The following is a 228,686-nucleotide window of genomic DNA, read 5'->3' on the forward strand; positions in this document are numbered from 1 at the left end:
CACGTTGTTGCCGTTGGCGGTGCCGAAGCGGCCGGTGAAGACCGGGATGTCCTCGATGCAGATCGGCACCTCCTCGGGGAGGTCGATCGGGATGATGTCGCCCACCTTCAGCCGGGTGAGCTGGCGCAGGTCGATGCGGCGGCGCGCCAGCACGCTCGACACGTTGACCTCGGCCGACATCAGCTGCTCGCGCATCGACACGTTCCAGCTCTCGTCGCGGTCGACGCGGTCGGACTGGATGCCGGCATCGAGCAGCTCGCGGATCGGCTCGAGCATCGAGTAGGGCAGGGTGACGTGGATCTCGCCGCCGCCGCCTTCGAGGTCCACGTGGAAGCGGCTGACCACCACGTACTCGCGCGGGGTGACGATATTGGCGAAGTGCGGGTTGATCTCGGAGTTGAGGTATTCGCACTCCACGTCCAGCACCGGTGCCCAGGCCTCGGCGAGGTCGGCGAAGGTCTGCTTGAGCATCAGCTGGATCACCCGCATCTCGGTCGCGGTGAACTCGCGGCCCTCGATGCGGGTGGGGTAGCGGCCATCGCCGCCGAAGAAGTTGTCGACCACCGAGAACACCAGCTTCGGCTCGAACACGATCAGCCCGGTGCCGCGCAGCGGCTTGAACTTGATCAGGTTGAGGTTGGTCGGCACGTAGAGCTGGTGCAGGTAGTCGCCGAACTTGATCAGGTCGATTCCGCGCACGGAGATGTCGGCGGAGCGGCGGATCAGGTTGAACAGGCCGATCCGCCACAGCCGCACGAAGCGCTCGTTGACCATCTCCATGGTCGGCATGCGGCCGCGGATGATGCGGTCCTGGCTGGCGAAGTCGTAGGTGCGCGCGACGCCCGGGTCGGGCGCCGGCTCGGTGTCGACCACGCCCGAGTCGACGCCGTGCAGCAGCGCGTCGATCTCGTCCTGGGACAGCAGGTCGTGGGTGCTCATGGCCGGTGGCCCCTTACTGGGTGACGAAGCTGGTGAACAGCAGCGATTCGGCCTGTGGCGCGCCGGTTTCCTCGGTCATCAGCGCCTGCACTTCCTCCAGCGCCTGCGCGCGCAGCGCTTCCTTGCCCTCGCGGGTGGCGACGCCGTCGTAGGTCTGCTGGGCGAACAGCATCAGCAGCCGCGCCCGCAGTGCCGGCTCGTGGCGGGTGAGTTCCTGGGTGGCCAGCGGGTCGCGCGTGACCAGTTGCACCTCGACCTGCAGGTAGCGCGGGCCCATCGGGGTCTCGTCGAGGTTCACCACGAACGGCGGTGACATCGGCAGGTACTGCGCGGGCGCCGGCGGCTTCGGCGCATCGCTGTCGCCGCCACGGGTGTTGAAGTACCAGAAGCCGGCGCCGGCCAGGCCGAGCAGGGCGACCACGGCCACGATGGCCAGGGTGATGCGGTGCGAAGAGGACGAGGGCTTCTTGCGGGATGGGTCTGCAGCGACGGCCACGTGGCGTTACCGGTGTGGATTCGAGCGGTCCCATGCAATCGCCGTGCCGTTGCACCGCCGGAAAGCCGTCGCCGGGCGCGTGTCGGACAGTGGCCGCGCGGCTCGCTGGCCGAAATGCCGGGTTGGGCGCGCGGAAACTGAATGGACCCCGTGCAGGTGCTCGTCGGCGCTTTGACGGATTGAGAATGATCGTTCATTCTTCCCGCCTGCCGCCGGCCCCCCCCGGCGGTTTTCCTTTTTCCGTGCAGGCCTTTCCCCATGTCCACATCGTCGCGTCGGTTCGCCGGCCTCCTGATCCTGAGTCTCTTGCTGGCGGCCTGTGGCGCCGGCGGCGCACCGGAGGCACCGCCGCCGCCGGAAGTGAATGTGGTCACCCTGCAACCGGAAACCGTCACCCTGACCCGCGAACTGCCGGGGCGCACCAGTGCCTTCCTGGTCGCCGAAGTGCGGCCGCAGGTCAACGGGATCGTGCGCCGCCAGCTGTTCACCGAGGGCAGCCTGGTCAAGGCCGGCGAGCCGCTGTACCAGATCGACGACGCCAGCTACCGCGCCGCCGCCAACAGCGCGCGCGCGCAGCTGTCGCGTGCCCAGGCCACGCTGACCGCCGCGCGGCTGAGCGCCAACCGCATCGGCGAGCTGGCCGCCGTGCAGGTCGTGAGCCGGCAGGACGACGAGAACGCGACCGCGGCGCTACGCCAGGCCGAGGCCGATGTCGGTGCCGCGCGCGCGGTGCTGGACGCCGCCAACGTCACCCTCGGCCATGCCCGCATCACCGCGCCGATCGACGGTCGCATCGGCAGGTCGTCGGTGACCGTGGGTGCGCTGGTCACCGCCAACCAGCCGGCGGCGCTGGCCACCGTGCAGCAGCTCGACCCGATCCATGTGGATCTCACCCAGTCGTCCAGCGAACTGCTGCAGCTGCGGCGCGAATTCGCCGCCGGCACGCTGGAGAGCGGGCAGGGCCTGCCGGTGACGATCCTGCTGGAAGACGGCACGCCCTTCCCGCATCCGGGCACGCTGGCGTTCTCCGAGGTCGGCGTGGACCCGGCGACCGGCAGCTACGGCCTGCGGGTGACCGTGGACAACCCCGACCACGTGCTGATGCCCGGCATGTACGTGCGTGCGGTCCTCGGCAGCGGCGTGCGGCAGAACGCGATCCTGGTGCCGCAACAGGGCGTGACCCGCGACCCGCGCGGCAATGCCAGCGCGATGGTGGTCAATGCCGAAGGCATCGTGGAACAGCGCCCGGTGCAGGTCAGCCGCACCGTCGGCGACCGCTGGCTGGTCGAGGATGGCCTCGTCGCCGGTGACCGGGTGATCGTCGAGGGCCTGCAGAAGATCCAGCCCGGCGTGCCGGTGCAGGTCGCCGAAGCGCCGCCGGCCGGCGATTCCGCCCCGGGCACGTCGCCCGCCGCGACCCCGGCCACCGATGCGGCCACGCAGGCCGATGCCGCCGTGCAGCCCGCCGACCCCGACGCGGCCGCACCGGCGGCCGACGCTGCTGCCCAGCAGCCGTAAGCGGAGACTTCCATGGCACGTTTCTTCATCGATCGCCCGATCTTCGCCTGGGTCATCGCGATCATCATCATGCTGGCCGGCATCCTGTCGATCACCAGCCTGCCGGTGTCGATGTATCCCACGGTGGCTCCGCCCGCGATCGAGATCAGCGCCACCTACCCCGGCGCCTCGGCGCAGGTGCTCGAGGACTCGGTGACCCAGGTCATCGAGCAGAACATGAAGGGCCTCGACGGGCTGATGTACTTCTCGTCGCAGTCGTCGTCCAACGGCATGGCGACGATCACCCTGACCTTCGAGAGCGGCACCGACCCGGACATCGCCCAGGTGCAGGTGCAGAACAAGCTGCAGCTGGCGATGCCACTGTTGCCGCAGGACGTGCAGCGCCAGGGCGTGAACGTCGCCAAGTCGATGTCGGGCTTCCTGCAGGTGATCGGCTTCGTCTCCGACGACGGCTCGATGGACGAGGTCGACATCGCCGACTACGTGGCCGCCAACGTCGTCGACCCGCTCAGCCGCGTGCCCGGCGTGGGCAACATCCAGGTGTTCGGCGGCAAGTACGCCATGCGCATCTGGCTCGACCCCAACAAGCTGCACACCTACCGGCTGTCGATCCCGGAAGTCACCACCGCGATCCGCGCGCAGAACGCGCAGGTGGCGATCGGTTCGCTGGGCGGCGCGCCGGCCATCGATGGCCAGCAGATCAACGCCACCATCAACGCCCAGGACCGCCTGCAGACGCCGGAGCAGTTCCGCGACATCGTCGTGCGCAGCGATGCCGACGGCTCGGTGCTGCGGCTGGGCGACATCGCCCGTGTGGAAATGGGCACCGAACTCTACGAGTTCACCTCGCGCTACAACGGCGAGCCGGCCACCGGCGTGGCGATCTCGATGTCGACCGGCGCCAACGCGCTCGACACCGCGGCCGGGGTCCGTAGCGCGCTCGACGAGCTGGAACCGTATTTCCCGGCGGGCATGAAGGTGGTGGTGCCGTTCGACACCACGCCGTTCGTGCGGGTGTCGATCAAGAGCGTGGTGACCACGCTGATCGAAGCCATCGTGCTGGTGTTCCTGGTGATGTACCTGTTCCTGCAGAACTTCCGCGCCACCCTGATCCCGACGATCGCGGTGCCGGTGGTGCTGCTGGGCACCTTCGGCGTGCTCGCGGCGCTGGGCTTCTCGGTCAACATGCTGACGATGTTCGCGATGGTGCTGGCGATCGGGCTGCTGGTCGACGACGCCATCGTGGTCGTGGAGAACGTCGAACGCATCATGACCGAGGAGGGCCTGTCGCCACTGGAGGCCACCCGCAAGTCGATGGACCAGATCACCGGCGCGCTGGTCGGTATCGGCGTGGTGCTGTCGGCGGTGTTCGTGCCGATGGCCTTCATGTCGGGCTCGACCGGTGTCATCTACCGGCAGTTCTCGGTGACGATCGTGTCGGCGATGGCGCTGTCGGTGCTGGTGGCGATCGTGCTGACCCCGGCGCTGTGCGCGACCATGCTCAAGCCGCTGAAGAAGGGCGAGCACCACGACAGCGGCGGCGGGCGCATGGCGCGCTTCTTCGCCTGGTTCAACCGCGGCTTCGACGCCACCAGCGGCAGATACCGCCGTGGCGTGCGCGCGATCGTCTCGCGCCCCAGGCGCTGGATGATGGTGTTCGCCGCGATGGTGGTGGTGATGGGCGTGCTGTTCATGCGCCTGCCGACCTCGTTCCTGCCCGACGAGGACCAGGGCGTGCTGATGGCGATGGTGCAGACCCCGGTCGGCGCCACCCAGGAACGCACGATGCGCTCGATCGAGGCGCTGGAGCAGCACTTCCTGCACAACGAGACGGACGCGGTGGAATCGGTGTTCGCGGTGCAGGGCTTCAGCTTCGCGGGCATGGGCCAGAACACCGGCATGGCCTTCGTCAAGCTCAAGGACTGGGACCAGCGCAGCGACGCGTCGCTCAGCGCGTCGGCCGTGGCCGGCCGCGGCATGGGCGCGCTGAGCCGGATCAAGGACGCCTTCATCTTCGTGTTCGCGCCGCCGGCGATGCCGGAACTGGGCGTCGCCGCCGGCTACTCGTTCTTCCTGCAGGACAACGGCGCGCAGGGCCACGAGGCGCTGCTGGATGCACGCAACCAGCTGCTGGGCATGGCGGGGCAGAGCGGGCTGCTGGCCAACGTGCGCCCCAACGGCCAGGAGGACACGCCGCAGCTGCGCATCGATGTCGACGTCGCCCGCGCCGGCGCGCTGGGCCTGACCCAGGACGCCATCAACGCAACGCTCGCCACCGCGTGGGGCGGCCAGTACATCGACGACTTCATCGACCGTGGCCGGGTCAAGCGGGTCTATGTGCAGTCCGATGCGCAGTTCCGCATGACCCCGGAGGACTTCAACCAGTGGTCGGTGAAGAACAGTGCCGGCGAGATGGTGCCGTTCTCCGCGTTCGGCAGCTGGGACTGGGACTACGGTTCGCCGCGCCTGGAGCGCTACAACGGCGTGCCGGCGATGGAGATCCAGGGCGAGGCCGCGCCCGGCGTGTCCTCGGGTGACGCGATGGCCGAGATCGAACGCCTCGCCGCGCAGCTGCCGCCGGGCTTCGCGATCGAGTGGACCGCGCTGTCCTACCAGGAACGCGAGGCCGGTTCGCAGACGCCGCTGCTCTACACCATGTCGCTGCTGATCGTGTTCCTGTGCCTGGCCGCGCTGTACGAGAGCTGGAAGGTGCCGACCTCGGTGCTGCTGGCGGCGCCGATCGGCATCCTCGGTGCGGCGCTGGCGGCGACGGTGTTCGGCCTGGACCGCGACGTCTACTTCCAGGTGGCGATGCTCACCACGGTAGGGCTGGTCAGCAAGAACGCGATCCTGATCGTTGAGTTCGCCAAGCAGAACCTGGAAGCCGGCATGGAGGTGATCGAGGCGACCATGCAGGCGGTGCGCGACCGCCTGCGGCCGATCGTCATGACCTCGCTGGCGTTCGGTCTCGGCGTTACCCCGCTGGCGCTGTCGTCGGGTGCCGGTTCCGGCGCGCAGAACGCGATCGGCACCAGCGTGCTCGGCGGCATGATCGTCGGCACCCTGTTCGGGCTGTTCCTGATCCCGCTGTTCTTCGTGGTGGTGCAGAAGGTGTTCGGCGGCCGGCGCAGGCCGGCGGTGACGGCACCGGCCGTGGCAGGATCGCCGGAGCCGGGCGCCACCGCGCCCTGATGGTTGACGGCTGGCGTGTCCGCGCCAGCCGTCATGGCCCGGGGATGATGTTGTCCACCGCATGCCGTATCACGGAGCACCTGGATGAGCGCAAGACCCAGATCGGAAAAGGCCGAGGCGCGTGCCGAGGCGCAGCGCACGCGCATCCTCGATGCCGCGCAGCACTGCTTCATCGAGCACGGGTTCCACGGCGCGGGCATGGCGCTCATCGCCGAGACCGCGCAGATGAGCGCGGGGCTGATCTACCGCTATTTCGAGAGCAAGAGCGCGATCATCCGCGCGATCGTGGAGGAACAGCTGGAATTGCTGCGCGAGGACATCGCACGCAACACGCATCCGGACTTCCCGACGGTGCTCGCGGAGGAATACGGACGCCCGCACCAGTGCGAAGGCCGCCGCATGAGTGCCTCGCTGCTGCTGGAGATCTCGGCCGAAGCCACCCGCGACCCGCAGATCGCGGCCGCCCTCGACGACTACGACACCACGGTGCGCAATGCGCTGCAGGACTGGCTGACCCGCGCCCGCGAGGCCGGCGGAATGGCGCTTGACGGTGAAGACGCGCGCAGGCGCGCACTGATGCTGCAGTGCCTGATCGAGGGACTGAAGCTGCGCGAGACCCGCGAACCGGGGCTCGACCGCGACCTGCTGATGGCCGCGCTGCAGGACGTGGTGCCGCGGATGCTCGACCGCTGAGCGGCGTGCGGCTGAGCGCGGCGCGACCCGTCATGCCGGCGCACGGCAGGCGCCATGGCTCAGGCGTAGGCGTCGAGCAGCCCCGATCCGCCGTAGCTGATCGCCGATGTCACGGCCGCGCCGGTGGCGGGCTCGTTGCCCGCGCCGTCGGCGGGCGCCGCTGGACGCGTGTCACCGCCGCGATCGTCGCCACCGGACTGCGCGCCGACATCGGCATGTGCGAGGTGGAAGCCGTGCTCGCCGAGCAGGTCACGCAGCCGTGGCAGGCCCTGTTCGAGCGCCTGGCGGGTATCGACATGGGCGCTGAAGAATTCGGCGCTGATGCGGTCGCCATCCAGTTGCAGGCGCACTTCCACCGGCCCGAGGCCGTGCGGCGTGACCTGGATGCGGGCGTGGCCGATCTTCTGTCCGGCCATCCACTGCAGCTGCGCACCGAAGCGGTCGCCGAAGTCCTCGGCATGGACGTCCGCGGGCGGCAGGGGCGTGGCCAGCACGGGCGGCGGCTCGCGCAGTGCGAGCGGCGCGCCGCCGGCCACCGCTGGAAGCGCGAACGCAGGCGGAGCCGGTGCGGCATCGCCTGCGGTCTCGAGTTCGACCGGCAGCGGCATCGCGGCCGCGCCATCGTCGAGGCTGGCGGCAAGCCCCGGTTCCTGCGCAGCGGCCACCGCCAGCGGCTGCGCCGCGGGCGATAGCGCGGTGCTGCTGGCCGCGGGCGCGGCCATCGCGCCGGCGAGGGTCTGAAGTCCGCCGCGCAGAGTGGTGGAAGCCGCCGACTGCGGTTCCGCATCCGCATCGGCAGGCATGACGATGCCGGGCAGGCCGGCGAGGCCTTCCGGCGGCCAGGGCAGGGTGGTCAGGGGCTCCGGCGTGAGCACCAGCGACGGATCCGCGGGAATACCCGGCTGCTCGTCGGCGCCCGGCTCCCGCTCCGCCGGCACCTTCGCTGCGGCGGCCTCCGGCGCTTCACCGTCGGCCGGTGCCGAAGCGGCGTGCAGCGTGCGCGCGAATTCCCCGCCTCCCTTCGCTGGCGACGACCCGGATGCCGATGCCGGCGCCTTTGCCGCGGGCGGCAGCGGCGCCGACAGACCCAGCGGAGTCACGGGCCGGCGCCTTCCGCGGCCAGTGCAGCCAGGCGAACCCGGCGTGCGCCAAGGTCATCGAGTTCGCGCTGCGAGCGGCGCTCGTCGACCACGCGCTCCTGCGCGCGGTAACTCGCCGCAAGCTGTTCGAGCACCTGCTTGTCGCGGCTGGCCAGCAGCAGGCGGCTGCGCTCGACCTCCACGGTCTGGCGGTGGTTGTCGACCGCGCGGCTCTGCTGTTCGACCGCGCTTTCCAGCCGCTCCAGGAACGCGCGGCGGTTGGCCAGCTGCGCGGGGCTGGTGGCGGCGAGCTGGCTCTGGCCGTACTCGGCGGCATAGCGGCGCAGCTCGTCGAGCCGCGACTCGTTCTGTTGCAGCGCCCGCTGGCGATCGGCCAGCACACGGGCGACGGCGTCCTCGTTGTCCTGTGCGCGGTTGAGCAGTGGATCGATGCGTGTGGACGACTTCATGCAGGGGACTCCTCGGTGTGCAGCAGGCTCGCGAGCGCGTCGCGGCTGTGGTTCAGGTCGGCGGCGCGGGCCACGTCCTGGCCCAGGAAGGCCATGATCTCGGGCCAGCGCGCCAGCGCTTCGTCAACCGCCGGATCGCCACCGCGCTGGTAGGCGCCGATGGCGATGAGGTCGCGGTTGGCGTTGTAGGCGGAAACCAGCCGCTTGAGCGCGCGGATGCGCTCGCGCCAGGTCTCGTCGGCGATCTCGGTGACGACGCGGCTGACCGACGACTCCACGTCGATCGCCGGGTACAGGCCGGCGTCGGCAATCCGTCGCGACAGCAGGATGTGGCCGTCGAGGATCGCGCGCGCGGCATCGGCGATCGGATCCTGTGGATCGTCGCCTTCGGTGAGCACGGTGTAGAACGCGGTGATGGAGCCGCGGCCCTTGGCGCCGTTGCCGGCCCGTTCGACCAGCGCCGGCAACTTGGCGAACACCGACGGCGGGTAGCCGCGGGTGGTCGGCGGCTCGCCGACCGACAGGCCGATCTCGCGCTGCGCCTGCGCGAAGCGGGTCAGCGAATCCATCAGCAGCAGCACGTTGAGGCCCTGGTCGCGGAACCACTCGGCGATCGCGGTGGCGCGGTAGGCACCATGCAGGCGCGCCAGCGGCGGCCGGTCGGCGGGTGCCGCAACGACCACCGCGCGACGCAGGCCTTCCTCGCCCAGGGTGCTCTCGACGAAGTCGCGCACTTCGCGGCCGCGCTCACCGATCAGCCCGACCACGATGACGTCGGCGGCGGTGTAGCGGGTCATCATCCCGAGCAGGGTGGACTTGCCGACGCCGGAGCCCGCGAACAGACCCACGCGCTGGCCGCGGCCGATCGGCAGCAGCGCATTGATCGCGCGCACGCCGACATCCAGCGGCTGGGTGATCGGCTCGCGCGCGAGCGGATTGATGGCGACGCCGGCCATGCCGACGCTGCCCTCGGCGCGGATGGGGCCCTTGCCGTCGAGCGGAATGCCGTCGCTGTCGATGACGCGCCCCAACAGGCCTTCGCCGACCTCGACGCCGCCGCGGCGATGCAGCGGCACCACGCGGGCGTTGGGCAGCAGGCCATGCAGTTCGGCGCTGGGCATCAGCGAGGTGCGGTCGCCGGCAAAGCCGACCACTTCGGCCTCCACCCAGCCGCCGTCGACTTCGACCCGGCAGGTGGCGCCCATCGGCGCCGCGCAGCCGACCGCCTCCACGGTCAGGCCGATCGCCCGGCGCAGGATGCCCTCGCGGATCAGGCCACGGCCCGCGGCGGGGTCGGGGCCGGTGGCGGCCAGCCGTGCCGCCAGGCGCAGGTTGCGCGCGCCCAGCCAGCCGGCAGGATCGGCCGGCAGCGCGGCATCGCGCAGGCGGGCGTCGTCCAGGGCAGAGCCCGCGCCGCTCATGCGCGCGCCCCGGCACGACGCAGCACCGTATCGAGCGCGCCGCGCAGGCGTGCGTCGAGGCTGCCGTCGATGCGCACGCTTTCGGCGTGCACGCGCAGGTCGCCCCGCGCCAGCGCATGGTCGGCCACCAGCCGCGTGGCCGGTGCCAGTGACAGCAGCGGGGTCAGCGCGGCGATGTCGTCGGGATGCAGGCGCACCTCCACCTCGCGCGCCGCGCCGCCCACCGCATCCACGGCCTCGGCGACGAGGTCGGCGAGCAGCCCCGGGTCGGCCTCGTACACGCGCCCGACCAGTCCGCCGGCCACGCGCACGGCGAGGTCGCCAAGCGCCGCCACCACCTCGTTCTCGAGGCGGGCGAGGGGACGCGAGAAGTTGTCGAGGATGCCCTCGATCTGCGCGGTCAGCCGGCGAATCTCCGCCTGGCCCTGGGCGAACCCTTCGGCGTGGCCGGCCGCATAGCCTTCGTCGTGGCCTTCGCGATGGGCGTCGTCGCGGATGCGCTGGATCTCCTCCAGCGACGGCGGGCGCGGTAGCTCGACCGGCTCCTCGACCTGTAGGGCCGCGGTCGTGGTTTCCGCATCCATCGACGGCGCCAGCCAGCGCACCACCGCGTTCATACCATCTCCTCGGTGGCACCACCGCCAAGGGTGACCGCGCCCTCATCGGCAAGCCTGCGCACCACCGCGAGGATCTCCTTCTGCGCGGTCTCGACATCCGACAGCCGCACGGGCCCGCGCGCTTCCATGTCCTCGAGCAGGATCTCGGCGGCACGCTGCGACATGTTGCGGGTGATCTTCTCGCGCACCTTGGGGTCGGCGCCGCGCAGGGCGACGCCCAGGCGCTCGCCGGACACCTCGCGCAGCACGGTCTGCAGCTCGCGGTCCTCGAGGTCGATGAGGTCGTCGAACACGAACATGAGGTCCTGGATGCGCTGGCCCAGCTGGGCGTCGACCTTGCGGATCGCCACCAGCAGATTCTGGTCCTGGCCGGTGTCCATGTAGTTGAGGATGTTGGCGGCCACCTTCACCCCGCCCACCGCCGAGGACTTGAGGTTCTGGTTGCCGGCGAACTGCCGCTCCATGATCTCGTTGAGCTCGTTGAGCGCATTCGGCGGGATGCCGTCGAGGGTGGCGATGCGCAGCAGCACGTCGGCGCGGGTGCGCTCGGGCATCAGCTTCAGGGTGTCGGCGGCCTGGTCGGGATCGAGGTGCGACAGCACGATGGCGATGATCTGCGGGTGCTCGTTGCGCACCAGGTCGGCGATCGCGCGCGGGTCCATCCACTTCAGGGTGTCGAGACCGGTGGTGTTGCGGCCGAGCAGGATGCGGTCGATCAGGCTGCCGGCCTTGTCGGCACCCAGCGCCTGCACCAGCACCGCGCGGATGTAGTCGTCGGCGCCCACGCCCAGCGAGGTCTGGCGGTCGAGTGCGCCCTGGAAGTCGTCCATCACCTTGCCGACCTGTTCGCGGCTGACCGCGCCCACCGTCGCCATTGCCAGGCCGAGCTTCTGCACTTCCTTGGCGTCCATGTGCTTGAGCACCTCGGCCGCGTCCTCCTCGCCCAGCGACAGCAGCAGCACCGCTGCGCGCTGCACGCCGGTGAGGGACTCGCTGTTAAACGGCTGTTTCATCGCCCAACCACCCCTTCACGACCTGTGCCACGCGCTTGGAATCGGTACGGACGGCCTCGCGCGCATGGCGCAGGCGGTCCTCATAGGCATTGGACGGCAGCGCGATCGGTGCGCGCTCGCCGGCGCTGCCGATCTGTGCGGTGTCGTCGGCCAGCGGCAGCAGTTCGTCCTCCACCAGCCGCACTTCGGCGGTCTGCGGCTCCGGCTTGCGGCGCGGCGCCGGATCGTTGATCTGGCGGATCGCCGGGCGCACCACGCCGAACAGCAGCGCCAGCACCACGATCGCGCCGAGCAGCAGCCGCAGGCCATCGCGCAGCTGCGGCATCTGCCACCACGGCGTGCCGCCACCGGCATCCCCGGCCTGTTCGCGCACGAACGGGGCATTCATCACCGAGACCACGTCACCGCGCGCTTCGTCGAAGCCCACCGCCTGGCGCACCAGCGCTTCCACGCGCTGCAGTTCGGCCGCGGTCAGCGGCTGCAGGGTGGTCGTGCCTTCCGCACCCGGGCGGGGCACGTGGTCGACCAGCACCGCGGTGGTGACGCGGCGGATCCGGCCGGGCGGCTGGCGGGTATGGCTCAGCGTGCGGTCGAGCTCGTAGTTGCGGGTGGCGCTGCGCGAGGACTCGGTGGGGTTGCCGCCGGTCGCGGCCGCCACCGCGGCGTCCACCGCGTCCGGGTCCTCGACGGTCTCGGGCAGGTTGCTGGTGGCGCCGGGGATGCCCTGCGCGCCGGCGGTGGCCGCGCTGTTCTCGCTGACCTGTTCGCTGCGCAGCTTCGGCGGCTCGGCGTTGAACTGCTCGCGGGCTTCCTCGATCGCGGAGAAGTCCATGTCCACGGTGACCTCGGCATTGACGCGGCCGGCGCCGGTCATCGGCTCGAGCAGCTCGCGGATGCGCTGGTTGAACGAGGTTTCCTGGCGGCGCACCTGCTCGAACTGCAGCGTGCTCAGTGCCGCGGCGGCGTCCTGGCGGTCGTTGCTGAGCATGCGGCCGTTCTGGTCGACCACGGTCACGCGCTCGGGCGCGAGGTCGGGAATGCTGGACGCGACCAGATGCACGATCGCATCCACCTGGCCGCGCTCGAGCTCGGCGCCACCGCGCAGTTCCAGCACCACCGAGGCACTCGCGGCCTCGCGCTGGCGGGTGAACGCGCTGGGCTTGGGAATGGCCAGGTGCACGCGGGCGTCGCGCACCGGGCGCAGCGCGCTGATGGTGCGCACCAGTTCGGTTTCCAGCGCGTGCTGGTAGCGCGCGGTCTCGACGAACTGGCTGACGCCGAAGCCTGGGTCGCGCTCCATCATCTCGAAGCCCAGGCGCCCGGATTCGGTGAGCCCGGAACCGGCAAGCTTCAGCCGCGCGTCGTGTACGTTCTGCTCGGGCACCGAGATCGCGCCGGTGGACTGGTCGATGCGGAACGGGATCTGCGCGGTACGCAGCAGGTCGGTGGCCTCGGCGGTGGCCTTGGCGTCGAGCCCGGCATACAGCGGCACGTAGCCCGGCTTCTGCGACCAGAAGAACACGATCAGCCCCAGCGCCACGGCGCCGGCCAGCAGCAGCATCTTCCCCAGCCGCCGCGCCAGCTGCATTTTCTCGAGCCGATCGAACACCTCGACCGCCTTTTCGCCGGCCTTGTCCGCGCGGAGCGCTTCTCTCGACAACGTGATCGCCATGGTGTCCGGTGGTCCCCTGGAGCTGTTCGGGCCGCGTTACAGCGGCATGTTCATGACGTCCTGGTACGCCTGCACCAGCCGGTTGCGCACTTCCACGGTGGCGCGGAAGGCGACCTGCGACTGCTGCGCGGCGACCATCACCTTGGCGAGGTCCGCGCCGGGCTCACCCAGTTCGAACGCCCGCACCAGTTCACCGCTGCGCTGCTGCGCGCCGTTCACGCCTTCCAGCGCGCTGCGCAGGGTGGCGCCGAAGCTCGGCGTGGTCGCGGTGGCACCGCCGACGCCGCCGATCCCGCCCTGCAGCCCGCCGGGTGCGGGGATCGCATCCGACCGCGGCACATCGGCGCCCACGGTCTGGCGCACCTGGCCCTGGTAGCTGCGGATCTGCGAGAGGACGGAATCGATCGAATGGCTCATCGACATGCGGCTGGCGGGAGTCCCCGTTCACCATGCAAGCCGCGTGCCGCAATGGGTGCCGCTCACTGGATCGTGGCTGATGACAGGTCGCCGCCGCGCGCCATCGAATGGATATGCGCCCGCCGCGACCCTTCTCCCGCCTGCGGGAGAAGGTGCCCCGAAGGGGCGGATGAGGGACTCAGGCCGCCAGGTCGCGCTCGATGCCGTACTTGCGCAGCTTCTCGGCCAGCGTGGTGCGGCGCAGGCCCAGCAGCTGCGCGGCATGCGCCACCACGCCCTCGCTGCGCTCCAGCGCCTCGCGGATCAGCCGCAGTTCGATCTGCGCCATGTGGTCGCGCAGGTCCAGGCCGTCCTCGGGCAGATGGGTTTCGTTGGCAGTTTCCAGGACCACGGCCGTGGCCGTGGTGCGGGGCGATACGTCGCCCGCCGGCGCGCGCATCGGCGCGACGGGCGAGGGCGCGGCCGCGGGCTGGGCCAGGTGTTCGCGGTAGCGCTGCGGCAGGTCCTGCACACGCACCAACCCACCCGGGTTGAGCACCGCCAGGCGTTCGACCAGGTTGCTCAGTTCGCGCACGTTGCCCGGCCAGGCGTAGCCGGCCAGCGCATCCAGGGTCTCGGCGGCGAAGCGGATCTCGCCACGGCCGTTGCGGGCAAGCTGGTCAGCAATGGTGCGCACCAGTTCCTGCAGGTCGTCGCGGCGTTCGCGCAGCGCCGGCATCTCGATCGGGAACACGTTGAGGCGGTAGAACAGGTCCTCACGGAAGTGCCCTTCGCCGATGCGGTCCTCGAGGTTGCGATGGGTGGCCGCGATGACGCGCACGTCGCACTTGATGGTCTGGTTGCCGCCGACGCGCTCGAAGCAGCGTTCCTGCAGCACGCGCAGCAGCTTGACCTGCATCGGCAGGCTCATGTCGCCGATCTCGTCGAGCAGCAGGGTGCCGCCCTCGGCCATCTCGAAGCGGCCCTTGCGCGCCGACAGCGCACCGGTGAACGCCCCCTTCTCGTGGCCGAACAGTTCGCTTTCCAGCAGTTCCGGCGGGATCGCGCCGCAGTTGATGGCCACGAACGGCCCGTCTCGACGGGTCGAGCGGTGATGGATGGCGCGCGCCGCCACCTCCTTGCCGGTGCCGGACTCGCCGAGGATCAGCACCGTGGTATCGAACGGCGCCACCTGGTCGATCAGCCGGCGCAGCCGCTGCACGGACTCGCTGGTACCGGTCGGGCCACCGCCCTGGTCGGCCGCGGCCTGGGCATCGGCATCGATGCGCTTGAGGCTGGCCATGCGCAGCAGGTTCTCGAGCTGGGCGTGGCGCAGCGGTGCCTCCAGCGCCCACACGCCGGCCTCGTGCAGCCCGTGCGCCGCCGCGAAGGCGGCCGGCTCGGCATCCAGCAGCAGCACCGGCGGCGGCACGCTGGCCTGCGCCAGCCAGGCGAAAAAGGCGCGCGCGGCGTCGGCGTCATCCAGGTCGCCGACCAGCACCGCCATCCAGTCGTTTTGACGGTGGCGTGCGGGCGCGATCTCGCCGGGCTCCGACACCCAGCGCGGGCGCAGGTCCATGAACTCCAGCAGCGTGCACAGGCGCTCGGCGCGGTCGCCGTTGGCGTCGATCACCAGGATGCGGGGCTCACTCATGACACGTCTCCGGCACCGGATTCCGGTGCGTGCAGCGATTCCAGGATCTGCATGACTTCCTGGATGTAGGACAGCTTGCTGACGAAGTTGTCGGCGCCGGCACGGGTGGCGTGCTCGCGGTGCTCGGCATCGTCGAAATGGCTGGCGATGACGATGTAGGGCGGATCGTCCTGGGCCTTGATCAGGCGCGCGGCCTGCAGGCCACCCATCTCCGGCATCGCCAGATCCATCAGCACCACGTCGGGGCGAAGTGCCTCGGAACGCTCGATCGCCTCCAGGCCATTGGCCGCGGTGCCGATCACCTGCAGCCAGTCGACCTTGCGGAAGTGGCGCAGCGCCGCGTTGATGAAACCCTCGTGGTCGTCGACCAGCAGGACCTTGATCGTGTCCATGATGTGGATCCTCAGCCCGTCCGGGCCAGCAGGGAACGTGGGCGCGCGTTGCGGCGCGCGCGGGCCGGTGCAATGTCGAGCTGCTCGCGGTACTTGGCCACGGTGCGGCGTGCGATGTGTACGCCCTGGCGGGCGAGCAGGGCGGCGATCGCTTCGTCTGCCAGCGGGCGCTGCGGCGGCTCGGCATCGATCAGGCGCTTGACCATGGCCCGGACCGCGGCCCCGGACACATTGGCGCCATCCAGCCGCACCGCGAAGAAGCGCTTCATCTCGATGGTGCCGCGCGGCGTCTGCAGGTACTTGCCGGTGGTGATGCGCGAGACCGTGGATTCGTGCATGCCGATGGCATCGGCCACTTCCTTCAGCGTCAACGGCGCCATCGCTTCCTCGCCCTGCTCGAGGAACGCGGCCTGGCGCTCGACGATCACCCGCGCGGTGCGCAACAGAGTGTCGTAGCGCATCGACAGGCCGCGGGTGAACCAGCGCGCTTCCTGCAGCAGCTCGCGCATCGGCGCGGTGGCGGCACCACCTTCGCCTTCGGCCACGGCGCGTTCGTAGCCGGCATTGATCGACACCCGCGGGGTGGAGCGCGGGTTCAGCGCCACCCGCCAGCCGGCATCGGCCTTCCACACCACCACGTCGGGCACCACGGCCTGGTCGACCTCCGGCGCTCCGGCCTCACCCGGCTTCGGATCGAGCGACAGCACCAGGCGCACCGCCTCGTGGGCATCGGCTTGCTCGCAGCCGAGTCGGCGCGCGACAGCACCAATGTCGTGCGCGGCCAGCGCATCGAGCGCATCACGGATCAGGCGTGCGGCCAGCGGGCGGGCAGCGACGCGACCGGGCAGGGCGTCCAGCTGCGCCAGCAGGCATTCGCGCAGGTCGCAGGCGGCGACGCCGGCGGGGTCACCGGCGAGCAGGCGCTGGCGTACGGCCTCGATCTCGCCGGCGCGGCGGTCGAACAGCGCGCAGGCGCGCCGGATCAGGGCATCGAGCGGGGCGGTCAGGTAGCCGGCGTCGTCGCAGTTCTCCAGCCAGTACGCGGCCACCGCGAGATCGTGGGCGTCGAGCTCATGCGCCAGCCGCTGCAGGATGCGCAGCTGCGGATCGCTGGACTCACCCGCGGCGATGCGCTGCATGCCGTCGTCGTCGGCATCGTTCCAGCTGGCGCCGCGCACGTCCCACAGCGAGGCTTCCGGCAGTTCGTCGAACGAGGCGACCTCGGCCTGCGCGTCGGCGGGTTCTGGCATCGCGCTTGCAACGGGTTCCTCGTCGAGCTCCAGCAGCGGGTTGTGCTCGAGCGTCCGGCGGATCTCCAGCTCCAGCTGCAGGCCGTCGAGCTGCAGCAGGCGGATCGACTGCAGCAGCTGCGGGGTCATGTGCAGCTGCTGGCCGAGCTGCATCGAGGTGGTGGCACTGGCCTTCATGGCGACTCCGGAAACCCGCTTCATCGTGGGCGTGGAGACATCGTGAAGGCGCCGCGACGGGATCTGTATCAGGAAGAACCCGGGCCTGCCCGGTGATCGACCGACACCCGTGGGGGATTCCCTTACGACCTTTCCGCCGGGGCCGGCGGAATTCCGACGGCAGTCACATCTTTACGTGCGGGTCGGGCTTGCCGTCATCCCCGCGCAGGCCGGGATCCAAGGACGGGGCACTCGTCATGCCAACCCGGGCCACCCGGATGACGGGCCCGAACCGGCCGCAGGTCCCCGTTACACCACTTCCTGCAGGTGCCGCGCCGCCAGCACCACCAGCTCGTTGGCGCGCCGGCATCCCAGCGCTTCCATCATCCGCGCGCGGTGGGTTTCCACCGTCTTCACGCTGATGCCGAGCTCGGCGCCGATCTCCTTGTTGCCCAGGCCGCGGCCGATCATGCCGAGGATCTGCCGCTGGCGCGGGGACAGCGCATCCACGCCCACCGCCTTCTCGCGACCGAACATCGGCGCCATCATCCGCGACGACAGCCGCGGGCTCAGGAACACCTGGCCCGACATCGCCGTACGCAGCGCGAGTTCCAGTTCCAGCGGCGCGGCATCCTTGACGATGAAACCGCAGGCGCCGCGCTCGATCGCCGTGCGCACATGCTGCGAATCGTCGTGCATCGACATGATCAGCACCCGCGTGGCGGGCAGCTCGTTGCGGATGGCCACCATCGCCTCGATGCCGCTGCGGCCGGGCAGCGACAGGTCCATCAGCACCACGTCGGGGCGATGGATCAGGCTGAGGTCGAAGGCCTCGTCGGCGCGGCTGGCCTCGCCGCAGACATCGACATCGCCGAAGCCCTGCAGCAGGCGGGCAAGCCCGGCGCGGACGAGGGTGTGGTCATCGACGATCAGTACGCGCACCGGCCGGTGTCTCCCGCGGCCCCCTGGCCGTGTTGCCGGCCAAGGATACGCGACCGTGCGGTTCAGCGCCGGCGCTGCTCGGCGATCTGGCGGCGGTGCAGGCGGAACAGGTGGCGGTCGAGTGCTTCCACGAGGTCGGGGCGCAGCTCGCCGAAGGCCAGCCACACCCGGCTGCCCGAAACCTCCAGCACCGTGGCCGGCAATTCCAGATGGTCGGGCAGCCAGTCGGCCGGCTGCAGCCGCACCAGCACCGACGCGCGGGTCTGCAGCGCCGGGGCTTCGGCGAAATCGATGCGCAGGCCGCGCCGCGACCAGCGCAGGTCGTGTTCCGGCATGCCGTCGACCTGGCGCGCCAGGCGGCCGAGCAGGGCGAGGATGAGGTCGAGCTTGGCGTCCATGCGCTGGGCCAGCAGCGGCAGGTCGCCGTGCTCCTCGCCGCCATCGTCCTTGCGCAGGTCTTCCACCTGGGCCAGGCCGGACAGCAGCGTCACCGCCTGCGCCTGGCGGCCGGCACTGTCGGAGGCGGCGATGGACACGGGCAGGGCGAGTTCGCAGCTCAACGCTTCGGCGAACAGCATGTGTTCGGCGCTGGTGCCGCCGGGCGCGCCGGTGGATGTCACAGCGCGACCCCGACCGAGGCGTAGGCACGCGAGGCATGGCCGGCACGCTGGGCGTCACGGGCTTCGCGGCCCAGCGACTCGCGCAGTTCGTGCATCGTCGTCAAAAGTTCGTTCTGCATCCGCAGCAGGGTACGCAGCCCGTCCATCGGAACCGTGTTGCCGGCGCGCTCGATGTAGTCGCGCAGTTCGCGGTCATAGCTGGACATGATGGTCTGTGCGCGATCGAGATCGCGGCAGTCCAGCGCCGCCTCGAGGGAAGCCAGTTCCGACGCCAGCTGTTGCAGGGGTGGCAGGCTCATGCGGTGGCACTCGCAGGTACGCCGCCGACCACCGCCGGACGGATGGCGTTCCACGCGGTCTCGATCTCGCCGAGCAGGGACAGGCACTCCCGAAGCGCTTCGGCATCGTTGTTGAGGTTCGCTTCGGTCAGCCGACGCACGACATAGTCGTACAGCGACGAGAGATTGCCTGCGACCTCGCCGCCAGCCTCATGGTCGAGCGAACCGTTGAGGTGCCCGACGATGGCGCAGGCTTCGCCGATCGCCTTGCCCTTGCGCGCGGGGTCGCCACGCTCCAGGCAGGCTTCGGCGAGACGGACGCGCTCGCAGGCGCCACTCAACAGCAGTGACACGAGCTTGTGCGGATCGGCGTCCATCACCGCGCCCTCGAGCTGGCTCTGGCGGTACTGCTGGGCATAGTGGCGATGCATCATCGGGAGTGCTCCTAGCGATTGCTGGTCTGCGCCGACAGCGCTGAAAGCTGCTGCGCCAGCGCGCTGCTGGTCGAGGTCATCTGCGCCATCAGCGAATCGAGCGCGACGAACTGGGTGCGGTAACGCTTGGCGGCGGCGTCCATGCGGACGTCGAGCGCTTCGCGCTGTTTGGCGACGTCCTTGAGCTGGTCGTTGAGCCCCTTGGTGCGCAGGGTGAGTGCGCCGTCGGTGCCGACGTAACGCTTGACCACGTCGTTGAGCTTCGCGGCGAGGCCGGTTTCGCCGGTAAACGCGGCGATGACCTTGGCGGAGTTGTTGGCCATCGCCTCGTTGAACTTCGTCGAGTCCAGCACCAGGCTGCCGTCCGGGGTGGGGTAGCCCTGCGTCTGCAGGCCCAGGGTCTTTGCGTCGAGACCCTGCGCGGCAAGGCCGCCCAGCAGGTCGTTCATCACGTTGCGCAACTGCGACGCGGCACCGCGCATCTGTGCATCACCGGTCAGCGACGACGGCGTTTTGGTCTCGGCGTTGTAGGTGGTCGCGGTGGTGATGGCCTTCAGCGCAGCGTTGTAGGCCTTGACGAACCCATCGACCGCGGCACGGCTGCCGGCCGGGTCGGCGCTGACGTCGACGCGGCTGGTCCCGGCCTGCTTGAGTACCAGGGTCATCCCGGGTACGGCGTCCTTGATGGTGTTGCTGGCCGCGGTGGTCAGCAGGCCATCGATCATGACCTTCGCATCGGCTGCGGGAGACTGTTGCGCCAGGCCCTGGACCAGCGACTGCAGATCGCTGTCGCCTTCGAGCATCTCGATGGTGATCGCATTGGCCGCGCCGGTCTTGGCACTGCCGAGTGACAGGTGGTGTCCATCGTCGGACGTCAGCAGCGCGGCCTGCACGCCATGCTTGCCGGCGGCATCGTTGATCGCACTGCGGATGTCGGCCAGGGTGGCATCGGCCTTGACCGCGACATCCACCGCGTCCTCCCCGATGGTGACGCGCAGCGTGCCAGCGGCGAACTTGCTGTCGACATCGATGCCGGCGCCAAGCAGCTTGTGGGCGGTGGCCAGCGACAGCACTTCGACCTGATAGCTGCCCACCGGCGTATTGCGGCCCGCCGTGGGCGTGAGCACCGCATCGGTGGTTGTACCGGCAGTACTGCCGGACGCGAGCGACAGCGCGGTGGAGGTGACCGTGCGCGCGCCGAGCGCATCGACCTTCTGCAGCGCGTCGAGCGCGGTCTTCAGTGAGTCGAAGGCCGAAGTCACGCTGCCCAGGCCCGAGAGCTTGAACTTGGTCGTGGACTCCAAGGTATTCAGGCGGGCGTTCTGCGGCGCACGGTCGGCCGCGACCAGCTGGCTGACGATGCCGCTGATGTCCAGCCCCGAGCCGATGCCGCCGTAACCGAAGGAATAGTCCGCCATGTCAGATCTCCGTCGCCCGGCAGGCCGGGCAGGCCGCCCCGGCGCGCCGGGACATCAGGGATAGCGGCCAACGGCCGCGATCCTTGAGGCGTGCAAGTTGCGTGCCTTGTTCCGCGCACAGGCCCACAAAACAGAAAGGCCTCCGGACGGATCCGGAGGCCTCTCGACCGGGCCTGCGAAAGCCGGCCCGATGATCCGCAGGACTCAGCGCAGCAGGCTGAGCACGTTGTTCGGCAGCTGGTTGGCCTGGGCCAGCATCGCCGTACCGGCCTGCTGCAGCACCTGGGTGCGCGACAGTTCGGCGGTTTCCTTGGCAAAGTCGGTGTCCATGATGCGGCTGCGCGAGGCCGACAGGTTCTCCGAGGAGGTCTGCAGGTTCGCGACGACCGAGCTGAAGCGGTTCTGCACGGCACCCAATTCGGCGCGCGACGAGTTCACCGCTTTCAGGGCCGCGTCCATCGCCAGAATCATGCGATCCGCGCCTTCTGCGGTCTTGATGTTCTCGTTCGCAAAGCCGTTTTCCGCCCCGCCGACAACCTCATTTGCGGTTACGGTGCCGTTGGCAATGCCGCTCGAAGCGGTACCGGCTGCGGTCGCCACGATCTCGATGTCCGACGCCGAATTCAGGATCACGCCATCGCCATCCTCGTTCAGTTCGGCCGTTACGCCACTGATATTGGCATTGTTGATGGCAGAGACCATACGGGCAGCCTGACTTTCGCCTGTCGCGTCAGGGGCCGATGCGCTGAGCAGCACGTTCGTACCGTTGATGACCAGGTCGCCGGTGCCGATCTGGGCAAACGTGGCACCACCCGTCTGGGTGGCGAGGGCGCCGCCCGTTGCGGTAGCGACGTTCGCGGTCGGCGCGGTCCAATCACCGAGCACGGCCGTATTCGCATTGGCGATGGAAGCGATAGTGATGGTCTGGCCCTGGTTCGCACCGACCTGGAAGGCCTGGGCAGTGAACGAGCCGTCAAGCAACTTCTTGTCGTTGAACGAGGTCTGCTCGGAGACGCGCTGGATCTCGGCCTTGAGCTGGGTGACCTCGGCGTCCAGCGCTTCACGATCGGACGAAGAGTTGGTGGCGTTGCGCGACTGCACCGCCAGCTCACGGATGCGCTGCAGGTTGTTGCCGATCTCGCCCAGGGCGCCTTCAGCGGTCTGTGCCAGCGAGATGCCGTCATTCGCGTTACGGGCCGCCTGGTTCATGCCGCGAACCTGGGTGGTGAAGCGCTCGGAGATGGCGAGGCCGGCGGCGTCGTCCTTGGCGCTGTTGATGCGCAGGCCCGAGGACAGGCGCTGGATCGAGGTCGACAGGCTGGCCGAGTTCGTCGCCAGGTTGCGCTGGGCGTTGAGCGAGATGGTGTTGGTGTTGATGACGGACATGATGCGGGTCTCCTGGTTTGGGAATCCGGCACGGGAACAGGGCCTGGCCGGTGGCTCCGCAGGGTGGTTGCCGTTGTGCGGCCCTGTCCTCTGCTGTGAGCATTAACGGCGTGTCGTCGTCAAGCTTTAATGCTGCGTTGCCGGCGATCCGCGTGCCCTTTCGGTCACGGGAGCATTAACGGCAGGGTGGGGCGGGGGTTTAGGGGTGCGCGACACACGGGAGGAGCGCGTAGCGTCCCCGTTGCATGTCAGTTATCGGGCTAACCGCGTTGCCCCTCGGCTGCCCCGTGCGGGGCGCCCTCGTCCGCAGCGGGAGAAGAATCTTCACGCCTATCAACGTCCCCGCAGATCGCGGTCGATGACGGTCCGAATACGCTTCGCTTATGCAGCTACGGTGAGCCCTCATCCGCCCCTTCGGGGCACGTTCTCCCGCACGCGGGAGAAGGGTCGAGCGGATGCGGCGTGCGCTTCTCGCCTGCCCACGCGACCAGACGGAGCACGAGCGTCAGCGGATCAGGTTGAACAGCGACAGGCGCTGCATCTGCACGAAGCTCAGCTGTGCGGCTTCGAGTGCGACCTTCTCGAGGTCGAAGCGGGCGATGGCGTCCGCGTAGTCGAGATCGCGAAGCCCGGAGAGCGTGGTCTCCAGGGTGAGGCCCTGCGTGTCACGCAGGCTGTCGGCGTTGTCCAGCGCGGAGAGCTGGGCACCGCCACTCGCACGCGCGTCGATCACATGTTCCTGCGCGGTGGAGATGTCGCGCATCACCGATTGCAGTGCGTTCTGCTGGGCCGCCTTCTGCGCATCGGTGGTGGGATCCATCTTCAACGCACCGAGCAGGCGATCGATCGTGGCGAAGACGTCGCGCGTCGCAGCAGCGGACAGCTCGAAGCTGTCGCCATCGGCCGGCGCGCCGCGCAGCACGATCTGGGCACCCGCGAAGTTGATCGCTTCACCCGCCACATGGGTACCCGTCGCGACCTCGTTGCCATCCGCGTCCGTCACCGTGTACGACGCATCGGCTCCGAAGCCGATGCTGTAGGGGCCACCGTCCCATTGCGCGGAATCGGTCAGGCCGAAGCTGCCGATCTGGCCGGTCCCGGTATTGCCGACAGCCGCTGCCGCATCGACGCGGCCGTCGCCGGTGCGCACGCGCAGGAAGACCTCGCTTCCGGGCAGGGCGTCGGCGACAAACATCTGCGGTGCGATCTCGACCTGCCGCTGGGTCTGGTCGCCGGCGTAGACGATGCCGGTTCCGGTACGGGCGAACGGGGCGCTGCCATCCTGCGTGCCGCCGAACAGGTAGCGGCCGGTGCCATCGGTGCTGTTGGCGAGGTCCAGAAGGCCGTCGCGCACGCTGGTGACCTCGATCGCGATCGCATTGCGGTCGGCGTCGGACAGTGCGCCGCCATTGGCCTGCACGGTCAGCTCGGTGATCCGCCCCATCATGCCGCCGGCCTGGGTGAGTACGCTCTCCTGCATGCCAAGGCGATGGCGCACGGTGTTGCCGTTGGCCTCGAAACGCTCCAGTGCGGCAAGCGCGCGGTCCATGCCGACGGCGGCGCCTGCGCCCACCGGATCGTCCTTGGCGGTGAGCAGCTTCTGCCCGGTCGCCAGCTGCTGCTGCAGTTTCGCCAGCGATGCCTGCTTGGATTGCAGGGTGGAGATCGACTGCTGGTACAGCATCCCCGTCGAAATGCGATGGCTCATCGGCGCACGGCTCCCAGCAGGGTCTGGAACATGGAATCGGCGGTGGAGATGATCTGCGCGGCGGCCTGGTAGGCCTGCTGCAGGCGGAGCATGTTGGCCGCCTCCTCGTCGAGGTTGACGCCGGAGACGCTGTCGCGCGCGGCCTGCGCCTGTTCGTGCAGCACGCCCTGCGCGTCGGCGGCGTACTCGGCCTGGCGCGCGGCGGAACCCACCGCGGTGGTCAGGCCGGCGATTGCGCCGTTGAGGCTGAGGTTGCCGCCATCCAGGCTGCGGCGGTCGTCGAAGCCGGCGAGCAGGGCGGCATTGCCGTTGTCGCTGGAACCGGCGCCATTGCGGCGCACCGTGAAGCTGTCACCGGCGGCGGGCACGCCATCGAGCGTGAACGACCAGCCGTTGGCGGTGATTGCGCTGCCGGGCGTATAGGGGAACGGGCCGTCGCCGTTGATCTCGTACTGGTCGCCGTCGAGGAAGGCAATCTGCACGTCGGTCGTCAGCGCAGTGTGGCCAGCATCGGCGACCCGCAGGGCCGTGGGCTTGCCAGTGCCGAGGTTGTCGAGCGCGGCCTCGACGCGCACCGGCGATGCGGCGGCGATCCGTGCCGGATCAGTGATGGCGACGCCGATGCCGCCGGCGGCCTGCGCGGTCGGCTGCAGCAGGAAGCGGTCGTCGGCCTGCGGCGTGCCGCTCATGACCAGCGCGAGGCCGCCGACCCGCAGCGGATCGGTATCGGTGCCGGCGCCGGTCATCGGCACCGCCACGCCGGTTGCGGCATCGGTTGCCGACCAGTCGCCGTCGCGCCACTGCAGCACCAGGTTGCGGCCATCGACCGCACCGAGGTCCGCAATGCTGGCGGCCAGGCGCGCGTCACCTGCGTTGCCGGCATGGGCATTGACCGCAGGCGGTGGCAGGCGGAAGAAGTCGCCGCCCATCGCGCCGTGCTGGTCCATGCCCGCGGCATGGCCGGCATTGAATTCGGCGGCAAGCCCGAGCGCAATGCGTCCGAGTTCGGATTGCGCCGGGTCCAGCACCTGGTTGCGGAATTCCAGCAGGCCGCCGATGCGCCCGCCCATCGAGCGCTCGTCGATGCGGATGGTCTGCCCCTGCGACTGCAGTGCGAGCTGCAGGCGCTCCGGCCGGTAGGGGTCGGGCACGGTGGTGAGCTGCGACGGCTGCGTGCCGACCACCAACGCCTGGCCACCGGCGGTGAAGACGTTGAGCGCGCCGCCGTCCTGCTGCACGGCGGTGCCACCGGTGTAGGCCACGAGCTGGGTGACCAGCTGTTCGCGGCGGTCGAGCATGTCCGGCGCGGCGCTGGTGGCGGTGCCGATCTGGCCGTTCATCCGGGCGATCTCGCTGGCCAGGCGGTTGATCTCGTCGGCACCGGCCAGCAGCCCGCCGTCGACCTCGCGGCCCAGCATGTCGAACTGCCCCTGCAACTGGCCGAAGCGTGTCGTCAGCGCATTGGCCTGGCCAAGCATGTTCTGCCGCTCGGCCGGGGCGGCCGCACTCGACGACAGTGCGCTGACCGAGTCGAAGAACCCCGACCACAGCCCCGCGATGCCGGTTGCCTTGTCGGACATCAGCGCATCGACGCGGTTGGCCATCGACGACAGCTGCTGCAGGCGCGCGAGTTCGCCACCGCTGTCGATCAGGCGCGCGTTGGCGAGCTCGTCGGCCACGCGACGGATGTCGCTGATCTGGGTGCCGCGACCGACATAGCCGACCCCGATGTTGGCGGGGCTGCGCGCCTCGAAGTCGACCCGCTGGCGGCTGTAGCCGGGCGTGTTGATGTTGGCGACGTTGTGGCTGACCGTCGACAGCGCCCGCTGGAAGGCGATCAGTGCGCTGGTGCCGGTGGAGAGGACGTTGGGCATGGCGTTCCTGCGTCAGCGAAGGACGGCCTGGCGCGCCGCATCGGCTGCGCTGGCGAGGACATTGGCGGGCTGCACGGTCGTGCCGGCGAGGTTGCGTGCCTGCGTGCCGATCGCCGACAGCGCACGCTGGAGCGTCGGCCCGTTGGCGATCGAGCTGATCTTGTCGGCGTAGCGCGGGTCGGTGGCGTAGCCGGCCTGCTGCAGCGCGGAGGCGAAGCGGCGCACGTCGCCGCCGGATTCCAACGCCTGCCGGTAGCGCGGGTTCTGTTTGATCATGCGCACATAGTCGGCAAAGCTCTCGGCCGGCGAGCCATAGGCGCGGAAGTCGGCGCGCTCGGTGTGGCGCACCCCGTTGCTGTATTCGTGGGTGGTGGCGGCAGCGCGCTCGCCCTTCCACCCGGTGGCCTTGATGCCGAACAGGTTGTTGGCGGTGTTGCCGTCGCCGCGCTGGATCATCCGCCGGCCCCAGCCGGTCTCCAGCGCCGCCTGCGCGACCAGCGCCCGCGCATCCACGCCAAGCTCGCGCGCGGCTTTCTGTGCGTCGCTCCAGATCGAGGCGACGAAACCTTCGGGGCTGCGCGCACCGAAGCTGGCAGCCACCGCACGTGCGGCCGGTTCGATCACCGCATCGGCCACGGCCGCGGGTGCGCGGCCGACCGCGGCACCGACTGCCTGCGCGGCGTCGCCGATGGCATCCATCGCCGGCTGCGCACGGCGCATCAGGGTGTCGATGAAGCCGTCCATCGGCGAGCGATCGGTTGACGGGTCGGTCGCGGGCTCACGTCCTGCAATGAGGTCCAGCGCCTGCGCGTTGAGCGCGTCCGGCACCGCATCGAAGCGGTGCATTGCCTGCTGCAGGGGCAGGGCGGCTGCGTCACCGGGTGCGGGCTGCAGGCGTGTGTCGAGAGCGGGCGCCGCGTCACCGCCACCGCCAAGCTGGCGGGCGATGACCTTCGCAAGCCCGAGGCCCTCGCCGTCGGTGAGGGATTTGGCCAGGCGCTGGTCGTAGAGGTCGCGGTAGAGCTGATTCTCGCCGGGGAACAGCGCATCGCCGAAGCTGGCGTCGCGCATGCTCTTGATCATCATCTGGGCGAATACGCCCTCGAACTCGCGCGCGACCTGGTCGATGCGCGCGGCATCGTGGCGCTGGGCGGGGTTGAGCTCGATGGGGGCGCCGGAGATGCGCATGTCAGATGACCTCGAGCTCCGCGCGCAGGGCACCGGCCTGCTTGAGCGCTTCGAGGATGGCGATCAGGTCGCCGGGCGCGGCGCCCACCGCGTTCACCGCGCGCACGATCTCGTCGAGCGAGGTGCCGCCATCGAACTTGAACATCCGGCTGCCGTCCTGGTCCACGGAGACGTCGGAGCGCGGGGTGACCACGGTCGCGCCGCGGCCGAACGCCTCCGGCTGGCTCACGCCGATGCTCTCGGTGATGGTCACCGACAGCGAACCATGTGCGATCGCGGCCGGCATCACCTTCACCTGGGCGCCCATCACCACGGTGCCGGTGCGCGAATTGACGATCACCTTGGCCGGCGCGGTGCCCGGCGACAGCTGCACGTTCTCGACTTCGGCCAGGAAGCCGATGCGCGCGGCGGGGTCGTAGGGCGCGCGCACGGCCACGGTCACGCCGTCGACGGCGCGTGCGGTGCCCTGGCCGAAGCGGGCATCGAGCGCGGCCACCATGTTGGAGATGGTGCTGAAGTCGGCGCGGTTGAGGTTGAGGGTGAGCTCGCCGCCCTGGCTGAAACCACCGGCAACCTCACGTTCGACCATCGCACCATTCGGAATGCGGCCCACGCTCGGCACGTTCACCGACACCCGCGAGCCATCACGGCCCTGCGCGCCGAAGCCGCCGACCACCAGGCTGCCCTGGGCGATCGCGTAGACCTGCCCGTCGGCGCCCTTGAGCGGGGCCATCAGCAGGGTACCGCCGCGCAGCGACACCGCGTTGGCGATCGACGACACGGTGACATCGATGGTCTGGCCCGGCTTGGCGAATGGCGGCAGTTCGGCGTGGATGGCCACTGCCGCCACGTTCTTGAGCTGCGGGTTGACGTTCGCCGGCACGGTCACGCCGAGCTCGTTCAACATGTTGCGAAGGCTCTGCACGGTGAAGGGCGACTGGCTGGTGCGGTCGCCGCTGCCATCCAGGCCGACCACGAGGCCATACCCGACCAGCGCGTTGCCGCGCACGCCGCCGACCGACGCGAGGTCCTTGATGCGCTCCTGTGCGTGGGCGGGCAGCGCCAGCGTGGCGAAGGCCAGCAGGACCAGGGAGAGCAGGGCGAATGGGTGGCGACGGGGCATGGCGCAGGCCTGGTTGGGACACGGGTGACGCTGGATCGGTGGTCCCGCCGTGGCGGGCACGACCGGGATCAGTACGGATACAGCCGCGAGTGGAAGAACCGCCCCAGCCAGCCCATCGCATTCGACTGCGCGATGGCGCCGCGGCCGCCGTAGACGATGCGCGCATCGGCCACACGGCTCGACGGCACGCTGTTGTCGGGCCCGATGTCGGAAGGGCGCACCACGCCCTGCACCTGCACCAGCTCGTCGCCCTGGTTCAGCCGCAGGTTCTTGCTGCCCTCGACCACCAGGTTGCCGTTGGGCAGGCGCTGCACCACGGTCACGGTCACGCTGCCCTGCAGGCGATTGCTCTGCGTGCTGCGGCCGCTGGCATCGAAGTCGCGCGAGCCACTGGCCGACGCGCTCAGCACGTCGCGGCCGTTGACGGTCACCGGCCCGCCGAAGAGCTCCGGCACGCCGATGCCGATGCTGCTCTCCTTGCCGACCTGGGTGGCCGCGTTGGTCTGCGCCACGGTGCTTTCGACCAGCTGGATGGTGAGCAGGTCACCGACCTCGCGCGCACGCTTGTCGGCAAACAGCGACAGCCCGGTGTTGCCACCGCTGGCCTGGTAGATCGCACCCTGGCTGGCGTAGGCGGGAGCCACCGGCGCAGACGTCACCTGCTGTGCGATCGGCGGGTAGGGGCGCACGTCGCCGGCGGCAACACAGCCGGCCAGCAGCATCGGTGCCAGCAAGGCGATCACGACGGAACGGCGGAGAAGAGTGTTCATCGCGGTGCTCAGACGTTGTTGTTGAGGTAGCCCAGCATCGAGTCGGTGGTCGAGATCGCCTTGGCGTTCATCTCGTAGGCGCGCTGGGTCTCGATCATGCTGACCAGCTCCTCGACCACGTTGACGTTGCTGCCTTCAAGCGACCCCTGCTCGAGCTGGCCAAGGCCATTGAGGCCCGGGGTGCCGTTCTGCGCAGGGCCGGATGCCGTGGTCTCGAGATAGAGGTTCTCGCCACGTGCCTGCAGGCCGGCGGGATTGATGAAATCGGTGATGGTGAGTGCGCCGATCTCCAGCGCCTGCGCCTCGCCGGCGACCTGCACGCTGATCGTGCCGTCCTTGCCGATGGTCATCGACTGCGCGCCTTCCGGCACCTGGATGCCGGGCTGCACCGGATAGCCGCTGCTGGTGACCAGCTCGCCCTGCGCGTTGACCTGGAAGCCGCCGTCGCGGGTGTAGGCGGGGGTGCCGTCGGGCATCAGTACCTCGAAGAACCCGCGGCCGTTGATCATCACGTCGAGGGCGCGGCCGGTCTGCTGCGGGTTGCCCTGCTGGAAATCCTTGGCGGTGGAGACCACCCGCACGCCGGTGCCCAGCTGCAGGCCGGACGGCAGCTGCGTCTGCGCCGACGTGGCGCCGCCCGGCTGGCGCACCTGCTGGTACAGCAGGTCCTCGAAGTTGGCGCGATCGCGCTTGAAACCGGTGGTGTTGGTGTTGGCGAGGTTGTTGGCCACCACCGACATCCGCGTCTGCTGCGCGTCCAGTCCGGTCTTGGCGACCCAGAGAGCCTGGTTCATCGGAATTCCTCAGGGCTGGCGCGCGATGGCGCCGTCGCGAGGACTGATGCAATCGGTGTGCCAGAACCCCGCTGGAGCCCGGTCAGCCGCCCAGGCGCAGCAGGCTGTTGGCGGCCTGGGCGTTGTCGTCGCCGCGCTGGATCAGCTTCACCTGCATCTCGAACTGGCGCTGCAGCTGGATCATCTGCACCAGCGCGCCGGCGGCATCGACATTGCTGCCTTCCAGCGTGCCGGTGGTCATCACGTCGCCGGCGGCCTGGGCCAGCGGCTGTTCGGGCTGCGCGTTGCGCATCAGCCCGTCGAGGCCACGCGTCAGCCGCTCCGGCGTGGCATCGACCACGCGGATGCGGCCGACCACGGCCATGGTCTGCGGGCCTTCGCCCAGCGGGATGATCGACACCGTGCCGTCATGGCCGATGTCGAGCGCCTGGTGCGGCGGCAGTGCGATCGGCTGCCCCTGCTCGTCGAGCAGTGGATGCCCGCCGGCGGTGACCAGCTGGCCGTTCGGCGTCAGCGACAGGTTTCCGGCGCGGGTATAGGCCTCGCCGCCATCGGGCGACTGCACCGACAGCCAGCGGTCGGGTCGCAGCGACACATCCAGCGGGTTGCCGGTGACGCGCTGGGCACCGACCCGGCTGTCGAAGCCCTGGTCGACATGCAGTGCATCGATGCGCGATGCATGTCCCGGCCCCTCGACACGGTAGGCGCGGGTGTTGGCCAGCGCCGCCTTGAAGCCCGCGGTGTCGGCGTTGGCGAGGTTGTGCGACACCGTGCCCTGCGCCTGCAGGGTGGAGCGCGCGCCGGTCATCGCGACGTAGAGGGCCTTGTCCATCGGGTGACTCCGGAAATGCGGGAACGATCAGCAGGCAGACGGCGTCGGGACGGCGCTGTGTGGCGCCGCCCCGGGCGCGCTTACCTGATGTTGATCACCGTCTGGGTGATCTGGTCCTGGGTGGAGATCATCTGCGCGTTGGCCTGGAAGTTGCGCTGCGCGGTGATCATGTTCACCAGCTGCGCGGTCAGGTCGACGGTCGACGACTCCAGTGCACCGGCCTGGATCTGGCCGAAGTCCGAGCTGTCCGGAGCACCGGTCCGCGGCGCACCGGAGGCGTAGCTTTCCGCCCAGGTGTTCTCGCCCTGCGCCTGCAACCCCTGCGGATTGACGAAGGTCGACAGCGCGATCTGCCCCAGCGGCCGGTCGGCACCGTTGGAATAGCGTGCGAACACCACGCCGTCGCCGGAGATGCTGATCTCGTTGAGCTTGCCGGCGGCATAGCCGTCCTGGCGGGTATCGCGCAGCTGGAAGCGCTCGCCGTACTGGGTGGACCCGGCCAGGTCGAGGTTGAGCTCGAGCACGCCGGCCCCGGTGGACGGGGTGAACGGATCCAGCGCGATGCGCCCATCGGCCGGGGCGACCAGCGCGCCGGAATCGGAGAACTCCAGCGTCACCGGGGTGCCGGCCGGCTGCCCGTCGACATAGTTGTGCACCTGCCACTCGTTCGGATTCGCGGTCTTGACGAAGTACGAGGTCTGCACGTGGCTCACGCCCAGCGAATCGAACACGGTGATGCCGCCGGTCGATGCGTTGTAGCTGTTGGGCTCGCTGGGGTCGAAGGCGGTGATGGCCGGCTGCGCGGCGTTGCCGGGCAGGGTGAACATCAGGTTGACCCGGCTGGTCTGCTGGGGCGGGCTGTCGGTGGTGAGCAGCTGCAGGTCGCCGACGCGGCCGATGTCGAAACCGTCGGCGCCTTCGCGCGGCGGGTAGACCTGCAGGCGTGCGCCATCCGGCGTGCCGACGAAGCCCTGTGCATCGGTCTGGAAATTGCCGGCACGCGAATAGACGCGTGCGCCGTTCTTGTTCAGGGTGAAGAAGCCTTCGCCGTCGACCGCCATGTCCAGGCTGCGCCCGGTGGGGTCGATGTTGCCCTGCGAGAACTGCTGCGCCACGTTGCTGAGCTTCACGCCGGAACCGATGGCGTTGCGCGCCAGGCCGTAGGTGCTGTTGGAGAACAGGTCGGCGAACTCCGCACGCGACTCCTTGAAGCCGGTGGTGTTGACGTTGGCGATGTTGTTCGCGGTGACGTTGAGGTTGGCGTTGGCCGCGTTGATGCCGGACAGCGAGGTGTTGAAGCTCATGGCGGACTCCGTGAGAGGGTCGTGCGCGGGAAGGGCGTGGAAGGGTGGGCGTCGTCAGCCGACGCGCAGGACGTGGCCGACCGGCGCGGTGCCGAGGCCCTGGATGTCGAGATAGAGGCCATCGGCACCCACCGATACGCTGTCGACGCGACCGCGCACATAGGTGCTCAGGGTGGTGCTGTTGCCATTGCCGGCGACATGTTTCGCGGTGATGGCATACGCCCCCGGCGGCATGCGCTCGCCGGCGGCATTGGTGCCGTCCCAGGCGAACGGCACTTCACCGGCGGCGTCGGCCGGCACCACGATCTGCCGCACCGGCTGGCCGCTGGCATCGGTGATGTCGAAGGTCACCAGGCCGGGCGCGGGCGCCGCGACCAGCCCGCTGGCATCGCCATCGGTGCCGAGGGCCACCTTGGCCGACGGCAGCACCACCTCGCGCCCGACCAGCGCCGCACCGCGCATCAGCTGGTCGCCGGCCATCGCATTGGCGAAGCCGCTGACGGTGCCGTTGAGCGCCTGGATGCCCTGCACGGTGGAGAACTGCGCCATCTGCCCGAGGAACGCGCTGTTCTCCATCGGATTGAGCGGGTCCTGGTGCTTGAGCTGTTCGGTCATCAGGCGCAGGAAGTCGGCCTGGCCGAGCGATTCGCTGCGCTTGTCGGCACCGGCCTTGCCGGCACCACCACCGATACCGAGGTTGTTGAGCACATCGCTGGAAATGCTGGTCATCGTCCGGGCTCCGGGGCTCAGCGGCCCATGCTCAGGGTCGCCACGGCGAGCTCCTTGGCGGTATTGAGCATCTCCACGCCGGCCTGGTAGCTGCGCGAGGCGGAAATCATGTTGACCATCTGCGCAACCGGGTCGATATCGGGCGCGTACACGTAGCCCTGTTCGTCGGCCAGCGGGTGGCCGGGTTCGTAGCGCTGGATGGGCGGTGTGTCGCGCTCGACGACACCGGCCACCTGCACGCCGGTCAGCGCGGGGTCGCTGCCGTGCGCGGTGGCGCGGAATACCGGCTCCAGCGGCTTGTAGACCTGGTCGGGCGAGCCGGCAACGGAGCCGGCATTGGCCATGTTGCTGGCGAGGGTGCTCAGGCGCACCGACTGCGCCTGCAGGGCGGAGCCGGCGACGTCGAAGATCGGCAGGTTGCTCATGGCTTACTGTCCGGTGATGGCGGTCAGGAGGGTGCGCACCTTCGATTCCATGAAGCTCAGCGAGGCGCGGTATTCGAGTGCCGCGCGGCCATAGGCGGCGCGCTCGGCATCGGGATCGACGGTGTTGCCATCCAGGCTGGGCTGCGCGGCGACACGGGCCGTGGTGAACGGCTGCAGGGCGTCGTCGAGGCCTGGAACGGGAATGTGACCGGGGCGGGGCTCGCGCGACGCCGCCGCGACGCTGCCGGCGTCGCGGGTACGCGCAGCGGCGGCCAGCGCGGCGTTGAAGTCGAGGTCGCGGGCCTGGTAGCCGGGGGTGTCGGCATTGGCCAGGTTGCTGGCGATCAGCTTCAGCCGCTGCTCGCGCAACGGCAGTGCATCGGCCTGCAGGCCCATGTACGACGAGATCAGATTGGACATCGCAGCCCTCCGGCAAACGCTCGCCGGGGACTGTGCAAGTGATGTGCCAGACCCTTCTTCAGCGTGCGGGAGACAGGTCGGCAGGAGTGCGGATATGGACGGCGAGGCCGCCCGAAGAGGGAGCGCCATGGATGGCGTGAATGCAGGTGGTGCAAAGCGCCGGATGAGGCATCGGGCGCGGGACACCCGTCAGGGACAACGTCCCTGGACTCCCGCCTTCGCGGGAGTGACGACCGGGTGCGCTTGAAGCGGGGATCTGGTGGCGTCGCTCAGGCGACCCGGCGGCCGCCCGCGCTGGCGGCGACCTCGTTCAGCCGCTTGAGCACGTACTCGGCAAGCTCGTGCGGGCTGTACTTGGCGACGAAGGCGTTGGCGCCCACGCTCTGCACCATCGAGGTGTTGAACACGCCCGACAGCGAGGTGTGCAGCAGCACGAACAGATCCGCCAGGCCCGGGTGGCGACGGATCTCCGTCGTCAGCGTATAGCCGTCCATCGCCGGCATCTCGATGTCGGACACGATCATCGCGTAGCGCTGCGAGGGTGGCTCCCCGCTGGCGTGCAGCTGCAATAGATGGTCCAGCGCCTGGCGGCCATCGGACAGCAGGGTCACCCCGACGCCCAGCTGGTCGAGCACGCTGCGGATCTGCTGGCGGGCCACGCGCGAGTCGTCGACCACCAGCACCTGCATCGGCGGGGCGTCGGCGGGCAGCGCGTATTCCGGCGGCAGCTCCGCGTCCATCCGTGCCTGCGAGATGTCGGCCAGCACGCTTTCCACGTCGATGACCTGGATCAGCTCGCCCTGGTAGCGGGTGACCGCGGTGAGGTAGCTGCCCTCGGCACCGAGGTCCGGCGGCGGATGGATGTCCTCCACCGCGATGTTGACGATGCGCTCGACCTCGCTGACCAGGAAGCCCTGCACCGAACGGTTGAACTCGGTAACCACCATATAGGCCGGTGTGTCGTTGGCGCGCTCGGGGTGGGCGATGGCGAGGCCGAGGTCGAGCACCGGCACGCTGCGGCCGCGCACGTCGGCCACGCCGGCGAACTGCTCGGGCAGCCCCGGCACCCGGAACAGCCCGGGCCGGCGCAGCACCTCCTGCACCTTGAAGACGTTGACGCCAAAAAGCTGGCGTCCGCCCAGGCGGAAGAGCAGCAACGCCAGCCGGTTGTGGCCGGCGAGGCGGGTGCGCTGGTCGATGCGGTCGAGCAGGTCCTGGGACATGCCGGCGGTAACGGCGCCACCGGCGTGAACTTGAGCGCGCGTCGCGGCACGCGGCTTGCAACATCGCTGCCATCGTCATGCCGCAAGGACCCCCATGGGCCAGAAGCCACCGCTCCGCACCGGCCGTCGCACGCCGAAATGGCGTCGCCTTGTGGCGCTGCCCATGCTGTGCCTGCTCGGCCTCCTGCCTGCGTCCGCGGCCTGGGGCTCGGCCGGCTTCCAGCCCGTGGAGTCGATCCGCGCCGCTGCGCTCACGGCGGCCGGCGGCGGCGAGGGGACCGATGCCACGCTCGATCCCGCACTGCGCATGCCGCGGTGTGCGCAGCCGCTGGAGGCACGCATGACCGGTGCCGGCACCGCCGAGGTCGCGTGCCCCTCGGGCTGGCGGCTGTTCGTGCCGGTCCGCGTGCATCGCAGCCAGACCGTGCTGGTGCTGTCGCGCAGCGTGGCTTCAGGCCAGCCGATCACGGCCGATGTCTTCAGCGCCGAGCAGCGCGATGCCACCCGCATCGCCGGTGCCGCGATTGCCGATCCGGTGGACGCGGTGGGCCGGGTGGCACGACGTACGCTGTCCGCGGGCAGCGTGCTCACCGCGAACGACCTGGTCGCCCCACGGCTGGTCCGTCGCGGCGACACCATCGCCCTGGTCTCGCGCCGGGGCGGGGTGGAGGTGCGGATGGTTGGTCGTGCACTCGGTGATGCCGGCGAGCACGAGCGCGTCAGCGTCGAGAACCTGTCGTCGCGCCGCATCGTGCAGGGCACCGTGGACCCGGACGGCGACGTGCTGGTGAGCCGGTGACGGGCCGGCGGATGCCTCGCGATCAACCCGGCTGCGGCTCGCATGAATACGATGAACGGGTGTGGGGAATTCCCCTAAAGCTTTTCCGGCACCGGTCGATAACGGCCATGAACCCCCTTACCAACCCGGCGTCAGGACACCTGCCATGACCCAGAAGATTGATGGATTGCCCGCCGCAGCGGTGCGCGGCACCGCCCCGGCCCTCGGCCAGGTCGCCCGTGCCGGCGATGCCCGCAAGGCCGTCGAGGCGCCCGCCGCCGTCGACAGCCTGCGCCTGACCGGCGAGGCCACCGGCCTGCAGGCCCTGCAGCGCGACCTCTCCACCCGCCCCGCGGTCGACGAGACGCGCGTGCAGGCCGTACGCGAGGCGCTGGCCTCGGGCAGCTACCGGATCGACCCGGAAGCGATCGCCTCGCGCATGCTCGAGCTGGACTCGCAGCTCGCCGGCTGATGTCCGCCGCACAGGCCAGCCTCGAGCGCCTTGCCACCGCGCTCGCCGACGAACGCGAGGCGCTGATCGGCCACGACGTCGAGGCGCTGATGCGCTCCACGCGCGAGAAGCTCACCGCGCTGCGCGAGCTCGAGGCCACGACCGACAGCGAGGTCGCCGGCCCGCTGGCGGAACTGGCGGAGCTCAACCGCGCCAACGGTGCGCTGCTCGCGCGCCGCCGCCGCGAGGTGAACTGGGCGCTGCGTCATCTCGGGCGCGTCGAAAGTACACCGGCCTACGATGCCCACGGCCGTGCCGAGCAGGCCCGGCATTCGCGCGAACTGGCGGTCGCCTGATCGCGCCACGGCGGAGCAGCGGGCAATTGCAGTTCCCCCGGGGGCGAAGCCGGCGACGCCGGACTGCGCAGCGGTATGATGCGGCGCAATGCCGTAACGCCCGTGCGCCGTGATCCCAGTTCCGAATCCCACACCTCTTCCCCCGGCCATCCTCGACGAGGCGCTGGCACGCGTGCAGGAAGGGGTGCTCGTCTACGGTCGCGACGGCACGCTGGTGCACGCCAACCCGGCAGCGCAGGTGCTCTACCGCTCGCATCCGCTGTATTCGGGTGCCGCGCCACGCATCGAGGATCTCCTGCCGCCGCACGCCGTGCCGCACGCACGCGAGCACGGGCGCTGGAACGACTACCTGCCGTTCGGCGAGGGCCGTGTGCTGGCCGCGTGGCTGGACGTGCTGCCCGACGGCGAGCACACCCTGCTGCTGCTGCAGGACCCGGGCCTGGTACGCGACAGCGACCAGGAGCTGCTGCGCCGGCATGCCGAGCTCAACGTGCGCCTGACCGCCGCCCAGGAACAGCTGCTGCAGGCCGAAAAGATGGCGTCGATCGGCCAGCTCGCCGCGGGCGTGGCGCACGAGATCAACAACCCGATCGGTTACGTGCACTCCAACCTGGGCAGCCTGCAGGAATACCTCAGCAACCTGTTCGCGCTGGTGGATGCCTACGACCGGGCGCTGGCCTCGCCGGACCCGGCCACCCAGCGGCAGGAGATCGACGCCACCCGCGAGCAGCTCGACATCGACTTCATCAGCCGTGACCTGCCGCAGCTGCTGACCGAATGTCGGCAGGGCATCGAGCGCGTCACCCGCATCGTCAAGGACCTCAAGGACTTCTCGCGCTCCGACCGCGACCATTCCTGGAAGCTCGCCGACCTGCATGCCGGGCTCGACTCCACCCTCAACATCGTCTGGAACGAGCTGCGCTACAAGGCGACGCTGGACAAGCAGTACGGCACGCTGCCGATGATCGAGTGCCTGCAGTCCGAGTTGAACCAGGTCTTCATGAACCTGCTGCTCAATGCCGGCCAGGCGATCGAGGAGCGCGGTGTGATCACCCTGCGCACCGGCGCCGCCGACGGCATGGTGTGGGTGGAGGTCGGCGACGACGGCAGCGGCATTCCGCCCGACGTCCAGCAGCGCATCTTCGATCCGTTCTTCACCACCAAGCCGGTCGGCAAGGGCACCGGCCTGGGGCTGTCGATCTCCTACGGCATCGTGGCCAAGCACCACGGCCGCATCGAGGTCGACAGCAGGCCGGGCGAGGGCAGTCGCTTCCGCGTGGTGCTGCCGACCCGCCAGCCCAAACCCAAGCTCTGAGGCTCAGGCCTGCGGCGACGCCTCGCGGTTGCGCTGGGTGTCGTGGGTGCGGAAGGCCTGGCGGATGTGCTCGCGCAGCTCGGCGTCGTCCCAGGGCTTGGTCAGGAAGCGGTAGATCGCGCCGCGGTTGATCGCATCGGTCACCGTGGCCAGGTCGGTATAGCCCGAGAGCACCAGGCGGATGGTGTCGGGGTAGAGCATCTTCACCCGTCCCAGGAACTCGGTGCCGTCCATCTCCGACATGCGCTGGTCGGACAGGATCACCTGCACCTCGTTGGTGGCCAGCAGCCCGAACGCGTCGCGCACGTTGCCCGCGGCGAGGATGCGGTAGCCATCGCGGCGGAACAGCCGCACCAGCGCACGCAGCACGTTCTCCTCGTCGTCGACCAGCAGCAGGGTGCGGTCGGTGGTGGTGGCCGCGAACAGTTCCGCGCGCAGGTAGCGCCGGCGCAGCGCCTGGCCCGCGGCTTCTGCGCTCATCGCCTCGCCGAACAGATAGCCCTGGAAGATGTCGCAGTCGGCACGTCGCAGGAACCCCAGCTGCGCCTCGGTTTCCACGCCGTTGGCGATCACCTTCATGCCGAGCTGGTGGCCCATCGCGATCATCGCGCGCACGATCGCCGTCTCGCGGCTGCCTGCCGGCGCGGCATTGATGAAGCTGCGGTCGATCTTGAGGATGTCGGCCGGGTAACGCACCAGCGCGCCGAGGCTCGCATTGCCGGTGCCGAAGTTGTCCAGGGTCAGGCCCACGCCCTCGTGGCGCAGCGCGGCGATGGCCTGGTAGACCGCCTGGGTGTTGGTGCTGAGCGCGCTTTCGTTGATCTCCAGCAGGATTGCCGAATTCGGCAGCGTGGCGTGCTGCATGCGCGCCAGCAGGCGGTCGACGAAATCTGGCTCGAGCAGCTGCAGTGTCGAGACGTTGACGCCGACGAAGAAGTCGTCGAAGCCCTGCTCGCGCCACAGCTTGCACTGCTCGATCACCCGCTCGAGCATCCAGTCGCCGATCTGCACGATCACGCCGAGTCGCTCGGCGATCGGCAGGAACCGCTCCGGCAACAGCAGGCCGAGCACCGGCGACTGCCAGCGGATCAGCGCCTCCATGCCGACGATGCGCCCGTCGCGCGCACTGATCATCGGCTGGAAGCGCAGGCGCAGCTCGCGGTTGGGCAGGGCGTCGACGATCTGCCGCGCGATCGTGCTCTCGCTCTGCGCGCGGTCGAGCGCCGGTGCCGCGTGCACCTGCACCGGGTCGTGCACCACGTGCGAGGCGCGGCGGACCGCGGTCTCGGCCAGCTGCAGCAGCTGCGAGGCATCGCTGCCGTGCTGCGGGCACAGGCTGATGCCGACCTTGGCGCCGAGGAACAGCGTGTAGGGCAGCACCGTCAGCGGCTGCTCGATCGTGGCGATCAGCTGCTGGGCGAGCGCCTGCGCAGTCACCACCGACGCCTGCGCATCGGGCAGCGCCACCACGAACTCGTCGCTGCCGTGGCGCCAGACATGGCCACGGCCGTCGATCAGCGTCCTCAGCCGTTCGCCAACGGTCTCCAGCGCGATATCGCCGACCTCGACGCCCATGTTCTGGTTGATCGAGGCGAAGTGGTCGATATCGACGTGCAGCAGCACCAGCGGCGTGCCGCCCTGGCGTGCGGCATCGACCAGTGCCGCCAGTTCGGGATGGCCGGCACCCAGACGAGGCAGGGGAGGTGGCGCATCCGGATCGGTATTTCGCATGCCGGCATTCTAGCCAGCTGGCTGGCTGGCGTGCTTTGCGCTTGCCGCCGGCTCGTACGGCAGCACGGCCTCCACGGTGGTGCCCGCACCGTGCGCGGAGCGGATGTCGAATGCGCCGCCGACACCGTGCGCACGTTCGCGCATGATCGCCAGGCCCAGCCCGCCTTCCGCGGGCGTGTCGAACCCGCGGCCGTCGTCGACGACCTGCAGGTGCAGGCGGTCACCTTGGTCCTGCAGCCACAGTGACACGCGCGCGGGCGCCGCATGCCGCAGCGCGTTGGTCATCGCTTCCTGCGCGATGCGGAAGCAGGCCTGCTCCACCTCGCGCTCCGGCCGCTGTGGCAGCACGCCGATGGCGAGGTCCAGTTCCACGCCCGCATGCGCGAACAGCCGCTCGGCATGCCAGCGCAGCGCCGCCTCCAGGCCCAGCGCGTCGAGTTGCGGTGGACGCAGCAGGATCGAGATGTCGCGCAGCCGTGACAGCGTGGCATCGGCCAGCGCGAGCACGTCGTCGAGATCGTCACGCCGCCGCGCAGGGTCGTCCTCGTCCATTGCCGCACTCGCCGACATCTTGATCGCGGTGATCGACTGGCCGATGTCGTCGTGCAGGTCACGCGAGATCCGGCGCCGTTCGTCCTCCTGCACCGAGAAGATGCGTGCCGCCATCGCCTGCAGCTGCTGGTTGCCGGCGGTCAGCTCGTCGCGCATGCGCTCGGCATCCGATAGGTCGCGCATCACCACCACGGTGCAGATGGCGTCCTCGTAGCGGGTCTCGGCGGCGGTCAGCGCGGCATTGAACAGGCTGCCGTCGCTGCGGCGCATGCGCGGCGTGCGCACGGCGGCATCCGGCGACTGTCCCGGCATGAGTGCGGCGCGCAGCCACTCGCGCAGCAGCGGCACATCGTCCTCGGCCACCAATGCCTGCACCGGCAACCCGGGCATCGATTCCACCGGCCGCCCGAACGCCTCGGCGCACGCGGGGTTGGCGTAGCGCACGCGGTCGCCGGCCAGCAGGATCACGCCGTCGGGCAGGGCGCGGATCAGGTCATGGAACTGGCGCTCGCGTTCGCGCAGCTGGCGGCGCGCGGCTTCGGCCTCGGTGATGTCCTGCAGGGTGCCGCGCAGCAGATGGGGCGCGCCGTCGTCGGTGGCGCGCGCGCCGCGCAGCTGCAGCCGGCGCGTGCCATCCGGGGTTTCCAGCGGGATCACCACGTCCAGGGTCGTCCCGTGGCCGGAAGCCAGCGCGTCCAGCAGGCTGGACAGCTCGCCGCCCCAGCCGGGCAATGAATCGAGCAGCAGGCCCCGGACGTCGGCGCCGTCACCGGCAGGCGCACGGATGCCGAGCATGCGGCAGGTTTCCTCGGACAGATGGCCGTGGCCCGATGCCGGATCGAATTCCCACGACCCCAGGCAGGCCAGCTGCTGGGCTTCGCGCATGCGCCGCGCACTCTGCGCACGCTCGCGCTCGGCGCCGATCTCGGCCGTGCGATCGCGCATGCTGACCAGTCGCGCCTCGCGGCCGTCGTGGTCGAGCCGCGCGACATGCAGCTCGACATCGTGCCGGCGCCCCCCGGGCAGGTGGATGCGCCGGATCGTCGCCGGTCGGCCTTCCTCGCCGGGGTGCGGCAGCACGCCCTGCAGCGCCGCGGCGTCGGCAGGCAGCGCATCATCCGCCCCCAGCCCGAAGAACCTGCGTGCCGCCGGATTGACGTACAGCAGCCGGCCGCTGCCGGCCTCGTGCAGCCACAGCGGATCGGGATGGCGCTCCAGCAGCTCGCGATAACGCTGCGCGTAATCAAGGGTGGCGCGGTGGGCACGTTCGATGCCGCGCGCCTGGTTGCGCAGCAGCAGCCACAGCGCCGCCGCACTGGCCAGCACGAACAGCAGACCCTTGACCGACTGCGCCACCCGCACCGCGGCCGCGGGCAACAGTCCTTCCACCAGGTGATCGCTGAACAGGATCCACGCGCCGGCCAGCACCAGGTAAAGCAACGGGATCCACCAGCGGATTCCCGCCAGGCTCTGGCGCAGGCCGGAACGATATGCACGCGCCGTGTCGCTGCCTTCCTCTCGCGCTGCTGCCATGTGGTCCTTCCGAGGGTGCTGCACCCGAGTCTAGCCGCCCCCGCAGGCGCGCCTCAATTTCCGGCCGGTGCCGCCGTTACCGATGGACAAGCCATGCCGACCACGGCCGGGCGGCACGCAACCGGAGCGATTCGCGCAGATGGATCCTGGCGTCATCTCGAGCCTGCTCAGCCATCCGTTGCCGGATGGCCTGCTGCTGCTTGACCGCGACGGCCGCTGCCTGCTGGCCAATGCCGCGGCGCAGGGGCGCGGGCTGGATGCGCTGGTCGAACGCCATGCGCCCTCGCTGGCCGGCCTGCGCGCGCGGCTGTCGCAGGGTGAGGATGCCGTGGACTGCGAACTGCCGGGCGCCGATGGCGCGCTGCAGGCCTGCATGCGCGTGGTCAGCCGCGACCAGCAGGGCGTGGTGGCCTATTCGCTGAGCGTGCAGCTGTCGTCGGTGGCGGGTGCATGGCTGGAAGCGGCGGAGTCGGGTGGCCATGGCCTGTGGGTCTGGGACATCCGCCAGGACCGTCTGCAGCGTTCCGTCTCCTGGCTGAGACTGATGGGCCACGAGGGTGCGTCGGCGGCTGTCGGCAGCTTCGCCGATGCCCAGCGCCGCGCCCATCCCGATGACCGCGGCCGCCTGCGCGCCGCGCTCGAAGCGCACCTGGCCGGGCGCAGCCCCGCTTATTTGTGCGAGTACCGCTGCCTGCATCGCGACGGCAGCTGGCGCTGGGTGCGCGACGCCGGCCGCGTGACCGCCTGGGATGCCAGTGGCACGCCATTGCGCATGGCCGGCACCGTCACGGGCATCGGCAGCCAGAAGCAGCTTGAACAGCGCCTGCGCGAGCAGCGCGGGCTGGTCGAGGAAACACAGCGACTGGCCGGCATGGCCAGCTGGACCTGGGATGCATCCACCGACGTGGTCTGGTGCACGCGCGAGCTGCGTACCGCACTGGGCCTCGACGACGGGCTGCGCGTGCGCGCGTGGCTGCGGCGCTGCCGTGGCGATCGCCAGGCATTGCGGCAGGGCTGGAACCGGCTCCGCCAGGGCGACGGCACCACCAGCTTCGAGCTCACCGTGGAAGCTGCGGCCGGGCGCCTGCACCTGCAGGTCTGGGCCTCGCCGCGCTGTGATGGCGAACGGCTGTTGCGGGTGATCGCACAGATCCAGGACCTCACGGCACAGCGTCGCGCCGATGCGGCCAACCGCCGCCGCGGCGAACTGCTGCGCCGGGTGGCCGAGCTGGGCCGCATCGGCGGCTGCGAGATCGACGCCGGCACCCGCACCCTGCACTGGACCGAGGAGTGCGCGCGCCTGCACGGGCGCGAAGGCAGCACGATGGCGCTCGACGAGCTGCTGCGCCACTACACGATCGAATCGCGCGACGCCCTGCACGAGGCGATGGCGCGGGTGGCCGATGGCGCCGATGCGATCTCGCTGGACCTGTGCTTCTACCGTCCCGACGGCGTGCAGGTGTGGGTGCAGGCGGTGGTCGAGTTCGACCGCGACGGCGCGACCCGCGGGCGGCACCTGGTGTTGTTCCGCGACATCTCGCGCGAGCGCGAGGCCAGCGCACGCATCGAACTGCTGTCCCACTACGACACCCTGACCCGGCTGCCCAACCGCACCCGGCTGCGCGAGGAGATCGAGGCGGTGCTGGCCGCGGCCGATTGCGCGACCGGCCATGCACTGCTGCTGCTCGACCTCGACGGATTCGGCGGCATCAATGAGGCCCATGGCCACGCCGCCGGAGATACCGTGCTCAAGACCGTCGCCGCGCGCCTGCACATGCTGGTGGATGCCGGCGATCTCTTCGGGCGCCTGGGGGGCGACGAGTTCGTGGTGCTGCTGCGCCAGGGCGAGGGCCGCGAGGCGATCGCCGCCACCGCCCAGCGCATCGTCACCGGCCTGTCGGACCCGGTGCCGGTGGATGGCGAGATCCTGCGGTTCGGCGTCAGCGCCGGCATCGCGATCCGCCCCGCGGACGTCGGCTTCGACGAGCTGCTGCGCGCCGCGGCCGCGGCCCTGCACAACGCCAAGCAGGACGATGGCCGCAACCGCATCCAGTTCCACAGCCCGGAAGCGTGGCGTCGTTCGCGCCGGCGCCTGGACCTCGAGCAGGCCATGCGCGGTGCGCTCGAGCGTGATGAATTCTCGCTGGTCTACCAGCCGCTGTACGAACTGCGCAGCGGCACCGTCGTCGGCGTGGAAGCGCTGCTGCGCTGGCATCACCGCGAGCTCGGCCATTGCCCGCCGGACGAGTTCATCCCGATCGCCGAGGCCACCGGCGACATCGCCGCCATCGGCGACTGGGTCCTGCGCGAGGCCTGCAGCCAGGCGGCGGCATGGGCGCGCGCCGGCATCGCCCTGGGGCGGATGTCGGTCAACGTATCGGCGGTCCAGCTGCGCGATCCGGGCTTCGCCGCGCGCGTGCTGGGAGCCTGCGCGGAGAGCGGCTGGCCGCCCACGCAGCTCGAACTCGAACTCACGGAGTCGGCGCTGCTGCGCGACACGCCGGCGTTGTGGCACTGCTTCGAGGTGTTCGCTCGCGAAGGCGTGGCGCTGGCCATCGACGACTTCGGCATCGGCTTCTCCAGCCTCAGCTACCTCAGCCGGTTCCCGGTGGGGCGGCTGAAGATCGACCGCAGCTTCATTGCCGGCCTGGGCGAGGGCCGCCGCTCGGCCGAGGTGACCCGCGCGATCATCCAGCTCGGCAAGGCCTTGCGGATGCAGGTGCTCGCCGAAGGCGTGGAGACCGCGGACGACGAACGCCTGCTGCGCGAGTTCGGCTGCGACGAGGTGCAGGGTTTCCTGTACGCGCGGCCGTTGCCGGCGCACGAAGTGGCCCGCTGGTTGCAGCCGCGGCCCGGAGACGCCATGGCCGAGTCCGCCCGGGTGACCGTCCTGCGGCGCTGATCGATCCTGCGCCTGCACCATAGGCGGGCCGCCCACGACCCGGCCTCACGGCCGTGCGCCAGCGCTCGGTGGCAGGCAACTGGTCGTGACCCGATCGTGGACCTCCGGACGCTGCGCCCTGCAGCCGGCCACGCGCACGCAGGAGGCTCCGACCGGTCCTGCGCCCGCGATCACCGCGTCCACGCGAACTGCGTCCTGGGTCGCAAATGCCACCGAAGATGCGTGGAATCGCGCGGCAACCGGCGCAAACGCTAAAGGCCGGTCGACGGGGGCCGATACCGGGTCCGTAGAGCCCGCCCCTGAGAGCGCCCCATGTACGCACGCCTGCTGATCCGCCTCGCCCCACCGCTGTTCCTCACCCTGCTGCTGCCACTGGCGTTCGCGCTCGAATGGCCGGGCCCAGTGCGTTGGGCGATCCTGCTGACCGTCACCGCCAGCTGGATCGGCGTCGGCGTCTGGCTTGTGATGCGCGAGACCCGCCGCCCGCCGGAGCACACCCGCATCCTGCAGGAGCAGGAGCAGCTGCTGAGCGAGCTGCGCCAGTTCGTCGGCGCCGAGATCGAAGGCTCGCGGGTGGAAGTGGAGCGCGCGCGCGACCTGATCCGCCAGGCGGTCAGCGGGCTGGGCAGCAGTTTCGACGCGATGAACCGCAAGTCGCGCCAGCAGGCGCAGGCGATGGCGCGCATCCTCGACCGCACCGGCGACCAGGACGGCGGTGCCGACGTCGCCCGCTTCGCCCAGCACGCCAGCCAGCGCATGGAGCAGCTGGTGGAGGCACTGGAACAGGTCAGCGGCCAGAGCGGCGCCACCGTGACCCATATCGACGAAATGGCCGGGCACCTGGACGGCATCTTCGCGCTGCTCGAGGACGTGAAGTCGATCGCCGACCAGACCAACCTGCTGGCGCTCAATGCAGCCATCGAGGCCGCGCGTGCCGGCGAGGCCGGGCGTGGCTTCGCGGTGGTCGCCGACGAGGTGCGCAACCTGTCCGAGCGTTCGACCGCGTTCAACGAGCAGATCCGCAAGCTCGCGCATTCGTCCAAGGAATCCATCGCCAAGGTGCGCGACACCGTGTCGGGGATGGCCTCGCGCGACCTCAACCGCTCCCGCGAGGCGCGCGCCGAAGCCGCCGGCATGCTCGACCAGGTGGCCGCGATCAACCGTTCGCTGGGCGACGGCATGCGCGAGATCTCCGATTGCGGTCGTGCGATCGACGGCAGCGTGGCGGAAGCCGTACGCGCGCTGCAGTTCGAGGACATCGCCACCCAGGCGCTCGGCGGCGTGCATGCGCACCTCGAGCGGCTCAACGCGATCAACCGCGAAGCCATCGACCTGCAGGACCTGCTGCGCCGCAACGGCGGCGTGTTCGACGAGGAACTGATCCGTGCGCTGCAGCGCATCGGCCAGCGCGTGCGCGAACTGCGCAGCACCTGGGAGAAGCCGCCGCACAAGCCGGTGACCCAGGAATCCATGGGCGCGGGCACCGTCGAGCTGTTCTGAGTTGGACCGCACGAGCGCCCACGACGACAGCGACGCCCCGGCCACCGCCGGGGCGTTGTCGTGCGTAGCGCCACTGCCGGCCGCGCAGGCCCCGGACTGCGGCATCGCGGGGCAACCACCGCGGCGTCGCCGCGAGGATGTGCTGCGCCAGCTCGAGCTGCTGGCGCTGGCCGAACTGGAACGGTTGGCCGCGGACCGTCAGCAGCCCGGCGACAGCCCGGACCTGCTGGCCAGCTTCATCGAGTGGGATCTGGCCGTCGGCGGGTGAAGCAGCACCGGAGGCGGCACATCGCCGGCTCCCCGATGGCGTGTCGCGCCTGGCAGCGCGTGCGCTGCGAGGCATCGACGCAGCGGGTGCACGCCAATGCTGCAGCGCGGGTCCGGTGCGCCTACCAGTGCAGCTGGACGCGCGCCTCGAGGATCGATGGATCGTCGTTGAGCACCAGGCCGCTGGCGGCGTCGCGGGCACGGCTGGTGACATTGACGTAGTTGAGCATCAGCTTGGCGTTCTGCCGCCAGTACCAGTTCACGCCCGCCGTCCAGGCCTCCATGCGGCCACCGCGCACGGTGCCGTCGTCGAGGTCCAGGTAGTCGTAGCGCAGGCCGAGCTGCCACAACCCGGGGTTCTCGACGCGGGTGCGGGGCAGGCCACCGCCGTAGTTCCAGCCGCTGCCGCCCGGCGTCCACAGTGCACTGACGTAGCCGCCTTCGGTGTCGTAGCCGCTGGTGCCGATGCGGTCGGCGCGAGACAGGAAGTATTCGCCCTGCAGCTTGACCGGGCCGTCGATCCACATCGCTTCCAGGCCGGTGGTGGCCAGCCGATCGACATCGACCAGGCCGCCACTGTCGATGATGCGCTCGGCGAAGTCGGCATTCGGGCGCGCGCGCAGGCGCAGCGCGTCGCCATCGGTATCGCGGTCGACATGGCTCAGGCCCAGGTGCAGCACGCGGCCGTCGTCGCGCACCGGCGCCCACCAGCCACGGGCGGCGTAACCGGCGCCGCCGGCGTCGTCGTCCAGGTTGCGGCCGAACCAGCCGACGGTGGCGCCCAGGTCGCCGGCGTCGTACGTCCACGATGCGCCCAGCCTGCGGCCTGTGGCGAAGGTGCCGGTCGCCGCGGCCTTGGCGATGAAGTCGTTATGGCGCGCGGAAGACAGCTCTTCGAGACTGTTGGGCTGCTTGGCCTGGCCCAGCAGCAGGGTCTGCTTCGGCGAACCGTCGCCGCCAAAGGACCAGGTGACGTTGTTGTCGAGGAAGGCGTCGGCCTCGACGTCGTAGCCGAGCACCCAGCCGAAGCCGCCGGGCCCCTGGCCCTTGAGCACCAGTTCGAAGCGGCGGATGCCAGTGGCACGGTCGCGGCCGTCGTCGCGGCCGTCGAGGTCGCGCAGGTCGTTGTCGAACCAGTAGCCGTCGACCTGGAACATGCCCTCGAACGCCACATCGGAACCGGCGACCGTCCCGAGGGGGATTTCAGCATGCGCGGGCATCCAGCAGGCCGCGCCCAGTGCGATCGGCAGCAACAGGCGTTTCATGGGAGGGGTCGTCCAGCACGGGGCGGGCCAGTCTAGCGCCCCGGGTGTGGAGCGCCGGGAACGGCGTGTTCCGTTTCGGGCCCTGCACGGCCGATGTCCGCGGTGGCGCCTCGCACCCGCCCCGCCGCGGCATGCTCCCGCCGCGACCCGCTTCCGCTACGGCATGCTCTCTACAGCATGCTCCCGCTACGGCACCAGCCGTGCCAGCGATTCCATCATCCGCCCGCGCGAGAACAGCAGGTCCCACTGGCTGCCGCCGACCTGCCGCCACAGCACCGCCGAACGCACCGCGGCAAGCAGCAGCGCACGGATCTCGGCGACCACCGCGGCCTGCCCGAGGTAATGCGGCGACCCCTGCACCATCACCCGGGGTCGCAGGTGGCTGATGGTGTCGGCATACAGGCTGCCCAGCGCGTTGAGCACGTCGGGATGGGTGGCGCCATGCGCCTCGGCCTGCGGGGCCAGCCTGCGCAGGCTGCTGCCCACCGCCTCCTGGACCGCGGGTTCGGAGGAGAAGCGGCGTTCCAGGCGCATCACCGCAAGTGCCAGCTTGGGCACCGCGTCGTCATGGGCCTGGCGGCCGAGGTAATCGCGCAGCAGGCGCAGGCCCGGGTGCAGCGGTGGCACGCCGCCGTAGATATCGACCACGGAATCGGCATCGATGCGGAACACGCTGTCGATCACCGCACTGGCGGCATCGCTGCGTGACTGGCCGGTCTCGGCGGTGGTGCGGACCTGCTGCAGAGCCTGCGCCAGCGCCGCAAGGGCCAGCACGCGATCGTCGAAGGAATCAGTCATCGGGCAAGTTTAACCGCTGCCCGCGGGTGCTCGCGGTCCTGCACGTGCGTGGCAGGCGCATCGGTGGCGGCAATCACCGCGCCCCCCAGGCATTCGTCGCCGTCATAGAGCACCAGCGACTGGCCCGGGGTCACCGCGCGCTGCGCCCGCGCGAAGCGCACCTCGAGGGTGCCGTCGTCGCGCACCAGCACATCGCAGGCCTCGGGCGGTTGCCGGTAGCGGGTCTGTGCAAGCGCCGCGAAGCGCCGGGCCGGCGGGGCGCCGGATATCCAGTGCGCGTCCTCGGTCCAGGTGACGTGCGACATCAGCCAGCGGCTGTCGCGGTCCTGGTCCACCACCAGCACGTTGTCGGCCACGCGTTTGTCGACCACGTACCACGGCGCCGCCGCGAAGCCACGCACGCCGCCCAGCTGCAGGCCCTCGCGCTGGCCGAGGGTGAAATAGAACACGCCCGGATGGGTCCCCAGCACGCGCCCGTCCGGCGTGCGGATCTCGCCTTCGCGCGCCGGCAGGTAGCGGGCGAGGAACGTGCGGAAATCACGCTCGCCGATGAAGCAGATCCCGGTGGAATCCTTTTTCGCCGCCGTCGGCAGGCCCGCCGCGGCCGCGAGCTCGCGCACCCGGTGCTTGGGCAGTTCGCCCAGCGGAAACAGCGTCGCGGCCAACTGCTCCTGGCCGAGCTGGTGCAGGAAATAGCTCTGGTCCTTGCCGGCGTCGTGGGCGCGCAGCAGCCGCCAGCGGCCGTGGGCATGGTCCACGCGGGCGTAATGGCCGGTGGCGATGCGCTCCGCGCCGAGCGCGTGGGCTGCATCCAAGAAGTGCCGGAACTTGATCTCGCGGTTGCACAGCACGTCCGGGTTCGGCGTGCGACCGGCGGCGTACTCGGCAAGGAAATGCTCGAACACGCCCTGCCAGTACTCGCCGGAGAAGTCACGGAAATGGATCGGAATGCCGAACCGCCCGCAGACGGCGACGGCGTCGCGGCGGTCGTCCTCGGCACGGCAGTCACCGCTGCCGTCATCGGCCCAGTTCTGCATGAACAGCCCGGCGATCGGCTCGCCCCGGCCCTCACGGGCGCGGTCGCGCAGCAACAGCGCGGTGACCGACGAGTCCACGCCGCCGGACATGCCGACGATGATGCGCGCAGCGCTCATGGCAGCCAGGCGACTAGGTCGAGCGGATAGCGCCGGCCGGCAAGGAAATCCTCGACCGTGCGCGCCACCAGCGGGCTGCGATGCCGCGCCTGCGCCTGCCGCAGCTCGGCGGGCGTGAGCCACAGCGCGCGTTCGATGCCGCGGTCCAGCGGCTGCTCCGGGTCATGCGACACCGGGGTTGCCGCGAATGCGAAGCGCAGGAACGGCAGGCCGTCCTCCGCCACCCACTGGTACACGCCGACCAGGTGGGTCGGGCACACGGTCCAGGCGGTTTCCTCGAGGGTTTCGCGCACGGCGGCGTCGACCAGCGACTCACCGGGGTCGAGGTGCCCGGCCGGCTGGTTGATCACCAGCGTGCCCGCGGCCATTTCCTCCACGCACAGCAGCCGGCCGCGATCGGCCACCAGCGTGGCCACGGTGATCGCGGGCTGCCCGCTGAGATCGCGTCGCGAACTCACAGTGCGTCCAGCTCGCCGGTGAACATGATCTCGCGGTCGTCGGCGGATTCCGCGGCGATCGTCAGCGCGAGTTCCAGCAGCTCTGCGTCGAGCGGTTCCGGCAGCTTGACCACGTAATACAGCACGTCGCCCGCCAGTTCCCATGCGCCGAGCTTGCGGGTCTGGCTGTCGCGCAACAGCCCGGTGGCTGTCTCGGCATCGAGCGCCTGCCCGAGCTGTGCGGCCGGCGAGAACACCTCGCGGATGCGCCGGCCGGCGATGTCCTCGGTGCGCCCGGACACGAACACCATCTGCGAGCGCGACTCCTGCGTCCACGAGAACACCACCCGGTAATCGCCGTCGCCGTCGACCTCGTAGCCGATGCCGGCCTCGTCGAGCAGCGCGGGCACCGGGTCGACGACCGCCGTTGGCGCGGGCGGTGGCACGGGCGGGGAGAGGAGCAGGGCGGACAGCAGCAGGGCGGCGGGCATGGGGCGGAATCCGGAAAGGCGCGTTCCAGCAACGCGCAACGCATTCTCGCCCCGCACCTTCGTGGCGTCCACGGAACGCCGTTGCGCGGAACGTATAATTCCGCCATGCCACGCAATCCCGAACACGAGCACGATCACGGCGTTGCCGTTGAAACCGGCCGCCCCGAACTCGCCCGGCCACCGATGTATTCGGTGCTGCTGCTCAATGACGACTACACGCCGATGGACTTCGTCATCGACGTGCTGGTGCGCTTTTTCTCGATGAACCTGGAGAAAGCCACCCAGGTGATGCTGCACGTCCATACACGCGGTCGTGGCGTGTGCGGGGTCTACAGTCGCGAGGTGGCCGAATCCAAGGTGGCACAGGTGAACGAATACGCCCGCCTGAACCAGCATCCCTTGCTCTGCACCATGGAGAAGGCCTAAAAGCAGGCAGGACCGGCGGACATGGAAAACCGGCGGACCGGCCCCACCTAGGCCGTAGACTTTCCGGAGGCATCCGCCCCATGTTCAGCAAGGATCTCGAGTACTCCATCGGCCAGTGCTACAAGCGGGCACGCGAAGCCCGCGACGAGTACATGACGGTCGAACACCTGCTGCTGGCCCTGATGGACAACCCGTCCGCCGAGGCGGTGCTCAAGGCCACCAGCGTCGATTTCCAGCGCCTGCGCGGCGATCTGGAACAGGCCATCGCCACCAGCGTGTCGAAGCTCGACGAGGGCGACGGCCGCGACACCCAGCCGACCCTGGGTTTCCAGCGCGTGCTCCAGCGCGCGGTCTACCACGTGCAGTCCTCCGGCAAGAAGGAGGTCACCGGCGCCAACGTGCTGGTGGCGATCTTCGGCGAGAAGGATTCCCACGCCGTCTATTACCTGAACCAGCAGGACGTCACCCGTCTCGACGTCGTCAACTACCTGTCGCACGGCATCGCCAAGACCGGCGATGGCGAGCCCGCGCCCGGCGGCGAGGACGGCGAGGGCACGGTCGGCGAGGCCGGTGACGGCAAGGCGGACGCGCTGGCCGAGTACGCCACCGATCTCAATGCCGCCGCGCGCGACGGGCGCATCGACCCGCTGGTGGGCCGCAGCGAGGAGATCGAGCGCACCATCCAGATCCTCTGCCGGCGCCGCAAGAACAACCCGCTGTACGTGGGCGAGGCCGGCGTCGGCAAGACCGCGATCGCCGAGGGCCTGGCCAAGCGCATCGTCGACGGCGAGGTGCCGGAGGTGCTGGCGCACGCCACGATCTATTCGCTCGACCTCGGTGCGCTGGTCGCCGGCACCAAGTACCGCGGCGACTTCGAGAAGCGCCTGAAGGCGGTGCTTGCCGCCATCCAGAAGCATCCCGGCGCGGTGCTCTTCATCGACGAGATCCACACCATCATCGGCGCCGGCTCCGCATCGGGCGGCACCATGGATGCGTCGAACCTGCTCAAGCCGGCGCTGGCCAAGGGCGAGCTGCGCTGCATCGGCTCGACCACGTTCCAGGAATACCGCGGCATCTTCGAAAAGGACCGCGCGCTGGCACGCCGCTTCCAGAAGATCGACATCGTCGAGCCGACGACCGGCGAGGCGATCGAGATCCTGCGCGGGCTGAAGCCGAAGTACGAATCGCACCACGACGTCACCTACGCCGACGAGGCGCTGCGCGCGGCGGTGGAGCTGTCGGTCAAGCACATCGCCGACCGCCTGCTGCCGGACAAGGCCATCGACGTCATCGACGAGGCCGGCGCGCGCCAGCGCCTGCTGCCCGAGGAGGTGCGCAAGGCCCTGATCGACGTCGAGGAGGTGGAAACGATCGTGGCGCGGATGGCGCGGATTCCGGCCAAGCAGGTCAGCGCATCCGACAAGGACGTGCTGCAGCACCTCGAGCGCAACCTCAAGATGGTGATCTTCGGCCAGGATCCGGCGATCGAATCGTTGGCCTCGGCGATCAAGCTGGCGCGCTCGGGCCTGGCCAACCCGGACAAGCCGATCGGCAACTTCCTGTTCGCGGGCCCCACCGGCGTGGGCAAGACCGAGGTCACCCGCCAGCTGGCCCACCAGCTGGGCATCGAACTGGTGCGCTTCGACATGTCGGAGTACATGGAGCCGCATTCGGTCAGCCGCCTGATCGGCGCGCCCCCGGGCTATGTGGGCTTCGACCAGGGCGGCCTGCTGACCGAGAAGATCGTCAAGACGCCGCACTGCGTGCTGCTGCTCGACGAGGTGGAGAAGGCGCACCCGGACATCTTCAACATCCTGCTGCAGGTGATGGACCGCGGCACGCTCACCGACACCAATGGCCGGGAGGCGAACTTCCGCAACGTGATCGTGGTGATGACCACCAATGCCGGCGCCCAGCAGGCGTCGCGGCGGTCGATCGGCTTCACCCGTCAGGACCACAGCACCGATGCGATGGAAGTGATCCGCAAGTCCTTCAGCCCGGAATTCCGCAACCGCCTGGATGCGATCGTGCAGTTCCAGCCGCTGGGCTTCGAGCACATCCTGCGCGTGGTGGACAAGTTCGTCATCGAACTGGAAAGCCAGCTGCACGAGAAGAACGTGGCGATCAATGCCACCCCGGAAGCACGCGACTGGCTGGCCCAGCATGGCTTCGACCCGCAGATGGGCGCACGCCCGATGGCGCGGGTGATCCAGGACAAGGTCAAGCGCCCGCTGGCCGACGAGCTGCTGTTCGGCAAGCTGGTCAACGGCGGCCGGGTCAGCATCGACGTGCGCGACGGCGAACTGGTTGTGGAGGCGTCCCCGGAGCCGGAGAAGCTGCTGCCGGCCACCGTCGACTGACCGCACCGGCAGGGCTGCACACTGGCGGGACAAACAAAAAAAGGCGGCCGCAAGGCCGCCTTCTTCCGTACGGGTCGAACCTACTTCATGCGGTAGGTGATCCGGCCCTTGGTGAGGTCGTAGGGAGTCATCTCCACCTTGACCCGGTCACCGGTGAGGATGCGGATGTAGTTCTTGCGCATCCGGCCCGAAATGTGGGCGATGATCTCGTGTCCATTCTCGAGCTTCACCCGGAACATCGTGTTCGGGAGGGTCTCGGAAACGGTGCCTTCAAATTCAATGACGTCGTCTTTCGCCATGCGTCCTGTCTGCGTTGGTCGCGGGCGCGGAATCGCAGACCCGGAAAACGCGCCATTCTGTCACGGATGGCGCCGCGGCGCAAAATTCTCGGGTGCGGCAAGGCCTGCGAGATCGTGTGCGGGCTGTTCGCCGAAGCGGTCCCGCCAGTCGCCCGGCGGCTCGGGGTCATCGACCAGCGCCGCGATGGCCTCGAGGAAACGCGCGCGCGGCCATGCCCGCGCGCCCAGCCGCTCGAGGTGCGGGGTCGGCATCTGCGCATCGATCAGCGGCCAGCCACGCCCTGCAAGATGCCGGGCCAGCGCGGCCAGTGCCACCTTGGAACCGCCGGCCTCGCCACTGAACATGCTCTCGCCGTAGAACATCCGCCCCACGGCGACACCATAGATGCCGCCGACCAGATGCTCGCCATCCAGCACCTCGACGCTGTGGGCATGCCCGAGCGCGTGCAGTCGCAGGTAGGCATCCTGCATCGCCGCGGTGATCCAGGTGCCGTCCTGGCCCGGGCGTGGTGCCGCGGCACAGGCGGCCACCACCCCGGCGAAGCGGGTGTCGGCACGGACCGTCCACGACGAACGCCGCAGGCTGCGGCGGAAGCGCGACGACAGCCGCACCTCGGCGGTCACGAATACGCCTCGCGGATCCGGTGACCACCACAGGATCGGCTGGCCGTCGGAGTACCACGGGAAGATTCCGCCGTGGTAGGCCGCCAGCAACCGCGCTGGCGACAGGTCGCCGCCGATGGCGAGCAATCCGTCCGGCTCGCGCAACGCGTGCGATGCCGGCGGGAACGGCGCATGGGGGTCGGCCCCCAGGATGGTCGGTCGCAGCTCCGGCATCACCGGTCGGCACCCTCCGGCCTGTACGGTGAGTGGCGGGCGAGCGTGGCCGCGTACGCACGCACGCCGGCGGTCTCCTGCGCGCACCAGTCGCGCAGGGCGTCGGCGAATGCCGGCTCGGCGATCCAGTGCCGGCTGCGCACGAACTGCGGCAGGAAGCCGCGGGCGATCTTGTGCTCGCCCTGTGCGCCGGGCTCGAAGTGCGCGAGACCGTGCTGCAGGCAGTATTCGATGCCCCGGTAGTAGCAGGTCTCGAAGTGCAGGCCGGGCAGGGTGCGGGTGGCGCCCCAGTAGCGCCCGTACAGCGTGTCGCGCCCGCGCAGGCACAGTGCGCCGGCAATCGTGTCGCCCTCGTGCTCGGCCAGGATCAGCACCAGCGAACGCGGCATGGTCGTGGCCAGATGCCGCAGGAACGCGGGGGTCAACGCCGGCGAGTTGCCGTATTCGGCAAAGGTCTGCAGGTAGAAGCCGTAGATCGCGTCGAGGTCCGCCTTGTCCGCCTCGTCGCCATGGCGCACGCGGAAGGTGACGCCGGCCTGCGCCACGCGCCGGCGTTCCTGGCGGATGTTCTTGCGGTGCTTGTGGTCCATCGCCGCCAGATGGTCGTCGAAGGTCCGCCACGAGCCCTGGTTGCGCCAGTGGTACTGCACGTCCAGCCGCGACAGCCAATCGTCGCCGAAGGCGGCGTCCTCGGCGGCGGTGTGGAAATTGATATGTGCCGACGACATCCCGTCGGCAGCGGCATGTTCGCGGATCGCCTCCACGAGCGCGCGCCGGGCGGCATCGTCCACCGCCAGCAGGCGCGGCCCGGTGACCGGCGAGTAGGGCACCGCGCCCAGCCACTTCGGGAAGTACTCGAGCCCATGCCGCGCATAGGCGTGCGCCCAGGCATGGTCGAACACGAACTCGCCGTGCGAGTTGGTCTTCCGGTAACCCGGCGCGGCAGCGACGAGCTGGCCGCCGCGCCACAGGGTCAGGTGACGCGGCGTCCAACCCCACTCGGGCCGCAGGCAGCCGGTGGCCTCCAGCCCTGCGAGGAAGGCATGTGCGACAAACGGGTTGCCGCCGTCGTGCAGCGCATCCCAGGCTTCGGCCGGGACCGATGCCAGCGACTCGACGATGCGCGCGGTGGCGTGGCTGGCGGTCACGGGACCGGCCGGCGCAGGGCGCCGCCCGCGTGGCCGGCCGCGGATACAGGCCGATCCACGCGGCTCAGGCGCAGAGCCGCCGGACGCACGGTTGCTTCACCCCGGGTCGCGGCCATCGGCACCTTGCCACGCTTACCGTCCACGGCCATCGGCGTGACTCCGTGGCAGTAACCTTCAGCCCTGCTGGTCGAGGAAGCGCTCGGCATCCAGCGCGGCCATGCAGCCGAAGCCGGCCGAGGTGATCGCCTGCCGGTAGTGCTGATCGGCCACGTCGCCGGCAGCGAACACGCCGGGCACCGAGGTCTCGGTGGCGGCACCGCCGAGACCGGAGCGGATCTCGAGGTAGCCGTTGTTCATCGCCAGCTGGCCCTCGAACAGCGAGGTGTTCGGGGTGTGGCCGATGGCGACGAAGAAACCGTGCACCGCGAGTTCGCGGGTGCTGCCGTCGAGCACCGACTTCACCCGCAGGCCGGTCACGCCGGCATCGTCGCCCAGCACCTCGTCGACCACGTGATGCCAGACCGGCTCGATCTTCCCGGCGGCGATCTTGGCGTGCAGCTTGTCCTGCATGATCTTCTCCGCACGCAGGGTGTCGCGGCGGTGCACCAGGTAGACCTTGCTGGCGAGGTTGGAGAGGTACAGCGCTTCTTCCACCGCGGTGTTGCCGCCACCGACCACCGCGACCTCGCGGTCCTTGTAGAAGAAGCCGTCGCAGGTGGCACAGGCGGAGACGCCGCGGCCCTTGTAGAGCTCCTCGGACGGCAGGCCCAGGTACTTGGCGGTGGCGCCGGTGGCGATCACTAGGGCATCGGCCGTGTACTCGCCGTTGTCGCCCTTCAGGCGGAACGGGCGCTGCGACAGGTCGGCGGTGTGGATGTGGTCGAACACGGTCTCGGTTTCGAAGCGCTCGGCATGTGCCTGCATGCGCGCCATCAGGTCCGGGCCCATCAACCCGTGTGCATCGCCCGGCCAGTTGTCGACCTCCGTGGTCGTCATCAGCTGGCCACCCATCTGCATCCCGGTCACCACCACCGGCTTGAGGTTGGCGCGCGCGGCGTAGACGGCGGCGGTCCAGCCGGCGGGGCCGGAACCGAGGATCAACAGACGGCAGTGCTTCGGGGTGCTCATGTATACTCGCGGCGTTGGAAAACAGGGTATTCCGGGCCGCATAGCTTGGCGGCGCACCCTCGCCAGCACAAGGCGCACACGTGCCGGCAGCCCGGAACGCTCCATCCCGATACGCGGCCCGCGCACACCCGTGCGAGCCCGCAGCAACCGCCCGCACTCCACACGGTGCGGGTTTTTCGTAATAGCCGACCGGCAGGGCCGGTCAACACGTGGAGAAGTTGCAATGCGCATTGGCGTGCCGAAGGAAACCAAGACCCTCGAAGGCCGCGTGGCGCTGGTGCCGGCCGCCGCCGGCGACCTGGTCAGCCGCGGACATGAGGTCTGGATCGAAGCCGGAGCCGGCGAGAAATCGCGCTTCAGCGACGACGACTACGCCCGCCTGGGCGTGAAGATCGCACCGGATGCAGCAGCGCTGTACGAGAAGGGCGAAATGATCGTCAAGGTCAAGGAGCCGATCGAAGGCGACCTCGCGCACCTGCGTCGTGACCATCTGCTGTTCTGCTACCTGCACCTGGCCGCCGAGCCGGTGCTGACGCGCCGGCTGCTCGACATCGGCCTGACCGGCGTGGCGTTCGAAACGGTCGAGATGCCCAACGGCGACCTGCCGCTGCTGGCTCCAATGTCGGTGGTCGCGGGCAAGATCGGCGTGCAGGTCGGCACCCACCTGCTGCACCAGCCGGAAGGTGGCAAGGGCAAGCTGCTGGGCGGCATGCCGTCGACCGAGCGCGGCAAGGTGATCGTGTTCGGCGCCGGCAAGGCCGGCGGCGCATCCGCCGCACTGGCGGCCGCGGCCGGTGCCAACGTCGTGGTGTTCGAGATGCGCCAGGACCGCATGGACGAGATGATGCGCCTGGGCAACAACGTCACCGCGCTGTACCCGTACCGCGACGTCGTCGCCCGCGAGCTGTCCAATGCGGACCTCGTCATCGGCGCGGTGCTGGTCACCGGCGCCAAGGCGCCGCACGTGGCCACCCGCGAGATGATCGCCGGCATGGAACCGGGCAGCGTGCTGGTCGACATCGCCATCGACCAGGGCGGCTGCTTCGAGACCTCGCGCCCGACCACCTGGAAGGAGCCGACCTACGTGGAGGAGGGCGTGACCCACTTCTGCGTGACCAACATGCCGGGCGCGGTGCCGCAGACCAGCTCGCAGGCGATCTGCGCGACGATCCTGCCATGGGTCAACAAGCTCGCCTCCTCGCCAAACTGGCGCGACGACGCCGCGCTGGTGCGCGGCATCAATGTCGAGGGCGGCCAGCTGGTGCACCCGGCGCTCAAGGGCATGTCGCTCTGAGCCACGCGGCCCCCGGCGCGACCGGGGGCCTTGCGGACACGCGTGCGTGGCAGGAATTTCCGGCGTAAGATCAATGCCCTGCACGCCATACCTCAGGTAACTACGCACGGTGGCACTCCCGCTCCAGGAACGCAGCAGCAAGAAGCGCACGCGCGGGTCGACCGCGGCGGCAGAACCGTCGAATCCGCGTCGCCAGCGGCTGTGGCGCGACATCGCCTTGATCCTGATCGCGCCGCTGCTGCTCTATCTGTTCGCCAGCCTGTTGACGTTCTCGCCCGATGACCCGGGCTGGTCGCGCTCGGGCAGCGTCACCGAGCCGCTGCACAACGTCGGCGGTCCCGTCGGCGCATGGCTCGCCGACGTGCTGCTGCACCTGTTCGGCTATATCGCCTACCTGCTGCCGCTGATGCTGGGCGCGATCGCATGGATCGCGATGTTCGGCATGGACGGCAGCAGCCAGGACGCGACCGGCGAAGGGCGCGCCGAACTCGGTCCGGCGCTGCGCCTGGCCGGCATCGTCGGCTTCCTGGTCTCGGCCACGGGCCTGCTGGCGCTGCGGATGCCGAACGTCGCCGACCTCTCGGCCGGTGGTGGCGGCATCCTCGGCCGGCTGGTCGGCAACTCGCTGTATGCCGGCTTCGGGCCGGTCGGCGGCAACCTGTTCCTGCTGGCGCTGGTGCTGGTCTCGGTGACCCTGGCCACCGGGCTGTCGTGGTTCCGGCTGATGGACCGGATCGGCGCCGCGGTGCTGAAGCTGCCGGCGCTGCTGCGCCGTGGCAGCCACCAGGCCAGCGAATGGAAGAAGACCCGCGAACTGCGCGAAGAGCGGGAGGAAGTGCGCAAGGCCGACACCGAGAAGCGTGCCAAGCGGGTGCCGGTGCGCATCGAGCCGCCGGCGCCGGAAGTTGCCGTGGTCGAGCGCAGCGAACGCGCCAAGCGCGAGCAGCAGATTCCGCTGTTCAAGGGTGCCGGGGGTGACCCCAGCGGGCTGCCGCCGCTGTCGCTGCTCGACGATCCCAAGCCGCAACCGCGCGGCTACGACGAGGACACGCTGGAGACCCTCTCGCGGCAGATCGAGTTCAAGCTCAAGGACTTCCGCATCGATGTCGAGGTGAAGGAGGCCCAGCCCGGGCCGGTCATCACCCGCTTCGAGATGGAGCCGGCACCCGGCATCAAGGTCAGCCAGATCAGCTCGCTCGACAAGGACATCGCCCGCGGGCTGTCGGTGAAATCGGTGCGCGTGGTCGACGTGATCCCCGGCAAGTCGGTGATCGGCCTGGAGATCCCCAACACCCGCCGCGAGATGATCTATCTCTCCGAGCTGCTGCGCTCGAAGGAATACGACAAGTCCGCCAGCCCGCTGACGCTGGCGCTGGGCAAGGACATCAGCGGCCGTTCGACGGTGGCCGACCTTGCCCGCATGCCGCACCTGCTGGTGGCCGGCACCACCGGTTCCGGCAAGTCGGTGGCGGTCAACGCGATGGTGCTGAGCCTGCTGTTCAAGGCCACGCCAAAAGACCTGCGGATGCTGATGATCGACCCGAAGATGCTGGAGCTCAGTGTCTACGAGGGCATTCCGCATCTGCTGGCGCCGGTGGTCACCGACATGAAGGAGGCCGCGAATGGCCTGCGCTGGTGCGTGGCGGAGATGGAGCGGCGCTACAAGCTGATGAGCGCGGTCGGCGTGCGCAACCTGGCCGGCTTCAACAAGAAGGTGAAGGACGCGCAGGACGCCGGACAGCCGCTGCTGGACCCGCTGTTCAAGCCGAACCCGGAGATCGACGAGGTTGCCCAGCCGCTGGAGCCGCTGCCGTACATCGTGATCTTCATCGACGAATTCGCCGACATGATGATGATCGTCGGCAAGAAGGTCGAAGAACTGATCGCGCGTCTCGCGCAGAAGGCACGCGCGGCCGGCATCCATCTGATCCTCGCCACCCAGCGGCCATCGGTGGACGTGATCACCGGCCTGATCAAGGCCAATATCCCGACCCGCATCGCGTTCCAGGTCAGCTCCAAGATCGATTCCCGCACCATCCTCGACCAGTCCGGCGCGGAAGCGCTGCTGGGCAACGGCGACATGCTCTACCTGCCGCCGGGCACCGCGCTGCCCGAGCGCGTCCACGGCGCATTCGTCAGCGACGAGGAAGTGCATCGCGTGGTCGAACACCTCAAGCAGTCCGGCAGGGCCGAGTACATCGAGGGCGTGCTCGACGAGGTGCAGACGATGGGCGACGGTGTGGTGGTCGGCGCCACCGGTCTGCCCGAGAGCGGCGGCGGGGCAGGGGACGAGGGTGATCCGCTGTACGACGAAGCGGTCAAGATCGTCACCGAGACGCGGCGTGCGTCGATCTCCGGCGTGCAGCGCCGGCTCAAGATCGGCTACAACCGCGCCGCGCGGCTGGTGGAGGCGATGGAAGCCGCGGGCGTGGTCAGCCCACCGGAGCACAACGGCGACCGCTCGGTACTGGCGCCGCCGCCGCCCAGGTAGCACGCCCGCGGCAGACGCTTGGGCCACCGCCCGCACGTTCAGCAACTCGCATTCAAACTTCACCGCAACCAACGAATCGGGGATCCGACCATGCGCCGCCTCCTGCTTGCCGCCGCCCTTGCCACCTCGCTGCTGCCGCTCGGCGCGTTCGCCGGTGCCCGTGATGCGCTGCAGACCTTCACCCGCGACCTCAAGGGCCTGGACGGTCAGTTCAACCAGCGCGTGTTCGATGGCAACGGCCGGGTGAAGGAGAGTTCCAGCGGCCGTGTCGCGCTGTCGGCGCCGCGCCTGTTCCGCTGGGAGTACGTGAAGCCGTATCCGCAGTTGATCGTGGCCGATGGCCGCCGCGTCTGGGTGTTCGACCCGGATCTGGAACAGGTGACCGTGCGCCCGCAGGGCCCGGAGGAACAGAACAGCCCCTTGGCCGCGCTGGTGGAACCGGGACGTCTGGACCGCGACTTCGACGTCAGCGAGGAGGCCGCGCCGGCAGACGGCCTGCACTGGATGACGCTGACGCCCAAGCGCGACCAGGACGCCAGCTTCCAGTCCGCCCGCCTCGGTTTCGATGCCGGTGCGCTGGTACGGATGGAAGTGGTCGACGCGCTCGGCCAGCGCACCGAGATCGCCTTCAGCGGCTGGCGCAAGAACCCGCGTTTCGCCGCGGATACGTTCCGCTATACGCCGCCAGCGGGCGTCGACGTCATCGGCGAGTAGGCCATGCGCGCGCCTCCGGCCACCCGGCCTGACGCACGCACCGCAGCCCACACGCGTTGCGCCGAGCAGCTCGCCGGTAGAATGGCCGCGTGTCCAGGAAACCCTCCGCTCCACGTGGTCCCGACCTGCTGAGCGCCGACAACGAGGCGCTGCGCCCGCTGGCCGAACGCATGCGGCCAGGCACGCTAGATGAAATGGTCGGCCAGCGGCGGCTGCTCGCGCCGGGGTCGGCGTTGCGTCGTGCCGTCGAGTCGGGGCGCGTGCATTCGATGATCCTGTGGGGGCCGCCCGGGTGCGGCAAGACCACGCTCGCACTGCTGCTGGCGCGCTATGCGGATGCGGAGTTCCGCGCGGTGTCGGCGGTGCTGTCCGGCCTGCCCGAGGTGCGCCAGGTACTGGCCGAGGCCACCCAGCGCTTCAACGATGGCCGCCGCACGGTGCTGTTCGTCGACGAGGTGCACCGCTTCAACAAGGCGCAGCAGGATGCATTCCTGCCGCATATCGAGCGCGGCAGCATCGTGTTCGTCGGTGCCACCACCGAGAACCCGTCCTTCGAACTGAACTCGGCGTTGCTGTCGCGCTGCCGCGTGCATGTGCTGGAGGCGGTGTCGGCGGCCGACATCGAGGATGCGCTGCGACGTGCGCTCGAGGACGGCGTCCGCGGGCTCGGCGGGCAGGACATCCGCATCGAGGACGCAGCGCTCCACGAGATCGCCGTGGCCGCCGACGGCGACGTGCGTCGTGCACTCACGCTGCTCGAAATCGCCGCCGAGCTCGCCCAGGACGAGGGCGGCCACATCACCGCGCAGACCCTGCTGCAGGTGCTGGCCGACCGCACCCGCCGCTTCGACAAGGGCGGCGAGCAGTTCTACGACCAGATCTCGGCGCTGCACAAATGCGTGCGAAGCAGCAATCCCGATGCCGCGCTCTACTGGCTGGCGCGGATGCTCGACGGCGGCTGCGACCCGGCCTATCTGGCGCGCCGGCTGACGCGGATGGCGGTGGAGGACATCGGGCTGGCGGACCCGCGCGCGCTGCAGATGGCGATCGATGCCTGGGACACCTACGACCGGCTCGGCAGCCCCGAAGGCGAGCTCGCCTTCGCGCAGTTGACCCTGTACCTGGCGAGCACCGCGAAATCGAATGCCGCCTACATGGCCTGGAACCAGGCGCGCGCCGACGTGCGCGAGCATGGCACCCAGGACGTGCCCATCCATATCCGCAATGCGCCGACGCGGCTGATGAAGCAGCTCGGTTACGGCCGCGGCTACCAGTACGACCACGACGCCGAAGGCGGCATCGCGCTCGACCAGACCGGCTTTCCCGACGCGATGGGCGAGCGCATCTATTACCGGCCGGTCCCACGCGGGCTGGAGATGAAGCTCGGCGAGAAGCTCGACCGCCTGCGGGCCGCTCGCGCACAGGCGCGCGGCGATTCGCTGGACGAAGGGCCTCCTGGCGAGGGCGACGGCAGCCGGACCGGCTGACGGATTGCGTCCGGACTGAACCGTTCGGCATCGCCGGCGCGATTCGACGAGCGGTCGCCCCTTGCCCGGTACGCGGGCCATACTCGGGTTGCGGGAAAAAATCGCTTACATGGAGGTGTCCCATGGTCACCCGAAGCCGGCGGCTGTATCCCATCCCCCGCGCGCAGCTCGGTGCGCTGTACGCCCGGGAAGCACGCGACCTGCACCCCGACCGTACCTGGCACGAGGTCGAACCACTGATCCGCCGCCTGTGGGAACGCGATCGTCCCGGGGACTGGCCGCGATCGAGCCCGATGGTGCGGGAGTTCTGGCGCCAGGCGCGCTGAGCCGGCACGTCCTGTTCACAAAAGCGCTGCCACCCTCGCGTCCTGGCCGTCTGGCCACAGACGGGTAGAGCAGGGGAGGCACCATGGCGGCAACCGAAAAGCCCGGCGCATTCGACCGGTCCTCGCGGATCATGCGCTTCGCGCTGAAGTATTACCGCGCGGGCGTGTTCGGCAACGTCGGCATGACGCGTGTGCGCCCGGAGGACGTGCGCAAGGCGGAGGAGTTCGTCGACGACCTCGAAGCGCTCGGGCCGACCTTCGTCAAGATCGGGCAGGCGCTGTCCACCCGCACCGACCTGCTGGCACCGGTGTACCTGGATGCGCTCAAGCGCATGCAGGACGACGTGCACCCGGTCGCGTTCGCCGAGCTGCAGCCGATCCTCGAGGACGCGCTGGGCGTGCGCCTGTCGAAGGCGTTCGCGTATTTCGACGAGGAGCCGCTCGGCGCGGCATCGCTGGCACAGGTCCACCGCGCCACCCTGCACGACGGGCGCGAGGTCGCGGTCAAGATCCAGCGCCCGGGCGTCGAGGACCTGATCCACGCCGACCTCGCCGTGCTCGACCGTTTCGCCCGCGGCGCGGACCGCTTCACCTCGATCGGCCAGCGCATGCGCTTCGTCGACATCGTCGGCGAGATGCAGCGGGCCCTGCTGGCGGAACTGGACTACCTCGACGAGGCCGAGAGTCTCGACCGCTTCCGCGAACGGCTGTCGGTCTATCCGGAGCTGTTCGTGCCGGCGCCGGTGTGGGACTACACCTCGCTGCGCGTGCTGACCATGGAATACGCGCCCGGCACCAGGGTCACCGACATCAGCGGCCTGCTGCGCACCGAGAACGACTACGGAAGCCTCGCCCGCGCGCTGCTCAAGGGCTATCTCGACCAGGTGTTCGTGCATGGCGAGATCCACGCCGACCCGCATCCCGGCAACGTGCTGGTGCTGCACGACCAGCGCCTGGCGCTGCTGGACTTCGGCATGGTCGCCCACGTGCCCCCGCGCCAGCGCGAGCGCCTGCTGAAGCTGGTGCTGGCGGCGGTCGACGGCCGTGGCGAGGACGTCGCCGCGGAATCGATCGCGATCAGCTCCAGGCTCGAGAACTTCGACGAGGCACGCTACGTGCACGAGGTGTCGCAGCTGGTGGCCCGCTACGCGGTGCGTTCGGAGCGGCTGGGGCTGTCGGAGGGCCGGCTGCTGCTCGAACTGGCGCGGATCGGCAGCGACTGCCGGCTGCGGATGCCGCCGGCGACCACGCTGCTCGGCAAGACCATGCTGAATCTTGAGTCGGTCTGCAACGCGCTCGAGCCCGAGCTCGACGTCAAGCAGGCGGTGGAGAAGCACGCCTACCAGATCCTGCGCAAGCGCCTGCAGTCGTCGCTGTCGCCGCGGCGGCTGGGCATGGAGGCCCTGGAGACGCAGCAGCTGCTGCGCGGCGCACCGCGCAAGGTCGCCGACATCCTGTCGCTGGTGGCCGACAACAAGCTGCGCGTGCAGCTGGGCGGGCTCGAAGAATCGCACCTGATGGAGAGCCTGCAGAAGATCGCCAACCGCATCTCGACGGGCATCATCACCGCGGCGCTGATCGTGGGCGCGGCGATGCTTGCGCAGATCCGCACGACGTTCACGCTGTTCGGCTATCCGGCATTCGCGCTGGTGATGTTCGTGGTGGCGGGCGCGCTGGGGGTGACACTGGTGGTGTCGGCCCTGCTGTCCGACCGCAAGGTGCGCCCGCGCGAGGAGCGTGGTCCGTCCGATTGACCGGGGCAGGGCGCGGTCGTCCGTCGACCTCAAGCCTGCCCGTGCACGGCCGTTAACGATGCAGTCCCCGCGACATCGCGGGACTGGCATCCACGAACGGAGATCGGCAGGTTGCACCGGATCCGGGTCACGCCCGCGCACTCGCTCACCCGTTCCGGACTGCTGGCGGCCGCCATCGTGGCCGGTTCGATCCTGCTGACGATGCTGCTCGCGCATGCCGCATGGGTGCAGGGCGACCGCCACCGGCTCGAACGCCACGTCGAGCGGTTGCTCGATGCCACGCGCGTGCTGGCCACGCAGTCGAACCATGCCCTCAACGGCAGCCTGCGCCTGCGCACCGAACGCTGCAGCGCCCATGACCTGACCGAGCTGCGGGTGCTCGCGTTCCAGTCCGACCATATCCGCGACATCGGCAGGGTGGCGGAGGACAGGGTGCTGTGCACCGCCGCGTGGGGCGTGCTGCCACACCGGCCGCTGCTGCCGGAGCCGACACGCCGGAGCCGCAGGTACCGCTTCTGGAGCATCGGCGCGACCCCGGTCGACCATCGCATCTCCACCGACATGATGAGGGTCGGCAGGGATTCGTGTAAAAAACGGCCGAAAGTGACCTAACAGGCTGAACTTACTGTGGAATGAAGAAGACGTTGACTGACCTCACGACCAGGTTCAACCTCATCACGGCCATTCGGCTGTCCAAATTGGAGGACGTTCGATGAAGACGAAAGTCTGGGTGGGTATTGCACTGTTCGCCACCACGTTCGCGGCTTGAGCCGCGGCAGGATGCCCGCTAGGCTGCCGGCAAGCCGGATGCCGGCTGGATCTACGTCAGCCCCATCGAGCAGTCGATTCCCATCAACGACGCCAGTTGATATCGGGGACGACTGCACAGGACGCAGCGGGCTCTGGCTGGCTGCGTCCTGCCGCTCGTGCACATCGGGAGTGCAAGCCATGAAGATGATTGTCGCCTTCGTCCGTCCATCGCTGGCGGAGCGTGTCGTGCGGGTGATCGAACGTGCCGGTCTCTACCACCTGTCGGTTCTTCTACCAAGCCACACCGACACGAGAGATCGCCGTGCTCACCACGATGGCGTGGATCTACCTCGGGCTCGCGGTGCTTCTGCTGGCGCGCGACTATTCCGACAGGTGCCGGTGCTGTTGGGCGCCACATGGAACAAGCAACCTGCCGTCGACGAGGGCCCGGATGAACACTAAAGGCAAGTACACCACTCAAATCCCCAACGGCCTCATCTGGTTGACGGTCTCCGCGCTGGTGATTGCGCTGGATCAGGCCAGCAAGTACTGGGTGCTGGCGACGCTGCCCGAGTACACCGCGGTACCGGTAATCGAGGGTGTGTGGAACTGGTACCGCAGCTACAACACCGGCGCGGCTTTCAGCTTCCTCAGCGATGCTGGCGGCTGGCAGCAGGTTGCGTTTGGCATTCTGGCGTTGGGTATCAGCGGGCTCCTGGCCTACTGGCTGTACCAGACGCCGCGCTCCGCCTACAAGGTTGCGTTGCCCTACGCGCTCGTGATCGGGGGGGCGCTGAGCAATGTTATCGACCGAGCGCTGCGCGGCCACGTGGTCGACTTCATCCAATGGCACTGGCGCGATTACTACTGGCCGGCGTTCAACCTCAGCGATTCGGCCATCGTGGTCGGCGCGATCGCGATGGCGTTGCACGGCGTATTCGGACCAACGCGCGCGTCACGCAACACCCACACATAGACCCAGGGAGCGAGCATGAGCGATCACTACGATGTCATCATCATCGGCGGGGGGCCAGGCGGCTATCCAGCCGCCATACGCGCCGCCCAGCTTGGGTTGCGCGTTGCATGCATCGAGAGCCGCAAGCGCCTGGGTGGCACCTGCCTCAACATCGGTTGTATTCCCTCCAAGGCCTTGCTCGAATCCTCCGAGCGCTTTATCGCCGCCCGCACCGAGTTCGCCGAGCATGGTGTCGAGTTCGAGGGCCTGCGGCTGAACCTACCGCAGCTAATGGCGCATAAGGACAACGTAGTGTCAGGGCTGGGTAACGGAATTGACTTTCTCATGCGCAAGCACAAGATCATGCGCCTGGTCGGGACCGGATCGGTCACCGCACCTGGCCAAGTGACTGTGCTCGACGAGGCAGGTCAGCAGCGGACGCTGACTGCTTCCTCCATTGTCATCGCTACCGGCTCCGACAGTGCGATCTTGCCGGACGTGCCGATCGATGAAACGCGCATCGTCTCTTCCACAGGCGCATTGGCCTTGCCGGAGGTGCCCAAGCACCTCGTGGTGATCGGCGCGGGTTATGTCGGTCTGGAGCTGGGATCAGTCTGGAGACGCTTGGGGGCAAACGTCACCGTGATCGAGTATCTCGACCGCATCACTTCGGGAATGGACACTGAGCTTTCTCAAGCCCTGCACAAGGTGCTGGAGGAGCAGGGCTTCGTATTCCGGCTTTCGCAGAAGGTAACAGCCGCGCGAAGCGTAGACGATGAAGTCGTCTTGACAGTCGAACCGGCCCAAGGCGGCCCGAGTGAGGAGATTCGGGCCGACTACGTGCTGGTCTCGATCGGACGGCGGCCGTATACCGAGGGCCTTGGACTGGACGCCATCGGCGTCACCCGGGATCGAAAGGGCTATATCCAGGTGGACGAACACTGGCGCACGAACGTGGACGGCATTTACGCCATTGGTGACGTGATCGGCGGCCCCATGCTGGCGCACAAAGCCACCGAAGAAGGCGTCGCCTTGGCCGAACAACTGGCCGGATTGCCGGGGCACGTCAACTACGACGCCATTCCGGCAGTCGTCTACACGGCACCTGAAGTCGCCTCCGTGGGTCAGACCGAAGACGGGCTCAAGGCGATCGGCATGAGTTACAAGGTCGGCCGCTTTCCGTTCAGCGCCAACAGCCGTGCCCGCGCCAAGGCCCAGACCGACGGCTTCGTGAAGGTACTCGCCGATGCCACGACTGATCGGGTCTTGGGCGTGCACATCATCGGCCCCGAGGCCGGCTCGCTAATCCATGAAGCGGTGGTGGCCATGGAGTTCCGCGGCTCGGCGGAGGACATCGCTCGCAGTTGCCATGCCCATCCCACCTTGCCCGAAGCGCTCAAGGAGGCGGCAATGGCCGTCGACAATTGGGCGCTACACAGCTAGCCATTCACTTCAGCCACGCCATCTCGGTTTGCTGACAGATAGGCGCGCTTCCAGGCATGGATCAACGATTGGAAGGCACAACAGCAACCTGCCGCAGATCCACCCGTCGATCCGGCCGTGAGCGCCAAGCGCCGGGTTGGGCGTGTTCGTCTGTTTCGTAGGACTGCTGAGAGCTATTGGTGCTACGGCGTTACCTTCGACTTTCCCGAAGCGCTGACCGACCGGTTCGTGTTCTGGGCCCGCCTGCAGGATTTCTACTGATTCTGGTCACTTGTCCCACGAACAGCTCCAGCAGTCTGAGCTGCTGCTTTTTACCGATACGACAACGACTTAGCGCTATTTGCCATCCTAGATCGATCTCTTATCTAGGACAGCCCCAAAAATAAATTGGATTCTATGGGCCATTTTTACTCGTATCTCGGCTGAACCCCGATGCGGGGCTGAAGCGCTCCAGCAGCTCTTGGGTCGCTTCCAAGCGGGCGCTGATCCGTGCGGCCTCGGACTCGGCTTGCTGTCGTTGGGTGCGCTCCCGGTCCAGCGCGTCGCGCGCATCGGCCAGTCCGCTTTGCAGCGCGTCCAGCCGACGGGTGTCGTCTGCCCAGCGTGCCTGCAGGGCAGTGTGTTCGGCGGCCACCAGTCGCAATCCGTCCAGCTCCTGCTGCTGCCCTGCAGCGGCTTCGCGGGACTGGCGCAGGTCCTGCTCCAGCCGTCCGTTGAGTTCGAGCAGCCGCCCGGCGTCGCGGTTGAGCTGCAGCAGCTCGTGATTCTTGGCGGTCAGCGTCTCGTTGGCCTGGCGCAGTGCGACCTGCAGCTCCTGCAGCTGCTGGTCGTGCCGACGTTGCTCCTGCTCGCGCTGCTCCCGCACCGACGTCCGGTAATGCTCCAGCGCCTCGCGCGCGTGTTGGTGCTTCTCCTCCAGCGAGCGGGCGTGGGCTTCGTGCTCGGCCACACGCGTGGTCAGCCCGGCGACCCGTTCCTCCAACTGCCCGATCGTGACCGTAGCTTCGGCCAACGCCTGCCGGGTCGAGGCGTGCGCCGCCGTCTCGGTCTTCAAAGCCATTTCGGTGCGTTGCAGCTGCGCACTTAGTGCAGAGGCTTCCTGCCGCTGCTGCTCCAGCGCCGCGCTGCGCTCCTGCAGTTGGCCCTCGAACCGCTGCCGCGCCTCGGCGATCGCAGCCTCTGCTTCCTCGTGCAGGCGGGCGGCGAGCCGGCCGACCAGATCCTGCAGCGCCTCGCTGACCGCGACCGTGGCGCCCACGCTTTGGCCGTCCTCTTCCTCCAGCTCCTTGAGGTAACGGTGGATCGTGGTCTTCGAGCCGGTGTTGCCCAGCGCCACCCGCACCGCATCGACCGAGGGGTGCTTGCCCTGCGTCAGCAAGGCATCGCGGGCCCGCTGCACATCGGATTTGTAGAGCCCGCTTCGCGCCATGACTGTCTCCCAGCTATTTCGTAATGTATTACATACCACGTAATTACATACTACTTGGAGCATCGAGGCAAGATCCAGCAGATCCATTTTAAGGCGGGATAATGTGGAATTATCCCGCCTTAACCCCAAAATTGGGGTAGAGTCGGCCCGAAGCGGTACGAAACCGCCATCGCAGGCGATTCGTCGGTCCGCAGCGCTGGCAAGCGGGAGCACCACCGTGAACACGGTCGAGCAGTACCTGGATGCGGCCACCCGCGCCAACACCGAGCGCGCGTACGCCGGCGCGACCCGTCACTTCGAGGTCGACTGGGGCGGTCATCTGCCGGCGACCGCCGATCAGGTGGCCCGCTACCTGGCCGCCTACGCGGGGCAACTCGCACTCAACACGCTCAAGCACCGGCTCGCAGCCTTGGCGCAGTGGCACCACGCACACGGTTTTGCCGACCCCACGCGGGCTCCGGTCGTGCGCAAGGTGCTCAAGGGCATCCAGACCTTGCACCCGAGCCAGGAGAAGCGGGCCACACCGCTGCAGCTCACGCAGCTGGGCCAGGTGGTGGATTGGCTCGATGACGCCGCGGCCACGGCCGGCACGCGCGGCGATCCGGCCGGCCGGCTCCGGCACCTGCGCGATCGAGCCCTGGTGCTGCTGGGCTTCTGGCGCGGCTTCCGCGGCGACGAACTGGTCCGTCTGCAGGTGCAGGACCTGCGCCTGGTACCCGGCGAAGGCATGACCTGCTTCCTGCCGCACAGCAAGGGCGACCGCCAGCACGTCGGCCGGACCTACAAGGTGCCGGCGCTGTCGCGCTGGTGCCCGGTCGCTGCGACTTCGGCCTGGATCGCGGCGGCCGACCTCCACGAGGGTTCGCTGTTCCGCGCGGTCGACCAGTGGGCCGGAATCGCCGCCACGCCGCTGCACCCCAACAGCCTGGTGCGCCTGCTGCGGCGGATCTTCCGCGAGGCCGGGCTGGCCTCGCCGGATGACTACAGCAGCCACTCGCTGCGCCGGGGTTTCGCCGGCTGGGCCAACGCCAACGGCTGGGACGTGAAGGCGCTGATGGAGTACGTCGGCTGGCGCGACGTGAATTCGGCGATGCGCTACCTCGACGGCACCGATCCGTTTGCCCGTCAGCGCATCGAAGCCAGTCTGCCGCCGATCGCGCCCCCGCGCCTGGCGCTGCCGGCGCCGACGGTCGCACCGGTGCCGAGCACGACAGTAGAAGCGACCATCACACTGACGCGGTTCACCCCGCGCGTGCGCGGCCTGACCAAGGCCCATCGGTTGATCGAGCAGATTTGCCTGCACCCCCACCAAGCGCAGCGGCTCGACGCCGATGGCACCCGCTACCGCCTGGCGATCGCCGCACCCGACGAAGCGGCGCTGGAAGAAACCATCGCGATGCTGCTCGACGAGATGCACCGGATCGCCGACAACCACCAGTGCTTCCTCGTCGTCGCCTTGCGCGACGAAGCGGGCGGCCGCCATTGGGACTGAGTTGCGCATGACGACGTTGCACGAAACCGCCTACCCGCGCCTCAAACCCGATCCCACCGCCAAAGAACTGCAGGAGATCTACACGCCCACTGAGGCGGAGCGGCTGTGCGTGGCCGCCATTGCCACCGGCTCGGCCACGCGGTTGGCGCTGCTGCTGCACCTGAAGCTGTTCCAGCGCCTGGGTTACTTCGCAACGTTGGCCGAGGTGCCCGAACGCATCGTGCAGCACGTCGCTCAGGCGGTGGGAATACGTCGCGTGCCGGCCGATCGATTGGCGAGCTACGACGCCTCGGGTAGTCAGCGCAAGCACCTGGCCCAGCTGCGCACGTTTCTCAACGTCCGTCCGCTCGATGCCGGCGGTCGCGAGTGGCTCAGCACCGTGGCCGAAACGGCGGCGCAGACCAAACACATCGTGCCCGACATCGTGAACGTGATGCTCGAAGAGCTGGTGCATCACCGCTTTGAGCTGCCGGCGTTCAGCACGCTCGAACGCCTCGCAATCGCCGCCCGCGAACAGGTTCACGACATGCACTACCGCCAGATCGCCGACGCGCTGACGCCGGCGATGCGGGCACTGATCGACGAGTTGCTGCTGACCCCGCCGGGCAGCCACCATAGCGGCTGGCACGCGCTCAAGCGCGAACCCAAGCGGCCGACCAACAAGGAAGTGCGCCATTACCTGCAGCACATCCAGCGGCTACGCACCTTGGCCGAGCAACTGCCGCCGATCAATGTCTCGGTGCCCAAGCTCAAGCAGTTCCGCGCGATGGCCCGCGCGCTCGATGCCAGCGAGCTGGCCGAACTGGTCCCGGTCAAACGCTACGCACTGGCCGCGATCTTTATCCGTTCGCAATACCGCAAGACGCTCGACGATGCCGCTGACCTGTTCATCCGGCTGATCCAGAACCTGGAGAACACCGCGCAGCAGAAGCTGATCGCCTATCAGCTCGAACACAGCAAACGCGCCGATGCGTTGATTGGCCAGCTCCGGGAGATCCTGCAGGCCTACCAGGTCGAGGGCACCGACACCCAACGCGTCGACGCGATCGAGGGCGTGCTGGTCGCCGACATCGGCCTGCTGATGTCCGAGTGCGATGAACACATGGCCTACGCCGGCCGCAACTACCTGCCGTTCCTGCTGGCGCCGTACGGGACATTGCGCCCGCTGCTGTTCAACTGCCTGGAGATCATGGGCCTGCGGGCCGCCAGCCAGGACCCGGGCATGGAGCGCATGATCGGCGCCGTACTCGCGCTGCGCAGCCAGCGTCGCGAGGCGATCGACGCGGCCGGGCTGGGGCTGGACCTGACCACCGACCTGACCTGGCTGTCGGCCGCCTGGCGCAAGCACGTGCTGCCCAAGGCCTTGGCTGCGGCCAGCCCCGGCTGGATCCACCGCAAGTACTTTGAGCTGGCGGTGCTGGCGCAGGTCAAGGACGAACTCAAATCCGGCGACCTGTACATTCCGCACGGCGAGCGCTACGACGACTATCGCGAGCAGCTGGTCGACGAGGCGACGTTCCGGCAGGAACTGGGCGCCTACGGCGAGGTGTCGGGGATCGCCACCGACGCGACGGACTTTGTGCAGGGCCTGCGCACGGAGCTGACGACGTTGGCCGATGCCGTCGATGCCCGGTTCCCGGACAACTTGCACGCCAGCGTGGTCGACGGGCGGCTGGTGCTCAGGCGCCTGCAGGGTGCCCAGGTGACGCAGGCGATTGCCGCGGTGGACAGCGCGATCACCGAACGCCTGCCGCCGACCAGCATCGTCGATGTGCTGGTTGACACCACCCGCTGGCTGGACCTGCACGTGCACTTCCGCCCGATCGCGGGCACTGACGCGCGGGTCGACGATCTGATGCGGCGAGTGATCACCACGCTGTTCTGCTACGGCTGCAATCTGGGGCCGACCCAGACCGCACGCTCGGTCAAAGGCTTCAGCCGGCGCCAGATTTCCTGGTTGAACCTGAAGTACGTCACCGATGAAACGCTCGACAAGGCGATCGTCGAGGTGATCAACCTGTACAACAAGTTCGAGCTGCCCGGCTATTGGGGCAGCGGCAAGAGCGCCTCGGCCGACGGCACCAAGTGGAGCGTGTACGAGCAGAACCTGTTGTCGGAGTACCACATCCGCTACGGCGGCTATGGCGGCATCGGTTATTACCACGTGTCGGACAAGTACATCGCGTTGTTCAGCCACTTCATCCCGTGCGGCGTGCACGAGGCGGTCTACATCCTCGACGGGCTGCTGGCCAACCGGTCCGACATCCAGCCCGACACCGTGCACGGCGACACCCAGGCGCAGAGCTTCCCGGTGTTCGGCTTGGCGCACCTGCTGGGCATCAATCTCATGCCGCGGATCCGCAACATCAAGGACCTGGTGTTCTCCCGGCCGGAGCCGGGAAGAACCTACCAGAACATCCAGGCGCTATTCGGCGACAGCATCGACTGGAAGCTGATCGAGACCCACCTGCACGACATGCTGCGGGTCGCGATCTCGATCAAAGTGGGCAAGATCACCGCCTCGACGATCCTGCGCCGGCTCGGCACCTACAGCCGCAAGAACAAGCTGTATTGGGCCTTCCGCGAACTGGGGAAGGCGGTGCGCACGTTGTTCCTGCTGCGCTATATCGACGATGTCGAAGTGCGCAAAACCATCCACGCCGCCACCAACAAGAGCGAGGAGTTCAACGGCTTCGTCAAGTGGGCGTTCTTCGGCGGCGAGGGCATCATCGCCGAGAACGTCCAGCACGAGCAGCGCAAGATCGTGCGTTACAACCAACTGGTGGCCAACCTGGTCATCCTGCACAACGTGGAGCAGATGACCCGCGTGCTGGCGGAGCTGCGGCAGGGCGGCTCTAACATCAGCCCGGAAGTGCTGGCTGGACTGTCACCGTACCGGACCAGCCATATCAACCGGTTCGGCGACTACACACTGGACCTCAAGCGCGAAGTCGCGCCGATCGATTTCTCTAGGCGGATTCTGGAGAGCATGGACAGCTAGGGGAAACAGTCGTTTGAAAACATCAGCTTAGGTAGGATTCGGCCCGTTTTTACACGAATCCCTGCCGACCCTCATGATCGCCGCCGGCGACGCCATCCTGTTCGTGGCACCCGACTGGTTCCGCAACATCGCCGAGGCGGACCGGCGGATGGCGTCCATGGTCACCACGCGCGACGGTCAGCACGTCATGCGCGCATGGGGCGACACGACGACCCTCATGCCGGGTGCGACGGAAGAACCGTGGCACGACTTCGGACCGACGCGCGTGCAGCGCGCCTGCGACGACGACTACGACCTGTGCGCGATGGCAAGCCTGCGCGCGTCGGGGCTGTGGGGTGGATCGCTGCAGGCGGTGCTCGGCCTGTGCCTGCTCGGCGGCCTGGCAGGCGTCGGCGTCAATTCGCTGCTCGGCGCGTCACGCCGCAGGCGCGCATCGCTCGAGGCTCGCCTCACCAGGGTGATCCGCAACGACCGCCTGCGCGTCGTGTACCAGCCGTTGCGCCGCCTGTCAGACCGCGGACTGGTCGGCTTCGAGGCACTCGTGCGCTGGACCACGGCAAGTGGCGACGACGTGCCACCGGACGTGTTCGTGCGACTGGCCGAGGCGAGCGGGCTGGGCCGTTCCCTGGCGCGCCAGGTGGTCCGCAAGGCCTTCACCGAAATGGCGCCGGTGTTGCGGGCCGACGCCGGGCTCTATCTCGGCATCAACCTCACCGCCGAGGACCTGCTGGACGCGCAGTTCCACGAGTACCTGGACGAGCAGGCGGCGCACCACGGGATTGCCGCCACGAGCGTGGTACTGGAGATCACCGAGCGCTCCACCGCCATGCGCGACGACCTGGTACGCAACATCCGCCATCTGCGCGCGAAGGGGTACCGGTTCTATATCGACGACTTCGGCACCGGGTATTCCAGCCTGGACTACCTCGCGACGCTGCCGCTGGATGCGGTCAAGATCGACAAGCTATTCACCCAGGCCGCAGGTTCGGACTCGGTGGTCGGGCAGATCTTCGAACCGATGTGCACGATGGCGATGGCGTTGCGCGTGGGCATCGTCGTCGAGGGGATCGAGACCGAGCAGCAGGCCAGGCACGTTTGCCGGGTGGCGCCGCAGGCGATCGGGCAGGGCTGGTTGCTGGGGCGCCCGGTGGCCATCGACGACCTGCCGAAGACCTGAGCTACCGGCGGACCGGCTCCGGATTACACTCGCCGCACGCATGGATTGCGGCAGACAGGAGACAGGGATGAGGGCAGGGATGATCGTGGCCACATGGCTGGCGTTGTGCGCGCCGGTGTCGGCGCAGACCGTCTACAAGTGCGTCGGTGCGGATGGAGCGGTCTTCCAGTCCACACCGTGCGCGGCAGGGCACCAGCAGCAGCGAACGTATGGGGGCGAGTATGCGACTACGCCACAACGGCAGGCGCAGATCGACCACGACCACGCGCGTGCGCAGGCGATGACACGTCGCGGTGTGCGCGCGTCATCGCGTGCAACCTCACGCACCGGCGCGCGGTCCGCGCAATCGCATTGCGACCGGGTCAAGGCACAGCGCGATCGCGCCATGCAGGCGCTCGGCAACCGCCGCACGTACGCGCAGATCTCGTCCTGGGCCACCGAGGTCAGCCGCGCATGCAACCATCGCCGCTGAGTGTCATTGCACAGGATCGCGGCGGGTGAGCATGGGACAAGCCATGCGGTGATCGCGGCGGTGCTGCTCGCGCTGTGCGTCTTCGGCTCCCTCAGGGGGCTGATTGTCTGGTACGTGGTGTCGAAGGAACTGGCCCCCATGCAGCGCGATTCGCACGGGCTTACGCCTTGGGTTCTTCGGTGAAACCGGGGCGGGGCGGCAGTGGGATAACCGCGGCCGATGCATTGATTTCGTAGCGGGTGCTGCGGCCACCCCCGGGCAGGCGGCGGATGCAGCCCTTGTCCAGCAGATCGGCGAGGTGGCGCGTGGCGGTGGCCTTGGAGACCTTGGCGACGGTCTGGTAATGACGGGCGGTCAGGCCCTGTTCGAAGCCGCGTTCGCCGCCGTCCAGCAGCCGGTTGAGGACCTTGGTTTGCTCGGCCGACAGGGCCTGTTCGCGATGGGCCTGCCAGAAGCGCGCCTTCGCCAGTACACGGTCGATGCGGTACAGGGCACGGGTCAGGCTGTCGTGCAGGGTGCGCAGGAACCACTGCAGCCACGTGGTGATGTCGAGGCCGTCCTTCTGGCTGGCCTCGAGCACGCGGTAATAGCCCGCGCGGTCGGCGAGGATGCTGGCGGACATGGCGTGGAAGCGGATCGCCTGCGGCTGGGCCTGGGCGAGGGCGAGGTCGGTCAGGGCGCGGGTCACGCGGCCATTGCCGTCGTCGAACGGATGCAGGGTGACGAACCAGAAGTGCGCGATGCCGGCCCGCAGCAACGGATCGAGCGCGCTGTCCCCGCGTGAGGCGTTGAACCAGGCGATGAAGTCGCGCAGCTGAGCTTCGAGCCCTTCGCGCGGTGGAGCCTCGAAATGCACGATCGGGCGGTCGATGCGGCCCGATACCACCTGCATTGGCTCGCTGCCGCGCAGCTCGCCGATGCGGATGCGCACGGGCAGCAGGTCGCCGCTGGCGGCGAACAGCCAGCGATGCCACTGCATCAGCCTTGCCAGGTCGAGCGGAGCGTCGGCACGGCGGGTGGCGTCCAGCATCAGCTCGGCCAAGCCTTCGGCGTAGCCGGTGGCGCGGCGAGTCGCCTGATCGACGAGACCCAGTCGGCGGGCGAGGGACGAGCGCACCGACCCCACGTCCAGCTGCTCGCCCTCGATCGCCGAGGAATCAACTATGTTGGAGAGCAGGGTGTCGAGCGCGTCCTTGGCCTGCAGGTCGCCGGCGGTGGCGCCGGCCATGCCAAGCAGTTGGCCCTGCGCTTGCTGGCAGTCGCGCAACAGAGCGGCCAGCGATGTGGCATCCCATGTGAAACGGGGCCAAGCGGAGTCCTGCCAGATCCAGCGGGGCGGCGTCATCAGGTGGCTCGCATGAGCTGATTGAGTGCTCTATTTGGATCGTGTAGTGAGCCGAATTTACCGGTTATTCGGGCCATCTGCATCTTGGCGGTCGGGTTTCACAGAACTCCCAGATGTCACCCGGCATCCGGCAGAGCTGGCGTCGACGCACTGGGGTGCTCATCTCGCCAGGGCCAGATGGGCGACGACGCCAAGTCCGACACGGGCGACTGTGCCGCCGCCGTCGGTGTCGAAGCGCAAGGCGATGTCGTGGCGTTCGCTCAGTCGCCGCACGATCGCGAGGCCCAGACCGAAGCCGGCGCTGGGGTCGCCTTTGACGAATGGGCGGAAAGCGTCCTCCTTGATGCCACCGCAGGGATTGGCAATGCGCAGCCAAGGCCCATCCACATCGATCACCACGATGCCCGTGGGAGTGTGGGCGAAAGCGTTTCCTACCAGGTTCGATAGCACGACATGCAGCACGGTTTCGGGCTGGTATGCCCTCGTACTGGCAGCTACGTTGAGCTGGACTTCCACCGCGCGCCCGTCCAGCACAGGAGCCTGCTCGACGATCACGCGCTCCAGCAGTGGGAGCAGTGCGAGTTCACCGGGTGCCTCGGCGGCGTGCCGCTCGCGCGCCAGGACCAGCAGCGTGGCGACCGTCTGCTCGAGCTGACAGGCGGATTGGCGGACGTGGTCGAGCTGCCGACGCGACTCGATATCCAGGCCGTCGCGGGCGGCCAGACGTTCGCATGCGCTTCGGATGACTGCTAGGGGCGTGCGGAGCTCGTGGCTGGCATCGCGGGTGAACTCGCGCTCGCGTGTGACGAAGTCATCCACTCGCAGGATCAGGCGCTCCAGACCGCGTGCGAGCATCCCAACCTCGTGGTCGGGGAAATCATCTGAGAACCCGGCAGGCAGATGTAAGGGGGTGGCCTCATCGACCAGCACCGCCAGTCGCGATAGCGGTGCGGTGGTCCGCCTTGCCAGCCATGCACCGAGCAGGAGCGACAGCGACAGAACCACAAGGCTTGACCAGCCAAGCCACCGCAGGATGTCGCCGCGCATCGGTCGCACCGCGAGTTGCTGGCTGACCTCGGCCACCACCCACGCCGATTCGGCCTTGGTAGGCAGCTCAAGCTTTACCAAGTGGTAGTGCCGGCCGTCGTTACCGGAGAATTCGCGACGCAAAGGCTCAGCGGCCAGCCGCGCGTCAAGCCCGTCGGGGAGGGTGGTCGGATCGACATGCACGGCGACGAAGTGCAACTGTGGGCGCGTCCAGTCGCCGGTGGCGGCGTGATGCGCCAGCTGCACCTGCGCTTCCTGTTGCAGAAGGCCGTCAAGGAAACGGTCCTCTACAAGGTAGACGAACAGCACAACGTAGAAACCGTACAGCGCAGCAACGAACAGGGCGAAGCCAGCGAATGCCAGCATCAGCCGGTGACGAAGCTTGCGGCGGGGTGGCGTGGTGCGGGTCACGAGTCGGCTTCCAGGCGGAAGCCGACCCCGTGTACGGTCTTCAGCATCGGGACCGGAAACGGGCGATCCAATGCTTGCCGCAGTGTGTACAGATGCGTGCGCAACGGATCCGTGTCGGGCGGGGCGCCGCCCCAGATGCGCTCAACCAGCTCGCTACGGGTGAGCGTTCGCGGCCAAGCTTCGGCCAAGGCGAGCAGCAACTGCCGTGCAGTGCGCTGTATCTGCAGCGTGCGGCCCTCCCGCTGGACAAGTCCGCTGCGCCGATCGATGCTCAAACTGCCGATACGCAGCACATGCGAGGTGCCGGCACGGTGGCGCTGCGAGAGGGCCAGGCAACGCGCGAGCAGCTCGGCACTGGCAAACGGTTTGACCAGGTAGTCGTCGGCACCGCTCCGGAAGCCCAGTAGCCTGTCGTCCAGAGCGTCACGGGCAGTGAGCATCAGCACTGGGACGTGGCGATCCGCCTGTGCGCGCAGGCGCTCGCAGACGCGCAGGCCGTCGAGCCCCGGGAGACCCAGATCCAGCACCAGCACGTCTGGTGGATCGGCCAACGCCGCCTGCAGCCCGCTGAGACCGTCGGCGACGAAGGTCGTTGCGATTCCGTGGCTGGCGAACATCACCTCCAGGTTGTCGCGCAGCACGGGGTTGTCCTCGATCACCAGGATGTGCAGCGCGGGGAGGTCCATGGCTCAGCCGTCGATCCGCTTCAGAAGAGCATCAGCCTCCCCCATCTCCGGAGCCGCCTCCAGTACCTGAAGTACCAGTCCGCGCGCCTCCGCACGCTGGCCCAGGCGGAGGTGCGCTTCGGCAGCACCGAGCTTAAGCTGCGGCTCGTCCATGTGTGGCATGGCCAGCTCCATCGTCTGCAGGGCCCGTCGCAGCAGGGCGGCATCCTCGCCGGCGACCTGCGCCTGGTAGTAGCCGAGCAGGCCGATGAGTTCAACGTGGTAGCGGGCAGGGTCCTCATGGAGGGCCGCCGTCGCGCCTGCGATGTCGCCGCTCCGCAGGCGTTCCACAAGGGCCATGCTCAGCTCGTCGCGCCAGGGGGCGCGTGCTACGGGCGTCCGGCCCAGGCCGCGCACAACCGCCTCCGCAACCGCAGTGGTCGAGTAAGGGTTCTGGCCGGTGATCAGGCGCCCATCGATGGCCAACTTCGGCATCATCAGCGGTGCCTCGTCCCACGCAGCCCCGCGTTCCCGCAGGGCGTCCTCGAGCAGCCAGGGAAATTCCGCCGCCCATTTTTTTCCGAACACAGCCTCCTCCTTGTTGCTGAAACCGGTCATGCGCCTGCCGGCCACCAGGAGGCTGCCGTCGGCGAGGCGAACATCAACGAGTGCGGCCGGACCATGGCAGACCGCCGCGATCAACGCTCCGTTGTCCCACGCGTGGGCGAGCAGCCGTTGGAGCCCCGCATTCCCAGGCAGGTCGAACATTGCACCCTTACCGCCGACCACGAACACCGCGGCATACTCCTCGCCACGCAGCTCGTCTATGCGGCGCGTATCTTCCAACTGCTGCATTGCTTCGGCATCCGCCAATAACTCTGCGTTGAAAGGCTCATCAGGGTTGTATTTGTCGGCCTCGATCGCGCCGCCTTGCGGGCTGGCGACCTCAACGGTCAGACCATTGGCCTTGAAGATCAGCCACGCTTGCGAGAGTTCGTCGAATTCATATCCGGGGCGCGTCTTGCCGGCATCGCGGCCCTCGCCGCTGAGCACGACCAAGACACGGTCCCCGGCGGATACGGAAGGAAGGTTCAGCAATAGGACGGCTGCGAGCAGGCAGGAGAGTGTCAATCGGATCATGGCGGTTCCCAGTTCGCATCAGGAAGAGACAGGATCGCGCCGCCGTATCAAGCGGATTTCAATCGCACCGTGCGTTTTGGCCCCGATGCACGAGGAAGTGCTGAGGCTGGAGGGCCGCTTACCGATGCCCCGTCTATGCCGGCACAGCGGTCGCCGGCGACCACGGGAGAAGCGGTTGACTCAGACCATGCGACGAGCTAAGACGAAATCGCCGCGCGCATGGCGAGAGCGGCAGACCCAGCAGTCGATCATCGTTGGAGATGAAAGCAGCTACGGAACTAGCAGCGAGGGAGCGCAAATGGATGTCACTGGAATCAATCCCGCCGCAATCGGAATTACCAGTTCTGGAGACCTGTTTATTCAACAGCTGGCGCAAGACGGTTCGCCGGTCATGCCGATGCGGCCATCGACCCTAAAGCGGGCGCGGATGACGCGGCCTTCCTGGTCTGGTCACGAGACGCAAAGCCTCAAGAGACAAGCTCTCAAAAGACGTGGACGCGGTGCACCCACTTCAGACCACATCTGGTGCCCCAACGGTTGAGTCCCAAGACAAGGGGCTAACGTGGCCTCGAGGAACCAAGCCGTCGACGACCGTGGCGTTTCGCCGAAGGTAGGAGTCGTCTGCCAGACGGGCGATACCCTCATCAGACGGTACCGACTAGAGTGCGTTGCACAGTCATCGGACTTGGCGGCAGGTTGGACCCTCGACCTGCAACTTGGGGGCGTTTTATGGTCGGACCAGCAACTCTGCGGCATCTGTCGTTCAGAAATATTTGGGCAGTTCGCAGACACGGGGACAGTTCCTGTGCGGCAGACAGTCGGGCGACGCCGCAGTGAAGGCGCCGCAGCCGCCCGGTCGGACGTGGGGACCCAAAGAACTTCGCATAATGTAGATTATGTAATCTCTACACACACATGCGTAAGCTTCCCCGATGTTCGCGATTTTTGTTTTTGTCACTTTGCTTGTTAATTGCGCTGCCGACTGATTTCTAAGGATTTTTCCTTAGGGAAGACACAGTCGGTTGACGTCAGCCGTCGACGGATGTCTCTCTGGGCCACCAGCCATAGGGACAGCTAACGGCCCATGTCTGCCGCACAGGAGCTGCGCGTGTCTGCGGATGGATACGCAGGGTGTAGCAAACCTGAGCACTTATAGCGGCTTTACGCTATAACCGCCTATAGGTTGCTATTGCTTTGGGTTCACTGATAGGCGCCGCTCCACATCGCGCCGAAGACGCGACGTACGGATCTAAATCCGTCCTCATCTTCCAGTAGTTCTGCGGGAGTGCGTCCATCGAGTGCAGGTTGAGGGCGCCTGATCCATTCTGCCAGCCACGTTTCGGGATCGAAGTCCTGCGGCCACCTGTCGGGTCCTTCCCGCGCACGCAACTCCTCCAACAGTTGTGCGAGGCGCTTGGTTCGACTCTCTGTGTCCACGCGAGGCCCTCCTCGGTGCAATTCTTCAGCCATTTGCCCCACCAGAGATCGTCTGTAGGTAGCGTAAGACATGATCCACGTCCCCGTCGCGGATCGCAGCGGCCATGGTACGGCCTGCGAGAACTCGGATCGGCGTGTGTGCCAAGTGAAAAGCGGCGCTACTGGCGCTCGGGCTAAGTTCCAGAAGGCTCTGGAAGACCACTTCATGGTCTCGCCACATCCTTTGTTCTTCAGTCGTGGTCTCACGCTCTTTATGTGACATGCGGGAGTCTCTCTTGGGGTGCCCGGGTGGTCCCTGTCTAGCCGGCATCTGGACCATGTGCTTTCGCCGGTCTCCGGCGTTTGGGCTTGGGTTTAGGCTTCGCGCGCTCTAAGGCAGATGTTAGCGCTGCAGGTAGGTCGCGCAAATGAAGCAGTTGTCTCTCCAACGCCTCTGCTTTGCTTCGTTCGACGGCGGCCTCCTGCCGGGCGAGCGCAAGTTCGCTGCGCACCTCCTCCAGCCTCCTGAGATTTGTCGCGTCCGATGCTGCACGGTCCCGGCCAAGTGCGGCCAGCTCCCGCTTGAGCTCCTGGGTTTCTCGTCTTGCCCGATCAACCTCGCCGTGAGCGCGATCTTCCACGGCTTGGACATGTCGCGTCAGACTCTTCCTGTCCAAGACACTCTGCTCTTGGAGTAGCAGTAGGCGATTTTCAGCCTCCTGACGTGCCAGATCCGCGTCCTTAGCCCTCGCTTCCGCATCGGCGCGCTGATGCCCCAGCCCCTCGAGTTGCGTCTCGAGCTGTCGCACGAGACGAGCCAGCTCTTCGGCCCGGGCGATGGAGACGTCCCGCGCGTGGCAAGCATCAGCCGCGTCCCGCCGAAGGGCCGAAACTTCGTCTTGTACAAGCTGTCGCTCGCGGTCGAGTTGGACACGCGCTTGATCAAGCGCCTCTCGATCGGCCGCAAGCGCGGCCTTGGCCGCAAAATCCGCGTGAGCGAGGGCAACTGACCAAAGCTGGCTGGCCAGCTCTGAGACCTCTTCCGGCGCATCTGGAAGGTTGACGCCGGCTCGCCGTGCCTCCAAGCGTTCACCTAGGCCCTTCCACCAGGTGTCGAGCCAGCGCACAACCGTGTTTGGGGAGCCGGTACCCAGGTGCGCGCGGATGCGTTCCACCGTGGGCCTCTCGCCACCGACTACAAGGGCGTCGGCTGCGCTGTGGACCTCGGTTTCGGTGATGCCACGTGCCATTTTCAGTCTCCTGCTTTGGCGCCCCACCCCGCGCTTGACTATCTGTACGAATCCATGCCGGATTTCAAATGGCATGGCCAACAGTCGCTTGGATTCAACTTTCAGCTGAAGAAGGATTTCAAAGGCCCAGCTGCGAATTTCAAACATTGGTCTTTCCTGTGCTTCCGGAAAAATACTCAGTCGCCTCCAAACAACAAATTTATCGATGTGCGTTGGCCGGGCTCTCCCTCGAACGGACTTGCTGTAGCGTCTTTTTGCGATGAACTACTGGAACTGGTTACCCATTTCGCCGTGCATCCTGTGCCCGCTAATGTCTATGGCGCGCTCCTCGCGCCGCATCCCGAGTGGAATAAGCTTGCGCAGCAGATCCTGCACAAAGCTCAGCTGAAGCCGCAGTCCGGACATGCTTCCAAGGTCAAGGGACAGAAGGCTGACGTCCTGATGTGCGCCATGCTGGCGGAGAGGAGTATAGGCATGCCTATATGGATTGATTCCAAAGGCCAAATGTGCAGGGAAGGCTGTACCATCTGTTTCTCGGGGTATGGCCCAGAGGACGTTCCTTACTCTGCCATTTCGACCGGATTCAAGAGCTACCATCCCAGGTTTAATCTGTCGCAGAACATGCGGAAGAACTGGGGAGTTGAATTCGAACCGCGAACAGTAAATGACCGTGAGAGCCGAGGTGATGGCGGGAGTAAGCCACCTAGTGGCGACGGTCAAGGTGGGGGGGAGGACGGAGGAGCGGGCGCAAAGATGACGCTCTTCGTGGATGTGGCTGCTGTGGAAGGAAGAGAATTGACAGCTCCGTAGAGGCATTTATCGGCTTGAAGCTGGCACAGCCTCAGCTTTGCCGCGTCGACTGATTAACGGAACCGGATGACATCTGCTCTACCCCCGATAAATCCCTCTAATCCCTCCGCTATCTTTCGATGCTGATTTACTGCGGCAGCGTCAATTCGACTCTTTCTTGCTCCAATGCCTTGTTTGGCAACTCCTGTAGATTCAACCACCCCGCTTGAATTGCCGACGACCTCATCGCATTTCCCACTGTTTCCGATACATGTTTGCCTTGCCCGTGTATCGTTAGATCCATCAGCCATGGTTGAAGGAAACTATCAGCCGGCAGCGCAACTTCTTTCAGTCGCGCTGCGATCCGGAATCCTCCAAGGTCGATATCTCCCCAGTGATAGAAAACTGTCGACGCAGGAAGATCTCGGGTCAAACGACGAAACCCTGCCACCCATGCGGGCGATGGCATACCACCGGTGAATACCACGACTCCATCATCCCGCCCCTTCAGCGCCTCTGCAGCCAAGTGGAACGTCGTCAGGTTTTCGATCGTCAGCACCCATGCTGGCTTCGCTATCAACCCTCGCACGCTCTGTGGTGCCACGCCCACATATGGCCGCACGATCGTGCAGTCAGGACCTTCCTGCATCGTTATGGCACCAACGCCGGCGACCATCAGCGGGAGTGGCTGCTTGACCAGACCGAGCGTCCTGAGCACTTCCCACTTGCCGCGCGAGCGGCTCGATAGCCCCTCACCGGACAAGACATCAAGCTGTGGAAGGAGTTGCTCGATCCGCTTGGTATCCGAGAACAGATGTCCGCTGAGGACACGAAGGACCTGATCCTCCCCGGGCCTGGCCGCCAGTGCATCGAGCACTTTCAAGGCATCCTGCCAGGAGTGCCAAGAGTCCGGCCCCAAAGAGCGAACGCGCCGAAGCGCCGCCCAAGCTTCCAGGACCTCACCCAGTCGTGGGTACCTATCCAGCCACGGCGCCAACTCAACGCTGGCAACTTGCAGTTGATCCAGATTGGTGGCCACCCCGAGGAGACTTGCCAGCGCATCCACGTCACGCACGCGCACCCATTCCAAGGGGCGATCATCACCACCTTGGTCACCCCACCCAGCATCAACCGCGCCACGCTTGACGGCGTCCTGAATCTGACCGTGACCCCGCATGCGCTCTTCGAAGTCTTCCCTCCAGTAGACGGAGTTCGTCGGCTTCACGTTCGTCTTCTGTGCGGCTGTGGTGGATCTGGTCACCCGCTTGCGCTCACCGCGTTGCAACTGCTCCCGCAGGACCGTCTCGACCCAAAGGCACAGAGGCGCCGCGCCGGTACAGGTCAATCCGCCCAGCGCTGGTGCTGCCGTCACCGTGGAGAAAGGTGATCGGCCGCTCGAACATGTAGTCCTGCTCCGCCGTGGGATGCGGGACGTCGACCTCGAGCAGGCGGCAGAGGTCAATCAGGAAGCTCTGGGAGGTGGAGAGCTCCGAGGCCGCGACACCTTGCCAGCGGGCGATGAAGGCTTCAGCCGCAGCCTGGGCTTGGGATCCTGCTTCCGTACTTGCGGCGTCTGGCACGTGGGCCCCCTGCCCTGCGCATCCTGGCGGTCAATACAGGATACGACACCATGCCTGTTGCGGGTCTCTCGCCCTTGGGCGGCACTCTTCCGCCCTCCAGATCGGCCCAGGTGCCCTAGCCCACCGACCGCTTCCGGCCAGAAGCGGACGTTCTGGCTGACCCGAACTGCCGCTTCGAATCCACTCTTTCAGAGGGTCGGCAGGGATTCGTGTAAAAAACGGCCAAAGGTGAGCTAACTGCCTGTCATAGCTGACTTTCTTGGCCGCTCCAGCCACGCGTCAGAACGGAGCATTTCTTCTTCGAGGACCGGACAACGGGCCGTAACTCGTTATTTCACCTCGTCCCGGTAACTCCGCCAAGCCATGCGGAGTACCCGAGCGGAGGACCGCAGAAACATCAGCAACAGTCCACCGGCGATGACCAGATCGGGCCAGCCGGCATCGAACAGCCACACGCCGGCGGCTGCCAGCAGCACCGCAACACCCTCGTACAGGTCATTGCGCGAGCACTCCCAGGCCGATGACATGTTCACGTCGCCAAAGCGGTACGGGGTAAGCAGCCACAGGCACAAGGCGTTGAACGCAAGATTGATCACGGCGGCGATGCCGATGGCCTCGAAGATCGGCACCTCCGGGTGGGCCAGGCGCCAGCCGATCTGGATGGCGACCGCAACCGCGGCACCGAGGATCAGCAATCCCTTGAACAACGCCACCCTGGCCTTGGCGCGCAGGCTCGCGCCGATCACTGCCAGGCTCAGCAGATAGGTCAACGCATCACCGAGGTTGTCGAGGCTGCCCGACAGCAACGAGGACGAGCCGCTGTAGATCGCTGCGGTGATCATCATCACGAAGCTGGCGATGTTGATTGCCAGCACGATCATCAACACGCGCCGCTGCCCCGCCTCCAGGGCGCGGATATCCACCGTGCTTCCGCAGCCGCACGAATCACTCATGATCATGTCTCCGAGTCGAGCGGGCGTCCGAGGATTTGCGGCCCGCTTCCAGGTCGGCGATCCTAAACCCCGGAGTCGCTACAGAGTCAAGCCCATGAAGATCGGAGAGGTCGCGGAGCGCAGCGGGTGCCATCCCGAAACCGTGCGCTACTACGAGCGCATCGGGTTGTTGCCTGCCCCGCCGCGCACGGCGGGCGGGTATCGCGACTACCGTCCCGCCGACGCGGATCGGCTGCGCTTCATCAGCCGCGGACGCGAACTGGGCTTCTCGCTGGAGGAGATCCGCAGCCTGCTGGGCCTGGCCGAAGACGACGGGTTGTCCTGCCAGGATGTCGACCGTCTTGCCCGCGGGCACCTGCTGGACATCCGGAACCGGCTAAACGACCTTCAGCGGATGGCCTCGGAGCTCGAACGGGTGATTGGCAGTTGCAGCGGCGGCGAGCGCGGCCAGTGCGCCATCCTCGACACGCTGCGCCACCCGCCATCCTAGGTCGGCACTCAAGCGTCCTCTTCGCCACGGGCATCCTGCAGGATCTCGATGCCCCCTTTCAGGGCGATCGCCGCCACTGCGAGCCCCACGACGAGGTCGGGCCAGGCCCGCCCGGTCCACAGCACCAGTCCGCCACCCACGAGCACGCCTGCGTTGGCGATGAAATCGTTGGTGCTGAAGGTCGTCGCGGCACGCACGTTCACATTGGCCTGCCGGATTTTCTTGAGCAGCCACACGCATGTCGCGTTTACCAGGCCGGCCCCCAGCGCCATCACCATCATCGTCGTACCAATGGGCTCGGCGTCACCCAGGAACCGACGGCCCACGTCGACCAGGATCCCAGCGGCGAACAGGATCAGCAGCCAGCCGGACACTTTGGCCGCCGACCGTTTCCAGGCTTGTGAGCGACTGAGTGCGAGCAGGGTGATGATGTAGACGGCGCTGTCGGACGTATTGTCCAGTCCATTTGCGATCAGAGCGCTTGAGCCGGCGGCGACGCCCGTGACCCCGAACCCCGCGGCAAGCGCGAGGTTCAGGGCGAGGACGATCAACAGGATCCGGCGCTGGTGCGCGTCGTGTATCTCGATCTTCTCTTCACTCAACTCAGTGGGCCTCCAGTTGCGGCTTCGCTGCGTCGCCGCGATGCAGAAGACGGTAAAGGGTGGGCAGGACAAGCAGGGTGAGCAGCGTTGAAGACACGATCCCGCCGATCACGACGGTGGCGAGCGGACGCTGCACCTCCGCGCCCGCGCCGACATTGAGCGCCATCGGGACGAAGCCGAGCGACGCCACGAGGGCAGTCATCAAGACCGGCCGCAGCCGCCCGAGCGCGCCGTTGAAGACCGCGTCGTCCAGCGACTGGCCTTGTTCGCGCAGGTTGCGAATGAAGGCGATCATGACCAGGCCGTTGAGCACGGCCACGCCGGACAGCGCGATGAAGCCGACACCTGCGGTGATCGACAACGGGATACCGCGCAGAGCCAGTGCGGCCACGCCGCCCGACAGCGCCAGCGGCACGCCGCTGAACACGATCACCGCGTCCCTGGCCGAGCCAAAGGCCATGAACAACAGGCCGAAGATGAGGACCAAGGTCACTGGTACCACTACTGCGAGCCGTTGGCTGGCCGAGATCAACTGCTCGAACGTGCCGCCGTAGTCGATCCAGTAGCCCTCGGGTACGTTCACCTGCTGCCCGACGCGCTGCTGCAGCTCTTCGACGAAGCTACCCAAGTCGCGATCACGCACGTTGGCGGTGACCACCACCCGGCGCTTTCCATTCTCGCGGTTGATCTGGTTGGGCCCCAGCAGGCTCTCGATCTTCGCGAGCTCCCGCAGCGGTACGGTCCGCGCGGTCGCCCAGCGTGGCTCCAAGCTCGACCGGTCCGCGTTCGCAACGTCGGGCAAGGGGATCGGCAGGTCCTGCAGGGCGATCGGATCGACACGCATCTGTTCCGGCAGTCGAACCACGATGTCGAAGCGGCGGTCGCCCTCGAACAGCTGGCTGGCCACCTGGCCACCCACCGCAGTGGCAACGGTCTGCTGCACGATCCCCGGATTCAGTCCGAAGCGCGCAAGCGCTGCGCGGTCCGGGACGATCGTCAGCAGTGGCAAGCCGGTTGCCTGTTCGGTGTTGACGTCGACCGCGCCCTCGACCTGCCTGGCAGCCGCCTCGACCTGTTCGGCCACCTCGACCAGCGTGTCCAGGTCGTCACCGAACACCTTGACCGCCACATCCGCACGCACGCCGGAGATCAGCTCGTTGGTCCGCATCTCGATCGGTTGCGAGTACTCGTAGTTGTTGCCGGGAAGCGTCGCCACTGCCGCTTCGATTTCGTCGATCAGCACATCCCTGCGCTTGCGTGGATCGGGCCATTGCCCGCGTGGTTTCACCATCAGGTAGGTGTCCGCCACGTTGGGTGGCATCGGGTCGGTGGCCACCTCCGCCGTGCCAATCCTGCTGAAGACACGCTCGACTTCCGGAACCTGCATCAGGCGTTCTTCCACGGCCAGTTGCATCTTCACCGACTGCTCCAGGCCCGTTCCGGGAATGCGGATCGCCTGCATGGCGAGGTCGCCCTCGTCCAAGCTGGGAATGAACTCGCTGCCCAGGCGTGTGGCGAGTAGCAGGGACACGACGACCAGCATCAGTGCCCCGCCAAGGACCCAGTTTTGCCGGCGAAGCGACCACGCAAGCAACGGCTCATAGCGCCGCCGCGTCCATTGGACCAGTCTGTTCTCCTTCTCCTCGACGCGGTTACCCATGAAGATCGCGATGGACGCGGGAACGAAGGTCAGCGACAGGACCATTGCACCGGTGAGGGCCAGCACCACGGTGATCGCCATCGGGTGGAACATCTTTCCCTCGATCCCGGTCAGCGCGAAAATCGGCAGGTACACCGCGGCGATGATGAACATGCCGAACAGGCTGGGCCGGATGACTTCGACCGTGGCAGTGGCCGTCAGGTCGTTGCGTTCCTCGCGTGTCAACGTCCGCCCAAGTCGGTGCTGCATCTCGCCAAACCGCCGCAGAACATTCTCGATGATGATGACCGCGCCATCGACGATCAGCCCGAAGTCGAGCGCACCGAGACTCATCAGGTTCCCCGACACGCCGCCACGCACCATCCCGGTGATGGTGAACAGCATGGCCAGCGGGATGACGGCTGCGGTGATGAGCGCGGCGCGGAAGTTCCCCAACAGCAGGAACAGGACCACGATCACCAGCAAGGCACCCTCGATCAGGTTCTTCGAGATGGTCTGCATCGTGCGTTCGACCAGCCCGGTGCGGTCGTAGACCGCCGTCGCGGTGACGCCTTCCGGCAAACTTGCGTTCGCATCCTGCAGCTTCGCCGCCGCGGCCTGCGCGACGGTGCGGCTGTTGGAGCCCACCAGCATCGACACTGTGCCCAGCACGACCTCTTCCCCGTTCTGGGTCGCCGCGCCCGTACGAAGCTCCGGACCCTCACCCACCTGTGCCACGTCAGCGACCCGGATCGGCAGGCCGTCGCGTCGGTCCAGCACGATGTTCCGGATCTCGTCGATCCCGCCGACCTGGCCGGGCACGCGCACCAGGTACTGCTGGCCGTTGCGCTCAATGTAACCGGCGCCCATGTTCTGGTTGTTGGCCGCCACCGCGTCGACGATGTCCTGCAGCGTGAAGCCGAGTGCAACCAGCTTGGACGGGTCCGGCGTGATGTGGATCTGCCGCTCGAAGCCGCCGATCGTGTTGACCTCGGTCACCCCCGGTGTGTTGCGCATCTGCGGCCGGATGACCCAGTCCTGCAGGGTGCGGAGGTCGGTGGCGGTCCACGGCGTGCCGTCCGGCTTGGCCGCCCCGGGCGCCGCGTCGACGGTGTACAGGAAGATCTCGCCCAACCCGGTCGAGATCGGCCCCATTTCGGGCTCCAGTCCTTCTGGGATCTGCGAGCGGATCTGCTGCAGGCGTTCGGCCACCTGCTGCCGGGCGAAGTACAGGTCGGTGCCGTCCTCGAACACCACTGTGACCTGCGACAAACCGTATCGGGACAGAGATCGCGTGTAGTCAAGGCGCGGCAGGCCGGCGAGTGCCGTCTCGATCGGGTAGGTAACCCGCTGCTCGGACTCCAGTGGCGAGTAGCCGGACGCCTCGGTGTTGATCTGTACCTGGACGTTCGTGATGTCGGGCGTTGCATCGATCGGGAGCCGGGTGAAGCTCCAGATGCCCACGCCGATCAGCCCGAGGGTCAGCACCAGCATCATCCAGCGATGTCGGATCGAGAACCGGACGATTCGCTCCAGCAGGCCCGGCTGGAGGGCTACGGCGTCAGTGGTCATGCGCCGCGCCCTCCTTGCCGATGTCCGCCTTGATCAAGTAGCTCTCCGCGACGACCACCTCCTCGCCTTCGCTCAGGCCCGAGAGGATCTGCACCTGCGTGGCATCGCGGGCACCGAGTTCGACGTGTCGGGTCAGGTACGTCTCGCCCTCACGTACGAACACGGCCTCCTGGCCATCCATCGACTGCAGCGCGGTCAGCGGCACCATCAGGTCCACCGGCTCCTGCGCGACCGTGATCCGCGCCTTGACCGCCGTTCCCGGCCGCCATTGGTTGTCGGCGTTGTCGATCGTTGCGCGGGCCACCGTGCTCTGGCTGGCGGTGGCCATGCCCGGCAGCACGCGTTCGAGCGTGGTTCGGACCGTCTCGCCATCGCTCATGCGGGTGACCGCCACCGGCACGCCGGGCTGGATGTGCTGGGCGTCGGCGCCAAAGATGTGGAGGTCGACCCAGAGCTGCGAGAGATCGGCGATCTCGAACAGCGGCGCGCCCTCGCCGGCCAAGCCGCCGACCGAGGCACTGCGCTCGACGACCACGCCAGAGATCGGCGCGGCGACGCTGTAGGTGCTCAGACTCAGGTTGCTCTCGATCGTCGCCAGCATCTGGCCGGCGCGAACCTGGTCTCCGACATTGGCGCGCAGTGAGCGGATCGGGCCTGGGAAGCGGGCGGTGACCTGCGCAACACGCCCCTCGACCGGGGTCAACAGGCCTTGCACCTCATGCTCGTCGGCGATCACGCCGGGGCCGACGGGCCGCGTCTGGATACCGGACTTTTCGGCAATTTCGGCGGGGATGACCGTGCTGGCGATTTCACCCGCTTCATGACCGTGTTCGTCGGCCTCGGTGCCGTGGTCGGCGGCCTCGTCAGCATGGGCGTCGTTTGCCGGCTGGCTAGGCTGGTCCGGCTCACCACTGCAAGCCGCCAGGCTCAAGGCCAGCGCCAATGCCGGGATCAGGTGGACAGGCTTCATGGGGTTGCTCCTTGGTTGTCTTGCGGGCCCGGGCCGGCGACGAATGCCTGGCCGGTCAGCCGCTGGATCTCGATCAGGGCGCGCTGGGCTTCCAGCGCAGCTGCCAGCTGTTGCTGCCGTGCGGCGGCGCGCTCCGCCTGCAGGCTCGACCACTCCAGATAACTGGCGGCGCCTGCGCGGTACGCGGTGGCGGCCGCTGCTTCGGCCTTGGCCAGACGTGGAAGCACGTCCTCACCCAGCCGCTGTGCTTCCAGGCGGGCCACCCCGAAGCGGCCATGCGCCTCAGCGAGGGTGGAGTAGAGCGACAGCCCCACGGCCTCCCGTTCGATTTCCAGCGCTGTCAACTCGGCGCGTGCGGCACGGATGCCCGGTTGTGCCCGGCGGGTGGTGCCCAGCGGGATCGAGACACTGCCGACCAAGCCGAAGTCATCGCCGTCCGCCATCCGTCGCACGCCCACCTGCCAGTCGAAGTCCGGGGTCGCTTCGCTGCGTGCCAGCTGCAGGCGTGCCTCGCCAATGCGCTGCTGATCGACGAACTGCGCGAGCTCGGGAGTGCGTTGCAACCAGTCGGCGAGTACCGCGAAGTCCGCGATCTGGGGCACGGCGAGCAGATCGCCCCCGAGGATCTCGAATGCGGGATTTCGCTCGCCCCACAGGGCCGCGAGATGCTGGCGGGCGGCCGCCTGACGTTGCCGGGCGCGAGCGCGATCCAGTTCCGACCGCGCGAGGGCGGCCTGGGCGGTGAGTACGACCGATTCCGGCGAAGCGCCGGCCTCGTGACGCCGGCGCGCCGCAGCAACGGTGCGTTCGCGCTGGTCGACGTCCAACTGCGCAAGCTCGCCTTCGCGTTGCGCACCGACGACCGCCAGGTAGCGGCGGGCCACTTCGGCCAGGAGATCCAACCGCTGCGCCTCGCGCTCGATGGCCAGCGCGTCGATCCGGCTTTGCGCGAGCGTGCGGCGGGCATCGAGCTTGCCGCCGCGCTCCAGCACGGAGGCGAGGCTCAGCGTGATCTCGGCGCCATCCAGGCCGCTGGCCGGGCCGGTACCGAGCACGTTCTCGACCTCGGCTCCAGCGACCAGCGCCGGGCGCAACGAGGAGCGATCCAGTTCGGCTTTCAGGGCCTCATGGCGGGCACCAAACAAGCGTAGATCGGGATGGGCGTCGGCAACGCGAAGGAAAGCGTCGTCCAGGGTGAGGGGGTCGGCGGCGTGCGTGGGGAATGCCACGGCACACACGGCGACGAACGCGGCCAGGGCCGCTGATCGCAAACGCATGGGGGTTGCTCCGATGAATCGAATTGACGGGAGTCGGCATCAGGCCGACGGCGCGGTCATCCGAAGATCGGAGGCTTGAATGGGCTCGGCAGACGCAAGGCGGCCGGGGGCGATGCTTTTTCGACCCCCATTCGACCGGCGACCGGTCGAGTAGAAAATGAATCCAGGACCGGCAACACGGCCGCGGCTGAACCACAGCAATGGGCGAAATCCAGTAACAGGTGCAACGTCTCCGATCCGTCTTGATCGTGCGCGTCCGCCGCGGCGAACTCCGCGCCCGGATCGTTGGCATGCGGGCCGTGGCTGTGCGCGCCCGACGGATCGTGCGCGAGCTCATGCATTTCGCCAGCGGCTGTCATCACCGGTTGGAACGCCAACCCCAACGCAAGCACACCCAGCACGACGACGCGCAGGAGCGGCAACAAGAAGCGGGGATGCAGGCGGGTCATGGCCGCGCAGGGTACCTGCGGATGATGGGGTTATACAATTCCGCTGAATGCGTCGAGAGGGCTACAGGGAAAAGGCGCGTTCCAGTTGTCGGCCATGGCACCGCTTGTACTTGTTTCCGCTGCCGCACTGGCACGGCTGGTGATCGCGCAGCCCCGACGACAGTGCGTGTCCAGGAACTGGTGCGCCTGCTGCAGCGGTTCGATTTCATGCGCGGGGACACTGACCTCGCCGGGAGCCGCCGGGATGCCCCGGCTCAGTCTCTTCCTGGGGGCTCTTGCCGTTGCATGGGCTGCTAGCCCTTCGATGGCAGACAGCAATACCCGGACTGCGCTCTACGAGGTCATGCGGTCGGGCTTGGCTGCCTGAGTGATCCGTGGGACGAAGTGGTGCGCGATGTTCCAACGAGACGTCCGCTTTGGGTCGAAAGGAGCCATCCGCCCTACCCCCGATAACCAGCCCTAATCCGCGCGCTCAGGCGAACACCCGCTTCGGGCAAGCAAACAGCCAACCTCGCTCAACGCAGGACGGCTGGCTAGGTGTGTAAACCCAGGACGTTGTTCAGTGGAAGCTGGATGCGGCTGATTGGGGGTTGGTAGCCAAGGCTGGCGTGCGGCCGGTGCCAGTTGTACTGGTGCAGCCAGCGAGGAAGAGCGTGCCGGCGCTGCTCCGAGCTGTCGTAGGAACAGGCATAGGCCCATTCGCGCAAAGCGGTCTGGACCAGGCGTTCGGCCTTGCCGTTGGTCCGCGGGGTGTAGGGTCGCGTGCGCAGATGGCGCAGGCCCAGGCGGCGCAGGAGCCGGCAGAAGCGCCGGGACTTGTAGCAGGCACCGTTGTCGGTCATCACCCGGGTGAAAGTGACTCCCAGACCGCGGTAGTAGCGCAAGGCTTGAAGCAGTGCGCGGCAAGCGCTGGATCCGCGCTCATCGCCTTCGATGGTGCCGAAGGCGACCCGTGAGTGATCGTCGATGGCAAGGTGGACGAACTCCCAGCCTGCGCCCTCGGACGCGCCTTGGCGATCGCCCGTGATCCGATGGCCAGGGCGCCAGAAGCGGCCCAGCTTCTTGATGTCCAGATGCAACAGGTCCCCGGCCTGGTGATACTCGTAGCGGTTATCCGGGCGCGCCGGCTCAAGCTCGGCCAGCCGGTGCAGCCCGGCGCGGCGCATCAGCCGGGCAATGGTGCTGAGGCCGACAGGCAAAGCCAATGAGATCTGGCGGTAGGTCTGACGCTGACGACGCAGAGCGGTCACCTCTGCGGCCACCGATGGCGGTGTGGCATGCGGGCACCGATGCGGTCGCGATGACCGATCATCCAAGCCGGCCCAGCCTTCCTCGCGAAAGCGGCGTAGCCACTTGTATGCGGTCCTGACGCTCACGCCCGCCGCGTGCGCAGCTTCCTCGACCCGCAGGCCTTGGTCGATCACCCGCTCCACCAGAAGGGCTCGACCGCGAGGCGTAAGACGGGCATGTTTATGCAGGTTCATCCGGGGCTCCTGGAGGGGTGGCTGATTCGCACCTCCAGTCTTCCGGGATCACCCCGGATGAACAACCTACTGAGAGATCACAGCTAGGGGCTTGCTGTGCCCTTCTCATCGTGTGAACCTGATGCCTGCCAGCCTATGCGCGCTCCGCTTAGGATCGACCGGCGCGCAAGCGGTGCCGACCCGCGCCGGAACGACGACGCCTGCTGCGGGCGGTCGAGGTTCTGAGTGGACCTGCCGACTGCGCGACATGCGCCGGCTGGCCCGGCCCGCGGTCGCAGCGGACAATAGTCCCCATGAAACCCCATGACAGACCGGCCGAAGCCACGCCGGACCTGAGGAAGTACGCGTGGCTGGCGATCGTGACGGCGGTGCTGACGGTGCTGCTCAAGGGCAGTGCCTGGGCGATCACCGGCTCGGTGGGCCTGCTGTCGGACGCCGCCGAATCGATGGTCAACCTCGTGGCCGCCATCGTGGCCCTGGTCTCGCTGACCATCGCCGCCCAGCCGGCCGACGACGACCACCACTTCGGCCACAGCAAGGCGGAGTATTTCTCCGCCGCGCTGGAAGGGATCATGATCTTCGTCGCCGCGGCCTCGATCATCTACTTGGGCATCGATCGCCTGCTCAATCCGCGGCCACTGGGAGCCCTCGGCATCGGCCTCGCCATTTCGATCGTGGCCGCCGTCCTCAACGGTGTCGTCGGGCGGATCCTGATCCAGGTCGGCACCGAGCACCGCTCCATCACCCTGCGCGCCGACGGCAAGCATCTGATGGCCGACGTGTACACCTCGGTCGGGGTCGTGGTGGGCCTGGGGCTGGCGTGGCTGACGGGCTGGGACTGGCTGGATCCGGTGATCGCGATCCTGGTGGGCGTCAACATCCTGGTTGTCGGCTACCGGCTGATGTCCGAATCCGCCTCCGGCCTGATGGACGCGACCCTGTCCCCCGAGGACAACGCCCGGATCCAGGCCATCCTGGACGCGCACGCCGAACCGGGCCGGATCGAGTTCCACGCCGTGCGGACCCGCGAATCGGGGGCCCGCCAGTTCATGGAGATGCACATGCTGGTGCCCGGCGACTGGACCGTCTTGCGCGGGCATGACGCCATGGAAGACCTGGTGGAGAAGATCGTGGCGGAGTTCCCGGCCATGCGCGTGACCGGGCACCTGGAGCCGGTCTCTGATCCCCGCAGCTACGAAGACATGGCCCTGTAGCCGAAAAACTGCTGCGGCGCGTTGGGCTAGGCAGGCGACGAAGGGCTGGGGGCTCGATATTCGAGCTGCGTCCCGTGCGGTTGTCGCTGCGTTCATCCGGCGTTTATATCCGCACGTATACTAGGGCGCATGCCTTTCCGCGCGCTCATGATGCGGTTGTTCCTGATCGTTGCCTTGCTGGCGAACGGTCCGGGCATCGCTGGCGCGTCCATGCACATGGAGCACGTGCGCGACTCCCTGGGCGACGCGACCTACGCGACCACGGCGTCGACAGCAGCCGAGGCCATGGCTGCCTGCCACGGGGCCTCAGCGGCTGCTCCGGGGGCCGATGATCACCATTACCCCAAGGCCGCTGACCATGCCGGTGCAGCATCGCCGTTGGACGACTGCTGTCAGTCAGGCGATTGCGATGCGTGCATGCACCATTGCTCCGCGGCACTTGCCGGGTCGGCACTCGCCGATTTCACCATCCGGTACCGGCACACCGCCGAACCGTTCCTGTCGGTGCACGCGTCCGCGGCCCTGACCAATCTCTTCCGACCTCCGATCGGCTAAGTGTCCCTGCGCGCCTTCCGAGGCGCTGATGGATCCTGTCCGCTGCTCCGCACTGACAGGGTAACGCTCGTCCCGCGAGCCTTCGACCTTTCCCGGAGTTCCCATGTCATCCGATTCTTTCGGCCGTGCCGAGGGGCTGTCTGCCCCGTCGCGCCGCCGCTTCGTCCAGGGCCTTGCTGTTGGCGGGGCCGTGGCAACCCTGGGTCTGTGGCCCCGTTCGAGCTGGGCCGTCAAGGCCGAGGGCCTGCCCAACGTGCTCTCGGGCACCGACTTCGACCTGACCATCGGCGAGACGCCGATGAACTTCACCGGCGCCACGCGCCCCGCGATCACAGTCAACGGATCGATTCCCGCACCCTTGCTGCGCTGGCGGGAAGGCACCACCGTCAACCTGCGGGTCCGCAATGCCCTGCCCCGCGGCTCGATCCATGGCGAGCAGGCGTCGATCCACTGGCACGGCATCCTGCTGCCGGCCGACATGGACGGCGTGCCCGGGCTGAGCTTCAACGGCATCAACCGTGGCGAGACCTACCAGTACCGCTTCAACGTCGTGCAGGGCGGCACCTACTGGTACCACAGCCATTCCGGCTTCCAGGAGCAGGCCGGTCTCTACGGGCCACTGGTGATCGAGCCGCTGGAACCCGAGCCCTTCGCCTATGACCGCGATTATGTGGTCATGCTCAGCGACTGGACCGACCTCGATCCGAAGCGCCTGTTCGCCAGGCTCAAGAAGCGGTCTGACTTCGACAACTTCTCCAAGCAGACGGTCGGCGACTTCTTCGACGACGTGAAGCAGCACGGCCTGGCCGCTACGGTCGAGGACCGCAAGATGTGGGGCCAGATGCGGATGACGCCGACCGACCTGTCGGACGTCAACGGCAACACCTATACCTTCCTCATGAACGGCACGACCTCGCTCGGCAACTGGACCGGGCTGTTCCGGTCGGGCGAGAAGGTCCGCCTCCGTTTCATCAACGGGTCGGCAATGACGTACTTCGATGTGCGCATCCCGGGCCTGAAGATGACGGTGGTCGCGGCCGATGGACAGTACGTCCGCCCGGTCACGGTCGATGAGTTCCGCATCGCCACCGCTGAAACGTTCGACGTCATTGTCGAGCCGACCGGGCAGGATGCGTTCACCATTTTTGCCCAGGACAGCGGCCGCACGGGATACATCAGCGGAACACTCGCCGTCAGGGAAGGCTTGCGGGCGCCGGTGCCGGACGTCGACCCCAAGCCACTCCTCACCATGGACGACATGGGCCACGGCGGGATGGGTGGCGGCGGTCACGACATGTCTTCGATGTCGCACGGTGCGATGGCCGGCGGTGCCATGGCCGGAATGGACCACAGCGGTCACGACATGTCGTCGATGGCAGCAGGCACGGCCGCCGGAGGGAGCATGGCCGGGATGGACCACGGTGCCGGCGGGATGCAGGAACACCCTCCGAGCGAAACCGGCAACCCCCTGGTCGACATGCAGACGATGGCGCCCGCGCCCAGGCTGGATGACCCGGGCATCGGCCTGCGCGACAACGGCCGCCGCGTGCTCACCTACGCCGATCTGCGGAGCACGTTCCGCGATCCCGACGGGCGCGAACCCGGCCGCACGGTCGAGCTGCACCTGACCGGTCACATGGAGCGCTTTGCATGGTCGTTCGATGGAGTGAAGTTCGCTGACGCCGAACCCCTGCGTCTGAAGTACGGCGAGCGCATGCGAGTCGTCTTGGTCAACGACACGATGATGTCGCACCCGATCCATCTGCACGGCATGTGGAGCGACCTCGAGGACGAGTCCGGCAACTTCATGGTGCGCAAGCACACCATCGACATGCCGCCTGGTACGAAGCGGGCCTTTCGCGTGCGCGCCGACGCGCTGGGTCGCTGGGCGTTCCATTGCCACCTGCTTTACCACATGGAAGCCGGCATGTTCCGCGAAGTGCGGGTGGAGGAATGAACGCCATGAGCCGTTCCAATCGTCACTCCCTAGCCATCGGCCTGACGTCCGTACTCGTTCTTGCAACTGGTTGCGCCCCGGCGTGGGCGCAGGAGACGGACCACGCCGCACACCATCCGGCAGCCAAGCCGGCTGCGTCACCATCGTCGCCAAAGCCCGCGGATCCGCACGCCGGCCATCTACCGACTTCACCGGACAAGAGTTCCGACGATCACGGGACGATGAACCACGGGAACATGCGGCACGGAGCTGCGAATCCTGCCGACAGCGAACACACCGGGATGGACCACTCCACGATGGACCACTCCACGATGGATCACTCCGGGATGGATCACTCCGGGATGGATCACTCCGGAATGGATCACTCCGGCATGGATCACTCGGGCATGGATCACGCTTCCATGGGCCATCAACCTGGTGTCAGCGAGGACCTGCCGCCCACGGCCGAGCCGCGCGAGCCAATCCCGGTTGTCACGCCGACAGATCGGGCTGCGGCGTTCCCGGACCTCGACGAGCACCTGATGCATGGTGAATCGATCAATTCCTACTGGGCGCTTGACCGGCTAGAGGCGTGGGACGCGGACGAGGACGGCACCGGCATGGCCTGGGAAGCACAAGGCTGGGTGGGTTCCGACTTGAACCGGCTCTGGCTGCGCAGCGAGGGCGAGCGTGCAGGTGGATCCACCGAGTCGGCGGATGTGGAAGTGCTGTACGGCCGAGCGATCGCCCGATGGTGGGACGCAGTCGCCGGTGTCCGCCATGACTTCGCCTTCGGCGGCGGGCCGTCGCGCACCTATGCCGCGCTCGGTGTGATCGGTCTTGCGCCGTACAAATTCGAAGTCTCCGCGACGGCCTACCTAGGCGAGTCCGGTCAGCTCGGGGTAGGTGCGGAAGCCGAATACGAAATGCTGTTCACCAACCGGCTGATCGGCCAGTGGCTGGTCGAAGGCGAGGCCTGGAGCAAGGACGATCCGGCGGTGGGAATCGGCAGTGGGCTGAGCAAGGTCGAAGCCGGTTTCCGCTTGCGCTACGAGTTCCATCGACAGTTCGCGCCCTATGTCGGCGTGGTCTGGGAGCGTGCTTACGGCGGAACCGCAGACCTCCGTCGCGCAGCATCAGGCGATGTTGACGACACCCGGATTGTGGCGGGCGTCCGCATCTGGTTCTGACAGGAACTGGCATTGAGCCAGCGTACGCAAGGCTGGCTGAAGTTTCTTCAGCGACACACACACCACTGATTTCGGAGTTCACGCATGAACGTAGCACCCGTCACCCTCGCCCTCGCACTGGCATTTGCCGTTGTGTCGCCCGCTATGGCGCAGACAACCCAGGCGCATGCACATCACCCCGCCACTGCGGCAGCGGCGAACGTGGATGTTCCTGCCGCCGCCACGGCCGCCGTCGCCGTGGTAGAGCGGTTCAACACCGCACTGTCCAGCGAAGACCTGGCAACGGTCGGATCCCTGCTCGCTCCTGACGTCCTCATCCTCGAGTCCGGTGGTGCCGAGCACAGCCGCGAGGAATATCTGGGCCACCACGCCATCAGCGACGCGGCGTTCCTCAAGGACGCCCATCGCCAACTCGTGCGCCAGCGCGCACGAACCGCTGGTGAGTTCGCATGGGTGGGAACCGAAAGCGAGCTGCACGCCCAGAAGGACGGCAAGCCCCTGACCGTTCTGAGCACCGAGACAATGGTGCTGAAGCAGACCGCCGACGGCTGGCGGATCGTCCACATCCACTGGTCCTCGCGGACCAAGCGCTGAGCGCAGAACCGACATGAATGCTTACGGATTGAACCGACTGACGTGGGTGGTTTTCGCGGTCGCCGGCCTGGGTGCTTGCACGCAGGCCAGTACGCCTGCGCAATCCACCACCGCGCAGACAGCACAGGTCGTCCCGGGAACACCCGCCGTGACTCCAGCAGCCCTGCCACGCATGACCGTCCATAAAACCCCGACCTGCGGATGTTGCGGTGCCTGGATCGAGCACATGAAGAAAGCGGGCTTCGCGCTGGACGTGCACGACATGGATGACCTGGGCCCAGTGAAGGAGCGACTGGGTGTGCCCTACGCAAAGGGGTCCTGCCACACCACCGAGATCGCCGGATACGTGATCGAAGGCCATGTTCCAGCCGCCGACATCAAGCGCCTCCTTGAGGAAAGGCCGGACGCACGGGGCCTGGTCCTGCCCGGAATGCCGCTCGGGTCGCCGGGCATGGAAGTCCCGGATGGGCGCCAGCAGCCCTACACGGTCGAACTGGTCCATCACGACGGAACCACCGAACCATTCGCGCAGCACTGAGCCATCGGCGAATCAGGGGGCGGTGTAGCGGGCGCGCCGATTCTCGTCCGCGATGAAGCAGGAGATCCACATGACTCACCATTCCGAAGACCACCGGTCCCAGGCCATGAACACGTGCATCGACAACTGCACGCAATGCCATGCGATTTGCCTGGAGACCATCAACTATTGCCTGACCAAGGGAGGTGCACACGCAGCACCGGAGCACATCGCCCTGCTGGCGACGTGTGCCGATATCTGTGCCACCAGCGCCGACGCGATGCTGCGCGGTACGAGCGTTCATAACGTCATTTGCGGTGCCTGCGCGGAGATCTGCCGCCAGTGCGCGGATGCATGCGATGCCATGAACGACCCCGAGATGACGCGTTGCGCTGAAGCGTGTCGTCGATGCGCGGAAAGCTGCAGCGCCATGGCAGCTTGATGCATCGAGGGTCCCGCCTGCGATGGCGGGATCCTCACCTCCGATTTCACAAGGCACGGCGCCCACCAACGGGGCTTTGCATCAGTTCACAAAGAGGTCCATATGAAGTCTTCAAGCGTTTTTCGCTCTTTCGCGCTCGTACTCGCAATCGCGGCAGGGCAGTTTTCGCTGCAGGTCGCGCGCGCCCACGCGGCGTTACAGCAGTCCACACCGGCAGCAAATGCGGTCGTGGCCTCCCCAAGCCAGATCGATCTCGTGTTCAACGAGACGCTGATTCCGCGCGCGTCGCGTCTCAACCTGCTCATGAAGCACGGCAGTTCCACTATGCCGATCGAGAACGTCACGACCGAGATCGTCAACGACGGCAAGACCCTGCGTGCCAAGTTGCCTCGTCCGTTGGCTCCAGGTCTCTACACGGTGGAATACCGCGCTGTTGGAGGTGACAACCACCCCATGCCGGGCAGCTTCAGCTTCACGGTGCGTTGAGGAGTCGAGGATGTTCGACCTGTCGGCCTACGCACTGAGATTCCTGGAATACATGGTTCTCATGGTTCTTTTCGGGGTTCCGCTGTTCGGCTGGTATGGTTTGCGGCGACCGGCACTCGCCGACGCCCTGGCCGGATGGCCCTTCATGGGCATTCTGTTGGTGAGTGCCGCCGTCGGGCTCGTGCTCACCGGGGCCGATGTCGTATTCAAGACCGCCGGCATCATGGGAATGCCGATTGCCGACGTTGATCGCGAATCGCTTGGCTGGTATCTGCTCGAAACGTCCGCGGGCCGCGCAGCCATGGCGAGAAGCGTGCTGCTGATCGCCATGGCGTTCTTGCTCGGGTGGCATCGTCGTCGCGGGACGGTGGAGTCCGCCTTCCCGCTGGCGGCGACGCTGGCGGGCGGCGCACTCGCTTCGCTGGCATGGAACGGCCACGCCGCTGCTGGCGAGGGCATGGCAGGTGCGGTCCGGCTTGCCGCGGGTCTCGTCCACCTTCTCGCAGCAGGCGGCTGGGTCGCAGCGGTCTTGATGTTCTTGGGGATGCTCCTGCAAGGCAAGGAAGCCTCCCGCAACGACCGCCTGCGATCCACGCATGATTTTCTACATGGCTTTTCGACGCTGGGCACGATTTTCGTAGCTGCGCTCATCGTGTCCGGTATCGCGCACTACGGTGATCTCACCGCTTGGTCCTTGCCGACGCTGGTGCAAAGCACCTACGGAAACCTGTTGCTGGTCAAGCTCGCTCTATTCGGCGGAATGCTCGGACTGGGAGCGCTGCACCGTTGGGCGCTGGTGCCACGCCTGGGACGGGCGTTGACCAGCGGAAACCCTGCGCAGGAAGTGCGCGCCCTGCGGCAGAGTCTGGCGGCGGAGGCCATATTGGCCACGTCGATCGTGGGCGTTGTTTCCGTGCTTGGGACCCTCAGTCCCATGTAGCGCTGCAACCGTTGTGCATCACTGATTATCCAAGCGCTCCGCAGCTACCAGTACTCATTGTCTCGGAGCAGGTGTTCTTTTCATCAACCATTGAGAGGGCTCTTATGGGAAGTTTCAGTATCTGGCACTGGCTGATCGTGCTTGCAGTCGTGGTGCTCGTGTTTGGTACCAAGCGGCTGAAGCACGCCGGGCACGACATTGGCCAAGCGATCAAGGGCTTCAAGCAGGGTGTCAGCGACGATCAAGTGACGCCGCCAGCCCAGTTGAGTATCGACGCACGAAACGCTGGCAGCCATGACGCCGAGCGCAGCCACCACGACGAAAGTGTCCCGCGCTGAGCACGCGACTCCGGTCCGAGCCCGACTCAAGGCATGTTCGACATTGGCTTTTCCGAGCTGTTCGTCATCGCGGTGGTCGCTCTGGTGGTGCTGGGCCCCAAGCGCCTGCCGAACGCTGCAAGGTTCGCCGGCCTGTGGGTCCGGCGCGCGCGCGCGCAATGGCATTCGGTGAAGTCCGAGCTGGAGCGCGAACTGGGCGAAGAGGAGCTCCGGCGCAGCCTGAGTCAGGCGCGCGAGGAACGCAGCGGCCTGGCCGCGCGGGTAGCACGTGCCGAGCTGTCGGCCGCCTCAGTCCTTGACCTTGCCATCGTGGCAATCTTTAAGCTTGGTACCACGTCCTCGCTGAAGAGCTAGTTCCATGACCTCCGCTCCCATCCACGCGGTCCTCGATCCACCGAAGCGCGTCGCCACCCGTTTGAGCCTGCCGATCGAGGGCATGACCTGTGCCTCGTGCGTCGGCCGCGTCGAGCGCGCGTTGAAAGCCATCCCTCACGTCCAGACAGCCGCGGTCAACCTCGCCACCGAACGTGCCGACCTCACCTTCTTTGGCCTGGCCGATCCGCGGGCTGCGGTTCGCGCCATCGAGAGTGCCGGCTACACGGTGCGCGAAGAGACCACCGAGCTCGCGATCGAGGACATGACCTGCGCGTCGTGCGTGGGCCGGGTCGAAAAGGCGCTCGCACAGATCCCGGGCGTGCTCGAAGCCAACGTCAACCTGGCGACCGAGCGCGCGCGGGTGCGCCACCTTGCCGGGGTCGTTTCCACGGCGGACCTTGAAGCGGCGGTCGAACAGGCGGGTTACAAGGCCCGCCGCTTGTCCGTCGATACGGCAAGTGCAGGCGATCATGACGCCGAGCGTCGTGAGAGCGAGGCACGGGGGCTGCGGCGGGCTTTGACCATTGCCGCCGTCCTCACCTTGCCAGTCGTCATCCTCGAGATGGGGTCCCACCTGATTCCCGCCATGCATCATTGGGTGATGGGGGTCCTGGGTCAGCAGACGAACTGGTATATCCAGTTCGCGCTCGCCACCCTCGTGCTGTTTGGTCCGGGGCTACGCTTCTTCCGCAAGGGCGTACCAGCGTTGCTGCGCGCTGCCCCCGACATGAATTCACTGGTCGCGGTTGGCACGGCGGCCGCGTACGGCTATTCAGTCGTCGCAACCTTCGTCCCCGACGTGCTGCCCCCGGGCACCGCCAACGTCTATTTCGAGGCCGCCGTGGTCATCGTGACCCTGATCCTGCTCGGGCGCTCGCTGGAGGCGCGCGCCAAGGGGCGAACCTCACAGGCGATCAAGCGCTTGGTCGGACTCCAGGCCAAGACCGCGCGCGTCGAGCGCAACGGCGATACGGTCGAAATTCCGCTCGATCAGGTGGCGACCGGTGACGTCGTGCTGGTTCGTCCGGGCGAGAAGATTCCGGTGGACGGCGAGGTCGTCGAGGGCGCCTCCTATGTCGACGAAAGCATGATCACCGGCGAGCCGGTCCCCGTATCGAAGGGGGTGGGCGCCGATGTCGTCGGAGGCACGATCAACAAGACCGGCGCTTTCAGTTTCCGCGTGACGAGGATCGGCGCGAACACGGTGCTCGCGCAGATCATCCGCCTGGTCGAGGAAGCGCAGGGTTCCAAGCTGCCGATCCAGGCGCTGGTCGACAAGGTCACCATGTGGTTCGTCCCGGCAGTGATGGCCGGGGCCGCGCTGACCTTCCTTGTTTGGCTGGCCTTCGGACCGGAGCCCGCGCTGTCCTTCGCGCTCGTCAATGCGGTCGCGGTGCTCATCATCGCCTGTCCCTGTGCCATGGGGCTGGCCACGCCGACCTCGATCATGGTCGGGACGGGCCGCGCGGCCGAGCTCGGCGTTCTCTTCCGCAAGGGCGAGGCCTTGCAGGCGCTGCGCGATGTGAGTGTCATCGCGCTCGACAAGACCGGCACGCTGACCAAGGGGCGCCCGGAGCTGACCGACCTGGTGCCTGCCGAAGGCTTCGAATACAACGAAGTCCTGGCGTTTGTCGCCGCGGTCGAGACCCGCTCCGAGCACCCGATCGCAGAAGCGATCGTCGACGCCTCCAAGCAGCGGGACATCACGCTCGCACCCGTCGGGGGCTTCGAGGCCACGCCGGGTTTCGGCGTGTCGGCCAAGGTCGCCGGTCGCACCGTCGCCGTCGGCGCGGACCGATTCATGACGCAGATCGGTATCGATGTGTCGGACTTCCTGCCTGTCGCCCAGCGTCTCGGCGACCAAGGCAAGAGTCCGCTCTATGCCGCGATCGACGGCCGGCTGGCGGCGGTGATCGCGGTGGCCGACCCGATCAGGGAGACCACGCCCGAGGCGATCAAGGCGTTGCATGCGCTGGGACTCAAGGTCGCGATGATCACCGGCGACAATGCCGCGACGGCCGCGGCGATCGCCAGGCAGCTCGGCATCGATGAAGTCGCGGCCGAGGTCTTGCCCGACGGCAAGGTCGCGGCGCTGAAGAAGTTCCGGACCAATGGCGCGCGGGTCGCCTTCGTGGGCGACGGCATCAACGACGCGCCGGCGCTGGCCGAAGCGGACGTCGGGCTCGCCATCGGCACGGGAACCGATGTGGCGATCGAGGCCGCCGACGTGGTGCTGATGTCGGGCGACCTGCGCGGCGTGACGAATGCCATCGCGCTCAGCCGAGCGACGATCCGCAACATCAAGCAGAACCTGTTCTGGGCTTTTGCCTATAACGCCCTGCTGATCCCGGTCGCGGCGGGTGCGCTTTACCCGGTGAACGGCATGTTGCTTTCGCCGATCTTCGCTGCGGCCGCGATGGCCCTCTCCAGTGTCTTCGTGCTCGGCAACGCGCTCCGGCTCAAGCGCTTCCAGGCTCCCATAACGATCGAAACCCGTACGGGGATGCCCCAGAGCGGGGCGGCATTGCCCAATCCGCGCCAGGCAATCGAACATTGATCCCAAGACACGGTGCCGCCTGACTGAACACCAAGACAGGATCGATGTGGCGGACGCCGGCCTAGCGTGTCGAACCAAGCATCCTTGGGTGACCAGGAAAAGAGAATGATGAATAACGGTGAAGCAGCCAAGTTTTCAGGCGTGTCGGCGAAGATGATCCGCTACTACGAACAGATCGGCTTGATCCCCAAAGCTGCGCGCTCTGAGGCCGGCTACCGACACTACAGCACGCCTGACGCTTATAGCCTTCGCTTTATCCGTCGCGCACGAGACCTTGGCTTCTCTGTCGAACAGATCGCAGAACTGCTGGTCTTGTGGCGCGACCGTGACCGCGCAAGCGCCGACGTCAAGGCGATGGCGCTTTCCCATGCCGCCGGACTGAAGACGAGAATCGCCGAGCTGCAGGCGATGGTGCAAACGCTCGAGCATCTGGCCGACCACTGCCACGGGGATGACCGACCGGAATGCCCGATCCTTGCGGATCTGGCCGAGCCAACAGCGGCGGAGTCGCGTTCGCAGGGTCCACATAGGACGCCTCGGTTTGGGGCCGACACGCCCGCCTCCTCGCGTAACCGCGGCGTCAGATGACTCATTCGTGGTCGGACGTGCATTCGCAAGAGTTCTCGGCGCCGTTGTCGGCCAGCCGTGAGCAGCTTGCAAACATTCTGCTGATAGCCGATTGACCTTGCCACGCTGTCAAACCCCATATTGATCCGACACCACAGTCGATCAGGAGATCAAGATGCTTCGTTTCCACATTCCAAACATGACATGCGGCGGCTGCGCCAAGTCCGTCAAGAAGGCACTGCTCAGTGTGGACCCCCAAGCCCGCATCGAAACCGACCCACCGACGCGTCAGGTGAGGGTCGATAGCGACATGGACGGGGGCGCGTTCCTCTCAGCGCTCAGTGAGGCTGGGTACCCGGACGAGCGATCAGCCTGAAGCTGGTTCCGGCCGCCGCCGGCGCGCTCTACTCGCGCTCGGGGATCCCGCTGAGCCCGATGGTTGCGGCGCTCGCCATGAGACTGAGCTAGGTGTCGGTTGTGGCCCGCGCGCTTCGCCTGGCCGGGTCGGCTCCGGTTTCGGCGACACCGAAAGCGGCCATGCCGGTCCAGTCACCCGATCTGCCCGGGGGATTGATCTGGATCAGTTGCATCTGACCGAGCAAAAGGTAACCTCAAGCCATGATCCGCCGTCGTCACCGTAGCTGGTTCCAGCGCACCGCCCTCCTCGCGATGGCGGCATTGCTCTGGTCTCAGCTCGCGCTGGCCAGCCATGGCGGCTGCCTGGATCTTCCGGGCACACCCGCCGCCGCAGTCGCGGCCGGCGCGGATACCCCCCACGACCACGGCCACGGCTGCGACGCGGAGCTTCCCTCGGCGGACAGGGCGGTGTGTGCCGCGCACTGCAGCGAGGGGGGTATTTCGGCCGACAGTGGGCGCATCCCACCGGTCCCGCCGCTGTTTGTCGGAGCGTGGGTCTCCTGGTTCGTCGTGGCCGAGGTCGCCGATGCCGGCCCAGGGGTCACGCCCAGCTGGGTGGAATCGCCCCCCAGGCCCGCCTGGCACCGCCCCACCGCCCATCCCGCGGCTCTCCTGCTGATCTGATGCCCGAACGCTGACCCGCCCGCACAACTGTGCGGCGCGGTCCTGTGCGTTCGCGCCGTGGCTGCGTCACGGCATGTGTTCCTGCCCTCGTCCGAGCGACCTGCGTCGCGTCGGCCCAAGGACACTGATATGGCATCCCTGTTCGACCCGATGCAGGCCAGGCGCCTGCACCCTTACCCGCTGTTCCGCCGTCGGCCACTGCTCCGGCACCTGCTTGCCTGCGTGTTCGCCGGCGGCTTGTGGACGCTGGCGCTGCCCGCGACCGCCACCGAACCCATCCCGGGGCACAGCCTCGAGTCGATCCGCACCTGGGTTCTGGAACACAACCCCGAGCTGCGGGCCATGGACTTCGAAACCCAGGCCGCCGAAGCGAGGATCCTTCCCGCAGGTGCCCTGCCCGATCCGATGGCCTCGGTTGGATTCCGCGGCCTCGATCCGGACAAGCCCTGGCGCACCGCCGGTGCCGAGCGCGAGGTGAACTACGCGCTGCGCCAGCGCTTCCCGCTCTGGGGCAAGCGCGGCCTGGCGCGGACCTCGGCCAGCCAGGATGCGATCGCGGCCGGACTCGACCGCATCGCCACGGCGCGCGACCTGCTGTCCGATGCCGAGGCGGCCTACGCACGCTACTGGCACGCCGACCAGGCCGTGGCCGTGCTCGATCGCCGCATCGCCCTGCTCCGCCAGGTCGAAGAAATGGCCGGCGTGCGCTACGCGCTGGGCCGCGCCGCGCAGCAGGATGCCATCCGCGCCCAGGTCGAGCAGACCAGCCTGCAGCGCGAGCGGATCGAACGCCTCGCGACCAAGCAGGAGGCGGCCGCCACCTTGAACGCGGTGCTGGGGCGCCGGTCCGATGCACCGCTGGCGACTCCCGGCGAGGCGCCGCGCCTCGCCGTCCACAGCGCCTCGCTTGCCGAGGCACTGGATGACGCCGATGCGCATCCCGCGGTGCGCTCGCAGCAGGCCCGCGCCGAGGCCGCGCGCACGAACGTGGTACTGCAGCGTCGCAACCGCTTTCCCGACATCACCGTGGGCGTGGGTGCGATGCAGTACGGCAACGGCATCGAAAGCACCGAGCTGATGCTCGAGGTCGAGATCCCGTTCCAGCAGCGCGCCCGCCGCGAACGCGAGCGCGAATCGCGCCTGCTCGAAGACGCGGCGCTGGCCCGCCGGGACGCCACGTTGCGGGCCGTCGAGGAAAGCGGCGCCTCCGCCTGGTCGCAGTGGACCAGCGCACGCGAGCGCCGCGCGCTGATCGAGAACACGCTGCTGCCGCAGGCCGACGCCACCTGGCAGTCCGCGCTGGCCAGCTACCAGGTCGGCGAAGTCGACTTCGGGACGCTGCTGGAAGCACTCAATGAATGGCAGGGCGCCGACCTCGCACGGGTCGATGCACTGCGTGACGAACTGTTGGGCGCCGCCGCCGTGCGCGCCATCGAAGGAGAGATCCGATGACCCGTGTCCAGACCCTGTCGCTCGCCATCGGCGTCGCACTCGCCGCACTCGCCGTCGGCTGGATGGCGGGCCGCGCCACGACCGATTCGCCCACCGCAGCCACGTCCGCCGAGGCAGCGGCCGCGGAACGCAAGGTGCTCTATTACCGCAATCCGATGGGCCTGGCGGACACGTCGCCGGTGCCGAAGAAGGATTCGATGGGCATGGACTACGTCCCGGTCTATGCCGACGACGCCCCGCCGGCGGCGCCGGGTACGGTGGTGCTGCCCCCGGACAAGGTGCAGGCGCTGGGCGTGCGCACCGAGGCGGTCAAGCGAGGAGCCATGTCCGCCACCGTGCGCACCAGCGGCACGGTCGAGGTCGACGAGACCCGGCAGTACGCGATCGCGCCCCGCTTTGAAGGCTGGGTGGAGCGGCTGTACGCGAACCAAACCGGCATGCGCGTCCGCGCCGGGCAGCCGCTGCTCTCCGTCTACAGCCCACAGTTGGCGGCGGCGCAGCAGGAATACCGGCTGGCCGACGAGACCGCCCGCAGGTTGGCCGGGTCCGATCCCGCGAGCGCGGCATCGATGACCCGCCTGCGCGATGCCGCACGCACCCGCCTGCGCAACTGGGAAATCAGCGACGCGCAACTCGGCAAGACGGGGCTGGTGCTCACCGCGCCCGCGGACGGGGTCGTGATCGAGAAGCCGGTGGTCCAGGGCGCACGCTTCGAGCCCGGCGAAACCATCCTGCGCCTGGCGGACCTGTCGACGGTGTGGGTGATCGCGAAGGTCCCGGCGGCGCAGGCCGCGGGCATCCAGCCCGGCCAGCCCGCACGCTTTGAAACCGTGGCCCTGCCGGGCCAGGTGGCCGAGGGCGCGGTCACCTTCGTGCAGCCCGTCATCGATGCGATGACGCGCACCGTGGATGTGCGCATCGCCCTGCCCAACCCCGACGGCGACCTCCGGCCGGGGCTCTACGGGACGGTGGTGCTGGAGGAGCCGGGTGCTGGACCGGTCCTGACCGTTCCGCGCTCGGCCGTGCTCGACAGCGGCACGCGCCAGGTGGTGCTGGTCGAGACCGGCCCCGGCCGGTTCGCACCGCGCGACGTCACCCTGGGTCGCCGTGGCGGCGATCGCATCGAAGTGCTCGACGGCATCGCCGAAGGCGAACAGGTCGTGGTCTCCGCCAACTTCCTGATCGACGCCGAAAGCAACCTGCAGTCGGCACTCCAGGGGCTTGAGGGTCATGCAGGACACGGCGCGCCTTCGGGCACCACTGAGGATCCACACGCCGGGCACGGTGAGGACGCCGTCGATCCGCACGCAGGTCATGTTGACGAGGTCGCTGATCCCCACGCAGGCCATGCCATACCGGCGACATCGGGAGATCCACCGGCTGCCGCCAGCGATCCTGGCGCGTCCGACGGCCATGACAGCCATGGCGACCATGGAACGATGAACGACCACGGCACACCTGCTCCCGCCACCAGCCACGAGGGGCACTGACATGCTTGGCCGTCTCATTGAATGGTCGGTGCGCAACGTCTTCCTGGTGCTGGTGATGGCGCTGGCGATTGTCGCCGGTGGCATCTACGCACTGATGAACACGCCGCTGGACGCACAACCGGATCTGTCGGACGTGCAGGTGATCGTGTTCACGGAGTACCCGGGGCAGGCGCCCCAGGTGGTCGAGGACCAGGTCACCTATCCGCTGACCAGCGCCCTGCTCGCGGTGCCGAAATCAAAGGACGTCCGCGGCTTCTCGTTCTTCGGCGCCTCCTTCATCTACGTCATCTTCGAGGAGGGCACGGACCTGTACTGGGCGCGCTCGCGCGTGCTCGAGAACCTCAACGTCGCGTCGAAAAACCTGCCGGCTGGCGTGGCACCGGCACTGGGACCCGACGCGTCCGGCGTGGGCTGGGTCTACCAGTACGTGCTGCAGAGCGACCGCCACTCGCTGGACGAGCTGCGCGCGATGCAGGACTGGTACCTGCGTTACCAGCTCACCACCGCGCCCGGCGTGGCCGAGGTCGCCAGCGTCGGCGGCTTCGTGCGCCAGTACTCGATCACCGTCGATCCGGTCCGGCTGCGCGAGTTCGACATCCCGATTTCACGCGTGTCCGAGGTGATCGCCGAGAGCAACCGCGACGTCGGCGGCCGCGTGATCGAGATGGCCGAGACCGAGTACATGGTGCGGGGCCGCGGCTACCTGCGCGGTATCGAGGATATCGAGAGCCTGGTTCTGCGCGCCGAAGGGGGCGCACCGGTGCTGATCGGCGACGTCGCCCGGGTCGAACTGGTACCCGATGAGCGCCGTGGCATCGCCGACCTGGACGGCGAAGGCGACGTTGTGGGCGGGATCGTCATTGCGCGCTTCGGCGAAAACGCCCTGGCCGTGATCGGCGGGGTGAAGGACAAGATCGCGGAACTTGCGCGAGGCCTGCCCGAAGGCGTCAGCGTCCAGGCGGTCTACGACCGCTCCGACCTCATCGTGCGTGCGATCAAGACGCTGCGCACGACGCTGCTCGAGGAGAGCCTGATCGTCGCGCTGGTGTGCCTGGTGTTCCTGTTCCATGCGCGCAGCGCGCTGGTGGCGATCGTCATGCTGCCCGTGGGCGTGCTGATCGCGGTGATCGCGATGCGCATGCTGGGCATGAACTCGAACATCATGAGCCTGGGCGGCATCGCGATCTCGATCGGCGTGATGGTCGACGCGGCGATCGTGATGATCGAGAACGCGCACAAGCACATCGAGCGCGACGATGGCTCCCGCAGCCGGACCCAGCTGATCATCGACGCCTGCCGCGAGGTCGGGCCGGCGCTGTTCTTCAGCCTGATGATCATCACCGTCTCGTTCCTGCCCGTGTTCGCCTTGGAGGCTCAGGAAGGTCGCCTGTTCAAGCCGCTGGCATTCACCAAGACCTTCGCGATGGCCGGTGGCGCGCTGTTGTCGATCACGCTGGTACCGGTACTCATGCTGCTGTTCGTGCGCGGCAAGATCGTGCCCGAGCACAAGAATCCGGTGAACCGGTTCCTGGTTGCGGCCTATCGGCCGGTGATCAACGTCGTTCTGCGGCACCGCATGGCCACAGTCATGTTCGCGCTGGTCGCCCTGTTTGCCAGCCTGTGGCCTGCATCGCGCCTGGGCAGCGAGTTCATGCCCACGCTCAACGAAGGCACGCTGCTGTACATGCCCGCGTCGCTTCCCGGCATGTCGGTGACCAAGGCATCGGAGCTGCTGCAGCAGCAGGACCGGATCATCAAGGGCTTCCCGGAAGTGGAGTCGGTGTTCGGCAAGGCGGGTCGCGCCCTGACCGCCACCGACCCGGCGCCGCTGGAGATGTTCGAGACCGTCATCAACCTCAAGCCCGAGGACGAGTGGCGTGAGGGCATGACCACCGACAAGCTCATCGCCGAGATGGACGAGGCGCTGAAGTTCCCGGGCGTCGCCAACTCCTGGACGATGCCGATCAAGGCCCGGACCGACATGCTGGCCACCGGCATCCGCACGCCCGTGGGCATCAAGTTGTTCGGCACGGATCTTGAGCAACTCGACGCGCTGGCCACCGAGATCGAAGCGGTGGTGCGCGAAGTGCCGGGGACGACCAGCGCGTTCGCCGAACGCCTGACCGGCGCCTACTACCTCGACATCACCCCGGACCTGCCCAGCCTGGCGCAGTACGGCGTGACCCTGGGCGAGGTGCAGGACGTGGTGGCGGCCGCTCTGGGCGGCGAGATCGTCACCACCATCCTTCAGGGCCGCGAGCGATTCAGCGCGATCGTGCGCTATCCGCGCGAGCTGCGAGACGATCCGCACCGGATCGGCAGCCAGGTCCTGGTGCCGGTCCCCGGCGGCGCGCAGGTGCCGCTCGGCGAACTGGCGCAGATCGAGGTCAGGAAGGGGGCGCCGAGCATCCGCACCGAGAACGCGATGCTGGCGGCTTACATCTACGTCGATACCCGCGAGAGCGATCTCGGCCGCTACGTGAAGGCTGCGCAGGAAGCGGTCACCGAGCAGGTGCAGTTCCCGCCGGGCTACTACGTGACCTGGAGCGGACAGTACGAGTACATGCAGCGCGCCGCAGAAAAGATGCGCGTCGTCGTCCCGGTGACGCTGGCGCTGATCTTCCTGCTGCTGTACCTCAACTTCCGCCGCGTCACCGAGTCGCTGATCGTGATGCTGTCGGTGCCGTTCGCACTGGTCGGCGGCGTGTGGCTGATGTGGATGCTCGACTACAACGTCAGCGTCGCGGTGATCGTCGGCTTCATCGCACTGGCCGGCGTCGCCGCGGAAACCGGCGTGGTGATGCTGATCTATCTCGACCACGCGCTGGAGGCGCGTGCCGTGCATCGTCGGGCCGAAGGCCGCTCGCTGGATGCCGGTGACCTGCGCGAGGCGATCATCGAAGGCGCGGTCGACCGTGTGCGTCCGAAGATGATGACCGTGGTCGCGATCATGGCCGGCCTGCTGCCGATCATGTGGAGCAGCGGCACAGGCTCCGAGGTCATGCGCCGCATCGCCGCGCCGATGGTGGGTGGCATGGTCTCGTCCACGGTGCTGACCTTGGTGGTAATCCCGGCCCTGTACTCGTTGATCAAGCAGCGGCAGCTGGCCAGGAAGCGGCCAATGGCTGCTGCGCTGCCGGCGGACGTGTCGTGATGCTGCCGACCTTCAACGCGCCAGGGCAAAGGCGGTCCGCGTGTGCGTTGCCCCCGCGTTATCGCTGCGGGAGCACTCGATGCCTTGGTGTGGATGGAAGCGTATCAGCCGAGCTTGACCTGTGTGCGGGACACAGGTCTAGCGTGATCACCATCTTTCCTGGAGCGCGCCAATGATGGGCAAAGACGAAGCAGCGCCGCAGCTGATGACGGTACGCCAGCTGGCACAGCAGGGCGACGTCACGGTGCATGTGGTGCGCAACTATCTGCGGCGCGGCCTCCTACAGGCGGCCACGCACACCGAGGGCGGGTATCAGCTCTTCTCGGCTTCGGAGCTCCAGCGCCTGCACTTCATTCGCGCGGCACAGCAGCTTGGTTTCACGCTGGCCGAAATCGAGGAAATCATCCGCTACAGCCTGCAGCGGCATAGTCCCTGCCCGCTTGTGCGGGACATCATCCGGCGCAGGCTCGACGACACCCGCCAGCAACTGGACAGGCTCCTCGCCATGCACCAACGGATGGAGCGTGCCATCCACGCTTGGGCCGCGCTGCCGGACTCCATTCCGACTGGCGACGATGTCTGCGCATTGATCGAAGCCGTTGCCGCGACAGAAGGCGGCAAGTTCGTCAGGTCCACCCCGCGACGACTCATCGGGCGCCGCCTCGCTCAGGAGAATCTGCCATGACTGTCCCCCGCTCTCCCGCCACGTCCGGGCCCCGACGTTGGGTCTTCTGGACCTTCCTCGCGCTGGCCGTGTTCTATCTGGGCGTCGAGCATCGCGCCCACCTCGCCGGAACGCTCCGCTGGTTGCCGCTGGCCATCCTGCTGTTGTGCCCGCTCATGCATGTGTTCATGCACAAGGGACATGGCGGTCATGGAGGCCACGGGCAAGACAGAAATGCCGATGCCCCCACCGGTGGTGGTGATGACGGCCGTCGCAAGCAGGCACAGACCGACGAGACATCCGACACCTCGACCGGAGGGCACTGACATGCATGCACCTGACTCTGGCTACGGACTCTGGCTCCTGGCCGCCATCAACGCCGCGTTCTTCATCTTCTTCGCCTGGAGCTTCTACAAGCCGTTGACCCGGTGGGACTGGCGGGGGTTCGGGATGTTCTCCGCCTTCGTCGTGGCCCTGTTCGCGGAAATGTATGGCTTCCCGCTGACGCTGTACGTCCTGGGCGGCTGGCTCAGCGCCAACTATCCGCAGGTGGACTGGCTCAGCCATGACGCGGGCCATCTGCTGGAGATGTGGTTCGGCTGGCGCGCCAACCCGCATTTCGGCCCATTCCACATCGCGAGTTTCGTGTTTATCGGCGGAGGGTTCTGGTTGTTGTCGACCGCCTGGCCCGTGCTGTATCGGGCACAGCGAGAGGGTCGGCTTGCCCGTGAGGGCGTGTATGCGCGCATGCGCCACCCGCAGTACGTTGCCTTCGTGCTGGTGCTGACCGGCTTCCTGCTGCAGTGGCCCACGCTGCTCACGCTCGCCAGCTACCCGGTGCTCGTGTGGGCCTATGCCCGCCTTGCGCGCCGCGAGGAAAAAGACTGCTTGAGCCGCTTCGGCGATGACTACGTCCGCTACATGCAGGAGGTGCCGGCCTTCATCCCGCGCCGCCGGCTTGGTCCGGGCGCAACGCAGGGAGAGGTCCAATGAGGCACGCCCACTGCATCGGCGATGGTCAAGGGGTCGCCTCGATTCTCGAGCCGCTCGACTGGGTGAGGACCACCGGCGCGTCGAGCAACCCATGTCTCCTTTTCCCGTTTTGATGCCGCGGCACTGCCGCAGTCCCCAGGAGCAACCATGAACAACAAAACAAGTCCCACTCTCCAATTCCTCGGCGCCGCGGGCACCGTCACCGGCTCACGCTACCTGGTTGAGGCCAACGGTCAGCGCGTGCTCGTGGACTGCGGCCTGTTCCAGGGCTACAAGCAATTGCGCGACCGCAACTGGGCTCCGTTTCCCGTCGAGCCGTCATCGATCGACGCGGTAGTCCTGACCCACGCCCACCTGGACCATTCGGGCTACTTGCCCGCACTGGTCAAACAAGGGTTCCGCGGCCGGATCCACTGCACCCATGGCAGCGTGGCCCTGTGCGGCCTGCTGCTTCCCGACAGTGGATACCTGCAGGAAGAGGATGCTAAGTATGCAGCGCGCAAAGGGTACTCCAAGCACAAGGAACCACGACCGCTTTATACCGAGGATGACGCCCGCCGCAGCCTGAAGCAGCTCAAGGGGCATGACTATGGTCGCGACATCGAGGTCGCATCAGGCGTCACGATCCGCTTCCATCCTGCCGGCCACATCCTGGGCGCTGCCCACGTCAGCCTGGACGTCCAGGGCCAGCGCCTGCACTTCAGTGGTGACCTGGGCCGGCAGCAGGAGTCTCTGATGAACCCGCCAACGCCCCTGCCCGCCTGTGACGTACTGGTCTGCGAATCCACATATGGCAATCGGGAACACATTCCGATCGACCAGGAAGCCGAGCTGGCACCGATCATCCGCCGCGTTGCCGCCCGCGGGGGCGTGATCGTCATTCCCGCCTTTGCCATCGGCCGCGCCCAGGCGCTCATGCTGCATATCGCCCGGCTGCGTGAGCGCAAGGACATCCCTCGCGTGCCGGTCTACCTCAACAGCCCGATGGCGATCAACGCGACCCGGCACTACCACGCCCACCATTCCGAGCACCACGTGTCCGAAGAGGACTGCCAGCGGATGTTCGACGTGGCCACCTTCGTCAACACTGTAGAAGAATCGAAGGCGCTCAACCGCCAGCGCGGGCCGATGATCATCATCTCGGCCAGCGGCATGATCACCGGCGGGCGCGTGCTGCACCACATCGAGGCGTTCGGCCCCGGTGACCGCAACGCGATCCTGCTGGCGGGCTACCAGGCCGGAGGAACACGCGGTGCCGCGCTGGCGGCAGGCAAGCGCACGTTGCGCATGTTCGGGCGAGAGGTCCCCATCCGCGCCGAAGTGGTGCAGCTGGAAGGCTTCTCCGGCCACGCCGACGCCGGGGAGTTGCTGGACTGGATGCGCACTGCGCCTTCCGCGCCGCGCGTGGTGTACCTCACCCACGGCGAGCCCGACGCAGCCGACACGCTGCGCGGGCGCGTGCAGCGTGAACTGGGCTGGCGTGCGCGCGTGCCGGAGCACCTGGAGCTAGTCGGATTGGAGGATGCGAGATGACCACGCAGGCCCCGGGCCACACCCGCCTGCGCGTCACCCGTGCCGGCATCGACACCTACCAGCAGCCGGTGGTCTATATGCACCGTGACTGCGAAGTCTGCCGCTCGGAAGGCTTTGCCGCGATGACGCGCGTGAGGCTGGACGTCGGCGCGCGCACGCTGGTGGCGACGCTGAACGTGGTCGTCGACGATCGGCTCGGCCTCGACGAGGTGGCGCTGTCGGAGGCCGCGTGGACGCTCCTCGATCCCATGCGCGATGCCCTCGCCCGGGTGCGGCATGCGGAACCCGCGTCGTCGGCAGGCGCGCTCCGCGCCAAGGTGTTCGGGGCACGGCTGGACGACGCGCAGTACCTCGCCCTGGTGCAGGACGTGATGGAAAGCAGGCTGTCGGACCTGGAGCTTGCCGCTTTCGTCACGGCCAGCGCGGGCGACCGCCTCGACAACGCCGAGACGACCTCGCTGACACGGGCCATGATCGCCGTTGGCCAGCGCCTGGATTGGGGCGATGGGCCGGTGCTGGACAAGCATTGCGTCGGCGGCCTGCCCGGCAATCGCACCACGCCGATCGTGGTGGCCATCGTGGCTGCGCTGGGCTACCGCATCCCGAAGACGTCCTCGCGCGCGATCACGTCGCCCGCGGGCACCGCCGACACCATGGAGGTCATGGCGCCCGTGGCGCTCGATCTGGCGGCGATGCGCCGGGTGGTGGAGCGCGAGGGCGGCTGCATCGTCTGGGGTGGCAACGTGCGCCTGAGTCCGGCCGACGACATCCTGATCCGGGTGCAGCGCCCGCTGGATTTCGACAGCGACGGTCAACTGGTGGCCAGCGTGCTGTCGAAGAAGATAGCCGCGGGCTCCACCCACGTCCTGATCGACATGCCGGTGGGTCCGACGGCCAAGGTGCGAGGTGAGGCCGCGGCCCACAGCCTCGGCACGCGGCTTGCCCACACCGCGGGCGCGCTGGGATTGCAGTTGGGCATCCATCGCTCCGACGGCAGCCAGCCGGTGGGGCGGGGAATCGGTCCGGCGCTCGAGGCGCACGATGTGCTCAAGGTGCTGCGCAACGCAGCCGATGCACCCGCCGACCTTCGCGAACGCGCACTTGCGCTGTCCGCGGCGCTGCTGGACATGGCACCGGGCAGCAACGCCGGCACCGGACTGGAGCGCGCGCGCGGCGTGCTGGATTCCGGGGCGGCGCTGGCCAAGTTCCTGGCGATCTGCGAGGCCCAGGGAGGCTTCCGCGAACCGCCACGGGCGGCGTTCACCGCCGACGTCCCGGCGCCTGCATCGGGCCGCATCGCGGCGATCGACAACCGCAGGCTGGCCAAACTGGCCAAGCTGGCCGGCGCCCCGACATCCCCAACCGCCGGCCTCGAAACCGGTCTGCGGATCGGCGATACGGTCGAGCGGGGACAACCTCTGCTCACCCTGCATGCGGAGTCGCCGGGAGAACTGGCCTACGCCCTGGAGCACGCCGTGACGCTGCAACCTTTTGTGCTTGGAGAGGTTCCATGACCCGTGTGCTGATGCCATTCCCGGCCGATGCAGTGTTGGCCGGCAACATCAACCAGCCCCTGCAGGCGCGCATTGCACCCGTGGCTTGGCGGCACTTCCCAGATGGCGAGTCGCTGGTCACCCTGGACGACGCACTGGCCGGAGCCGATGTGGCGCTCCTGGCCAGCCTGCGCAACGCCGATGCCACGGCCCTCCCGTTGCGCTTCGCCGCCCGGACCGCGCGCGAGTTCGGGGCTCGTTCGGTCGGCCTCATCGCACCCTACTTGGGGTATATGCGCCAGGACACCCGCTTCCATCGCGGCGAGGCGGTCAGTACACCGCTGTTTGCGCAATTCCTCGAAGAGGCTTTCGACTGGCTGGTGACCGTGGACCCGCACCTGCACCGCGTCGAGCGCCTGCAGTCGCTCTACCGCATTCCGACGGTCCACGTATCGGCGACGCCGGCCGTGGCCCGCTGGATCGCTGAGACCGTCCCCGACGCTGTGCTGATCGGCCCTGACAGCGAGAGCGAGCAGTGGGTAGCGGACATCGCCGCCCTGTCCGGCATGCCCTACCAGGTGCTGGCCAAGGAGCGGCACGGCGACTACGACGTGCGCGTCAGCCTGCCCGACCCGGCAGCCGTGGCTGGTCGGACTCCGGTGCTGATCGACGACATCGTGTCGTCCGGCCACACGATCCTGGAGACCCTCGCACACCTGCGCCGGTTGTCGTTGCCGTCGCCGTTGCTGGTCGCCATCCATCCGGTGTTCGCAGGCGACGCCTATGCCCGCCTGCAGGAGGCGGGCCTGGCCCGCATCGTCAGCACTGACACCATTTCCCACCCCTCCAACGCCATCGCGCTGGGTGCGGACCTCGCCGCCGCGGCATCGACCCTGATGACCACTTCGACCGATTCCCCGGAGGACCCATGAACCTGCATCTCAACTGCTGCACCGCCGACCAGCTGTCGGCCGCCGAGCGCCAGCGGATCCTTGAACTCGCCGACGCCCACCGGCAGGCCGATCCCGCGTTCGCCCACTGGGCGGCCGGCTACGGGGTGATCCGACATGACCCGCTTACCCAGCTCCGGGTCCGCCAGATGGTGCACGAGCTGGTCGCCCTGGGCCGCACGCCGGATGCCGGCACCGCATGGCAGCGGCTCGCCGCGGCCGACCGCGTCACCAGCGCCGGCATGTGGCTGGTGGCGCACATGACCTACAGCCAGCGCGTTCGTACCGACGGCGCGGCCCTGGAGGTCGATGATTTCAAGACCACGCCTGAAGGCCACACCGGCGGGTCCCTCAACATGGTGCCCGCCTACGCCGGCTACCTGCTGATGGATTCCCTGGATGGCGTCACCCGCGCGTGGATGATGGGCCAGGGGCACTGCGTGGCCGCCATCGACGCGCTGAACGTGCTGGTTGGCAACATGACCGACCGGCACGCCGAACGTTACGACCGCACCGGCGAAGGGCTGAGCCGGTTCGTAAGCGACTTCTATGCCTACACCCTCAATCCGGACGGAACGCCGGCGTCGCCCCTCGGCTCCCACGTCAATGCGCACACCGCCGGGGGCGTGATGGAAGGCGGCTATCTCGGCTTTGCCGAGCTGCAGTACGTGCATGCGCCGCTCAAGGATGAACGCCTGGTCGCCTTCCTCAGCGACGGTGCGTTCGAGGAACAGCGTGGCAGCGACTGGGCGCCACGCTGGTGGCGCGCCGAGGACAGCGGACTGGTCAGCCCGATCATCATCCTCAACGGGCGCCGCATCGAACAGCGCAGCCAGATCACCCAGCAGGGCGGCGAGCGGTGGCTGGACCGGCACCTGCGATTGAACGGCTTTGATCCGATCGCGCTGGACGGGCGCGATCCGGCCAGCATCGCGTGGGGCATCCACGTGATGGAGTCGCGCCTGCAAGCGGGCGCCGCTGTTCCCGCCGACGTGCGGCTGCCCTATGGCATCGCCGAAACCGTCAAGGGCTTCGGCTTCCCCGGCGCCGGGACCAACGCCTCGCACAACTTGCCGCTGCCGGGGAATCCGGCGAAGGATGCCGCGGCGCGCACGCTCTTCAATGAAGGCGCAGCGGCGCTGTTCGTGGCCGCGTCGGAGCTCGAGCAGGCCGTTGCCGCACTAAACAGCCACGATCTCCAGCAGCGGGTGCGCGAGCGCGACCATGCGCTGGCCGATCGCCAGGTGGAACCGCCCCGCGTCCCGGCGATCGCCGACCGCGGCGCCGGCGGTGAGAGCTCGCCAATGACCGCACTCGACGAGCAGTTCGTCGCCATCGCCGAGGCGAATCCGGGACTGCGGGTGCGCGTGGGCAATCCCGATGAGCTGCGCAGCAACAAGCTCGACCGGACCCTGGACGCGATGAAGCACCGGGTGCACGAGCCCGAGCCCGGCGTCGCCGAATCGCCAACCGGCGCGGTCATCACTGCGCTCAACGAAGAAGCCGTGGTCTGCGCGGCGCTCGGCAACAAGGGCGGGCTAAACCTGGTGGTCACCTACGAGGCGTTTGCACCGAAGATGCTCGGCGCCGTACGTCAGGAACTGATCTTCGCCCGCCACCAGGCCCAGGCCGGGCGCCCACCCGGCTGGCTGGGCGTGCCCCTGGTGCTGACCTCGCACACGTGGGAGAACGCGAAGAACGAACAGTCCCACCAGGATCCGACCATGGCCGAGGCACTCATGGGCGAAATGGCCGACATTTCGCGCGTGGTGTTCCCGCCGGACGCCAATGGCGCTGCCGCCGCCCTCGCCCGCGCCTACGCGCAACGGGGCACGGTCACCACACTGGTCGTTCCCAAGCGTCCGGTGCCTCATGAGCTGACCCCGCAGCAGGCCCAGGCACTGGCCGAGACCGGCGCAACATGCCTCGCCGGCGATCCGGAGACGGCGGCGATCCTGCTGGTGGCCACCGGCGCGTACCAGCTGCAGGAAGTGCGCCGCGCACAGGCGCGTCTGGCCGCACGCGGAATGTCGGCCGCGATCGTCTATCTCGCCGAACCCGGCCGATTTCGCGCCCCGCGCGATCCGGAGGAGGCAAGGTACGTGCACTCCGACAGTGCGGTCCAAGCGCTGTTTCCGGTGGGCCGGCCGCGCGTATTCGTTACCCACACCCGTCCGGAGCCCTTCCTCGGTGCGCTGCGCCGACTCGACACCGGCCCCACCACCACCGCGGCGCTGGGCTTCGTCAACCGGGGCGGCACACTGGACGTGCCGGGCCTGCTGTTCGCCAACCGCAGCACCTGGGCGCACGTGGTTGACGCGGCTGCGGGCGTCCTCGGCGAGTCCCGCGACAACCTGCTGTCCGAAGCGGAGCTGGCGGCCGTGGATGGTCACGGCGATCCGACCGCCATCCTGCGCGCGGAAGCGGGGCCGGCATCGTGAGCCGGCCGGCCAGGACCTCGCGCTGATGGCGGGCACGGTGCGCCGCGGAGGCCAGATCGCCTGGGCCGGACTGACTCTCGGGGTCGCGGTGTTGCGCCTGCGCCGACGCAGACCAGAACGGCTTCCCGCGTACGTCAGCGCCACCCTGGTGGGGCTGGGTACCACCTTCGTCAAGCTGGGCCAGGGTTTGAGCCTGCGCTGGGACCTGCTGCCGGCGCCCTATCGCGAGGCATTGTCGCGGTTGCACAGCGACGTGCCGGCATTTCCTGCGGACCAGGCCAGACACATGGTCGAGCAGGCGTTCGGCGCGCCGGTCGACGCGCTCTTCGCCAGCTTCGATGACAGGCCGCTGGCCGCAGCGTCAGTGGCCCAGATCCACCCTGCGCGCATGCATGACGGTCGGGACGTCGTCGTCAAGATCACCCGCCCCGGCATTCACGCCCAGGTGCAGGCCGATCTGCGGCTCCTGCGGCGCACGATGCGCGTAGCTCAGTGGGTCTGGCCGCCCCTCAGGCGACACCGCCCGCTCGAACTCGTGGACGAACTGGGCGCATTCCTGCACGACGAGATCGACATGCGTCACGAGGCGCAGAACATGCGGCGCATGGCCAAGGTGCTCGATGCCCTGCCCGGCATTACCCAGCCGCACGTCGTCGAGCCGTACGCCAGCCGCGACGTGCTGGTCCAGGACCGCAGCCACGGCACCCGCCTGGAGACCGCTTACGGAACCGCGGCCGCTCCCGCGCTGGCGAGCGCGCTGCTCGATGCCTACGTGCATCAGCTCTTCGGCGCCGGCGTATTCCATGCCGATCCGCATCCGGGAAACCTGTTCTTCTTCGACGACGGTCGCCTGTGCCTGCATGACTTCGGCTCGATCGGCGTGCTCGACCCGGCATCCCGGCTCGCGCTGGGCGGCATGGTCGAAGCCATCGCCGCCGACGACGCCGAAGGCGTGCTGGATGCGGCAATCGCCTTGGGCTTCTTCCCGCCGCAGGTCGAGCGACGCTCGCATGTGCGCGAGATCCACCTGATCCTGGCCGAGATGGCCAGCCGTCCGCTGGCGGAGTGGTCCATTGCCGAGGCGATCTGGCGCGTGGCACGCATTGGGCAGGGCGCAGGATTCCGGCTTCCGGCCCACCTGCTGTCCCTGATCCGGACGCTGTTCCTGGTCGAGAACACGTTGCGGGCACTGGATCCGGATCTGGACCTGCTGGGGACGCTGTCGGCACAGGCGGCCGAGATCGCCGACATCGCCGATGCCAGCCGCCCCGGCGGCAACAGGCCGCTCGCGATGCGGCTGGCCCGCACTGCGCGCCAGCTGCCACAGATCGCCACCGACCTGTTGCGGCAGGCGCAGCTGAGCGACGGACGGCCCGCCTTTTCCGTACACCACCACGGTTTGAGCTCCACGCAGGAGGCACTCGCGCGCACCGGCAACCGGCTTGCGCTGGCACTGGTCACCCTGGGTCTCTACGTGAGCGGGGCGCTGTTGAGCCTGCACTCCGAAGGCCCGCAAGTGTTCGGCCACCTGCCTTTCCTGGCGGTCCTGGCCTTCGCCGCAGCGGGGTTGCTCTCGCTGCGGCTGGTCACGGCCATCGCCAGATCGGGGCACCTGTGAGCAGCCTTAGCAACGGACATCGGGAATGGCCGACCTCCCGGAAGCCTGCTGTAGAACCACTGATCTATCTCCCCGCTGATGCTCAATGCATCAGTGCATCCAGGAAGGCAGACCCATGACGCAACACAATCATCATCATCAAGATCATCAGGCGCACGGCGAGCAACCACCGCATCCTCGCAAAGGCGCTGATGGCGACGCCCATGCCGGGCACGACAAGCATGCCGGCCACAGCGTGGCGAGCTTCCGCGACAAGTTCTGGCTCACGCTGCTGCTGACCATCCCCACGCTGATCTGGAGCGGGATGATCCAGCATTGGTTCGACTACACCGCACCACTGTTCCCGGGGTCGGCGTACATCCCAGCGGTGTTCGGCACGATCGTGTACTTCTACGGCGGCTGGCCCTTCCTGCGCGGCGGATACCACGAGCTGAGAAATCGCCTGCCGGGCATGATGACGCTGATCTCGCTTGCGATCACCGTTGCCTTCCTTTACAGCGCGTTGGTCACGCTCGGCGTTGTCGAGGGATTGGACCTGTGGTGGGAGCTGGCGACGCTGGTGGCGATCATGTTGCTCGGCCACTGGATCGAGATGCGTTCGATCAACCAGGCGCAGGGCGCTCTCAAGGAGCTCGCGAAGCTGCTGCCTGACATGGCGGTACGGTTGGATGAGGCCGGTACCGCGAAGGAAGTCCCAGTCGCGGATCTGAGGCGCGGTGACCTGCTGCTCATCAGGCCCGGCGCGAGCATTCCCGCCGACGGCGTCGTGAAGGAAGGGACCAGCGCGGTCAACGAAGCGATGATTACCGGTGAGTCCAAGCCGATGGACAAGTCGGCGGGCGACCGGGTGATCGCCGGCACCGTCAACGGGCAGGGCTCGCTGCGGGTCGAAGTGACGGGAACCGGCGACGAGACCGCGCTCGCGGGTATCATGCGGCTCGTCGAGCAGGCCCAAACGTCGCGCTCGCGTGCCCAGGCCCTGGCGGACCGGGCGGCGTTCTACCTCACCATCATCGCCATCGTCTCCGCCGCCATCACCGCCATCGTCTGGCCACTCCTCGGTCGACCCTGGAGCTTCACGATCGAGCGCGTAGTGACCGTGCTCGTGATCGCTTGTCCCCATGCGCTGGGTCTGGCCATCCCGCTGGTGACAGCCATCTCGACCACGATTGGCGCGCGGAACGGCCTGCTTGTGCGCGATCGACGCGGCCTGGAAGAGGCGCGTCTTCTGAACACGGTCGTATTCGACAAGACAGGGACGCTCACCCTCGGGTCGCATCGCGTCGTGAAGACCACCGCCGCCGAAGGATTCACCGACGACGAGGTGCTTCGCGTGGCCGCGTCGGTCCAGCGCGACGCTGAACATCCGATCGCGCAGGCGCTGATGACCAGCGCAAAGGAACATGGCATCGACGTTCCGATGTCGCAGGACTTCGAGTCCATGCCGGGACGCGGCGTGCGCGCAGTCGTCGAGGAGCGCTCGCTTCACGTTGGCGGGCCGGGTCTCTTGAGAATGCTCGCCGTCGAACCGCCGGAGACGCTTCGGCGGGCTGCCGAATCAGCGGCAGCCGATGGTCAGTCTGCAACCTACCTGGTGGAAGGCGACCGGGTGCTCGCCGTATTTGCGATCGCGGATGCCATCCGTCCCGAATCGTTCGACGCGGTCAAGCGTCTGCACAACGAAGGGCTGGAGGTTGTCCTGCTGACTGGTGATTCCACGGCGGTCGCAAACGCGGTCGCGAAGGAACTCAACATCGACACCGTCTTCGCCGAGGTATTGCCCGAGGACAAGGTGGCAAAGATCGAGGAGCTGCAGGCCCAGGGCAAGCGCGTCGCGATGGTGGGCGACGGTGTCAATGACGCTCCGGCGCTGCTCACGTCCGACGTCGGCATCGCCATCGGCACAGGGACGGACGTCGCGGTCGAGGCCGGCGACGTCGTACTCGTGCGCAGCGACCCGCGCGATGTGCCAGCGATCATCGAATTGAGCAAGGCCACCTATCGCAAGATGATCCAGAACCTGTGGTGGGCCGCCGGCTACAACATCGTCGCCATCCCTCTCGCCGCTGGCGTTCTCGCCGCATGGGGGATCCTGCTGCAACCTGCGCTTGGGGCAGTGCTCATGTCGCTGAGCACCGTCGTTGTAGCAATCAATGCGCAGTTGTTGCGCCGGGCGGTGCGGTCCCCATGAACATGATTCGGGGACACCTGTGACCACGCGCCGGCTTCTTGCACTCAACGTTGGCTCGTCCACCCTCAAGGGCGCGTCCTATCTGTTCAACACTGAGGGACACTGCGCGCAGCCTCGTCTGCTCGAGCGCTCCCGGGCCGAGATTCCAGTCGGCGTGGATGCGCAGGAGCGCCTTGCCACCCTGCTCGAGACATTGTCGGAGTCGGGGCCCGGCCCCGACGTGGTGGTGCACCGGATCGTACATGGCGGTGACCTGCGCGAGGCGCGCGAGCTCGACGAAGACGTGCTCGCGAAACTGGATGCATTGGTGCCGTTTGCACCCTTGCACCAGCCGGTAGCCCTCGCGTTCGCGCGTGCCGCCCGCCTGCGTTGGCCGCACGCGCATCAAGGCGTGGCTTTCGACACCGACTTCCACGCCTCACTCGCACCCTGGAGCCGGCGCCTGCCCCTCCCTGAAGCATGGGATGCGCTGGGCATCCGCCGCTACGGTTTCCATGGACTCGCCTTCGCCTCCGCGCTCCGCATAGTCGCCAGCCACGACGCTGGAATCCTGAAGGGCCGCGCCGTCTTCGCGCATCTGGGGGGTGGCTGCAGCGTCTGCGCCGTCGAGGACGGCCGCAGCCGCGACACCACCATGGCGCTCACTCCGCTGGGTGGAATCCCGAGCCCTACCCGCTCCGGAGATCTCGATCCCGGCGCGTTGCTGTATCTGCTGAGGCATGAACGCCTGGATGCGCAGGCGCTTGAAGATGGCCTGTACCGCAGTGCAGGCCTTGCCGGAATCGCCGGGCATGGCGACATGCGCGTGTTGCTTGCCGATCCCGGCCCGCAGGCCCAGCTCGCCGTGGAGCTCTTCGCAGTCCGGATCGCGCAGTCCATCGCGGCCATGGCCACGGGAATCGGCGGACTCGACCATGTCGTCTTTTCCGGCGGCATCGGCCATCGCGCGCCCGGTCTGCGGGCGCGGATCGTGGCGCGCCTGGGCTGGCTTGGCTTGGCGCTGGCGTCTCGCGAAAATGATGCTGGAGCCACGCGGATCGATGGCGGGAGCGGGCCAGCCATCTGGAACGCCGCGATCGATGAGGAACGCGAGCTGGCGGAATCCGCATTGGCCTGGCTGTAGTACCCGGCACACCCCCAGCGCCGGCTCCAGCCAGAATCACTCGTCGATCAGTGGCGTCGTGAGCACCGCTGCGAATCCACCACCGGGGGTGCGCATGTTCGTGGTCTGGCCCTGGTACAACCTGGCCGCGAACAACAGCACACCCGCCTCGGACGCGAAGCAGCGCACATCCGCCTTGAGGGAATGGCCCCCATGCACGATCCGCATGCTCGGTGGCGCGAAGGCCTGTGCGATGTAGGTCGCCGACGCCATCGACTCCCACGTCCGCCGGGTGAGCTTGTCGCCCCGATAACTCCCGCGACTGCCGAACCCTGCTGCAGGCTTGAAGAAATAGCCATTGCGCGCGGCCCACAGCGCATCCTGGTTCCCGGGCACAACTTCAACCGTGGGCGGGATCACCTGTGCCAACAGGGCCGTCGAACCCGCATCGACCCCGAACCGACCAAGCAGGACAGGGTCTCCCAGCACCGCAAGGTTGCGCTTGTCGGCGAACAGTGCGTGGGCACGCGGATGCGGTGTCAGCGCGACTTCCCCTGCCAGGTACGCCTGACGAAGGCCCGTATGCGAAGCTTCCTCAAGCGCGAAATCGGTCAACCGGTTGTAGACCATGTCGATCCGGCCGTGCGCATCTGCAAGCCCGTCCGGACCAAACTTCAGTTCCTCGGGTGCGCCTATCACGCAGTCCACGCCATGCTCCCGGAATGCGCCCGCGTACAGCTCGAACTCGGGGTAGAGGAACTGCTCCCGCGGGGCGCTGTCCACGATGGCCAGACGCGACGGCATACGGCCGGACTGCTGCCGGACGTCCTCCAGCCAGGCGATGATAGCCATGTTGCTAGCGTTGGCCTCCGTTGTCCAAGTGGTCCACGCATCCGGTGCGCAGGCCTGCACGGCATCGACCAGCACTGCATTGAGAAGCAGCCCGCCGGGATTGGTGTTGACCTCAATCAGCCGCGGGCCGTCGACCGTCAAGTGAAAGTCCAGCCCAAGGACTCCACCCGCCGACCCTGGCTCATGGGTCGCGATGTCGGGGGCCCATTGCAGGACGTGCTGGCGATATCGCGGATTTGCTGCGACGTCGAAGACCGTCGCCGCGACTCGCCCCATGGCGTCCAACGCTGCGCGATCAACGAACAGGGCATACGGGGAAAACAGGTGGGCGTGCACGGATGGATCGGCCGTGAACTCCGGAAAGGCGGACCGGATCGACTCGTGCAAACTGAAAACGTCAACCACTTCGCACGCACATCGCTGGTTGAGCTGCGCACCTACCGAGGTGGCACAGTCGAGATCGCAGCCTGCCTGTGCAGTCATTATCGAAGTCCGGTCAACCACAACATGAATTGTGCTGTTGGATCGGCGGGCATGGCACTGTTCCGAACGAGCAGAACACACAGCAGTCGCCTTGATTCGGCCGCAAGACCACTCCACAGCCCGTGCACTCGTAGAAAAATTGGCACGCTGTGACTGGCATTGTCTCGGTCGCCCGATGTCCGCACTCCGGACAGGTCAAGATGCTTTCTAGCTCGACGTCACTCACCGTCAGCCCGCGCATTGGCCGGGAAGCCTGCTTCTGTGACTGCGCGCGCGATTCTAGATGTATCCGTCCGGCTCGTGTCGAACGTCACCGTGACTGTTTCTGCCCGCGTGTCAACCTTCGTCTCGGTGACGCCAGGCACCTTCTCCAGCGCCTTCCTGATGGTGATGCCGCAGGCGGGACAGGTCATGTTCTCGGCATCGAACACCACGGTCACGGGCGTCGCCGCCAGGGCGGCCCCGACCGAGAGAGCAGCCACGAGGGCCAGTATCCACTTGCGCATTGCGCCTCCTACAGAATCCAGACGATGTAATAGGGAAACAGCAGCAACAGGACGATGAGGACTGTCGCCAACCAGAGCCAACGCCGCCTCCTTCGCAGGGTGTCCGGCTCGACGCAACTGCCATCCACACCGCAATGTGACGCCGGCCGATACAGCATCCAGAACGCCACCGCCAAGGACACTACGGCGGCGGCACTGAACCAAGGCCTCAAGGGATCCAGGGCCGTAAGGGTGCTGATCCAAGCGCCGCTGATCCCCATGAACACCAGTACCAGTGGCACGACGCAACAGACGGACGCGCCAATGGCGGCGATGCTCGCGCCAACGATGGCCGGAACAGAAGATTTAGCGCGAGTTGCTTGCATCCGGGCATACTAATCTCCGTACCCGGGTACGGAGTCAAGCTATGCGTCCAAACACGTTCACGATCAGCCGCTTGGCAGCGGCTGCCGATGTGCACGTCGAAACCGTGCGCTACTACCAGCGCCGCAAGCTGCTGCATCAGCCCGCGCGACCGAGCGGAGGCGTGCGTCGCTACGGCGAAAGCGACGTGAATCGGCTTCGGTTCATACGGCACGCTCAGAAGATGGGATTCAGCCTCGACGAGATCGCTGGCTTACTACAGATTACAGGCAAGCATTCTTGCGAGCAGACCCGCCAGTTGACCGAGCGAAAGCTCGTCGATGTCCGCCTACGAATCCGCGAGTTGAGGAATCTGGAGAGGGACCTCGAACAGAAGGTAGCGCGGTGCGCCCGAGTTCCGGCGGGAGAGTGCTGCCCAACGCTTGATTTTCTGAAGAGGGAAAATTGTTACACGGCAGGGAGTTAGCTCACTTTCTGGCTCTTCTATGCGAGTTCCTCCGGCCCTCCACCCACGCTCTACCTGGCGGGTGAAGGCCGCGCATCCTGACGATCCTTGGCAGCCCGATGGGTTCCGTCAACCGCCCAGAGAGACCAGCAGCGGGCATCGCCGCACACGTTTGCGACGTTTCATATGGGCTCCCTGCGCTGAATAAATCGGACGAGACGGCCGCGCCGCCGCCACCGCATCCCGACGGCCGCTTTCTGAGGCGATGTACGTTAGCCCTGATAACGGCCCCTAATCAGCCCTAACCGTCTCATGGCGAAGCGAAGGCTTCACGCGATTGAGACCCAGTGTCCCTGCTTCCGCGCACCCCACGCATCCAAGTTGAACACTGCCAACGCGCGTGGACGTGAACGCTGGCGACGTATGGTTGGTTTCAGCGTGACTTGGGACCCGTGAATGGCCGATGCCCGACGACCACCGCCTCCTCCCAACTGACCGGCGGACCGCCACGGTCATCCGCCCATTCGTACCAGCCCTGTCTGACCAGTCGGTCTGAATCAGCGCGATTTAAGCACCTGAAGCAACGCTCCAGATCCGGACGCCGGGGGAGCCCGACGGGGTGAAATGGCCCTGCACGCTCGGGGATTCGCGCGTGAGGAACGTAGCCTGCCATTTGGGCAATGACATCGGTGCGGTGGGCAGAGTTGGACCGCGGCAGAGGGCTGGAAGTCCAACGAGCGATTACTGCTTCAGCACATACGTTAACCATATGGCGGCACGCGTTTGGCGCTCGAAGAAAGCGCTTCGTTAGACCTCCATCGAAATAGGATTGAAACTGGCGACAAAGGGAGAAGGCGAGGGACCAATACAAGCGTTCCAATTGCACTGCTGTATAACCCAATGGTCGCCAGTCGACAGATTCAGCCGGATCGGCATCCAATGCTGCTTCCAAGCAGCCCGCTCTCGGCTCACACCGAAACCAATACCCGGTCCGTTGACCCGTTCTAGCCCGCCTGAGCATGAAGTGCACGCTAGCGCATCGGCGCCCGTAACGCCTTGAGGCAAGCAAGGAAGCCAATGACGAGAGCGTGTATCGCACGTCCAGGTCGTGAAGCTGTTGTCCGTGCTTGGCACAGGTCGTGCGCCAACCGATTGCCCACGCCCTTCGCCGGTAGAAGGGAATACCTTCCGATGCATCCCCGATCAGACAATGGGGGCAGATCAGGGTGCGCCAACATGCTGGAATTACACGAGGGCACGGTGCAATGGCAGCGTGCAGAAGGATCTTCTCGAACCGTTCCAAAGACCGTGGCACCTCGACCACTCCAAAGTCTGGATCGCTACCCCACCATCGCGACGGCCCCCGCAGATGCTCCTTAACCCGCGCCCGTAAGCACCATGAACTTAAAGTTTCATCAGGCAAGACGCAAGGAAGCTCGGTCGCGCTTTGAGAAGATTCCAGCACAATGTGCGAGTCACGTCCCATGCATGCCTGCCAGCGCACGCTGAAAACGTTCTGGTGTCCAACGGCGGTTAAACCATTCTAGCGCTGACTCGGGCAACCCGACCGGCCCATTGGCGCCGTGGGCAATGGCACGCCAACTCCCATGGGCCGAGACCAGCACAGACAGGCGATCACAGGGCGACAATGCTCCCAACCGGAGCGGCTGGCCTGGCGGCCACTGCTGGCGATAATCAGGCAGTCGTGGAAACCCAATGGGTAAATCAGGACTTCGGTACGCAGCCACACATCCACCGTGGAGGCCCGTCCAATTCCGGAAAAAACGCCGCGGTGAGATCATGTCGAAGCATCGCTTCAACAGCTCCGACTTGGCCCTCGATCCACTCAGAGAGCCACAACAGCAACGGCTCCCTCTTTGGAACCTCAGCGACGATCCCGTCCCCGTAACTCAGCCAGAGTCCGTGTACCGGACAAACCAAGCAGCGAGAATCTAAGAATCGGGTCAACTGAGGCAATTTCCGCGGGCCGTCGCGACAGGTCGCGCAGCGGACGCAATGCATGGTGCGCAGCGCAGGGAAAACCCGCCAACGCACCGGGACAAGCGAGATGTCCATCAGGTCGTGGGGAAATCCGGCCCAGGCTCTGCCGCTGGTAAGCCGTCCTCTCTCGGGCTCGGCTGGATTGCCGCCCACTAGGCGCGCCCACAAGCTCGGACTCATGTTGGAACGTAGACGCGCCCGCGCTAACCAACTACTAGGACATTCTCCAAGGTAAGGCTCAGGCAACGCGGGCAAGTCCTCAAACATGGCCGCGGGACCACTACCCTATCCCACCATCCGGGGGGAATGGGGACTCCATTACCGACCTGAGGCCCTGCGCCGTGATGTTCGGTTCGCCACTAATAAACGCGGCGCGGCAAGCGTCACGCAGAACTTCAAGAATCAACGAGCTCGTCAGTTCCTCTCGCGCCAGAAGTGTTCGAACCATGCCTGGGCTCGCGAGAAAGGAGGGCTCACTAAAGGGAAGCTGGCGTTCGACGGCATCAAGAAAACTCCTAAGCTCATCGGATTCGCGCCAAACACGCACCTCTACAACATGGAATCGAGAAGCGAGTTGTTCGTCGGCGTGCAGAGCCAATTTCAAACGAGGCGTGGTTGCTACCCCTACCGTTATACCTTGGTTAGTTATACTTTTTATGAAAGCGAGAGCGCACTGCTGAGAAAGGCGTGACCCATTGAGTATGTTTCCCATCTCGTCAAACAGCAATTGACGAACGCAACAGGCTTTCAAGACCTCCAACACGTCTCGAGAAGAGTACCGATCGTTTGGTTCAAGCCCCGGCAGGCAAGCGGTCACGATTGCCTTCTGTAAATGCCGGAGCTCGCCATCCTCCGGCATCTCAATCAAGACGACCTCACGTCTAAGCAATCCATTCTCGTCGCGCACGGGCGAGAACTGCTCAATGTACTGTTTCAAGACACGACTCTTCCCCATTCCGGGAAGCGCTACGATATGAACATTCTTTGGGCGATCGACGCCGTAGTATTGGCGTCGCAAGTAGCTCAACCACTGCAACGCCGCGATGCAGTCATGCGTCGGAATAAAAGACTGCTTCGACACAAAAGCACTGCGATCTGCTGCACTGCCTCTCAGCACTGCGCGTGCGGGCTCGCTCAATTCATCTTCCCAAGTCATCGGACTTTCGCCAATGAAGGATCCAGAACGTTGGCCGGTTTACTGTAATCAATCTTTGAGCATTCTTCACTCGTGCGCCGCGGACGCGCTTCCTGACGCCTTCTAGCTTCCCGGGAGCTAGCAGCGGCCTCATCCTCAATGCGACGCTGGGTGATGACGGCGTCTGCAACCTGGTTTTCATGCCGTCCGTCACTTACGCCAGCCACCTTCTTCAGTCGCTTGGCGTGCCGCATCTCGGCATGAGAGAATGCGGGAATTGTTCGGTCCGCCAAGGGAATCTCGAGGTAACTGCCTGCGTGACTGAGCCACACGTGAGTCAGATCGTCCTGACGATAGGAGACTCGCATTTTGCTCTTGGAATTTATCAGGGGCGTGAGCGCCGGATCCCAATAGGTGAGACCGAAGAGCTTAATCCCTTCGCGGGTGACTTGGCGGGTTTTAAATGGAAGAAATCCGAGCACGAACTCCTTCTTGTCCGCCATGATTGCGGGTAGGCGAGGACTTCCTGACTCGTCGGTAAAGTGCTCCTCCCATACGGCCGCCGGCGAACGCGGCGCCAGTCCTTTGTGTTCATTGTGATAGTAGCGCTGGGCAATCTCGGTCGCGACCCACTCTTTGAGCTCTGTCATAGTGAGAGCGGCGCGCTTCTGAGAGTCATAACCTCTCCGCTTCACTGTGTTAGAGAAGGTCGTACCCGGGAGCAAATGAACCTTGCCCATCATGGTGCCGATGTATCTTTCGATGTACGCCCCCCAATGCGGCTTCCTGACCGGTCGAAGGACCGTTTTAATACCGCGCCGCTCGCACTGAATCTGTATGGATTTCGCCTGGAACGTCCAGGCGTTATCCCAATGGAGCGCCTCGGGCTTCCCGTACACCGGATAGCTGAAGGTCAACCCTAAGCCGCGTAGGTACGACCTCTTGGGAAAACAGGCGTGCTCAATGCAAAGACTAACGGATGTTTGAGTGGGCACATCCAGCGATAAGTACCAGCCAATCACGGCTCTTGTGAATACATCGATGGCCAACGTAATCCATGGATGCCCGATCTCTTGACGCGTTGCTTCCGTTACGACAATCACGTCAACGAGCGCATGGTCCACCTGCACTACCTGTAGGGGCCTCACGACTACCAGCCCCTTACTCGAGGGTTTCTGGAGGGCGTCCGCAATCTCGCGCCCTCTGCGCTTGACTAACATCGCGTAGGGGTCTTTCCCCTTGATTCGTGCGTCGACTGCAGTTCTGCTGGGCGCCGGGAGTTTGGCCAGTATGCAGCGAGTACGTATCTCCTCGCAGAGGTCACTTACCCTGGGCTGCTCTCGCTTCAAATAGAAGGTTTCAATGGCCTCGTCAATGATACGCTCGACACCCGAACACAGGCGGCGGCTGCCGACCGCAGGACCGCGTCGACCGTTGAGCTGGGCCTGCGGAATCGGGTTGTTCCGATACTTTTCGTAATGCCGAACAACTGTCCGAACAGTGACTTTCATGCGCTCCGCGATACGTTGGCAAGCCAAGGACGAGCCGCCCGCCATCGCAAGTTCCTCTAACGCAGCCACCCACTCTGCAGCGCGCAACTCATCCTCGGGGTCCGCGTCCGCCGGTGTTGGAAGGCGGATTTCGGCCACCAAATGAGCGTAAGGAGATAAGTCATCAACCCCAACCCAATGCGTCTCGCGCGCGCCCAGCGGCTGTATCAGGATCTTGTCGGCCCCGCTAACGCTGATAATGCGTGACGCGCGCCCGTTCCAGACAGCCATCTCGCCAATGCTGACTGACAGGTCTTTCTCAACATAGCCGCTTTGCAGCGTAGGTCTCACAGTAAGGCGTGTTATGGGTGGCGCGTAGAAATTGCACCACACGGAGATCCTGCTCCCTTCTACGTGACAGAACGCTTAAGATCCAGTTCTGAGCCGTGAAGTCTCTTGGCCCAATGCGAAGATGGCTCACTGGCGCGTTGCGCTTTTGCTCAAGTTGCTGTCATGTCCGTGAGATTTCTTTAATTGGTGACAAACGGTGCGTCATTGTGGGACGCCGTCGGCCAAACCATTGCAAGTTGCTGATTTAATGCAAAAAACCAAACGACATTATTTAGGAAATCCAACACCTCACTCCAGGGTCGATACTGCCCCGCACCAGACCTGGAGGTTCCCATGCAGATCGGCCAACTCAGCAAGCGCACGGGTGTGCCTGTCGACACGATCCGGTACTACGAACGCAATGGCCTGCTACCGCCACCGGTGCGGCGTGCGTCCGGCTATCGCAGCTACCGGGATTCCGATGCGCAGCGGCTCGCTTTTATCCGTCGTGGCAAGGACATGGGATTCACGCTTCAGGAAATACGTGAGCTGATGGCGCTGTCCGGTGGCACCGATATCGCCGCGGTACGTGCCGCGGCGCAGGACAAGCTCGCCGATGTCGACCGCCGGCTGTCCGAGCTGCAACGCATCCGTGCCGGTCTGGCCGTCCTCGTGGACACCTGCCCGGGCCGGGGCCAGGCCGACCAGTGCCCGATCCTCGGTGCCCTGCATGGAGACACGCCATGAGTTGCCACCACACACCGCAGGCGGCGCCAGCCGCCGACGACGGCAAGGTCATCGATCCGGTCTGCGGGATGCGCGTCGATCCGGCATCCACGCCGCACCACGCCGACCACGCCGGCATCCGCTATCACTTCTGCGCGGCACGCTGCCGCGAGCGCTTCATGGCGGACCCCGAACGCTTCCTGGCGCCGACGTCAGAAACCATGCCGGAGGCGCCGGCGCCTGCCGGAGCGGTCTGGATCTGCCCGATGGACCCCGAGATCCGCCAGGACCATCCCGGCACCTGCCCGATCTGCGGGATGGCGCTGGAACCCGAGATGCCGACGCTCGACGACGGCCCCAGCCCCGAACTTGCGGATTTCCGCCGGCGCTTCTGGTGGACCCTGCCGCTGAGCGCCGCGGTCATGGTGCTCTCCATGGGCGGCCACTATCTCGATGGGCTTTCCGCCGCCGCGCGCACCTGGCTGGAACTGGTGCTGGCCACGCCGGTGGTGCTGTGGGCCGGGTGGCCGTTCCTGCAGCGCTGCGTGCAGTCGATCCGCAACCGCAGCCCCAACATGTGGACGCTGATCGGTATCGGCGTCAGCGCGGCGTTCGCCTACAGCGTGGTCGCCACGGTCGCGCCGGGGCTGTTTCCCGATTCGTTCCGCGAGCACGGCCGGGTCGGTGTCTACTTCGAGGCGGCGGCGGTGATCGTGTCACTCACCCTGCTCGGCCAGCTGCTGGAACTGCGCGCGCGCGACCGGACGTCTTCCGCCATCCGCGCCCTGCTCGGCCTTGCGCCGAAGACGGCACGGCGCCTGCGCGACGATGGCAGCGAGGAGGACATCGAACTCACACATGTGCATGTCGGTGACCGCCTCCGCGTGCGCCCCGGCGAAAAAGTGCCGGTCGACGGCAGCGTGCTCGAGGGCGGTTCCCACGTCGACGAATCGATGCTGAGCGGCGAACCGGTGCCGGTGTTCAAGCAGGCGGGCGACCCGGTGATCGGGGCGACGATGAACACCTCGGGCAGCCTGGTGATCCGCGCCGAGAAGGTCGGGTCTGCCACCGTGCTGGCGCAGATCGTGCAGCTGGTGGCCCAGGCGCAACGCTCGCGGGCACCGATGCAGCGCATGGCCGACACCGTCGCACGCTGGTTCGTGCTGGCGGTACTGGCCGTGGCCGTCGTGAGCTTCTTCGTCTGGGGGTTCACCGGGCCGGAGCCGTCGTGGACCTACGCCATCCTCACGTCGGTGTCGGTGCTGATCATCGCCTGCCCCTGTGCGCTCGGCCTGGCAACGCCGATGTCGGTGATGGTGGCCACCGGACGCGCCGCGCAGGCCGGTGTGCTGTTCCGCGACGCCGAGGCGATCGAGAACTTCCGCCGCATCGATACGCTCGTCGTCGACAAGACCGGCACGCTCACCGAAGGCCGGCCGGTGTTCCGGGAAACGGTGCCGGTCGCGGGCTGGACGCACGACGAGGTGCTGCGCATTGCCGCGAGCATCGACCAGGGCAGCGAGCATCCGCTGGCCGAGGCGATCGTCGCGGAAGCCCGCAAGCGCGATCTGGCATTGGAAACGCCGCAGGGCTTCGAGTCATCGACCGGCATCGGCGTGCGCGGCCACGTGGCCGGACGCGCGATCGCACTCGGCAACACCGCGCTGATGGCCGAGCAGGGTGTCGACCCTGCCCCGCTGGCCGCACCCGCCGAAGCCTTGCGGGCCGAGGGCGCCAGCGTGATGTTCCTGGCCGTCGATGGCGCACTTGCCGGGCTCGTCGCCGTGGCCGATCCGGTCAAGGCCTCGACGCCGGAAGCGATCGCGGCACTGCGTGGCCTCGGGCTGCGCATCGTCATGGCCACCGGCGACGGCGGGACCACCGCGCGTGCGGTCGCGCGCAGCCTCGGCATCGACGAGGTGCATGGCGAGGTGCGGCCGCAGGACAAGGTCGCACTGGTCGAGCGCCTGAAGTCAGAGGGCCGGCGCGTGGCGATGGCCGGTGATGGCATCAACGACGCGCCTGCGCTGGCGGCGGCGGATATCGGCGTGGCGATGGGTACCGGCACCGACGTGGCGATGTCGAGCGCCCAGGTCACCCTGGTCAAGGGCGACCTGCGTGGCATCGTCCGCGCGCGTGCGCTGTCGGAAGCCACGGTGTCGAACATGAAGCAGAACCTCGGCTTCGCCTTCGTCTACAACGCGGTCGGCGTGCCGATTGCTGCAGGCGTGCTCTACCCCGTCTTCGGCATCCTGCTCAGTCCGATGCTGGCCGCGCTGGCGATGAGCCTGAGTTCGGTCTCGGTGATCGGCAACGCATTGCGTCTGCGGGTGCGAACGCCTGCTGCAGGCGACGAGGCCGACGCATCCGCACGCTGATCGCGGCCGTTCCACGTGCTCGACGTGCACACGCACGCGTGCGAAACAAAATTCACAAAACCTGTTGCGCTTCCCGGAGGGCCTCCTTACAATTCCGCTCCCGACACAACGGGGCCATAGCTCAGCTGGGAGAGCGCCTGCATGGCATGCAGGAGGTCGGCGGTTCGATCCCGCCTGGCTCCACCACGGTACGCACCACAGGCCGGTGCAAACGTGTTCGCAGTACCACGTCCCTATCGTCTAGAGGCCTAGGACACCACCCTTTCACGGTGGCGACCGGGGTTCGAATCCCCGTAGGGACGCCAAGCGAACACGACGAACGACGCCCGCAACCGCGGGCGTTTTTCGTTTTGTGCCGATTAACGGATTTCCAATCCGTTGCCTGCTCCAATCGCGGGTCGACGTGCAGTGCACCCCGCCGTGCATCGAACGCCCCGCGACCCTGGAGCAGCATGCCACCCGATCCCAAGGCCGCTGCGGCCACCACCGCCGCACATGACCCGCGCCCCACCCTGGGGCCGGCCGCTGCATTCGCCATCACCATCGGCATCGTGGTCGGTGCCGGCATCTTCCGCACGCCGTCGCTGGTTGCAGGGGCATCGTCGAGCGGGGCGATGATGCTCATCGCGTGGCTGGTCGGCGGTGCGCTGTCGGTGGTCGGTGCCCTCTGCTACGCCGAACTCGCCACCACGTACCCGCAGGCCGGTGGCGACTACGCATACCTGCGCCGTGCCTACGGCAGGCGGCCCGCGTTCCTCTATGCATGGGCACGGCTGACGGTCATCCAGACCGGCTCGATCGTGCTGCTGGCCTATGTCATCGGCGACTACATGCAGCAGCTGTTCGACCTCGGCCCGTGGTCGTCGTCGCTCTATGCCGCCGCCACCGTCGTGGTGCTGACCGCGGTGAACTGGTGGGGCGTGCGCCAGGGCACGACGGTGCAGAACGTGCTCACGGCGGTGGAGATCGCAGGGGTGCTGCTCATCATCGTCGCGGGCCTGCTGTTCGCGCCCGCGGCGGCCCCCACGCACTTCGGCGGCGGCGCCGACGGCAGCTCCCTCGGGCTGGTGCTGGTGTTCGTGCTGCTGACCTACGGCGGCTGGAACGAGGCGGTCTACATCACCTCGGAAGTGCGCGATGCGCGGCGCTGGATGCCGCGCATCCTGGTCCTCAGCCTGATCGTGATCGCGGCCCTCTACCTGCTGGTCAACCTCGCCTACCTGCGCGTGCTGGGCCTCGGCGGCATGGCCGCATCCGATGCGGTGGCGGCGGACCTGGTGCGTGCCGCGTTCGGGCCGACGGGTTCAGCCGTGATGAGCGCGATCGTGGTGGCCGCCGCGCTGACGTCGGCCAACGCCACCATGATCACCGGCGCGCGCAGCGTGTACGCGGTCGGCCGTGATTTCCCGGCGCTCGGCTTCATCGGCCGCTGGGACCGGCAGCACGGCACCCCGCGCGCGGCGATGCTCGCGCAGGGCGTGCTGTCGTTGCTGCTTGTCGGCCTCGCCGCCACCGCCATCGATGGCTTCCGCACTGCGGTCGAGTACACGGCGCCGGTGTTCTGGCTGTTCTTCCTGCTGGTCGGGCTGTCGCTGTTCGTGCTGCGCAGGCGCGACCCCGGGCGCGAACGCCCCTTCCGCGTGCCGCTGTATCCCGTGTTGCCGCTGCTGTTCTGCGCGACCAGCGCCTACCTGCTGTACTCCAGTCTGGCGTATACAGGCATGGGCGCACTCGTCGGCGTCGGCGTACTGGCGCTGGGCGGGGTGCTGCTGCTGTTCCTCGAACCGTCCACCCGCACCCAGGAGTCACCATGAGCTTCCCGAAGACACTCGCCGGTCTGCTGCTGTGCCTGCCCCTGGTGGCAGCCTGCGCGGACGAGGCAACACCGGCCGAACGCACCAGCGACGCCGCGATGACCGCCACCGCCGACGCGCAGGACATGCAGCCCGTCTCCGCCGCCACCGAACCGCCCTCCCCCTATGCCGAAGTCGACATCCCGAAACCCAGCCGCGAACCCGACGTGATCTACGTCCCCACCCCGCAGCCGGTGGTGGACGCGATGCTGGAACTGGCAGGGGTGGACTCCAACGACATCCTCTACGACCTCGGCTCCGGCGATGGCCGCATCCCGGTCACCGCCGCACAGAAGCATGGCATCCGCGCCGTCGGCATCGACATCAACCCGATCCGCATACGCGAGGCGAACGCCAACGCCGAGAAGGCCGGCGTGACCGACCTGGTGGAGTTCCGCGAGGAGGATCTGTTCGAGACCGACATCAGCGAGGCCACGGTGGTCACGCTGTACCTGCTGCAGAGCCTCAACGTACGCCTGCGGCCGAAGCTGCTGAGCGAACTCAGGCCCGGCACCCGCATCGTCAGCCACGCGTTCGACATGGCCAACGAGTGGGAGCCCGAAGAGACCCGCGCCGTCGGCGACAGCAGCATGATCTACCTGTGGACGGTGCCCGAGCGCTGAGGCGCGGGGCTTGCGGTCAGGCTTCGGCGAGCGGTTCCGCTTCGCCGGCCGGCACCAGCGTGGCCACGCCGTGGCCGCGCTCGGCCAGGTACTGCAGCCATTTGCCGAGGAAGGTGTTCATCCGCATGCGGTGACCGATCACCTCGGCCGGCGGCGGGAACATGCCGATGACGTCCTGCCAGCGGCGCCCCACGTAACAGTGCGTGGCCTCGACCTGGCGGGCGTCGCGGTACAGGCGCAGATAGGCGGAGGGATCGGGCTCTCCGGTGAGCGGATCGACCAGCCCGTACGACAACCGCAGCTCGGTGGTGTAGCGGTGCTGGTCGAGCACGTCCAGGTGCACATCCAGACCATCGCCGATGCTCGACAGGTAACGCCCGGGGGCAAGCTCGCCCGGCTCGAACAGCCGCACCAGGCGCTGGTGGTTCTCGGCGTACAGGCCCATCAGCCAGCCGAGGCGGCCGAGACGGGGGATGCGGGGCTGGCGGAGCATCAATCGGGACATGGATCGATCCTACACGCCGGATCGCCAACGTTGGCCGCACGGGGCACGCCGCACCTGAGCCCGCCGTTCATGGGGTTCAGGAAATGCGGAGCGCCGGTCAGAACATCTCGCGGTTGATGTCGAGGTCCTCGAGGATGCGGCTGGAGATCTCCTCGATCGATGCATGCGTGGTGCTCAGGATCGGGATCCGCTCCATGCGCAGCATCGTCTCGGCCGCGGCCACCTCGCTGCGGCAGGTCTCGAGTTTTGCGTAGTGCGAATTGGGCCGGCGCTCCTGGCGGATCTGGTGCAGGCGCTGCGGATCGATCGTCAGCCCGTAGAGCTTGGAACGGTACGGGCGCAGCCGTGGCGGCAGCCGGTCCGATTCCAGGTCCTCCTCGGTGAGCGGGTAGTTGGCTGCACGGATGCCGTAGTGCAGGGCCAGGTACACGCAGGTCGGCGTCTTGCCGGCGCGCGACACCGCCACCAGGATCACGTCGGCCTCGTCGTAGTTCAGCGCGATGCCGTCGTCGTGCGCCAGCGCGAAGTTCATCGCGTTGATGCGCCGGTGGTAGGTGTCGAAGTCCACCATCCCGTGCGCGCGGCCGACCCGCGACTCGCGCGCCACCCCAAGCTCCACTTCCATCGGCGCGATGAACGGTGCGAACACGTCGAGGATCAGCGCACCACTGCGCGCCAGGGCGGCGTTGATGGCCGGGTCCACGCAGGAACTCACCACGATCGGCCGGTAGCCGTGGTGCTCGCACGCGCGCCCGATCTCGGCCACTGCCTGCTCCGCCTTTTCGACGCTGTCGACGAAGGGGATGCGGTCGGTGACAAAGCGGAAGCCCACGAACTGCGTCAGCAGGCTGTGGCCGATGGTCTCGGCGGTGATCCCGGTACCGTCGGACACGTAGAACACCGGCCGCACCGGGGAATGGTTCGAGTCCTGGGCCATCTTTACTCCGCGCCAATGTTCGCGGGGGCTAAAATAGCGCCTTCGCCGGGCCGCGTCCCGCGCGACACCCGCTTCGCCTTCCGAAAACACCCATGGAGAGCCTCCCTTGAGCGCCAATATCCTCTGGCTGCACGACCTGCGACTCGGCGACCTCGCCCAGGTCGGCGGCAAGAACTCCTCGCTTGGCGAGATGATCGGCAACCTGGCCCAGCTCGGCGTTTCGGTGCCGGGCGGATTCGCCACCACCGCCGATGCGTTCAAGGACTTCATCGCCCACAACAACCTGCACCAGCGCATCTTCGACCGCCTGGCCACGCTGGATGTCGAGGATGTCACCGCGCTGACCGCCGCCGGTGGCGAGATCCGTGGCTGGGTGATCGAGGCGCCGCTGCAGCCGGGCCTGGAGCAGGACATCCGCACCGCCTACGCGAAGCTGTGCGCCGACAACGGCGGTGGCGAGGTCGCGGTGGCGGTGCGCTCTTCAGCGACGGCCGAGGATCTGCCCGATGCCTCGTTCGCCGGCCAGCAGGAAACCTTCCTCAACGTCACCGGCGCCGACGACGTCGTGGTCAAGGTCAAGGAGGTCTTCGCCAGCCTCTACAACGACCGCGCGATCGCCTATCGCGTGCATCACGGCTTCAAGCACGAGGACGTGTTCCTGTCGGCCGGCGTGCAGCTGATGGTGCGTTCGGACTGTGGCGCCTCGGGCGTGCTGTTCACCCTCGACACCGAATCCGGCTTCCGCGACGTGGTGTTCATCACCTCGAGCTACGGGCTGGGCGAGAACGTCGTGCAGGGCGCGGTCAATCCCGACGAGTTCTATGTCTACAAGCCCACGCTGCGGCAGGGCAAGCCGGCGATCCTGCGCCGCTCGCTGGGCGCCAAGCAGATCCGCATGGTCTATTCCGACCAGCCGGGCGAGCGCGTGCGCAACGAGGACACCCCCGCCGCGCTGCGTGCGAAGTTCTCGATCACCGACGAGGATGTGCAGGAACTCGCACGCCAGGCGCTGACCATCGAGCAGCACTACGAGCGGCCGATGGACATCGAGTGGGCAAAGGATGGCGTCAGCGGCAAGCTGTTCATCGTGCAGGCGCGCCCGGAAACGGTGAAGTCGCGCGGCAAGGCCACGCAGATCGAGCGCTACACGCTGGGCCAGCGCGGCCCGGTGGTCACCGAAGGCCGTGCGATCGGCCAGAAGATCGGCTCAGGCGTTGCCCGCGTGGTGCGTTCGCTCGACGACATGCACAAGGTGCAGCCGGGCGACGTGCTGGTCGCCGATATGACCGATCCGGACTGGGAGCCGGTGATGAAGCGCTCCGCGGCGATCGTCACCAACCGGGGTGGCCGCACCTGCCACGCCGCGATCATCGCCCGCGAGCTGGGCGTACCCGCCGTGGTCGGCACCGGCAACGCGCTGGACAGCATCAAGGATGGCCAGATGGTCACCGTGAGCTGCGCCGAAGGTGATACCGGCATCATCTACGACGGCGAGCTGCCCTTCGAACGCACGACGACCGACCTGTCGTCGATGCCGGAAGCACCGCTCAAGATCATGATGAACGTCGCCAACCCGGAACGCGCCTTCGACTTCGGCCAGCTGCCCAACGCCGGCATCGGCCTGGCGCGCCTGGAGATGATCATCGCCAGCCATATCGGCGTGCATCCGCGTGCGCTGCTGGAATACGACCGCCAGGATGCGAAGACGAAGGCGGCCATCGACGAGCGCATTGCCGGCTACGCCGATCCGGTGTCGTTCTACGTCGACCGCCTCGCCGAGGGCATCGCCACGCTGACGGCCTCGGTGGCACCGAACCCGGTCATCGTGCGCATGTCCGACTTCAAGTCGAACGAATACGCCAACCTGCTCGGCGGCCGCCAGTACGAGCCGGAGGAAGAAAACCCGATGATCGGCTTCCGCGGCGCCAGCCGCTATGTCGATCCTTCGTTCGCACCCTCCTTCGCGCTCGAGTGCCGGGCGGTCAAGCGCGTGCGCGAGGACATGGGGCTGGACAACCTCTGGGTGATGATCCCGTTCGTGCGCACGCTGGGCGAAGGCCGCAAGGTGCTCGACGTGCTGGCACAGAACGGCCTCAAGCAGGGTGACAACGGGCTCAAGGTCATCATGATGTGCGAGGTGCCGTCGAATGCACTGCTGGCCGACGAGTTCCTCGACATGTTCGACGGCTTCTCGATCGGCTCCAACGACATGACCCAGCTGACCCTCGGGTTGGATCGCGATTCGGCGATCGTCGCCGGGCTGTTCGACGAGCGCGACCCTGCCGTCAAGAAGATGCTGTCGATGGCGATCCAGGCGGCACGGCGCCGTGGCAAGTACATCGGCATCTGCGGCCAGGGCCCGAGCGACCATCCGGACCTTGCGGAGTGGTTGATGCAGGAAGGCATCGAGTCGGTCTCGCTCAATCCGGACACGGTGGTCGACACCTGGCTGCGGCTGGCGAAGCTCAAGGCGCAGGGCTGATTCCACTGCGGTGACAGGTGTGCAAAAAGGCCGGGGCCTGCAAGGGCTCCGGCTTTTTTTTGTGACTTCCCTGTTGATCGTGCGGGTGCACAGCGACTTCCGGGCGGCCCACCACGGACGCAGGGGGATGCCCAGCCGGATATCTCCGCGTCCTGCTACCACATCCGGCCGCCGGCCATCCATGGCCGGCTCTGGACATCCCCCTGCATCCGCGTCGGGCCCTGACCTGTCATCGCGTCGGGACGAGATCAATTGCAAAGGGCAGCCAGGACGGCGCGCACGACCGCGATGCTGACGGCCTCGTGATGCTGTGCGCACCGCTGTTTCTCTTCATACCGAAGCGGGCGAATGTCTCCGTCCGTCGCGTGCACCGGGGGGGTGCTCCCAGCCGGCCATGGATGGCCGGCGGCCGGCCGTGGTAGCTGGATGCGGACTCCGGCCGGGGGAACACCCCCCCGGTGCGCGCGACGGACGGCGCGGAACACAACAACGCTGCCCCTCGGCCGACGCCGAACACTCCGGCGCATCTTGCCGGCGAGAAAGTCGTAGGGCGACACAAAAAGAAACGCCCGGCATTTGCCGGGCGTTTCCTGTCTGCAGCTAGCGCGCGTGGCCTCAGGCCGCGACGGTCTCCGCCATCTCGCGGTACTCCTCGATCTGGTCGAAGTTCATGTAGCGGTAGATTTCCGCGCCGTTCTCGTTCACCACGCCGATGTCGGCCATGTACTCCTCGCGGGTCGGGATGCGACCCAGCCGCGAGCAGATCGCCGCCAGTTCGGCCGAGCCCAGGAACACGTTGGTGTTGCGGCCCAGGCGGTTCGGGAAGTTGCGGGTGGAGGTGGAGAACACGGTCGCGCCCTCGCGCACCTGGGCCTGGTTGCCCATGCACAGCGAGCAGCCCGGCATCTCCATGCGCGCACCGGCGCTGCCGAAGGTGCCGTAGACGCCTTCCTTGGTGAGCTCGGACGCGTCCATCTTGGTCGGCGGCGCGACCCACAGGCGGGTCGGGATATCGCGCTTGCCTTCCAGCAGCTTGGCCGCGGCACGGAAGTGGCCGATGTTGGTCATGCACGAACCGATGAAGACCTCGTCGATCTTCGTCCCTGCAACGTCGGACAGCGACTTCACGTCATCCGGATCGTTCGGGCAGGCCAGCAGCGGCTCGTGCACCTCGGCCAGGTCGATCTCGATCACCGCCGCGTACTCGGCATCGGCGTCGGGTTCCAGCAGCTGCGGGTCGGCAAGCCACTCTTCCATCTTGGCGATGCGGCGCGCCAGCGAGCGGGCGTCGGCATAGCCTTCGGCGATCATCCACTTCAGCAGGGTGATGTTGCTGGTGAGGTATTCGATGATCGGCTCCTTGTCCAGGCGCACGGTGCAGCCGGCGGCGGAGCGCTCGGCCGAGGCGTCGGACAGCTCGAACGCCTGCTCCACCTTCAGCTGCGGCAGGCCTTCGATCTCCAGGATGCGGCCGGAGAAGATGTTCTTCTTGCCGGCCTTGGCCACGGTCAGCAGGCCCTGCTTGATCGCGTAGTACGGGATCGCGTTGACGAGGTCACGCAGGGTCACGCCCGGCTGCATCTCACCCTTGAAGCGCACCAGCACCGACTCCGGCATGTCCAGCGGCATGACGCCGGTGGCCGCGGCGAACGCGACCAGGCCGGAGCCGGCCGGGAACGAGATGCCCACCGGGAAGCGGGTGTGCGAGTCGCCGCCGGTACCGACGGTGTCGGGCAGCAGCATGCGGTTGAGCCAGCTGTGGATCACGCCGTCGCCCGGGCGCAGCGAGATACCGCCGCGGGTGGAGATGAACTCCGGCAGGGTGTGGTGGGTCCTGACGTCCACCGGCTTCGGGTAGGCCGCGGTATGGCAGAACGACTGCATGACCAGGTCGGCCGAGAAGCCCAGGCAGGCCAGGTCCTTCAGCTCGTCGCGGGTCATCGGGCCGGTGGTGTCCTGCGAACCGACCGAGGTCATCTTCGGCTCGCAATAGGTGCCCGGGCGCATGCCCTGGCCTTCCGGCAGGCCGCAGGCGCGGCCGACCATCTTCTGCGCCAGCGAGAAACCGCGACCGGTGTCGGCCGGCTGCACCGGCAGGCGGAACAGCGTGGTGGCCGGCAGGCCCAGCGATTCGCGTGCCTTGGCGGTCAGGCCACGGCCGATGATCAGCGGGATGCGGCCACCGGCACGCACCTCGTCGAACAGCACGTCGGACTTGACCTGGAACTCCGCGATCACCTCGCCGTTCTTCAGCGCCCTGCCCTCGTACGGACGCAGCTCGACCACGTCGCCGTGGTTCATCTGCGACACGTCCAGCTCGATCGGCAGCGCACCGGCGTCTTCCATGGTGTTGTAGAAGATCGGCGCGATCTTGCCGCCCAGGCACACGCCGCCGGCGCGCTTGTTCGGGATGTAGGGGATGTCGTCGCCGGTCCACCACAGCACCGAGTTGGTGGCGGACTTGCGCGAGGAGCCGGTACCGACCACGTCGCCGACGTAGGCGACCAGGTGGCCCCCGCTTCCACCGGTACCGTTCTTGAGCGACAGGATCTCCTGGATCGGGCCACGCTTGCCGTCCTCCTCCGGCACGAACGGCGCGTCGGCGCGCCTGTTCTTCAGCATGGCCAGGGCGTGCATCGGAATGTCCGGACGCGTGGTGGCATCCGGCGCCGGCGACAGGTCGTCGGTATTGGTCTCGCCCGGCACCTTGAACACGGTGATGGTCAGCGACTGCGGCACTTCCGGCCTGGAGGTGAACCACTCGGCGTCGGCCCAGCTCTGCAGCACGGCTTTCGCATTGGCATTGCCGGCGCGGGCCTTCTCTTCGACGTCATGGAAGGCATCGAACACCAGCAGGGTGTTCTTCAGCGCGTCGGCGGCGATGGTGCCGACCACGGCGTCGTCCAGCAGCTCAACCAGCGGCGCCACGTTGTAACCGCCCAGCATCGTGCCCAGCAGCTCCGTCGCGCGCTCGCGGCCGATCAGCGGACTGGTCTCGGCGCCGAACGCCAGTGCGGCGAGGTACGACGCCTTGACCTTGGCGGCGTCATCCACGCCGGCCGGCACGCGGTGGGCAAGGAGGTCGAGCAGGAACTGCTCCTCACCCGCCGGCGGGTTCTTCAGCAGGTCGATGACCTCGGCGGTCTGCTGTGCGGTCAGCGGCAGCGGCGGGATGCCGAGCGCGGCGCGTTCGGCCACGTGGTGGCGATAGGCTTGCAACATCTTGCGGGGACTCCGGTGGTGCGTGGACAGATGGATGGCGGGCGCGGCAGCGGCCGCGGTCACTCGACCGCGGGCACGATCAGCTTCAGGCCCTTGAAGTAGTCGCGGTAGAACTGGTTGTCGCGGGTGATCAGCCCATCGCATTGCAGCAGCGCGTGCGCGCCGATCATGAAATCCGACACCGCGCGCCCGGGCCCGCCGCCGCGCTGGCGATGGCGGCGCTGCATTTCGCCCGCCCGCAATGCGGACTTGGCCTCGATCGCACTGAAGCGCACGCCCATCTCCTCGAGCACGGCCACCGCTTCGGCGCCGTCCTTGAGGGCGCTGCACACCTCCGCCAGCACCACTTCGCAGACCACCACCGGCCCGACGCTCAGGCAGCGGCGCAGGCTTGCCTCGGCGGCATCGGCGAGCGGCCCGTCGGCCAGCAGGTCGACAAGCACGGAGGAATCGATGGCGATCATCCGGCGTCGCTGTCCGGCGTGGAGGCCGTGCCGCGACCGCGCAGGGCCTGCACCGCTTCCTCGGTGCTGCCGAACCCGTCGAGGCGGAAACGGCCGCGCGCGCGGGACACGGCGTCATCCACGCTCTTGCGCAGGATGATGCGCCCGCCTTCGAGCTCGACCTTGAGGATGGTGCCCTTGGTCAACCCCAGGGCGTCACGGACGGCCTTCGGCAGGGTGATCTGGCCGCGCTCGGCAACGGTGGCTTCCATGGAGACTCCCGCCCGACCGGGCCCGGCTGAGGTACGCGGGCATTATACATACCTTGCAATACATACTTCGGCCCGCATACTGAATACCTGCCGCTGACACGCCGGTCCCTACACTGGCCGGACTGCCAGCCCGCCACGCCATCCGCACAGGAGCCCAGCCATGGCCGATTCCTTCTCCACCCGTGACCAGCTCGAGGTCAACGGCAAGACCTACGCCTACGCCAGCCTGCCGAAGCTGGGCGAGCGGTTCGACATCGCCACCCTGCCCTATTCGATGAAGATCCTGCTGGAGAACCTGCTCCGGCACGAGGATGGCGTGTCGGTCACTCCGGAGCACATCGAGGCCGTGGCGCGCTGGAATCCGGCTGCCGAGCCGGACATCGAGATCGCGTTCATGCCCGCGCGGGTCGTACTCCAGGACTTCACCGGCGTGCCCTGCGTGGTCGACCTCGCGGCAATGCGCGATGCGGTCAAGCGCCTCGGCGGGCGCCCCGAGCAGATCAACCCGCAGATCCCGTCGGAACTGGTGATCGACCATTCGGTGCAGGTGGACGTGTTCGGCCGGCCCGACGCGCTGGATCTCAACGGCAAGATCGAATTCGAGCGCAACAAGGAGCGTTATGCGTTCCTGCGCTGGGGCCAGAAGGCCTTCGAGAACTTCAAGGTGGTGCCGCCCAATACCGGCATCGTGCACCAGGTCAATCTGGAGAACCTCGCCCGCGTGGTGATGGAGCGCGAGGTGGGCGGCCAGGCCTGGGCCTTCCCGGACACCGTGTTCGGCACCGACTCGCACACCACGATGATCAACGGCATCGGCGTGCTCGGCTGGGGCGTGGGGGGCATCGAGGCCGAGGCCGCGATGCTCGGCCAGCCGTCGTCGATGCTCATTCCGCAGGTGGTCGGCTTCGAACTCACCGGCCGCCTGCCGGAGGGCGCCACCGCCACCGACCTGGTGCTGACCGTCACCGAGATGCTGCGCAAGTACGGCGTGGTCGGGAAGTTCGTGGAGTTCTACGGCAGCGGCCTGCAGCACCTGCCGCTGGCCGACCGCGCCACGATCGGCAACATGGCCCCCGAATACGGCGCCACCTGCGGCATCTTCCCGATCGATGGCGAGTCGCTCACCTATATGCGCCTGTCGGGCCGCAGCGAGGAGCACATCGCCCTGGTCGAGGCCTATGCGCGCGCGCAGGGCCTGTGGCACGACGCCGACACCCCGCCGGCACGCTACAGCGCCACCCTGCACCTGGACATGGCCGAGGTGAAGCCGTCGCTTGCCGGCCCGAAGCGCCCGCAGGACCGTGTGCTGCTGGAAAACGTCAAGGCCAACTTCAACGAGAACGTGGGCCCGCTGGTCGCGCGGCGCAACGGTGGCCACGACCCGCAGGTCAACCGCTTCGAGAAGGACGGTGGCGACCAGGTGCAGGCCGCACGGCTCGCCGCGAAGCCGGTCTCGAAGATCAGCATCGACAACGGCGAACACGAGCTCACCGACGGCTCGGTGGTGATCGCCGCGATCACCTCGTGCACCAACACCTCCAACCCCGCGGTGATGCTGGGCGCCGGCCTGCTGGCGCGCAACGCGGTGGCCAAGGGACTGAAGGCTGCGCCGTGGGTGAAGACCTCGCTCGGGCCGGGTTCGCGCGTGGTGACCGACTACCTGGAAAAAGCCGGCCTGACTTCGGACCTCGAAAAGCTCGGCTTCTACGTGGTCGGTTATGGCTGCACCACCTGCATCGGCAACTCCGGCCCGCTGCCGCAGGCGGTGTCGCAGGGCATCGCCGAGAACGACCTGGCCGTGGCCGCGGTGCTGTCGGGCAACCGCAACTTCGAAGGCCGGATCCACGCCGAGGTGAAGATGAACTACCTCGCCTCGCCGCCGCTGGTGGTCGCCTATGCGATTGCCGGCACCGTGGACATCGACCTGACCAGCGAGCCGCTGGGCAGGGATGCGGACGGCAACGACGTCTACCTGCGCGACATCTGGCCGAGCAACAAGGAAATCGGCGACACGATCGCCGCCACCATCGGCCCGGAGATGTTCAAGCAGAACTACGCCGACGTGTTCAAGGGCGACAGCCGCTGGAACACGATCGAGTCGGCGGACGGCGAGATCTACGACTGGGACGGCGGCTCCACCTACATCAAGAACCCGCCGTACTTCGACGGCATGACCATGGACGTGGGCGATATCGCCGACGTCCGCGGCGCGCGGATCATGGGCCTGTTCGGTGATTCCATCACCACCGACCATATCTCTCCGGCCGGCGCCATCAAGAAGGACTCGCCGGCCGGCCGCTTCCTGCAGGAACGCGGCGTGCAGCCCGCGGACTTCAACAGCTACGGCAGCCGCCGCGGCAACGACGACGTCATGGTGCGCGGCACCTTCGCCAACATCCGCATCAAGAACCTGATGTTCGGCGGCGAGGAAGGCGGCAACACGCTGTACTTCCCGCACGATGGCGGCGAGCCGCAGAAGATGGCGATCTACGACGCGGCCATGCAGTACAAGGCCGAGGGCACGCCGCTGGTGGTGTTCGCCGGCGAGGAGTACGGCACCGGCTCATCGCGCGACTGGGCGGCCAAGGGCACCAACCTTCTCGGCGTCAAGGCGGTCATCGCGCGCAGCTTCGAGCGCATCCACCGCTCCAACCTCGTCGGCATGGGCGTCCTGCCGCTGCAGTTCCGCAAGGACGAGAGCGCGCAGACGCACGGCCTGGATGGCTCCGAGACGATCGACATCACCGGACTGGACGACGGCCGCGCCAGGACCGCGACCGTCACCGCTACCCGCAACGACGGCAGCCAGGTGAGCTTCGAGGTACACGTGCTGCTGCTGACACCGAAGGAAGTGGAATACTTCCGCCATGGCGGCCTGTTGCACTACGTCCTTCGCCAGCTCGCTGCGCGTTCCTGAGCGACGCAGGTCAGGGCCGGGCGGAAGCCCGGCCCTCGCGTGGCACCCCGTGCACGGGAGAAGGTGCGCGCAGGGTGGATGAGGCCGCCCAGCCGTCTCCCGAAGATCAACGCAGCTTCGGCGTCCACTCGATACTGGTCATGCGCCACTCGCCATCACGCAGGCGCCAGCCGCTGCGCACGTCATAGACCTGGCCGCTCTCCGGCAGCAGCCGGCTGTTGCCGCCGCTCACCCCGACCGTAAGCGAGACCTGCGCTCCCGAGTCGTGCATGTCGATGGAGAGCGGGCCGGGAACCAGCCCGATGCGGGCGTGCTGGAGGAAGTACAGCGCGGCGGTCCTCCGGGCACCCTCGCGATCCATGCCGCCTGGGCCGATGAAGTCGTCATCCAGTTGCCGGGCCAGCGCACCCGCATCACGCGCGTCGATCGACGCCTCCATTGCAGCGACCGCTTCGCGCAAGGCCGCCTCCGGTGCCGGACGCGAGCATGCCGCAACCACCAGCAGCCCGCCGAGGATGAGTCCGAGCACCGGGAAGGCCCGTGCCGTTGTGCGCCGCAACGCGAATGCCATCGAGTCACACCTCCGGATGTCGCGTCGCAGGATATCCGCAGTCGCGGGGCATCACACCGCCTTGCCGGGGTACAGTGCCTGTGCTGAAATCGAGCGGACAAGAAGTAAACACGCGGGCAGCAGCTGCGGCCGTCTGACCCGCCCGATCGGAACAGGGAGAGGAACGCATGACCCACGACCGGCCTTGGCTGGCGCAATACCCCGCCGGTGTGCCAGCGGAAATCGACGTTGACGAATTCAGGTCGGTTCCCGCCGTCCTCGAAGGGGCCATGGCGAACTTCCGCGACCGCCCCGCCTTCTCGAACATGGGCAAGGTGATGACCTATGCCGAGATCGACGAGGCCAGCCGCCACTTCGCGGCCTACCTGCTCGGCGAACTGCAGCTCAAGCGCGGCGATCGCGTCGCGATCATGATGCCCAACTGCCTGCAGTACCCGATCGCCACGTTCGGCGTGCTGCGCGCAGGGCTGACGGTCGTCAACGTCAACCCGATGTACACGGTGCGCGAGCTCAAGCACCAGATGGAGGACTCCGGCGCGGTGGCGATCCTCGTGCTCGACAACTTCGGCGACACGGTGCAGAAGTCGCTGGCGGGCACCTCGATCCGCCACGTGCTCACCACCGGTCTCGGAGACCTGCTTGGAGCCAAGGGCGCGATCGTCAATTTCGTGCTCCGCCACGTCAAGAAGATGGTGCCGGACTACAACATCCAGGGTGCAGTGCGTTTCCGCGAGGCTCTCAAGCTGGGCCGTCGCCACACATTGCCCGGGGTGCAGATCGATCCGACCGACATCGCCTTCCTGCAGTACACCGGCGGCACCACCGGGGTGGCCAAGGGCGCGATGCTCACCCACCGCAACATGGTGGCGAACATGCAGCAGGCGTCGGCGTGGATCGACGCGCTGGCCACGCCCGGCAAGGAAGTCATCGTAACGGCGCTGCCGCTCTACCACATCTTCGCGCTGACGGCGAACGGCCTCGTCTTCATGAAGTACGGCGCCAAGAACATCCTGATCACCAACCCGCGCGACATGCCCGGTTTCGTCAAGGAGCTCAAGCGCGAACCGTTCACCGCGATCACCGGCGTCAACACCCTGTTCAACGGCCTGCTCAACACCCCGGGCTTCGACGAGGTCGACTTCTCCCACCTGCGGCTGACTCTCGGTGGCGGCATGGCGGTGCAGCGTTCGGTCGCCGAACGCTGGAAGAAGACCACCGGCGTCACCCTGGTGGAAGCCTACGGCCTGACCGAAACCGCACCGGCGGCGTGCATCAACCCGATGGACCTGAAGGACTACAACGGTTCCATCGGCCTGCCGATCCCGTCCACCGACGCCTGCGTCAAGGGCGAGGACGGGGCGATGCTCCCGGCGGGCGAAGTCGGCGAGCTGTGCATCCGCGGCCCGCAGGTCATGGCGGGCTACTGGCAACGGCCGGACGAAACCGCGAAGACCATCGACGCCGAGGGCTGGCTGCATACGGGCGACATGGCGAAGATGGACGAGAACGGCTTCTTCTATATCGTCGACCGCAAGAAGGACATGATCCTAGTGTCCGGCTTCAACGTGTATCCCAACGAGGTCGAGGACGTCATCGCGATGATGCCCGGCGTGCTCGAGGTGGCCGCCGTGGGCGTGCCGGACGAGCGCTCCGGTGAGGTGGTCAAGGTGTTCGTGGTCAGGAAGGATCAGTCGCTGACCGCCGACCAGATCAAGGCGCACGCGCGCGAACACCTCACCGGCTACAAGCAGCCTCGCCAGGTGGAGTTCCGCACGGAACTGCCCAAGACCAACGTCGGCAAGATCCTGCGCCGCGAACTCAAGGAGGAGCAGCCGGCAGCGCCCGCCGCCTGACGTTTTCCCTGCGGCACGCAACACGAAGCGCCCGTCGATGACGGGCGCTTTCTTTTTGGCTGCGCGCGACTGCAACGCGCATGCGACCGCGCGCGCGTGCTTGCAGTCAGCCGCCTTTGGGAGCATAGAAGGGCCGATCGGCGCCATTCATTTCACACCGGCTTTACGGTGGCATCCGATTCGCCCAGCCCGTCCTTCCATGCCCAAAGGAACACACCAATGAACAATATCGAATCCCTGCAGCCCGCCAGCCGCTTCAACATGCTGCGCGTGGCCGAGGATGCCGACCGCGGCGTCCACTGGTTCTACATGCACAACCAGGGCACCACCGGCCGGGCCTGCTTCAGGCCCGGCCTGGTTTCGGAGATCCTCAGTCACCAGCAGGTCCTCGGTGACCGCCTGCGTCGCAGCAGTGCCACCGACGGCATCGCCCATATCGTGCTGGCCTCCGATTCGGATGCCTTCAACCTCGGCGGCGATCTCGAACTGTTCTGCCGCGCCATCCGCGCCGGCGACCGCGCCACGCTGCTGTCCTATGCGCGCCAGTGCGTGCTCGGCGTGCACGCATTCCATGACGGCCTGGGCGCCGGCGCGCACAGCATCGCGCTTGTGCAGGGCGATGCCCTGGGCGGCGGCTTCGAGGCCGCACTGAGCTGCCACACCATCGTCGCCGAGGAAGGCGCGATGATGGGCCTGCCCGAGGTGCTGTTCGACCTGTTCCCCGGCATGGGCGCGTACTCCTTCCTGTGCAAGCGCATCGCGCCGCACCAGGCCGAGAAGCTGATGCTCGACGGCAATGTCTACCCCGCCGAGCAGCTGTACCGGATGGGTCTGGTCGACGTGCTTGCGCCCCGCGGCGAAGGTGTGCGGGCCGTGGAAGAGGTCATCCGCAACAACCGGCGCATCCCGCACGCACGCGCGGCGATGCACAGGGTGCGCGCGATGCACCAGCCGGTGACGGTCGAGGAGCTGATGACCATCACCGAGGTCTGGGTGGACACCGCGCTGCGGCTCGGCGAGAAGTCACTGCGCACCATGGAGCGGCTGGTGCGCGCACAGTACCGCCGCCACGGGGACAACGACGTCGCCACCGCCTGATGGCGGCGGCTCAGGGGGTGTTGCTGTCCCCCTCGCGGGGCGCGGCCATGCGGCCGCGTGCCGCGAGCGCCGACCTGCCCTGCTCCAGCGCGGCTTCCAGTCGGGTCAATCGCTGGCGCCATTCCGGCGCCATCTGCCAGTCCGCCAGGCGCATGACATCGCCGCTCAGCGCGGCAACGCGGACCATGCCCACGTTGCTGGCCACGCCCTTGAGCGCATGGGCGTGGTCGCGCAGCTGGTCCCAGGCGCCGGCCTCCCCGGCGTCGCGGAACTGCTCCAGCGCCCGCTCGGCATCGGCCACGCACTGGCCGATGAACTTGGCTTCGAACGCCTGGCCCATGCCCAGCGCGGCGATCTCGTCGAGCACGCTGGTGTCGAGCACGTCGCCCGGCGCCACCGGCGACTGGCGCGCTGTGGCCGAAGTATCCACCGGCGTCTGTTCGCCGCTGGCGATCGCGGCCAGTGCGTCCAGCAGCCGCGACGCCACCACCGGCTTCGCGAGGAACGCGCGCGCGCCGGCCTCGGTGCACGCACGGATCGATTCGGGCGTGACATCCGCGCTGAGGATGATCACCGGCGTGCGCGTACCGCCGGCCTGCATCACCCGCAGCTGCCGCAACATGTCCAGGCCCGTCACCTCGGGCATGTGCAGGTCGACGATGACGACGTCGTAGTCCGCGACCTCCAGCGCCGACAGTGCCTGCTCGCCGTCCTCGACCTCGACCACCCGATGGCCCGCCTTGCGCAGCAGGCTCTGCAGCACCAGGCGGTTCGCGGCGTGGTCGTCGGCGATCAGGATCCGCATCGATGCCACGCGCGCGCGATGACGCAGGAACGGATCGCTGAAGGCGATCACGTTCTCCACGTCGGGCGCTGGCGGCCTCTGTCCGGGCATCGGGTCGGCCACCGCCTGCGGCAGCTCGAACGGCAGTTCCACCCAGAAGCGGCTACCCACGCCCTCGCGGCTTTCGAAGCCGATGGTGCCGCCCATCGCCTCGGTCAGGCCCTTGGCGATGGTGGTGCCCAGCCCGGTGCCACCATGGCGTCGCGCCAGGCTGGTATCGGCCTGTTCGAAGGCCTCGAACAGCTTGGCGCGCACCGAGGGCGCGATGCCGATCCCGGAATCGGCCACGGTGAAACGCACCATCACCCGCCCGGCGGTGGCCCGGCCCGGCACCAGCGCGATGTCCACCCGCACCTCGCCTTCATCGGTGAACTTGATGGCGTTGTTGACCAGGTTCACCAGCACCTGCCGCAGCTGCGGCATGTCGCCCACCAGGTACGGCGGCACGTCCGGGGCGATCTCGACCACATAGGACAGCCCCTTGCCGCGGGCGTCGGGCTCGAGCATGTAGCCGATGCTGTCGATCAGTTCGCGCAGCTGGAACCGTTCCGAAGCCAGCTTCAGCTTGCCGGCCTCGATGGCCGAGATGTCGAGCACGTCCTCCACCAGTGCCAGCAGCGAGCGCGTCGATGCCTGGATCGTGTTGAGGTATTCGCGCTGCTCGGGGTCCAACCGGGTGGTAGCCAGCAGTTCCGACATGCCGGACAGGCCGTTGAGCGGGGTCCGGAACTCGTGGCTCATGTTGGCCAGGAAGCGGCTCTTGGCTTCGTTGGCCTTGCGCGCCTCCTCGATCGCGGCGGTGAGCGCGCGCAGCAGCGAGCCGAAGTACAGCGGCACCGCGGCCACGCCCACCAGCAACCCCCATGACAGCATCGGGTTGTCGTTCCAGTACGGGGTGAAACGGATCACCACGAAGAACGACGCCAGCGCCATCACCGTGGCGGCATACAGATAGCCGGGGCCGTAGCGAAGGCCGTTGCCGATGGTCACCCACAGGTACACCGCATACAGCGGCGAGGCCGTCTCGCCCTGCAGGTACATCACCCCGGCCAGCGCGAAATAGTCCGCGGACATGCCGATCCAGCGCCGCACGTGCGACGCCCCGGGGTTGACCAGGATCGCGCCCAGCAGCCCGAGCGAAACCACCAGCTCGCCGAGCAGGATCAGCCAGGTGAGGACCAGCGCCGGGTCGCTCTGGCCGCCACGCATCTGCCAGCCCAGGTAGGCCGAGAACAGCGAGGTGATGGCGATGCGCACCATCACCTGCATGTGTTCGCTGTCGGGTCGACCCGACAGCCGCGCCCTGATCCATGAGCCGTATGCGTTCATGGGCGGGCTACTGGAGGTGCGGTCCCGGACGCGAAGGCTTGCCGAAGCGGTGGATGATCTCGGGCAACTGCGCCTCATGGCGCAACAGCGCGTCCACGCAGCGCGGGTCGAACAGCACGCCCCGGTTGTCGCGCAGATAGTCCATCGCTTCCTGCAGGCTCCATGCACGCTTGTACGGACGTTCGGAGATCAGCGCGTCGAACACGTCGGCGATCGCCACGATCCTGGCTTCCAACGGGATCGACTCCCCCGACAGGCCATCCGGGTAGCCACTGCCGTCCCAGCGTTCCTGGTGGCTGAGCGCGATCTTGGCGCTGAGCTGGATGAAGCGGTTCTGGCTGCCGGCCAGCAGGTCGTAGCCGAGCTGCGGGTGGCGCTGCATCACCGCGGTCTCCTCCGGCGTCAGGGCGCCGGGTTTGAGCAGCAGCGCATCGGGGATCGCGATCTTGCCGATGTCGTGCAGCGGTGCGGCGAGTTCGATCATCCGCACCTCGTCCTCGTACAGCCCGAGTTCCTCGGCGATCAGCCCCGAGAGGTGGGCGACGCGCTCGAGGTTCGCGCTGGTGCCGGAGTCGCGGTAGGCGATCGCGCGTGCGAGCCGGGTCAGCGTCTCGCGCTCGCGTTCCTCCACCTCGTGCATCGTCGCCAGCAGGCGCTGCTCCAGCGACAGTGCACGCTGCTTCACCGACTCCGCATGCTGGCGCAGCTGCAGCAGGTTGCGGCAGCGTGCGCGCAGTTCGCGCGGGCGCACCGGCTTGACCAGGAAATCGATGACGCCGGCATCGAGCGCGGCCTGGCGGAGCGGCTCATCGCCGACCACGGTCACCAGTACGATCGGCACGTCGCGATGCAGCAGCGGCTTGCGGAAGCGCCGGGCGAACTCCAGGCCATCGATGCCGGGCATCCGGTAGTCGAGCAGCAGCAGGTCCGGGCGGTTGTCCTGGCACCACTGCAGCGCGATCTGCGGATCGCCGAAGTCACGCACTTCGAGCTCGGGACCGATGTCCTCGAGGATGTGCCGCAACATGGTGCGGGCCGAGGTCTGGTCGTCGACGATGACGATATTCACATCCGCTCCTGGCAGGCCGGCCCGTCCGACGCGTCATGGTGGCTGCGCGGCGGCGCGCCGCGCAAGTCCCGTTCACTGGCGTTGTCGGCCCGGTCACAGCCGACTTGAGGGCCGGTTCAGCCGCGGCCCTCGCCGGCCTCCGGCCGCATGTAGGGAAACAGCAGCACGTCACGGATCGAATTCACCCCGGTCAGCAGCATCACCAGCCGGTCGATGCCCACCCCCAGTCCGCCCGTGGGCGCCATCCCGTATTCCAGCGCACGGATGTAGTCGGCGTCGTAGTGCATCGCCTCGTCGTCGCCGCCCTCCTTGGCCGTCAGCTGCGCCTGGAAGCGCGCGGCCTGGTCCTCCGGGTCGTTGAGCTCGGAGAAGCCATTGGCCAGCTCACGACCGTTGACGAACAGCTCGAAGCGGTCGGTGTAGCCGGGCTCGCTGTCGCTGGCGCGCGCCAGTGGTGACACCTCGACCGGGTGGTCGGTGATGAAGGTCGGCTGCACCAGGGTGTGCTCGACGGTCGCCTCGAAGATCTCCAGCAGCAGCTTGCCCCAGCCCCACGACGGCTTGACGCGGATCTTCAGCCGCTCGCAATGGTGCAGCAGCGCATCGCGGTCGGTGCAGTCCGCAACGGTGATGTCGGGGTTGTGGTGGCGCACCGCTTCGTCCATGCGCCAGCGACGGAACGTCGGTTCAAGATCGATCGCCGCGCCATCCCATTCCACCGTGGTGGTGCCGAGCACGCTGCGCGCGGTCTCGCGGATCAGCGCCTCGGTGAGGTCCATCACCTCGTCGTACGTGGCATAGGCCTCGTAGAGCTCGAGCATGGTGAACTCGGGGTTGTGCCGGGTCGACACCCCCTCGTTGCGGAAGTTGCGGTTGATCTCGTACACGCGCTCGAAGCCACCGACCACCAGCCGCTTCAGGTACAGCTCGGGTGCCACGCGCAGGTACAGCTCGAGGTCGAGCGCGTTGTGGTGGGTCACGAACGGCTTCGCCGTCGCACCGCCGGGGATGTAATGCATCATCGGCGTTTCCACTTCGAGGAAACGGCGCTCGTCGAGCCACGCGCGGATCGCACGGATGATGCGGCTGCGCTTGACGAACACCTCGCGCGCTTCCGGCGTCACCACGAGGTCGACGTAGCGCTGGCGGTAGCGTTGCTCGACGTCACTCAGGCCATGCCACTTGTCGGGCAGCGGGCGCAGCGACTTCACCAGCAGGCGCAGCGACGTCGCCTTGACCGACAGCTCGCCGGTGCGCGTGCGGGTCAACCCGCCTTCGACGGCGACGATGTCGCCGATGTCGAACGTCCTGAACGCGTCATAGGCCTCGCCTAGCGTGTTGGACTGCAGGAACAGCTGGATGCGCCCGGACTCGTCCATGAGCTGCGCGAAGCTGGCCTTGCCCATCACCCGCTTGGCCATCAGCCGGCCGGCCATCGCCACGCGCCGCGGCAGGGCCTCGAGCGCCTCCGCCCCCCAGGCCCCGGTGTCGGCGAACTCCGCCTGCAGGTCGCCCGCGTAATCCGCGCGCCGGAAATCGTTGGGATACGCGACGCCCTGCGCACGCAACGCGGCCAGTTTGGCGCGGCGCTCGGCGATCAGGTGGTTCTCGTCGTGCGCGGGGGTTTCGGGCGTGGAAGCGGTCATTGGGGGTGTTCCGGGGGCTGGCGCGTGCCGCGGATGGACGCGGAGCCAGATGGGTTCGAGAGTGATCCGTGGAAAGTACGCCGGCACCTGCGCCAGCGCACTTCCGGCTTCATCCGTGCTGCCCCGCGTCCATCCGCGGTGGATATGGATGTCGGGCCGCGACCGGCGCGGCCCGTGACCCTATGCAGCGTCGCTGCGTTTCGCGCCGACCTGCAGGCCGGCCTTCAGGCTGGCCTCGACGAATTCGTCGAGATCGCCGTCGAGCACCTTCTGGGTATCACTGCGCTCCACACCGGTGCGCAGGTCCTTGATACGCGACTGGTCGAGCACGTAGTTGCGGATCTGGCTGCCCCAGCCGACGTCGGACTTGGTGGCTTCCACCGCGTCCTTTTCGGCATTGCGCTTCTGCAGTTCGAGCTCGTAGAGACGCGCGGCCAGCATCTTCATCGCGCGGTCGCGGTTCGCGTGCTGGCTGCGCTCGGTCTGGCAGGCCACCACCACGCCCGTGGGCACATGGGTGATGCGCACCGCCGACTCGGTCTTGTTGACGTGCTGGCCACCCGCGCCGGACGAGCGGTAGACGTCGGTCCGGAGGTCGGCCGGGTTGATCTCGATGTCGATGTTGTCGTCGATCTCCGGTGCCACGAACACCGACGTGAAGCTGGTATGGCGGCGGTTGTCGGAGTCGAACGGCGACTTGCGCACCAGCCGGTGCACGCCGGTCTCGGTCTTGAACCAGCCGTAGGCGAAGTCGCCTTCCACGCGGAACGTCGCCGACTTGATACCGGCCACTTCGCCACCGGAAACCTCCAGGAGCTCGGTCTTCCAGCCACGGTTCTCCGCCCAGCGCAGGTACATGCGCAGCAGGATCTCCGCCCAGTCCTGCGCCTCGGTGCCACCGGCACCGGCCTGGATGTCGACGAACGCGCTGGCATTGTCCATCTCGCCGGAGAACATGCGCTGGAACTCCAGCTTGTCCACGTCACCGCCGTAGCGTTCGACGTCGGCGGTCACCGCCTGCACGGTGTCCTCGTCGTTCTCGGCTTCGGCCATCTCCAGAAGCTCGGCGGCGCCTTCCAGACCCTCGAGCAGGCCGCGGATGCCATTGACGGTCTTGTCGAGCAGGGAGCGCTCGCGGCCCAGGGCCTGTGCACGGCCGGGATCGTCCCAGATCCGTGGATCCTCGAGTTCGCGTTCTACTTCCTCGAGACGCTCGCGCTTGGCATCGTAGTCAAAGAAACCCCCTCAGCGCTTCCAGCCGACCCTGGAGGTCGGCGATGCGCTGGCGGAGGGGATTGAGTTCCATCATGAGGCGGTCGCCTTCCGGTAAAGGCCGGCATTCTATCAAGCACGTCCTGCACGGCGCAGCCCGCGCGCCAGGTGCATGCATCGCCCCGGGTTGGCCGCCGCGTCCCGCGGGCGCGGCGGCCAGCCCCGCTCAGCGGCGCTGGATGCCGATGCGGTAGCGCCCGTCGGAACGGCCCACCACCGAGCTCGCCTCCAGGATGTAGTCGCCCGCCTGCAGCGTCTCGTCGATGCGCGCATCCAGCCCGCCGCCGCTGTCGTCATCCTGCGCCACCGGCTCGCCATCGCGCAGCAGGCGCAGATGACTGTCGATGCCATCGGCCGACTGCATCTCGATGCGATAGCTGCCGTTGCGCGGAATCCGCACGCTGTAGCGGTCGGTGGCGCCGGCCATCAGGCGCGCGTCGCGCGGCTGCCCGATGGCGAGCGTGCCGCCACCGATATCGTCCGGCACATCGGCGAACTCCGCCGACAGCGTGAACAGGCCTGCGCCGTCGTTGTAGGAGGACGCACGCACGCTGTACTCGCCGGGCTCGAGCACCGAGACGATGCGTGCGTCGAGGCCGCCACCGGAGTCGTCGTCGTGCAGCAGCACGGTCTCGCCTTCGAGCGCGAGCATGGAGTCGAATTCGCTGCTGCGCATGGTGACCGTGGCCAGCTGGCGCGACGGCACCTGCAGGCGGTAGGCCACCTGCGCACCCTGGTGCAGCGCGGTGACGTCGGTGCCGGGCTGCAGCACGCCGTCGATGGCCAGGGTGACGCCGGCCGGCAGTTGCCGCTCGCTCACCGCCAACCGGTACTGGCCCTGGATCGAGCCGCCGTAGCCATCCGCGATCACGGTATAGCGGCCCGGCGCCAGCCGCGCGGTCACCAGCGAGTTGCTGCCTTCGGCGTCATCGTTGGACAGCGATACGCCGTTGCCTTCCAGCTTCAGCAGTGTGTCGAACTCGTCGGAATCCATGCGCACCGCGTACACCGCATCGCGCTCGATGACGAGCGGGATGCGACGGGCGCTGTCGGCCCAGTCGGTGATCGTCGCGCCGGCGTGGATCTCGCTGCCGTCGTAGAGCACCAGCGGCGACACCCGCAGCGTGTAGGGCCCGTAGGACGATGCGTCGCGGCCGCTCACCGCCAACAGGTAGCGCCCGGCTTCGGGAGCCCGCACCGACATGCTGGTGGCCTCGCGCTCCGATGACGATGTCTGCAGCAGCTGGTTGTCGGAGAACAGCGTCAGCTGTGCGCGCAGCGGCCCGTCCACCGCGAACTCGACGCCCTGCCCCGGTGTCAGGCTGATCGAGTACAGCTTGCTGCGGGTGCCGTCGCGCCAGTTCAGCGCATCGGCGGTGGTGATCTCTCCGCGCACCTGCTGGCCGACCGCCAGTGATGCGGGGGCGGGGCCGGCAGCGGCCGACATCCCTGCGAAGCCCGAAAGCGAAATACCGACGGCCAGTGCCAAACCCTTCCTGATCATTCCGTGTCCTTCTGCCTGTGGAAGCCGGCACCGGTGGCACCGACATGAACAGGCGAAGTATGCGCCTTCACGCGGCCCGGGCCACGGTCGTGCGTGCGACGTCAGGCCGGTTCGAGGTGCTCCACCACCAGCTGCACGGCGCCGTTGCCCCGGTAGTCGTCCGGGGCGAGCCGGTAGGCGAGATGCACGCGGGACGTGTCGGGACGTGCCTCCCAGCCGCCGAACTGGATGGCATCCAGCGGCTCGCGGCGCTCGGGCACCCGCAGACGCAGCCGCAGGTGGCGCTGCCCGACGCAGCGGACATCCAGCAGTTCGAAACCGCCGTCGAACAGGGGCTCCGGGAACGCCTGCCCCCAGGGCCCGCCATCGCGCAGCGCCTGGGCATGCGCATGGTCGAATTCGTGCGCGGCAAGTTCGCCATCGCTGTCGATCACCGCCTGCAGCAGCGCCGCATCCAGCGCGCCGGCAGCGTGCGCCCGGAAAGCCTGCTCGAAATCGGCAAGCGCATCGAGATCGAGGCTGAGCCCGGCGGCCATCGCATGTCCGCCGAAGCGCCCGATCAGGCCGGGGCGTGCGGCATCGACCGCGGCCAACGCGTCGCGGATATGGAAGCCTGGAATCGACCGTGCCGAGCCTCGCAACTGGCGGCTGCCCGGCTCCGCCGGTGCGAACGCCACCACCGGTCGGTGCAGGCGTTCCTTGAGCTTCGAGGCCACCAGCCCGACCACGCCGGGATGCCACTCGGGGTCGAACAGGACCACCGCGGGATCGCCCGCGCTGACGACGCTGTCGAGCGCGCGACCGGTCAGCGCCGCCTCGGCCTCGTCCACCATGGTCTGCTGGACACCGCGGCGTTCGGCATTGATGCGGTCCAGCAGCTGGGCGAGCTCGCGCGCGCGGGCCGCATCGTCGGTGAGCAGGCACTCGATGCCGATCGACATGTCCTCCAGCCGGCCGGCGGCATTGAGCCGCGGGCCGATCGCATAGCCGATGTCGGCGGCGGTCAGCCGCGACACCTCGCGCCCCGCCACCCGCGCCAGCGCCTGCAGCCCGGCACAGCCCTGGCCTGCGCGCAGCCGCTGCAGGCCGGCGGCCACCAGCGCCCGGTTGTTGGCATCCAGCGCCACCAGGTCGGCGACGGTGCCGACCGCGACCAGATCCAGCAGCACGCGCAGGTCCGGCCCGGCATCCACGAACGCGCCGCGCGCACGCAGCACGCCGCGCAGCGCCAGCAGCACGTAGAAGATCACGCCGACACCCGCCAGCGTCTTCGACGGAAACATGTCGCCAGGCAGGTTCGGATCGACGATGACGTCGGCCGGTGGCAGCGATGGCCCCGGCAGGTGGTGGTCGGTCACCAGCACCTGCCAGCCGCGCGCCTTCGCCGCGGCGATCCCGGCATGGCAGGCGATGCCATGGTCGACGGTGACCAGCAGCTCCGGCCCGAGCGCCGCCAGTTCGTCGACCAGGCCTGGTGACAGCCCGTAGCCGTGGACGATGCGGTTGGGCACCGCATGCAGCACCTCGCGCGCGCCCAGCATGCGCAGGCCACGCACAGCGACCGCACAGGCGGTGGCGCCGTCGCAATCGAAGTCCCCGACTACCACGATCCGCCGCCCTGCGGCGATTGCGTCGGCAAGCAGGCGCGCGGCGTCGGCGATGCCGGTCAGGGTGTCGGGTGCGTGCAGGTCGGCCAGGCGCGGACGCGCGGCGGTGAAGTCCGCGACGCCACGGGCGGCATACACCCGACGCAGCAGCGGCAGCACGTGGTCGGGCCAGGCACCGCTTGCGCCCGCGGCGCGGCGGCGGATCCTGCGCAAGGGGGTCATGACAACGAGGTGCGCGGCCGGCGCCATACGCGCCAGCGCTGCGAGCGGCGCACCGTGAGCCGTTGCCCGTCCGCGAGGTCGAGTACCAGCGACGAGATCGCGCCGGTGCGCAGCGCGTCCAGTGCCGGCGCCAGCCAGTCGTTTGCGAGCTGGCGCAGGTCGCGTTCGCTGCGCAGGTCCACCAGCGCGTCGGATCCGGGCACCGCGAACGCGGAGGGTTCGGCCACGTGCGCACCGGCCGCCGCCGCCATGGCCGCCAGGGTGTCGTCGCGGGTGAGCACCTGCGCCGCGTGCACCCCGACCCGGTCCGGCAGCATTCCGCCCCCCCAGAACCACAGCGAGTTCACCGGCGGCAAGCCACGCGCGGCGCGCTCGGCATTGCGCGGATGGTTGTGCAGGACGATCTGTGCCTCGTTGAGCAGCATGCGCCAGCGACGCGCGTCCGCGCCTTCGGCCAGATGGTCGAAGAAGTCGGTGCCGAGTGCCTCGTCGGGCGGCGTGAACACCGGCAGCGGCGTGCCCTCGGGCAGCCTCAGGTACCAGCGCCCCGGTACCGGCGCATCGATGGGCATGCCGGAGTCACCGAACAGCGGCTTCAACGGGCGCAGCAGGTCCGCGGTCTCGGCGACATCGAGCTGCAACGCTTCCCCATGGCCGTACAGGCGTGCGCCGTTGATGTCCGGCCTTATCCACGCCGGATCCGCGCGCAGCCAGGCGGCACCGGCGGCGTCGCCGGCGTCGCGCTGGCGGGTCACCGCCGCCACCGGCCAGCCGCGCGGCAGCACATCCACGTGCCGCTGCAGTTGCAGGCCCTCGCCGGCTTCGCCGCCGGCAACGAGATCGGCACGGCCGAGCATCGCGGCAACCTCCGCCGGCAGCCGCTGCGCGCCGAAATCGGCGCCCGCAGGCAACAGCATGGCCACACCCGGGCGGGCGGCCATCAGCGGTGGACCAGAGCGTGGCGAGCCGGCATCGCCGCCTCAGCCGTAGCTGACGGAGACGATCTCGTACTCGTGCGTGCCACCCGGCGCCTGGATGGTGACCACGTCACCCTCGTGCTTGCCGATCAGCGCACGTGCGACAGGCGACGAGATGGCGATCATCCCCTGCTTGATGTCGGCTTCGAGGTCACCAACGATCTGGTAGCGGGTGACTTCGCCGCCGTCGGTGTCCTCCAGTTCGACATGCGCACCGAACACGATCTTCGAGCCCGCGTTGAGGGCCGCCACGTCGATGACCTGCGCATGCGACAGCTCGCCCTCGAGCTGCTTGATGCGGCCCTCGATGAAGCCCTGCTGTTCGCGGGCGGCGTGGTATTCGGCGTTCTCCTTGAGGTCGCCGTGCGCGCGGGCCTCGGCGATCGCATTGATCACCGCGGGGCGCTGCACCGACTTCAGCTGTTCGAGTTCGGCGCGCAGGCGCTGCGCGCCCTGTACGGTGAGGGGAGCTCTCATGGCGTCTTCAGTTCCTCGTGCAGTTCCTGCAGCGACCACACCGGGCCACTGCCGCGATAGTCCAGAGAATGCAGCAGCGCCCGGGCGCCGGCAATCGTCGTCGAGTAGGTCACCCGCTGCTGCAGGGCCTCGCGGCGGATCGAGAACGAGTCGGCGATGGCCTGCTTGCCTTCGGTGGTGTTGACGATATAGACGATCTCGCCGTTCTTGATCAGGTCGACCACGTGCGGGCGGCCCTCGACGACCTTGTTGATGCGTTCGCAGGCGATGCCGTTGTCGTCGAGCCACTTCGCCGTGCCCTGGGTGGCGACGATGCTGTAGCCACGGCGCACCAGTTCCTGCGCCACCGGCACCACGCGCGCCTTGTCCGGATCGCGGACGGACACGAACACCTTGCCGGTGGCCGGCGGCGCCTTGATGCTTGCGGCCTCCTGCGCACGCGCGAACGCGGCGCCGAAGCTGCGGCCCACGCCCATCACCTCGCCGGTGGAACGCATTTCCGGGCCGAGGATCGGGTCGACGCCCTGGAACTTCGCGAACGGGAAGATCGCCTCCTTCACCGAGTAGTAGTCCGGCACGATCTCGGTGGTCACGCCCTGCTCCGCCAGCGAACGCCCGGCCATGCAGCGCGCGGCGATCTTGGCCAGCGGCAGGCCGATCGCCTTGGACACGAACGGCACCGTGCGCGAGGCACGCGGGTTCACTTCCAGCAGGAAGATGGTGTCCTCGCCATCGCCATTGGTCTGCACCGCGAACTGGGTGTTCATCAGTCCGACCACCTCCAGCGCGCGTGCCAGCGCGATCACCTGCTCACGCAGGCGCGCCTGGGTATCGGCCGAAAGCGAATACGGCGGCAGCGAACACGACGAGTCGCCGGAATGCACGCCGGCTTCCTCGATGTGTTCCATCACCCCGCCAATCAGCACCTGGCCGTCGGCGTCGGCGATGACGTCGATATCCACTTCCACCGCGTTGTCGAGGAAGCGGTCGAGCAGCACCGGCGAATCATTGGAGACCTTGACCGCTTCGCGCATGTAGCGCTCGAGGTCGGCATCGGCGTGCACCACTTCCATCGCGCGGCCGCCGAGCACATAGCTCGGGCGCACCACCAGCGGATAGCCGATCTCGCGGGCGAGCACCAGCGCCTGCTCGGCGCTGCGCGCGGTGCGGTTCGGCGGCTGCCGGAGGCCCAGTTTCTCGACCAGCTGCTGGAAGCGCTCGCGGTCCTCGGCGAGGTCGATCGACTCCGGCGAGGTGCCGATGATCGGCACGCCGTTGGCTTCCAGCGCGCGCGCGAGCTTGAGCGGGGTCTGTCCGCCGTACTGCACGATCACGCCCTTGGGCTTCTCGACCTCGACGATCTCCAGCACGTCCTCCAGCGTCAGCGGCTCGAAGTACAGGCGGTCGGAGGTGTCGTAGTCGGTGGAGACCGTCTCCGGGTTGCAGTTGACCATGATGGTCTCGAACCCGTCCTCGCGCAGCGCCAGCGACGCATGCACGCAGCAGTAGTCGAACTCGATGCCCTGGCCGATGCGATTGGGGCCGCCGCCGAGCACCATGATCTTGTCGCGCGTGGTCGGTTCGGCCTCGCACTCGTCCTCGTAGGTCGAGTACAGGTAGGCGGTGCCGGTGGCGAACTCCGCCGCGCAGGAATCGACGCGCTTGTAGACCGGGCGGATGCCGAACGCGCGACGCAGTGCACGCACCGCCTGCTCGTCGCTGCCGGTCAGCTGCGCCAGGCGCGCGTCGGAAAAGCCCATGCGCTTGAGCTCGCGCATGCGCGCTGCATCCAGCGCCTGCAGGCCATCGGCGGCGACCGCCGTCTCGGCGGCGATGATGTCCTCGATCTGGTCGAGGAACCATGGATCGACGAACGACAGCGCATGCACGTCCTCGACGCTCATGCCGGCGCGGAACGCATCGCCCAGGTGGAACATGCGCTCCGGGCCCGGCTCCTTGAGCTCGCGGCGCAGCGCGATCATGCCGTCCTCGCTGCCCAGATCCAGCCCGGTCGGGTCGAGGCCGACCTTGCCGGTCTCCAGCCCGCGCAGCGCCTTCTGCAGCGATTCCTGGAAGGTGCGGCCCATCGCCATCACCTCGCCCACCGACTTCATCTGCGTGGTCAGGCGTGCATCGGCCTGGGGGAACTTCTCGAACGCGAACCGCGGGATCTTGGTGACCACGTAGTCGATCGACGGCTCGAACGACGCCGGGGTCTTCCCGCCGGTGATCTCGTTCTTCAACTCGTCGAGCGTGTAGCCGACCGCGAGCTTGGCCGCGACCTTGGCGATCGGGAAGCCCGTCGCCTTGGATGCCAGCGCCGACGAGCGCGACACCCGCGGGTTCATCTCGATGACCACCACGCGCCCGGTCTGCGCGTTGATGCCGAACTGCACGTTGGAGCCGCCGGTGTCCACCCCAATCTTGCGCAGCACCGCAATCGATGCATTGCGCAGCCGCTGGTATTCGCGGTCGGTGAGGGTCTGCGCCGGGGCCACGGTGATCGAGTCGCCGGTGTGCACGCCCATCGGGTCGAGGTTCTCGATCGAGCACACGATGATGCAGTTGTCCGCGGTGTCGCGGACCACCTCCATCTCGAACTCCTTCCAGCCCAGCACCGACTCTTCCACCAGCACTTCGCTGGTCGGCGACAGCTCGAGGCCGCGCTTGACGATCTCCTCGAACTCCTCGCGGTTGTAGGCGATGCCGCCGCCGCTACCGCCCAGCGTGAAGCTCGGGCGGATGATGGTCGGATAGCCCACCGTGGCCTGGATCTCGACGGCTTCCTCGAAGGTCCTGGCGACCGCGGCCTTCGGGCACTCGAGGCCGATCTCCTGCATCGCCACGCGGAACAGCTCGCGGTCCTCGGCCATCATGATGGCCTCGCGCTTCGCGCCGATCAGCTCGACGCCGTACTTCTCCAGCACGCCGTTGTCGGCGAGGTCGAGCGCGCAGTTAAGCGCGGTCTGCCCGCCCATCGTCGGCAGCAGCGCATCCGGGCGCTCCTTCTCGATGATCTTCTCGACCGTCTGCCAGTTGATCGGCTCGATATAGACCGCGTCCGCCGTATCGGGGTCGGTCATGATCGTGGCCGGGTTGGAGTTCACCAGCACCACGCGGAAGCCTTCCTCGCGCAGCGCCTTGCACGCCTGTGCGCCGGAGTAGTCGAACTCGCAGGCCTGGCCGATGACGATCGGGCCGGCGCCGATGATGAGAATGGTCTGGATATCGGTGCGCTTTGGCATGTCAGCGGCTCTCCATCAGCGCCACGAAACGGTCGAACAGCGGGGCTACGTCGTGGGGGCCGGGCGAGGCCTCCGGGTGGCCCTGGAACGAGAAGGCGGGTGCGTCGGTCAGCTCGATGCCCTGGTTGGTGCCGTCGAACAGCGACCGGTGGGTCACGCGCACATTGGCCGGCAGTGTCGATTCGTCGACCGCGAACCCGTGGTTCTGCGAGGTGATCATCACCCGCCCGGTATCGAGGTCCTGCACCGGGTGGTTGGCACCGTGGTGGCCGTTGGCCATCTTCACCGTGCCGCCGCCCGCGGCCAGCGCCAGCAGCTGGTGGCCCAGGCAGATGCCGAACAGCGGCACGCGCCGGGCGACGAACTCGCGAATCGCGGTGATCGCGTAATCGCACGGTGCCGGGTCGCCCGGACCGTTCGACATGAAGACACCGTCGGGCCGCATCGCCAGCACGTCGGCGGCAGGCGTGCGCGCCGGGACCACGGTCACTTCGCAGCCGGCCTCGGCCAGCAGGCGCAGGATGTTGCGCTTCACGCCGAAGTCGTAGGCGACGACCTTGAACCGGGCCTTGGGCGTGGTGAAGGTGTTGCGGTCGAGATCGAGCTGGCCCTCGTTCCACGCGTACGCCTCGGCGACGCTGACCTCCTTCGCCAGGTCCATGCCCTTGAGGCCGGGGAACTTGCGTGCCGCCTCGAGTGCACGCTCGACGTCGGCTTGCCCGATAGAAGCAGCACCGGCCAGCAGTGCACCGTTCTGGGCACCGCGCTCGCGCAGGATGCGCGTGAGCTTGCGGGTGTCGATGCCGGCGATCGCGACCACGCCGCGCGCGGCCAGCCACTCCGGCAGCGGTACCTGGCTGCGCCAGCTCGACGGGCGGCGCGGCACGTCGCGCACGATCAGGCCCGCGGACCAGACCTTCCCGGCCTCGTCATCCTCGTCGGTGGCACCGGTGTTGCCGATATGCGGGTAGGTCAGGGTGACGATCTGGCGTGCGTACGACGGGTCGGTCACCACTTCCTGGTAACCGGTCATGGCGGTGTTGAACACCACCTCGCCAACGGAGAGGCCAGCGGCGCCTACGGAAATGCCCTCGAAGACGGTACCGTCTTCAAGTACGAGGATTGCGGGTTGGGTCACGGCGGTCGCCCAGTGTGGAGGAGATCCTGCACCGCCAGGCCCGCTTCCAGTCACGGAGAGCGTTCGCTGTCGACGGGCCGCAAAAATCCGCGGACGTGGCGCTTGGCCAGTCCGGGGCGGTGGGGTTCAGGCGAGCGGGAATTTTACCGGCCGGGGGGGGCAAAAGGAAACGGCCGCAATGCATCGCAAAGACGGGAATGGCGCCATTGCGCGTCCGCACCGGCCCATCGCCTGCGTCGTGTTCAGCCCGCGGCCAGCAGATCGCGCATGCCGTAGCGTCCGGGCGCACGCCTGGCCATCCGCGACGCGGCCGTCAGCGCCCCCTGCGCGAACACGTCGCGGCTGGTGGCACGGTGCACCAGCTCGATGCGCTCACCGATGCCGGCGAACTGCACGGTGTGTTCGCCGACGATGTCGCCGGCGCGCACGCTCGCATAGCGCGGCGTCGCCCCGCCCTGCTCCGCCGCCGCACCCAGTGCCAGCGCGGTGCCCGACGGCGCATCGCGCTTGTGGATGTGGTGGAGTTCGAGGATGTCGCAGTCCCAGTCGGCGAGGTCGCGGGCGGCGCGCTCGACCAGCAGGTTGAGCACCGTCACGCCCAGGCTGAAGTTCGCCGCCCACAACACAGGGATCCGCTCCGCCGCGCGGTCGAGCGCGGCAAGCTGGGCGTCGGTCACGCCGGTGGTCCCCGATACGAACGCCGCGCCGCGCGACACGCAGTGCGCCAGCACGCCGTCGAAGCCTTCAGGCAGGCTGAAATCGACTGCCACGTCGAAGGCCGGCACGCCGGCAAGCTCGCGCGACGCGAATCGTGGCACGCCATCCTGCACGCGCTGCTCCACCCGTCGCGACACCGCGCCGACGACCTGCAGGTCGTCGCGTCCGGCAGCAAGGCGCAGCAGCGCCTGCCCCATGCGACCGTTGGCGCCATGGATCAGCAGTCGGAGAGGCTTCGACATCATCAGGTGGAGTCGTCTCGGGAGGCCGCATAGGCTGCGCCACGGCCGCTGGGACGGCAACCCTCGCGGGACGCCGCTGCGAGGTCGTGGCACCGGAAAGCGGAACGCCGCGATTGCTCGCGGCGTCCGGGACATCATGTTGCCGCGACCGGCTCAGGGCGACGTCATCCGGTCCCAGAAGCTGCGTACACCGTCGACGAAGGTGCTCGACTTGGGCGAGTGGCGGCGTGCGCCGTCGCCGCTGAAGGTGGCCTCGAACTGCTCGAGCAGCGTGCGCTGCTCGGCGGTGAGGTTGACCGGGGTTTCGATGACGACCTTGCAGTAGAGATCGCCGGGATGGCGGCTGCGCACCGACTTGACGCCCTGGTCGCGCAGGCGGAACACCTTGCCGGTCTGGGTTTCGGCCGGGATGCGGATCTCGGCTTCACCATCGAGCGTCGGCACGCGCACCACGTCGCCGAGTGCCGCCTGCGAGATACGGATCGGTACCTCGCAGTGCAGGTCGTCGCCATCGCGCTGGAAGATCTCGTGCGGACGTACCCGCACCTCGACATAGAGATCGCCCGGCGGTGAACCCGCGGGCCCGGCCTCGCCCTCGCCCGACAGGCGGATGCGATCGCCGGTGTCCACGCCTGCCGGGATCTTCACCGACAGGACCTTTTCCTCCTCCACCCGCCCTGCGCCATGGCAGGTCCGGCACGGGTTGACGATGCTCTGTCCGCGGCCGCCGCAGTGCGGGCAGGCCTGCTGCATGGTGAAGATGCCGCGCTGCATGCGCACCTGGCCGCGGCCGTGGCAGGTCGAGCAGGTGTCGATCCTGCCGTCTTCCGACCCGCTGCCGTCGCAGCTGTCGCAGCCGGCCAGGGTGGGCACCTCGATGCGCTTCTCGACGCCGTTGACCGCTTCGCGCAGGTCGAGTTCGAGCACGTAGCCGATGTCGGCGCCCCGGCGCGGGCCACCGCGCCCACCGGCACCCCCACCGAAGATATTGCCGAAGATGTCGCCGAAGATGTCGCCCATGTCGGGGCCGCCGAAGCCGCCCGGCCCGGCGTTGCCGCCGCCCATGCCGTGCTCGAACGCGGAATGGCCGTACTGGTCGTACAGGCGGCGCTTGCCGCCGTCGGACAGGACCTCGTAGGCCTCCTTGCACTCCTTGAAGGCCGCCTCGGCGGCGGCATCGCCCGGATTGCGGTCCGGGTGGTGCTTCATGGCGCTGCGGCGGTAGGCCTTCTTGAGTTCCTCTTCGCTTGCGGTGCGGGCCACGCCCAGGACTTCGTAGTAATCGCGTTTCATCGGGCGGGGATTCGTCGTCTGGATTGGGTGTTGCGTGGACGTGCGTGCATCGCCACCGGAATGCCACCGGCCGGCGAAGGAACGGGGCCTCGGCCCCGTTCCCTGGACTCAGCCGTGGCGGATGACCGTCACTTGCGCTCGTCGTCCTTGACCTCGGTGAACTCCGCGTCCACCACGTCGTCGTTCGACGGCGCGCCGCCACCGGCCTGCGGGCCGGCATCGCCGCCCTGCTGGGCCGCCGCAACCGCGGCGAACAGTGCCTGTGCGGTCTCTTCGAGCGCCTTGGTCTTGGCCTCGATCTGGGCCTTGTCGTCGCCCTTCATCGCGGTCTCGACCTCGGCGATCGCGGCCTCGACGCGGCCGATCACGTCACCCGGCACCTTGTCGCCGTTGTCCTTGATCGCGCTGCGGGTGCCGTGCACCAGCGCATCGGCCTGGTTGCGGGCGCCGACCAGTTCCTGGAACTTCTTGTCGTCCTCGCGGTGCGCCTCGGCGTCGGCGACCATCCGCTGGATCTCGTCGTCCGACAGCCCCGAGCCGGCCTTGATCTCGACCTTCTGCTCCTTGCCGGTCTTCTTGTCCTTCGCGGTGACGTGCACGATGCCGTTGGCGTCGATGTCGAACGACACCTCGACCTGCGGCATGCCACGCGGCGCCGGGTCGATGCCGGTGAGGTCGAACTTGGCCAGCGACTTGTTGTAGCGGGCCTGCTCGCGCTCGCCCTGCAGCACGTGCACGGTCACCGCGGACTGGTTGTCCTCGGCGGTCGAGAACGTCTGCGATGCCTTGGTCGGGATCGTGGTGTTCTTCTCGATGATCTTGGTGAACACGCCGCCCAGGGTCTCGATGCCCAGGCTCAGCGGGGTCACGTCGAGCAGCAGCACGTCCTTGACGTCGCCGGCCAGCACGCCGCCCTGGATCGCCGCGCCCAGTGCCACGGCCTCGTCGGGGTTGACGTCCTTGCGCGGCTCCTTGCCGAAGAACTCGGCCACCGCCTGCTGCACCTTCGGCATGCGGGTCTGGCCGCCGACGAGGATCACCTCGTTGACGTCGGACGCACGCAGACCGGCATCGTTGAGCGCGGTGCGGCAGGGCTCGATCGACTTGCGGATCAGGTCCTCGACCAGCGCCTCGAGCTTGGCCCGGGTCAGCTTGATGTTGAGGTGCTTGGGACCCGACGCATCGGCGGTGACGTACGGCAGATTGACCTCGGTCTGCTGCGCGGAGGACAGCTCGATCTTGGCGCGCTCGGCCGCATCCTTCAGGCGCTGCAGGGCCAGCGGATCCTTGCGCAGGTCGATCCCCTGGTCCTTCTGGAACTCCTCGACGAGGTAGTCGATGACGCGCTTGTCGAAGTCCTCGCCGCCCAGGAAGGTGTCGCCGTTGGTGGCCAGCACCTCGAACTGCTTCTCGCCGTCGACCTCGGCGATCTCGATGATCGACACGTCGAAGGTGCCGCCGCCGAGGTCGTACACGGCGATCTTGCGGTCGCCGCCGGCCTTGTCGAGGCCATAGGCCAGCGCGGCCGCGGTCGGCTCGTTGATGATGCGCTTGACGTCCAGACCGGCGATGCGGCCGGCGTCCTTGGTGGCCTGGCGCTGCGAGTCGTTGAAGTACGCCGGCACCGTGATCACGGCCTCGGTGACCTTCTCGCCCAGGTAGTCCTCGGCGGTCTTCTTCATCTTCTCCAGGATGCGCGCGGAGATCTCCTGCGCCGACAGCTTGTTGCCGTCGTTGGTGGCCACCCAGGCGTCGCCGTTGTCGTGCTGGACGATCTTGTACGGCACCAGGCCGATGTCCTTCTGCACTTCGGCATCGGTGAACTTGCGCCCGATCAGGCGCTTGACCGCGAAGAAGGTGTTGTGCGGATTGGTGACGGCCTGGCGCTTGGCGGATGCGCCGACCAGTACCTCGCCATCCTTTGTGTAGGCGACGATCGAAGGCGTGGTGCGATCGCCCTCGCTGTTCTCGATGACCTTGGCCTTGCCGCCGTCCATGATCGCCACGCACGAATTGGTCGTGCCGAGGTCGATGCCGATGATCTTTGCCATGAGTGGTTCCCTCTGGATCCGTATTCGATGTGTCTGGGGGCGGCACGCGGCCGCCGATGCGTGATATCTGGGGGCGGCGGTGTGCCGTTCAAGCGGCCACCGCGATGCGCAGGCGCGCCGGCGTCAGTCCCTGGCCACCACGACGAGCGCGGGGCGCAGCAGGCGCTCGTTGAGCACGTAGCCCTTCTGGAACACCTGGGCGACGTGGCCCGGAGGCACTTCGCCGGCGTCGGTCTGGCTGATCGCCTGGTGGCGTTCCGGGTCGAACGGCTGCCCCGCTGGCGCAACGACCTGCAGGCCGTTGTCGCCGGCCACCTTGAGCAGCTGGCGCAGCGTCAGTTCCAGGCCCTCGCGCAGCGGGCTGCTGTCGGCGCCGGCCGCGGCCAGGCCTGCATCCAGGCTGTCGAACACCGGCAGCAGATCGCCCAGCAGGCGTTCGTTGGCGAAGCGGCGGGCCGCTTCGACCTCGCGCGCCATGCGCTTGCGCTGGTTCTCGAGGTCCGCGCGCTCGATCAGGGACTGCGCACGCAGCTGCTCGAGTTCGGCCTGCAGCAGCTGCACCTGTTCTTCGAGCAGGGCCTGCGGCGATGCCGACGCGTCGTCCTGCGGCTGCATCGTGGGGTCGGGAGTGTCGGGGTGGCTCTCGTGGGTCATTTCCATGTCCGTGGCGGTCGACTGGCCGCCGCTGGCCGGAGCAATGGGGTTGCCCGGCGCGGATTCAAGTGCCGTCCGCCTGCAATCGTGTGTCGGTGCCGTCCCGCAGCCCCCGCTACGGCGACCTGCCACCGCGCTCCAGCGCCGCACCCAGTGCTTCCGCGGTGGCCTGCACCACCGGCACGATGCGGTCGTAGGCCATCCGCGTCGGCCCGATCACCCCCAGCACCCCGAGCACGCGCCCGTCGGCCGCGTACGGCGCGGTCACCAGCGATACCCCTTCCAGAGGGGCCAGCCCGGTTTCCTCGCCGATGAATACCCGCACCCCGGGCGCGCGCACGGTGCGCTCGAGCAACTGCAGGATCTCGCGCTTGCGCGAAAAGGTATCGAACAGCTCGCGGAGGCGGTCGAGATCCGAGAGGTCCTGCACCCCGATCAACCGGGCCTGCCCGGCCATCAGCATGTCGTCGCCCTCCTCCGGGGCGAGGGCCTGCTCGGCAAGCTCGACGGTGCGCGCCATCAGGCTCTCCATCTGGCTGCGCGTGAGCTGCATCTCGCGCAGCAGCGTGGCGCGGATGTCGGCCACCGCGCGACCGGCGAAGTTGACGTTGAGGTAGTTGGCCACCTGCTCCAGTTCCGACGCCTCGTAGGGCCGGCGCACCTGGATCAGGCGGTTCTGCACCTCGTTGTCCGCGAACACCAGGATTGCCATCACCCGCTGGCTGTCGACGGCAACGAAGTCGATGTAGCGGAAGGCGAACTGCTCGCGCCGCGGCACGCTGACCACGCCCATGAAGCGGGTCATCGCCGACACCAGCTCCGACGCGCTGCCCAGCAGCGACTGGGTGCCACCGCCGGCGGGCAGCTGTTCGCGCAGGTGGGTGACCTCGTGCTCGGGCAGCGGCCGCAGCTGCAGCAGTGAATCGACGAACACCCGGTAGCCCTGCGCGGTGGGCACGCGCCCGGCGGAGGTATGCGGCGCGGTCAGCAGGCCGCTGTCCTCGAGGTCGGAGAGGATGTTGCGGATCGTCGCCGGGCTCACGTCCAGCCCGGCGTGGCGGGCCAGCGTCTGCGACCCGACCGGCTCGCCGTTCTCGATATGGCGGGCGATCAATGTGCGCAGCAGATGCCGTGAACGGGCATCGAGTTCGGACGGGGGCGTGTGCTTGCGGCTCATGGCCCCGGTATACGGCGCACCCCGCGCCCACGCAAGCGCGTCTCAGCCGCTGCGCCGCTGATCGCCGAGATTGTTGGCCGCAACCCTCCCGCCCTGCACAATCCGCGCATGCTGACCCACCTCGCCATCCGCAATTTCGCCGTCGCCACCGCCAGCGAGCTGGAGTTCGGTGCCGGCCTCACCGTGATCTCCGGCGAAACCGGCGCCGGCAAGTCCCTGCTCGTCGATGCGCTCGGGTTCCTGTCCGGGTTGCGCGCCGACAGCGGCATGGTGCGACATGGCGCCGACCGCGCCGAACTCACCGCCAGCTTCGACCTCGCCGATGCGGCCGGCGCGCGCGCCTGGCTGATCGCCGAGGAATTCGACGATGGCGATGCCTGCCAGCTGCGGCGCACGCTGCGCGCCGATGGCGGTTCGCGGGCATGGATCAACGGCCGCCCGGCCACGCTCGGGCAGCTGGCCGCGCTGGCGGGTCACCTCGTCGAGATCCATGGCCAGCACGAGCACCAGGCGCTGTTGTCACGTGGCGCGCAGCTCGCCCTGCTCGATGCCTATGGCCGCCATGCCGGCGCACTGCAGGCGGTGGCCGAGGCCGCGCGCACCTGGTCGGCACTGCTCGACGAGCGCGACCGCCTTGCGGGCCTGGGCGACCCCGGCGAGCGGCGTGACTGGCTGGCCCACCAGCTCGCGGAACTCGAACGCGAACCGCTGGATGCCGCCTCCCTCGCCGAACTCGATGCCGCACACCGCCGCCAGGCCAATGCCGCCGGCCTGATCGCCGCCTGCGAAACGGTGCTGGCGGGGCTTGGCGAGGACGACGCCGTGACCGGACGCGTGCAGCGGCTGCGCGGCGAGCTCGCACGCCTGCATCGCGACGAGCCACGCCTGGCCGAGGTGGACGCGATGCTCGAGGCGGCAACGATCCAGCTCGACGAGGCGCAGCTGCTGCTGCAGCGGGTGCGCGACGATCTCGACATCGACCCGGAGCGCTACGCCGAGCTCGAGCGCGGCCTCGCCCGCATCCACGACCTCGCCCGCAAGCACAGGGTGGCCCCGGATGCCCTCGAAGCCCTGCGCGATCGCATCGCCACCGAACTGGAGGAACTGGCCGACGCCGGCATCCGCCTGCAGCGGCTGGATGGCGAGATCGATGCCGCCAGCGCCGCGTGGACGGCGGCGGCCGCCGACCTGACCCGCGCCCGCGCGTCGGCGGCGGCACGGCTCTCTGCCGACACCACCACGCTGATCGATGAGCTCGGCATGGGCGGCGGCCGCTTCGAGATCGCACTGGAGCCGCAGCCGGGCGGCCGCCCCGACCCGCTGGGCGCCGAGCGCGTGGAATTCCTGGTCGCGGCCAATGCCGGCCAGCCGCCGCGGCCGCTGCGCAAGGTGGCTTCCGGCGGCGAGCTGTCGCGGATTTCGCTGGCGATCGAGGTCGCCGCGCTGGGCCTGGACGCGGTGCCGACGATGGTCTTCGACGAAGTCGACTCCGGCATCGGCGGCGCGGTGGCGGCGATCGTCGGCCGCAAGCTGCGCGCGCTGGGCGCATCGCGCCAGGTGCTGTGCGTGACCCATCTGCCGCAGGTGGCGGCGCAGGGCCATGCGCACTACCGGGTGAGCAAGCGCACCCGCGGCGAAGAGACCGAGAGCGAGGTCAACCGCCTCGACGAGCGCCAGCGGCAGGAGGAACTGGCGCGGATGCTGGGCGGCGTCGAGGTCAGCCGCGAAGCAATGGCGGCGGCGCGGCGCCTGCTGGCGGACGTGGCCTGAGGTGTGGCTGACAGGAGACATGCCCGACTTCTCCTGCTTGCGGAAGAAGGTGCCCACCCCATCCCCTCCCCCGCAGGCGGGAGAGGGGCGAGCGTGCCGGGCGGGAGTCGTGTCGCCGAACCGTGTGTGAATCCTGAGGGAGCGATGGGCTCCCCGAAGCCGGCTTCTAGAGGCGCTTCTTGCGCACGTACAGCACCAGCGAATGCTCGTCGAGCACATAGCCGTGCTCGTCGGCGATGCGGTTGAGCAGGGCGACGATTTCCGGGCTCTCGAATTCGGTGATCAGCCCGCTGCTCATGTCGACCATGTGGTAGTGGTGGTCGCCACGGTCGAGTTCGTAGAGCGCATGGCCGCCCTCGAAGTTGTGCTTGATCACCAGCCCCGCGGCCTCGAACTGGGTCAGCACGCGGTACACCGTGGCCAGGCCGATCTCGTCGCCCTGGTCGAGCAACTGGCGGTAGATGCCTTCCGCGGTCATGTGCTGGTGCGGCGTCTTCTGCTCCAGCAGCTGCAGGATCCGCATTCGGGGATGCGTGACCTTTAGACCGGCCTTGCGAAGGTCGAAGGATTCCATGTCGTCTCCTGTCGGCCGCATCGAACAGGGCAAAGCGGTCCGGAACGGTTGCTGCAATCGGCCGGAGTGTATCATCGGCATGTTCCCGACCACCGATGGCCCCATGCGCAGACTCCTCGTTCCCCTCCTCGTCGCCGGCATCCTGTCGGGCTGCGGCATCGTCTACAAGCAGCCGATCTACCAGGGCAGCCTCGTGGAACCCGAAGCGGTCGAGCAGCTGCAGGCCGGCATGAGCAAGCAGCAGGTCGTCGGCCTGCTGGGCACCCCGTCCATCGCAGACCCGTTCCACCACCAGCGCTGGGACTACACCGCCACCCAGCGCAACAACCGCCTGGGCCGCACCGACATCAAGAACCTCACGCTGTGGTTCGAAAGCGACCGGCTGACGCGCTGGGAAGGCGAATACTTCCCGGAGCAGAACGAGGAACTCGCCGCGGAAATGCGCAAGTTCGGCAACCTGCCCCGCGAGCGCGGCCGCCGCTGATCCGCGCAGCGGTGCATGACTGACACCCGATGACCGGCCATGTGCCGGTCATTTCTTTTGTGCGCGTTCGCCTGCGCGCCGCCGGCGCGCGTCCTTGGGATCGGCCACGAGTGGCCGCAGCAGTTCGATGCGGTCGCCGTCCGCAAGCGGGGCGTCGGGCTCGGCCCGTTCGCCGAAGACCGCCTGGCCATCGATGCCATCGAGCGGCAACCCGCTGGCGGCAATGGCATCGGCCACCCGCGCGCCTGCCAGCAGCTGCAGTTCCACCGCCTCGAAGTGGCGCGGCCAGGCCAGCACCACCGAGACCCGGATGGTGCCTGCGCTCATGCTTCGCGGTCGGCGACGCGCACGAAATCGTCGACCATGCGGTCGGCGAGGCCCTGGAATCCGATCGTCATCGCCGGCAACAGCAGGCGGGTGCGCGGCTCGAAATCGAGCGTCAGCGTGACCCGACTGGCGGCTTCGTCGATCGCATGGAAGTCCCAGCGCCCATCGAGCCGGCGGAACGGCCCGTCGCGCAGCTGCATGTCGATGCGATGCGGGGCGTCCAGTGTGTTTTCGGTGGTGAACCAGGTGCGCAGCGCGCCGAAGCCGAGGTCGAGCCGGGCAAGCTGGCGGTCAGCGGTGGATTCCATCACCTCGGCGCGTTCGCACCACGCGAAGCGGCGGGGATAGGCGTCGACGTCACGGACCAGCTCGAACATCCGCGTGACGGAATGCTCCACCAGGGCACTGCGTTGGATCTTGGGCATGGAACCTCTTTGCTGCGGGTGTGTCCACGCCTGCCGTATTTCGGGGACAATGCCGGGATGGGCAAGCAGGCGGACAAGGATAAGACAATCGGTGCGATCATCGCGTTGAACAAGCGCGCGCGCCACGAATACCACCTCGAACAGCGCGTCGAGGCGGGCATCGCATTGCAGGGCTGGGAACTGAAGGCCATCCGCGCCGGCCGTGCCAACATCACCGAGGCGTACGCGATCGTCCGCAATGGCGAGATCTTCCTGTTCGGCGCGCAGATCACTCCGCTGATCTCGGCGTCCACCCACGTGGTCGCCGATTCGCGCCGTACCCGCAAGCTGCTGATGCACCGGCGCGAGATCGACACGTTCATCGGCAAGGTCGAGCGCGACGGCTACACCATCGTGCCGACCTCGCTGTACTGGAAGCGCAACAAGGTGAAGGTCGAACTCGCGCTGGCCAAGGGCAAGCAGAAGCACGACAAGCGCGATACCGAGCGCGAACGCGACTGGAACCGCGAGAAGCAGCGCGTGCTGCGCCGGCACAACAAGGACGCCTGACCGGCCCCACCGGCGTCGCGGTCCCGGACGTCAGGCGGTCTCACTGTCGTCGTCGGGCTGCTCCGGCAGCGTGAACCAGAAGCAGGCGCCCTCGCCTTCGCGGCCTTCGGCCCAGACCTCGCCACCGTGGCGTTCGACGATCCGCTTGACCGAGGCCAGGCCGATGCCGTGGCCGGGGAACTCGTGCTGCGCATGCAGGCGCTGGAACGGCCGGAACAGCTTGGACGCGTAGTCCTGGGAGAATCCGGCCCCGTTGTCGCGCACGAAGAATGCCTCCACGCCATCGGGGCGCTGCCGGCGGCCAACCTCGATCCGTGCGCCATCGCGACCACCGGTGAACTTCCAGGCATTGCCGAGCAGGTTCTGCAGCAGGTTGGCGATCAGAGCCGGGTCCCCGTGCGCGACAAGCCCGTCGGCGATGTCGACGTCGACCTCGCGCTCCGGATCGGCCAGCCGCAGGTCCGCGATCGCCTGCCGGGCGATCGCGGCGAGGTCGAGTTCGCGGCGATGCACCTTGGCGCGCGACAGCCGCGCCATCTGCAGCAACGCGTCGATCAGCGCATCCATGCGCGACGTGGCCGCGCGGATACGCGAGAGGTAATCGCGGCCGGTATCGTCGATCACCGCGCTGTAGCGTTCGTTGAGCAGGCGCGAGAACCCGTCGATCGTGCGCAGCGGTGCGCGCAGGTCATGCGACACGCTGTAGGAGAACGCCTCGAGTTCGAGATTCGCCCGCTCCAGTTCCTGCGTACGCGCCGCCACCCGTGCCTCGAGCGTGCGGTTCAATGCGCGCACGCGTTCCTCGGCGCGGTACCACTCGGTGACATCGTCGATCTGCACCAGTCGCACGACTTCGTCGCCGGCCTCGCCGGGGACAGGCGCGGTGAACATGCGCACGCGGCGCCGGCTGCCATCGCTGCGGCGCAGGATCCTGCTGGCCCGGTACACGCCATCGCGTGCGTGTGCGCCGGCTTCCTCGCTGTCCACCTCGTCGGCATCGCGTCCGTCGACGAAGAAGCCGCCCATGTCGGCCCCGATCAGCTGCTCCAGCGGCATGCCGACGATGGCGGCCAGGGCGAGGTTGGCATCGACGACGCGGTCATCCTCGTCGAGCAGCGCCTTGCCGACCGGCGAGTACACCATCGCGCTGCGGAACCGGGATTCACTGCGCCGGTAGGACTCGCTCATCCGCGCAGCGAGCTGGCGGGCGTGCACGCCGGTACGCGCCAGCGACCACGTCACCGCCGCCAGCAGCAGGGCCGCCAGCAGTCCCACGATCATCGTGGCCCGCGCCGGCGAGGGGCCGCTGGACGGCTCCAGTGCGATGAACTCGATCCGCCAGGTGCGGCCGTAGAATTCCTGGATGACACTGTGGCGGTCGCGATGGTCGGCGGCCGCGGCCCTGGCGAAGTCTGGATCGACATACATTTCCGCGGCCTCGCCGTGGGTGATGTCGGTGATCCGGATCGACATCGTGCGCGGCAGCGTGGCCAGCGACTGCGGCATGAAGTCCTGCATCCGCAACGGTGCGTAGGTCCATCCGCGCAATGCCGCACGGCGCGCCTCCACCGACGCCGGCAGCACGCCACCGCGGTATACCGGGGTGTACAGGATCGCGCCCTGCGGGGTGTCGTCGAACCTGCGTTGCAGGACCAGCTTCCCGGTCAGCCGCGACTCGCCACTGTCGCGCGCGGCTTCCATCGCCACCCGGCGCGCCGGCTCCGACAGCATGTCGAAGCCGTCGATGCCGTCATGCTCCGGCCGTCGCGGCTCCACATAGACCACCGGCCCGTAGGCTTCGCGCACGCCGCGCGGATGCAGTTCGAACAGGCCATTGCCATCACTGCGGCGTTCGAGCTGGAACTCGCGCAGGCGATCGCCGGGAATGTAGGCCCCGTAGCCCAGCGCGTTGGGCCCGGCGCGGCGCCCGATCTGCAGGCCGTCGACGTAGCTCCGCCATTGCTGCGCAGTGGGCCGCTCGACCGAGGCGAACAGCGAGGCACCACCGCGCGTACTGAGCTCGTAGGCCAGCAGCCGCTGCGACATCAGGTCGAGCACCTGGGTGGTTTCTTCGGCCATGTGCGCCTTGCGCGAGTCGCGGTCGCGCGCATGCTCGGAGCGTGCGTACAGCAGCACCAGCGACAGCGCGGCCAGCAACACCACCAGCGCCGCCGCCACCGCAAGCCGTGGATCCTCGCGCAGCCCCCGGGGCCTTGCCGTTGTGCCGTCCGTATCCCCGATCAAGCTGTTGTTCCCTTCGATGAACGCCTCCCCGCCCCCGTGCGTGCGCGCCTTGTGTCCGCGCAGGCGGCCCCTATACTGGCGCATGTCGGCGACAAACGACATTCCCGGGGGTGCACTGGCTTCGACGGGGGTCGCGAAATTGCCTGGCGCATGCCGAGGGGGTAGCTTTCCTCGTAAATCCAGCTGCAAAACTCTAGTTGCCAACGACGACAACTACGCTCTCGCCGCTTAAGGCGTAAGCCCCGAACCCACTTGTGCCTGTGCTCGTGGATGTAGGGTCATTATCACAGGAACCAGCCATGGCGGTTGCCTGTCCGCCATGGTTGAACCAACAGGCTGGTCCCGGGATGCGCTTCGCGCACCGTGCTGTTCCGGGGCGAGATCCAACGGTGCGCTAAGCATGTAGTGCCGGGGATGGAGTGCCTTCGGACGGGGGTTCAATTCCCCCCACCTCCACCATCTTCAAGCAGGACCCCGACCGGAAACGGCCGGGGTCTTCTGCTTTCAGGGCACGGAAAGCCCCGCCGACTTCACCGGCAGGACGCGCAATGCCCGCTAGCGTGGCGCCATGCCTGCAAGCGCCGCCAGCCGTCGCGGACCGCCCCGCCCCGCCAAGCCGGTCGACGAGGTGCCGACGGGCAGCCTCTCCGAACTGCGTGCCGCTGCGGACGCGTGCCGGCGTTGCCCGCTGTGGCGCCCGGCAACGCAGACGGTATTCGGCGCAGGCCCGGCACGTGCGCGGATCATGCTGGTGGGCGAACAGCCCGGTGCCCAGGAAGATCTCGCCGGTCAGCCCTTCGTGGGCCCCGCCGGGCAGCTGCTGCGCGCGGCGCTGGAGGCCGCCGGCCTCGATCCCGCGCGGCTGTACCTGACCAACACGGTCAAGCATTTCAAGTTCGAGGCCCGCGGCAAGCGGCGCCTGCACCAGCGTGCGTCCGCCGGCGAACAGGCGGCCTGTCGACCGTGGCTTGCCGCCGAGCTCGACCGGCTGCGGCCACGCATGGTCGTCGCGCTCGGCGCGATGGCGGGGCAGACCCTGCTCGGCAACACGTTCCGCCTGACTATGGGCCGCGGCCAGCTGCTGCCGTTGGGTGAGTCGGACACCACGGTGGTCGCGACCTGGCACCCGTCGGCGATCCTGCGCGCGCGCGATCCGAAGCGCGAGGAGATGCATCGGCAACTTCTCGATGACCTGCAACTGGCCGCGGAGCACGTACGCGCCTGATGGCCATGGCCCCGGGTGCTAGAATCCTGCGCTTCACTGGGGAGTAGCCTGCTTCCGCAAGGAAGCGCCGGTATCAACATGCTCGGCCTTCGGCCGTGGTACCGGAGCCGTGATGGGTTGGCGAGACCAGCGGTCCACGGCGCCCGTGCGCCGTCATGGCCGTGTCCGCAACCGACTGCCTGACGCATGCACCCTGTCACGATGCTTCTGATCGGCCTTGCCATGTCCACCGACGCGTTTGCCGCGGCGGTCGGCAAGGGTGCGGGAATGCGCCGGCCGCGTCTGCCCGATGCGCTGCGCGTGGGCCTGATCTTCGGGGCCATCGAGGCGGTCACGCCGGTGGTCGGATGGTGGCTGGGTCGCAGCGCGCTGCCGTGGGTGGAAGCTTTCGATCACTGGATCGCGCTGGCCCTGCTGGTGCTGCTGGGCGGTCACATGATCCTTGCCGGCCTGCGTACGGCGCCGGTGCAAGTGGATCTCCCGCGGCACGGTTTCTGGAACCTTGCCGCCACCGGCCTTGCGACCAGCATCGACGCGCTCGCGGTCGGCGTCGGCCTGGCGATGCTCGACGTGAATATCGTGGTGATGGCTGCGGTCATCGGCCTGTGCACGCTGGCGATGGTGACGACCGGCGTCATGCTCGGCCGCGCGCTGGGCGCAATGGCCGGGCGGCGGGCTGAAGTGCTCGGCGGCGTGATCCTGATCCTGATCGGCCTGACGATCGTCTACGAGCACGTGCTCGCATAAGCCATCGGCCACTGGGCCCAACCACGTCGGTATGACCTGGTAACGCTGCCCGGGGGACCTTCAGGAGAAGAAAGGGCCGCTTTCGCGGCCCTTTCCGTTTCGCATCGATCCGGACGATTACTGCTGGATCGGCACCAGGGTGATCTCAACCCGGCGGTTCTGCGCGCGGCCGGCCTCGGTGCTGTTGTCGGCGATGGGACGGGTCATACCGGCGCCGACGGTGATGATTCGCTGCTGGTTGACGCCCTGCCCACCCAGGTACTGGGCGACCGCCTGGGCGCGGCGCTCCGACAACTGCTGGTTGTAGGCCGCGGCACCGGTGTTGTCGGTATGGCCAGCCACCTCGATCACCGTCTGCTCGTACTGGCGCAGGGTATTCGCGACGTTGTTGAGCACCGGATAGAACTGCGGCTGGATGTTGGACTGGTCGAACCCGAAGGTCACGTTGCCCGGCATGTTCAGGGTGATGTTGTCGCCCTGGCGGACGACGTCGACACCGGTGCCGGCCATCTGCCGACGCAGCTCGGCTTCCTGGCGGTCCTGGTAGGCACCCACGGCGCCACCGGCAAGCGCGCCGGCACCGGCGCCGATCAGCGCGTGCTGGCGACGTTCGGTCGCGCTGTCGCCGCTCAGTAGACCTGCCACCGCACCGATGCCGGCGCCGATCAGCGCGGTGTTGCGGGTGCGGTTCGGGTCATTGGGGTCGCTGCTCTGGCCGGTGTAGGTGGCACAGCCGGTCAGCATCAGCGCGCCGGCGAGCGCGGCGGTCAGGCCTTTGGTCACGGAATTGCGCATGGGTCTTCTCCCTGGGGTCTGCGCCGGAGGACTCCGGCGTGTGGGTAGGCGGATCGCATGCTAGCTACGTGACGGTCGGGACCGGGTGACGGGCTGAATGCGCGGATACGACCCATTCAGTTTTTCGACACCCGCTTGCGGGTGACCTGCGCGTACACATCGAGCGCCGCCTGCCGACCCTCGGCGATGCCCACCAACGGTGCATGGGGGTAATCCTGCACCTGCTTCAGCATTGCCGCGGGCGCGTCCCACGGTGCGAAGCGGTGTGCCGGCGGCAGCACCTGCAGTTCCGGCAGCCAGCGCGAGATATAGGCCGCGTCGGGATCGAAGCGCCGCGCCTGCAGGACCGGGTTGAAGATCCGGAAGTACGGCGCGGCATCCGCCCCGGTCCCCGCCACCCACTGCCAGCCCATCGTGTTGTTGGCGAGGTCGGCATCCACCAGGGTGTCCCAGAACCAGCGCGCACCGTGCCGCCAGTGCAGCCGCAGGTGTTTGGTGAGATAGCTGGCGGCGAGCATGCGCACACGGTTATGCATCCACCCGGTCTGCCACAGTTCGCGCATGCCGGCGTCGATGATCGGCACGCCGGTGCGGCCCCGCTGCCAGGCAGCCAGCACCCCCTGCTGTGGACGTTGCCAGGGAAAGTCGGCAAACCGGGGGTCGAGGTCGGCATCGACGGTATGTGGATAGTGGTGCAGCAGGTGGTGGGCGAACTCGCGCCAGCCCAGCTGCGCGAGGTAGGCATCGCCGGCATCTCCGAGGTCCGCGTCGATCACCACGTGGGCCACGCGGGCCACTGCGATCTCGCCGAAGTGCAGGTGCGGCGACAGCCGCGAGGTGCCGTCGATGCCGGGGATGTCGCGCGTTTCCCGGTAACTGCCGGGATCCGCCTGCAGGAAGTGCGACAGCGCCCTCGCCGCCCCGGCCTCCCCTGGCATGAACCGCTCCCAGCACCCGTGGTCCCAGCCGCGGCGCGGCGCCAGGTGCAGGCCCTCGAGCGGTACGCCATGCGGCACCGCGTCTTCGTCCTCCAGGGCCGGAAACTGCTGCGGCGCCTGCCAGAGGCGGGTCGCACGCCACTGCGCGCGTGCGCGCTTCCAGAACGGCGTGAACACCCGGTACGGATCGCCCTGCGCGGTTTCGACTTCCCAGGGTTCGAACAGCAGCGAGCCGTTGAAGCTCTCCGCACGCAGGCCGGCGCGGCGCAGCGCACGCTTGATGACGGTGTCGCGCGCCTCGACCACGGGTTCGTAGCGACGATTCCAGAACACCGCCTCGGCATCGACGGCCGCGGCGATCGACTCCAGCGTTGCCTGTGTCGGGCCGTGGAAGCAACGCAGCATCGACCCACGTGCGCGCAGTTCGTCATCGAGCGCCTTCAGCGAACGGTGCCGCCAGGCATTGGAGGCCGCGCCCGGCGGCCAGTCGCCCTCCTCGCCCGGCGCGTGGATATGGACCATCAACGGCTGGTAACCGCCCTCCACCGCGGCGCGCAGTGCCGGGTTGTCGTCGAGGCGGAGATCGTTGCGGAACCAGACCAGGGCGATAGGCATGGCGCAGTCTCGGCCGTCCGGGTGAGCGACGCGTCAAACGACGTTCGTGGGACTGCCGATGTACTCGCGCGGAATGCGGTCGTTGAAGCCGGTCAGCAGTTCGTAGGGAATGGTGCCCGCGGCCGTGGCAAGAGCCTCGACATCGATCTGCGCCTCGCCCTGACGTCCGATCAGGACCACCTCGTCCTCGTTCCACGCGCTGCCGCTTCCGATGTCGACCATGAACTGGTCCATGCACACCCGGCCGACGATGGGATATGACTGCCCGCGGATCAGTGCGCGTCCCCGCGACGACAGCGCCCGCGGGTACCCGTCGCCATAGCCAAGTGGCACCGTCACCACCCGGGTGTCGGACGGCGCGGTCCAGCTGCCGCCGTAGCTCACCGTGCGGCCGGCGCGCACCACCTTGAAGTAGACCACCCGCGAGACCAGCGACAGTGCGGGTTCGACCCTGATCGTGGGCCGCGAGGCCGGGTCCGGCATCACCCCGTAGACGAGGATGCCCGGGCGCACGAGGTCGAGATGGGTGTCGGGGAAATGCAGCACGCCACCCGAATTGGCGAGGTGGCGCAGCGGCATCGGTGCACCGATGCGGTCGAAATGCGCGCAGGCCTCGAGGAAACGCTCCAGCTGCAGCGCGGTGATCGGCGAATCCGGATCGTCGGCGCAGGCGAGGTGCGAATACACGCCCTCGATCCGGCACCAGTGCGAGGCAACGGCCGCCTCGATGAAGGGCCCGGCCGAGTACTCGTGCACGCCGATGCGCTCCATGCCGGTGTCGATCTTCAGGTGCACCACCGCACGACGCCCCAGCGCCTGCGCCGCGGTCTCGACCTGTCGCAGTTTCTCCACCGACGACACCGTGACCTCGAGATCGTGGGCGATGAACTGCGCCACCTGCGGGCCGAAGATGCCGCCCAGCACGAGGATCGGCACGCGGATGCCCGCCCGCCGCAGCGCGATGCCCTCTTCCACGAACGCCACGCCGAGCCGTTCCACGCCGCTGGCTTCGAGGTGGCGCGCCACCGGCACCAGGCCGTGGCCGTAGGCATTGGCCTTGACGATCGCCATCACCGGTACCCGCACGTGCGCGCGGATGCGCTGCAGGTTGCCGGCGATGCGGTCGAGGTCGACCACGATCCGGGTCGGGCGCTCGGTGGCGGAAACGCTCATGCGTGGTCCATCAACGGGCGCGGTGCCCGGATGCAGCGGATTCTAGCGGTGGGCGGCTCTGCTGTACGCAGGCGACGCCGCCGCGCGATGGGCTATTCGAAGCTGCCCATCGCGTCGTGCGCGAGGTTGTCGAAGCGGGTGTATTCGCCGAAGAACCGCAGCTTGAACGAGCCGGTCGGGCCGCTTCGATGCTTGCCGATGATGATCTCGGCGAGCCCTTTGTCCGGCGACGCTTCCTTGTTGTAGTACTCGTCGCGGTAGATGAAGATGATCATGTCGGCGTCCTGCTCGATTGCGCCGGACTCTCGCAGGTCGGCCATCACCGGGCGCTTGTCGGTACGCGATTCCAGCGAGCGGTTGAGCTGCGACAGCGCGATCACCGGCACGTTGAGCTCCTTCGCCAGGCCCTTGAGCGAACGCGAGATCTCCGAGATCTCGGTGGCGCGGTTCTCGTTGTTGCCCGGCACCTGCATCAGCTGCAGGTAGTCGATCACCACCAGCCCGAGGTCGTACTCGCGCTTGAGCCGGCGCGCCTTGGCACGCAGTACGTCCGGCGACAGGCCCGGTGTGTCGTCGATGAAGATCTTCGACTCCTTGAGCATGCGAATCGCCGCGGTCACCCGGCTCCAGTCCTCGTCCTCGAGCTGGCCCGTGCGCAGGCGGGTGGCGTTGATGCGGCCGTTCGATGAAATCAGACGCAGCGCGAGCTGGCTGGCCGACATTTCCATCGAGAACACCGCCACCGCCTTCTTCGACTTCAGCGCGGCGTATTCGGCGATGTTGAGCGCGAGCGTGGTCTTGCCCATCGCCGGGCGCGCGGCAAGGATCAGCAGGTCGGTCGGCTGCAGGCCCGAGGTCATCTGGTCGAATGCCTCGTAGCCGGTCGGCAGGCCGGTGATGCCGTCGCCGTTGGCGAAGCGCGTCTGCAGGACGTCAAAGGCCTCGGCCATCGCCTTGTTGATGGCGGTGAAGTCGGTGCGCCCGCGCGCCCCGGCCTCGGCGATCGCAAACACCTGCTGCTCGGCCTTGGCCAGGATCTCGCCGGAATCGCGGCCGTCGGGCTGGAAGCCGTCGTTGACGATCTCGGTGCCGACGTCGATCAGCTGCCGCATCACGGCCTTGTCGCGCACGATCTCGGCATAGGCGCGGATGTTGGCGGCCGACGGCGTGGTGCTGGCCAGTTCGACCAGGTAGGCGCCACCGGCCACCTGCTCGGCCAGGCCCTGCGATTCGAACCATTCGCCCAGGGTCACCGCGTCGAACGGGCGGTTGCGTTCGGCGAGCTCACGGATGGCGCGGTAGATCAGCTGGTGGTCGCGGCGGTAGAAGTCCTTGTCGACCAGCATGTCGGCGATGCGGTCGAACGCCTCCGGCGCCAGCATCAGCCCACCGAGGACGGCCTGCTCGGCCTCGACCGACTGGGGCGGGATGCGCAACTGCTCGAGGCGGCCTTCGCGGGCATCGTGCTCGTGGCCGGCGCGGTCGCCGAATCGGGGGCGGGCGGACATCTTCTGGGGAACTCCGGACAGGCGGTGCCGCGGTCATGCGGGCGGCAGGAAACATCGATGCTAGTGCCGATGGCTGTGGGTACGCGATGGAACAACCTGTGGATAACCCGGCCATGCTGGCGCCGGGTGATCTCACTGCGTGCGAACCCGACGCCGCAGAAACACGAAGGGCGCCCTGGGGCGCCCTCCGTCAGCTCCGGTTGGCAGCGCGGATCAGACCGCGACCGCTTCCGGCTCGATCACCACCTTGACCGGCGTTTCGACGTCGGCATGCAGGTGGACGACCACTTCGTACTCGCCCACGTGGCGGAACGGGCCTTCGCCCATCACCACTTCGGACTTGCTGACCTCGACACCGGCCTGCGCCGACAGCGCCTCGGCGATGTCGCGGTTGGTGACCGACCCGTACAGCTTGCCCTCCGACGAGGCATTGGCCTTGAGGTTGACGGTGAAGCCTTCCAGCTTCGAGATGCGCGAGTTCGCGGCTTCCAGCTGGTCACGGGCCTTGGCTTCGTACTCGGCCCGACGGGCTTCGAACGCGGCCAGGTTGTCGGCGGTCGCCGGCACGGCCTTGCCCTGCGGGACCAGGAAGTTGCGGCCGTAGCCCGGCTTCACGGTAACGGTGTCGCCGAGGTTGCCGAGGTTGGTGATCTTCTGCAGGAGGATCAGTTTCATGGTGTTGCTCCGTGTTCGTTAGCGGCGACGCGCGCCGCAACGGGTGCTGTCCGAACGTGCCGTCCGGGTGGACGGGAGCCTCCCCGGAGGGAGGCCCGTGCTTAGACGTTGTGGTTGTCGGTGTACGGGATCAGCGCGAGGAACCGCGCGCGCTTGACGGCCGTGGCCAGCTGGCGCTGGTAGCGCGACTTGGTGCCGGTGATGCGGCTCGGCACGATCTTGCCGTTCTCGGTGATGTTCTGGCGCAGGGTGTTGAGATCCTTGTAATCGATCTCCTTGACACCCTCGGCGGTGAACTTGCAGTACTTGCGGCGACGGAAGAACTTGGACATGACGTGATTCCTCAGGCGGCTTCGGCGGTGTCGTCGGCCTTGTCGGCCTTCTGGGCGTCGTCGCCGGACTCGTCGTCACGGCGGCGGCGTTCGCTGCGCTCGGGCTTGTCGCCCTTGTCGTCCTTGTTCTTCATGATCAGCGACTGCTCGGTGACCGCCTCGTCGCGGCGGATCACCAGGTGGCGCAGGATCGCGTCGTTGAAGCGGAAGGTCTCGACCAGTTCATTCAACACGCCCTGGTCGGCTTCGATGTTGAACATCACGTAGTGGGCCTTGACCAGGTTGTTGATCGGGTACGCCAGCTGGCGACGACCCCAGTCTTCGAGGCGGTGGACCTTGCCGTTGCCGGTTTCGACCATCGAGGTGTAACGCTCGATCATCGCCGGCACCTGCTCGCTCTGGTCCGGATGGACCAGGAACACGATTTCATAGTGGCGCATGGTGTTTCCTTTCGGTTATCGGCCGGCGGACAGTGGATCCACCGGAAGGACAGCCCCCCGTCGCCGCCCTCGGGCGGGCGCAGTGGGGCAAGGGCTCGCCCGGCACAGGGCCGCAGCGAGCCGCGCATTATGGTGGATCAACGACGTGCCCGCAATCGCGGAACGATGGGCGGCTCAGGCGGCCTTGTCGGCGTCGGTGGTGAAGCTTTCCCCGCAGCCGCACTCCGCGGCGGCATTGGGATTGCGGAACACGAACTCGTGGTTCAGCCCCTTCTGCGCGAAATCGATCTCGGTACCATCGACCATCGGCTGGCTGGTGGCATCGACATAGATGCGGATGCCCCCGAACTCGCTGACCGTATCGCCCGGGCGCTCCTCGTGGGCGATGTCGACCATGTAACCCCAGCCCGAACAGCCGGTGCGTTCGACGCCGAAGCGGATGCCGAGCGCGCCGGGGGTGGAGTCGACGAAGCGGCGTGCGCGTTCGAGAGCGGCAGGTGCAAGCGAGATGGCCATGCCGTCGATTCTAGCCCGCCCGGCATACGCGCGCCTTAGCGGCGCCTGAGTTTTCGGTAGACTGCGGCGCTTCCGACAACGATTTTCTGCACGGGATTTCAGCATGACGACGGTAAGCGTGGCGCAGGCGCTGGCGGGCAAGGTGCCCGAGGGCGGCGAGGTGACGGTGCGTGGCTGGGTACGGACCCGGCGCGACTCCAAGGCCGGGCTGAGCTTCGTCAATGTCAGTGACGGGTCGGGGTTCCACCCGATCCAGGTGGTCGCCCCTTCGGATCTGCCCAACTACGACAGCGAAGTGAAGCGGCTCACCGCCGGCTGCGCGGTGATCGCCCGCGGCACCCTGGTGAAGTCGCAGGGCCAGGGCCAGCAGTTCGAGATCCAGGCGCGCGAGGTGGAGGTGGTGGGCTGGGTCGAGGACCCGGAGACCTACCCGATCCAGCCCAAGGCGCATTCGCTGGAATTCCTGCGCGAGGTCGCCCACCTGCGCCCGCGCACCAACCTGTTCGGTGCGGTCACCCGCATCCGCCACTGCCTGTCGCAGGCGGTGCACCGCTATTTCCACGAGCAGGGCTACTACTGGATCAGCACCCCGATCATCACCACGTCCGACGCCGAGGGCGCCGGGCAGATGTTCCGGGTGTCGACGCTGGACATGGCCAACCTGCCGCGCAGCCCGGACGGAAGTGTCGACTTCTCGCGCGATTTCTTCGGTCGCGAGGCGTTTTTGACCGTGTCCGGCCAGCTCAATGTCGAGGCCTATTGCCTGGCGCTGTCGAAGGTCTACACCTTCGGGCCGACCTTCCGCGCCGAGAACTCCAACACCACCCGTCACCTGGCCGAGTTCTGGATGGTGGAGCCGGAGATCGCCTTCGCCGACCTCGCCGAGGATGCACGGGTGGCCGAGGACTTCCTCAAGTACCTGTTCCGCGCGGTACTCGACGAGCGCGCCGACGACATGGCGTTCATCGCCGAGCGCGTGCAGAAGGACGCCATCACCCGGCTGGAGAAGTTCGTCAACGCACCGTTCGAGCGCATCGAGTACACCGATGCCGTGGAACTGCTGCGCAACTCCGGGCACAAGTTCGAGTTCCCGGCCGAATGGGGCCTGGACCTGCAGACCGAGCACGAGCGCTGGCTGACCGAGCAGCACGTCGGCCGCCCGGTGGTGGTGACCAACTACCCCGAGCACATCAAGGCGTTCTACATGCGCCTCAACGACGACGGCAAAACCGTCGCCGCGATGGACGTGCTGGCGCCGGGCATCGGCGAGATCATCGGTGGCTCGCAGCGCGAGGAGCGCCTTGACGTGCTCGACGCGCGCATGGACCAGTTCGGTCTCGACCGCGAGCACTACGGCTGGTATCGCGACTTCCGCCGCTACGGCACCGTGCCGCATGCGGGCTTCGGCCTGGGCTTCGAGCGCCTGGTGGTCTATGTCTGCGGCCTGTCCAACATCCGTGACGCGATCCCCTACCCGCGCGCGCCCGGCCACGCGGAGTTCTGACCACCGTGATCCTGTTCATGGCCCTGGTCTTCGTCGGCGTCGCCATCGGCGGCACCTGCGCCTTCGTGATCTTCTGGCCGCTGTCGCTGGTGCACCTGCGCGAGCGCGAACCCGCGGTGCGCGCCCGGCTGGGCGAGAACGCGTTCCTGCGCCCGGCCGCGCTGCGCTGGCTGCTGTCGGGCGGCTACCGCGAGGTCGCCGACCGCCAGTTCACCGGGCTCGCCACGCCGGCTCGCATTGCGCTGGTGGTCACCATGATCGGCCTCGCATTCGCGGGCCTGCTCGCCCTGTGGGCGCTGAGCTGAGGAATCCATGCACGAGATCCGCGACCCCGCCGGGGAACATACCTATGACGAGTGGTGGCTGGCGACCCTTGGCCGCACGGTGGTCTGGGCGCGGTTGCGCGTGCGCGCTGGCGGCACCGCCGAGGTGTTCGACAGCGACGGCAATACGCTGGCCTACGACAGCGAGGACACCGCGCGGGCGGCGCTGCTGGATGCGGAATTCGTCGGCTACGACGGCCTCGACGAGGACGACGCGCTGGCACGCGGGTTCTCGCTCGAAGAGCTTGCCCCGCCGCAGGCCGGCGACGACGACCAGTTGCGCCCGCTGATGGTGCGCCGGCTGGCCGCCGGGAACGCCTGACCCACCTGCGCCGGAGCTTGCGATGGACCTCGACCTCACCGGCAAGCACGCGCTCGTCTGCGGCGGTTCGGAAGGCATCGGCCGCGCCGCGGCGCATGAACTGGCCCTGCTCGGTGCCACGGTGACCGTACTGGCGCGGCGCGAGCAGGCGCTGCGTGCGGTCGTCGATGCGCTACCCGCGACCCACCGCCAGCAGCACGGCTGGTGCGTCGCCGACGTGGCCGATACGTCGGGCCTGCAGGCAGCGCTGCAACAGCGGCTGGCGCAGCGCCCCGTCGACATCCTGGTCAACAACACCGGCGGCCCGCCGGGTGGCAGTGCCCACGAGGCCGCGGTGGATGCCTATCTCGATGCGTTCCGCCGCCACCTGGTGGCCGGGCAGACACTGGTGCAGGCGGTCCTGCCGCACATGCGCGAACGCCGCTGGGGCCGCATCGTCAATGTCGTCTCGACCTCGGTGCGCGAGCCCATCGCAGGCCTCGGGGTCTCCAATACCGTGCGCGGCGCGGTCGCGGGCTGGGCGAAGACGCTCTCGCGCGAGCTCGCCGCCGACGGCATCACCGTCAACAACGTGCTTCCCGGTTTCACCGAGACCGGGCGCATCGACCAGATCGTTCGCGACCGCGCGGCCCGCGAAGGCCGCGACGAGGCCGACGTCCGCGCGGAGATGGCCGCCGGGGTGCCGGCACGCCGCTTCGCCCGGCCGGAAGAGACCGGCGGCGTCATCGCCTTCCTGTGCTCGCCGGCCGCGGCCTATGTCAACGGCGTCAGCCTGGCGGTCGACGGCGGGCGGATGGCGTCGATCTGACGGCGTAAGCTGTGCGCATGCTGCGCTACCAACACCTCATCGGCGGGCAGCCGCACGGCTCGGAGCACTGGCTCGAAGTCGCCGACCCGGCGCGCGGTCTCGCCTATGCGGAGGTCGCCGACGGCAGTGCCGGGGACGTGCACGCCGCCGTTGAAGCGGCGTCCGGCGCGTTCCCGGAGTGGAGCGGCTGGCCGGCCGAACGGCGCGCACGCTGCCTTGAACGGCTGGCGGACGCGGTGGAAGCGCGCCTCGACGATTTCGCCCACGCCGAAGCCCGCGATGGCGGCAAGCCCTTCGCGCTGGCACGCGATGCGGAGATTCCGCGCGCGATCGCCAACCTGCGCTTCTTCGCCCATGCCGCCACCCAGTTCGCCAGCGAGTGCCACCACGGCCAGGCCGGGCTGAACTACACGCTGCGGCTGCCGCTGGGCGTGGTCGCCACGATCTCGCCGTGGAACCTGCCGCTGTACCTGTTCACCTGGAAGATCGCGCCGGCGCTGGCCGCGGGCAACACGGTGGTGGCGAAGCCCTCCGAGATCACCCCCGCCACTGCCACCATGCTGGGCGAACTGCTGCATGGGGCCGGCTTTCCCGATGGCGCGCTCAACATCGTCCACGGCCGCGGCGCGGTGGTGGGCGAAGCACTGGTGTCGCACCCGCAGGTGCGTGCGATCTCGTTCACCGGCAGCACCGCGGTGGGCCGGCGGATCGCGGCGATCGCGGCGCCGATGCTGAAGAAGCTGTCGCTCGAGCTCGGCGGCAAGAACGCCACGCTGGTGTTCGCCGACAGCGACTGGGAAGACCAGCTCGACACCATCGTGCGCTCGACCTTCCAGAACAGCGGGCAGATCTGCCTGTGCGGCTCGCGCCTGCTGGTGGAGCGCGCCATCTGGCACCGCTTCCGCGATGCGCTGGTCGCACGCGTAGGCGAACTGGTGCCCGGCGACCCGATGGATCCCGATGCGCGCATGGGCCCGCTGGTGTCGCAGGTGCACTTCGACAAGGTGATGGCCGCCATCGCGCGCGCGCGCGACGAGGGTGCGCAGGTCCTGTGCGGCGGGCATGCGCTCGACCGCCCGGGCTGGTTCGTCGCGCCGACGCTGTTCGAAGGCCTGGGTGCCGATACCGCGACCAATCGCGAGGAGATCTTCGGCCCGGTCGCCACCCTGCAACCCTTCGACGATGATGCCCACGCACTGGCGTTGGCCAATGCCTGCGACTACGGGCTTGCCGCCAGCGTGTGGACGCGCGATCTCGCCCGTGCCCACCGGATGGCGGCGGAGCTGCGCGTCGGCATCGTCTGGATCAACAGCTGGCTGGTGCGCGACCTGCGCACGCCGTTCGGCGGCACCGGGCAATCGGGCGTGGGCCGCGAGGGCGGCATGGAGGCCATGCGCTTCTTCACCGAACCGAAGAACGTGAGCCTGCCCTACGGATGACTCTGGAATAATCCGCGCATGGGCGAACTCGACAACCTCCTGCAACGCAACCGCGACTGGGCCGAACGCGTTTCCCGCGACGACCCGGGCTTCTTCCACCGTCTGTCCACTCAGCAGACCCCGCGCTACCTGTGGATCGGCTGTTCCGATTCGCGCGTACCGGCCAACCAGATCCTCGGGCTGGACCCGGGCGAGGTGTTCGTCCACCGCAACATCGCCAACGTGATGTCGCATGGCGACCTCAACGCGCTCTCGGTGATCCAGTTCGCGGTCGACATCCTCAAGGTCGAGCACATCCTGCTGGTCGGCCACTACGGCTGTGGCGGCGTGCATGCGGCGATGACCGGCACCCGCCTGGGCCTGGCCGACAACTGGCTGCGCCACGTCGGCGACCTCACCAAGAAGCACGCACCGCTGCTGGCATCCGTCAGCGACCCCTCGCTGCGCCATGCACGCATGTGCGAACTCAATGCGATCGAGCAGGCGTTCAACGTGTGCGAGACCACCGTGGTCCAGGACGCCTGGGCGCGCGGCCAGCGACTGACCGTGCATGGATGGGTCTACGCGCTGGGCGATGGCCGCGTGCGCGAGCTGTCGATGGACGTCAGCGCACCGGAGGCGCTGGCACCCGCCTACGCCAGGGCAGTGGCCGAGGTGGCCGACGTCGCGGCGCGTGGCCGGCGCGATGACTGACGTCGTCCACGCCGGTGCCGCACCGCGCCCGGTCGGGCGCTATCCGCATGCGCGACGGGTCGGCGACCTGCTGTTCCTGTCCGGCATCGGTCCGCGCGACCCGCGCACCGACTCGGTTCCCGGCAACGTGTTCGACGACGAGGGCCAGCTGGTCGCCCACTACATCACCGCGCAGACGCGCGCGGTGTTCGCCAACGTGCGCGCGGTGCTCGAAGCCAGCGGCGCGCGCTGGGAGGATCTTGTCGACGTGACCGTCTACCTGACCGACATGGCCGGCGATTTCGCCCGCTACAACGCGGTGTGGGCCGAAGCGTTCCCGGATCCGGCCACCGCGCCCTGCCGCACCACCCTCGGCATCACCGCGCTGCCCACACCGATCGCCATCGAACTGAAATGCATCGCCGCGGTCACACCGCGCACCCCGGCATAGGCCTGCCCATCGCAGGCGCGTCATCCTGGCGCGTGCCGCTCCATGTGGAGGATTCCCGATGATTCCCGCACCGCTGAACTTCCAGAAGTGGATCGAGGACAACCGCCACCTGCTGAAGCCGCCGGTGGGCAACAAGTGCATCTACGACGGTGACTTCATCGTCATGGTCGTGGGCGGTCCGAACGCTCGCACCGACTACCACTACGAGGACGGCCCGGAGTGGTTCTACCAGCTCGAAGGCGAGATGGTGCTGCGCATCCAGGATCACTCTGATGGGGAGCCGGGCCGGGTACGCGACATCCCGATCCGCGCCGGCGAGACCTTCCTGCTGCCGCCGCGCGTACCGCACTCGCCGCAGCGTGGCGAAGGTTCGATCGGGATCGTCATCGAGCGGCGCAGGCTGCCGCACGAGGACGATGGGCTGATGTGGTTCTGCGTGCAGTGCAACGCGAAGCTGTACGAGGAGTTCTTCCACCTCACCGATATCGAGCAGGACTTCTTCCGGGTGTTCGAGGCCTTCTACCGCAGCGACGACCTGCGCACCTGCAAGGCATGCGGGCATCTCAATCCGCGGCCCACGCGTTACGAGATGCAGGCGGATTCGCAGGCCGATATCACCTGAGTCCCCCCGGGTGTGCTGCCACGCCGCGCACGAGCCGTAGCCCGACCACGGTTTGATCGTCGACGGGGCCGTCGGGCGCGCAGGGTCGGTGAGCCGGCCGCCCGGGTCGCCCGCCCGGTCGGCCTCGTCTACGATGACCGCCATGCTCAAGATCGACATCCACGCCCACTACCTGCCGCGCGACTGGCCCGACCTCGCCCGCAAGTACGGCGACGCGCGCTTCCCGGTGATCCACCACACCCCGGATGGGCGCCACCGCATCTACAAGGACGGCAGGTTCTTCCGCGAGATCTGGTCGAAGACCTGGGACGCGCAGGAGCGCATCGACGACTTCGCGCGCTTCGGCGTGCAGGTGCAGGTGATCAGCACGGTGCCGGTGATGTTCAGCTACTGGGCGCGACCGCAGCACGCGCTGGAGCTGCACCAGGCGCTCAACGACCACATGGCGCAGACCTGCCGGGACTTCCCGCGCCATTACGCCGGCATCGGCACGGTGCCGCTGCAGTCGCCGCGGCTGGCGGTGCAGGAACTCGAACGCTGCATCGACCAGCTCGGCCTGCAGGGCGTGCAGATCGGCTCGCACGTGCAGCTGTCCGACGGCCAGCACTGGAACCTCGATGCACCGGAACTGTTCCCGTTCTTCGAGGCCGCGGCCGATCTCGGCGCGGCGATCCTCGTGCATCCGTGGGACATGATGGGCACCGACACCATGCCCAAGTACTGGTTGCCGTGGCTGGTCGGCATGCCGGCCGAGCAGTCGCGTGCGGCCTGCTCGCTGGTCTTCGGTGGCGTGCTGGAGCGCCTGCCGAAGCTGAAGATCTGCATGGCCCATGGCGGCGGCAGCTTCCCGTACACGATCGGCCGCATCGAGCATGGCTTCAACATGCGCCCGGACCTGGTCGCCACCGACAATCCGCACAACCCGCGCGGCTACCTCAAGCGCATGTACTTCGATTCCTGGGTGGCCGACCCGCACGCGCTGCGCTACCTCATCGATACCTGCGGCATCGACCGGGTGATGCTGGGAACGGACTATCCATTCCCGCTTGGTGAACAGACCCCGGGCACGGGGATCGCCGAACTCGGACTCGACGCGGAAGGACAGGCGCGGCTCTACCACGGCACCGCACTCGAATGGCTCGGCCTGCCGCTGTCGCGGTTCGCATAACCTGCGCACCAGCCCCGATGCCACCGCTGATCGTTGCCGACCAGCATCGACCACGGCCAATCCCGTTCCGGAACCCCGATGACCGATCTTCTTTCCAGCAGCCACGCCACGGCGCTCGACGCGGCCGACCCGCTCTCCGCCCTGCGCGCCGAATTCCACCTGCCACGCCATGGCGAGGGTGAGCAGGCCTATTTCGTCGGCAACTCGCTGGGCCTGCAGCCGCGCGGCGCGCGCGCCCACGTGGAGGAGGTTCTCGACCAGTGGGCACGGATCGCCGTCGAAGGTCACTTCCGCGGACCCGCACAGTGGATGACCTACCACGAGCTGGTGGCGGAGCCGTTGTCATCGGTCGTGGGCGCGGAGCCGGCCGAAGTGGTGGCGATGAACTCGCTGACCGCCAACCTGCACCTGCTGATGGTGAGCTTCTACCGGCCGACTGCCGAACGACCGGCGATCCTGATCGAGGCCGGCGCGTTTCCTTCCGACCGCCATGCAGTGGCCTCGCAGATCCATTTCCACGGCTTCGACCCGGCCACCGACCTGATCGAGGTCGAGCCCGACCTGCCCGGCGGCACGCTGTCGACGGCGGCCATCGCCGCGGCCATCGAGCGCCACGGCCCGCGGCTGGCGCTGGTGCTGTGGCCGGGCGTGCAGTACCGCACCGGGCAGGCCTTCGATCTTGCGGAGATCGCGCGCCTCGGCCATGCGGCTGGCGCGGTCGTCGGTTTCGATCTTGCGCATGCGGTCGGCAACCTGCCGTTGCGCCTGCACGATGCCGACGCCGACTTCGCGGTGTGGTGCCACTACAAATACCTCAACAGCGGGCCGGGCGCGGTGGGCGGTGCCTTCGTGCACGCACGCCACGCACGCGCCGACCACCCCCGCTTTGCCGGCTGGTGGGGACATGACAAGGCCACACGATTCCGCATGGGCCCGGAGTTCGTGCCCACGCCCGGTGCCGACGGCTGGCAACTCAGCAATCCGCCCATCCTCGGGCTGGCGCCGCTGCGCGCCTCGCTGGACCTGTTTGCCCGCGCCGGCATGGATGCGTTGCGTGCGCGCTCGGAGCGCCTGACCGGCTACCTGGAATCGCTGGTGCGCGGCCATCTCGACGACGCGCTGGAGATCGTCACCCCCGCGGACCCGGCGCAGCGTGGCTGCCAGCTGTCGCTGCGCGTGCGTGCCGGTCGCGATGCGGGGCGCGCGCTGTTCGAGCATCTCGCCGCTAGCGGCGTGCTCGGTGACTGGCGCGAGCCCGACGTGATCCGGATCTCTCCGGCCCCGCTCTACAACTCGCATGCCGACGTGCTGCGCTTCGCTCGTAGCGCGCTGGCCTGGCGCGACGGACGTGCGCCGGGGGACGCGCCGTGAAGCCGGCCGCGGGCCAGCGCATCGTGATCGTCGGCGCTGGCCTGGCGGGTGCGCTGCTGGGCGCCCTGCTCGCCCGCCAGGGCTGGCAGGTGGATCTGTACGAGAAGCGCGGTGATCCGCGGCGACAGGGTTATGCCGGCGGCCGCTCGATCAACCTGGCGCTGGCCGAACGGGGCCGGCACGCCCTGCGCCAGGCCGATGCCGACGACGCGGTGATGCGCCAGGCGGTGATGATGCGCGGGCGCATGGTGCATTTCGCCGACGGCAGCCAGCAGCTGCAGCGCTATGGCCGCGACGATTCCGAAGTGATCTGGTCGGTGCACCGCGGCGACCTCAACGTCACCCTGCTCGGCATCGCGGAAGACGCGGGCGCGCGGGTGCATTTCGACAGCCGCCTCGACGGTGTCGACTTCGATGCGCGCGAGGCGCGCTTCGTCGACGACCGCGATGGCAGCCTCAACCGCGTGGTTTTCGACGCGGTGATCGGCGCCGATGGTGCCGGCTCGGCGCTGCGTGCGGCGATGACGGACGTCATCGACCTCGGCGAACGGGTCGAGCCCCTGGGCCATTCCTATCGCGAGCTGGAGATCCCGCCGGCCGATGACGGCGGCTTCCGCATCGAGCCCAATGCGCTGCACATCTGGCCGCGTGGCGACTACATGTGCATCGCCCTGCCCAACGACGAACGCACCTTCACCGTCACGCTGTTCATGCCCAACACCGGCAATCCCGGCTTCGACACGGTGCGCACGCCGGCACAGGCGCGTGCGCTGTTCGAGCGCGACTTCGCCGATGCGCTGGCGCTGATCCCGGACCTCGAAGCCGACTGGCAGGCCAACCCGGTGGGCATGCTGGCCACGCTGTACCTCGACCGCTGGGCGCTGGACGGCCGTGCGGTGCTGATGGGCGATGCCGCGCACGCGATGGTGCCGTTCCACGGCCAGGGCATGAACTGCGCGTTCGAGGACTGCGTGTCGCTGGCGCGGCATATCGGCAGCGCCGACTCGTTCGAGGCCGCGTTCGCCGCCTTCGAGGCCGAGCGCAAGCCGAACGCCGAGGCCATCCAGCACATGGCGCTGGAGAACTACTACGAGATGCGCGACCGCGTCGACGATGCCGACTACCTGCTGCAGCGCGCACTCGAACTGGTGCTGCAGGAACGCCATCCCGGCCGCTTCGTGCCTCACTACGCGATGGTGACCTTCATGCGCATCCCGTACCGCGTGGCGCTGGAGCGCAGCGAGGTGCAACGCCTGCTACTGGCCGAGGCAACAGCGGGCATCGAGTCGCTCGACGCCATCGACTGGGCGATGCTCGATTCACGCGTGCGTGAACGCCTGGCCGCGCTGGACCCGGAGCGCTGATGTCGCCAAGCCTTCTCTTCCACGATCGCGCCAGGTGCACGCTCCGACGCGATTGAAACGATGCCGTCGCCACGGCCGATACCAGTGACTCGCCAGGACCACCGCTTTTCATGTCATCCAGCTTTCTTTTCTACGATCTCGAAACCTTTGGCAGCGATCCGCGGCGCACGCGCATTGCCCAGTTCGCGGCCATCCGCACCAACGAGCTCCTGGAGGAAATCGAAGCGCCAATCGACCTGCTGGTACGGCCCGCCGATGACCTGCTGCCATCGCCCGGCGCCACCCTGGTCACCGGCATCGAGCCGCAACGCGCGCTGCGCGACGGCATGCGCGAGGCCGACGCCTTCGCGCTGATCCATGAAGCGATGGCGCAGCCGCGCACCTGCAGCGTCGGCTACAACTCGCTGCGCTTCGATGACGAGTTCATCCGCTGCGGGCTGTACCGCAACTTCCACGACCCCTACGAGCGGGAGTGGCGCGGCGGCAACTCGCGCTGGGACCTGCTCGACGTGATGCGCCTCGCCCATGCGCTGCGGCCCGACGGCATCATCTGGCCACGCCGCGACGACGGCGCCACCTCGTTCCGGCTCGAACACCTGGCCGCTGCCAACGGCGTGCGCATCGGCGACGCCCACGAGGCGGTGTCCGACGTGCGTGCGCTGATCGGCATGGCGCGCCGCCTGCGCGAATCGCAACCGCGGCTGTGGGACTATGCGCTGCGCCTGCGCGACAAGCGCCATGCGGCCTCGCTGCTCGATACGGTGGCGATGCAGCCGGTGCTGCATGTCTCGCAACGTTATCCGGCCTCGCGGATGTGCGCGGCCGCGGTACTGCCGCTGACGCGCCATCCGCGTATCGACGGTCGCGTGATCGTGTTCGACCTCGAAGGCGAACCGGAACGCCTGCTCGACCTCGATCCGGCGGAGATCGCCGACCGCCTGTACACCCCGGCGCGCGACCTGCCCGAAGGCGAGACGCGTATCCCGCTCAAGGAAGTCCATCTCAACCGCTGCCCGTCGCTGGTGGCCTGGCGACATCTCACCGATGCCGACCGCGAGCGCCTGTGCATCGACGATGCGCTGGTGCAGGCGCGCGCGCAGCGGCTGCGCGACGCCGGACCCGCGCTGGCCGAGAAGGTGCGGCGTGTGTACGCCCAGCAGGCCGAGCGCGCGGCATCCGACGCCGACGGCGCGATCTACGACGGCTTCCTCGGCGATGGCGACCGCAAGCGCTGCGCCGAGGTGCGCGCGACGCCGCCCGACCAGCTGGGCACGCGCACGTCCGGTTTCCAGGACCCACGGCTGGACGAGCTGCTGTTCCGCTACCGCGCGCGCAACTGGCCGGAACATCTGGACGCCGGCGAGCGCGTGCGCTGGGACGCCTACCGCCGCCAGCGCCTTGCCGAGGGCAGCGAGCTGTCGGAACACTCGCTACCGGGATTCTTCGCCGAGATCGCGCAGATGCGCCAGGCCCATGCCGGCGACGGCCGGGTGCAGGTGCTGCTCGACCGGCTGGAGGCATGGGGCCGTGGGATCGAGGTGTCGCTCGGTTAGCTCCGCGCCGCACCGGCCGGCAGTGAAGCGGCGTTCGGCAGTGCCACCCTAGAATGCCCGCACACCCACGTCGCGGTCGCCAATGCCCGCCTATTTCTCCGACCGCTCCTTCCGGTTCCTGCACAGCCTCGCGCGCCACAACGAGCGCGAGTGGTTCCACGCCCACAAGGCGGAGTACGAAGCGCATGTGCGCGAGCCGTTCCAGCATCTGCTGGGCGACCTGCAGCCGGATCTCGCCGCGGTCAGCCTGCAGTTCCGCGCCGATCCGCGGCCGGTCGGCGGCTCGCTGTTCCGCATCAACCGCGATACCCGCTACGCCAACGACAAGTCGCCCTACAAGCGCTGGCAGGGCGCGAAGCTGTTCCATGCGCGCCACCGCGAGGTGCCGGCACCGTCCTGGTACATCCACCTGCAGCCCGGGGAGAATTTCCTCGCCGCCGGCATCTGGCATCCGGAAACGCCGGTGCTGCGGCAGATCCGCCAGTTCCTCGTCGACAACCCGCAGGGCTGGGGTCGCGCCGCGCACGATCCTGCGCTATGCCGTCGCTGGAGCCTGTCGGCCGACGACATGCTGGTCCGGGTGCCGCGCGGTTATCCCGACGACTTCGACTACCGCGACGACCTGCGCCGTCGCAACTTCGTCATCCTGCGCCCGCTCGACGATGCCACCATGGCCGGGCCGCGGCTGCGCCAGACCATCGCCCGCGAGCTCGCCGCGACCGCGCCGTTCATGGATTACCTGTGCGCCGCGCTGGACCTGGAGTTCTGATGTCCGCCTTCCCCTCCACAGGCCCGACCACCGCACCCACACCGCACCATGCAGCCGCGGCCGGCTGCCATGGAGGATCGACATGAGGCGCACGCGGTGGCTGCCGTGGGCGGTGCTCGCGATCGTACTGGCGGTGCTGGCCTACGTCGTCGCCGGGCCGTGGCTGACCATCCGTGGCATCGAACAGGCGATCCGCGACGACGACACCCGCGCCCTCGCCCGCCAGGTGGATTTCCCCGCCCTGCGCGCCAATCTCCGCGCCCAGGCCGAAGACCACATCGCGAGGGAGTACGGCGATCGCGCCCAGGCCAACGTGTTCGGACGGCTTGGCCTGCGGGTCGCCAGCGGGCTGGCCGGTGGCATGGTCGATGCCATGGCCACGCCGGTGGGGCTGGCGGCACTGATGGAGGGCCGGCGTGTGTGGTCGCGCCTCGACGGCTCGCCACCCGCGCGCAGCCTCGACGAAAGCCAGCGCCCGCAGCCGTTCCGCGACGCGCGCTACCGCTACGAATCGACGTCGCGCTTCACGGTGACCATCGAAGACGAAGGTGCCCGGCCGATGGTGTTCGTGCTGACCCGCAAGGGCCTGCACTGGCGGCTTTCGGATATCCGCGTCTCGCCGTGAGCGTTGCCGCATCCACCGGGGACCGGATACGGAAGCGCCCTGCACGCCGGCCATGAGACCGTGAACCTCCCGACCCGCTCGGCTGCACAGGCGTCATCGCTGGAGGTGTTTGGCATCTTCCTCCTGCTGGGCCTCACGTCGTTCGGTGGGCCGATCGCGCACCTGGCCTACCTGCGCCGGGAGTTCGTCGAGCGCCGCCGCTGGCTCGACGACGAGCGGTTCGCCCAGTTGATGGCCGTATGCCAGTTCCTGCCAGGCCCTGCCAGCAGCCAGCTGGGATTCGCCATCGGCCTCGATCGTGCCGGCTGGACCGGCGCGCTGGCCGCGTTCGTGGGTTTTACCCTGCCCTCGGCACTGCTGATGTTCGCGCTGGCCGTGCTTGCGCCGATGCTCGCACCGCACGCCGTGACCGGAAGCATCGTGCAGGGGCTGAAGATCGTCGCGGTTGCGGTGGTCGCCCACGGCCTGCTGGGCATGGCGCGATCGCTCGTGCCGGATGTCGCCCGCGCCGCCATCGCCGTGAGCGCGGTGGCACTCGTGCTGTTGACGGGCGGTGCCTGGAGCCAGTTGTCCGCGGTGGTGCTGGGGGCGATGCTGGGCCTTGTCTTCTGCGCGCACGTCCGCGGCCCTGCGACCACCGGCCAACGCTGGCATGTCGGACACCGCGCCGCGCTTGCCTGCCTGCTGGCCTTCGCCGCGCTCCTCGGGCTGGCGCTGTCCATGCCGCTGTCGCCCTCGCCGGGTGTACCCGGCCTGCTCGCTGCGTTCTACCGGACAGGTGCGCTGGTCTTCGGCGGCGGCCACGTCGTGCTGCCATTGTTGCAACAGGCCGTGGTCGAGCCGGGCTGGATGGATGCGGATGCGTTCATCACCGGGTATGGCGCGGCACAGGCGTTGCCAGGACCGATGTTCGCGCTGTCGGCCTACCTCGGTGCGGGGATCGACGCCGGGCTTCCCCCGGCCGCCTCGGCGGGCCTGGCCCTGGTCGCGATCTTCCTGCCGGGATTCCTGCTGGTGACCGCCACCCTGCCGGGTTGGACGCGCCTGCTCGCCCGCCCGGCGGCGGCCAGGGTGGTTGCCGGCATCAATGCCGCCGTGGTGGGCCTGCTCGCGGCAGCGCTGTACGACCCGCTGTGGGTGACGGCGATCCATGGCGTTGCGGATCTGGTGATTGCCGTGGGCGCATTCGCACTGTCGCTGACCGGTCGGGTCGCGGTGCCCTGGGTCGTGCTGTTCTGTGTGGTCGCGGCCGTGCTCACCGGCGCGGCCTGAGGCGTCCGGGCAGTGTGTGGCGGGTAGCCGTCTACTTCGCAGCGGGAACCCTGGGGAGGTTCGATATCCCGTGGGGTACATGGCCGGCGGTGACGTGCTGGCGCGCGGAATCGATGTTGTGCAGGGAATCGTCGAAGAAGATGTCGGCGCCGAAGGCTTCCAGGAACGGGCCCTTCGGCCGGCCGCCGAGGAACAGTGCCTCGTCCAGGCGCACGCCCCACTCGCGCAGCGTGCGGATGACGCGCTCGTGTGCCGGCGCCGAGCGCGCGGTGACCAGCGCGGTGCGGATCGGCGCATCCGGCCCTGCGGGAAACGCCTCCTGCAGATCGTGCAGGGCGGACAGGAAACCGCGGAACGGACCGCCCGAAAGCGCCTCGCGGGCGCGTTCGCGCTCGTGGCGATGGAAGGCCTCGATGCCGCTTTCCTGCGACACCCGCTCGCCCTCGTCGCCGAAGATCACCGCGTCGCCATCGAAGGCGATGCGGATCTGCGCGCGCGCACTGGTGGCGGCTTCGCCCGCCCGCGCCGGCGGCGGCAGCGCGGCGCTGGGCAGGATGGTCGCGGCGGCGATGCCATCGGCAAGCGCCCGGCGGACCGATTCCGGGTTCGCCGACAGCAGCAGCTGCGCACCGAACGGCCGGATATACGGCCAGGTCGGCTCGCCCGAGGTGAACGTCGCGCGCGAGATCGGCAGCCCGTGGTGCTGGATCGAGTTGAAGATCCGCAGCCCGGTATCGGCCGAATTGCGCGACAGCAGGATCACCTCGACGTGGGGCGCATCCGGCGGCGCGGATTCGTTGAGCGCGAGCAGCTTGCGCACCAGCGCGAAGGCGATGCCCGGAGGCAGGATGTCGTCCTCGTGGGCGCGCTGGTAGTTCGAGTACGCCTCGATGCCTTCCTCCTCGAACAGCGCATGGCTGTCCTCGAGGTCGAACAGCGCCCGCGACGAGATGGCGATGGTGAGCGTGGAGACGGATGGGATCGACATGCGCGGATTATGCGGCCCGTGCGGCGCATGCCGTGAGACGCGACGCAGGCCAGTTGGTCAACCCCGCCGTCACGCCATGAACTGTTCGCTCAGGATCCGCTCCTCGAGGTTGTGCTCGGGATCGAACAGCAGCGTGACCTGGCGGTCGCGTGCCTCGCGGATGCGTACCTCGACGACGTCGCGGACCTCGTGCGAATCGGCGGTGGCGCTGACCGGGCGCTTGTAGGGATCGAGCACGCGGAACACGACCTCGGTGTCGGCACGCAGGATCGCGCCCCGCCAGCGGCGCGGGCGGAACGGCGCGATCGGCGTCAGTGCGACCACGCCGCTGCCCAGCGGCAGGATCGGACCATGCGCGGAATAGTTGTAGGCGGTGCTGCCCGCGGGCGACGCCACCAGCACGCCATCGCAGATCAGTTCCTCCAGGCGGGTGCGGCCGTTGAGCTCGATGCTCAGGTGCGCGGCCTGGCGGGTCTGCCGCAACAGCGAGACCTCGTTGTAGGCCAGCGAACCCACGCTGGTGCCGGATTCGGTCTGCACCACCATCTCCAGCGGGCGCAGGGTGGCGGGCTCGGCGGCGGCGATGCGCTCGAGCAGGCCCTCCGCGCGGTGATGGTTCATCAGGAAGCCGACGGTGCCGAGCTTCATTCCGAACACCGGTCGGCCCAGCGCGCCATGGCGATGCAGGGTCTGCAGCATGAAGCCATCGCCACCGAGCGCGCACAGCACGTCGGCGTCCTCCGGGGCATGGTTGCCATGCCTGGCGACCAGTGCCTCCAGCGCAACGCGTGCGTGATCGGCAGGACTGGCGAGGAAAGCAATGCGCGGCGCGGACATCCGACGGCTCCCGATGGGTCGCGGGCAGGATAACGCGGGCAACGCCGCGACAGGCACCGGCCTGCCACGAACAACGACGCCCGCGGCATCACGCACGCGGGCACTCCGATCGCCCGGTCCGTCGGACAGTGCCGACGGACCGTTTGCATGCCGGATCAGCCGGGGCCGGTACCGGCCAGCTGGCCGAGGCGGCTGACCGCCACCGAGACCGTCGGATAGTCCAGCGACTTCTGCGCGCACATCTCGTCGAGCATGCCGAGGGTGAAGCGCAGCGTGGCGTCGTCACGACCCACCCAGGCGGCGACCTTGTCGTCTGCGCCACGGCCCGGCATGTCGAGCACCTGCGCGGTCAGCAGGGTCTGCTGGGTCGCGAGGTCGTCACGCAGCACGCCGCGTGCCACCGCATGCCAGCGGCCCTGCACCTCCAGCGCCTCGATCTGCGAGAACAGCCACGGCAGGCGCAGGGCCTCGCCGACGCGGAAGTGCACCTTCGCCACGTCCACCGGCTTCAGCCTGCGCGACCGCGCCAGCTCGATGATGTCGAGCGCCGAGGCCAGGTACGGCAGTTCCGCCAGCTCCCGGGCGAGGTCTGCCGGCATGCCGCGCTCGGCCCACGCCGCAAGGCCCGCCTCGTACTCGCCACGCTGGGAATCCGGGAGGATGCCGTCGGCACGGCGGATCTCGTTGAGCGCATCGTGGTAGCGCTCCACCGCCCGCGTGATCGCCGGCATCTCGCCCTGGCGGTTGAGCAGCCAGCGCACGTACGAGCGCTGCAGGTTCCAGATCGCCTGCAGGGCATCGATCTGCGCCTCTTCGCTGACCTTGAGGTCGAGCGCGTCGAGCTGGGTCCACAGCGCACGTGCATCCAGCGTCTCGCGGCTCACGGTGTAGGCCTTGGCCACCTCGGCCGCACTGCGGCCGGTGTCCTCCTGCATGCGCATCAGGAACGTCGCACCCATCCGGTTGATGGTGGCGTTGGTCACCGCGGTGGCGATGATCTCGCGCTTGAGCGGGTGCTTTTCCATCGCCGCGGCGTACTTCACGCGCAGCGGCTCGGGGAAGTAGCGCTGCAGCTCCTTCGACAGGTACGGGTCCTCCGGGATGTCGGAATCGAGCATCTGCTGGAACGCCACCAGCTTCGAATACGACAGCAGCACGGCGAGTTCCGGCCGGGTCAGGCCCTGGCCGCGGGCACGGCGCGCGGAGATCTCCGCATCCGACGGCAGGAACTCGATCTGGCGGTCCAGCAGCCCCTGCGATTCCAGCGTGCGGATGAAGTGCTGTTTGGATCCCAGCCGCGACAGGCTCATCCGCTCCATCAGGCTCAGCGCCTGGTTCTGGCGGATGTTGTCCCACAGCACCAGCGATTCCACCTCGCCGGTCATGTCGGCCAGCAGCTTGTTGCGCGCCGGCAGGGTGAGCTTCTTCGCCCGCACCTGCCCGTTGAGCAGGATCTTGATGTTGACCTCGTGGTCGGAGGTGTCCACGCCGGCCGAGTTGTCGATGAAGTCGGCGTTGAGCAGCGTGCCCACCTGGGCCGCTTCGATGCGCCCGCGCTGGGTGAAGCCGAGGTTGCCGCCCTCGCCCACCACGCGGCAACGCAATTCGCAGCCATCCACGCGCAGGGCGTTGTTGGCGCGGTCACCGACGTCGGCGTGGCTCTCGGTGGAGCCCTTGACGTAGGTGCCGATGCCGCCGTTCCACAGCAGGTCCACCGGCGCCTTGAGGATGGCGTTCATCAGCTCGTTCGGGCTGAGGGTGGTGACCGAGGCATCCAGCCCCAGCACTTCGCGTGCCTGCGCCGAAACCGGGATCGTCTTGGCCGAGCGCGGCCATACGCCGCCGCCGGCGCTGATCAGCGACCTGTCGTAGTCCTCCCAGCTCGAACGCGGCAGGCGGAACAGGCGCTCGCGCTCCTTCCACGAACGTGCGGACTCGGGCTGCGGGTCGATGAAGATGTGGCGGTGGTCGAATGCGGCGACCAGGCGGATGTGCTTCGACAGCAGCATGCCATTGCCGAACACGTCGCCCGACATGTCGCCGATGCCGACCGCGGTGAAGTCCTCGTTCTGGCAGTCCACGCCGAGTGCGCGGAAGTGACGCTTCACCGATTCCCACGCGCCCTTGGCCGTGATGCCCATGCCCTTGTGGTCGTAACCGACCGAGCCGCCGGAGGCGAAGGCGTCGCCCAGCCAGAAGTTGTATTCGGCGGAGATGCCGTTGGCGATGTCGGAGAACGTCGCGGTGCCCTTGTCGGCGGCGACCACCAGGTAGTAGTCGTCATCGTCGTGGCGCACCACGTCGTTCGGCGGAACCACCTTGCCGTCGATGACGTTGTCGGTGACATCGAGCAGGCCGCTGATGAAGCGGCGGTAACAGGCGATTCCCTCGGCCAGCTGGGCGTCGCGATCGCCGCCCACCGGCGGCTTCTTGACGATGAAGCCGCCCTTGGCGCCGACCGGCACGATCACGGTGTTCTTGACCATCTGCGCCTTGACCAGGCCCAGCACCTCGGTACGGAAATCCTCACGGCGATCCGACCAGCGCAGGCCGCCACGCGCCACCGGGCCATAGCGCAGGTGCACGCCCTCCACCCGCGGCCCGCAGACGAAGATCTCGCGGTACGGGCGCGGCTTCGGCAGCTCCGGCACGCGTGCGCAGTCGAACTTGTAGGCCACATAGTCCTTGTCCTGGCCATCGGCTGCACGCTGGTAGTAGCTGGTGCGCAGGGTGGCGTCGATCACGCCGATGAAGCCGCGCAGGATGCGGTCCTCGTCGAGGCTGCCGACACCGTCGAGCAGTGCTGCCAGGGCCTGGCGGGCGGCGGTGTACTGTCCCGCACGGTCGCCTTCGCGTGCCTGCAGCACCGGCTCGAGGGCCGCCATCGCGTCGGCGTTGCCGCCGGTGAGCGAGGCGAACTGCGCGCGCAGCTGCTCGACGCCTTCGCCGATCTGCGCGCGCGTCTCGCGACCGGTGGCCGGGTGGAAGCGGCTTTCGAACAGCTCGACCAGCAGGCGCGACAGCAGCGGGTAACGCGCCAGCGTCTGCTCCATATAGGCCTGCGAGAACGGCACGCCGGCCTGCAGCAGGTACTTGCTGTAGGCGCGCAGCATCGCCACCTGGCGCCAGTCCAGCCCGGCCAGCACGATCAGGCGGTTGAAGCCGTCGTTCTCGGCCTCGTCGCGCCACAGGCGGGCAACGGCCTCCTCGAACGCCGGGCCGATGCGCTCGAGATCGAGCTCCACGCCGACCGCTTCGACCTCGAAGTCCTGCACGTAGAAGATGTCGCCGCCGGCATCGATGCGGTGCGGATGCTCCGACAGCACGCGCAGGCCCATGTTCTCCATCACCGGCAGCACGTCGGACAGCGGAATGTCGCGGTGCTGGCGGAACAGCTTCAGGCGCAGGCCACCGATGCCGTCCGCGGACTCCGCCGCGCGCACCAGGCTCAGGCGCAGGTCGTCGGCGGACTCGAGCGCGGCGAGCTGGCCGACATCGTTCGCCGCCACCGCCGGGGTGGCCTGGGCGATGTAGTCAACGCTGAGCGCGCGGCCGAAGCGGCCGGCCAGCGCCAGCCCCTCGGCCTCGCCATGGCGGGCGATCAGCGCGTCGCGCAGGTCGTCCTGCCAGTTGCGCACGATCGCCGACAGCCCGCTGTCGAGCGCGGCGGCATCGATGTCGACGGTGTTGCCGGAACGCGGGCGCACGATCAGGTGCAGCTGCGCCAGCGGCGACTCCCCCACCTGCACGCTGGTATCCACGCGGTCGGCCTCGAGGACGTCGCGCAGCATCGCCTCGATGCGCAGGCGCACCTCGGTGTTGTAGCGGTCGCGCGGCACGTAGGCCAGCACGGAGTAGAAGCGGCCGTAACGGTCGCTGCGCAGGAACAGGCGGCTGCGCACGCGTTCCTGCAGGTGCAGGATGCCCAGCGCCAGGCGGTAGAGCTCGTCGCTGGTGGACTGGAACAGCTCGTCGCGCGGCAGGGTCTCCAGGATGTGCTTGAGCGCCTTGCCGCTGTGTCCGGTCTCGCGCAGGCCGGAACGGCTCATCACCTGCTCGAAGCGCTCGCGAACGATCGGGATGTCCCACGGGCGGCGGTTGTAGGCGGCGGAGGTGTACAGGCCGATGAAGCGCTGCTCGCCGATCGCGCGGCCCCTGGCGTCGAACTGCAGGATGCCGACGTAGTCCATGAAGCCCGGGCGGTGCACGGTGGAGCGCGCATTGGTCTTGGTCATGATCAGCGGATCGATCTCGCCCTCGCCTCGCGCGGCCTGCGCGGCCAGCGCACGCAGCGAGCGCGGCTGGCCGACTTCCTTGCCACGCAGCAGGCCGAGGCCGGAATCCTCGACCGCCAGCAGGTTCGGCTCGCCGCCGCGCTGGCGCACCTGGTACTCGCGATAGCCCAGGAACGTGAAGTGGTCATTGGCGGCCCAGCGCAGGAACTCCTGCGCTTCCGCGCGCACCGCATCGTCCACCGGCAGTGCGCGGGTGGCGAGGTCCTCGGCAACCGCGACCATCCTTTCGCGCATCGCCGGCCAGTCGGCGACGATCTGCCGCACGTCGTTCAGCACGTGGCCGAGCGCCTCCTCGATCGCCGCGATCGACTCCGCCGGCTGGCGGTCGATCTCGAGATGCATCAGCGATTCGGGCTCGCCCTCGCCCACGGCCTGCAGCCTGCCGCCGCGGTCGCGGCGCATCGGGATCACAGGGTGGCCCAGCACGTGCACGCCGATGCCCTGCTCGGCCAACGCCATCGTCACCGAATCGACCAGGAACGGCATGTCGTCGTTGACGATCTGCAGCACCGTATGCGGCGATTCCCAGCCGTGGGTCTTCAGGGTCGGGTTGAACAACCGCATGCGCGCGGTGCCCGGCTTGCGCCGGCGCGCGAACTCGAGGAAGTCGAACGCCAGCGCCGCCCAGGCGTCGGCGGTGTGCAGGGGCAGCTCGTCGTCGCCCATGCGGTAGTAGAAGGCATTGGCGAAGGCCTCGGCGTCGGCAGCGCCGGCCGCGCCGGCACGGCCGCGGATCGCGGCGCGGATCGGCGCGAGGATGCCGCCGCCGGCGCTGCGCGCGCTCTTCTTCGACGCCATGCGTGCGGGGCTGTCGGTCTTCGCGTCGGCGGGTTTGCGGGTGGAACTGCGTTTGCTGGTCATGGTCGGTGGGTCCGGATGCAATGAGGCCCGCGCGATGCGCGGGCCGGTCATGGGAGTTCAGTCGCCGTGCGGCACGGTCGCGCATGCGGCCGGGATGTCCGGCGTGGGCAGCGCGTTCGCGGCGACGGCGTAGGCGGTCACTTGGTGGTCAACGCAGCCCGGTCTCGTTGCGTGCGATGACCAGGCGCTGGATTTCCGAAGTGCCCTCGTAGATCTCGGTGATCTTGGCGTCGCGGAAGTAGCGCTCGATCGGCATTTCCTTGGAGTAGCCCATGCCCGCGTGGATCTGCACCGCCTGGTGGGTGATCCACATCGCGGCTTCCGAGGCGGTGAGCTTGGCCACCGAAGCCTCCGTGGTGAAGCGCTTGCCCTGGCCCTTGAGCCAGGCCGCGCGCAGCGTCAGCAACAGCGACGCGTCGAGCTTGCACTTCATGTCGGCGATCTTGGCCTGGGTCATCTGGAACGCGCCGATCGGCTGACCGAAGGCCTTGCGCTCCTTGACGTACGCCAGGGTGGCCTCGTAGGCGGCGCGCGCCAGGCCGATCGCCTGCGAGGCGATGCCGATGCGGCCGGCGTCGAGCACGCTCATCGCGATCCTGAAGCCCTGGCCTTCCTGGCCCAGCACGTCCTCGGCGCGCGCCACGTAGTCCTGGAACTCGATCTCGCAGGTGGCCGAGGCGCGGATGCCGAGCTTGGGCTCGGTCTTGCCGCGGTGGAAGCCGGCGCGGTCGCCATCGACGAGGAACGCGGTGATGCCGCGTGCGCCCTGCTCGGGGTCGGTCACCGCGAACAGCACGAAATACTTGGCCACCGGGCCGGAGGTGATCCAGCTCTTCTTGCCGTTGATGACATAGCTGCCGTCATCCTGCTTCACCGCGCGGCACCGCATGGCGGTGGCGTCGGACCCGGACTGCGGCTCGGTCAACGCGAACGCGCCGATCTCGGCGCCTTCGGCGATGGCCCGCACGTACTGCTGCTTCTGCTCTTCGGTGCCGTGGGTCAGGATGCCGTTGCAGAACAGCGAGTTGTTGACCGACATGATCGTGGAGTGCGCGGCGTCGCCGGCGGCAATCTCCACCATCGCCAGCACATAGGCGATCGGGTCCATGCCGGCACCGCCATACTCCACGGGCACCTCGATGCCCATCAGGCCGTTCTCGCCCAGCAGGCGGATGTTGTCGAGCGGGAATTCGCCGCTGCGATCGAAGCCCTCCGCGGACGGGGCGATCTTTTCCTGCGCGATGCGGCGCGCCACGTCCTGGATCATCAACTGCTCTTCGCTGAAACCGAACTCCACGCGCACACCTCGAAGCCGAACGGGAAGCGCAAATTGTACCCGCGCCCGCGGGCAAACCCCATCATCCGGCTTGACGCTCCCGGGCCGCACGCGCAGACTTATCTCGATATCGCGATATAGAGATATTTATGGATCTGGAAAGCTGGTCGGCACGCCTCAAGATCCTCGCCGATGCCACACGTGTGCGGCTGCTGGCGCTGCTCGAAGGCGAGGAACTCACCGTGGCGGAGCTCTCGGCGATCACGCGCCTGGCGCAGCCGCGGGTCTCCACGCACCTGGCCAAGCTGAAGGAAGCCGGACTGGTGCGCGACCGCCGCGCCGGGGTTTCAGCCTATTACCGCTTCGACGACGCACCGCTCGACCCGGCCATCCGCACGCTCTGGGTCACCCTGCGCGACGGCAGCGACGACCCGCTGCTGCGCCAGGATGCCGAGCGCGTCGCCGCGGTGCTGGCGATGCGCGCCGCCGACCAGAACTGGGCCGACTCGGTGGCCGGCGACATGGAGCGCCACTATTCGCCGGGCCGTACCTGGGAAGCACTGGCGCGTTCCGCGCTTCCACTGATGGAAACCGGCGACGTGCTCGACATCGCCTCGGGCGACGGCGTGCTGGCGGAACTGCTCGCCCCGCATGCCCGGCGCTATGTCTGCGTGGATACCAGCGCGCGGGTGGTCAGCGCCGCCGCCGAACGCCTCAAGCGCTACCGCAACGTCGAGGTGCGCGAAGGCGACATGCACGCGCTCGCCTTCGACGAAGGCGGCTTCGACCTGGTGGTGCTGATGCATGCATTGACCTATGCCGACCGCCCCGCGCAGGCGGTGGCGGAAGCCGCACGCGTACTGCGTCCGGGTGGCCGGCTGCTGTTGACCACTCTTGCCCGCCACGAGCACCGCAGCGCGGTCGAGGCCTACGGCCACGTCAACCTGGGTTTCAATGAGCGCGAGCTGCGCCGGTTCGTGGACAGGGCCGGGCTGTCGCTGCAGAGCCTCAACACGGTGACCCGCGAGAAGCGGCCGCCGCATTTCGAGGTCATCTCGCTGATCGCGCTCAAACCCGCGGCCGCGGCACACGTGCCGGCGCGGGCACGCACCGGAACGCCGGCGTGAGCCGACCCGTTGCCGGTGGTCAACCCTGGCTGCAGCCGCAGCGGGTGCAGGCGCTGGAGGATGCGCTGTCGCGGCGCATCCTGGTCATCGACGGCGCGATGGGTACGCTGATCCAGCAGCATGGGCTGGCCGAAGCGGATTACCGCGGCGAGCGCTTCGTCGACGGCTTCGATGCCGAAGCCCCCGGCGAGCGCGCCGCGCACGAGCTCCGTGGCAACAACGACCTGCTCAACCTGACCCGCCCCGGCGTCATCGCCGACATCCATCGCGCCTACCTGGACGCGGGCGCCGACCTCGTCGAGACCAACACGTTCAATTCCACGTCGCTCAGCCAGGCCGACTACGGCCTGCAGCACCTCGCACGCGAGCTCAACCGCGAGGGCGCGCGCATCGCCCGCGCCGCCTGCGAGGCTGCCGAAGCCGTCACCCCGGGGCACCCGCGTTTCGTGGTCGGGGTGATCGGCCCGACCAGCCGCACCGCATCGATCAGCCCCGACGTCAACGACCCCGGCTTCCGCAACACCTCGTTCGACGAACTGCGCAAGGCCTACGGCGATGCCACGCTCGGCCTGGTCGAGGGCGGCGCGGACGTGGTGATGGTGGAGACGGTGTTCGACACCCTCAATGCCAAGGCCGCGCTGTACGCGATCGAGGAAGTCTTCGACGAGCTCGGCGGACGCCTGCCGGTGATGGTCTCGGGCACGATCACCGATGCCTCGGGCCGCACCCTCTCCGGGCAGACGGCCGAGGCCTTCCATGTCTCGCTGATGCACGCGCGACCGCTGTCGATCGGCCTCAACTGCGCGCTCGGCGCGCGCGAACTGCGTCCGCATGTCGAGACCCTTGCGCGAATTGCGCAGTGCCACGTCAGCGCGCACCCCAACGCCGGCCTGCCGAACGCATTCGGCGGCTACGACGAGACGCCGGAGGAGATGGCCACGATGCTGAAGGAGTTCGCCACCGCGGGCCTGGTCAATCTCGTCGGCGGCTGCTGCGGCACCACGCCCGCGCATATCGCCGCGATCGCGGAAGCCGTCCGTGGCGTGACACCCCGCCGCCCGGGTGCGCTGGCGTGAGTGCCACGCGGCGACATACCCGGCTGTCCGGCCTCGAGCCGCTGGTGCTCACGCCGGAACTGCTGTTCGTCAACGTCGGCGAGCGCACCAACGTCACCGGCAGCGCGCGCTTCCGCAAGCTGATCAAGGAAGGCCGCTACGAGGATGCCGTGGAGGTCGCGCGCCAGCAGGTCGAGAGCGGCGCACAGATCCTCGACGTCAACATGGACGAGGGCCTGATCGACTCGGAAGCAGCCATGGTGCGCTTCCTCAGCCTGATCGCGTCAGAGCCCGACATCGCGCGCATCCCGGTGATGGTCGACTCCTCGAAATGGAGCGTGATCGAGGCCGGGTTGCAGTGCCTGCAGGGCAAGGGCGTGGTGAATTCCATCTCGCTGAAGGACGGCCAGGCCGCCTTCGTGGCGCACGCCCGCAAGGTGCTGCGCTACGGCGCGGCCGCGGTGGTGATGGCCTTCGACGAGGACGGCCAGGCCGACACCTGCGCACGCAAGGTGGAGATCTGCAGCCGCGCCTACCGCATCCTCGTCGACGAGGTCGGTTTCCCGCCCGAAGACATCATCTTCGACCCCAACATCTTCGCCATCGCCACCGGCATCGCCGAGCACGACAACTACGCGGTGGACTTCATCGAGGCCACGCGGATCATCCGCGCCACGCTGCCGCACTGCCACGTCTCGGGTGGCGTGTCCAACGTCAGTTTCTCGTTCCGCGGCAACGAGCCGGTGCGCGCGGCGATCCACTCCGTGTTCCTCTACCACGCCATCCAGGCCGGCATGGACATGGGCATCGTCAACGCCGGTGCCCTGCCCGTCTACGACGACCTCGACCCGGAGCTGCGCACGCGCGTGGAGGATGTGGTCCTCAACCGCCGCGCGGATGCCACCGAGCGGTTGCTGGAGATCGCCGAAACGTTCCGCGGCAGCGGCGCCGCGCGCGAGGTCGCGGACCAGGCCTGGCGCCAGCGCCCGGTGGGCGAACGCCTCACCCATGCGCTGGTGCACGGCATCGACCAGTACGTGGAAACCGACACCGAGGAGGCGCGCCAGCAGCTGCCCCGCCCGCTGGATGTGATCGAAGGCCCGCTGATGGACGGCATGAACGTCGTCGGCGACCTGTTCGGCGCCGGCAAGATGTTCCTGCCACAGGTGGTCAAATCCGCGCGGGTAATGAAGAAGGCGGTCGCCTATCTGCTGCCCTGGATCGAGGCGGAGAAGGCCCGCACCGGCGACGTGGCGAAATCCAACGGCCGCATCGTGCTGGCGACGGTCAAGGGCGACGTCCACGACATCGGCAAGAACATCGTCGGCGTGGTACTGGCCTGCAACAACTTCGAGGTCGTCGACCTCGGGGTGATGGTGGCGACGCAGAAGATCCTCGATACCGCCCGCGAAGTGGGTGCCGACCTGGTCGGCCTGTCCGGCCTGATCACGCCGTCGCTGGAGGAGATGGGCCATGTCGCGCGTGAGATGCAGCGGCAGGGCTTCACGATGCCGTTGCTGATCGGCGGCGCGACCACATCGCGTGCGCATACGGCGCTGAAGATCGATCCTCACTACGCCGCGCCCACGGTCTGGGTGAAGGACGCCTCGCGCGCGGTGGGCGTTGCGCAATCGCTGATCTCGCGCGACATGCGCGCGGCGTTCGTCGCCGCCAACGATGCCGACTACGCCGGGATCCGCGAGCGCCACCGCAACCGCGGCGACGCCAGGCGCCTGGTGTCGCTGCAGAAGGCGCGCGGCCAACGATTCGACGGCGGCTGGGACGACTACGCGCCACCCGCGCCGAACCGCCCCGGGCTGCATGTGTTCGAAGACTGGCCGCTGGCCGAGCTGGTCGACTGCATCGACTGGAGCCCGTTCTTCAACGCCTGGGAACTCGCGGGCCGCTATCCGGCGATCCTCGACGACGCCATCGTCGGCACCCAGGCCCGCGAGCTGTACCGGGATGCGCGGGCAATGCTTGCCACCATCGTCGAGGAGAAATGGCTGACCGCGAAGGCCGTGTTCGGCCTGTGGCCGGCCTGCAGCATCGGCGACGACGTGGTGGTGCGTGCCGATAGTGGCGGGACCACGCTGCACTTCCTGCGCCAGCAGGTCGACAAGCCGGCCGACCGCCCGGACTTCTGCCTGGCCGACTTCATCGCCCCGCGCGAGACAGGCATCCCCGACTGGATCGGCGGCTTTGCGGTGACCGCGGGCATCGGCCTGGACCCGCATGTCGCGCGCTTCGAGGCCGACCACGACGACTACAACGCGATCCTGCTCAAAGCGCTGGCCGACCGCCTGGCGGAAGCGCTGGCCGAGCGCCTGCACCAGCGCGTGCGCATGGAGTACTGGGGCTACGCCACCGACGAAACCCTCGACAACGATGCGCTGATCGCCGAACGCTACCGCGGCATCCGCCCCGCGCCCGGGTACCCGGCATGCCCGGACCACAGCGAGAAGACCACGCTGTTCGCGCTGCTCGATGCCGGCGCCAATGCGGGCATGTCGTTGACCGAGAACTTCGCGATGCTGCCGACTGCGGCGGTGTCGGGTTACTACTTCAGCCACCCGCGCAGCCAGTATTTCGTGGTCGGCCGGGTGTCACGCGAGCAGGTGGCGGACTACGCGCGCCGCAAGGGCGTGCCGCTGCAGCAGGCCGAGCGCTGGCTGGCGACGCAGCTCGACTACGACCCGCAGTGACGCGCGATCACCACACCAGGTCGTCGGGCACCTGGTATTTCGGATCGGCGTAGGGATCGTCGCCGGCCGGCGCGTCGGGATCCACCCGCAGCGCCACCGACGGCGCGAACACCGCCTCGGCCTCGGCCAGCACCGCCGCGGTCACCAGCAGGTAGCGGCCGTTGAGCTGGGCCACGCCGAGCTCGCCCGCATTGAGCGCCTGCAACTGGTCGGCGGTCACGTAGATGCGCTTGATCTTGCCGCCGTACTCGAAATGCCGGGCGATCTCGGCGTCCTCGCGGTTGAGCGCCTTGCCGTCGAGCAGGGTGGCCAGCCGCGCACGCGCCTCTCGGCGCAGGCGCGCCTCCTCCTGCTTCTGCTTCTCGGCGGCGATGCGCTCGTCCTTCTCCTTCTGCGCGCGGATGGCATACGCCTTGGCAAGGTCGATGTCCTCGCGCGTCGCCGGCCTGCCGCGCCCCCGCCCACGCGCGTCGCCCCGCGCCGGTGGCTTGCCTGACGACGGCTTTCCCGCTGGCGGCTTGCCGTCGGCGCGACGCTGCCCATGGCGCACAGGGTCGCCCTTCGCGGACGCGGGATTGCCGGCCGTGCCGGGCTTGCGCACGGGCTTGCGCTCCGGCGTGGGGGCCTTGAAGCCAAGGCCCAGGAGCTGGTCGCGCAGGGTATCGCTCATCGTCGTGCCGTGGTTCCAGTCAGTAATGCGGCGGCGGCGGTTCGTCCGCCGGGTCGGCGAAGAACCCGCCACGCGCCTGCTTGAGTTCATCGAGGCTGCGTCGCAGCAGCTCCGCGTGCTGCGCGGACTGCAGGCGCAGCCCGGCGAGTGCGTCGCTCATCTCGTTGAGCGCGTGCTCCTGGAACGCGACCCGCGTTTCCAGTTCCACCACGCGCTGTTCCAGCTCATCCATCGTGTTCCCGTTCCGTTCCACGCCCGGCGTTTGCCGGCCGGCGCCACCGCGTGGGCGCGCCAGCCGGAACCGCGTGCCTACTGTGCGCTGGCCGGCAGCACTTCGATCAGCTCGACCTCGAACTGCAGCGCGGCATTCGGCGGGATCGGGCCAGCGCCCTGCTCGCCATAACCCAGGCTGCTGGGGATCCACAGGCGGTGCTTCGCACCCTGCTGCATCAGCTGCAGGCCTTCCTGCCAGCCCGGGATGATCTCGGCCAGTGCGAATTCCACCGGCTCGCCACGCTGGATCGAGCTGTCGAACACGGTGCCGTCGAGCAGCTTGCCCTCGTAGTGCACGCGCACGCGGTCGCTGGTGGTCGGGGTCGGGCCGGTGCCGGGCGTCAGCACCTCGTACTGCAGGCCCGACGCCGTCGTCTGCACGCTCTCCCTGGCGGCGTTCTCGTCGAGGATCTTCTTCTCGTCGTCGAGGCGGGTCTGCGCCTCGGCGGCCTGCTTCGCCTGCATGCGCGTGGCGAGGCCCTGCATCACCTGCATGACCTGCTCGTCGTTGAGCCTGGGTTCGTTGCCGGCAAGGTTGTCGCGGATGCCACGCACCATCGCGTCGAGGTCGACCTCGTCCTCGAGCGGCTTGATCGAGTTGCCCAGGTCCAGGCCGATCGCATAGCCGACCTGCTCGCGGTTGCTCTTGAGCCCCGGCACCTGCACGGCGGGCGCATCGGCGCCAGCGGCCGTCGCGGCGCCGGTCGAGCCCTCGCCGTCCTCGATCTTCTTGCAGGCCGACAGCCCGAGGGTGGTGGCCAGCGCGAGCGCGGAGATGGTCAGGGCGCTGCGGGAAATCTTCATGGGGAACTCCTGGAAGGAAAGGTTGCGGGCGGCGCGGACAGCGCGCCGGCCATTTGGAGCGCGAACGCGATCAGAGGATGTCGAGCAGTTCGACGTCGAACACCAGGGTGGCCTCCGGCGGAATGCCTTCGGTGCCCTTGGCGCCATAGCCGAGGCGCGCGGGAATCCAGAAGCGGTACTTGCTGCCGATCGGCATCAGCGCCACGCCCTCGGTCCAGCCGGGGATGACCTGGCCCAGCCCGAAGTCGGCCGGGCGGCCGCGCTCGTAGGAACTGTCGAAGACCGTGCCATCGAGCAGCTTGCCCTCGTAGTGCACGCGCACGCGATCGCTGGCCACCGGGCGGCGGCCCGAGCCCTGGCGGACCACGCGGTACTGCAGGCCCGACGGCGTGACCTGCACGCCGGTCTCGTTGCGGTTGCCGGCCAGGAACGTTTCGCCCTCGGTGCGGTTGCGCTCACCGGCCTGCGCCTGCTGCGCTTCCATGTCTTTGCGCACGCGGTCGGAGAACGATTGCCGCAGCGCATCGGCCTGCGCGTCGTCCATCAGCAGCGGACCGCCCTCGACGCGTGCACGCAGGCCCTGCACCAGCACCGCGAGCTCGAGCTCACCCTGGATCGGCTGCAGCGAACGGCCGATATCGCTGCCGACCATCAGTCCGACCTTCTCGCGGTCGACCTCCTGCGGCGCCGCGCCGGGCGGCATGCCGGGCGGGGTCTGGCCGTTGCGCAGGGCGATGCGCTGCATCAGCGCCTGCGCCGTCTGCGCCACGTCCTGTTCCGACAGCAGCGGCTCGCCGCCCTCGAAGGCGTTGCGGATGCCGCGCTCCAGCGCCGCGTAGTCGATGTCCGGCCCGACCGGCGCGATCGACTGGCCCACGTCCATGCCGACCATGTAGCTGATCTGGGCGCGCTCGCCCTGCAACGGCTGCCCCTGCGCCAGGACCGTGGCCGGAACCGCGACCGCGCACATCGCGGCCAGACAGAGCGCGGCCGCACCGCGCATCGCTTTCTTCATTGGGACAACTCCATATGGATGACGCGGACGCGCGCCCGGATACCTGGCCATGCGCTTCCGCCCTGCCCGCGGCGCCCCGGGGGCGCTGTCGGATATCGGGCGGAGACGATGCAGCGGGCTATTGTCAGGGCAGCACGCCACGCGGGCAATCGCGCCACCGCGCGCCCTCCCGGCACGTCGAAACCGCGCCACGGTGATGGGCGGGCGATGAACCGCCGATGTCCTGCCCCGCGGGCACGATGCCTTCACGTTTTTTTTTCGACCATGCACTGCCGACCCGGCGCCCCCGCCCCGCCCACCAGGAGCAGCATGGCCCTCTTCCGACGTTCCAGCGAAATCCCCGTCCATTTCCACGGCAAGGTGGTGATGATCACCGGCGGCACCGCCGGCGTCGGCCGCGCCACCGCGATCCGCTTCGCGCGCCGCGGCGCCCGGGTCGGCCTGATCGCCCGTGACCCGGCGGGGCTGGACGAAACCCGCCAGGAACTCGAAGCACTGGGGGCCGAGGTCGCCACCTTCGCCGTGGACGTGTCCGATGCCGACGCCGTGCGCGCCGCCGCCGACGACTGCGAAACCCGGCTTGGCCCGATCGATGTCTGGGTCAACAACGCGATGGCCACGGTGTTCTCGCCGGTCGATGCGATGGACGCCGCCGAGATCCGCCGCGTCACCGAGGTGACCTACCTGGGCTATGTGCACGGCACGCTGGCCGCGCTGGCGCATATGCGCCCGCGCAACCGCGGGGTGATCGTGCAGGTCGGCTCGTCGCTGGCCTTCCGCGGCATTCCGCTGCAGGCGGCCTATTGCGGCGCCAAGCACGCGATCCGCGGATTCACCGACTCGCTGCGCACCGAACTGCTGCATGCACGCAGCGGCGTGCAGCTCACCGCCGTGCATCTGCCGGCAATCAACACGCCGCAGTTCGACTGGGCGCGCAGCCATGACCGGGGCGCGCCGCGCCCGGTCGCGCCGGTGTTCTCGCCCGACGAGGCCGCGAAGGCGATCCTGCACGCGGCAGCCCACCCGGTGCGCGAGTACTGGCTGGGCGCCACCACCCCGGCGACGATCCTTGCCAACATGGTTGCGCCGGGACGCATGGACCGCTATCTGGCCAGCAAGGCGGTGGAAGGCCAGCGGCGCGGAGAGGGCAAGGCCGCCCGCGCAGGCGACAACCTGTTCGAACCGGTGGCCGGGCGCCACCGCACCTACGGCGCGTTCGGGCACGAGGTCAAGCGCGCGCCGGTGATGATGTCGGCGCAGACCGCACGCAGCGGTGCGGTGATCGCCGCCTGCACCCTGGCGGCGGCGGCCGGGCTGGCGCTCGGCCTGCGCCTCGCCGGCCGTTCGGGTCGCTGACGGTGCGCCCGCTCGCGCGTCCCGCTCCGGCGCCGGTGCGCCGCATCCAGCCGAACGCGCGCCTGCTCGCAGCGCTCGACGGTCTGCCACGCAGCGCGGCCACCCGTGACATCCGCAGGCTGCGCGGCCTTTCGGACGTGCTGGTGGCCGTGGTTGCGCGGGGCAGGCCCGCATGAGCCGGCCGATCGCCGATTACGCGATCATCGGCGACTGCGAAACCGCGGCGCTGGTCGCCAGCAACGGCTCGATCGACTGGCTGTGCTGGCCCCGTTTCGATTCGAATGCCTGTCTGGCGGCGCTGCTGGGCACCCGGGAGCATGGCCGTTGGCTGATTGCCCCGTGCGACGGGGAGGCGCGCAGCCGCCGGCGCTATCTCGGCGACACCCTGGTCCTGGAAACCGAGTTCGAGACCGCGACCGGCACCGTGGCCGTGATCGACTTCATGACCATCCGCAACGCCCGGCCCGTGTCCGAGCTGGTGCGGGTGGTGGTCGGGCGCAGCGGCCGGGTGGAGATGCGCATGGACCTGGCCCTGCGCTTCGATTACGGCCGCATCGTGCCCTGGGTGTCGCGGCTGGAGGGCGAGGTGCTGCGTGCCGAGGCCGGCCCGCACTCGGTGACCCTCGCCTCCCCGGTGACGACCCGCTCCAACGACCACGCGACCGTGGCCGTCTTCACCGTCGAGGAAGGCCAGCGCCTGCCGTTCGTACTCGTGCACAAGGCCTCGCACCTGCCACCGCCGGAACTCCCCGACGCCGAACAGGCCCTGCAGGAGACCTGCGAGTTCTGGACCGGCTGGTCGGCACGTTCGGACTACGACGGGCCATGGCGCAACGCGGTCAAGCGCTCGCTGCTGACGGTCAAGGCGCTCACCTATCGCCCGACCGGCGGCATCGTCGCCGCGCCCACCACCTCGCTGCCGGAAAGGCTTGGCGGGTCGCGGAACTGGGACTATCGCTATTGCTGGCTGCGCGATGCCACGTTCACCCTGCTGTCGCTGCTCAACGCCGGGCATCGCGAGGAAGCCGAAGCCTGGTGCCGCTGGGTCATGCGCTCGGTGGCCGGGGTGGCGTCGCAGGCACAGCCGATGTACGCCATCGACGGCGGCCACCGCACCGACGAGGTCGAGCTGGACTGGCTGCCCGGCCATGCCGACTCGCGGCCGGTGCGCATCGGCAATGCCGCCTACAGGCAGCTGCAGCTCGACATCTTCGGCAGCGTGATGGATACCCTCTACGAGGCGCGTGCCAACGGACTGGACCTGCCGCCCGACGTGCCCGAATTCCAGCGCGACATCCTCGAATACCTGGAAGGCGCCTGGCAGCAGCCGGACGAGGGCATCTGGGAGGTGCGCGGCGGTCGCCGGCACTTCGTGCATTCGCGGCTGATGTGCTGGGTGGCGTTCGACCGCGCGGTGAAGCTCGCGCGTGACTTCGGCCTGGAAGGCCCGGTCGACCGCTGGGAGCAGACCCGCGACGCCATCCGCGCCGAACTGCTCGAGCGCGGCTACGACCACGAACGTGGGGCATTCGTGCAGGCCTATGGCGAGCCCCATCTGGACGCCGCCGTGCTGCTGATGCCGATCCTCGGCTTCCTGCCGGCCGATGACCCGCGCATGGTGTCCACCATCGACGTGATCGAACGCGAACTCTCGCGCGACGGCCTGCTGCTGCGCTATGACCCGAAGGCGGCGGGTGATGGCCTGGACGGCGAGGAAGGCGCATTCCTCGCCTGCACCTTCTGGCTGGCCGACAACCGGATCCTGCAGGGCCGCGAGGACGAGGCACGTGCCCTGTACGAACGCCTGCTTTCGCTATGCAACGACGTCGGCCTGCTGGCCGAGCAGTACGACGTGGAGAACAACTGCCAGGTCGGCAATTTCCCCCAGGCGTTCTCCCATTTCGCGCTGATCGACACCGCGTTCAATTTCGCCGGCCGCCGTGGCGCGGCGCGCGAGGCCCGTCAGGACTGACCTGCCCGGCGGTTACCGCAGCACGACCCTGCTTCAGGGCGAGCCCAGCGCGCGCTCGATCGCGCTGACGATCGCGGGATCATCCGGCGGCGTGCGGCTGCCCCAGCTGTCCACCAGCCTGCCGTCGCGACCGATCAGGTACTTGTGGAAGTTCCACTTCGGTACGTCGCCGTCGCTTGCGGCCGCGAGATCGCGATACAGCCCGGTGGCCTGCGGGCCGACCACGTGCACGCGCTCGAACATCGGGAAACGGACGCCGTAGGTCAGGGTGCAGAACTCGCGGATCTCGGCCTCGTCCTCGAATTCCTGCTCGCGGAAGTCACCCGAGGGGAATCCGAGCACCGCGAAGCCGCGCGTGGCGTATTTCGAATGCAGCGCTTCCAGCGCCTCGAACTGCGGCGCCAGCCCGCATTTGCTGGCGGTGTTGACCACCAGCAGTACCCGGCCGCCATAGGACTCGCGCAGATCCACCGGCTCACGCCCCGCCAGCGGCCGGTACGTGTGGTCCAGCAGCGTGTCCGCGGCCTGCACCGGCGTCAGGAACAGCATCAGGAAAATCCCGCAAATCGCTGATTTGAATCTCATCACACTGACTCCTTGGGGATCGGACCGACCCTGCCATCAGTTGGGGATACCAGCTGCTTGACCTCAACTGTTCTGGTGTTATAGTTGCATACAACACCGATCAACCAGGGCAGGAGGTTCGACATGAACCGCAAGCTCCACAACACGATACTGGCTTTCTCGTTCGCCGGCCTTGCCGGTGTCCTGATGCTGCTGGCCGCCAGCCCGTTGCCGCAGGCACCAGGTTCCACGATCGCGCACCTGTCCGGTAGCCACGATGATCCCAGCGTGCACGGCACCGCGATCGGCACCTCCGCGGTGGTCCCCACGGCCGATGCGCTCTCCGCTCCGGGCAGCACCCGGGCCTCGGTCGAACCGGACGAAGCCCAATCCGCGCCGCGGCGCGCGCGCCGCCGCCACCAGGCGCTGGCAATGCCGTATTTCTCGTTCGCGCAGGGACTGCGCCCGGTAGGGAGCTGACCCATGGCCGACATCCAGTGGAGCGATGGCGCTCCCATCTACCGCCAACTCAAGGAACGGGTGATCGCGATGATGCTCGACGGCGTACTCAAACCCGGCGACGCCCTGCCCTCGGTGAGGCAGGTCGCCGCCGATTACCAGCTCAACCCGATCACCGTCTCGCGCGCCTACCAGGAACTCGCGGACGAGGCGCTGGTGGAAAAGCGCCGCGGGCTGGGCATGTTCGTCACCGAAGAAGCGTCCAGAAAACTGTTGTCCAACGAGCGCGAGCGCTTCCTCAACGAGGAATGGCCGCTGGTACTGGAACGCATCCAGCGCCTGGGCCTGGACCTGGATGAACTCACGCGACCGCTGCGCACTGGAGGTGCCGAGTGAACACGCCGTCCAACGTCACGCGACCCGACGTCACCCTGCCCCATGTCATCCAGGCGCGCGGCCTGCGCAAGGCCTATCGCCACTCCGTGGCGCTGGCCGATGCCAGCTTCGCCATCGAGCCCGGGCGCATCGTCGGCCTGATCGGCCCCAACGGCGCCGGCAAGACCACCGCGCTCAAGGCGATCCTCGGCCTGTTGCAGGTCGACGGTGACCTGCAGGTGCTGGGGCTCGACCCGCGCCGCGACCGCGACCGGCTGATGAACGATGTCTGCTTCATCGCCGATGTCGCGGTGCTGCCACGCTGGATGCGCGTGCGCGAGGCCATCGACTACGTGGAAGCCGTGCACCCGCGCTTCGACCGCAGCCGCTGCGAGCGCTTCCTGGCCAACACCAAGCTCACCCCGAAGATGCGGGTGCGCGAGATGTCCAAGGGCATGATCGTGCAGCTGCACCTGGCGCTGGTCATGGCGATCGACGCCCGCCTGCTGGTGCTCGACGAGCCCACCCTGGGCCTGGACATCCTCTACCGCAAGGAGTTCTACCAGCGCCTGCTGGAGGACTATTTCGACGAGCAGAAGACGATCCTGGTCACCACCCACCAGGTGGAGGAGATCGAGCACATCCTCACCGACGTGATGTTCATCCGTGACGGCCGGATCGTGCTGCAGTCGACGATGGACGAGGTCGGCGAGCGCTTCACCGAGGTGCTGGTGAATGCCGACCGCCTCGACGCCGCCCGTGCGCTGGGCCCGGTGAACGAGCGCAGCCTGCCGTTCGGCAAGACCGTGATGCTGTTCGACGGCGTGCCCGCCGCGCGCCTGGCCGAGTACGGCGAAACCCGCAATCCCGGCCTCGCCGACCTGTTCGTGGCCCAGATGAAAGGAACCTACGCATGAACGCCCACGTCGAAACCCCGGCCATGGGGCGCGCCACGAGGCCGCGCGCGCATCCGTTTCCGATGCTGCTCCGGCGCGAATACTGGGAACACCGCGGCGGCTTCCTGTGGGCGCCGCTGATCGCCGGCGGCATCTCGCTGTTGCTGACGATGATCTTCGCGGTGGTCGCCTCGGTGATGGCGCGCCGGGCAATGGCCGATGGCGAGCTGCAGATCGACGGCGTCACCATCAACGGCCTCGACCTCGGCATGATCACCAGCCGGATGAGCCCGGTCGAGTTGCAGCAGCTCGGCGAGGCCTTCGATGCCAGCCTGCTGATGGCCTCCAGCTGGCCGTTCATCGTCATGGCCTTCGTGGTGTTCTTCTACTGCCTGGGCGCGCTGTACGACGACCGCAAGGACCGCAGCGTGCTGTTCTGGAAGTCGCTGCCGGTGTCGGACCGCGACACCGTGCTGTCGAAGGTCGCGAGTGCCGCGCTGGTGGCGCCGCTGCTGGCAACCGCGGCTGCACTGGTGACGATGCTGCTGTTCGCGATCATCGTCAGCGTGCTGGTGGCCGCGCACGGCGGCAACGCCTTCCAGCTGGTGTGGGCCTCGGGCGGGCCGTTCCGGATGGCGGCGTTCGTGCTCGCGGCGATTCCGGTGTACGCGGTCTGGGCGCTGCCGACCATCGGCTGGCTGCTGCTGTGCTCGGCCTGGGCGAAGGGCAAGCCGTTCCTGTGGGCGATCGTGATCCCGGTGCTGCTGGGGGTGTTCGTCTGGTGGTTCGAGGTGATGGGCTACTTCGGGCTGCAGGCGGAGTGGTTCTGGCAGAACGTGGTGGCACGCATGCTCCTGAGCGTGGTGCCGGCCGGCTGGATGGACGCGGTCAACCTGCATGCCATCGATGCCCCCGGCGACCTGCGCGACGTGCTCAACCTGCGCGCCATGTACTCCACCTTCCTGTCGCCGAAGATGTGGATCGGCGCCGCGGCGGGCGCGTTGATGATCGCCATCGCGGTGCGCCTGCGCCGCTGGCGCGAAGAGATCTGAGTCCGCACCGCGTGCGGGAACCATTCCTCAACAAGGACGCCTGATGAAAGCCACCGCCACCCTGCTGCTCTGCCTGCTCCCCGTCGCCGGATTCGCCCAGGAACGCTGCGCGCACAGCCAGCCGCAGGAGCTCGTCCTGGAAACCGCCGGCGCCAGGCGCGTGATGTTCGACATCGGCCCGCACACGCTGCGCCTGCAGGGCGCAGGTGGCAACGACCACCGGATCGCCGGCCGCGCCTGCGCCTCCAGTGCGGGCGACCTGGAACGCCTGTCGGTCACCCAGGCGCTGCGTGGCGACACCCTGCACGTGACCCTGCAGCGTGAGGACCGGCGCGGGCTGTCGTTCGGCGACCGCTATGCCTACCTGACGCTGGAAGGCACGGTGCCCGACGACGTCCTCGTGCAGCTGCGCGTGGGCTCGGGCGATGCCTGGCTGACCGGCGCCGCCGCGGCGAGCGCCGACGTCGGCTCGGGTGATGTCGACGTGCGCCAGGTCGGCGGCCTGCTGACCGCCAAGGTCGGCTCCGGCGACGCCGCGCTGGGCGACCTGGGCGCGCTGAAGGTCCTCTCGCTGGGCTCGGGCGACATCGAGGTCCAGCAGGTGCGTGGCGACGTCGAAATCGGGAGCATCGGCTCCGGCGATTTCGAACTGCGCGGTGCCGGCGGCAACGTCGACATCGGTTCGATCGGCTCCGGCGACGCGTCGCTGGCGGATGTCACCGGCGACGTCGTGCTGGGTTCCATCGGATCCGGCGACTTCGACGTGCGCAACGTGCAGGGCGGACTCACCGTCCGCTCCAGGGGCAGCGGCGACGTCGACCACCGCGATGTCGCCGGCACCGTCGACCTTCCCCGCAAGCGCTGACCCTCCTTCCGCAGCGGAGCCTCCCATGCACACTTCACGAAACCGCATCCTTCCGCCGATGCTGTCGGCCTGCCTGCTCGTGGCGATGCTTGCGCCCGCACCACCCGGCCAGGCGGCGGATGGCGGCGTCAACCAGGAGATCAGCAGCGAACTCGCCCAGGCCCGGCGCGAGGTGCAGGCCGATCTCGCCAAAGCACGCCTCGAGCTTACGACCGGCAACATCGACGTCGCCCGTAGCCTGCGCCCCGGCCAGGCGTCCGAGGAGGCCGCCTCCGCGCTGCCGACGGCGGAGATAACCCCGGACGGCGACTTCCTGGTCGACGGCGAGGCCGTGGCCGTCAATGCGGCGCAGCGCCGGCAATTGCTGGACTACCGCGGGCGGGTGATCGCGATCGGCCTTGCCGGGATCGACATCGGCGAGCGCAGCGCGCAGCTTGCGATCGATGCGGTCGACCGTGGGGTGTTCAGCCTGATGGTCGCGGCCATGACAGGCAGCCTGGAACGACAGCTCGAGAAACAGATTGCCACCGCCGTCGAATCCGACGTACGCGCGATCTGCGCCCGCCTGCCGGCGCTGTACGCGTCGCAGCAACGCCTCGCCGACAGCCTGCCCGCGTTCCGGCCCTACGCCACCATGACCGTCGACGAGGCCAGCGACTGCGAGCGCCAGGTCCGCCGCGAATTCGCCAGGCGCTGACCATCTGCCGCCGTCCCTGGCCGGGCACGTGCACGGCCGATGGGATGGCTCCGCTTCGCCCACATTTCTTTCGGACTCCGGAGACCGCCATGACCCGCTCCCTTCCCGCCCTGCTGCTGCTCTGCCTGCTGCCGCTGTCCGCCT

201 protein-coding genes, 2 tRNA genes, 1 other RNA gene, 1 pseudogene and 1 riboswitch (2 of these 206 cut by a window edge) are annotated in these 228,686 nt (G+C 68.0%); of the genes and pseudogenes, 102 read left to right on the forward strand and 103 right to left on the reverse strand.

From position 1 onward, the window contains the following. A protein-coding gene (fliM, locus tag ERL55_RS07215; RefSeq protein WP_129135826.1) for a flagellar motor switch protein FliM crosses the window boundary here: on the reverse strand, positions 1–939 show its 5' portion. The gene continues 75 nt to the left of window position 1, outside the view; the window shows 939 of its 1,014 coding nt (coding positions 1–939); its start codon is at positions 937–939; its stop codon lies beyond the left edge, outside the window. 13 nt (positions 940–952) lie between these two features. Beyond that, positions 953–1,435 (reverse strand): flagellar basal body-associated FliL family protein, encoded by a 483-nt coding sequence (locus tag ERL55_RS07220; protein ID WP_129135827.1) that lies wholly within the window; start codon positions 1,433–1,435, stop codon positions 953–955. A gap of 258 nt (positions 1,436–1,693) precedes the next feature. Between ERL55_RS07220 and ERL55_RS07225 the strand changes: the two genes are divergently transcribed. From ERL55_RS07225 to ERL55_RS07235, 3 genes are all read left to right on the forward strand, one after another. Further along, positions 1,694–2,953: an efflux RND transporter periplasmic adaptor subunit gene (locus ERL55_RS07225; RefSeq protein WP_129135828.1), complete on the forward strand. Its 1,260-nt coding sequence runs from the start codon at positions 1,694–1,696 to the stop codon at positions 2,951–2,953. A 12-nt stretch (positions 2,954–2,965) separates the two neighbouring features. After that, entirely contained in the window at positions 2,966–6,145 is a 3,180-nt protein-coding gene (locus tag ERL55_RS07230) for an efflux RND transporter permease subunit (RefSeq protein ID WP_129135829.1), read from the forward strand. A gap of 84 nt (positions 6,146–6,229) precedes the next feature. After that, complete coding sequence (locus ERL55_RS07235) at positions 6,230–6,838, forward strand: TetR/AcrR family transcriptional regulator (RefSeq protein WP_129135830.1); 609 nt, start codon at positions 6,230–6,232, stop codon at positions 6,836–6,838. Positions 6,839–6,897: 59 nt separating this feature from the next. Here ERL55_RS07235 and ERL55_RS07240 read toward each other — a convergent pair whose 3' ends face one another. The 28 genes from ERL55_RS07240 to ERL55_RS07375 form a co-directional block, all read right to left on the reverse strand. Continuing rightward, complete coding sequence (locus ERL55_RS07240) at positions 6,898–7,938, reverse strand: flagellar hook-length control protein FliK (protein ID WP_241685867.1); 1,041 nt, start codon at positions 7,936–7,938, stop codon at positions 6,898–6,900. After that, positions 7,935–8,387, reverse strand: a complete 453-nt coding sequence (gene fliJ / locus ERL55_RS07245) for a flagellar export protein FliJ (protein WP_129135831.1) — start codon at positions 8,385–8,387, stop codon at positions 7,935–7,937. The genes ERL55_RS07240 and fliJ overlap by 4 nt, the downstream gene beginning before the upstream one ends. Beyond that, positions 8,384–9,808 carry a FliI/YscN family ATPase gene (locus ERL55_RS07250; protein WP_129135832.1) on the reverse strand — a complete coding sequence of 475 codons (1,425 nt, stop codon included), beginning with the start codon at positions 9,806–9,808 and terminating at the stop codon, positions 8,384–8,386. Before ERL55_RS07250 ends, fliJ begins: the two co-directional genes overlap by 4 nt. After that, a complete protein-coding gene (locus ERL55_RS07255; protein ID WP_129135833.1) occupies positions 9,805–10,425 on the reverse strand; it encodes a FliH/SctL family protein in 621 nt (206 codons plus the stop codon). The genes ERL55_RS07250 and ERL55_RS07255 overlap by 4 nt, the downstream gene beginning before the upstream one ends. After that, on the reverse strand, positions 10,422–11,438 hold the full coding sequence (fliG, locus tag ERL55_RS07260; protein WP_129135834.1) for a flagellar motor switch protein FliG: 1,017 nt from the start codon (positions 11,436–11,438) through the stop codon (positions 10,422–10,424). Before fliG ends, ERL55_RS07255 begins: the two co-directional genes overlap by 4 nt. Further along, entirely contained in the window at positions 11,422–13,110 is a 1,689-nt protein-coding gene (fliF, locus tag ERL55_RS07265; protein WP_129135835.1) for a flagellar basal-body MS-ring/collar protein FliF, read from the reverse strand. Before fliF ends, fliG begins: the two co-directional genes overlap by 17 nt. Before the next feature lie 36 nt (positions 13,111–13,146). Then, positions 13,147–13,527 (reverse strand): flagellar hook-basal body complex protein FliE, encoded by a 381-nt coding sequence (gene fliE / locus ERL55_RS07270; RefSeq protein WP_129135836.1) that lies wholly within the window; start codon positions 13,525–13,527, stop codon positions 13,147–13,149. Positions 13,528–13,705: 178 nt separating this feature from the next. Further along, positions 13,706–15,160: a sigma-54 dependent transcriptional regulator gene (locus tag ERL55_RS07275; RefSeq protein ID WP_129135837.1), complete on the reverse strand. Its 1,455-nt coding sequence runs from the start codon at positions 15,158–15,160 to the stop codon at positions 13,706–13,708. After that, the gene (locus ERL55_RS07280; protein ID WP_129135838.1) at positions 15,157–15,552 is read right to left on the reverse strand and encodes a response regulator transcription factor; all 396 of its coding nucleotides are present in this window, start codon (positions 15,550–15,552) and stop codon (positions 15,157–15,159) included. The genes ERL55_RS07275 and ERL55_RS07280 overlap by 4 nt, the downstream gene beginning before the upstream one ends. An 11-nt stretch (positions 15,553–15,563) precedes the next feature. Beyond that, the gene (gene rpoN, locus ERL55_RS07285) at positions 15,564–16,979 is read right to left on the reverse strand and encodes an RNA polymerase factor sigma-54 (protein WP_129135839.1); all 1,416 of its coding nucleotides are present in this window, start codon (positions 16,977–16,979) and stop codon (positions 15,564–15,566) included. Between the two features lie 288 nt (positions 16,980–17,267). Further along, complete coding sequence (locus tag ERL55_RS07290; RefSeq protein ID WP_129135840.1) at positions 17,268–17,900, reverse strand: response regulator transcription factor; 633 nt, start codon at positions 17,898–17,900, stop codon at positions 17,268–17,270. A 62-nt stretch (positions 17,901–17,962) separates the two neighbouring features. After that, a complete protein-coding gene (locus ERL55_RS07295) occupies positions 17,963–18,478 on the reverse strand; it encodes a PilZ domain-containing protein (protein WP_129137256.1) in 516 nt (171 codons plus the stop codon). Positions 18,479–18,516: 38 nt separating this feature from the next. Further along, a complete protein-coding gene (locus ERL55_RS07300) occupies positions 18,517–18,819 on the reverse strand; it encodes a hypothetical protein (RefSeq protein WP_129135841.1) in 303 nt (100 codons plus the stop codon). Further along, positions 18,816–19,232, reverse strand: coding sequence for a flagellar export chaperone FliS (gene fliS / locus ERL55_RS07305; protein ID WP_129135842.1), 417 nt, complete (start codon positions 19,230–19,232; stop codon positions 18,816–18,818). Before fliS ends, ERL55_RS07300 begins: the two co-directional genes overlap by 4 nt. 11 nt (positions 19,233–19,243) lie before the next feature. Next, positions 19,244–20,650: a flagellar filament capping protein FliD gene (gene fliD / locus ERL55_RS07310; RefSeq protein WP_129135843.1), complete on the reverse strand. Its 1,407-nt coding sequence runs from the start codon at positions 20,648–20,650 to the stop codon at positions 19,244–19,246. A 204-nt stretch (positions 20,651–20,854) separates the two neighbouring features. After that, positions 20,855–22,039: a flagellin gene (locus ERL55_RS07315; protein ID WP_129135844.1), complete on the reverse strand. Its 1,185-nt coding sequence runs from the start codon at positions 22,037–22,039 to the stop codon at positions 20,855–20,857. A 502-nt stretch (positions 22,040–22,541) separates the two neighbouring features. Next, complete coding sequence (gene flgL, locus ERL55_RS07320; RefSeq protein ID WP_129135845.1) at positions 22,542–23,744, reverse strand: flagellar hook-associated protein FlgL; 1,203 nt, start codon at positions 23,742–23,744, stop codon at positions 22,542–22,544. Continuing rightward, positions 23,741–25,618 (reverse strand): flagellar hook-associated protein FlgK, encoded by a 1,878-nt coding sequence (gene flgK / locus ERL55_RS07325; RefSeq protein WP_129135846.1) that lies wholly within the window; start codon positions 25,616–25,618, stop codon positions 23,741–23,743. The genes flgL and flgK overlap by 4 nt, the downstream gene beginning before the upstream one ends. Positions 25,619–25,630: 12 nt before the next feature. Further along, positions 25,631–26,806, reverse strand: a complete 1,176-nt coding sequence (gene flgJ, locus ERL55_RS07330) for a flagellar assembly peptidoglycan hydrolase FlgJ (RefSeq protein WP_129135847.1) — start codon at positions 26,804–26,806, stop codon at positions 25,631–25,633. Between the two features lies 1 nt (position 26,807). Continuing rightward, positions 26,808–27,929: a flagellar basal body P-ring protein FlgI gene (locus tag ERL55_RS07335; RefSeq protein ID WP_129135848.1), complete on the reverse strand. Its 1,122-nt coding sequence runs from the start codon at positions 27,927–27,929 to the stop codon at positions 26,808–26,810. A 68-nt stretch (positions 27,930–27,997) separates the two neighbouring features. Further along, entirely contained in the window at positions 27,998–28,699 is a 702-nt protein-coding gene (gene flgH, locus ERL55_RS07340; RefSeq protein ID WP_129135849.1) for a flagellar basal body L-ring protein FlgH, read from the reverse strand. A gap of 8 nt (positions 28,700–28,707) precedes the next feature. Continuing rightward, entirely contained in the window at positions 28,708–29,493 is a 786-nt protein-coding gene (gene flgG / locus ERL55_RS07345) for a flagellar basal-body rod protein FlgG (RefSeq protein ID WP_129135850.1), read from the reverse strand. 82 nt (positions 29,494–29,575) lie between these two features. After that, positions 29,576–30,325, reverse strand: a complete 750-nt coding sequence (locus tag ERL55_RS07350; RefSeq protein ID WP_129135851.1) for a flagellar basal body rod protein FlgF — start codon at positions 30,323–30,325, stop codon at positions 29,576–29,578. An 80-nt stretch (positions 30,326–30,405) separates the two neighbouring features. Next, positions 30,406–31,629 (reverse strand): flagellar hook protein FlgE, encoded by a 1,224-nt coding sequence (gene flgE, locus ERL55_RS07355; RefSeq protein WP_129135852.1) that lies wholly within the window; start codon positions 31,627–31,629, stop codon positions 30,406–30,408. Between the two features lie 54 nt (positions 31,630–31,683). Continuing rightward, positions 31,684–32,358 carry a flagellar hook capping FlgD N-terminal domain-containing protein gene (locus ERL55_RS07360; protein WP_129135853.1) on the reverse strand — a complete coding sequence of 225 codons (675 nt, stop codon included), beginning with the start codon at positions 32,356–32,358 and terminating at the stop codon, positions 31,684–31,686. Positions 32,359–32,375: 17 nt separating this feature from the next. Then, positions 32,376–32,783, reverse strand: coding sequence for a flagellar basal body rod protein FlgC (flgC, locus tag ERL55_RS07365; protein ID WP_129135854.1), 408 nt, complete (start codon positions 32,781–32,783; stop codon positions 32,376–32,378). Between the two features lie 3 nt (positions 32,784–32,786). Next, entirely contained in the window at positions 32,787–33,203 is a 417-nt protein-coding gene (gene flgB / locus ERL55_RS07370; RefSeq protein WP_129135855.1) for a flagellar basal body rod protein FlgB, read from the reverse strand. Between the two features lie 269 nt (positions 33,204–33,472). Next, the gene (locus tag ERL55_RS07375) at positions 33,473–34,426 is read right to left on the reverse strand and encodes a chemotaxis protein (RefSeq protein ID WP_129135856.1); all 954 of its coding nucleotides are present in this window, start codon (positions 34,424–34,426) and stop codon (positions 33,473–33,475) included. Between the two features lie 157 nt (positions 34,427–34,583). On the opposite strand from ERL55_RS07375, the gene flgA reads away from it, so the two are divergent. From flgA to ERL55_RS07395, 4 genes are all read left to right on the forward strand, one after another. Then, positions 34,584–35,225 carry a flagellar basal body P-ring formation chaperone FlgA gene (gene flgA, locus ERL55_RS07380; protein WP_164972232.1) on the forward strand — a complete coding sequence of 214 codons (642 nt, stop codon included), beginning with the start codon at positions 34,584–34,586 and terminating at the stop codon, positions 35,223–35,225. Positions 35,226–35,370: 145 nt separating this feature from the next. Then, positions 35,371–35,676 (forward strand): flagellar biosynthesis anti-sigma factor FlgM, encoded by a 306-nt coding sequence (gene flgM, locus ERL55_RS07385; protein WP_129135858.1) that lies wholly within the window; start codon positions 35,371–35,373, stop codon positions 35,674–35,676. After that, entirely contained in the window at positions 35,676–36,011 is a 336-nt protein-coding gene (locus tag ERL55_RS07390; RefSeq protein WP_129135859.1) for a flagellar protein FlgN, read from the forward strand. Before flgM ends, ERL55_RS07390 begins: the two co-directional genes overlap by 1 nt. Before the next feature lie 112 nt (positions 36,012–36,123). Then, entirely contained in the window at positions 36,124–37,326 is a 1,203-nt protein-coding gene (locus ERL55_RS07395; RefSeq protein WP_241685883.1) for an ATP-binding protein, read from the forward strand. Between the two features lie 3 nt (positions 37,327–37,329). Here ERL55_RS07395 and ERL55_RS07400 read toward each other — a convergent pair whose 3' ends face one another. Next, on the reverse strand, positions 37,330–39,057 hold the full coding sequence (locus tag ERL55_RS07400; protein ID WP_129135860.1) for an EAL domain-containing protein: 1,728 nt from the start codon (positions 39,055–39,057) through the stop codon (positions 37,330–37,332). A gap of 9 nt (positions 39,058–39,066) precedes the next feature. After that, positions 39,067–41,142, reverse strand: a complete 2,076-nt coding sequence (locus tag ERL55_RS07405; RefSeq protein ID WP_129135861.1) for a PAS domain S-box protein — start codon at positions 41,140–41,142, stop codon at positions 39,067–39,069. Positions 41,143–41,281: 139 nt separating this feature from the next. Here ERL55_RS07405 and ERL55_RS07410 point away from each other — a divergent pair, with 139 nt between their 5' ends. The 3 genes from ERL55_RS07410 to ERL55_RS07420 all read left to right on the forward strand — a co-directional run bounded on the left by ERL55_RS07410 (position 41,282) and on the right by ERL55_RS07420 (position 45,812). Further along, positions 41,282–44,044 (forward strand): GGDEF domain-containing phosphodiesterase, encoded by a 2,763-nt coding sequence (locus ERL55_RS07410; RefSeq protein ID WP_129135862.1) that lies wholly within the window; start codon positions 41,282–41,284, stop codon positions 44,042–44,044. A gap of 312 nt (positions 44,045–44,356) precedes the next feature. Continuing rightward, positions 44,357–45,544 (forward strand): methyl-accepting chemotaxis protein, encoded by a 1,188-nt coding sequence (locus ERL55_RS07415; protein ID WP_129135863.1) that lies wholly within the window; start codon positions 44,357–44,359, stop codon positions 45,542–45,544. A 1-nt stretch (position 45,545) separates the two neighbouring features. Next, positions 45,546–45,812 (forward strand): hypothetical protein, encoded by a 267-nt coding sequence (locus ERL55_RS07420; protein WP_129135864.1) that lies wholly within the window; start codon positions 45,546–45,548, stop codon positions 45,810–45,812. Positions 45,813–45,933: 121 nt separating this feature from the next. Here ERL55_RS07420 and ERL55_RS07425 read toward each other — a convergent pair whose 3' ends face one another. The 5 genes from ERL55_RS07425 to ERL55_RS15130 all read right to left on the reverse strand — a co-directional run bounded on the left by ERL55_RS07425 (position 45,934) and on the right by ERL55_RS15130 (position 49,956). Next, positions 45,934–47,076 carry a porin gene (locus ERL55_RS07425; RefSeq protein WP_129135865.1) on the reverse strand — a complete coding sequence of 381 codons (1,143 nt, stop codon included), beginning with the start codon at positions 47,074–47,076 and terminating at the stop codon, positions 45,934–45,936. 186 nt (positions 47,077–47,262) lie between these two features. Continuing rightward, positions 47,263–47,874 (reverse strand): high frequency lysogenization protein HflD, encoded by a 612-nt coding sequence (hflD, locus tag ERL55_RS07430; RefSeq protein WP_129135866.1) that lies wholly within the window; start codon positions 47,872–47,874, stop codon positions 47,263–47,265. Continuing rightward, positions 47,871–49,028 (reverse strand): tRNA 2-thiouridine(34) synthase MnmA, encoded by a 1,158-nt coding sequence (gene mnmA / locus ERL55_RS07435; protein WP_129135867.1) that lies wholly within the window; start codon positions 49,026–49,028, stop codon positions 47,871–47,873. The genes hflD and mnmA overlap by 4 nt, the downstream gene beginning before the upstream one ends. Beyond that, positions 49,025–49,486, reverse strand: coding sequence for an NUDIX hydrolase (locus ERL55_RS07440; protein ID WP_241685723.1), 462 nt, complete (start codon positions 49,484–49,486; stop codon positions 49,025–49,027). The genes mnmA and ERL55_RS07440 overlap by 4 nt, the downstream gene beginning before the upstream one ends. Then, positions 49,483–49,956, reverse strand: a complete 474-nt coding sequence (locus ERL55_RS15130) for a hypothetical protein (protein WP_241685724.1) — start codon at positions 49,954–49,956, stop codon at positions 49,483–49,485. Before ERL55_RS15130 ends, ERL55_RS07440 begins: the two co-directional genes overlap by 4 nt. Positions 49,957–50,061: 105 nt before the next feature. Between ERL55_RS15130 and clpS the strand changes: the two genes are divergently transcribed. Then, a complete protein-coding gene (clpS, locus tag ERL55_RS07445) occupies positions 50,062–50,382 on the forward strand; it encodes an ATP-dependent Clp protease adapter ClpS (protein WP_129135869.1) in 321 nt (106 codons plus the stop codon). Between the two features lie 80 nt (positions 50,383–50,462). Continuing rightward, a complete protein-coding gene (gene clpA, locus ERL55_RS07450) occupies positions 50,463–52,742 on the forward strand; it encodes an ATP-dependent Clp protease ATP-binding subunit ClpA (protein WP_129135870.1) in 2,280 nt (759 codons plus the stop codon). Between the two features lie 80 nt (positions 52,743–52,822). On the opposite strand, the gene infA is transcribed toward clpA, so the two are convergent. The 4 genes from infA to trxB all read right to left on the reverse strand — a co-directional run bounded on the left by infA (position 52,823) and on the right by trxB (position 56,154). Continuing rightward, entirely contained in the window at positions 52,823–53,041 is a 219-nt protein-coding gene (infA, locus tag ERL55_RS07455; protein WP_024890331.1) for a translation initiation factor IF-1, read from the reverse strand. Between the two features lie 60 nt (positions 53,042–53,101). Further along, positions 53,102–53,878 carry a leucyl/phenylalanyl-tRNA--protein transferase gene (aat, locus tag ERL55_RS07460; RefSeq protein WP_129135871.1) on the reverse strand — a complete coding sequence of 259 codons (777 nt, stop codon included), beginning with the start codon at positions 53,876–53,878 and terminating at the stop codon, positions 53,102–53,104. Beyond that, positions 53,878–54,999 (reverse strand): GNAT family N-acetyltransferase, encoded by a 1,122-nt coding sequence (locus ERL55_RS07465; protein ID WP_129137258.1) that lies wholly within the window; start codon positions 54,997–54,999, stop codon positions 53,878–53,880. Before ERL55_RS07465 ends, aat begins: the two co-directional genes overlap by 1 nt. A 201-nt stretch (positions 55,000–55,200) precedes the next feature. After that, entirely contained in the window at positions 55,201–56,154 is a 954-nt protein-coding gene (trxB, locus tag ERL55_RS07475) for a thioredoxin-disulfide reductase (RefSeq protein WP_129135873.1), read from the reverse strand. Between the two features lie 223 nt (positions 56,155–56,377). On the opposite strand from trxB, the gene ERL55_RS07480 reads away from it, so the two are divergent. The 11 genes from ERL55_RS07480 (at position 56,378) to ERL55_RS14910 (ending at position 67,629) form a co-directional block, all read left to right on the forward strand. After that, on the forward strand, positions 56,378–57,448 hold the full coding sequence (locus ERL55_RS07480; protein ID WP_129135874.1) for an alanine dehydrogenase: 1,071 nt from the start codon (positions 56,378–56,380) through the stop codon (positions 57,446–57,448). A gap of 109 nt (positions 57,449–57,557) precedes the next feature. Beyond that, positions 57,558–59,939 carry a DNA translocase FtsK gene (locus ERL55_RS07485; RefSeq protein ID WP_129135875.1) on the forward strand — a complete coding sequence of 794 codons (2,382 nt, stop codon included), beginning with the start codon at positions 57,558–57,560 and terminating at the stop codon, positions 59,937–59,939. A gap of 90 nt (positions 59,940–60,029) precedes the next feature. Beyond that, positions 60,030–60,653 (forward strand): outer membrane lipoprotein chaperone LolA, encoded by a 624-nt coding sequence (gene lolA / locus ERL55_RS07490; protein WP_129135876.1) that lies wholly within the window; start codon positions 60,030–60,032, stop codon positions 60,651–60,653. 170 nt (positions 60,654–60,823) lie between these two features. Beyond that, positions 60,824–62,140, forward strand: a complete 1,317-nt coding sequence (locus ERL55_RS07495; protein WP_129137259.1) for a replication-associated recombination protein A — start codon at positions 60,824–60,826, stop codon at positions 62,138–62,140. Positions 62,141–62,262: 122 nt separating this feature from the next. After that, positions 62,263–62,466, forward strand: coding sequence for a hypothetical protein (locus ERL55_RS07500; RefSeq protein WP_129135877.1), 204 nt, complete (start codon positions 62,263–62,265; stop codon positions 62,464–62,466). An 83-nt stretch (positions 62,467–62,549) separates the two neighbouring features. Continuing rightward, positions 62,550–64,220, forward strand: a complete 1,671-nt coding sequence (locus tag ERL55_RS07505) for an AarF/UbiB family protein (protein ID WP_129135878.1) — start codon at positions 62,550–62,552, stop codon at positions 64,218–64,220. A gap of 111 nt (positions 64,221–64,331) precedes the next feature. Further along, the gene (locus tag ERL55_RS07510) at positions 64,332–64,832 is read left to right on the forward strand and encodes a CSS-motif domain-containing protein (protein ID WP_129135879.1); all 501 of its coding nucleotides are present in this window, start codon (positions 64,332–64,334) and stop codon (positions 64,830–64,832) included. A 336-nt stretch (positions 64,833–65,168) separates the two neighbouring features. Then, positions 65,169–65,432 carry a hypothetical protein gene (locus ERL55_RS15055; protein WP_206733289.1) on the forward strand — a complete coding sequence of 88 codons (264 nt, stop codon included), beginning with the start codon at positions 65,169–65,171 and terminating at the stop codon, positions 65,430–65,432. Next, a complete protein-coding gene (gene lspA / locus ERL55_RS07515) occupies positions 65,422–65,946 on the forward strand; it encodes a signal peptidase II (protein ID WP_129137260.1) in 525 nt (174 codons plus the stop codon). The genes ERL55_RS15055 and lspA overlap by 11 nt, the downstream gene beginning before the upstream one ends. A gap of 15 nt (positions 65,947–65,961) precedes the next feature. Further along, complete coding sequence (gene lpdA, locus ERL55_RS07520; RefSeq protein ID WP_129135880.1) at positions 65,962–67,368, forward strand: dihydrolipoyl dehydrogenase; 1,407 nt, start codon at positions 65,962–65,964, stop codon at positions 67,366–67,368. 117 nt (positions 67,369–67,485) lie between these two features. Then, the gene (locus ERL55_RS14910; protein WP_164972142.1) at positions 67,486–67,629 is read left to right on the forward strand and encodes a hypothetical protein; all 144 of its coding nucleotides are present in this window, start codon (positions 67,486–67,488) and stop codon (positions 67,627–67,629) included. Between the two features lie 133 nt (positions 67,630–67,762). Here the strand turns inward: ERL55_RS14910 and ERL55_RS07525 are convergent, their stop codons facing one another. Next, positions 67,763–68,797 carry a DNA-binding protein gene (locus tag ERL55_RS07525; RefSeq protein ID WP_129135881.1) on the reverse strand — a complete coding sequence of 345 codons (1,035 nt, stop codon included), beginning with the start codon at positions 68,795–68,797 and terminating at the stop codon, positions 67,763–67,765. Between the two features lie 217 nt (positions 68,798–69,014). Between ERL55_RS07525 and ERL55_RS07530 the strand changes: the two genes are divergently transcribed. The 4 genes from ERL55_RS07530 (at position 69,015) to ERL55_RS07545 (ending at position 74,939) form a co-directional block, all read left to right on the forward strand. After that, positions 69,015–70,289 carry a tyrosine-type recombinase/integrase gene (locus ERL55_RS07530; protein WP_129137261.1) on the forward strand — a complete coding sequence of 425 codons (1,275 nt, stop codon included), beginning with the start codon at positions 69,015–69,017 and terminating at the stop codon, positions 70,287–70,289. A gap of 7 nt (positions 70,290–70,296) precedes the next feature. Beyond that, positions 70,297–73,290: a Tn3 family transposase gene (locus tag ERL55_RS07535; RefSeq protein ID WP_129135882.1), complete on the forward strand. Its 2,994-nt coding sequence runs from the start codon at positions 70,297–70,299 to the stop codon at positions 73,288–73,290. A gap of 73 nt (positions 73,291–73,363) precedes the next feature. Continuing rightward, positions 73,364–74,467 carry an EAL domain-containing protein gene (locus tag ERL55_RS07540; protein ID WP_129135883.1) on the forward strand — a complete coding sequence of 368 codons (1,104 nt, stop codon included), beginning with the start codon at positions 73,364–73,366 and terminating at the stop codon, positions 74,465–74,467. Between the two features lie 79 nt (positions 74,468–74,546). Next, positions 74,547–74,939 carry a DUF4124 domain-containing protein gene (locus ERL55_RS07545; protein ID WP_164972143.1) on the forward strand — a complete coding sequence of 131 codons (393 nt, stop codon included), beginning with the start codon at positions 74,547–74,549 and terminating at the stop codon, positions 74,937–74,939. 160 nt (positions 74,940–75,099) lie between these two features. Here ERL55_RS07545 and ERL55_RS07550 read toward each other — a convergent pair whose 3' ends face one another. The 4 genes from ERL55_RS07550 to ERL55_RS07565 form a co-directional block, all read right to left on the reverse strand. Continuing rightward, positions 75,100–76,284 (reverse strand): Fic family protein, encoded by a 1,185-nt coding sequence (locus ERL55_RS07550; RefSeq protein ID WP_129135885.1) that lies wholly within the window; start codon positions 76,282–76,284, stop codon positions 75,100–75,102. Between the two features lie 159 nt (positions 76,285–76,443). Next, on the reverse strand, positions 76,444–77,742 hold the full coding sequence (locus ERL55_RS07555) for a HAMP domain-containing sensor histidine kinase (RefSeq protein WP_129135886.1): 1,299 nt from the start codon (positions 77,740–77,742) through the stop codon (positions 76,444–76,446). After that, complete coding sequence (locus ERL55_RS07560; protein WP_129135887.1) at positions 77,739–78,428, reverse strand: response regulator transcription factor; 690 nt, start codon at positions 78,426–78,428, stop codon at positions 77,739–77,741. The genes ERL55_RS07555 and ERL55_RS07560 overlap by 4 nt, the downstream gene beginning before the upstream one ends. A 3-nt stretch (positions 78,429–78,431) precedes the next feature. After that, on the reverse strand, positions 78,432–79,547 hold the full coding sequence (locus tag ERL55_RS07565; protein ID WP_164972144.1) for a type 1 glutamine amidotransferase domain-containing protein: 1,116 nt from the start codon (positions 79,545–79,547) through the stop codon (positions 78,432–78,434). Positions 79,548–81,733: 2,186 nt separating this feature from the next. Between ERL55_RS07565 and ERL55_RS15135 the strand changes: the two genes are divergently transcribed. Both ERL55_RS15135 and ERL55_RS14920 read left to right on the forward strand, forming a co-directional pair. Then, on the forward strand, positions 81,734–81,973 hold the full coding sequence (locus ERL55_RS15135) for a hypothetical protein (protein ID WP_232142330.1): 240 nt from the start codon (positions 81,734–81,736) through the stop codon (positions 81,971–81,973). A gap of 294 nt (positions 81,974–82,267) precedes the next feature. Beyond that, complete coding sequence (locus ERL55_RS14920; protein WP_164972147.1) at positions 82,268–83,023, forward strand: hypothetical protein; 756 nt, start codon at positions 82,268–82,270, stop codon at positions 83,021–83,023. Positions 83,024–83,150: 127 nt separating this feature from the next. On the opposite strand, the gene ERL55_RS07580 is transcribed toward ERL55_RS14920, so the two are convergent. The 3 genes from ERL55_RS07580 to ERL55_RS07590 all read right to left on the reverse strand — a co-directional run bounded on the left by ERL55_RS07580 (position 83,151) and on the right by ERL55_RS07590 (position 85,535). Beyond that, positions 83,151–84,374: a Wadjet anti-phage system protein JetD domain-containing protein gene (locus ERL55_RS07580; RefSeq protein ID WP_343132702.1), complete on the reverse strand. Its 1,224-nt coding sequence runs from the start codon at positions 84,372–84,374 to the stop codon at positions 83,151–83,153. After that, entirely contained in the window at positions 84,274–84,582 is a 309-nt protein-coding gene (locus tag ERL55_RS15060) for a type IIL restriction-modification enzyme MmeI (RefSeq protein ID WP_206733290.1), read from the reverse strand. The genes ERL55_RS07580 and ERL55_RS15060 overlap by 101 nt, the downstream gene beginning before the upstream one ends. Positions 84,583–84,911: 329 nt before the next feature. After that, a complete protein-coding gene (locus ERL55_RS07590) occupies positions 84,912–85,535 on the reverse strand; it encodes a cation transporter (RefSeq protein ID WP_095209458.1) in 624 nt (207 codons plus the stop codon). A gap of 94 nt (positions 85,536–85,629) precedes the next feature. Between ERL55_RS07590 and ERL55_RS07595 the strand changes: the two genes are divergently transcribed. Next, positions 85,630–86,025 carry a helix-turn-helix domain-containing protein gene (locus ERL55_RS07595; RefSeq protein ID WP_095208871.1) on the forward strand — a complete coding sequence of 132 codons (396 nt, stop codon included), beginning with the start codon at positions 85,630–85,632 and terminating at the stop codon, positions 86,023–86,025. Between the two features lie 8 nt (positions 86,026–86,033). Here the strand turns inward: ERL55_RS07595 and ERL55_RS07600 are convergent, their stop codons facing one another. From ERL55_RS07600 to ERL55_RS07630, 6 genes are all read right to left on the reverse strand, one after another. Further along, positions 86,034–86,627 (reverse strand): cation transporter, encoded by a 594-nt coding sequence (locus tag ERL55_RS07600; RefSeq protein WP_096009486.1) that lies wholly within the window; start codon positions 86,625–86,627, stop codon positions 86,034–86,036. Between the two features lies 1 nt (position 86,628). After that, positions 86,629–89,805, reverse strand: a complete 3,177-nt coding sequence (locus ERL55_RS07605) for a CusA/CzcA family heavy metal efflux RND transporter (RefSeq protein WP_129137262.1) — start codon at positions 89,803–89,805, stop codon at positions 86,629–86,631. Between the two features lie 22 nt (positions 89,806–89,827). Beyond that, positions 89,828–90,808 (reverse strand): efflux RND transporter periplasmic adaptor subunit, encoded by a 981-nt coding sequence (locus ERL55_RS07610; RefSeq protein WP_095208873.1) that lies wholly within the window; start codon positions 90,806–90,808, stop codon positions 89,828–89,830. Further along, positions 90,805–92,085: a TolC family protein gene (locus ERL55_RS07615; protein WP_095208874.1), complete on the reverse strand. Its 1,281-nt coding sequence runs from the start codon at positions 92,083–92,085 to the stop codon at positions 90,805–90,807. The genes ERL55_RS07610 and ERL55_RS07615 overlap by 4 nt, the downstream gene beginning before the upstream one ends. A 56-nt stretch (positions 92,086–92,141) precedes the next feature. Then, entirely contained in the window at positions 92,142–92,534 is a 393-nt protein-coding gene (locus ERL55_RS07620) for a hypothetical protein (RefSeq protein WP_096009489.1), read from the reverse strand. 533 nt (positions 92,535–93,067) lie between these two features. Further along, positions 93,068–94,018, reverse strand: coding sequence for an IS481 family transposase (locus ERL55_RS07630; RefSeq protein WP_129135892.1), 951 nt, complete (start codon positions 94,016–94,018; stop codon positions 93,068–93,070). Between the two features lie 293 nt (positions 94,019–94,311). Here ERL55_RS07630 and ERL55_RS07635 point away from each other — a divergent pair, with 293 nt between their 5' ends. The 28 genes and pseudogenes from ERL55_RS07635 (at position 94,312) to ERL55_RS07770 (ending at position 125,872) form a co-directional block, all read left to right on the forward strand. Next, complete coding sequence (locus ERL55_RS07635) at positions 94,312–95,232, forward strand: cation diffusion facilitator family transporter (protein WP_129135893.1); 921 nt, start codon at positions 94,312–94,314, stop codon at positions 95,230–95,232. 129 nt (positions 95,233–95,361) lie between these two features. Further along, a complete protein-coding gene (locus ERL55_RS07640) occupies positions 95,362–95,787 on the forward strand; it encodes a CopL family metal-binding regulatory protein (RefSeq protein WP_129135894.1) in 426 nt (141 codons plus the stop codon). A 103-nt stretch (positions 95,788–95,890) separates the two neighbouring features. Next, a complete protein-coding gene (locus ERL55_RS07645; RefSeq protein ID WP_129135895.1) occupies positions 95,891–97,744 on the forward strand; it encodes a copper resistance system multicopper oxidase in 1,854 nt (617 codons plus the stop codon). Between the two features lie 5 nt (positions 97,745–97,749). Further along, entirely contained in the window at positions 97,750–98,913 is a 1,164-nt protein-coding gene (locus ERL55_RS07650; RefSeq protein WP_129135896.1) for a copper resistance protein B, read from the forward strand. An 84-nt stretch (positions 98,914–98,997) separates the two neighbouring features. Next, complete coding sequence (locus ERL55_RS07655) at positions 98,998–99,507, forward strand: nuclear transport factor 2 family protein (protein WP_129135897.1); 510 nt, start codon at positions 98,998–99,000, stop codon at positions 99,505–99,507. Positions 99,508–99,520: 13 nt separating this feature from the next. Continuing rightward, positions 99,521–100,045, forward strand: a complete 525-nt coding sequence (locus ERL55_RS07660; protein WP_223675297.1) for a DUF411 domain-containing protein — start codon at positions 99,521–99,523, stop codon at positions 100,043–100,045. Between the two features lie 52 nt (positions 100,046–100,097). After that, a complete protein-coding gene (locus ERL55_RS07665; protein WP_223675299.1) occupies positions 100,098–100,466 on the forward strand; it encodes a four-helix bundle copper-binding protein in 369 nt (122 codons plus the stop codon). Positions 100,467–100,568: 102 nt separating this feature from the next. After that, on the forward strand, positions 100,569–100,952 hold the full coding sequence (copC, locus tag ERL55_RS07670) for a copper homeostasis periplasmic binding protein CopC (protein WP_129135898.1): 384 nt from the start codon (positions 100,569–100,571) through the stop codon (positions 100,950–100,952). A gap of 10 nt (positions 100,953–100,962) precedes the next feature. Further along, entirely contained in the window at positions 100,963–101,892 is a 930-nt protein-coding gene (gene copD / locus ERL55_RS07675; RefSeq protein ID WP_129135899.1) for a copper homeostasis membrane protein CopD, read from the forward strand. A 104-nt stretch (positions 101,893–101,996) separates the two neighbouring features. Continuing rightward, positions 101,997–102,230, forward strand: coding sequence for a Sec-independent protein translocase subunit TatA (tatA, locus tag ERL55_RS07680; RefSeq protein ID WP_096209561.1), 234 nt, complete (start codon positions 101,997–101,999; stop codon positions 102,228–102,230). A gap of 33 nt (positions 102,231–102,263) precedes the next feature. After that, positions 102,264–102,464: pseudogene (gene tatB, locus ERL55_RS15140) on the forward strand (Sec-independent protein translocase protein TatB); the annotation flags it as partial. 124 nt (positions 102,465–102,588) lie between these two features. Beyond that, on the forward strand, positions 102,589–105,162 hold the full coding sequence (locus tag ERL55_RS07690; protein WP_241685725.1) for a heavy metal translocating P-type ATPase: 2,574 nt from the start codon (positions 102,589–102,591) through the stop codon (positions 105,160–105,162). A gap of 108 nt (positions 105,163–105,270) precedes the next feature. Then, positions 105,271–105,750: a Cu(I)-responsive transcriptional regulator gene (gene cueR, locus ERL55_RS07695; protein ID WP_129137264.1), complete on the forward strand. Its 480-nt coding sequence runs from the start codon at positions 105,271–105,273 to the stop codon at positions 105,748–105,750. 154 nt (positions 105,751–105,904) lie between these two features. Next, positions 105,905–106,105, forward strand: a complete 201-nt coding sequence (locus ERL55_RS07700) for a heavy-metal-associated domain-containing protein (RefSeq protein ID WP_100322961.1) — start codon at positions 105,905–105,907, stop codon at positions 106,103–106,105. A 242-nt stretch (positions 106,106–106,347) separates the two neighbouring features. Then, positions 106,348–106,770 (forward strand): hypothetical protein, encoded by a 423-nt coding sequence (locus ERL55_RS07705; protein ID WP_100322960.1) that lies wholly within the window; start codon positions 106,348–106,350, stop codon positions 106,768–106,770. Positions 106,771–106,899: 129 nt separating this feature from the next. Next, complete coding sequence (locus tag ERL55_RS07710) at positions 106,900–108,222, forward strand: TolC family protein (RefSeq protein ID WP_241685726.1); 1,323 nt, start codon at positions 106,900–106,902, stop codon at positions 108,220–108,222. After that, positions 108,219–109,712 carry an efflux RND transporter periplasmic adaptor subunit gene (locus ERL55_RS07715; protein WP_129135901.1) on the forward strand — a complete coding sequence of 498 codons (1,494 nt, stop codon included), beginning with the start codon at positions 108,219–108,221 and terminating at the stop codon, positions 109,710–109,712. Before ERL55_RS07710 ends, ERL55_RS07715 begins: the two co-directional genes overlap by 4 nt. Position 109,713: 1 nt before the next feature. After that, positions 109,714–112,866 (forward strand): CusA/CzcA family heavy metal efflux RND transporter, encoded by a 3,153-nt coding sequence (locus ERL55_RS07720; protein WP_129135902.1) that lies wholly within the window; start codon positions 109,714–109,716, stop codon positions 112,864–112,866. Positions 112,867–113,038: 172 nt separating this feature from the next. Next, positions 113,039–113,551 carry a MerR family transcriptional regulator gene (locus ERL55_RS07725; RefSeq protein ID WP_129135903.1) on the forward strand — a complete coding sequence of 171 codons (513 nt, stop codon included), beginning with the start codon at positions 113,039–113,041 and terminating at the stop codon, positions 113,549–113,551. After that, positions 113,548–113,856, forward strand: a complete 309-nt coding sequence (locus tag ERL55_RS07730; protein WP_129135904.1) for a DUF2933 domain-containing protein — start codon at positions 113,548–113,550, stop codon at positions 113,854–113,856. Before ERL55_RS07725 ends, ERL55_RS07730 begins: the two co-directional genes overlap by 4 nt. Before the next feature lies 1 nt (position 113,857). Next, a complete protein-coding gene (locus tag ERL55_RS07735) occupies positions 113,858–114,523 on the forward strand; it encodes an isoprenylcysteine carboxylmethyltransferase family protein (protein WP_129135905.1) in 666 nt (221 codons plus the stop codon). 147 nt (positions 114,524–114,670) lie between these two features. After that, on the forward strand, positions 114,671–116,056 hold the full coding sequence (locus ERL55_RS07740) for an MBL fold metallo-hydrolase (protein WP_129135906.1): 1,386 nt from the start codon (positions 114,671–114,673) through the stop codon (positions 116,054–116,056). Beyond that, the gene (locus ERL55_RS07745) at positions 116,053–117,570 is read left to right on the forward strand and encodes a thymidine phosphorylase family protein (protein WP_129135907.1); all 1,518 of its coding nucleotides are present in this window, start codon (positions 116,053–116,055) and stop codon (positions 117,568–117,570) included. The genes ERL55_RS07740 and ERL55_RS07745 overlap by 4 nt, the downstream gene beginning before the upstream one ends. After that, on the forward strand, positions 117,567–118,481 hold the full coding sequence (locus ERL55_RS07750) for a ribose-phosphate diphosphokinase (RefSeq protein WP_129135908.1): 915 nt from the start codon (positions 117,567–117,569) through the stop codon (positions 118,479–118,481). The genes ERL55_RS07745 and ERL55_RS07750 overlap by 4 nt, the downstream gene beginning before the upstream one ends. After that, a complete protein-coding gene (locus ERL55_RS07755) occupies positions 118,478–120,940 on the forward strand; it encodes a xylulose 5-phosphate 3-epimerase (protein ID WP_241685728.1) in 2,463 nt (820 codons plus the stop codon). The genes ERL55_RS07750 and ERL55_RS07755 overlap by 4 nt, the downstream gene beginning before the upstream one ends. After that, positions 120,885–122,558 carry an AarF/UbiB family protein gene (locus ERL55_RS07760; protein WP_241685729.1) on the forward strand — a complete coding sequence of 558 codons (1,674 nt, stop codon included), beginning with the start codon at positions 120,885–120,887 and terminating at the stop codon, positions 122,556–122,558. The genes ERL55_RS07755 and ERL55_RS07760 overlap by 56 nt, the downstream gene beginning before the upstream one ends. 115 nt (positions 122,559–122,673) lie before the next feature. Continuing rightward, entirely contained in the window at positions 122,674–124,749 is a 2,076-nt protein-coding gene (locus ERL55_RS07765; protein WP_241685730.1) for a heavy metal translocating P-type ATPase, read from the forward strand. Between the two features lie 19 nt (positions 124,750–124,768). After that, positions 124,769–125,872, forward strand: coding sequence for a hypothetical protein (locus tag ERL55_RS07770; RefSeq protein ID WP_164972149.1), 1,104 nt, complete (start codon positions 124,769–124,771; stop codon positions 125,870–125,872). Positions 125,873–125,908: 36 nt separating this feature from the next. Here ERL55_RS07770 and ERL55_RS07775 read toward each other — a convergent pair whose 3' ends face one another. The 4 genes from ERL55_RS07775 to ERL55_RS07790 are packed head-to-tail and all read right to left on the reverse strand — an operon-like array spanning position 125,909 to position 128,057. Then, the gene (locus ERL55_RS07775; protein WP_241685731.1) at positions 125,909–127,186 is read right to left on the reverse strand and encodes a hypothetical protein; all 1,278 of its coding nucleotides are present in this window, start codon (positions 127,184–127,186) and stop codon (positions 125,909–125,911) included. Positions 127,187–127,199: 13 nt separating this feature from the next. Continuing rightward, complete coding sequence (locus ERL55_RS15145; protein ID WP_092410672.1) at positions 127,200–127,412, reverse strand: GDCCVxC domain-containing (seleno)protein; 213 nt, start codon at positions 127,410–127,412, stop codon at positions 127,200–127,202. Continuing rightward, positions 127,405–127,692: a heavy-metal-associated domain-containing protein gene (locus ERL55_RS07785; RefSeq protein WP_129135910.1), complete on the reverse strand. Its 288-nt coding sequence runs from the start codon at positions 127,690–127,692 to the stop codon at positions 127,405–127,407. Before ERL55_RS07785 ends, ERL55_RS15145 begins: the two co-directional genes overlap by 8 nt. A gap of 8 nt (positions 127,693–127,700) precedes the next feature. Next, complete coding sequence (locus ERL55_RS07790) at positions 127,701–128,057, reverse strand: mercuric transporter MerT family protein (protein ID WP_129135911.1); 357 nt, start codon at positions 128,055–128,057, stop codon at positions 127,701–127,703. A 41-nt stretch (positions 128,058–128,098) separates the two neighbouring features. Here ERL55_RS07790 and ERL55_RS07795 point away from each other — a divergent pair, with 41 nt between their 5' ends. Beyond that, positions 128,099–128,521 (forward strand): MerR family transcriptional regulator, encoded by a 423-nt coding sequence (locus ERL55_RS07795; RefSeq protein ID WP_129135912.1) that lies wholly within the window; start codon positions 128,099–128,101, stop codon positions 128,519–128,521. Between the two features lie 2,260 nt (positions 128,522–130,781). On the opposite strand, the gene ERL55_RS07800 is transcribed toward ERL55_RS07795, so the two are convergent. Beyond that, positions 130,782–131,657 carry a TniB family NTP-binding protein gene (locus ERL55_RS07800; RefSeq protein ID WP_129135913.1) on the reverse strand — a complete coding sequence of 292 codons (876 nt, stop codon included), beginning with the start codon at positions 131,655–131,657 and terminating at the stop codon, positions 130,782–130,784. Then, positions 131,654–133,417 (reverse strand): Mu transposase C-terminal domain-containing protein, encoded by a 1,764-nt coding sequence (locus tag ERL55_RS07805; RefSeq protein ID WP_129135914.1) that lies wholly within the window; start codon positions 133,415–133,417, stop codon positions 131,654–131,656. The genes ERL55_RS07800 and ERL55_RS07805 overlap by 4 nt, the downstream gene beginning before the upstream one ends. 393 nt (positions 133,418–133,810) lie before the next feature. Here ERL55_RS07805 and ERL55_RS07810 point away from each other — a divergent pair, with 393 nt between their 5' ends. The 6 genes from ERL55_RS07810 (at position 133,811) to ERL55_RS07835 (ending at position 139,036) form a co-directional block, all read left to right on the forward strand. Further along, positions 133,811–134,203, forward strand: a complete 393-nt coding sequence (locus ERL55_RS07810; protein WP_129135915.1) for a heavy metal-responsive transcriptional regulator — start codon at positions 133,811–133,813, stop codon at positions 134,201–134,203. Beyond that, entirely contained in the window at positions 134,200–136,560 is a 2,361-nt protein-coding gene (locus tag ERL55_RS07815; protein ID WP_129135916.1) for a heavy metal translocating P-type ATPase, read from the forward strand. Before ERL55_RS07810 ends, ERL55_RS07815 begins: the two co-directional genes overlap by 4 nt. A 110-nt stretch (positions 136,561–136,670) precedes the next feature. Next, a tRNA-Ala gene (locus tag ERL55_RS07820) sits at positions 136,671–136,746 on the forward strand. Between the two features lie 43 nt (positions 136,747–136,789). Continuing rightward, positions 136,790–136,865: transfer RNA gene (locus tag ERL55_RS07825), tRNA-Glu, on the forward strand. 147 nt (positions 136,866–137,012) lie between these two features. Next, positions 137,013–138,374 (forward strand): amino acid permease, encoded by a 1,362-nt coding sequence (locus tag ERL55_RS07830; protein ID WP_129135917.1) that lies wholly within the window; start codon positions 137,013–137,015, stop codon positions 138,372–138,374. After that, positions 138,371–139,036: a class I SAM-dependent methyltransferase gene (locus ERL55_RS07835; protein WP_206733291.1), complete on the forward strand. Its 666-nt coding sequence runs from the start codon at positions 138,371–138,373 to the stop codon at positions 139,034–139,036. The genes ERL55_RS07830 and ERL55_RS07835 overlap by 4 nt, the downstream gene beginning before the upstream one ends. A gap of 16 nt (positions 139,037–139,052) precedes the next feature. On the opposite strand, the gene ERL55_RS07840 is transcribed toward ERL55_RS07835, so the two are convergent. Together ERL55_RS07840 and ERL55_RS07845 are read right to left on the reverse strand one after the other, a co-directional pair. Next, complete coding sequence (locus tag ERL55_RS07840) at positions 139,053–139,541, reverse strand: DUF1249 domain-containing protein (RefSeq protein ID WP_129135918.1); 489 nt, start codon at positions 139,539–139,541, stop codon at positions 139,053–139,055. Positions 139,542–139,638: 97 nt separating this feature from the next. Then, complete coding sequence (locus ERL55_RS07845; RefSeq protein ID WP_129135919.1) at positions 139,639–140,478, reverse strand: pyruvate, water dikinase regulatory protein; 840 nt, start codon at positions 140,476–140,478, stop codon at positions 139,639–139,641. Between the two features lie 106 nt (positions 140,479–140,584). Here ERL55_RS07845 and ppsA point away from each other — a divergent pair, with 106 nt between their 5' ends. Next, positions 140,585–142,960: a phosphoenolpyruvate synthase gene (gene ppsA / locus ERL55_RS07850; protein WP_129135920.1), complete on the forward strand. Its 2,376-nt coding sequence runs from the start codon at positions 140,585–140,587 to the stop codon at positions 142,958–142,960. Positions 142,961–143,575: 615 nt separating this feature from the next. On the opposite strand, the gene acnB is transcribed toward ppsA, so the two are convergent. From acnB to ERL55_RS07865, 3 genes are read right to left on the reverse strand one after another with little or no spacing between them, the layout of a single operon-like run. Then, entirely contained in the window at positions 143,576–146,182 is a 2,607-nt protein-coding gene (acnB, locus tag ERL55_RS07855) for a bifunctional aconitate hydratase 2/2-methylisocitrate dehydratase (protein ID WP_129135921.1), read from the reverse strand. A 59-nt stretch (positions 146,183–146,241) separates the two neighbouring features. Beyond that, a complete protein-coding gene (locus tag ERL55_RS07860) occupies positions 146,242–146,646 on the reverse strand; it encodes a type II toxin-antitoxin system VapC family toxin (RefSeq protein ID WP_129135922.1) in 405 nt (134 codons plus the stop codon). Further along, the gene (locus ERL55_RS07865; protein WP_129135923.1) at positions 146,643–146,897 is read right to left on the reverse strand and encodes an AbrB/MazE/SpoVT family DNA-binding domain-containing protein; all 255 of its coding nucleotides are present in this window, start codon (positions 146,895–146,897) and stop codon (positions 146,643–146,645) included. Before ERL55_RS07865 ends, ERL55_RS07860 begins: the two co-directional genes overlap by 4 nt. Positions 146,898–147,057: 160 nt before the next feature. Here ERL55_RS07865 and acnA point away from each other — a divergent pair, with 160 nt between their 5' ends. Then, positions 147,058–149,814 carry an aconitate hydratase AcnA gene (acnA, locus tag ERL55_RS07870; protein ID WP_129135924.1) on the forward strand — a complete coding sequence of 919 codons (2,757 nt, stop codon included), beginning with the start codon at positions 147,058–147,060 and terminating at the stop codon, positions 149,812–149,814. A gap of 106 nt (positions 149,815–149,920) precedes the next feature. On the opposite strand, the gene ERL55_RS07875 is transcribed toward acnA, so the two are convergent. Next, positions 149,921–150,385 carry a nuclear transport factor 2 family protein gene (locus ERL55_RS07875; protein WP_206733292.1) on the reverse strand — a complete coding sequence of 155 codons (465 nt, stop codon included), beginning with the start codon at positions 150,383–150,385 and terminating at the stop codon, positions 149,921–149,923. 167 nt (positions 150,386–150,552) lie between these two features. Here ERL55_RS07875 and ERL55_RS07880 point away from each other — a divergent pair, with 167 nt between their 5' ends. Then, on the forward strand, positions 150,553–152,238 hold the full coding sequence (locus ERL55_RS07880) for a long-chain fatty acid--CoA ligase (protein ID WP_129135926.1): 1,686 nt from the start codon (positions 150,553–150,555) through the stop codon (positions 152,236–152,238). A gap of 228 nt (positions 152,239–152,466) precedes the next feature. Continuing rightward, the gene (locus tag ERL55_RS07885; protein WP_206733407.1) at positions 152,467–153,336 is read left to right on the forward strand and encodes a crotonase/enoyl-CoA hydratase family protein; all 870 of its coding nucleotides are present in this window, start codon (positions 152,467–152,469) and stop codon (positions 153,334–153,336) included. 10 nt (positions 153,337–153,346) lie between these two features. Here the strand turns inward: ERL55_RS07885 and ERL55_RS07890 are convergent, their stop codons facing one another. The 15 genes from ERL55_RS07890 to hrcA form a co-directional block, all read right to left on the reverse strand. Then, the gene (locus tag ERL55_RS07890; RefSeq protein ID WP_129135928.1) at positions 153,347–155,509 is read right to left on the reverse strand and encodes a response regulator; all 2,163 of its coding nucleotides are present in this window, start codon (positions 155,507–155,509) and stop codon (positions 153,347–153,349) included. A 7-nt stretch (positions 155,510–155,516) separates the two neighbouring features. Further along, positions 155,517–156,536, reverse strand: coding sequence for a two-component system response regulator (locus ERL55_RS07895; protein ID WP_232141094.1), 1,020 nt, complete (start codon positions 156,534–156,536; stop codon positions 155,517–155,519). A 158-nt stretch (positions 156,537–156,694) separates the two neighbouring features. Then, positions 156,695–158,224, reverse strand: a complete 1,530-nt coding sequence (gene lysS / locus ERL55_RS07900; RefSeq protein ID WP_129135930.1) for a lysine--tRNA ligase — start codon at positions 158,222–158,224, stop codon at positions 156,695–156,697. A 180-nt stretch (positions 158,225–158,404) separates the two neighbouring features. After that, positions 158,405–159,533 (reverse strand): peptide chain release factor 2 gene (gene prfB / locus ERL55_RS07905; RefSeq protein ID WP_129135931.1). Its coding sequence is split into 2 segments (ribosomal slippage): positions 158,405–159,457 and positions 159,459–159,533, totalling 1,128 coding nucleotides; the frame shifts between segments, so codons are not numbered across the junction. Positions 159,534–159,662: 129 nt separating this feature from the next. After that, positions 159,663–161,000 (reverse strand): hypothetical protein, encoded by a 1,338-nt coding sequence (locus tag ERL55_RS07910; RefSeq protein WP_129135932.1) that lies wholly within the window; start codon positions 160,998–161,000, stop codon positions 159,663–159,665. Positions 161,001–161,101: 101 nt separating this feature from the next. Beyond that, on the reverse strand, positions 161,102–162,829 hold the full coding sequence (gene recJ, locus ERL55_RS07915; RefSeq protein ID WP_129135933.1) for a single-stranded-DNA-specific exonuclease RecJ: 1,728 nt from the start codon (positions 162,827–162,829) through the stop codon (positions 161,102–161,104). Continuing rightward, complete coding sequence (locus ERL55_RS07920) at positions 162,826–163,746, reverse strand: phosphoglycerate mutase (protein WP_129137271.1); 921 nt, start codon at positions 163,744–163,746, stop codon at positions 162,826–162,828. The genes recJ and ERL55_RS07920 overlap by 4 nt, the downstream gene beginning before the upstream one ends. A gap of 63 nt (positions 163,747–163,809) precedes the next feature. Beyond that, entirely contained in the window at positions 163,810–164,283 is a 474-nt protein-coding gene (gene greA / locus ERL55_RS07925) for a transcription elongation factor GreA (RefSeq protein WP_129135934.1), read from the reverse strand. Continuing rightward, the gene (gene carB / locus ERL55_RS07930; protein ID WP_129135935.1) at positions 164,280–167,528 is read right to left on the reverse strand and encodes a carbamoyl-phosphate synthase large subunit; all 3,249 of its coding nucleotides are present in this window, start codon (positions 167,526–167,528) and stop codon (positions 164,280–164,282) included. Before carB ends, greA begins: the two co-directional genes overlap by 4 nt. Position 167,529: 1 nt before the next feature. Further along, entirely contained in the window at positions 167,530–168,666 is a 1,137-nt protein-coding gene (carA, locus tag ERL55_RS07935; protein ID WP_129135936.1) for a glutamine-hydrolyzing carbamoyl-phosphate synthase small subunit, read from the reverse strand. A gap of 242 nt (positions 168,667–168,908) precedes the next feature. Further along, complete coding sequence (dapB, locus tag ERL55_RS07940) at positions 168,909–169,628, reverse strand: 4-hydroxy-tetrahydrodipicolinate reductase (RefSeq protein ID WP_129135937.1); 720 nt, start codon at positions 169,626–169,628, stop codon at positions 168,909–168,911. Positions 169,629–169,778: 150 nt separating this feature from the next. Further along, positions 169,779–170,918 (reverse strand): molecular chaperone DnaJ, encoded by a 1,140-nt coding sequence (dnaJ, locus tag ERL55_RS07945; RefSeq protein ID WP_129135938.1) that lies wholly within the window; start codon positions 170,916–170,918, stop codon positions 169,779–169,781. Positions 170,919–171,046: 128 nt separating this feature from the next. Then, positions 171,047–172,969: a molecular chaperone DnaK gene (gene dnaK / locus ERL55_RS07950; protein ID WP_129135939.1), complete on the reverse strand. Its 1,923-nt coding sequence runs from the start codon at positions 172,967–172,969 to the stop codon at positions 171,047–171,049. Between the two features lie 123 nt (positions 172,970–173,092). Beyond that, positions 173,093–173,584: a nucleotide exchange factor GrpE gene (grpE, locus tag ERL55_RS07955; RefSeq protein ID WP_129137272.1), complete on the reverse strand. Its 492-nt coding sequence runs from the start codon at positions 173,582–173,584 to the stop codon at positions 173,093–173,095. 154 nt (positions 173,585–173,738) lie between these two features. Continuing rightward, positions 173,739–174,800, reverse strand: coding sequence for a heat-inducible transcriptional repressor HrcA (gene hrcA, locus ERL55_RS07960; RefSeq protein WP_129135940.1), 1,062 nt, complete (start codon positions 174,798–174,800; stop codon positions 173,739–173,741). A gap of 108 nt (positions 174,801–174,908) precedes the next feature. Between hrcA and recN the strand changes: the two genes are divergently transcribed. Further along, complete coding sequence (gene recN / locus ERL55_RS07965; protein ID WP_129135941.1) at positions 174,909–176,570, forward strand: DNA repair protein RecN; 1,662 nt, start codon at positions 174,909–174,911, stop codon at positions 176,568–176,570. 166 nt (positions 176,571–176,736) lie between these two features. On the opposite strand, the gene ERL55_RS07970 is transcribed toward recN, so the two are convergent. Further along, positions 176,737–177,144 carry a Fur family transcriptional regulator gene (locus ERL55_RS07970; RefSeq protein WP_129135942.1) on the reverse strand — a complete coding sequence of 136 codons (408 nt, stop codon included), beginning with the start codon at positions 177,142–177,144 and terminating at the stop codon, positions 176,737–176,739. Positions 177,145–177,247: 103 nt separating this feature from the next. Between ERL55_RS07970 and bamE the strand changes: the two genes are divergently transcribed. After that, entirely contained in the window at positions 177,248–177,628 is a 381-nt protein-coding gene (bamE, locus tag ERL55_RS07975) for an outer membrane protein assembly factor BamE (RefSeq protein WP_129135943.1), read from the forward strand. A gap of 48 nt (positions 177,629–177,676) precedes the next feature. On the opposite strand, the gene ERL55_RS07980 is transcribed toward bamE, so the two are convergent. Both ERL55_RS07980 and ERL55_RS07985 read right to left on the reverse strand, forming a co-directional pair. Then, complete coding sequence (locus ERL55_RS07980; protein ID WP_164972150.1) at positions 177,677–177,955, reverse strand: RnfH family protein; 279 nt, start codon at positions 177,953–177,955, stop codon at positions 177,677–177,679. Then, positions 177,952–178,380 carry an SRPBCC family protein gene (locus ERL55_RS07985; protein ID WP_129135944.1) on the reverse strand — a complete coding sequence of 143 codons (429 nt, stop codon included), beginning with the start codon at positions 178,378–178,380 and terminating at the stop codon, positions 177,952–177,954. The genes ERL55_RS07980 and ERL55_RS07985 overlap by 4 nt, the downstream gene beginning before the upstream one ends. A gap of 57 nt (positions 178,381–178,437) precedes the next feature. Between ERL55_RS07985 and smpB the strand changes: the two genes are divergently transcribed. Continuing rightward, complete coding sequence (smpB, locus tag ERL55_RS07990) at positions 178,438–178,929, forward strand: SsrA-binding protein SmpB (RefSeq protein ID WP_129135945.1); 492 nt, start codon at positions 178,438–178,440, stop codon at positions 178,927–178,929. A 30-nt stretch (positions 178,930–178,959) separates the two neighbouring features. Here the strand turns inward: smpB and ERL55_RS07995 are convergent, their stop codons facing one another. Continuing rightward, positions 178,960–181,173 carry a CHASE domain-containing protein gene (locus ERL55_RS07995; protein ID WP_164972151.1) on the reverse strand — a complete coding sequence of 738 codons (2,214 nt, stop codon included), beginning with the start codon at positions 181,171–181,173 and terminating at the stop codon, positions 178,960–178,962. A gap of 106 nt (positions 181,174–181,279) precedes the next feature. Between ERL55_RS07995 and ssrA the strand changes: the two genes are divergently transcribed. The 3 genes from ssrA to ERL55_RS08010 all read left to right on the forward strand — a co-directional run bounded on the left by ssrA (position 181,280) and on the right by ERL55_RS08010 (position 183,145). Next, positions 181,280–181,632, forward strand: a transfer-messenger RNA (tmRNA) gene (gene ssrA, locus ERL55_RS08000). Positions 181,633–181,741: 109 nt separating this feature from the next. Continuing rightward, positions 181,742–182,398, forward strand: coding sequence for a UdgX family uracil-DNA binding protein (locus tag ERL55_RS08005; RefSeq protein WP_129135947.1), 657 nt, complete (start codon positions 181,742–181,744; stop codon positions 182,396–182,398). Positions 182,399–182,424: 26 nt separating this feature from the next. Then, a riboswitch (yybP-ykoY riboswitch) is annotated at positions 182,425–182,558 on the forward strand. 26 nt (positions 182,559–182,584) lie between these two features. Beyond that, positions 182,585–183,145: a manganese efflux pump MntP family protein gene (locus ERL55_RS08010; RefSeq protein WP_129135948.1), complete on the forward strand. Its 561-nt coding sequence runs from the start codon at positions 182,585–182,587 to the stop codon at positions 183,143–183,145. A 117-nt stretch (positions 183,146–183,262) separates the two neighbouring features. Here ERL55_RS08010 and ERL55_RS08015 read toward each other — a convergent pair whose 3' ends face one another. The 8 genes from ERL55_RS08015 to ERL55_RS08050 all read right to left on the reverse strand — a co-directional run bounded on the left by ERL55_RS08015 (position 183,263) and on the right by ERL55_RS08050 (position 190,137). After that, on the reverse strand, positions 183,263–183,940 hold the full coding sequence (locus ERL55_RS08015; protein ID WP_129135949.1) for an OmpA family protein: 678 nt from the start codon (positions 183,938–183,940) through the stop codon (positions 183,263–183,265). Positions 183,941–184,056: 116 nt separating this feature from the next. Next, on the reverse strand, positions 184,057–185,493 hold the full coding sequence (locus ERL55_RS08020) for a deoxyribodipyrimidine photo-lyase (protein WP_129135950.1): 1,437 nt from the start codon (positions 185,491–185,493) through the stop codon (positions 184,057–184,059). Between the two features lie 33 nt (positions 185,494–185,526). Further along, on the reverse strand, positions 185,527–186,666 hold the full coding sequence (gene alr, locus ERL55_RS08025) for an alanine racemase (RefSeq protein WP_129135951.1): 1,140 nt from the start codon (positions 186,664–186,666) through the stop codon (positions 185,527–185,529). 92 nt (positions 186,667–186,758) lie between these two features. Then, on the reverse strand, positions 186,759–188,174 hold the full coding sequence (locus ERL55_RS08030) for a replicative DNA helicase (RefSeq protein WP_100322597.1): 1,416 nt from the start codon (positions 188,172–188,174) through the stop codon (positions 186,759–186,761). Between the two features lie 213 nt (positions 188,175–188,387). Further along, complete coding sequence (rplI, locus tag ERL55_RS08035) at positions 188,388–188,849, reverse strand: 50S ribosomal protein L9 (protein WP_129135952.1); 462 nt, start codon at positions 188,847–188,849, stop codon at positions 188,388–188,390. 101 nt (positions 188,850–188,950) lie between these two features. After that, complete coding sequence (gene rpsR, locus ERL55_RS08040) at positions 188,951–189,181, reverse strand: 30S ribosomal protein S18 (protein ID WP_024890462.1); 231 nt, start codon at positions 189,179–189,181, stop codon at positions 188,951–188,953. Positions 189,182–189,192: 11 nt separating this feature from the next. Further along, a complete protein-coding gene (rpsF, locus tag ERL55_RS08045; protein ID WP_129135953.1) occupies positions 189,193–189,621 on the reverse strand; it encodes a 30S ribosomal protein S6 in 429 nt (142 codons plus the stop codon). A 174-nt stretch (positions 189,622–189,795) separates the two neighbouring features. Beyond that, positions 189,796–190,137 (reverse strand): iron-sulfur cluster assembly accessory protein, encoded by a 342-nt coding sequence (locus tag ERL55_RS08050; protein WP_129135954.1) that lies wholly within the window; start codon positions 190,135–190,137, stop codon positions 189,796–189,798. Positions 190,138–190,240: 103 nt separating this feature from the next. Here ERL55_RS08050 and asnS point away from each other — a divergent pair, with 103 nt between their 5' ends. From asnS to chrA, 15 genes are all read left to right on the forward strand, one after another. Beyond that, on the forward strand, positions 190,241–191,641 hold the full coding sequence (gene asnS / locus ERL55_RS08055) for an asparagine--tRNA ligase (protein WP_129135955.1): 1,401 nt from the start codon (positions 190,241–190,243) through the stop codon (positions 191,639–191,641). Positions 191,642–191,646: 5 nt separating this feature from the next. Then, complete coding sequence (locus ERL55_RS08060) at positions 191,647–191,946, forward strand: hypothetical protein (RefSeq protein WP_129135956.1); 300 nt, start codon at positions 191,647–191,649, stop codon at positions 191,944–191,946. A gap of 7 nt (positions 191,947–191,953) precedes the next feature. Then, positions 191,954–192,286 carry a hypothetical protein gene (locus tag ERL55_RS08065; RefSeq protein WP_129135957.1) on the forward strand — a complete coding sequence of 111 codons (333 nt, stop codon included), beginning with the start codon at positions 191,954–191,956 and terminating at the stop codon, positions 192,284–192,286. Positions 192,287–192,308: 22 nt separating this feature from the next. Further along, positions 192,309–193,094 (forward strand): SDR family NAD(P)-dependent oxidoreductase, encoded by a 786-nt coding sequence (locus ERL55_RS08070; protein ID WP_129135958.1) that lies wholly within the window; start codon positions 192,309–192,311, stop codon positions 193,092–193,094. A gap of 17 nt (positions 193,095–193,111) precedes the next feature. Next, positions 193,112–194,533, forward strand: a complete 1,422-nt coding sequence (locus ERL55_RS08075; RefSeq protein ID WP_129135959.1) for an aldehyde dehydrogenase — start codon at positions 193,112–193,114, stop codon at positions 194,531–194,533. An 18-nt stretch (positions 194,534–194,551) separates the two neighbouring features. Next, a complete protein-coding gene (can, locus tag ERL55_RS08080) occupies positions 194,552–195,226 on the forward strand; it encodes a carbonate dehydratase (protein ID WP_129135960.1) in 675 nt (224 codons plus the stop codon). After that, positions 195,219–195,656, forward strand: coding sequence for a RidA family protein (locus tag ERL55_RS08085; RefSeq protein ID WP_129135961.1), 438 nt, complete (start codon positions 195,219–195,221; stop codon positions 195,654–195,656). The genes can and ERL55_RS08085 overlap by 8 nt, the downstream gene beginning before the upstream one ends. A 58-nt stretch (positions 195,657–195,714) precedes the next feature. Beyond that, positions 195,715–196,278, forward strand: a complete 564-nt coding sequence (locus ERL55_RS08090) for a 3-hydroxyanthranilate 3,4-dioxygenase (protein WP_129135962.1) — start codon at positions 195,715–195,717, stop codon at positions 196,276–196,278. 142 nt (positions 196,279–196,420) lie between these two features. Next, complete coding sequence (locus tag ERL55_RS08095) at positions 196,421–197,446, forward strand: amidohydrolase family protein (RefSeq protein ID WP_129135963.1); 1,026 nt, start codon at positions 196,421–196,423, stop codon at positions 197,444–197,446. A gap of 78 nt (positions 197,447–197,524) precedes the next feature. Further along, a complete protein-coding gene (kynU, locus tag ERL55_RS08100; RefSeq protein ID WP_129135964.1) occupies positions 197,525–198,817 on the forward strand; it encodes a kynureninase in 1,293 nt (430 codons plus the stop codon). After that, the gene (locus ERL55_RS08105; RefSeq protein WP_129135965.1) at positions 198,814–200,181 is read left to right on the forward strand and encodes an NAD(P)/FAD-dependent oxidoreductase; all 1,368 of its coding nucleotides are present in this window, start codon (positions 198,814–198,816) and stop codon (positions 200,179–200,181) included. Before kynU ends, ERL55_RS08105 begins: the two co-directional genes overlap by 4 nt. 110 nt (positions 200,182–200,291) lie before the next feature. Beyond that, positions 200,292–201,734, forward strand: a complete 1,443-nt coding sequence (sbcB, locus tag ERL55_RS08110) for an exodeoxyribonuclease I (protein WP_129135966.1) — start codon at positions 200,292–200,294, stop codon at positions 201,732–201,734. 82 nt (positions 201,735–201,816) lie between these two features. Continuing rightward, positions 201,817–202,503: a DUF2461 domain-containing protein gene (locus ERL55_RS08115; RefSeq protein ID WP_129135967.1), complete on the forward strand. Its 687-nt coding sequence runs from the start codon at positions 201,817–201,819 to the stop codon at positions 202,501–202,503. 82 nt (positions 202,504–202,585) lie between these two features. Then, a complete protein-coding gene (locus tag ERL55_RS08120; RefSeq protein WP_164972152.1) occupies positions 202,586–203,128 on the forward strand; it encodes a DUF2939 domain-containing protein in 543 nt (180 codons plus the stop codon). A gap of 60 nt (positions 203,129–203,188) precedes the next feature. Continuing rightward, positions 203,189–204,400 (forward strand): chromate efflux transporter, encoded by a 1,212-nt coding sequence (gene chrA / locus ERL55_RS08125; RefSeq protein WP_206733293.1) that lies wholly within the window; start codon positions 203,189–203,191, stop codon positions 204,398–204,400. A 31-nt stretch (positions 204,401–204,431) separates the two neighbouring features. Here the strand turns inward: chrA and ERL55_RS08130 are convergent, their stop codons facing one another. From ERL55_RS08130 to ERL55_RS08145, 4 genes are all read right to left on the reverse strand, one after another. Next, positions 204,432–205,388, reverse strand: a complete 957-nt coding sequence (locus ERL55_RS08130; RefSeq protein WP_129135969.1) for a 5'-nucleotidase — start codon at positions 205,386–205,388, stop codon at positions 204,432–204,434. A 69-nt stretch (positions 205,389–205,457) separates the two neighbouring features. Then, positions 205,458–206,225, reverse strand: a complete 768-nt coding sequence (locus ERL55_RS08135) for an NAD kinase (protein WP_129135970.1) — start codon at positions 206,223–206,225, stop codon at positions 205,458–205,460. A gap of 155 nt (positions 206,226–206,380) precedes the next feature. After that, entirely contained in the window at positions 206,381–211,381 is a 5,001-nt protein-coding gene (locus ERL55_RS08140; protein WP_129135971.1) for an NAD-glutamate dehydrogenase domain-containing protein, read from the reverse strand. Between the two features lie 148 nt (positions 211,382–211,529). Continuing rightward, a complete protein-coding gene (locus ERL55_RS08145) occupies positions 211,530–212,684 on the reverse strand; it encodes an acyl-CoA dehydrogenase family protein (RefSeq protein ID WP_343132703.1) in 1,155 nt (384 codons plus the stop codon). 122 nt (positions 212,685–212,806) lie between these two features. Here ERL55_RS08145 and ERL55_RS08150 point away from each other — a divergent pair, with 122 nt between their 5' ends. From ERL55_RS08150 to metH, 3 genes are read left to right on the forward strand one after another with little or no spacing between them, the layout of a single operon-like run. Continuing rightward, entirely contained in the window at positions 212,807–213,784 is a 978-nt protein-coding gene (locus tag ERL55_RS08150; RefSeq protein ID WP_129135972.1) for a metalloregulator ArsR/SmtB family transcription factor, read from the forward strand. Then, positions 213,781–214,860 carry a homocysteine S-methyltransferase family protein gene (locus ERL55_RS08155; RefSeq protein ID WP_129135973.1) on the forward strand — a complete coding sequence of 360 codons (1,080 nt, stop codon included), beginning with the start codon at positions 213,781–213,783 and terminating at the stop codon, positions 214,858–214,860. Before ERL55_RS08150 ends, ERL55_RS08155 begins: the two co-directional genes overlap by 4 nt. Next, positions 214,857–217,544, forward strand: a complete 2,688-nt coding sequence (gene metH, locus ERL55_RS08160) for a methionine synthase (protein WP_129135974.1) — start codon at positions 214,857–214,859, stop codon at positions 217,542–217,544. Before ERL55_RS08155 ends, metH begins: the two co-directional genes overlap by 4 nt. Before the next feature lie 7 nt (positions 217,545–217,551). Here the strand turns inward: metH and ERL55_RS08165 are convergent, their stop codons facing one another. The 4 genes from ERL55_RS08165 to ERL55_RS08180 all read right to left on the reverse strand — a co-directional run bounded on the left by ERL55_RS08165 (position 217,552) and on the right by ERL55_RS08180 (position 220,306). Further along, positions 217,552–218,214, reverse strand: a complete 663-nt coding sequence (locus tag ERL55_RS08165; protein ID WP_129135975.1) for a DUF2058 family protein — start codon at positions 218,212–218,214, stop codon at positions 217,552–217,554. Between the two features lie 19 nt (positions 218,215–218,233). Next, positions 218,234–218,446 (reverse strand): SlyX family protein, encoded by a 213-nt coding sequence (locus ERL55_RS08170; protein WP_129135976.1) that lies wholly within the window; start codon positions 218,444–218,446, stop codon positions 218,234–218,236. 77 nt (positions 218,447–218,523) lie between these two features. After that, on the reverse strand, positions 218,524–219,291 hold the full coding sequence (locus ERL55_RS08175) for an FKBP-type peptidyl-prolyl cis-trans isomerase (RefSeq protein ID WP_129135977.1): 768 nt from the start codon (positions 219,289–219,291) through the stop codon (positions 218,524–218,526). A 70-nt stretch (positions 219,292–219,361) separates the two neighbouring features. Beyond that, the gene (locus tag ERL55_RS08180; RefSeq protein ID WP_129135978.1) at positions 219,362–220,306 is read right to left on the reverse strand and encodes an FKBP-type peptidyl-prolyl cis-trans isomerase; all 945 of its coding nucleotides are present in this window, start codon (positions 220,304–220,306) and stop codon (positions 219,362–219,364) included. A 309-nt stretch (positions 220,307–220,615) separates the two neighbouring features. Between ERL55_RS08180 and ERL55_RS08185 the strand changes: the two genes are divergently transcribed. Both ERL55_RS08185 and ERL55_RS08190 read left to right on the forward strand, forming a co-directional pair. Next, entirely contained in the window at positions 220,616–221,662 is a 1,047-nt protein-coding gene (locus ERL55_RS08185; protein ID WP_129135979.1) for an SDR family oxidoreductase, read from the forward strand. A gap of 172 nt (positions 221,663–221,834) precedes the next feature. Beyond that, the gene (locus ERL55_RS08190; RefSeq protein WP_129135980.1) at positions 221,835–223,634 is read left to right on the forward strand and encodes a glycoside hydrolase family 15 protein; all 1,800 of its coding nucleotides are present in this window, start codon (positions 221,835–221,837) and stop codon (positions 223,632–223,634) included. A gap of 33 nt (positions 223,635–223,667) precedes the next feature. Here ERL55_RS08190 and ERL55_RS08195 read toward each other — a convergent pair whose 3' ends face one another. Next, a complete protein-coding gene (locus ERL55_RS08195) occupies positions 223,668–224,219 on the reverse strand; it encodes a glutathione peroxidase (protein ID WP_129135981.1) in 552 nt (183 codons plus the stop codon). Between the two features lie 123 nt (positions 224,220–224,342). Between ERL55_RS08195 and ERL55_RS08200 the strand changes: the two genes are divergently transcribed. The 7 genes from ERL55_RS08200 to ERL55_RS08230 all read left to right on the forward strand — a co-directional run. Beyond that, a complete protein-coding gene (locus tag ERL55_RS08200; RefSeq protein WP_129135982.1) occupies positions 224,343–224,678 on the forward strand; it encodes a hypothetical protein in 336 nt (111 codons plus the stop codon). A gap of 3 nt (positions 224,679–224,681) precedes the next feature. After that, positions 224,682–225,053 (forward strand): GntR family transcriptional regulator, encoded by a 372-nt coding sequence (locus ERL55_RS08205; RefSeq protein WP_129135983.1) that lies wholly within the window; start codon positions 224,682–224,684, stop codon positions 225,051–225,053. Then, on the forward strand, positions 225,050–225,949 hold the full coding sequence (locus ERL55_RS08210; RefSeq protein WP_129135984.1) for an ABC transporter ATP-binding protein: 900 nt from the start codon (positions 225,050–225,052) through the stop codon (positions 225,947–225,949). Before ERL55_RS08205 ends, ERL55_RS08210 begins: the two co-directional genes overlap by 4 nt. After that, positions 225,946–226,980, forward strand: coding sequence for an ABC-2 transporter permease (locus ERL55_RS08215; protein WP_241685732.1), 1,035 nt, complete (start codon positions 225,946–225,948; stop codon positions 226,978–226,980). The genes ERL55_RS08210 and ERL55_RS08215 overlap by 4 nt, the downstream gene beginning before the upstream one ends. Before the next feature lie 43 nt (positions 226,981–227,023). Further along, the gene (locus ERL55_RS08220) at positions 227,024–227,845 is read left to right on the forward strand and encodes a DUF2807 domain-containing protein (RefSeq protein WP_129135985.1); all 822 of its coding nucleotides are present in this window, start codon (positions 227,024–227,026) and stop codon (positions 227,843–227,845) included. 25 nt (positions 227,846–227,870) lie between these two features. Continuing rightward, positions 227,871–228,542 carry a hypothetical protein gene (locus ERL55_RS08225; RefSeq protein WP_129135986.1) on the forward strand — a complete coding sequence of 224 codons (672 nt, stop codon included), beginning with the start codon at positions 227,871–227,873 and terminating at the stop codon, positions 228,540–228,542. A gap of 89 nt (positions 228,543–228,631) precedes the next feature. After that, positions 228,632–228,686: the beginning of a hypothetical protein gene (locus tag ERL55_RS08230; RefSeq protein WP_129135987.1), read on the forward strand. 626 nt of this gene lie beyond the right edge of the window; the window shows 55 of its 681 coding nt (coding positions 1–55); it begins with the start codon at positions 228,632–228,634; its stop codon lies beyond the right edge, outside the window.

Origin of the sequence: Luteimonas sp. YGD11-2 (genome assembly GCF_004118975.1) — a bacterium.
GTDB lineage: Bacteria > Pseudomonadota > Gammaproteobacteria > Xanthomonadales > Xanthomonadaceae > Luteimonas > Luteimonas muca.

What these genes read in the sequence shown, in the direction of transcription:
- ERL55_RS07225 (WP_129135828.1), top strand. Translation starts at nt 1,694, where the DNA reads ATGTCCACATCGTCGCGTCGGTTCGCCGGCCTCCTGATCCTGAGTCTC.
- ERL55_RS07230 (WP_129135829.1), top strand. Translation starts at nt 2,966, where the DNA reads ATGGCACGTTTCTTCATCGATCGCCCGATCTTCGCCTGGGTCATCGCG.
- ERL55_RS07235 (WP_129135830.1), top strand. Translation starts at nt 6,230, where the DNA reads ATGAGCGCAAGACCCAGATCGGAAAAGGCCGAGGCGCGTGCCGAGGCG.
- fliJ (WP_129135831.1), bottom strand. Translation starts at nt 8,387, where the DNA reads ATGAAGTCGTCCACACGCATCGATCCACTGCTCAACCGCGCACAGGAC.
- ERL55_RS07250 (WP_129135832.1), bottom strand. Translation starts at nt 9,808, where the DNA reads ATGAGCGGCGCGGGCTCTGCCCTGGACGACGCCCGCCTGCGCGATGCC.
- ERL55_RS07255 (WP_129135833.1), bottom strand. Translation starts at nt 10,425, where the DNA reads ATGAACGCGGTGGTGCGCTGGCTGGCGCCGTCGATGGATGCGGAAACC.
- fliG (WP_129135834.1), bottom strand. Translation starts at nt 11,438, where the DNA reads ATGAAACAGCCGTTTAACAGCGAGTCCCTCACCGGCGTGCAGCGCGCA.
- fliF (WP_129135835.1), bottom strand. Translation starts at nt 13,110, where the DNA reads ATGGCGATCACGTTGTCGAGAGAAGCGCTCCGCGCGGACAAGGCCGGC.
- fliE (WP_129135836.1), bottom strand. Translation starts at nt 13,527, where the DNA reads ATGAGCCATTCGATCGATTCCGTCCTCTCGCAGATCCGCAGCTACCAG.
- ERL55_RS07275 (WP_129135837.1), bottom strand. Translation starts at nt 15,160, where the DNA reads ATGAGTGAGCCCCGCATCCTGGTGATCGACGCCAACGGCGACCGCGCC.
- ERL55_RS07280 (WP_129135838.1), bottom strand. Translation starts at nt 15,552, where the DNA reads ATGGACACGATCAAGGTCCTGCTGGTCGACGACCACGAGGGTTTCATC.
- rpoN (WP_129135839.1), bottom strand. Translation starts at nt 16,979, where the DNA reads ATGAAGGCCAGTGCCACCACCTCGATGCAGCTCGGCCAGCAGCTGCAC.
- ERL55_RS07295 (WP_129137256.1), bottom strand. Translation starts at nt 18,478, where the DNA reads ATGCTGTTCGCCGAAGCGTTGAGCTGCGAACTCGCCCTGCCCGTGTCC.
- ERL55_RS07300 (WP_129135841.1), bottom strand. Translation starts at nt 18,819, where the DNA reads ATGAGCCTGCCACCCCTGCAACAGCTGGCGTCGGAACTGGCTTCCCTC.
- fliS (WP_129135842.1), bottom strand. Translation starts at nt 19,232, where the DNA reads ATGATGCATCGCCACTATGCCCAGCAGTACCGCCAGAGCCAGCTCGAG.
- fliD (WP_129135843.1), bottom strand. Translation starts at nt 20,650, where the DNA reads ATGGCGGACTATTCCTTCGGTTACGGCGGCATCGGCTCGGGGCTGGAC.
- flgL (WP_129135845.1), bottom strand. Translation starts at nt 23,744, where the DNA reads ATGAGCCATCGCATTTCGACGGGGATGCTGTACCAGCAGTCGATCTCC.
- flgK (WP_129135846.1), bottom strand. Translation starts at nt 25,618, where the DNA reads ATGCCCAACGTCCTCTCCACCGGCACCAGCGCACTGATCGCCTTCCAG.
- flgJ (WP_129135847.1), bottom strand. Translation starts at nt 26,806, where the DNA reads ATGCGCATCTCCGGCGCCCCCATCGAGCTCAACCCCGCCCAGCGCCAC.
- ERL55_RS07335 (WP_129135848.1), bottom strand. Translation starts at nt 27,929, where the DNA reads ATGCCCCGTCGCCACCCATTCGCCCTGCTCTCCCTGGTCCTGCTGGCC.
- flgH (WP_129135849.1), bottom strand. Translation starts at nt 28,699, where the DNA reads ATGAACACTCTTCTCCGCCGTTCCGTCGTGATCGCCTTGCTGGCACCG.
- flgG (WP_129135850.1), bottom strand. Translation starts at nt 29,493, where the DNA reads ATGAACCAGGCTCTCTGGGTCGCCAAGACCGGACTGGACGCGCAGCAG.
- ERL55_RS07350 (WP_129135851.1), bottom strand. Translation starts at nt 30,325, where the DNA reads ATGGACAAGGCCCTCTACGTCGCGATGACCGGCGCGCGCTCCACCCTG.
- flgE (WP_129135852.1), bottom strand. Translation starts at nt 31,629, where the DNA reads ATGAGCTTCAACACCTCGCTGTCCGGCATCAACGCGGCCAACGCCAAC.
- ERL55_RS07360 (WP_129135853.1), bottom strand. Translation starts at nt 32,358, where the DNA reads ATGACCAGCATTTCCAGCGATGTGCTCAACAACCTCGGTATCGGTGGT.
- flgC (WP_129135854.1), bottom strand. Translation starts at nt 32,783, where the DNA reads ATGAGCAACCTGCCGATCTTCGACGTCGCCGGCTCCGCCCTGCAGGCG.
- flgB (WP_129135855.1), bottom strand. Translation starts at nt 33,203, where the DNA reads ATGTCCAATCTGATCTCGTCGTACATGGGCCTGCAGGCCGATGCACTG.
- ERL55_RS07375 (WP_129135856.1), bottom strand. Translation starts at nt 34,426, where the DNA reads ATGTCCCAGGACCTGCTCGACCGCATCGACCAGCGCACCCGCCTCGCC.
- flgM (WP_129135858.1), top strand. Translation starts at nt 35,371, where the DNA reads ATGACCCAGAAGATTGATGGATTGCCCGCCGCAGCGGTGCGCGGCACC.
- ERL55_RS07390 (WP_129135859.1), top strand. Translation starts at nt 35,676, where the DNA reads ATGTCCGCCGCACAGGCCAGCCTCGAGCGCCTTGCCACCGCGCTCGCC.
- ERL55_RS07400 (WP_129135860.1), bottom strand. Translation starts at nt 39,057, where the DNA reads ATGCGAAATACCGATCCGGATGCGCCACCTCCCCTGCCTCGTCTGGGT.
- ERL55_RS07405 (WP_129135861.1), bottom strand. Translation starts at nt 41,142, where the DNA reads ATGGCAGCAGCGCGAGAGGAAGGCAGCGACACGGCGCGTGCATATCGT.
- ERL55_RS07410 (WP_129135862.1), top strand. Translation starts at nt 41,282, where the DNA reads ATGGATCCTGGCGTCATCTCGAGCCTGCTCAGCCATCCGTTGCCGGAT.
- ERL55_RS07415 (WP_129135863.1), top strand. Translation starts at nt 44,357, where the DNA reads ATGTACGCACGCCTGCTGATCCGCCTCGCCCCACCGCTGTTCCTCACC.
- ERL55_RS07425 (WP_129135865.1), bottom strand. Translation starts at nt 47,076, where the DNA reads ATGAAACGCCTGTTGCTGCCGATCGCACTGGGCGCGGCCTGCTGGATG.
- hflD (WP_129135866.1), bottom strand. Translation starts at nt 47,874, where the DNA reads ATGACTGATTCCTTCGACGATCGCGTGCTGGCCCTTGCGGCGCTGGCG.
- mnmA (WP_129135867.1), bottom strand. Translation starts at nt 49,028, where the DNA reads ATGAGCGCTGCGCGCATCATCGTCGGCATGTCCGGCGGCGTGGACTCG.
- ERL55_RS15130 (WP_241685724.1), bottom strand. Translation starts at nt 49,956, where the DNA reads ATGCCCGCCGCCCTGCTGCTGTCCGCCCTGCTCCTCTCCCCGCCCGTG.
- clpS (WP_129135869.1), top strand. Translation starts at nt 50,062, where the DNA reads ATGCCACGCAATCCCGAACACGAGCACGATCACGGCGTTGCCGTTGAA.
- clpA (WP_129135870.1), top strand. Translation starts at nt 50,463, where the DNA reads ATGTTCAGCAAGGATCTCGAGTACTCCATCGGCCAGTGCTACAAGCGG.
- infA (WP_024890331.1), bottom strand. Translation starts at nt 53,041, where the DNA reads ATGGCGAAAGACGACGTCATTGAATTTGAAGGCACCGTTTCCGAGACC.
- aat (WP_129135871.1), bottom strand. Translation starts at nt 53,878, where the DNA reads ATGCCGGAGCTGCGACCGACCATCCTGGGGGCCGACCCCCATGCGCCG.
- trxB (WP_129135873.1), bottom strand. Translation starts at nt 56,154, where the DNA reads ATGAGCACCCCGAAGCACTGCCGTCTGTTGATCCTCGGTTCCGGCCCC.
- ERL55_RS07480 (WP_129135874.1), top strand. Translation starts at nt 56,378, where the DNA reads ATGCGCATTGGCGTGCCGAAGGAAACCAAGACCCTCGAAGGCCGCGTG.
- lolA (WP_129135876.1), top strand. Translation starts at nt 60,030, where the DNA reads ATGCGCCGCCTCCTGCTTGCCGCCGCCCTTGCCACCTCGCTGCTGCCG.
- ERL55_RS07495 (WP_129137259.1), top strand. Translation starts at nt 60,824, where the DNA reads ATGCGGCCAGGCACGCTAGATGAAATGGTCGGCCAGCGGCGGCTGCTC.
- ERL55_RS07500 (WP_129135877.1), top strand. Translation starts at nt 62,263, where the DNA reads ATGGTCACCCGAAGCCGGCGGCTGTATCCCATCCCCCGCGCGCAGCTC.
- ERL55_RS07505 (WP_129135878.1), top strand. Translation starts at nt 62,550, where the DNA reads ATGGCGGCAACCGAAAAGCCCGGCGCATTCGACCGGTCCTCGCGGATC.
- ERL55_RS15055 (WP_206733289.1), top strand. Translation starts at nt 65,169, where the DNA reads ATGAAGATGATTGTCGCCTTCGTCCGTCCATCGCTGGCGGAGCGTGTC.
- lspA (WP_129137260.1), top strand. Translation starts at nt 65,422, where the DNA reads ATGAACACTAAAGGCAAGTACACCACTCAAATCCCCAACGGCCTCATC.
- lpdA (WP_129135880.1), top strand. Translation starts at nt 65,962, where the DNA reads ATGAGCGATCACTACGATGTCATCATCATCGGCGGGGGGCCAGGCGGC.
- ERL55_RS07525 (WP_129135881.1), bottom strand. Translation starts at nt 68,797, where the DNA reads ATGGCGCGAAGCGGGCTCTACAAATCCGATGTGCAGCGGGCCCGCGAT.
- ERL55_RS07535 (WP_129135882.1), top strand. Translation starts at nt 70,297, where the DNA reads ATGACGACGTTGCACGAAACCGCCTACCCGCGCCTCAAACCCGATCCC.
- ERL55_RS07540 (WP_129135883.1), top strand. Translation starts at nt 73,364, where the DNA reads ATGATCGCCGCCGGCGACGCCATCCTGTTCGTGGCACCCGACTGGTTC.
- ERL55_RS07545 (WP_164972143.1), top strand. Translation starts at nt 74,547, where the DNA reads ATGATCGTGGCCACATGGCTGGCGTTGTGCGCGCCGGTGTCGGCGCAG.
- ERL55_RS07550 (WP_129135885.1), bottom strand. Translation starts at nt 76,284, where the DNA reads ATGACGCCGCCCCGCTGGATCTGGCAGGACTCCGCTTGGCCCCGTTTC.
- ERL55_RS07560 (WP_129135887.1), bottom strand. Translation starts at nt 78,428, where the DNA reads ATGGACCTCCCCGCGCTGCACATCCTGGTGATCGAGGACAACCCCGTG.
- ERL55_RS07565 (WP_164972144.1), bottom strand. Translation starts at nt 79,547, where the DNA reads ATGATCCGATTGACACTCTCCTGCCTGCTCGCAGCCGTCCTATTGCTG.
- ERL55_RS15135 (WP_232142330.1), top strand. Translation starts at nt 81,734, where the DNA reads ATGCCCCAGCCCCTCGAGTTGCGTCTCGAGCTGTCGCACGAGACGAGC.
- ERL55_RS14920 (WP_164972147.1), top strand. Translation starts at nt 82,268, where the DNA reads ATGCCGGATTTCAAATGGCATGGCCAACAGTCGCTTGGATTCAACTTT.
- ERL55_RS07590 (WP_095209458.1), bottom strand. Translation starts at nt 85,535, where the DNA reads ATGAGTGATTCGTGCGGCTGCGGAAGCACGGTGGATATCCGCGCCCTG.
- ERL55_RS07595 (WP_095208871.1), top strand. Translation starts at nt 85,630, where the DNA reads ATGAAGATCGGAGAGGTCGCGGAGCGCAGCGGGTGCCATCCCGAAACC.
- ERL55_RS07610 (WP_095208873.1), bottom strand. Translation starts at nt 90,808, where the DNA reads ATGAAGCCTGTCCACCTGATCCCGGCATTGGCGCTGGCCTTGAGCCTG.
- ERL55_RS07615 (WP_095208874.1), bottom strand. Translation starts at nt 92,085, where the DNA reads ATGCGTTTGCGATCAGCGGCCCTGGCCGCGTTCGTCGCCGTGTGTGCC.
- ERL55_RS07620 (WP_096009489.1), bottom strand. Translation starts at nt 92,534, where the DNA reads ATGACCCGCCTGCATCCCCGCTTCTTGTTGCCGCTCCTGCGCGTCGTC.
- ERL55_RS07630 (WP_129135892.1), bottom strand. Translation starts at nt 94,018, where the DNA reads ATGAACCTGCATAAACATGCCCGTCTTACGCCTCGCGGTCGAGCCCTT.
- ERL55_RS07635 (WP_129135893.1), top strand. Translation starts at nt 94,312, where the DNA reads ATGAAACCCCATGACAGACCGGCCGAAGCCACGCCGGACCTGAGGAAG.
- ERL55_RS07640 (WP_129135894.1), top strand. Translation starts at nt 95,362, where the DNA reads ATGCCTTTCCGCGCGCTCATGATGCGGTTGTTCCTGATCGTTGCCTTG.
- ERL55_RS07645 (WP_129135895.1), top strand. Translation starts at nt 95,891, where the DNA reads ATGTCATCCGATTCTTTCGGCCGTGCCGAGGGGCTGTCTGCCCCGTCG.
- ERL55_RS07650 (WP_129135896.1), top strand. Translation starts at nt 97,750, where the DNA reads ATGAGCCGTTCCAATCGTCACTCCCTAGCCATCGGCCTGACGTCCGTA.
- ERL55_RS07655 (WP_129135897.1), top strand. Translation starts at nt 98,998, where the DNA reads ATGAACGTAGCACCCGTCACCCTCGCCCTCGCACTGGCATTTGCCGTT.
- ERL55_RS07660 (WP_223675297.1), top strand. Translation starts at nt 99,521, where the DNA reads ATGAATGCTTACGGATTGAACCGACTGACGTGGGTGGTTTTCGCGGTC.
- ERL55_RS07665 (WP_223675299.1), top strand. Translation starts at nt 100,098, where the DNA reads ATGAAGCAGGAGATCCACATGACTCACCATTCCGAAGACCACCGGTCC.
- copC (WP_129135898.1), top strand. Translation starts at nt 100,569, where the DNA reads ATGAAGTCTTCAAGCGTTTTTCGCTCTTTCGCGCTCGTACTCGCAATC.
- copD (WP_129135899.1), top strand. Translation starts at nt 100,963, where the DNA reads ATGTTCGACCTGTCGGCCTACGCACTGAGATTCCTGGAATACATGGTT.
- tatA (WP_096209561.1), top strand. Translation starts at nt 101,997, where the DNA reads ATGGGAAGTTTCAGTATCTGGCACTGGCTGATCGTGCTTGCAGTCGTG.
- ERL55_RS07690 (WP_241685725.1), top strand. Translation starts at nt 102,589, where the DNA reads ATGACCTCCGCTCCCATCCACGCGGTCCTCGATCCACCGAAGCGCGTC.
- cueR (WP_129137264.1), top strand. Translation starts at nt 105,271, where the DNA reads ATGAATAACGGTGAAGCAGCCAAGTTTTCAGGCGTGTCGGCGAAGATG.
- ERL55_RS07700 (WP_100322961.1), top strand. Translation starts at nt 105,905, where the DNA reads ATGCTTCGTTTCCACATTCCAAACATGACATGCGGCGGCTGCGCCAAG.
- ERL55_RS07705 (WP_100322960.1), top strand. Translation starts at nt 106,348, where the DNA reads ATGATCCGCCGTCGTCACCGTAGCTGGTTCCAGCGCACCGCCCTCCTC.
- ERL55_RS07710 (WP_241685726.1), top strand. Translation starts at nt 106,900, where the DNA reads ATGGCATCCCTGTTCGACCCGATGCAGGCCAGGCGCCTGCACCCTTAC.
- ERL55_RS07715 (WP_129135901.1), top strand. Translation starts at nt 108,219, where the DNA reads ATGACCCGTGTCCAGACCCTGTCGCTCGCCATCGGCGTCGCACTCGCC.
- ERL55_RS07720 (WP_129135902.1), top strand. Translation starts at nt 109,714, where the DNA reads ATGCTTGGCCGTCTCATTGAATGGTCGGTGCGCAACGTCTTCCTGGTG.
- ERL55_RS07725 (WP_129135903.1), top strand. Translation starts at nt 113,039, where the DNA reads ATGATGGGCAAAGACGAAGCAGCGCCGCAGCTGATGACGGTACGCCAG.
- ERL55_RS07730 (WP_129135904.1), top strand. Translation starts at nt 113,548, where the DNA reads ATGACTGTCCCCCGCTCTCCCGCCACGTCCGGGCCCCGACGTTGGGTC.
- ERL55_RS07735 (WP_129135905.1), top strand. Translation starts at nt 113,858, where the DNA reads ATGCATGCACCTGACTCTGGCTACGGACTCTGGCTCCTGGCCGCCATC.
- ERL55_RS07740 (WP_129135906.1), top strand. Translation starts at nt 114,671, where the DNA reads ATGAACAACAAAACAAGTCCCACTCTCCAATTCCTCGGCGCCGCGGGC.
- ERL55_RS07745 (WP_129135907.1), top strand. Translation starts at nt 116,053, where the DNA reads ATGACCACGCAGGCCCCGGGCCACACCCGCCTGCGCGTCACCCGTGCC.
- ERL55_RS07750 (WP_129135908.1), top strand. Translation starts at nt 117,567, where the DNA reads ATGACCCGTGTGCTGATGCCATTCCCGGCCGATGCAGTGTTGGCCGGC.
- ERL55_RS07755 (WP_241685728.1), top strand. Translation starts at nt 118,478, where the DNA reads ATGAACCTGCATCTCAACTGCTGCACCGCCGACCAGCTGTCGGCCGCC.
- ERL55_RS07760 (WP_241685729.1), top strand. Translation starts at nt 120,885, where the DNA reads ATGGTCACGGCGATCCGACCGCCATCCTGCGCGCGGAAGCGGGGCCGG.
- ERL55_RS07765 (WP_241685730.1), top strand. Translation starts at nt 122,674, where the DNA reads ATGACGCAACACAATCATCATCATCAAGATCATCAGGCGCACGGCGAG.
- ERL55_RS07775 (WP_241685731.1), bottom strand. Translation starts at nt 127,186, where the DNA reads ATGACTGCACAGGCAGGCTGCGATCTCGACTGTGCCACCTCGGTAGGT.
- ERL55_RS07785 (WP_129135910.1), bottom strand. Translation starts at nt 127,692, where the DNA reads ATGCGCAAGTGGATACTGGCCCTCGTGGCTGCTCTCTCGGTCGGGGCC.
- ERL55_RS07790 (WP_129135911.1), bottom strand. Translation starts at nt 128,057, where the DNA reads ATGCAAGCAACTCGCGCTAAATCTTCTGTTCCGGCCATCGTTGGCGCG.
- ERL55_RS07795 (WP_129135912.1), top strand. Translation starts at nt 128,099, where the DNA reads ATGCGTCCAAACACGTTCACGATCAGCCGCTTGGCAGCGGCTGCCGAT.
- ERL55_RS07800 (WP_129135913.1), bottom strand. Translation starts at nt 131,657, where the DNA reads ATGACTTGGGAAGATGAATTGAGCGAGCCCGCACGCGCAGTGCTGAGA.
- ERL55_RS07805 (WP_129135914.1), bottom strand. Translation starts at nt 133,417, where the DNA reads ATGGCTGTCTGGAACGGGCGCGCGTCACGCATTATCAGCGTTAGCGGG.
- ERL55_RS07810 (WP_129135915.1), top strand. Translation starts at nt 133,811, where the DNA reads ATGCAGATCGGCCAACTCAGCAAGCGCACGGGTGTGCCTGTCGACACG.
- ERL55_RS07815 (WP_129135916.1), top strand. Translation starts at nt 134,200, where the DNA reads ATGAGTTGCCACCACACACCGCAGGCGGCGCCAGCCGCCGACGACGGC.
- ERL55_RS07830 (WP_129135917.1), top strand. Translation starts at nt 137,013, where the DNA reads ATGCCACCCGATCCCAAGGCCGCTGCGGCCACCACCGCCGCACATGAC.
- ERL55_RS07835 (WP_206733291.1), top strand. Translation starts at nt 138,371, where the DNA reads ATGAGCTTCCCGAAGACACTCGCCGGTCTGCTGCTGTGCCTGCCCCTG.
- ERL55_RS07840 (WP_129135918.1), bottom strand. Translation starts at nt 139,541, where the DNA reads ATGTCCCGATTGATGCTCCGCCAGCCCCGCATCCCCCGTCTCGGCCGC.
- ERL55_RS07845 (WP_129135919.1), bottom strand. Translation starts at nt 140,478, where the DNA reads ATGGCCCAGGACTCGAACCATTCCCCGGTGCGGCCGGTGTTCTACGTG.
- acnB (WP_129135921.1), bottom strand. Translation starts at nt 146,182, where the DNA reads ATGTTGCAAGCCTATCGCCACCACGTGGCCGAACGCGCCGCGCTCGGC.
- ERL55_RS07860 (WP_129135922.1), bottom strand. Translation starts at nt 146,646, where the DNA reads ATGATCGCCATCGATTCCTCCGTGCTTGTCGACCTGCTGGCCGACGGG.
- ERL55_RS07865 (WP_129135923.1), bottom strand. Translation starts at nt 146,897, where the DNA reads ATGGAAGCCACCGTTGCCGAGCGCGGCCAGATCACCCTGCCGAAGGCC.
- acnA (WP_129135924.1), top strand. Translation starts at nt 147,058, where the DNA reads ATGGCCGATTCCTTCTCCACCCGTGACCAGCTCGAGGTCAACGGCAAG.
- ERL55_RS07875 (WP_206733292.1), bottom strand. Translation starts at nt 150,385, where the DNA reads ATGGCATTCGCGTTGCGGCGCACAACGGCACGGGCCTTCCCGGTGCTC.
- ERL55_RS07880 (WP_129135926.1), top strand. Translation starts at nt 150,553, where the DNA reads ATGACCCACGACCGGCCTTGGCTGGCGCAATACCCCGCCGGTGTGCCA.
- ERL55_RS07890 (WP_129135928.1), bottom strand. Translation starts at nt 155,509, where the DNA reads ATGAACGCATACGGCTCATGGATCAGGGCGCGGCTGTCGGGTCGACCC.
- ERL55_RS07895 (WP_232141094.1), bottom strand. Translation starts at nt 156,536, where the DNA reads ATGTTGCGGCACATCCTCGAGGACATCGGTCCCGAGCTCGAAGTGCGT.
- lysS (WP_129135930.1), bottom strand. Translation starts at nt 158,224, where the DNA reads ATGACCGCTTCCACGCCCGAAACCCCCGCGCACGACGAGAACCACCTG.
- ERL55_RS07910 (WP_129135932.1), bottom strand. Translation starts at nt 161,000, where the DNA reads ATGATCAGGAAGGGTTTGGCACTGGCCGTCGGTATTTCGCTTTCGGGC.
- recJ (WP_129135933.1), bottom strand. Translation starts at nt 162,829, where the DNA reads ATGACCCCCTTGCGCAGGATCCGCCGCCGCGCCGCGGGCGCAAGCGGT.
- ERL55_RS07920 (WP_129137271.1), bottom strand. Translation starts at nt 163,746, where the DNA reads ATGCTGTTGCCTGCGGGCGCCGATTTCGGCGCGCAGCGGCTGCCGGCG.
- greA (WP_129135934.1), bottom strand. Translation starts at nt 164,283, where the DNA reads ATGAGAGCTCCCCTCACCGTACAGGGCGCGCAGCGCCTGCGCGCCGAA.
- carB (WP_129135935.1), bottom strand. Translation starts at nt 167,528, where the DNA reads ATGCCAAAGCGCACCGATATCCAGACCATTCTCATCATCGGCGCCGGC.
- dapB (WP_129135937.1), bottom strand. Translation starts at nt 169,628, where the DNA reads ATGATGTCGAAGCCTCTCCGACTGCTGATCCATGGCGCCAACGGTCGC.
- dnaJ (WP_129135938.1), bottom strand. Translation starts at nt 170,918, where the DNA reads ATGAAACGCGATTACTACGAAGTCCTGGGCGTGGCCCGCACCGCAAGC.
- dnaK (WP_129135939.1), bottom strand. Translation starts at nt 172,969, where the DNA reads ATGGCAAAGATCATCGGCATCGACCTCGGCACGACCAATTCGTGCGTG.
- grpE (WP_129137272.1), bottom strand. Translation starts at nt 173,584, where the DNA reads ATGCAGCCGCAGGACGACGCGTCGGCATCGCCGCAGGCCCTGCTCGAA.
- hrcA (WP_129135940.1), bottom strand. Translation starts at nt 174,800, where the DNA reads ATGAGCCGCAAGCACACGCCCCCGTCCGAACTCGATGCCCGTTCACGG.
- recN (WP_129135941.1), top strand. Translation starts at nt 174,909, where the DNA reads ATGCTGACCCACCTCGCCATCCGCAATTTCGCCGTCGCCACCGCCAGC.
- ERL55_RS07970 (WP_129135942.1), bottom strand. Translation starts at nt 177,144, where the DNA reads ATGGAATCCTTCGACCTTCGCAAGGCCGGTCTAAAGGTCACGCATCCC.
- bamE (WP_129135943.1), top strand. Translation starts at nt 177,248, where the DNA reads ATGCGCAGACTCCTCGTTCCCCTCCTCGTCGCCGGCATCCTGTCGGGC.
- ERL55_RS07980 (WP_164972150.1), bottom strand. Translation starts at nt 177,955, where the DNA reads ATGAGCGCAGGCACCATCCGGGTCTCGGTGGTGCTGGCCTGGCCGCGC.
- ERL55_RS07985 (WP_129135944.1), bottom strand. Translation starts at nt 178,380, where the DNA reads ATGCCCAAGATCCAACGCAGTGCCCTGGTGGAGCATTCCGTCACGCGG.
- smpB (WP_129135945.1), top strand. Translation starts at nt 178,438, where the DNA reads ATGGGCAAGCAGGCGGACAAGGATAAGACAATCGGTGCGATCATCGCG.
- ERL55_RS08005 (WP_129135947.1), top strand. Translation starts at nt 181,742, where the DNA reads ATGCCTGCAAGCGCCGCCAGCCGTCGCGGACCGCCCCGCCCCGCCAAG.
- ERL55_RS08010 (WP_129135948.1), top strand. Translation starts at nt 182,585, where the DNA reads ATGCACCCTGTCACGATGCTTCTGATCGGCCTTGCCATGTCCACCGAC.
- ERL55_RS08015 (WP_129135949.1), bottom strand. Translation starts at nt 183,940, where the DNA reads ATGCGCAATTCCGTGACCAAAGGCCTGACCGCCGCGCTCGCCGGCGCG.
- ERL55_RS08020 (WP_129135950.1), bottom strand. Translation starts at nt 185,493, where the DNA reads ATGCCTATCGCCCTGGTCTGGTTCCGCAACGATCTCCGCCTCGACGAC.
- alr (WP_129135951.1), bottom strand. Translation starts at nt 186,666, where the DNA reads ATGAGCGTTTCCGCCACCGAGCGCCCGACCCGGATCGTGGTCGACCTC.
- ERL55_RS08030 (WP_100322597.1), bottom strand. Translation starts at nt 188,174, where the DNA reads ATGTCCGCCCGCCCCCGATTCGGCGACCGCGCCGGCCACGAGCACGAT.
- rplI (WP_129135952.1), bottom strand. Translation starts at nt 188,849, where the DNA reads ATGAAACTGATCCTCCTGCAGAAGATCACCAACCTCGGCAACCTCGGC.
- rpsR (WP_024890462.1), bottom strand. Translation starts at nt 189,181, where the DNA reads ATGTCCAAGTTCTTCCGTCGCCGCAAGTACTGCAAGTTCACCGCCGAG.
- rpsF (WP_129135953.1), bottom strand. Translation starts at nt 189,621, where the DNA reads ATGCGCCACTATGAAATCGTGTTCCTGGTCCATCCGGACCAGAGCGAG.
- ERL55_RS08050 (WP_129135954.1), bottom strand. Translation starts at nt 190,137, where the DNA reads ATGGCCATCTCGCTTGCACCTGCCGCTCTCGAACGCGCACGCCGCTTC.
- asnS (WP_129135955.1), top strand. Translation starts at nt 190,241, where the DNA reads ATGACGACGGTAAGCGTGGCGCAGGCGCTGGCGGGCAAGGTGCCCGAG.
- ERL55_RS08065 (WP_129135957.1), top strand. Translation starts at nt 191,954, where the DNA reads ATGCACGAGATCCGCGACCCCGCCGGGGAACATACCTATGACGAGTGG.
- ERL55_RS08070 (WP_129135958.1), top strand. Translation starts at nt 192,309, where the DNA reads ATGGACCTCGACCTCACCGGCAAGCACGCGCTCGTCTGCGGCGGTTCG.
- ERL55_RS08075 (WP_129135959.1), top strand. Translation starts at nt 193,112, where the DNA reads ATGCTGCGCTACCAACACCTCATCGGCGGGCAGCCGCACGGCTCGGAG.
- can (WP_129135960.1), top strand. Translation starts at nt 194,552, where the DNA reads ATGGGCGAACTCGACAACCTCCTGCAACGCAACCGCGACTGGGCCGAA.
- ERL55_RS08085 (WP_129135961.1), top strand. Translation starts at nt 195,219, where the DNA reads ATGACTGACGTCGTCCACGCCGGTGCCGCACCGCGCCCGGTCGGGCGC.
- ERL55_RS08090 (WP_129135962.1), top strand. Translation starts at nt 195,715, where the DNA reads ATGATTCCCGCACCGCTGAACTTCCAGAAGTGGATCGAGGACAACCGC.
- ERL55_RS08095 (WP_129135963.1), top strand. Translation starts at nt 196,421, where the DNA reads ATGCTCAAGATCGACATCCACGCCCACTACCTGCCGCGCGACTGGCCC.
- kynU (WP_129135964.1), top strand. Translation starts at nt 197,525, where the DNA reads ATGACCGATCTTCTTTCCAGCAGCCACGCCACGGCGCTCGACGCGGCC.
- sbcB (WP_129135966.1), top strand. Translation starts at nt 200,292, where the DNA reads ATGTCATCCAGCTTTCTTTTCTACGATCTCGAAACCTTTGGCAGCGAT.
- ERL55_RS08115 (WP_129135967.1), top strand. Translation starts at nt 201,817, where the DNA reads ATGCCCGCCTATTTCTCCGACCGCTCCTTCCGGTTCCTGCACAGCCTC.
- ERL55_RS08120 (WP_164972152.1), top strand. Translation starts at nt 202,586, where the DNA reads ATGAGGCGCACGCGGTGGCTGCCGTGGGCGGTGCTCGCGATCGTACTG.
- ERL55_RS08130 (WP_129135969.1), bottom strand. Translation starts at nt 205,388, where the DNA reads ATGTCGATCCCATCCGTCTCCACGCTCACCATCGCCATCTCGTCGCGG.
- ERL55_RS08135 (WP_129135970.1), bottom strand. Translation starts at nt 206,225, where the DNA reads ATGTCCGCGCCGCGCATTGCTTTCCTCGCCAGTCCTGCCGATCACGCA.
- ERL55_RS08140 (WP_129135971.1), bottom strand. Translation starts at nt 211,381, where the DNA reads ATGACCAGCAAACGCAGTTCCACCCGCAAACCCGCCGACGCGAAGACC.
- ERL55_RS08150 (WP_129135972.1), top strand. Translation starts at nt 212,807, where the DNA reads ATGGATCTGGAAAGCTGGTCGGCACGCCTCAAGATCCTCGCCGATGCC.
- ERL55_RS08165 (WP_129135975.1), bottom strand. Translation starts at nt 218,214, where the DNA reads ATGAGCGATACCCTGCGCGACCAGCTCCTGGGCCTTGGCTTCAAGGCC.
- ERL55_RS08170 (WP_129135976.1), bottom strand. Translation starts at nt 218,446, where the DNA reads ATGGATGAGCTGGAACAGCGCGTGGTGGAACTGGAAACGCGGGTCGCG.
- ERL55_RS08175 (WP_129135977.1), bottom strand. Translation starts at nt 219,291, where the DNA reads ATGAAGATTTCCCGCAGCGCCCTGACCATCTCCGCGCTCGCGCTGGCC.
- ERL55_RS08180 (WP_129135978.1), bottom strand. Translation starts at nt 220,306, where the DNA reads ATGAAGAAAGCGATGCGCGGTGCGGCCGCGCTCTGTCTGGCCGCGATG.
- ERL55_RS08185 (WP_129135979.1), top strand. Translation starts at nt 220,616, where the DNA reads ATGGCCCTCTTCCGACGTTCCAGCGAAATCCCCGTCCATTTCCACGGC.
- ERL55_RS08190 (WP_129135980.1), top strand. Translation starts at nt 221,835, where the DNA reads ATGAGCCGGCCGATCGCCGATTACGCGATCATCGGCGACTGCGAAACC.
- ERL55_RS08195 (WP_129135981.1), bottom strand. Translation starts at nt 224,219, where the DNA reads ATGAGATTCAAATCAGCGATTTGCGGGATTTTCCTGATGCTGTTCCTG.
- ERL55_RS08200 (WP_129135982.1), top strand. Translation starts at nt 224,343, where the DNA reads ATGAACCGCAAGCTCCACAACACGATACTGGCTTTCTCGTTCGCCGGC.
- ERL55_RS08205 (WP_129135983.1), top strand. Translation starts at nt 224,682, where the DNA reads ATGGCCGACATCCAGTGGAGCGATGGCGCTCCCATCTACCGCCAACTC.
- ERL55_RS08215 (WP_241685732.1), top strand. Translation starts at nt 225,946, where the DNA reads ATGAACGCCCACGTCGAAACCCCGGCCATGGGGCGCGCCACGAGGCCG.
- ERL55_RS08220 (WP_129135985.1), top strand. Translation starts at nt 227,024, where the DNA reads ATGAAAGCCACCGCCACCCTGCTGCTCTGCCTGCTCCCCGTCGCCGGA.
- ERL55_RS08225 (WP_129135986.1), top strand. Translation starts at nt 227,871, where the DNA reads ATGCACACTTCACGAAACCGCATCCTTCCGCCGATGCTGTCGGCCTGC.